The following is a 230,686-nucleotide window of genomic DNA, read 5'->3' as shown; positions in this document are numbered from 1 at the left end:
CCAGCTTGTCGGTGTTCTTGGCGCGGTCCTCGAGCCCGGTGTGCATCGAGCCCATCACCACTCGGTTCTTCAGTGTGGTGAAGCCGAGATCCAGGGGAGACAGGAGCTGGGGATAGTCGGTCATGGTCGGCAGGTCCTTTACTGTGCGTGCGCGTGGGCTGTGCGCGGTTGCCTAGCTGGATTCGGGTGCCTGACCGGGGCTCGTCGCCCGGTCGGGGCGAAGTGCGTCGAGCACTTCCTGGCACCATTCGACGAACCCCTCCTCGACGCGGACACCGCCGCGCAGGACGAGGTACTGGTGCAGTGCCGTCCCGGAGAGCTGGTCCGGGGCGGGAAAGTCGCGTTTCTCGATCATGCGGTACACCTCGAGCCTCTCGGCATGGGTGTCGCGGTGGCGGGTGACCTCGCGGCAGACGGCGTCGACGTCGCCGTACGAGGCCGCGCGAATCTTGATTCCGAGGTCGCTGCGGAGCTGATGGGGTTCACCCGGCTCCGCGATCCATCGACGTAGCTCGTCCCGGCCGGCGTCGGTGACGCGGTAGACCTTCTTGTCCGGACGGCCGTCCTGGGCGACGGCCTCGCCGACGAGCCATCCGGCCTCGTCCATGCGTCGCAGCACGCGGTAGATCTGCTGGTGCGTCGCACTGTGGAAGAAGCCGATCGACTTGTCGAAGCGGCGGGCGAGTTCGTACCCCGACCCCTCCTGTTCGGAGAGGGCGACGAGGAGCGCGTGTTCGAGTGCCACACGAATCAGTATCTATGCAACGAGGTGCCTATGCAACTAGGCGCACATACCCCCCGCACCGTGGGTGAAGGTGGCCTTCGGCCGGACAGACCGGTCGAAGGCCACCTTCACCCACCGGGAGGGGGCAGGGAGGGGGGCTGGGAAGGGGCCGGGGAGGCGTTGCTGACATAGGCTCCCGGGCATGAGCGCGGACGTGCGTGGGCAGGCAGGGATCGGTGAGGCGGCGACGCGGCGACAGGTGTTCGCGTGGGGGATGTGGGACTGGGGTTCGGCCGCGTTCAACGCGGTGATCGTGACCTTCGTATTCTCCGTGTACCTCACCGACGCGGTGGGAGACGACCTGCCGGGTTCGATCTCGGCGAGCGCCTGGCTCGGATGGTCGCTCGGTATCGCAGGCTTCCTCATCGCCGTTCTCGCGCCGATCACCGGCCAGCGGTACGACGCGACCGGCCGCCGCAAGCGGGCACTCGGCATCCTCACCTTCGCCACCGTGGCCTGCATGGCGGGCATGGTCTTCGTCGAGGATTCCTACGAGTACCTGTGGCTCGGCCTCGTGCTGCTCGCCGCGGGCTCGGTGATCTTCGAGCTGGCGAACGTCCCGTACAACGCGATGCTGCGGCAGGTGTCGGTGCCGGAGAACATCGGGCGGGTATCCGGTTTCGGTTGGGCGATGGGCTATTTCGGTGGAATCGTGTTGCTGCTCGTCTGCTATTTCGGTTTCATCTCCGGTGACGGCGACGAGCGCGGGCTGCTCGGGATCTCCACGGACGGGGGCCTGAACATCCGGATGGTCGTGCTGCTCGCCGCGGTCTGGTTCGCGGTGTTCGCGATCCCGGTGCTGATCGCCGTCCCCGAACTGCCGCGCACCCAGGCCGACCCCGGTGCCGCGAAGGCAGGATTCGTCGAGTCCTACCGTGTGCTCTGGCGCGATCTGCGCGAGCTGTGGACGACCGACCGGCGCACCGTCTGGTTCCTGCTCGCCAGCGCGCTCTTCCGTGACGGCCTCGCGGGCGTCTTCACGTTCGGTGCGGTGCTGGCCGTCAACGTGTACGGCATCGCCGCCGCCGATGTTCTGTTGTTCGGCGTGGCCGCCAACGTGATCTCGGCGATCGGTGCCCTCGTCGCCGGGCGCTACGACGACAGGATCGGGCCCAAGACGGTCATCGCGGTGTCGCTCGCGTCGATGATCGTCGTGGGCATCGTCCTCGTCGCGGTGTCCGGCCCGGTGATGTTCTGGATCTTCGGGCTGGCGTTGTGCCTGTTCGTCGGGCCCGCACAGTCGTCGTCCCGCACGTTCCTCGCGCGTATCACCCCGCCGGGTCGCGAGGGGCAGCTGTTCGGTCTCTACGCGACCACGGGGCGGGCGGTGTCGTTCCTGTCGCCCACCCTGTTCGGTCTGTTCGCCTGGCTGTTCGCCGCCGATCGCGCCGGGATCCTCGGCCTCGTGCTGGTGCTGGTGCTGGGCCTCGTCGCACTGCAGTTCGTGCGCGCGCCGGAGCCGGAACCGACCCGCGCCTGACGCTCAGGGCTGCGAGCGCACCTGCGCCGCCACTGCCTCGGCGAGTGCCTGCGGGTTCTCCTCGGGGATCCAGTGGGTGCCGCCGTCGAGTTCGACGAACCGGTAGGGGCCCGACACGAACTCCGCGCACTTCTCGGCTCCCGCCCGCCCGAGCGCGAGGTCCTCGGTGCTCCACACGTAGGTGGTCGGCACGGACGCGGCCGCGATCGCGTCCATGTCCCTGGTCATGGCGCGGTACCAGTTGAGGGCGGCGGTCAGCGCCCCCGGCTGGGTGAGCAGTTCGACGTGCACGTCGACGAGTTCGCCGGGCACGGCGGTGCCGAACATCGAGCGCAGCGCGTTCGCCTCGTTCCTCAGCAGCACGCGCTCGGCGGTGCCCTCCTTGCGGAACAGGTCGATGTACGCCGAACGCTGCTGCTGATCGGCGTCGCTGCGCAACGCCCAGCCGAACGCGCCCGGATGGGGCACCGATGCCGTCGTCAGCGAGGACACTCGATCCGGGTGTGCCGCAGCGAGCGCCCAGGCGACGATCGCGCCCCAGTCGTGCCCGGCGACGTGCGCGGTGGGCAGGTCGAGTGCATCGAGGATTCCGACGACATCGGCGACGAGGTGGTCGATGTGATACGCGTCCACGCCGTCGGGGCGAGCGCCGGGGGAGTAGCCGCGTTGATCCGGCGCGACGGTACGCAGTCCCTGGGCGACGAGCAGCTCCGTCACCGGTCGCCACGACGCGCGCGACTCCGGGAAGCCGTGCAGGAGAACGACGGTCGGCGCGTCGGAGGGGCCAGTGATGTCGACGTCGAAGGTGAGCTCACCGAGCTCGACGGTGGTCGTGGTGGTTGCGGCACTCATGTGACCGAGACTACGGCGCGCGTCCAGACCGCAGCGGGGGAACGCACGTGAACGTATTCGGAACGGCCGGTGCAGGATCGGGTCGGTGCCGGGCCGAGGTCAGTGGCGGGGCGCCCACTGCGCCATCCCGAGCATGATCAGGCGCAGCTGTCGTTCGGCCTGCTCGACCACCTCCGCGCGGCTCTTGGTCCCCGGGGCGCCCGCCTCGAGAAGGTCCACGACGGCCGAGAACATGGTCGACACGATCAGGTCCGCGGCCATCTCGAGGTCGCCGTTGGTCCAGTCGGCCATCGCCGGCATCCGGGACAGGTCGATCGTCAGCTCGCTCGCGAAGATCCGCATCTCGGTGGCGATGGCGCGGCGGACCTCGGGGACGCCCCCGTAGCGTTCCCGGCTGAGGAAGCGGAACTGTGCCTCGTGTGCGGACACCTGCCGTACGAGGATGGCCAGCGAGTCGCTCGCGGACTTGGCCGTGGTGGTCCGCCGGGCGTCGCGGAGCATCTGCCGCAGCACCCGCATGCTCTCCTCGACGAGGACCACGCCGAGTTCCTCGAGCGAGGCGAAGTGCCGGTAGAACGCGGTGGGAACGATGTCCGCGGCGCGCGCCACCTCGCGCAGGCTCACGCTGGCGAAGCTGCGGTCGGCGAGGAGTTCGAGGGTGCCGTCGATCAGTGCCTTCCGCGTGCGTTCCTTGCGGGCGGCCCTGCTCTCCGGTCCTGCGGTGTTCGAAGTCCTCACCTCGGTGAGTGTATGCGTGGTCATTTTCGCGCCTGCGCTCGTCTCTGTGTCGGCCGTCACATCTCGATTGACAGCTCCCCCCGGGCTCCTGTCACACTGTATTCAGTGTACGACCGTGCACCGAAAAAAGGAGGCCGCTGTGACTCAGCTCCAGCCCAGGCGAGCGCGATCGAGGTCGTCGGTCCTGTCGTTCCTCGACGGGAAGCTCTCGCCGCTGTCGCTGCTCGAGTCGATGGCCACGCCGCACAGCGTGGACCGCTACCTCGAGTTGATCGCACCGTCGGTGACGGCCCGCGAGTTACGGGCCGAGGTGGTGCGCGCCGAACGCCGGACCGCGGACACGATCACCTTGACGCTGCGTCCGACCAGGCAGTGGCGCGGGTTCGAAGCAGGTCAGTTCGTGCAGCTCGGCGTCGTGGTCGACGGTGTCCGGCACACTCGATGCTTCTCCCCGGCAGGCTCGGCGGTGTCCCGTTCGGGTCTGATCGAGCTGACGATCAAGGCGCAGGCCGACGGCTATGTCACGCGTCATCTGCGCGAGCACGCGGAGCCGGGCGCGGTGTACGCGCTCTCCCAGGCCCAGGGCGAATTCCACCTGCCGACTCCGCGTCCGCCTCGCATCGTTCTCGTCAGTGGCGGCAGCGGCATCACGCCGCTGCTGTCGATGGCGCGCACGCTCGTGGACGAGAAGTACACCGGCAACGTTACGTTTGTTCACTATTCGACTACCGCCACCGACGTGCCCTATCTCGACGAGCTGTGGGCACTGGGTGAGGCCGCCCCCAACGTCAACGTGGTGCTCGCCTACACCGGCGACGACGACGGCGGACATCTGCGGGGCTTCTTCGGGACGCATCATCTCGACGCCGTCGCGCCCTGGTACCGCGATGCCGAGACGTACCTCTGTGGTCCGGGGCCGTTGATGCACTCCGTCCGGGAGGCCTACCGGGCCGAGGGGATCGAGGATCGGCTGCACACCGAGGAGTTCGCGCCCGCACAGGTGGGGTCCGGCGAGGCCGGGGGAGAGCTGACCTTCGCGGCGAGCGGCGTGCGTGCCGAGAACACCGGCGCGACCCTGCTCGACCAGGCCGAGTCCGCGGGTCTGTCCCCGGAGTACGGCTGCCGCATGGGCATCTGCTTCACCTGCACGTCGGTGAAGACCTCCGGATGCACGAAGAACGTGCGCACCGGGGAGGAGGACACCGAGCCGGACAAGCCCATCCAACTCTGCGTCTCGGTTCCCGTCGGCGACGTCGTACTCGACATCTGACCGCCACCGCACATCGATATTCGTCCACCCAGGTTTGGAGACCGTCATGTTCGGAATCTCGCTCCCGTTCCTTCCCGTTCCGTCGTTCCTCTCCGGAAAGTCGGAGACGAACGACCAGGAGCCGGTGGTGCTCAGCCACCAGCAGGTCGAGGAGATCGGCCGTGAACTCGACGCGCTGCGTGACCGCATCGTCGCCGACCTCGGCACCGAGGATCGCGAATACCTCTACCGGATCATCAAGGCACAGCGCGGGCTCGAGGTCGCCGGGCGTGGCCTGTTGTTCCTCGGGTTCTTCCCGCCGGCCTGGATCGCCGGAGTCGGTGCCCTCGGTGTCTCGAAGATCCTCGACAACATGGAGATCGGTCACAACGTCATGCACGGTCAGTACGACTGGATGCGTGAACCCGAGCTCAACTCCCGCGAGTTCGAGTGGGACACGGTGTGCCCGGCCGATCAGTGGCGACACTCGCACAACTACATGCATCACACGTACACCAACATCGTCGGCCGCGACCGGGACATCGGGTACGGCATCCTCCGCATGGACGAGGGGCAGAAGTGGAATCCCTACTACCTGGGCAACCCGGTGTGGGCGTTCGGACTGATGCTCTTCTTCGAGTGGGGCGTGATGATGCACGATCTCGAGGCCGAGAACGTCGTGCAGGGCAAGCGCAAGTGGCACGACGTCAAGCCCCTCCTGCAGGGATGGTGGCGCAAGGCCGGACGCCAGGTCCTCAAGGACTACGTCGTGTTCCCGGCACTGACCGGGCCGCTGTTCGTCTCCACCCTGGTCGGCAACGCCGGCGCCAACCTGATCCGCAACGTGTGGGCGTACTCGATCATCTTCTGCGGCCACTTCCCGACGGGCGTCCAGACGTTCACCGAGGAGGAGACGGCAGAGGAGACCCGCGGCGAGTGGTACGTCCGGCAGATGCTGGGCAGCGCCAACATCGAGGGAAGCCCGCTGTTCCACATCATGTCCGGCAACCTCTCGCACCAGATCGAGCACCACCTGTTCCCGGACCTGCCGGCCCACCGCTACCCGGAGATGGCGCCGGCGGTGCGCGAACTCTGCGAGAAGCACGGTCTGCCCTACAACACCGGAGGGTTCTTCCGGCAGATCGGTTCGGTGTGGGGGAAGATCTTCAAGCTGGCACTGCCGAACGGCTGGACCGGGAGCACGCCTGCACCCGGTGTTATCGTCGAGCGTCAGAAGACCGCAGCCTGAGAGCCGTTCGATCCTGAGAGGTGTTCGACCATGGTGGGGAAGTTCGAACGACGCAAGGACACCGTCCAGGAGTTGACCGAGTCGGCGGCGACGCACGTCGGTCAGATCGCGACGATCATCGCCGGCGCAGTCCGTGATGTCACCCGCGAGATCGGGGACTGGGTGTCCGACGGCATCGAGATGCGCGAGGCCGCGAAGCGGGCTCGCGAGGACGAGCAGGAGGGCGAGATCGTCGACGTCGACGTCGAGGTCACCGAGGTGGAGATCGACGAGGACGGTCCCGGCACGTCGGCTCCACGCGACTGACCGACCGGCACGAGAACACGCACCGAGACGGAAGGGCTGGGAAGCAACAGCTTCCCAGCCCTTCCGTCGTGTCGAGAGGCCGTCGTGTCGAGCCGCCGTCAGATGACGCCGAGCGCGTTCATCGCGTCCGCGACCTTGACGAACCCGGCGATGTTGGCGCCGTGCACGTAGTCGCCCGGCAGCCCGTACTCCTCGGCGGTCGCCACGGTGCGTTCGTGGATGCCGGCCATGATTCCCGCCAGGCGTTCGTCGGTGTACTCGAAGCTCCACGAGTCGCGAGAGGCGTTCTGCTGCATCTCGAGCGCGGACGTGGCGACGCCACCGGCGTTCGCGGCCTTGCCGGGGGCGAAGGCGACCTTCGCCTCGCGGAGCACCTTGATCGCCTCGGGAGTGGTCGGCATGTTCGCGCCCTCGGCCACGACGCGGACGCCACCCTTCACCAGGGCGCGTGCCGCGTCCTCGTCCAGTTCGTTCTGGGTCGCGCAGGGCAGTGCCACATCGCACGGCACCTCCCACACCGAGCCCCCGCTGACGAAGCGGGCGTGGGAGACCACGTCGGCGTACTCGGAGATCCGGCCCCGCCGCTGTTCCTTGATCTCCTTGACGAGATCGAGGTCGATGCCCTTCTCGTCGACGATGTAGCCGGCCGAGTCGGAGCACGCCACGACGGTGCCGCCGAGTTGCGCGATCTTCTCGATCGCATAGATCGCGACGTTGCCCGAGCCGGAGACGACGGCGGTGGTGCCGTCGAGGTCGCGGCCCACTGCCTTCGCCATCTCGGCGACGAAGTAGGCGACGCCGTACCCGGTGGCCTCGCGGCGTACCTGCGAGCCTCCCCAGGTGAGCCCCTTGCCGGTGAGCACGCCGGATTCGTAGACGTTGGTCAGTCTCTTGTACTGGCCGAACAGGTAGCCGATCTCGCGGCCACCGACGCCGATGTCCCCGGCCGGGACGTCCGTGTACTCACCCAGGTGCCGGTGCAGTTCGGTCATGAAGGACTGACAGAAGCGCATCACCTCGGCGTCGGTGCGGCCCTTGGGGTCGAAGTCCGATCCGCCCTTGCCGCCGCCGATCGGCAGGCCGGTGAGCGAGTTCTTGAAGATCTGCTCGAATCCGAGGAACTTCACGATGCCGAGGTTGACGCTCGGGTGGAAGCGCAGGCCGCCCTTGTAGGGGCCGAGTGCGCTGTTGTACTGCACCCGGAAGCCCCGGTTGACGTGCACGTGGCCGTCGTCGTCCACCCAGGGCACGCGGAAGATGATCTGCCGCTCGGGTTCGAAGAGGCGCTCGAGGAGCCCCGACTCGGCGTACTCGGGACGGCGCTCGAGCACGACCTGGAGCGACTCGAACACCTCGGCCGCGGCCTGGTGGAACTCCGGCTCGCCGGCGTTCCGAGCACGCACCTGCTCGTAGATCGCCGTCACCCGATCGCGCGCGTTCACCCGCATACCTCGTCTCGTCAGTTAACAAATCGTTTACAAACGGGACTATAGGCCGGTCGGCGGGTGGGGTGGGACGCGGGCGTGGTTGCGTGGCCGTAGCCGCTGGTCGGGCGACCGCCCGGGGCCACCGCCGGTGCGGCTCGTCACACAGGCACGAGGTGCGTCGCCTCGGGAGAGATGAATCGTCGTCGGTGACCCAGGGGTGGATCTAGAGTCGACACCGACCCGAGACGAGGCGGAGGAGGGATCGTGGTCGACACCGAATCGGCCGGCCGCAGAATCAGCGCGTACGTCTACGGCAACATCCTGGTTCTCGCGGCACTGGTTCCGCTGGTGACCACGCCCGAGTACCTCGGTATCGCGATCGTCGCGGGAACCTCGTTGTCGACGTTCATCGCGCACGTCTTCGGTGAGGCTGTGGCCCAGTCGGTGCGGACGGGCCGTGAGCTCGGCAGGGCCGGGAGGATCGCCGAACTCCGGGATTCGTTGCCGATCTTCTCGGCTGCGGCGCTGCCCTGCGCGATCCTGGCGCTGGCGTGGATCGGGTGGCTGGAGCCGCGTACCGCGCAGATACTCGCCGAGATCACCGTGCTGGCGCGCATCTGCTCGATCGTCTGGGTGGTGCGCAGGATCCAGGGCAGGCCACCCACGCCCGGAACCACCGTCGCCGCGATCGGTCTGGGTGTCGTCGCCCTCCTCGTCGTCGCCGTCAAGGTCGTGCTGACTCACTAGGCTCGTCGGGCCGGGAGCGCCGGCCTCGGGCACGATTCGGCTGCTACCGTCGGCCCTCGTGCGAGTAGCGACAGGGGGCCGGCCGATGTCGCAGGGCGGACCGGATCGTTCGGAGTGGCGCATCGGCACGAACGAATTCACGGTGCCCCATCGTGTCGAGTGGGAGCCGCATGCGCATGCGACGTATCACGAGCTGGTGTGGGGGTGCAAAGGTGCGCTCACGGTCGAGACCGATGAGGGGTACTTCGCCATCCCGAGCGGGTTGGGACTGTGGATTCCTGCCGGTGTCCGGCACCGCGTGGTCGCAGCCGCGGGGACAGCCTTCCGGTGCACTTTCGTCGTCGTCGAGGTCACCGCCGTCGCGCCCACGGTGACGGCCGTCTTCCTGCCGGAGGTCGTGCGGGCAGTCCTCGAGCGCCTCGAAGCGAACCCGGTCCTCGCTGCGGCTTCGCGGATACATGCCGAGGAACTCGCTTTCGACCTCCTCGAGCCGGTCGAGATCGCCACGGTGGACCTGCCCTTCCCCTCGGATGGCCGAACCCGCGCCGTCGCGGAGGCGATCCTCGCCGACCCGGCGGACAACCGCGCGATCGACGAGTGGGGTCGCGTCGTGGGCTCGAGTCCGCGGAACCTCTCTCGTCTCTTCAGCGCCGACACGGGTCTGAGCTTCGCGCAGTGGCGCACTCGCGCGCGCATGAGGCGGGCTGTCGAGTGGCTGGCGGCCGGTCAGAGTGTCTCCGGTGTCGCTCGCCGCGTGGGGTATGCGACTCCGAGCGCATTCGTGCAGGCGTTCCGGCGGGAGATCGGTCTCACGCCCGGGGAGTTCGCCTCCGGTCACGACCGTGGACAGGACAAGTTGGCTTCTCTGCGACATTCTTTGTCCGGCTTGCGATAATCGGCCAGGGCATAGTAGGTAAGGCAACCCTCCATGTGAGGTGCTGCGTCCCCCTACGGCAACGGAAGACACAACTATGCGTTCGAAATCTCTGCCCCTACTCGCCGTCGCGGCGGTCAGTGTGCTTCTCGCCTCGTGCTCGGGTCCTCAGGAGGACGGTGACCAGGCGGGAAGCGAGACGATCGACGTCACCACGCCGGTGGGCGCCGAGATCGAGATGCCGGCCGAGCCCCAGGCCGCTCTCGGCTTCTACACGACCGACGTCGACCTGCTCGTCACGCTCGGCTTCGACCTCGCAGGCGCGCAGCCGATTCGCGACACGTACTCCTCGTACCCCGAGTTCTTCCCCCAGGAAGAGCTCGCCGGGGTGACAACCTTCGGCAACTTCCCCGAGTACAACCTCGAAGCCGTGGTCGCGGCGGAACCCGACTTCATCCTCAACGGCCTCGGCTACGAGGAAGGCCTCGACGGGCAGTTGCAGCAGATCGCGCCGACGTACACCTACAACGCCTTCGACGGCAGCGACTGGCGCGACAGCGCCGAGCGGGCGGCCCGGGATCTCGGCCGCGAAAGCCAGTGGCAGGAGTGGGTCGACGCCTACGACGCACGGGTGGCCGACATCCGTGGACGTCTGGACGAGGCCGGGATCGACCCCGTCGTCGCCGACATCGCCTGGTACGAGGGCCAGGCCACCGCACAGTGCCGCGGAGTGCCCTGCCTCGTCTTCGCCGATCTCGGCCTGCGGATGGCACCTCTGACGAATGCCGACGAGAACGGCGTGCCCAGCGGGGACGCCGTGCCGTTGAGCCCGGAGCAACTCGACCGGCTGGCGGACATCGACGTCGTCTTCACCGCCCAGCAGCAGGGTCAGCCCATCGCGATCGAGGAGGACGCGAATCTGCGGCAGAACCCGCTGTGGGCAGCGCTGACATTCGTGCAGGACGAGGAGATCCACGGGTTCGACACGGAGATCGTCTTCGGGTCGCCCAGCGGCCAGGACGCGTTCCTGACTCTCGTCGAACAGGCGCTCCTCGGATGAGCGTCGATCTCATCCATCGCCTCGTCGTCCAGCGGGTCGAACACCTCGGCCCGGGCATGGTCCGAGTCGTGTTCGGTGGCGAGGGTCTCGAGGGATTCGCCTCCACCGGCGTCGGCGACGAGTATCTCCGGATCTTCTTTCCCGACGAGCAGCACCGTGAGCCGATCCTGCCCCGGCCCACCGAGGCCGGCTGGGAGTACCCGGAGGGAGTCGCAGCGGCGCCGATGCGCACGTACACGGTGCGTGCCTGGGACGAGGTCTCGCGTGAACTGTCGATCGACTTCGTCGTCCACGACGGAGGCGTCGCCGCGGCGTGGGCCGTCGCGGCGACACCCGGCGACGTCGTGGGGGTGAACACGCCCAAGGGGCTGTATGCGCCCCCCGCGGGCATGCAGTGGCAACTCCTCGTCGCGGACGCCACGGGTCTGCCCGCGGCCGTTCGCCTCGCCGAGAACACCCCGGAGGGCGTACGCACCCGGGTCGTGCTCGAGGTTGCCTCCGCGGACGACGAGTTGGATGTCGCGCTCCCTTCCGCCGTCGAACTGCACTGGGTGCACGGCGGCAACGGACGCGGCCCCACGAGGATCGAGGAGATCGTGCGAGCGGCCGAGTTGCCGGACGGGCCGGGGTACATCTGGGTGGCCGGCGAAACGAAGGCCACGCGAGGGGTGCGGCGCCACCTGCGCCACACACTCGGGTTGGCCTCGACGGCGTACAAGGTCGTCGGCTACTGGACGGAGAACGCCGAGGTCTGGCGCGAACGATACGAGAGCCTTCCGGACGATGTGCGTGCCCGTCTCGGTGCGATGTGGCAGGACACCTCCCGTGACCGAGACGACATCGAGGATGCCTACGTCACCGAGTTGGAGAAGCTCGGCCTGTGAACATGCTGCGTCACCGCCGCCTTATCTCGTACAGTTTCGTTCATGATCAGTGTGCTGGTGATCGGTGCCCGAGGTGCCGTGGGATCCACGGTCGTCTCGACCCTGCGGGACCGGGGGCATCACGTGACTCCCGCCGGGCGCCGGGCCCCCGCGGGCGGGATCGCCCTCGATCTCGGTGCGGGCGATCTCCGGGAACTGACCCGGGCGGCGCGCGAGCACGACGTGATCGTCAACGCCTCGGGGGTGGAGAACACCTCGCTCGGTGAGGTGGCCGGGAACGCGGTGTTGGTGGACATCAGCGCCACCGGCTCCTACCTGGCAGCACTCGCGTCCAGATCGCCGAAAGCTCCGATCGTGCTGGGTGCCGGGATCGCGCCGGGGGTGAGCACCGTGCTCCTCGCCGAGCTCGACTCCCGCGCCGCCGACGAGGTGGACGTGGCGGTCACCCTCGGCTCCGGGGAGAAGCACGGGGCACAGGCGGTGGAGTGGACAGCCGGGCTGCTCGGAGCCCCGATCGCGGACACCGCCGGTGACGGTCCCGTGGACAACTTCCGCGAGCATCGCCACTTCGACGGACCCCGTGGCCGCCGCCGTTACCTGCGCGCAGATTTCCCTGACCAGGCACTCGTCGGCGGCGAACGGGGTCTGCGCGTGCGGAGCTGGCTGGCACTGACCAGTCCGGTTGCCACCTATGCCCTCGAATTGGTCGGCCACGCACCGCGATTGGGTGGGCTCGTTCGGCGCACTCCCGCGTTCGGGAGCAGCAACTGGGAGATTGTCGCAATGAACCGGCGTACCGGCGAGGCCCGTCGTGCGAGCGGTATCGGACAATCCCGTGCCACCGCGCTGGTCACCGCGCTCGCCGCGACGAGGGCTGCCGAGAATCCGCCGACGCGACCCGTCGCACTGGACGCGGTTCTGAGCTCGTCGGACCTCGCCGGGCTGCCCGGGATCGACCTCGAATCCTGACGAGCGTTCCTCCTCCGTCGGTACCGGGGGGAGTCATCCGTGGGAACGACGGATTCGGGGTGGAAATAGGTCTTCTCCCCGATGTGCTGCCCGGCAGTCCGTTGAATGATCTGTGGTGACAGGCGAGTCGAGCCGACTGCACGGGGATCGGGGTCGTGACATGAGTGTTCTCGAGGGGCGAATGCTGTCCGCCGTCGAGGCTGCCACCGACGGTAGGAGGCAATCCGTGGAGGAGGGGATAGCCATTCTGTGGCCCCACGTGGTCCGCTACTGCCGAGCCCGCGCCGCCGACCGTGCCGCGCACCAGGTGTGCCTGGACGTAGTCCGTGAGCTGCCGAGAATCGCCGAACACCGGCACGTGGTGCGGGAGGTGTACCGCGTCCTCGGTCGATCTCTCGCCGAGATCGAGGATGTGCCGCAGGGGAGGGTGGCGGGCCCGCTGGGCAGGCTCGATCCCGATTCCCGGGAGGTCATCACCCTGCGGGTGATCGACGGGTTGTCCGTTCGTGACACCGCAGCCGTACTCGGACTCCCGGTGGGGAAGGTGCTGTGCATCCAGCACGAGGCCATGCGCACCCTGTGAGGGTGGTGCCGCGGCGAGGGTCCGAATAGTGAGCGGTTCTCATCATCGCGGGTGAGCGAACCACCGCGTCGATCGGCCTCCATCGACGTTGCCGCAGTTCACAGCGCTGGAATCGGGTCGGAAACAGCGGCGGAAAGTAGAGTAGAAGGTGAGCAGTCGCTCACTCTACAGTGATGGCCACGCGAACACTTCGCAGTGTGAGCCATCGCACCGAAGGTGGCGAGTGTATTGCCGCGACAGCGTCGAACACTGGCCTTCCCGTTTCGCGCAGCGGAAGAAGGAACCGTCGCCACGACACCTGCTCGGCGTTGCGGGCGACACACCCGATGGGAGTCGACGATGACGATCCAGCTCGAACAGGCACCGATGTGGAGCCCACTGCGCGACGTGGGAAACCTGACCAACCAACTGGTCGAGCATTTCGTCGCGAACGTGGCGACCTGCCGAACCCTGCCGGGTGACGCGATCGCCGGTGATGTCACCGCGGTGACCCGGATGTGCCTGGAGATCGTGGGCGGTGTCATCGACGGTCGTGACGTGACCGACAAGCTGAACCGGCTCTCGATCGCTGCGGCCGGGTGGGCGCACGAAGGGGTGCCGATCGATCCGATCCTGCGCGCCTTCCACGAGGGAGTGCGGGTGAGCATGGACCTGGTCTATGCACCGGCTACGTCCCACGACCGCCAAACCATGATCGACGGATTCCGGACGATTCTGTCGGTCTCGGATCTGATGTGTACCACCGTGACCCGTTCCTACCTGAAAGAACAGCGTGAGGTCGCCGGAGAACACCACACGGCGGTGCACACCCTCCCCACCGCCCTCCTGGCCGGTCGATCGACATCGACGATGGCCCGCGAGTGCGGAATCTCCGTTGCCGACGAGTATTCGGTACTGGCGCTGTCGATCCCGTCCCACCCCGACGAACATCACGAGCGTCTCGACGGCTCCGTCGTGGCGCGGCGCAAACTGCGCCGCGTGCAGGCGGCGCTGGCTCACCACTGTGGCGAATGGGTCCTCTCGCTGCTGTCGGTCGACGGCGGAACCGTTCTCGTGCCGACCGACCTGATGGACGACACCGAACTCGATGCGCTCATCGAATCCCTCTCGGCCGCAGCTCGTGTCGAGATCACGGCCGCACTGGTCGTCGCGGCGACCGTCGACCTCTCCGCCGCAGCCCGACGCGCCCACGAATTGCTCGACATGGTCGAACGGCTCGAGTGCACGCCGAAGCTCTACCGATTCGACGAACTGGCCCTGGAGTACCAGCTCACTCGGCCGGGCCCGGCCCGCAACCGGCTCGGCGAACTCCTGGCGCCGCTGGACGGCCATCCGGAACTGTACGAGACTCTGCGGATTCATATCTCCAACAACATGAATCGCCAACGCACCGCCCGGCTGATGTACATCCACACCAATACCGTGGACTACCGACTTCGTCGTATCGCCGCACTCACCGGACTCGACCCCGCGCAGTCCTCGGGTATGTGGCAATTGCGTTCGGCGATCATCGCACGCAGTCACCAGGCGTCACCGGCATCGGCCGTTCGGCGCGAGGCGGGCACGCGGCCCGTTCGACGAGCCGGCAGGAGAAGGGCCTGATCGCCCACGTGTCCTGCGGATGCACGGTTGGCCGCCGCGGATTCGATGTCTACGCTCGTGGAAGACGGCGATGTGCAGCTCGGTTGTCCGGAGTCGCGCAACATGCAGTTCCGATCGGCTCGTGAGGGAGGTTCGAACGATGGGGGCTCGTGTACCGAAGGGTCGATTCGCCAGAGGTGCACGAGTCGGCGGTCTGGTTGCGGGGCAGGTCACGCGCGGTATGGCGACGAAGCTGTCGGTCCTCGGTCGCACGGAGGAGGTCCGTCGACGATTGACCGAACGATCGACGATGGTTGCGGCGCAGCAACTCGTCACCGTTCTGGGAGAGATGAAGGGCGCGGCGATGAAGCTGGGCCAGATGTTGTCGGCGGTAGATCTGGATCTGGTACCCGAGGCGCATCGGGACCTGTTCAGGGGCAAGCTCGTCGAACTCTGTGATCGCGCGCCGACGGTCGCGTTCGCGCAGATGCGGACGGTGATCGAAACCGACCTCGGTCCGATGGCGCGAGTGTTCGCGGAATTCGACGAGACCCCGATCGCCGCGGCCTCCATCGGCCAGGTGTATCGAGCTCGGTTGCACGACGGCCGCCGGGTCGCGGTGAAGGTGAAGTATCCCGGTGTCGACGAGGCTGTCGCGGCGGATATGCGGAATCTGATGTTCTTCAGCCGGTTCTTGAAGAATGTCTTGCCCAGCGCTGCGGATCAATCGGTCATCGGGGAGATCGTCGAGAACCTGGGTAGAGAGCTCGACTACGAGCGCGAGGCCGCGACTCAGCACCGAGTGTCGTCGCGTTTTCGCGGCCACCCGTTCATCATCGTTCCCGGAATTGTCGCCGAGTTCTGTGGTCGGCACGTCCTGGTCACCGAACTGTTCGACGGCGAGCAGTTCGACCGGATGCGGGAACTGCCCGGGGCCGACCGTGATCGGATCGGCGAACTCATCTATCGCTTCTACATCAGCGCGCTGTTCGCGGACAACGAGTATTGCGGTGACCCGCACCGCGGCAACATTTTGCTCGGCCGGGACGGTACGCTCGGATTCGTCGATTTCGGCTTGTTCAACCGCATCGACCCGGTCGATGTGGAGCTCGAGCGATCGGTGATCAGGGCCGCGGGGGAGGGTCGGGCACAGGACATCTTCGACATGTGGGTTCGTCGAGGCATCGTCGATCCCGACGCGGGGGTTTCCCCGAGCGATTGCATGGATTACGTGCTGGCCGTGGAAGGCTGGCATCTGGTGGACGAGCCGATGACCATCACCACCGAAATGTCCACCAGCGCGCTGTTTCTCGCCGTCGATCCACGGATGGCTCAGCATCAGGAAATGCGTCATCAGCTGTTGCCGCCCGAGCACGTCTTCTCCCGCCGTACCGTCCTGTTCACGCTCGGTGTCCTCGGGCAGTTGGAGGCGACGGCGAACTGGCACACCCTCGCCTCGGAGTGGCTCTATCACGAGCCGCCGGCGACCGAGATGGGGCGTGAGATCGAGAGGTGGAAGAATTCGCAGATCTGCTGACCTGTCAGCTCGCATCCGGCCCGTTCGAAGAACACGTCCAGATCCGCGCTGCCGGGCCGGGGCGGCGGTGTAGCGTCTGGCATTAAGATGAGTGTCGCTCATCTTCGGCGAGGTCATCGGAGAGGAGGGCTCTCTTGACGCAGAAGACGCAGAAGGCCGCGGCGCGACGAAAGCGCCCGACGCAGGCACGTGCCGTGGCGACGCGGGAGCTGATCCTGGAGACGGCCACGCGGTTGTTCGGGGAGCGCGGTGTCGCCGACACCTCGACGAACCGGATCGCGACCACCGCCGGGATCAGTATCGGCACACTGTATCGATACTTCAACGATCGCTCCGAGATCGTCTCGGAGTTGCTCGATCGGGTGATCAGGCAGGTGGAGAGCGCCTTCGCCGACCTGACTCCGGGCGTCCCCGGAATGACCGGTCTGGTGAGCGTGGACTCGGCGACCGAGGTGGTATCGGCGACGCTCGCCGTGTCCCTCGATGTCCTGGTCGACAATGCGGCCCTGATCGAAGCGCTGGTCGGAGAAGTGCAGTTCTACAGCAGTGGGCTCCCGGAACTGGAGTCACGACTGCGCATGCTGTTCAAGGTGATCATCATCCAACTGATCGGCCCAGTCGACCACGCCACGCTGGAGACGATGACCTCGGTGCTCATCAACACCGGCTTTGCCGGGGTGCTGCGGGCGTCGGCGAGGGATGTGGATCCCGAGGAGCGTGACGCCGTCATCGCGATGACCTCGCGCATGTTGGGTACCTGGTTGTACAGCGAGGTTCGCTGGTGATGCGGGCGGGCGCTCAGTGGACGCCGACCGGACCGGGTCGATGTCGTTCGTGCACCGGGGACGCGAGGTGGGCCCGTGATCGGTGTTCGGTGGGCCGGACACCGAAGTGTCGGGTGAATGCGGCGCTCAGCGCATAGGAGGTGGAGTAGCCGACCCGCCTGGCGATGGTGTCGACGGTCGAGTCCGTTCGCCGGAGCAGGTCGGCGGCGAGGCTGAGCCGCCACGTGGTCAGGTAGGCGATGGGCGGTTCACCGAGGAGCTCGGTGAACCGGCGGGCGAGGGCGGCGCGCGAAATCTGTGCCTCTCGGGCGAGGGAGTGCACAGTCCAGGGACGTTCGGGGTGGGCATGGATCGCTCGGAGCGCGGCTCCGACGGTGGGGTCGGAGATCGCTTGGTACCACGGCGGCGGAGAGCCGTCGGGACCGGCGAACCAATCGCGCAGGGTGGCGATGAGGAGGAGATCGAGGAGCCGGTCGAGCACGGCCTGCTGTCCCGGATCGTCGCGGGCGATCTCGGCCTCGGTGAGGTCCAGATGCGCCGATGCGGAGTACTCGTGCGGCACGACGAGGACGGGCGGCAACGATCCCAGCAGGTGCCCGGAGACCTCGCCGTGGACGTAGTAGGTGCCGGTGAGGAGGACGTCGTCGCCGTCGAGTCGGGTTCCGCAGGTACGTATCCCGAGGTTCAGCTCGTCCGGGTCGACCACCTCTCCGGACGAGGTGGTGCACCGATCGGGGCTGTGCAGGACGTAGAGGGGCGGCGTGGAGACGGTGATGTCGTCGGTCACGGTGAAGGGCGCGGTACCGGAGACGATCGCCCGGTCCCGGTTCTCCAGGCGGACCGGGGTTCCGTTGTCCGGCACTATCCATCCGGCTCCGCGCAGCATGGTCACCAGGGTCAATGCCGCCCCGTCCTCGAAGCGGATCGCCCAGGGGCTGCCCATGATGTTCCGGCCGAAGAGCGCGCCCGCCGAGCGAACCTCGGCGAGCATCGTCGTCAGTGCGTCCATGGTTCCACCGTAGACGCATGCGTATCGGAATGAGATCCGTGACTATTCAGCGTCTTGTCGAGATCGCATTGACTGGATCACATGACGACACACACGATCACGGTTCTCGGCGGGAGTGGGAAGACAGGGCGACGGGTGGCGGCGCGACTCGACGCACTCGGCCACCGGGTGCGAGCGGTGTCGCGCCGGAGTCCCACGCGGTTCGACTGGAGTGACCAGGAGACGTGGTATCCCGTGGTCGACGGCGCACACGCCGTCTACCTCGTCCCCGACGACAGCGAAGCCGGCGTGGAACGGCTCCGCTCCTTCATCGCACTGGCCGCGGACTCCGGCGTGGTGCGGGCGGTGCTGCTGTCGGCGCGTGAATGGGCGGACATCGAGGACAAGGCGTCTCTGGCCCGTGAGGACATCGTGCGCCGGTCGGGACTCGAATGGACGGTGCTGCGTCCGGTGTGGTTCGCGCAGAACTTCAGCGAGGAGCCGTTCCTCGCCGACGGCGTGCGTGCGGGAGAACTCGCGTTCGGCACCGGTGACGGTGCGCACCCGTTCATCGATGCCGAGGACATCGCCGAGACCGGGGTCGCCGCGCTCACCGACGCGAGGCACGCGGGCCGGACATACGCGCTGTCCGGACCGCGCGCGATCACCCTGGCCGAGGCGGTGAGGACGATCTCCGAGGCCACCGGGCGGAGTATCCGACCGGTGCCGCTCTCGCTCGAGGCGTACCGGGACCATCTGTCCGAGCACTACTACCCGCCCGCCGTCGCCGACGGAGTCGTCGGCCTGAGCAGGCTTATCCGCAGCGGCGGCGATGCGTATCTCTCCGACGGGGTCCGGCAGGCGCTGGGCCGGGAGCCCCGGGACTTCGCCGACTACGCGGCGGCGACCGCCGCCACCGGAATCTGGACGCCGTGACAACGCACACGAACGACCTCCCGGACACCACCGTCTCTCTGCAGCAACAGGAAGGAACCGCCATGTCGTCACATGATCTGGACACCGGGCACGGGCAGGAACTGAGACTCGTCTCGCGCCCGACCGGTGAACCGCGCCAGGAGAACTTCGAGTTGGTCTCGGTCGAACTGCCGCAGCTCTCGGCCGGCGAGGTTCTGGTGCGGAACAGCTGGATGTCGGTCGATCCGTACATGCGGGACCGACTGGACGAGGCGGAGTCGTACATGCCCTCCTTCGAACTCGGTGCCGCGCTGGAGGGGAGTGCCGTCGGGACGGTCATCGCTTCCGCGGCACCCGAGATCGTCGTGGGCACCACGGTCTCGCACTTCGCCGGCTGGCGCACCCGCGCGGTGCTCGATGCTGCCGCCGTGGTGCCGATCGACACGGCGGTCGCCCGTCCGGAGGACCATCTCGGAGCGCTCGGTACGACCGGCCTGACCGCGTTCGTCGCGCTCACCGAGATCGCCCCGCTGCGGGAGGGGGATGTGGTCTTCGTGTCGGCGGCCGCGGGTGCGGTGGGCAGTGTGGCCGGCCAGCTCGCGCGGCGGCTGGGTGCATCGAAGGTCATCGGATCGGCCGGGGGACCGCACAAGACGAAGCGGCTCCTCGACGATTTCGGCTTCGACGCGGCGATCGACTACCAGGCCGGTGAACTCGCGGCCGACCTCGCCGCAGCGGCACCCGAGGGAATCGACGTCTACCTCGACCTCGTCGGCGGCGATCACCTCGACGCCGCCATCGACGCCCTGCGCATCGGCGGGCGAATCGCACTCATCGGTGCCATCGGCAAGTACGACAGCGAGGGCGCGGCGCCTGGTCCGCGCGACTTCTTCCGCGCCTACGCCAAGAGACTGACCCTGCGCGGCATGCTCGTCAGCGACCATCTGCACCGCTTTCCGGAGTACATCGGCCAGGCGTCCGAATGGATCGCCGACGGAACCCTGCGCGTCGAGGAGACCGTTGTGGAAGGACTGGATCAGGCGCCCCGGGCGCTGCTCGACCTCTTCCGGGGCGTCAACACCGGCAAGATGCTGGTTCGTCTCTGAGGGCTGGTCCGGGGCGCCCCGGGGCGAGGCCGGGAGCACAGGTCAGAAGTTGGTGCCCCCGGCAGGAATCGAACCTGCGACCTAGAGATTAGAAGGCTCTTGCTCTATCCAACTGAGCTACGGAGGCGCAGACGGCATATTACCCGGAGGGGAGATCGGGTCGAGCCGACAGCCCGAGCAGCCCGGTGGACATCCGCGTCTCCGACGCCGAGTAGACGCGCGTCTCCGACGCTGACTCGATACGCGTCTCCGACGCGGTGTCGTAGGTGGTGGCACCGCGTCTTACCCTGGTTACATGTCCACGACCGACCTCGCTCCCTCCGACACCGCGCCGCGGGCTCCCGCTCGATCCGGATCCGCGCCGATCTTCGTGGTCTCGGGGCTGATCGCGGGGATGGTCGCGGCGCTCGTCGTCGGGCTCTCCGCCTCCGAGGCCTTGGTTCTGCTCGGCATCCCCGATCCGGGGCCGATCACCACCTACGGGCTGCCCGCGGTCCGTGCCGTCGCCGAGATCGCGGCGGTCATCGCCATCGGTTCGCTGCTGCTCGCGGCGTTCTTCGTCCCTCCACAGAAGTCCGGCGTCCTCGATGTGGACGGCTACCGCGCGGTGCGCACCGCCTCGTATGCCGCGGTCGTGTGGGCCGCGTGCTCGGCAGTGCTCGTCCCGCTCACCCTGTCCGACACCTCGGGGCAGCCCTTCAGTGAATCGGTGAAACCCGCCAATCTGTTCCCCGCGATCAGTCAGGTCGAGATGGCCGACGCCTGGCGCTGGACGGCGATCATCGCGGTCGTGATCGCGATCTGGTCGCGGGTGGTGCTGCGCTGGTGGTGGACACCCATCATCCTGGTCGTCGCGATCGGCGGGCTCATGCCGCTCGCGTTCTCCGGGCACTCCTCGGCCGGCGGCAGCCACGACATGGCGACGAACAGCATGATCATGCACCTCGTCGCGGCGTCGCTGTGGGCAGGCGGGCTGTTCGCGCTGCTCGCGCACGCCCGCCGGAAGGGTGCCTACACCGACGTCGCCGCCCGTCGTTTTTCTGCCGTTGCCACGGTGTGCTTCGTGGTGATGGCGTTCAGCGGCATCGTCAACTCGCTCGTGCGGTTGCCGCTGTCGGACCTGTTCACCACCACCTACGGCCGACTCGTCGTGGCCAAGGTCGTCGCGCTCGCCGTGCTCGGCGTCTTCGGGTGGGTCCAGCGGCGACGCAGCCTCCCCGCGCTCGCCGCCGATCCGTCCAGCCGCCGCGCGCTGATCCGTTTCGCCGGCGGCGAGATCATCGTGTTCGCCGCGACCATCGGGCTCGCGGTCGGGCTCGGCCGGACGCCGCCCCCACCGCCCGCGTCCATCCCGACGGTCGCGGAGGTCGAGCTCGGCTACAACCTGTCCGGGCCGCCGACGTTCGTGCGGCTCGCCACCGAGTGGCGCTTCGACCTGATCTTCGGCACGGCGGCGCTCGTGTTCGCCGCCGTGTATCTGATCGGTGTGCTCACCCTCCGTCGGCGCGGTGACAGCTGGCCGGTCGGCCGCACCATCGCCTGGATCTGCGGTTGCGCCGTCCTGCTGATCGCCACCTCGTCCGGCGTGGGCCGGTACTCGCCCGCGGTGTTCAGCGTGCACATGGGCGCGCACATGGCGCTGTCGATGCTCGGCCCCGTGCTGCTCGTCCTCGGTGCGCCGGTGACGCTGGCGCTCCGCGCCTTCCGGCCCGCAGGCAAGGACGCCCCACCCGGCCCCCGTGAATGGATCCTCACCGCGCTGCACAGCCCCTACTCGAGATTCGTCACCCATCCGCTGGTGGCGGCCACACTGTTCGTCGGCGGCTTCTACGTGCTGTATCTCGGCGGTGTCTTCGCGGCCACCGTGGACTCGCACGCCGCGCACCTGCTGATGAACCTGCACTTCCTGCTCAGCGGATACCTCTTCTACTGGGTGGCGATCGGCATCGACCCTGCGCCGCGCCAGGTCCAGCCCGTCGCCAAGCTGGGCATGGTCTTCGGGTCGCTGCCGTTCCACGCGTTCTTCGGTGTGGCGCTCATGAGCACCTCGGTGGTCATGGGGGAGTGGTTCTACCGATCGCTGGGCCTGGGCTGGAACGACGATCTGCTCGGTGACCAGAAGCTGGGCGGCTCCATCGCCTGGGCGACGGGCGAGATTCCACTCGTGGTGGTGATGCTCGCCCTGCTCGTGCAGTGGTCGCGCAGCGACCAGCGCACGGCGACCAGGGTCGACCGGGCCGCCGAGCGCGATCACGACGCCGACCTCGCCGCCCACAACGCGATGTTCGCCGAGCTCGCTCGGCGTGAGCGCGAGCGTGAGGCCGGCCGCTGATCCGGGACGTCACCGACAGGCGAGCCGCGCTGTGCTCGTCGCTCGCACCCCGGCTCGCTCCGTGCGCCCCTAGCTGCCAGCGGATGGGGGTGCACGAAGCCGCACGCGGTGCACGAGCGCGAAACCGGTCACGCGGGGCGGATAGCAGGAAGGCCCGACACGCAGGCGGGAGCGGGCGTCGTCGCCTGGTACTTGTCCACAGCCGCGAGATCTGTCCCCAGTTCGCACTCCACCCCACCGTGCGGCACGGATCTCGGCCATGCTCGAAAGATGCCGGATCACGGCGTACCGAGTGGAGGGGGAATCACGATGTTCGAGTCCTATACGACAGTGGTGGGAACGGTCGTCACCACGCCGCACCGACGGCGGACGCCGGGCGGCGACGAGGTACTCAGCTTCCGGGTGGCCAGCACCGCCCGCCGCCGCGACCAGGCGTCGGGCGAATGGGTCGACGGCAGCAAGCTCTACCTCACCGTCACCTGCTGGGGCCGGCTCGCGGTCGCCGTCTCCGCGTCACTGGACAAGGGCGACCCGGTTCTCGTCTACGGGGACATCCGCTCGGACGAGTACGTGACCCGTGAGGGAGCGCAGCGCTCGGGAATCGAGATGCGCGCCGTGGGGGTGGGCCCGGATCTCGCGCGCTGTGCCGTGCGGCGGGTGGACCGCAGGAGCGAGCCCGCATCGGCGGAGACAGTCCCGGATCCGGTCGCGACGTCACCCGAATCGCTGCCGGTCACGGTCGGGTCGGTACCGGAGCCGGTTCCCGACCGCGCCGCATGAGGTGAGTCACGTTGTTCGAACGTCCCGCGCGAATCCGCGCGGGCGGGCGTGATCCCTGCCAGTCTGTACCCTCCGATGCAGTCCAGAGGCGGGAGATACGAGGATGACCCGAAACCCGAACACGCTGGCACGCAAGCTCGGCCTGAGGACGACGCCCGCGATCTTCTTCTCGGCGGCTGCCGCGTCGTTGCTGTTCGTGGTGCTCACCATCGCGTTCACGGACTTCGTGGACACCGTGTTCGGGGCCGCGTCGGACTGGTTGCTGACCACGCTGGGCTGGTTCTACGTCCTGGGCGTGACGTTCTTCCTGCTGTTCCTCGTGTGGGTGGCGGTCAGCCGATACGGCTCCGTGCGGCTGGGTAACGACGACGAACGTCCGGAGTACTCGACGGCGACGTGGTTCGCGATGCTGTTCGCCGCGGGGATCGGCTCGATCCTCATGTTCTGGGGCGTGGCCGAGCCCATCAGCCACTACGCCAACCCGCCGATGCAGGACGTCGAGCCGGAGTCCACCGCGGCGGCGCAGGAAGCGTTGGCCTTCGCCAACTATCACTTCACGCTGCACACGTGGACCATCTTCGCGTTGCCCGGCCTGGGCTTCGCCTACTTCATCTACAAGCGCAAGCTGCCGCCGCGGGTGAGCTCGATCTTCCAACCCCTGCTGGGGGCACGGATCTACGGACCGATCGGCAAGGCGATCGACATCACCGCCGTCATCGGCACCGTCTTCGGAATCGCGGTGTCGATCGGCCTCGGTGCACTGCAACTCAACAGCGGACTGAACACGCTCTTCGGCATCGACGAGACGGGTTTCGTCCAGGTGGTCCTCATCGCCATCGTGATCGGCATCGCGATCGTGTCGGTGACGCTGGGGCTCGACAAAGGGATCAAGCGGCTGTCCAACATCAACATCGTCATGGCGGTGTCGCTGCTGGTCTTCGTGATCGTCACCGGTTCCACCCTGTACCTCGTTCGCGGGACGATCGAGGCGGCGGGCAACTATCTCACTCGTCTGCCGGAGCTGGCGTTCTGGAACGACACGTTCAACGACAGCGGCTGGCAGGGCACGTGGACCGTCTTCTACTGGGCGTGGACCATCACCTGGTCGCCGTTCGTCGGCATCTTCATCGCCCGGATCTCGCGAGGACGGACCATCCGCCAGTTCGTGGGCGGAGTGCTCCTGCTCCCGGCGGGGTTCTCTCTGGTGTGGTTCAGCGTGTTCGGCCTGTCGGCCTTCCGGGTCGAGACGGACGGTCCGGGCGGACTGGTGGAGCGGGTGGTGGGCGAGGGAGACATACCGGGGGCGCTGTTCGGCTTCCTCGAGTCCTTCCCGTGGACGACGTTCATGTCGGCCTTCGCGGTACTCATCATCATCATCTTCTTCACCACGTCGGCCGACTCGGCCGCGCTGGTGGTCGACATGATGTGCAACGGCGACGAGGAGCCGGCGCCCACCCGGCAGAAGGTCTTCTGGGCGATCGTCATGGGTGCGGTCGCGGCGACCATGCTCGCGGCGACGGGCGCAGGCGGGCTCGAAGCGCTCCAACAGGTGATCACGGTCATCGGGCTGCCGTTCTTCGTGCTCGGCTTCCTGATGATCTACAGCCTCGTCCGCGGCTTGCGCACCGACCTGGGTGAACCGCTCGTCCCGGTCACGAAACAGTGGAAACAGGTGCGGGGCCCGCGCAGCCTGATCCGGCAGGAGCGCATACCCGGACCGCCCTACTACTCGGAGCAGCCGCCGCTCTCCGACGAGGACCTCGACGACGACCTGGACGACCTGGACGGCGAGGAACCGACCGAGTCGCACGCGGACGATTCGGGCACGGGTGCCGTGACCCCCAACGGCGAGGTGCCGGCGACACGCGATGCGGGGACCGAGCCGGAGCGGTGACCCGGCCGCCCGGACGAGTGCACCGTCGGGCCTGCCCGTGCGGTTCCGATAGCATCGAGCCGAGAGAATTCGACATCAGATACCCGAGTGCCCTGCCGGGGGATCCGCCGAAGGATTCCCAGGTCGCAAGCCATCACCCCCAGCTAGGAGATTTACAGCGTGGCGGAGTTCATTTACACCATGAAGAAGGTGCGCAAGGCGCACGGTGACAAGGTCATCCTCGACGACGTCACCATGAGCTTCTACCCGGGCGCCAAGATCGGCGTGGTGGGACCGAACGGCGCGGGTAAGTCCAGCATCCTCAAGATCATGGCCGGGGTGGACCAGCCGGGCAACGGCGAGGCCTTCCTCGCGCCGGGCGCGACCGTCGGCATCCTCATGCAGGAGCCGCAGCTCGACGAGGCCAAGACCGTCCGGCAGAACGTCGAAGAGGGCATGGGCGAGGTGATGGTCCAGCTCAAGCGGTACAACGAGATCGCCGAGCTGATGGCCACCGACTACTCGGACGAGCTCATGGAGGAAATGGGCGACCTGCAGGAGAAGCTCGACCACGCCGACGCGTGGGAGATCGACTCGCAGCTCGAGCAGGCCATGGACGCGCTGCGCTGTCCGCCGCCCGAGGAGATGGTCACCCACCTGTCCGGTGGCGAGAAGCGTCGCGTCGCGCTGTGCAAGCTGCTGTTGAGCAAGCCGGATCTGCTGCTGCTCGACGAGCCCACCAACCACCTCGACGCCGAGAGCGTGCAGTGGCTCGAGCAGCACCTCGCGTCGTACCCCGGCGCCGTGCTCGCCGTCACCCACGACCGGTACTTCCTCGACCACGTCGCCCAGTGGATCTGCGAGGTCGACCGCGGCCGTCTGTACGCCTACGAGGGCAACTACTCCGTCTACCTGGAGCAGAAGGCCGCGCGCCTCGAAGTCTCGGGCAAGAAGGACCAGAAGCTGCAGAAGCGCCTCAAGGAGGAGCTCGCCTGGGTGCGTTCCGGCGCCAAGGCGCGCCAGGCCAAGAACAAGGCCCGCCTGGACCGGTACGAGGAGATGGCGAACGAGGCGGAGAAGACGCGCAAGCTCGACTTCGAGGAGATCCAGATCCCCGCCCCGCCGCGGCTCGGTGACGTGGTGGTCGAGGTCTCGCACCTGGACAAGGGCTTCGACGACCGGCTCCTCATCAAGGACCTGTCGTTCACGTTGCCGCGCAACGGGATCGTCGGCGTGATCGGCCCCAACGGCGTCGGTAAGACCACGCTGTTCAAGACGATCGTCGGGCTCGAGGAGCCGGACGGCGGCGAGGTGAAGGTCGGCCAGACGGTCAAGCTCAGCTACGTCGACCAGAACCGTGCGGGCATCGACCCGAACAAGTCGGTGTGGGAGGTCGTCTCCGACGGCCTCGACTTCATCCAGGTGGGGCAGACGGAGATGCCGTCGCGCGCCTACATCAGTTCGTTCGGCTTCAAGGGCGGCGACCAGCAGAAGCCGGCCGGCGTGCTCTCCGGCGGTGAGCGCAACCGCCTCAACCTGGCGATGACGCTCAAGCAGGGCGGCAACCTGATCCTGCTCGACGAGCCCACCAACGACCTCGACGTGGAGACGCTCGGCTCGCTCGAGAACGCTCTCGAGCAGTTCCCGGGCTGCGCCGTGGTCATCTCCCACGACCGTTGGTTCCTGGATCGGACGTGTACCCACATCCTGGCCTGGGAAGGCGACCACGCCGACAACGAGGCCTCCTGGTACTGGTACGAGGGCAACTTCGAGGGTTACGAGGCCAACAAGATCGATCGGCTGGGCCCCGAGGCGGCGCGTCCGCATCGCGTCACCCACCGCAAGCTGACGAGGGACTGACGTGTACGAGGCACAGGTGCAGGTGCGCTGGGGCGATTCCGATCGCCTCGGCCACGTCAACAACACTCGCTTCATCGAGTACATGCAGGAGGCCCGGATCCAGTTCTTCACCCACGCGTTCTCCGGGGCAGAGGGTGACGAGCGGCCGCGGGCCTCGGTCGTCCGCAAGATGGACGTCGAGTTCCTCGTGCCGGTCACGGACGACTCGGGGCCGCTCACGGTGGAGGTCTCGGTGCTGCACGTCGGTACCTCGTCCTACACGTTGCGTCATGTGGTGAAGAGCCGGGACGGTGTGACCTGCGGTTTCGGGGACGCCGTGCTGGTGGCGTTCGATCGCCGTACCGAGACGTCCCGGCCCCTGGGAGCCAACGAGCGGGCAGTCCTCGAATCGCATCTGGACACCGCGGTCGCGCACTGACGGCGCGGCCGCCCGAGTTCCGCCTCGGGCCGGGTCGCCGCGGCTACTCTCGCAGTAGTCAGCGATGACCCGACCCGAGGATGTGACGCCCCATGGCGGAGCCCGACGACGCACCGGATCCACACGGCGCGGGTGATCTCGCACCGTCGTCGGATGCACTGGCATCGCTGTTGCCGAATGCGTTGCGGGACAAGGCTCGACCGTTGTGGGCGAAGTACTTCGCGCACGCGGACCGGGGCGACAGTGACAGCCGCACCGCCGCCCCCGAAGACGTGCTGGCAGCCCATCTCGAGCTCGCCCGGGTCCGCCGACCCGGTGCGGTGTCGGTGCGGGTGCATCGCCCGGGAACCGGGCTGGGTGCGTGCATCCAGGTGGTCGTCGACGACATGCCTCTGCTCATCGAGTCCCTCGTCGCCCTGGTCAACCGTCTCGGCATCGGCGTGTCCGAGCTCATCCACCCCATCTTCACGGTGCGGCGGGACGATGCGGGCACACTCGTGGACGTCGGATTCGACTCCGACGCCGCCACCGTGGGCGGGGCCGCCGAGTCCTGGATCCATGTCCAACTCGATCCGCACACCGATGCCGCCACGCTCGATGCACTCGAATCCCGGGTGCCGCGAGTGCTCGACGACGTCGGGGTGGTCGTCCGCGACACCGACGCGCTACGGGCGACCGAGAACGCCGTCGCCGACGAACTCCTCGCCGGGGCGCCGCATCCGGCGGTGACTCCGCAGCATCTGGACGACGTGGCACGGTTGCTGCGGTGGATGGCGTCGAGCAACTACTCCGCCCTGGGCTATCGCCGGCTGGAGATGCGGCCACAGGGTGAGGCAGGTGCGCGGACACTGCAGATCGTTCCGGGCAGCGGGCTGGGCGTGATGCGCACGGACACCGCGCTGGACGACCGGATCCTGGGGATGTCCGACACGCTCGGTGACGATCGGCGACTTCTCGTCCTCACTCAGGGCACCTACCCGGCGACCGTGCACCGGGACACCTACCCGTACTTCGTCGGGGTGCGGATCCTCGACCGCGACGGCGAGGTGATCGGCGAGCACCGCTTCCTCGGTGTCTTCACGGTCACCGCGATGCACCAGAACGTACTCGAGATTCCCCTCATCGAGCGCCGGGTCCGTGACGTGATCGCCCGCTCCGGGTACGAGCTGAACTCGTACTCCGGGCAGACGATGCTGGAGGTGATCGAATCCTTCCCGCGGGCCGAGTTGTTCTCCAGCAGTACCGACCTGCTGTTCGACACGGTCAGCGCCGTGCACAGCGTGGGGCTGCGCCGCCGAGTGCGGTTGTTCGTGCGGGTGGACGATTTCGGCAGGTTCGTCTCGTGCCTGGTCTACCTGCCGCGTGATCGCTACACGACGGCGGTGCGCAGGGCGATGCAGGACATCCTCCGGCACGAGTTCGGGGGCGGGGACCTCGAATACTCGGCGCGGGTCACGGATTCCGACCTCGCGCTGCTGCACGTCACCATCCGGAACGATCCGCCGCGCCCCCCGCACACGCTCGAGGTGTCCGAGGCGGAGCGCGAACGTATCGAGGCACGACTCACCGCTGTCAGCCGCAGTTGGGAGGATCGTCTCGACGAACTCCTCGATGCGCACCCCGACTTCGACACCGCCGGCGTCCGGCAGTTCGTCGAGGCCCTTCCCGATGCCTACAAGGAGGATTTCGACGCCGCCAGGGCAGCCAGGGACGCCGTGCGGGTGGCACGGCTGGCACCGGACGGTATCGATGTGTCGCTGTACCGGACGCCGGCCGGCCGATGGCGGTTCGCCCTGTACGTCGACGGCGCGTCCGTCTCGCTGGGGCGGGTACTTCCGCTGGTGCAGAGCCTCGGCGTGGAGGTCGACGACGAGCGGCCCTACGGGCTGCGGCGGGACGGCGAGATCTACTGTTGGATATACGACTTCGGGCTGTCCGTGCCCGCGGACCTGGCTGCGGTGGAGATCGACGAGACCGCGGTGGGGCGATTCACCGACGCCTTCGAGGCGATGTGGCGTGGCCGCGCCGCCGTGGACCGGTTCAACGAACTGGTGCTGCGGGCGGGGATGACGTGGCGTCAGGCCGTGATCCTGCGGGCGTACACGAAGTATCTACGGCAGGTCACTTTCCCGTACAGCCAGTACCACATCGAGGGTGTGGCGATCGAGCATCCGCGGACCGCCCGGATGCTCGTCGAACTGTTCGAGGCCACGTTCGATCCCGACCTGGATGCTCCGGAACGGGTGACGGATCTGCACGAGGGTGTCGCGGAGCGGATCGGGGCCGTGGTCGGCCTCGACGCCGACCGCATCCTGCGTGCGTTGGCCGGACTCGTCCGGGCGACCCTGCGCACCAACTACTTCGTCCGGGACACGCAGGGCAATCCCCTCGATCGGCTCTCGCTCAAGTTCGATCCCCGCGCGATCGACGAGCTGCCCCGACCCGCGCCCATGTTCGAGATCTTCGTGTACGCGCCGGACCTGGAGGGAGTGCACCTGCGTTTCGGGTCCGTCGCGCGAGGCGGGCTCCGCTGGTCGGACCGTCGGGAGGACTACCGTACCGAGATCCTCGGCCTCGCGAAGGCACAGGAAGTCAAGAACGCGGTGATCGTCCCGGCCGGCGCCAAGGGCGGCTTCGTGGTGAAGAACCCGCCGACACCCACCGGCGACGACGCGGCCGATCGGCGTGCGTACGCCGAGGAGGGCGCGCGGTGCTACCGCGCGTTCGTCTCCGGGCTCCTCGACGTCACCGACGACATCGACCTCGTCTCCGGCGACGTCGTGCCCCCGCCCCGAGTGATTCGCCGCGACGGCGACGACACCTACCTGGTGGTGGCGGCCGACAAGGGAACCGCGACGTTCTCCGATCTGGCCAATTCCCTTGCCGCCGAGTACGGGTACTGGCTGGGTGACGCGTTCGCCTCGGGTGGTTCGACCGGGTACGACCACAAGGAACTCGGGATCACGGCGCGCGGGGCCTGGGTGAGCGTCCAACGGCACTTCCGGGAACTGGGCATCGACGCCGATCGGGCCGAGATCACCGTTGCCGGTGTCGGTGACATGAGCGGCGACGTGTTCGGCAACGGCATGTTGCTCAGCGCGCATCTGCGGCTCGTTGCCGCCTTCGACCACCGGCACATCTTCCTCGACCCCGATCCCGACCCGGCTCCGTCGTACGCCGAGCGCCGCCGCCTGTTCGAGCTACCGAGATCGACCTGGGCGGACTACGACCGAAGCCTGATCGCCGAAGGCGGGGGAGTGTGGGAGCGTTCCCTGAAGTCGGTGCCGGTCGGCCCCGCGGTGCGCGAGGCGCTGGGGCTCGACGAGACGGTCACGCAGTTGTCGCCTCCCGAGCTGATTCGGGCGATCCTGCGGGCCCCGGTGGACCTGCTGTGGAACGGCGGTATCGGAACCTACGTCAAGGCGTCGTCGGAGACCGACGGCGACGTCGGCGACAAGGGCAACGACGCGGTGCGGGTGAACGGCGACGAACTCCGCGCGCGGGTCGTCGGGGAGGGCGGCAACCTCGGGATCACTCCGCTGGGGCGGGTCGAGTACAGCCTCGCCGGGGGCCGGATCAACACGGACGCGCTGGACAATTCGGCGGGAGTGGACAGTTCCGACCACGAGGTCAACCTGAAGGTGCTCCTCGATTCGGCGGTCGGCCGGGGGGAACTCGCGGTCGCCGAACGCAATCCGCTGCTCGCCGACATGAGCGACGAAGTGGCCGAACTCGTCCTGGACGACAATCGGGGCCAGAACGCTCTGATGGGTGTGTCGCGCGCGAGTGCACCGCAGACGGCGGACGTGCACCGGCGGTTGATCGACCACCTCGTCGCGGACCGGGGCCTCGACCGCGAACTCGAGGCCCTGCCCTCGGACGCGGAGATCGTCCGCCGCAAGGACGAGGGCGGTGGGCTGGTGTCCCCGGAGCTCGCGACTCTCATGGCGCACGTGAAGCTGGCGCTCGAGGACGAGTTGCTCGCGACCGGGCTCCCGGACAGCAGCACGTTCGCCCCACGCCTGCCGCGGTACTTCCCGGCCCGGTTACGCGCGCGCTTCGCCGATCAGATCGAGGCGCATCCCCTGCGGCGGCAACTGGTCGCGACGATGCTCGCGAACCAGGCGGTCGAAGGTGGCGGCATCACCTACGTCTACCGGCTCCGCGAGGACGCGGGGGCGTCGGGCACCGACGCCATCCGGGCGTACGCGATCGTCACCGAGATCTTCGGCCTCCCCGACCTGTGGGAGCTGGTGCGTTCGGCGGGCCTGTCGGCCGCGGTCGAGGACGCGCTCGTCCTCGAGACCGGCCGCCTCCTCGACCGGGCGTCCCGATGGTTCCTCGCGCACCGGCCGCAGCCGCTCGCGGTGGGCGCGGAGATCTCCCGGTACCGGGACCACGTCCGTGCGCTGCTGCCGCTGCTCCCCACCCTGATGTTGCCCGAGCAGCAGGACGATCTCCTCCGCCGGGCGCGGCCACTGGTGGACGCGGGTGCTCCCGGGCATCTCACCCTCGACGTGTTCCGGCGGCTGCACGGGTTCGCGTTCCTCGACATCTGTGACATCGCCGACATCGCCGAACGCGAGACCACGGAGGTCGCCGACCTGTACTTCGCGCTCGACGAGCACCTGCACATCGGGTCCCTGCTCACCTCGGTGTCCGAACTCCCTCGCGGGGATCGCTGGAACTCGCTGGCGCGGCTGGCGTTGCGGGACGACTTCTACTCCTCGCTGAGACAGTTGACCTTCGAGGTACTCGCCGACGGTGAGCCGGGCGAGACGTCGAGGGAGAAGATCGGCGACTGGGAGTCGATCAACGCCTCGAGGATCGCCCGGGCCAGGTCGGCGCTCCGCGACATCGGCGAGTCTGGGACCCTGGACCTCGCGACGCTGACCGTGGCGGCGCGGCAGGTTCGGAGCATGGTGCGCGCGGGTGGCACCCGATCGGAGGTATGACAGGTGAGCGAGGGGTATCACGCGGAGGTCGAGGTCCGCTGGTCGGACATGGACGTCTTCCAGCACATCAACCACGCTCGGATGGTCACTCTCCTCGAAGAGGCCCGGATTCCCTGGCTGTTCGACGACCATCGCCCGACGGTGACGTTGCGCGACGGAGCGGTGATCGCGGATCTGCACGTGCGGTACCGCGGCCAGCTCCGCCACTCGGACACCCCGCTGGACGTCCTGATGTGGGTGGAGAAGGTGCGCGCGGTGGACTTCACGATCGGCTACGAGGTGCGGCCCAAGGGCGCCGACCTGGCGGTGCCCCCGTCGATCGTGGCCTCCACCCAGATCGCCGCCTTCGACATCGACACCCAGCGTCTGCGCCGCCTCACCGACACCGAGCGCGAGTACCTCGAGAGCTGGCTGCGTGACTGACGGGTTCCTGTCCGAACGGGGACTGGTACTGGCCGACTCCGAGCGCGCCGATCTCGGGGCGTACCTGAGGCGCGTGTTGCGCCTGGACGAGGCGGCCGTCGTGCGGCTGCACCGGCGCAGCGAGCGGCTGGTCACCGTCTGGTCCGAGACCGGGTTCGACGCCCTCGCGATGCGCACCTTCGCCGGTGCGCTGCCCGTGCCGGATGCGGTGGCCGCGGCCGATCACCTGCTCGCCGCGCTCGACGTTCCCGGGACGATCGACCTGGGATTCCCGATGGACTCGTCCTGGCGGGGCGCATTGCCGCCGGCCGACGGATACGCCCACGTCGACGACGTCCCGGCGCACGCCTTCGTCGAACTGGCCAGGCGCGGGGCAGAATTGGCCGAGGAGCACTCGAGTGCACACGGCCCGCCGGCGTCCCTGCTCGATCAGCAGGTCCTCGAGATAGAAGGCGCGGGCGATCGGGTGCCCATTCCGATGCGGCTGGTGTTCGCGCTCACGGCGATGGGCTTCATTCCGTCCGATCCACCGGCGGCGGAGCAGCAGGATCCGGTGCGGGTGCGGGCGAGTGCGTCGTGGGTGCGCCTCGACGCGCGGTTCGGGTCGGTGTACCGGCACCGGCGGGGCTCGATTCCGCTCACGGTGACGCGCTGACGACTCAGATCAGCCACGCGGCGGAATCCGGAGGCAGCTGCCCCTCCACCACCGGGGAGCTGGAGAGCAACAGGGTCCCCGGAGGCAGCATGATCGGCCCGCTCGTGGCATTGAGCACGCAGGTGAGCCCACCCTCTCGGCGCCGGAACGCGAAGCACCCCGCGGGGCTGCCGTACCAGTCCACTTCCGGGCCGGCGAACTCCGGTCGATTCGCTCGCAACTCGATCGCCGAGCGGTACAGCGACAGCGTCGAGGTGACGTCCTCGAGCTGCGCCTCGACCGTCAACGGCGCCCAGTCGTCGGGCATCGGCAGCCACGGTTGCCCCGTGGTGAAGCCGTACGGTGGTTCGGTTCCCTTCCAGGGCAACGGAACCCGGCAGCCGTCCCGGCCACGTTCGGTACGGCCGGAGCGCTCCCACACCGGATCCTGCAAGGCGTCGTCGGGCAGGTCCACGTTGGGGAGCCCCAGTTCGGCCCCGTTGTACAGGAACACCGCGCCGGGCAACGCGAGCTCCACCAGGAGCATCGCCCGAGCGCGGTCGCGGCCCACCGCACCGCCGCCGTAGCGGGTGACCTCGCGCTCCACGTCGTGATTGGACAGTGTCCAGGTGGGGGTGCCGCCCACCTGCGCGACCGCGGCCAGCGACTGCTCGATGGCGGCTCGCACGTCGTCGGCGGCGAAGGGTGCCTCCGCGAGACGGAAGTTGAATCCCAGGTGCAGCTCGTCGGGGCGGATGTACTCGCCGAAGCGCTCGTTGTCGCGGACCCAGATCTCGCCGACGGTCATGGCCTCGGGGTACTCGTCGAGAACCTTCCGGATGCCCCGGTGGATCTCGTGGACCTCCGGATTGTCGAATCGCGGGTCGTCGTCGGTGTTGTGGAGCAGTTCGTTGTCGCTCCAGTCGTGGTCGGGGAGCCCGGCGGGCTTCGCCATCCCGTGCGCGACGTCGATCCGGAATCCGTCGATTCCGCGGTCGAGCCAGAACCGCAGCGTCGCGTGCAGATCCGCGACGACGTCGGGATCGTCCCAGTTGAGGTCGGGTTGCTCGGGGGCGAAGATGTGCAGGTACCACTGGCCGGGGGAACCGTCCGGCTCGGTGACCCGCGTCCACGCGGGTCCACCGAAGATGCTCGGCCAGTTGTTCGGTGGTTCGGAGCCGTCCGGTCCCCGGCCGTCACGGAAGAAGTAGCGCTCGCGTTCGGGGCTGCCGGGCGGCGACGCGAGGGCCTCCCGGAACCAGCGATGCTCGATGCTGGTGTGATTGGGGACGAGGTCCATGGTGACCTTCATCCCGCGTGCGTGGGCGGCCGCGACGAGCGAATCCATCGCCGCGAGATCGCCGAACAGGGGGTCGATGTCCCGCGGATCGGAGACGTCGTATCCGTGGTCGGCCATCGGCGAGCGCATCACCGGACTGAGCCACAGGGCGTTCACCCCGAGCAGCTCGAGGTAGCCGAGCATGTTCTCGACACCGGTCAGATCGCCGACGCCGTCGCCGTCGGAATCGGCGAACGATCGGGGATAGACCTGGTAGAAGATCGCGTCGAGCCACCACGGCTCCACCGTGACCTCGGACGGGCGGTCGGGGGTCGCGGATGTGTCGGGGGCGTCACTCACATCTCGCATCGTGCCAAACCGCGGGCCGAGGCACGACCGGAAGGCTCGCACGGTCGGGAACGGTTCCGGGCGCGGGTCTGCCCCCGGGGCGTGTGAGCGGTGTCGGGACCCGGGTCAGAACGGGGAATTGACCATGGACGCGGCGGCCATCTCCATGTAGTCGACCAGGGCCTTGCGATGCGGCGCGTCGAGCGTCCGCTCGTCGAGGGAATCGATGGCGACGTGCATGCACCGCAGCCAGGCGTCGCGTTCGAGCGGGCCGATCCTGAACGGCTGGTGGCGCATCCGCAATCGCGGGTGTCCGCGTTCGTCCGAGTAGGTGTGCGGGCCGCCCCAGTACTGCTCGAGGAACATCCGCATCCGGCGTTCGGCCGGGCCGAGGTCCTCCTCGGGGTACAGGGGCCGGACGATTTCGTCCTTCGCCACTTCCTCGTAGAAGCGGGCGGTGAGCTTGCGGAACGTCTCGGCCCCGCCCACCGCGTCGTAGAAGCTCTGCTGCACGTCGGTCATCTCGTCTCCCACATCTCGCCCTCAATTGTGCCTGCGCGAGTCGGAGTCCGCCCGCGTGGGGGCGCGGTCGCACTCACCGGCACATCGGTAAGGCGGGGGACATCGACCGTTCACCGGGGTGTCGCCGCGCCGTACCCCACGACGATGTCGTGGGAAAATGGGCGTGCGTCTCGGCGAAAATCGTGGTCCACTGGGTGCAATCTTCCGGAGGTGGCATGAAGAACCGTCACAGCGCCCGCACGCACCGACAACTCGTGCCCACTGATGCCCGCGCCGACCGGGAATCAGGGGCATTCGCTTTTCAGATCATCACCGCCCAGCCCGCCTCCTCGGCGGGCTCCGATTCGAGTGTCCTGCACTCGGCCGAAACACAGCTCGCGCGCCCCCCTTCCGTGTTCGAGCCGGTACCCGACTGGATCAAACGTCGGGTACTGCTGCTGAACGCGACATACGAGCCACTCACCGCCCTTCCTGCGCGCCGCGCGATCGTGCTCATGGCCTGCGGCAAGGCGGACACCGTCCACGAGGATCCGCTGGCACCCGTCGTCCATTCCGCCGAATGGTCGCTCCAGGTGCCTGCCGTCATCCGGCTCCGCAACTACGTGCGGGTGCCCTACCGGGCCCGGGTGCCCATGACTCGGGCGGCACTGATGCACCGGGATCGCTTCCGGTGCGGGTACTGCGGCGCGAAGGCGGAGACCATCGACCACGTCGTGCCCCGCAGCCGCGGCGGCGAGCATTCGTGGGAGAACTGCGTCGCCTGCTGCGCCCCGTGCAATCATCGCAAGGCGGACAAACTGGTCAGCGAGCTGGGCTGGACCCTGCGCTCGGCGCTCGTCCCCCCGTCCGGTCCGCACTGGCGTCTGCTGGCCGCCACGAAGGAACTCCACCCCACCTGGGCGCAGTACCTCGGCGAGGGCGCTGCCTGATTCGGGGACACGGGCCGGAGAAATCGGACCTGTCGCTCGGAGACGCAGGGTTCTGAGCTACGGTTTCCCCTGTGAGCATTCTCGAGACTGCGCTGGTATTCGTGGCAATTCCGTTGGCGATCGTCGTTCTTCTCGGGCTGGGATCTGTGTTCGGCAAGAAGACCATCGGGCCGGTGCCGCCGGCATTCCACCTGGGCGAGAAGTGGGACTACCCGCCCGTCGTGTGGAGCGCCGTGGACGAGGTGACCACCCATGGTCACCACGGAACCCATCATGTGGTGAACGACCCGGCAGAGCTGATCGGAGGCACGGCAAATGGCAAGTGGTAACTTCCCGACCCCCACGGTCGATCCCGACACGCTGCCGGTGGGCAGTGTCGTCACGTCGAGTGGTCGTATCTCGGCGGTGCATCGCGCGGGCGAGCCGTTCACGGGTGATCTCCCGTTCGGCACCGACGATCTGGTGAAGCTGGACGACGCACTCACCGCCGCGACGAGGGCGACGAAGGTCCGCTTCAACGTCTACGTCGGCGATCTGGGTGCCGACACGGGCGCCGGCGCGAACGCGATCTTCCCGCACACCCCGGAGCCCGAGCGTTCCGTCCTCATCGCGGTCTCGCCGAATCAGCGTGTCGTCGAGGTACGCGGTGGACGGGACGTACAGGACCGGGTCACCGACCGCATCGCGCAACTCGGTGTGACGGCGGCGGTCTCGTCGTTCGCAGAGGGAGATCTCATCGACGGGCTCGTCAGCGCCCTGCGCGTGATGAGTGCAGCGATAGCGCCGTAGGCGCGCCCTGCGCACCGATCGAGCGCTGCCCGCGGAGCGGAGGCTGAGGTTCAGCCTCCGCTCCGCGCTGCCTCTCGCCCTCTGGGCGCTCGTCGGGGTGGGTCTGCTCGTGGTCACGGTCCGACCGTGGACCCCCGACATCGGCATCCTCCGCGGTGGATTGGACCTGTTCGTCTACCGTGACGGCGCGTGGATGATCCAGAACGGGCTTCCCCTGTACGCCGGTCCGGTCACGCTGGGCCTGCTCTACACCTACACGCCTTTCTCCACGCTCGTCTTCATCCCGGTGGAGAAGATCCCCGGGCCGTGGGTGGCCGGATCGTGGCTCGTGTTCAACTTGGCGGTGCTTCTCGCGGCTGTCGTCCTGTGCTGGCGCCTTCTCGGGTACCGGACGACGCCGTACCTGGTGCTGGTCTCGGCCGCGATCGCGCTGGGGTCGACGTTCCTCGAGCCGGTACGGACCACCCTGTACTACGGACAGATCAATCTGGTGCTCATGGCCCTCGTGCTGTGGGACTTCTCCCGACCCGAGAGCAGCCGGTATCGGGGGATCGCGGTGGGTGTCGCTGCCGGGATCAAGCTCACGCCCGTGTACTTCGTGACGGTGTTCGGAGCGCTGCGGCAATGGCGCGCCGTTGCCGTCGCCGTCCTCACGTTCGCGGCGACGGTCGCGATCTCCTGGGCGATCCTTCCTGACGATTCGCGTCGATACTGGACGCAGACCTTCTTCGACTCCGCCCGGATCGCACCGGACGCCCACCCGGCGAACCAGTCGATGCGGGGAATGGTCGCGCATCTGTCGGGTGGCCCCGGTCCGGTCTGGTTGTGGCTGGCGGTGGCCCTCCCGGTCTTCCTGGCGAGCATGGCGATCGTCGTGGCCTCGTACCGCGCGGGCGATCGGCTCCTCGCGGTGGCTTTCGCGGGATTGACGTCGGCGGTGGTTTCCCCGTTCTCCTGGAGCCACCACTGGGTGTGGTTCGTTCCCCTGCTCGTCCACCTGGTCGACCGGGCGCTGCGGAATCCCCGGTGGTGGGCGCCGATCGTCGCGATCTTCGCCGCCACCGCGGCGTGGCCGTATCGATGGAGCGCCGACAGCGTGGTGGTGGGTCTGTTCCTCTTCCCGCCGGACTGGCCGGTGGCTCCGATCCTGCAGAACATCTACCTCCTCGTGTTCGCCGTGATCGCGGTCTGGATCGCCGTCGCGAGGTGGCGCGCGGGCTCCTTCCGGCGGACGTCGCGTCTGCCTGCCCGTGCCTCGGTCGGAAGCCTCACCGGACGCACGCTCGGCGGACGCGTCCGGCCCGGCCCGGCCGAGTCCGGTCCGCTGCGTGACGGCGGGACACCCACGGAGCAGGAGCCGGGACCGTCCCGTCCGGTGGGATGACACGCACTATATGAGTGCGCACGTGCGCACATGAGAGGTACTCTCGACGGGTGTCGACCTGCCGGGAGGAAAGCGTGCTCGAACCACTCCGCGACCGCGTGTTCCGGCGACTGTTCGCCGCGCAGGTGGTGGCGCTCGCCGGTACCGGCCTGACGACCGTCGCGCTCGGGCTGCTCGCCTACGATCTCGCCGGAGACCGGGCGGGGGCCGTGCTCGGGACCGCGCTCGCGATCAAGATGGTGGCGTATGTCGCCGTCGCACCGGTGGTCGAGGTGTGGGCACGCCGGGTGCCCCGCCCGGTCCTCATGGTGGGATCGGACGTCCTGCGTGCCGGCACGGTTCTCCTGCTGCCGTTCGTGGGGCAGGTGTGGCACGTGTACGCCCTCATCTTCGTGCTCCAGGCGGGGTCGGCCACCTTCACGCCCGCATTCCAGGCGGTGATTCCCACCGTGCTCCGCAGCGAGGAGCGCTACACCCGGGGGCTGTCGCTGTCGCGATTCGCCTACGATCTCGAGGCACTGGCGAGTCCGGTGGTGGCGGCGGCGCTGCTCACGGTGCTCTCCTACGATTCGCTGTTCCTCGGCACCGCTGCCGGATTCGCCGCGTCCGCCGTGCTGGTCCTGTCTGCGCGTCTCCCGGCCGCACCTTCCGGGGACCGCCCCGCCGGGGCCGGGGGACGGAGGCGGATCTGGTCCGGGTCCGCGACCATGATGCGTCGCCCCGCGTTGCGTGCGGTCCTCGCCCGGAACATGGTCGTCGCCGCCGGATCGAGCCTGGTGCTCGTCAACACGGTCGTCTACGTCCGGGATCGGATGGGCGGATCGGAGACGATGGTCGCGCTCCTGCTCGCCTGCTTCGGTGGGGGTTCGATGGCTGTCGCGCTGGCGATTCCCCGCGTGCTGCGGGTCCGGTCGGATCGGGGGGTGATGGCGGTGGGGGCAGCGGTCGTTCCGATCGTGTTGTGCGGGACCGCCGGGCTGCTCGCCCTCGGGATCGGGTCCACCGTCGCTGCCGCGGCGCTGGGTCTCGTGTGGATCGCGCTCGGTGCGGCCACCTCGGCGATCGTGACGCCCACACCGCGCATTCTCCGGCGGGAGGTCGATCCCGCGGAATGGCCGAGTGTGTTCGCCGCGCAGTTCTCGCTGTCGCACGCCTGCTTCCTCGTCACCTATCCGGTGGCGGGGTGGGTCGGTGCGGCCGATCAGTCCGTTGCCGCGGTACTTCTCGCGGTCCTGGCTACACTCGCAGCAGTGACGGCCGCGCGAGCTCGGGGCGAAACCGGCGACGAGAAGAGGGATGGTGTCGCAGCAGGGGACGGGAGCTGTTCCGGTGGCGAGGGCGGCGAGCCTGGTCCATCCGGACGAGCCGGATCGCGCACGCCTCGACGCCGCGACCGAGACGTTCCGCATGCTGGCGGACCCGACGCGCCTGCACATTCTCTGGCAACTCACCCGGGGGGAGGCGGACGTCACGGCCTTGACCGAGGTCTCGGGAGCATCGCGCACCGCGGTCAGTCAGCACCTGGCGAAACTGCGGCTCACGGGACTGGTGGACACGCGCAGGGAGGGTCGGCGGGTGATCTACCGGATCCGTGACGGCCACCTCGCGCGGCTCGTGACCGAGGGGATCAATCACGCCGACCATCGTGTCACCGGCGAACCGCCGCACGAGTAGCGATCCGGCGGCGAATTCACGCCCGCTCGAACGACTTCGACAGGCAGACGCTCATCGGCATGTCTATGTAGGGGCCGTAGTTCTCGACGCGGGTGTACCCCGCTCGCGCGTACAGGGTCAGTGACTCGGGTTGGAACCGGCCCGTCTCGAGGACCGCGCCGGTGTAGCCGTCGGCGGCTGCCCACTTCTCCAGTTCGGCGAGGATCTCCCGAGCCGTGCCCTGCCCGCGTGCTCCGGGCACGACGAACATCCGCTTGATCTCGACCAGGCCCTCGGCGTGGTGGCGGAAGGCGCCGCATCCGACCGGGACCGCGCCGGCCACCGCGACGACGACGCGTGCGGTGGGATCCATCTCGTTGTGCGCGTCGTATGCGTCCTGCGCCTCGCCGTACCGCGCGCGCAGGTCGGCGTCGAGCGCCGTGGTCAGGGACACGAACCACGGATCGCTCGGGGTGGTGCGGTGCAGCGGCGCCATGGTCGGAAGCGTAGCGGCGCCGGCCCTTGTCGGTGGTCGATGCGAACATGTGTTCGTGTCGGAATGGTTGGATGTGGATGCGACGGGGCGGGGAAGTGACTCGGTGGCGCCCCGGCCGGAGGCGTCCATCCTGCATGCCGACCTCGACGCGTTCTATGCCTCCGTCGAACAGCGGGACGACCCGAGTCTGCGGGGGCGGCCCGTGATCGTCGGCGGCGGAGTCGTCCTGGCGGCGAGCTACGAGGCGAAGGCGTTCGGCGTGCGAACGGCGACCAGCGGATCGCAGGCGTTGCGTGCCTGCCCCCACGCGGTGGTCGTTCCGCCCCGGATGTCCGCGTACGCCGAGGCCAGCAAGGAGGTGTTCGCGATCTTCCGCGACACCACCCCGCTCGTCGAGGGGATCTCGATCGACGAGGCGTTCCTGGACGTCGCGGGTCTGCGCCGGACGGCGGGCGAACCCGTCGACATCGCCCGGCGCCTCCGCGACGCCATACGAACCGAAGTCGGCCTGCCGATCACCGTGGGAGTGGCCCGCACGAAGTTCCTCGCGAAGGTGGCCAGTGCGGTCGGCAAGCCGGACGGCCTGCTCGTCGTGCCACCCGCCGCAGAGCTCGAGTTCCTGCACCCGCTTCCCGTCGAACGACTGTGGGGAGTCGGCGCCGTCACCGCCGCCAAGTTGCACGTCGCCGGCATCCACACGGTGGGCGAACTGGCCCGGTTTCCCGAGGACCGGCTGGCATTCGCCGTCGGCGGCGCCGCGGCTCGGCATCTGCATGCCCTGTCGTGGGCGCGGGACCCGCGGCGCATCGACACCGGCCGGCGCCGGCGCTCCATCGGCGCGCAGCACGCGCTGGGGCGCGCGCCTCACACCGCACACGAGGTGGACGCCACGCTGACGCAACTGGTCGAACGGGTGGCAGGACGGCTGCGGCGCAGCGGGCGCCTGTGCCGCACCGTGATCGTCCGGTTCCGGTTCGCCGACTACGCCCGCGCCACTCGCTCCCGCACCCTGCACCACGCCACCACGGAGACCGAGGTGATCCTGCAGACCGCTCGCGACCTGGTGGCAGCAGCGGCGCCGCTCGTCGCCCAGCGCGGGCTCACCCTGATCGGGGTGTCCGTGACCGGATTCGACATCGGCGACGAGCAGCTCGAGCTCCCCTTCGACGACACGGGCGCCGAGATCCGGGACACCACGGTGCTCGACGGCACACTCGACGACCTGCGATCCCGGTTCGGGAGCTCGGCCGTCACCCGCGCCACGCAATTGGGCCGACGGCAGGGCGTCCAGGTGCCGATCCTGCCGGATCCGCCGTGACCGAACCGAGCCCGCGACGAAAGCCTCGTCTCGTCGCGGGCCCGTACCGGTCAGCCCGCGTCGAAGGCGCGAGCGGCCAACGACCGCACGATCCCGGCACGGCCCTCCACCACCAGGCGCCGCAATGCCGGTGGCAACTCCTCACCGAGGAAGCGATCGGCCGCAGCCACCGCCTCCGCGCTGACCGCCCACGTCGGGTAGAGGCCGACCACGACCGTCTGCGCCACCTCGCTCGAACGGCGCTCCCACACTCCGCGGATGTCGGCGAAGTAGCGCTCGACGAACGGGGCGAGCAGCTCGTCCTGGCCGGGCGCCGCGAATCCTCCGATGATCGACCGCGCGGTGATGTTGGGAAGGGAGTCGTCGTGCACCACCGTCGCCCAGGTCTTCTCCTTGACCGCGAGCTGCGGCCGGGCGGCGGCCGCGGCCGCCGCATGGCGCGCACCCGCGGCGGTGGCGTCGCGCCGGGCCTCTGCATCGATGAACGGGGTCTCCGGACCGTCGGCGTCGATCTCTCCCGCCCCGGCCAGCGCGACGACGATGCGCCACCGCAGGTCCGTGTCGACGACCAGTCCGGGAAGGCCCACCGTCGCCGGGTCCGCGTCGAGCAGCTCACGCAACACTTCCAGGTGCCATGCCGACAGCTGGGAGGTGGTCAGTGCATTGACGAATGCCAGCTGGTGGTCCGAGCCGGCCTTCGCTTCGCGGGCCAGCTCGAGAATGCGGTTCGCGAAGCCGGGCCAGCCGTGCTCCTCGGCCCATCCGGGCTCGGAGTAGGCGCCGAGGGCGGTCTGCGCCTGGAGCAGAGTCCGCTGCACCACACCGACCTCCGTCTCGGCGCCGATGCCGCGCTCGACGAGGGCGACGAAATCGCGGGCCCGGAGTTCTGCTTGGCGGGTCATCTCCCACGCCGCCGACCAGACGAGGGTGCGCGGCAACGAATCCGCGATGTCGCCGACTCGGCTGATCGCCGTGTCGAGCGACACCGGGTCCAGCCGCACCGAGCAGTACGTGAGGTCGTCGTCGTTGACCAGCACGAGCTTTCCGCGAGGGGTCCCGATCAGTTCGGGCACCTCGGTCGACTCGGCCGCGTCGAGATCGAGCTCGACGCGCCGGGCGCGGACCAGCCTGCCGTCCCGGTCGTCGTAGATGCCGACGGCAAGGCGGTGGACGCGTCGCTCTCCCGCGCCGGGGGTGGCGCCTTCCTGCACGATCGAGAACCGGGTGAAGTTCCCGTCCTCGTCGACGTCGAAGTCGGGGCGCAGGATGTTCAGGCCCGTGGTCTTGAGCCACTGGGCGCCCCAGTCGGACAGGTCCCGTCCGGACGACGCCTCGAGTGCTGCGAGCAGGTCGTCGAACGTGGCGTTGCCGAACGCGTGGTCGGCGAAGTACGACCGGAGCCCGGCCAGGAACGGCTCCAGCCCGACGTAGGCCACCAACTGCTTGAGTACGCTCGCGCCCTTCGCGTAGGTGATGCCGTCGAAGTTCACTTCGACGGCGGCGAGGTCGGGGATGTCGGCCGCGATGGGGTGCGTCGACGGCAACTGATCCTGCCGGTAGGCCCAGGACTTCTCGACGTTCGCGAACGTGGTCCAGGCGCTCGTGTACTCGGTGGCCTCCGCCTGGCACAGGACGGACGCGAACGTCGCGAACGACTCGTTGAGCCACAGGTCGTCCCACCAGCGCATGGTGACGAGGTCGCCGAACCACATGTGCGCCATCTCGTGGAGCACGGTCTCGGCGCGCCGCTCGTAGGCGTAGCGGGTGACCTTGGAACGGAACACGTAGTCCTCGAGGAACGTGACGGCGCCCGCGTTCTCCATCGCACCGGCATTGAACTCGGGAACGAACAACTGGTCGTACTTGCCGAACGCGTACGGCACACCGAAGTTGCGGTGGTAGAAGCCGAATCCCTGTTTCGTCTCGGTGAAGAGGCGGTCCGCGTCCATGTGCTCGGCGAGCGAGGCGCGGCAATATATGCCCAGCGGAATGTCGCCGTGCTCGTCCGAGTAGACGTCGGTCCAGCGGGCGTACGGTCCGGCGACGAGAGCGACGAGATAGGTGCTCATCTTCTCGGTGGGCCGGAAGACGTGCCGGCCCGGCTCGTCGGCCACCGTGTGTACCACCTCGGCGTTCGAGACGACCTGCCACTCGGGCGGAGCGCTGACCCGCACCGCGAACGTCGCCTTGAGATCCGGTTGGTCGAAGCACGCGAACATCCGCTTGGCGTCGGCCGTTTCGAACTGGGTGTACAGGTACACCGCGCCGTCCGCCGGATCGACGAACCGGTGCAACCCCTCTCCGGTGTGCGAGTAGAGGCAGTCCGCGACGACCTCGAGCTCGTTCGTCGCGGCCAGGTCCCCGAGCGGGATGCCCGTGGCCTCGTCGTACCCCGTGACGTCGAGTGCGACCCCGTTGAGGGCGGCCGAATGTACCTGTGCGGCAACGAGGTCGATATAGGTGGAGGTCCCGGGTTCCGCCGTGAACGTCACCGTGGTGGTAGATCGGAAGGTGCCCTCTCCCGGAGCGCCGTCACCGTCCGTCAGGTCCAGATCGATGACGTACTGGTCCACCTGCAGGAGCGCCGCACGTTCGGCTGCCTGCTCGCGGGTCAGATTCGGTGGGGCCACGGATGCCTCCTCGGGTCGGGCGTGACGCGGTGGTGAGTTCGGTCGCCACCATCCCATCACGACCGGGCGCCACTCGCGACCAGCACGGTTCGGCGAGGATGCCCGTGACTCAGGAGACCAGGTCTGGCAGCGGCACCGACGGATCGGCGAGCCGGTCGACCGAGACCGGGCGCGCGGACCCGATCAGGGATCTCACGTCGTCCGTCACGTCCCACACGTTGACGTTCATCCCGGCCAGCACCACGTCGTTCTCGTCGAGCCAGAAGGCGACGAACTCGCGCGCGGCCACGTCGCCTCTGGTCACGACGCGGGCGTAGCCGCCGGCAGGAACGTAGCCGACGTACTCCATGCCCAGGTCGTACTGGTCGGTGAAGAAGTAGGGGAGATTGGTGTACTCGGCCGCCCGCCCGAGCATCGTCGCGGCGGCAACGGCCGGTTGGTTCAGCGCGTTCGCCCAGTGTTCGACTCGGATCCGTGCGCCGAGCGTGGGGTGCTGCTGTGCGGCGATGTCTCCGACCGCGACGATGTCGGGGTCGCTGCTGAGCAGGGAGGCGTCGACGGCGACGCCACCGTCGGCGAGTTCCAGTCCTGCGCCCTCGGCGAGTTCGATGTTCGGGACGGCCCCGACGGCGACCAGGACCGCGTCCGCGGCGAGCGTGGCCCCCGTCGCCGAGTCGGACCCCGGTGGCCCGGCCGCCCTCGGTGACGATCTCCCGGACAGAGGTACCGAGGAACAGCTGGACGCCGTGCGCGCGGTGAAGTTCCGCGAACACCGTGCCCATCTCGGTGCCCAGCGCCGCGAACAGGGGTACCTCGGCAGCTTCGACCACGCTCACCGACGCGCCGCGGGTCCGGGCGGAGGCGGCGACTTCGAGACCGATCCAGCCCGCGCCGATCACGACGAGACGGGTGCCGGATTCGACGGCGCCGATCAGTACGTCCGCCTCGTCGATCGTCCGGAGATGGTGGACACCCGAGGCATCGGCTCCCGGCAGCGGAAGGCGCCGGGAGCGAGATCCCGTCGCCAGCGCCAGTGTGTCGTAGCCGACCGTGCTGCCATCCGGAAGGGTGATCGTGTGTGCACGCGGATCGAGACCCGTGACCGTGGTCCCGATCCGTAGTTCCACATTGTGGTCGCGGTACCAGTCGCCGGTGGCCACGGTGAAGTCGTCGAGTGGCTTGCGGCCGGTGAAGTGTTCCTTCGACAGCGGTGGACGCTCGTAGGGGAGATGTTCCTCGCCGGCGAAGAGTACGATGTGGCCGTCGAAGTCGTTGTCGCGCAGCGCCTCCGCGGTCTTCGCGCCGGCCAGTCCGCCGCCTACCACGACGAAGGTGCGATCGGTGGTCATGTCAGTGCACTCCCTTCGGATCCGCTCCGCCGGGCAGGCTCTGCCGAGCTCGGAACGGTCGCTGCCGTCTCCTCGAGCGTACTGCTCGAGGAGACGTGCGGAAGCAATCTCGCCGGGGTGGTGTTGGGATGGACGAGGTGCACCGTGCGAACGGCGACCGCGACAGACGACGACAGGGAGAATGCACGTGAGCAGTGAGACCGGCGTGAGCAGTGAGACCGGACGGGACCGGGCAGATTTCTGGTTCGACCCGCTGTGCCCGTGGTGCTGGATCACCTCGAGATGGATCCTGGAGGCGGAGAAGGTGCGCGACATCGACGTGCACTTCCACGTCATGAGCCTGGCGGTGCTCAACGAGGGCCGGGATCTGCCCGAGGAGTACCGCGAGTTGATGGCCTCCGCCTGGGGCCCGGTCCGTGTCCTGATCGCCGCGGCCCGTGCACACGGGGACGAGGTGCTCGCACCGCTGTACACCGCCCTGGGCACGCGCATCCACAACGGCGGGGACAAGGACTTCGGGCGAGTCGTGGCGCAATCGCTCGAGGAGGTCGGACTTCCGGCCGATCTCGCCGCCGCAGCGGACACCGACAGCTTCGACGAGGAACTGCGCGTCAGCCATGCGGCGGGGATGGATGCCGTCGGTCCCGACGTCGGGACACCGACCATCCACGTCAACGGGGTGGCGTTCTTCGGGCCGGTGCTCTCGCGGATTCCGCGTGGGGAAGATGCGGGCCGAGTGTGGGACGGATCCGTCGCGCTCGCGAGCTACCCGCACTTCTTCGAGCTCAAGCGCACCAGGAACGAGGACCCGGTCTTCGACTGAGCGCCGTCGGTGCATGTCACACCCTCGATTTCGGCGGGGATGGCGTCCGATGTGGGTTGAATCGGATCATCCGATCCATGAAGGCTCGGGAGACACACCCGGCGGCGTGCGCGCTCTCCGGGTGGGGCCGGCTCGACGGCGATCACGTCTGGCTCGGGATCGGCAGGCTCGAGGAGTCGGTGCGCACACACTGCGAGCGCGTCGGGGCCTGAGGAGCCCGAGTCGCATTGTCGCGCTGCGGGCTACGTTCGCGCGTACTAGCATCGGCGTCCGGTGGCGACTCTCGACACGGCCGGAAGGACCCCTGCGACGTGACTCGGGACAGCGCCTCGCCCGCAGGGGCGCCTCGGCTACGTCGGCGCCTGGGCGTGGTCGACTCGGTGGCGATCGGACTCGGGTCGATGATCGGCGCGGGGATCTTCGCGGCTCTGGCTCCCGCCGCGGCCGCGGCCGGGGGCGCGCTGCTCGCGGCGCTGGCAGTGGCGGCCGTGATCGCGTACTGCAACGCCACCTCCACCGCTCGGCTCGCGGCGATCTACCCGCAGTCCGGTGGCGCCTACGTCTACGGCCGTGAGCGTCTGGGCCCCTTCTACGGGTACCTGGCCGGATGGGCTTTCGTCGTCGGTAAGACGGCGTCGTGTGCCGCGATGGCACTGACCGTCGGCGCCTATGCGTGGCCGGGACGCGAACAACTCGTCGCGGTCGTCACCGTCCTCGTGATCACGGCGGTCAACTGCCTGGGAGTGCAGAAGTCCGCCCTGCTGACACGCGGGATCGTGGTCGCGGTGCTGCTGGTGCTGGCGACGGTCGTCGTGGCCTGCCTGGTCGGCGCCGACGAGGGGGGTGGGTGCGCTGGTGTCGGCGCCCGAGCGCGGAGTCGTGGGGGTGCTGCAGGCTGCCGGTCTGCTCTTCTTCGCCTTTGCCGGGTATGCCCGGATCGCGACTCTCGGGGAGGAGGTCCGCGATCCCCGCCGCACCATCGCGCGGGCCGTCCCGATCGCGCTGGCCGTCACGTTGGTGGTGTATGCCCTCGTCGCGGTGGCGGTTCTGTCCGTGCTGGGTCCCACCGGGCTCGCCGCCGCGACGGACCCGCTCGCGCAGGCCGTGCGGGCCGCCGGGTACCCCGGCCTGGAACCGGTCGTTCGGATCGCGGCCGTGGTCGCGGCGGCCGGGGCGCTGCTCACGCTCGTCCTCGGGGTGTCGCGTACGGCGCTCGCCATGGCCCGGGACCGGCACCTGCCGAGCCTGCTCGGTGCGGTCCACCCTCGCTTCGGCGTGCCGTACCGAGCCGAGATCGTGGTGGGGACGGTCGTTGCGCTGCTGGCCGCCACCGCGGACCTCCGCGAGGTGATCGGGTTCTCGTCGTTCGCGGTACTGGTCTACTACCTGATCGCGAACCTGTCCGCGTGGACGCTGTCGTCGCGCCCCTGGCCCCGGACCGTCGCCCTGGTCGGGGGACTCGGATGTCTCCTCCTCGCGGCGTTTCTTCCGGCAGCGGCGGTGATCGGGGGCTGTGTGGTCCTGGGTGCTGGTGCGCTGGTCTACCGGACGCGCGCAGCGCTCGGTGCACCCGGCCCCTGACCGGTGGCCGCGGGGGTCTGTCAGAATTGCCGCATGCGCGTATACCTGGGTGCCGATCACGCCGGCTTCGAACTCAAGAACCAGATCAAGGACCACCTGATCGCGAACGGCCACGAGGCGGTGGACTGCGGCGCACACGAGTACGACGCGCTCGACGACTACCCCGCCTTCTGCATCGACGCCGCGCGCCGTGTGGTGGAGGACGAGGGCAGCCTCGGCATCGTGCTCGGCGGCAGCGGCAACGGTGAGCAGATCGCCGCGAACAAGGTTCCCGGCGCCCGATGCGCGCTGGCCTGGAGCGTCGAGACCGCGCAGCTCGCGCGCCAGCACAACAAGGCTCAGTTGATCGGCATCGGCGGCCGCATGCACACGCTGGAGGAGGCACTCGCCATCGTCGACGCCTTCCTCGCCACCCCGTGGTCGGGGGAGGAGCGGCACCAGCGCCGCATCGACATCCTCTCGGAGTACGAGCGCACCGGCGTCGCCCCCGCCGTCCCCGGGGCATGACCGCAGACCCCCGTCACCCGGTGGGGAGGCGACGGGGAAGTGCCTGAGGGCCATACCCTGCATCGGCTCGCACGTCTGCACCAGCGACGGTTCGCCGGGGCGCCGGTGCGGGTGGGGAGCCCGCAGGGTCGCTTCGCCCACGAGGCCGCGCGGCTGGACGGCAGAGTCCTCGAACGTGCCGACGCCTGGGGCAAACACCTGTGGCATCACTACGAGGGTGACCTCGTGGTGCACGTTCACCTCGGGCTGTACGGGGCATTCACCGACTGGGATCTGCCCGCACCCGACCCGGTGGGCCAGATCCGAATGCGGATGACCGGTGCTACCCACGGGACGGATCTACGGGGACCGACGGCCTGCGAGGTGCTCACCCCGGATCGAGTCGAGGCGATCGAGGCGCGACTCGGCCCCGATCCGTTGCGCCCGGACGCCGATCCGGAACGAGCGTGGTCGAAGATCTCGCGGTCCCGGACCCCGATCGGTGCCCTTCTGATGGACCAGTCCGTGCTCGCGGGCGTGGGCAACGTCTACCGTGCCGAGGTGTTGTTCCGGCACGGTATCCACCCCGAACGCCAGGGTCGGTCGCTGGACCGGCAGGAATGGGACGCGATCTGGGCCGACCTCGTCGAGCTGATGCAGGTCGGTGTCCGTCGAGGACGGATGCACGTGGTGCACCCGGAACACGACCACGGCGAGCCCGCCTACGCCGCGGATCGGCCGCGCACCTACGTCTACCGTCGCGCCGGGGCATCCTGCCGCATCTGCGGCGAACCCGTGGCGCACGCGGTCATGCGCGGCCGGAACCTGTTCTGGTGCCCCCGCTGTCAGCAGTGACGCTCAGCCGGTGAGGTCCCGTTCGGCGACGACACCGGCGACCCGTACCCGGACCAGCAGTTCGCCGGGTACCGCGTTGCGTCGCCCGAACTCGGCGCCCGCTTCCTCGCCCATGTAGCGGCTGCCCAGGCGTGTCGCCCACGTCAGCAGCGCATCCGGGTCCCGGTCGAATACGGCCTCGCCGGTGAGGATCACGAAGCCGAACGGCGGTTCCTGGTCGTCCACACAGATCGACACCCGGGGGTCGCGGGCGAGATTGCGTCCCTTGACCGACTTCTCGCCGGTGCTGAACACCACCTCGGTCCCGCCGGGAGCGTGCGTGTCGAGGGTGAACCACACCGGGGCCACGTGCGGTCGCCCGTCCGCGCGGACGGTGGCGACCTTCGCGGTGCGGGTCCCGGCCAGGACGAATTCGTGCCATTCGGGCTCCGACATGTGCTCCATGTGTCGAGTGTGCCGAATCCGGATGTCGGGGTGGTCCGGATTCGGCACACGGCTGTCGCAGGGGGCCGTCAGGGCATGGTGCGACGCGTCCGCAGCGTGACGAACGCGAGCCCGGCGGCCACCACCATCAGGGCGGCCCCGATGCCGGAGGTGACGCCGACGCCGGTGTCGAAGGCGCTGCCTGCCGATTCGAGTAGTGCGGCGCCCAGCTCGGGCGGGAGCGTCTCGGCGACATGATGTGCCCCGCCGAGCGTTTCGCCGGCGGCCTCTGCGGCCTCGGTGCCGATTCCGTCGGGCACCACCAGGTGCGACCGGTACGACGCGGTGAGGATGGTTCCCAGCACCGCGGTACCCAGAACCGCACCCAGTTCGTAGGCGGTCTCGGACACCGCCGAGGCGGCACCCGCCTTCTGTGGAGGGACACTCGAGACGATGAGGTCGTTGGAGATCGTCTCGGCCGCACCGATACCGGCCCCGAGGACGGCGAAGGCGACGAGGATCGGCGCCACCGCGTCCGGCGTGGCGAACACGAGTACGGCGACGTAGCCGAGCGCGGACAGCAGCAGGGCCGTCACCACGATGGTGACCGGTGCGATCCGGCGCACCAGAGGCACCACGGAGAGCCCGGCGACGACCATGACCAGCAGGCCGGGGACGAGGCTCAGGCCTGCCTGCATCGGGCGTTGCCCGATCACCAGTTGCAGATGCTGCGACACGAAGAACAGGAAGCCGACGAGCGAGAACACGCTCAACAGGTTCACCACGACGGCGCCCGAGAACGTCGGCACCGTGAACAGACGGACATCCAGCATCGGGTCCGGCCGCCGCAACTGGCGCCGGACGAACAGCGCGGTCGCCACGAGGCCGACCACCGCGGGGACGACGATCGAGGCCGCCGAGCCGTCCTTGGCGACGTTCTTGATCGCGAACACGAGCGGTGCGAGGGCTGTCAGGGACAGCGCGATGCTCACCGGGTCGATCCGGCCGGGATTCGGGTCCCTCGACTCGGGCACGAAGATCGGGGCCAGGATCAGCAACGGGATCAGCACCGGGACGGCGAGCAGGAACACCGAGCCCCACCAGTAGTGCTCGAGCAGGAACCCGCCGACGATCGGCCCGAGCGCCGCGCCCGCGGCGAAACAGGCGGCCCACACCGCGATCGCGAGCCGTCGTTGCGTCGCGTCGACGAAGATGTTGCGGAGCAGCGACAGGGTGGAGGGCATGAGCATCGCGCCGAAGAAGCCGAGCGCTGCGCGGGAGGCGATCAGCATCTCGGCGGACGGGGCGTAGGCCGCGAACACCGATACCGCCGCGAACCCGGTGGCGCCGAGGAGTAGCAGGCGCCGCCGCCCGAATCGATCTCCCATGCTGCCCATCGACACCAGGAGCCCCGCCAACACGAGCGGGTAGATGTCGATGATCCACAGCTGCTGGCTGCCCGACGGCCCCAGAGCGGCCGAGATCGACGGCAGCGCGAACGCGAGCACCGTGTTGTCCACCGAGACCAGCAGGACCGGAAGCATCAGGACCGCGAGCGCGAACCATTCCCGGGGCCCGGCCGTCGCCGTACCGGGGGCACGTGAGGGGGCGGTGGGGGCGAAGGTGGACATGCTTCTCTCCGGTCGAAAGGGATGGATGAGGGACGAGACGTTACTGTACCAGCTGGACGGTACAGTAACGAGCCCCTTATCATCGGCACGTGCCTCCTCCTCCCGCCGCGCGTGCCCGACTACTGGATGCGTTCATCGAGATCCTCATCGAGAACGGCGAACGCGCCGCCACGCTGGAAGCCGTCGCGACCGAGGCGGGAGTGTCGAAGGGTGGGCTGCTCTACCACTTCGGCTCGAAGGATGCGCTCGTGGAGGGGCTCGTCGCGTACCTGGAGGAACTCGCCGCCGCCGACATCGACACGATGCGGACCGCGCCGGAGGGGCCCGCCGCCTACTACCTCACGACGTCGAACTACGCCGACAGCCCACTCGACCGCGCGATCGTCTCCACGATGCGACTGAGTCAAGGTGCGAACGCGCGGGCGCAGGAGGCGTTGCTCAGGATCCACCACGGTTGGATGGACGCGCTCGCGGACGAGATGGGCGACCGCACCGCCGCGCGGATGGTCGCGCTCATGGGGGACGGTCTCTACTACAACGCGGCGCTGTCCGGGAACACCGTCGTGGCTTCGCAGCAGGAGATGAACGACCTACTCGACATGGTGCGCCGCATCACCCGCAGCGAGAACTGACGCGCCGCCCGCGGTGCGGGCGGCGCGTCAGTGGCGGTGCGAGTGGGCGGGCGTCAGAAGTCGAAGCCCCCGAAGTCCCCGCCCCCGAAGTCTCCGCCCCCGAAGTCTCCTCCGCCGAAGTCGTCCCCACCGGCAGCGCCGAAGTCGGTGTCGCCGCCCGCATCTCCGCCGTCGCCGTAGCCGCCGTCGCCGTCTCCGTACCCGCCGTCGCCGGCACCCGCGTCCGAGCCGTCACCGGCTCCACTCTCGAAATCCTGTGCGCTGTAGCCGACTCCGGCCATTCCGGAGAACAGAGCCGAGAAGAGGAACATCGACCCGATGCCCCATGCGCCCGCGACGAGGGCCGGCTTCCACCACGGTTCGGAGTACCAGCCGGCCGGGACGGGCCGCCCGGCGACCCGGCCGCCGGGGTAGTAGTTCGGCGTACGTCCCGAGGGGGTCGGGGAAGCGGCGACCTGCCGGCCCTCGAACTCGATCTCGCGCTCCTCGGTGACGGTGCCTGCCGACTTCTGCCCGTCGAGGGTGGGGACCTCCGGTCCGGGATCCATGCCCATCGCGGTGCGGGCCGCGCGGATGTAGTAGAGCCCTTCGAGAGCGGTCTGCTTCGCGAGCCGGGCCTGGACCGGGGAGTTGGCCTGCTCGATCTGGGACCCCGCTGCCGTGTACCGCTCGGAGGCGTCCGCGAGTGCCTGCTTGGATGCGGTGTCGGAGCCCACCAGTGCGTAGACCTGTCCACCGAGCCGTTCGATCGCCTGGCGGGCATCCGCCTTGGCGTCCTCGAGCTGGCGTGTCGAGCTTCCCGAATTGTTCTGCGTGCGCATCACGAGGAAGACGACGGCTGCGAGAACAGCGAGGATGAGGATCAATTCCATGGTGGGGCCTCCAGTGTCCGAGGTCGGCAGTGCGGCGAGGTCGGCAATTCGGACACTGTCCACCCTACCGACGGCCGGGAGTGTTACGCGGAGAGCGAACGAACCGCCGGAGCCGGCGGAGTGAACGTGCGGTGAACAGGGGTTCGGCGCAGCGCCACGGGGGTGGGCGGGCGCCGATCGAAAAGAAGCGCCTCCCGGGTGGGGAGACGCTTCTTCGAGAGGGGATGACGGGAATCGAACCCGCGTAATCAGTTTGGAAGACTGAGGCTCTACCATTGAGCTACATCCCCGGTGCTTTCGGCAGCGAGGATACAACATCCGGCGCTGTCGGCTGCGATCACCGACTGTACCGAACCCGGCTTTGGAATTCCTAATCGGGGGGCCGTAGGATTCTCCCTCGGGTCCTCACAGGTCGGTGGGGTTCCTTCTCGAACCGGGATGTGGCGCAGCTTGGTAGCGCATCCGCTTTGGGAGCGGAGGGTCGCAGGTTCGAATCCTGTCATCCCGACCAGAAGAACACCGGCACCGAGCCGACCCGGAGGACCGGCCGACCGAAATCGGCCCGGTTCGCCGGACAGATGTACACGAGCACACGAAGGAGCAAGTCCGTGAAGAGCACCGTCGAGCAGCTCAGCCCGACGCGAGTCCGTATCAACGTTGAGGTGCCCTTCGAGGAGCTCAAGCCTGATTTCGACAAGGCCTACAAGGCGCTCGCGCAGCAGATTCGTCTCCCCGGATTCCGTCCGGGCAAGGCTCCCGCCAAGTTGCTCGAGGCGCGCGTCGGCCGCGGCGCCGTGCTCGAGCAGGTCGTCAACGACACCCTGCCGGGCAAGTACTCCGAGGCCGTGACCACCGCCGAGGTCAAGGCCATCGGCCAGCCGGAGATCGAGATCACCAAGCTCGAGGACGGGGAGACCCTGGAGTTCACCGCCGAGGTGGACGTCCGCCCCGAGATCACCCTTCCGGACTACTCGACCATCGCGGTGACGGTCGACCCGGTCGAGATCACCGAGGAAGCGGTCGACGAGCAGTTGCTGTCCCTGCGTCAGCGGTTCGGCACCCTCACCGGAGTGGATCGCGCGGTCCAGGACGGCGACTTCGTGTCGATCGACCTGTCGGCGACCGTCGACGGTGAGGACGTCCCCGAGGCCGCCACCACCGGGCTCTCCCACGAGGTCGGCTCCGGCCAGCTGATCGAGGGGCTCGACGAGGCGATCATCGGCCTGAAGGCCGGCGAGTCGAAGGAGTTCTCCTCGAATCTCGTCGCCGGGGACCACGCGGGCAAGGAAGCGGTGGTCACCGTCACGGTGGACACCGTCAAGGAGCGCGAGCTCCCCGAGGCTGACGACGAGTTCGCCCAGCTCGCGAGCGAGTTCGACACGCTCGACGAGCTGGTGGCCGACCTGCGTGAGCGGGTGGGCCGCGTCCGCAAGGTCGAGCAGGCCGGTCAGATCCGCGACAAGGTTCTCGAGCAGCTGCTCGAGACCGTCGACGTCCCGCTGCCCGAGGCCGTGGTCAAGGCCGAGGTCGATTCGGCGCTGCACGACGCGATCCACGGTCTCGATCACGACGAGGCGGCACTGGACAAGCTGCTCGAGGAGCAGGGGTCGAGCCGCGAGGAGTTCGACAAGGACGCCAAGGAGAGCGCCGAGCGTTCGGTGAAGACCCAGCTGCTGCTGGACTCGATCGCCGATGCCGAGGACGTCACCGTCGGGCAGGACGAGCTCACCGAGCGCATCCTGTTCCAGGCGCAGCGCTACGGCATGGCGCCCGAGCAGTTCATCCAGCAGATCCAGCAGGCCGGTCAGCTCGGTGCCGTGTTCGCCGACGTCCGTCGCGGCAAGGCTCTCGCCGAGGTCGTCGAGAAGGCCGTCGTCACGGACACCGCCGGCGAGTCCATCGACACGGCCGAGCTTTTCGGCTCGGGTGAGTCCGACGATTCCGCCGACAGCGAATCCGCTGAATAAGGCTGGTCACAGGGCGATTCGTCCTCTCGATCGAGGGATGCGATTTCCGCTTTGAGCGAAGTAGGGCGGCACCGGGACTCCGGTGCCGCCCTACTTCGTTAGTGTCTGTGTAGGCAAGACAGTTGCTTCACCATGAGGCTTCTCGCGAGAAGCTCCACCACGAAGATTTCACTTCAGAAGGCAGGTACCGTGACTTCCCATCACCTGGAGACCCCACATCTGGCTACCCTGCAGAGTCCCGCCATGACCTCGGCCACTTCCGGCCTGAATCTCAGTGATTCGGTCTTCGAGCGCCTGCTGCGTGAGCGCATCATCTTCCTCGGTACCCAGGTCGACGACGACATCGCGAACAAGCTCTGCGCACAGATCCTGCTGCTCGCCGCGGAGGATCCGACCCGCGACATCTCGCTGTACATCAACTCGCCGGGCGGTTCGGTCAGCGCCGGAATGGCGATCTACGACACCATGCAGTTCGCGGAGTGCGACGTCGCCACCTTCGGAATGGGGCTGGCCGCATCGATGGGCCAGTTCCTGCTCTCGGCGGGAACGAAGGGCAAGCGGTACGCCCTCCCGCACGCGCGGATCATGATGCACCAGCCGTCGGCCGGTATCGGCGGTACCGCGAGCGACATCGCGATCATGGCCGAGCAGTTCGCGCACACCAAGCGGGAAATGGCCGAGCTCATCGCGGCACACACCGGACAGACGGTCGAACAGATCACCGCGGACTCCGACCGCGACCGTTGGTTCACCGCGCAGCAGGCACTCGAGTACGGCTTCGTGGACCACGTCGTGAGCCGGGCGAATCAGGCCGGCGGCACGGGTAACTGATCCGCAGTTCCCGCGCCTCCGCAGTTCTCACGCCTGCGAACGCCTCGACCCTCGAACGCCTCGACCCTCGAAAGCCTCGACTCGAGCTCTTCGACTCGAGCTCCTCGACTTATTGGGAGAACCGATGACCAACCTGTTCGATCCACGCCAGCCCGGCGGCAGCGCGGGTGCACCGGCGCAGAGCCGGTACATCCTGCCGCAGTTCACCGAGCAGACCAGCTACGGCGTCAAGACGTCCGACCCCTACAACAAGCTGTTCGAGGAACGCATCATCTTCCTCGGCTCACAGGTCGACGACGTCTCCGCGAACGACCTGATGGCCCAGTTGCTGGTCCTCGAATCGCAGGACCCGGACCGCGACATCACGATGTACATCAACTCGCCCGGTGGTTCGTTCACGTCGCTGATGGCGATCTACGACACCATGCAGTACGTCCGCGCCGACATCACCACTGTCTGCCTGGGCCAGGCCGCCTCGGCGGCGGCGGTGTTGCTGGCCGGCGGAACCCCCGGTAAGCGGCTCGCGCTCCCGAACGCTCGCATACTGATCCACCAGCCGGCCACGGGTGGTATCCAGGGTCAGGTCTCCGACCTCGAGATCCAGGCCGCGGAGATCGAGCGGATGCGTCGCCTGATGGAGACCACGCTGGCCAGGCACACGGGTAAGGACCCCGACGTGATCCGCAAGGACACCGATCGCGACAAGATCCTCACCGCGGCCGAGGCCGTCGAGTACGGCATCATCGACGACGTGCTCGAATACCGGAAGCTCAGCGCCCAGAAGTAGACGCCACCGGACCCGTATTCGGTTCCGGGCCGTGCGACACGCCCGGCCCGGAACCTCGGGTAGCGGTATCGTCCGGACAGTCCACTCGGCGATTCGGGTGGGACCTCGCCCCGGCGACCCGTACCGTGGCGGATGGCCGGTGGACGGCGATACGCCCCGTACGCGGCGCGAATCGCCGGTAAGCAGTCGACCTGGTTCCGAAAATCCGGGTACGGTCACATGACGGGCGGTTGCACGTTCACGAAGGAAGTAGGGACCTGACGAGATGGCACGCATCGGTGACGGCGGAGATCTGCTCAAGTGCTCTTTCTGTGGCAAGAGCCAGAAGCAGGTCAAGAAGCTCATAGCGGGTCCAGGGGTGTACATCTGCGACGAGTGCATCGACCTCTGCAACGAGATCATCGAGGAAGAGCTCGCCGAGTCCAGCGACGTCAAGCTGGACGAGCTGCCCAAGCCGACCGAGATCCGTGAGTTCCTGGAGAACTACGTGATCGGGCAGGATTCCGCGAAGCGGACCCTCGCGGTGGCCGTCTACAACCACTACAAGCGGATCCAGGCGGGCGACAAGTCCCGTGATCCGCGTGGTGAGAGCGTCGAGATCGCCAAGTCGAACATTCTCATGCTGGGCCCGACCGGCTGCGGAAAGACCTACCTCGCCCAGACACTCGCCAAGATGCTCAACGTGCCGTTCGCCATCGCGGACGCGACCGCGTTGACCGAGGCCGGGTATGTCGGCGAGGACGTCGAGAACATCCTCCTCAAACTGATCCAGGCCGCGGACTACGACGTCAAGCGAGCCGAGACCGGCATCATCTACATCGACGAGGTCGACAAGATCGCCCGCAAGAGCGAGAACCCGTCGATCACCCGCGACGTCTCCGGCGAGGGCGTGCAGCAGGCGCTGCTCAAGATTCTCGAGGGCACGCAGGCGAGCGTGCCGCCGCAGGGCGGCCGCAAGCATCCGCACCAGGAGTTCATCCAGATCGACACCACCAACGTGTTGTTCATCGTCGCCGGCGCCTTCGCAGGGCTCGAGCGCATCGTGTCCGACCGGGTGGGCAAGCGCGGCATCGGTTTCGGTGCCGAGGTGCGGTCCAAGGCCGAGATCGACACGCGCGATCACTTCGCCGAGGTGCTGCCCGAGGACCTCATCAAGTTCGGGCTCATTCCCGAGTTCATCGGTCGGTTGCCGATCGTCGCATCGGTGACGAACCTGGACAAGGAGTCGCTGGTCCAGATTCTGTCCGAACCGAAGAACGCCCTGGTGAAGCAGTACACCAAGTTGTTCGAGATGGACAACGTGGAGCTCGAGTTCACCCAGGATGCGCTCGAGGCCATCGCGGACCAGGCCATCCTCCGGGGCACCGGGGCGCGCGGCCTGCGCGCCATCATGGAGGAAGTTCTTCTCCCGGTGATGTACGACATCCCCAGCCGCGACGACGTGGAGCGGGTCGTGGTCAGCGCCGAGACGGTCAACGACAACGTGCTGCCCACCGTCGTACCGCGCAAGCGCGAGCGCGGCGAGCGCCGGGACAAGTCCGCGTAGACTTCCGCTCTGTGACCGGACCGATCTACGTCCTCAACGGACCCAACCTGAACCTGCTCGGCCTGCGTGAACCCGAGATCTACGGTTCGGCGACTCTCGACGACGTGGTCGAGTTGTGTCGGCGCACCGCCGCGGAGGCCGGGCGGGAGATCGAGGCGCGTCAGTCCAACCACGAGGGCGAGCTCATCGACTGGGTCCAGCAGGCCCGGGGGCATGCGTCCGGGCTGGTGATCAACCCCGCCGGGTTCACTCACACCTCTGTGGCGCTCCGCGACGCCCTGGCGACGCTCGAGGTCCCCGTCGTCGAGGTGCATATCAGCAATGTCCACCGGCGCGAGGAGTTCCGTCGGCACTCGTATGTCTCCGGGGTGGCGACCGGCGTGATCGCGGGGCTCGGCATCGACGGCTATCGGGCCGCGGTGCAATTTCTCTGTTCCCGAGGATGACCGGGTTTCGCCGGTTCGACGGGCTGTCGTGAGGCCGGTGCGTGGCCCGGTGAAGTAACGACTGGCGCGCTGTCGCGATGTGAGGTACAACGTGTGTATCACCTTTGAAGTGATGCAACTCACACTTGACAGAGAGCGGACGATGCACAGCCACCAACTGGACGTTCTGTCCACCCGAACGGCAGCCCCGGCGTCCGGCCGGGACTGGCTTCGGTTGCGTCACGTGGCAATGTCCCCGACCGCGGCGATCGCGGTCGGAGCCGCACTTCTCGCCGCCGGTCTCGCGCTGGTCGCCGGGAGTTCGATGCTCGTCGGTGTCGCGGCGGCACTGTCGGTTCTCGGCGGCGTGATCCTCGCTTCGGTGCTGATCTGAGCCGGCCCGATCACGGGCACCGTCTCGCCGGCCGCGACAGCGCCCGGGTGACGGAGACGACGGTGTGGGTTCTCGTCCGAGAGGGTACCCACGAAGTGAGGTCGGGTCTCGAGGCGGAGGTGGAGTGATGAATCCCTTGTTTGCCGTGGTCGTCGTGGCCTACATCGCGGTGGCGGTGATGCAGGGCACGTACGGAATGTGGTGAGGCAGCCGGAATCTCGGACCGTCCGTGTCGGGCTGCCCGGCGATCGACGGCACCCTCCTCAGGGTGCCGTCACTCGTTTCTCACCGGCGTAGATGTTCATCGAATGGCCCCTGAGGAACCCGACGAGCGTCGTCCCCGAGCGTTCGGCGAGATCCACGGCCAGGGACGAGGGCGCCGACACCGCCCCGAGGACCGGTACACCCGCCATGACCGACTTCTGCACCAGTTCGAAGGACGCCCGCCCACTCACGATCAACACCGTCTCCCGCAGGGGCGTCCGCCCCTCCCGGACCGCCCAGCCGAGGACCTTGTCGACGGCGTTGTGCCGGCCGACGTCCTCCCGTACCGCCAGCATCGTTCCGTCGGGGCGGAACAGGCCGGCAGCGTGGAGCCCTCCGGTCGCGTCGAAGGCGCGCTGTGCTGCGCGCAGCGTCGTCGGCATCGCGGCGAGAGCCTCGGTGGTGACCTCGACCGGGTCGTCGGCGGGGGAGTGCCGGGTACGGGTGAACACGTCGTCGAGGGCGGCCTTGCCGCAGACCCCGCACGCCGAGGTGGTGAGGAAATTGCGGTGGCGGTCGATCACCGGCCGAACACCCGCTGCGAACACGACGTCGAGGACGTTGTACGTGTTGCCGTCGCCCGCGTCGCCGCCGCAGTACTGCAGCTCGGCCACGTCCTCCCGCGAGTCGACGAGGGATTCGGTGAGGAGGAACCCGTGGACGAGGTCGAAGTCGTGGCCCGGCGTCCGCATGGTGACCGACAGCGAGGTCCCGCCGATCCGGATCTCCAGTGGCTCCTCGACCGCGAGCGAATCGGGCCGGCGTGTCGTGCCGTGCTCGGAGACCCGCACGACCGGACGACGAACCGTGATGCGGCCCATCTGTTCTCCACTCTCTCGCGGGGCGTGCCGATTCGACAGTAGCCCGCGTTCCACCGCGGCGACCAGGGTCGGGGAAACGGGTGCCGCGGTGAGGTCGGTGCGTACCCTCGTGGCATGACGGTTGACGTGCGTCCAGGGACGCGATCCGACGTGCCGGAGCTCTCCAGGATCCTCGCCGAGGCCTTCCACGACGATCCGATGATGGTGTGGATCGTGCCCGACGCCGACGATCGCCCGCGCCGGCTGGCCGGGTTGTTCTCGGCGGTGACCCGATACCACCACCTGGGCGGCGGCGGTGTGGAGGTCGCGGTCGACGGCGACGGTCGGGTCGGCGGAGTCACGCTGTGGGATCCGCCGGGGCGCTGGAAGCAGTCCACCTGGTCGATGCTGCGGATGGGGCCGGCGATGTGGCGTGCTCTGGGTTCTCGGATGAAGGCGGGGAGCGAGGCCGAGCGTGCCCTCGAGGCCGTGCACCCGGAGGAGCCGCACTGGTATCTGTCGGCGATCGGCACCGGGGCCGCCGCTCGCGGCGGAGGGTTCGGCAAGGCGTTGCTCACCTCGCGGCTTGATCGGTGCGACCGGGAAGGGGTGCCCGCGTACCTCGAATCCAGCAATGTGGCGAACCTGCCGTACTACGAGCGGTTCGGTTTCGAGCTGGTGCGGGAGGTCGCGATCCCCGGGGGCGGGCCGTCGTTCTACCCGATGTGGCGAAACCCGCGCTGACCTGACGCGGGCCGGTGCGCGGCCGTGATACCAACGACTCGTGACAGCGATTCCAGGGATGCATGCCGGCACCGCCTTCGACGAACTCGACGACTACCTCGCCCTCGGCAGGCTCTCGCACCTGTCGATGTCCACGGATGGCCGCAGGCTGGTCCTCGCCCACGCGGAACTCGACGACGATGCCGTGAAGTACGTGACATCGCTGTGGGAGGTCGATCCCACCGGGAACACCGCCGCCCGCAGACTCACCTGGGGCGCGGAGAGCGAGACGGCGCCGGTGTTCACCTCGGACGGGGACGTGCTCTTCCTCGCCTCCCGGCCGCTCCGTGGCGGCGAGGACTGCCCGAAAGCGCTGTGGCGCTTGCCGGCCGGTGGCGGCGAGGCGTGTCGTGTCACCGACTTCGCGGATGACGTCGACAGCGTGCTCGCCGCTCGCGCCGCTCCGCGGTTCCTGCTGACCACACCGCTGCTGGACGCCGCCGACTCGGTGGCCGAGGATCGGCGGATCCGCAAGGAGCGCAAGGACAAGAAGGTCTCGGCGATCCTGCACAGCGGCTATCCGGTGCGGCACTGGGACGACGACCTGGGCCCGGGTGCGCCGCACCTGTTCTCGGGCTCGCTCGACACCGGCGGGGGGGAGCGGCGACGCCCCGGTGGATCTCACGCCACTGGCAGGGGCCGCACTGCGCGACGCCGACGTGGACCTGTCCTGGGACGGCGAGTTCGCCGTCACGACGTGGGCGGTGCCCGCTGCGGGAGCGGCGATGCGCACCGTTCTGGTGAAGGTGGACACCGGCACCGGCGAGCAGTCCCTCCTGGTCGACGACCTGGGCGTCGACGTGTCCGCTCCGGCGATCTCGCCGGACGGTGCGTCCGTGGCGTATCTGCGCGAGGCACATTCGACCGATCTGCTCGCACCCCGCACCACGCTGCACCTGTTCGACCTGCGCCGCGGAACCTCCGAACTCGTCGACGTCGGTGATCTGTGGCCGACGTCGCCGGTGTGGTCGGCGGACGGGACCGAACTGCTGTTCACCGCCGACCACCGGGGCCGCGCTCCGATCTTCCGCGTGCGCGTGGGATCCGCGGGGTCCCCGAGTTCTGCGGAGTCCCCGGTCTCACGGATCACCACGGACGACGCGGCGTACAGCGACGTGTGCGTCGCGCCGGACGGGCAGTGCGCCTACGCGCTGCGGGCGTCGTACGAGGCGCCCCCGCACCCGGTGCGAGTGGACCTGGTGACCGGGGCCGTCTCGATGCTTCCCGCTCCCGAGGCGTTGCCGGAGCTGCCCGGCACACTGACGGAGGTGCAGACGAAGGCTGCGGACGGTACCGCCGTGCGTGGCTGGCTCGCGCTCCCGACCGGTGCCGAGGCGCACGCGCCGGTGCCGTTGCTGCTCTGGGTGCACGGCGGTCCGCTGTCGTCCTGGAACACGTGGTCGTGGCGGTGGAATCCCTGGCTCCTGGTCGCGCAGGGCTACGCCGTGCTGCTTCCGGATCCGGCGCTGTCCACCGGGTACGGGCAGAGCTTCGTCCAGCGTGGCTGGGGACGGTGGGGCGCGGAGCCGTACACCGATCTCATGGCGATCACCGACACCGCCGTGGCACGCCCCGAGATCGATGCCGAGCGGACGGGCGCGATGGGCGGCTCCTTCGGCGGCTACATGGCGAACTGGATCGCCGGGCACACGGGCCGGTTCAAGGCGATCGTGAGCCACGCGAGCCTCTGGGCGCTGGACCAGTTCGGGCCCACCACCGATTCGGCCTGGTACTGGCAGCGCGAGATGACTCCGGAGATGGCCGTGGAGAACTCGCCGCATCTCTACGTCGCCGACATCGTCACTCCGATGCTCGTCATCCACGGCGACCGGGACTACCGGGTGCCGATCGGGGAGGGGCTGCGGCTGTGGTTCGAGCTGCTGTCCGAGTCCGGCCTGCCTGCCGACGAGGAGGGGGCCACGGCGCACCGGTTCCTGTACTTCCCGGACGAGAACCACTGGGTGCTCGCGCCGCAGCACACGAAGCTCTGGTACGAGGTGGTACGCGCCTTCCTCTCCGAGCACGTTCTCGGGGAAGCCGCCGAGATGCCCGAGATCCTCGGCTGATCCCCCGCCCCCCGTGGGTGAAGGTGGCCTTCGACCGGTCAGACCGGTCGAAGGCCACCTTCACCCAGGGGAGGTGCCCGGGGCTCGGGCCATTAGGATTGTCGGGTGACCAGTGCAGCTCCCCATACCCCGAACGACGCCGTCGACCTGCCCAAGAGCTGGGACCCCAGCGCGGTGGAGGCCGATCTCTATCAGGGGTGGGTCGACGCCGGTTACTTCACCGCGGACGCGAGCAGCGACAAGCCCGGCTATTCCATCGTGCTGCCGCCACCGAACGTGACGGGCAGCCTGCACATGGGGCACGCGCTCGACCACACGCTCATGGATGCCCTCTGCCGGCGCAAGCGGATGCAGGGCTTCGAGGTCCTGTGGCTTCCCGGCATGGATCACGCGGGGATCGCCACCCAGACGATCGTCGAGAAGCAACTCGCCGCGGCCGGAAAGAGCAAGGAAGACCTGGGGCGCGAGGCGTTCGTCGAGAAGGTCTGGGAGTGGAAGCGCGAATCCGGCGGCCAGATCCAGGGGCAGATGCGCCGGATCGGTGACGGCGTCGACTGGAGCCGTGACCGATTCACGATGGACGACGGACTGTCCCGCGCGGTGCAGACGATCTTCAAACGCCTCTACGACGACGGCCTCATCTACCGAGCCGAACGCCTGGTCAACTGGTCTCCGGTGCTGCAGACGGCCATCTCCGACATCGAGGTCAAGTTCGAGGAGGTCGAGGGCGAGCTGGTGTCGCTGCGCTACGGCTCGCTCAGCGACGACGAGCCGCACGTGATCGTCGCGACGACCCGTGTCGAGACGATGCTCGGTGACACCGCCGTCGCGGTCCATCCGGAGGACGAGCGGTACCGGAATCTCGTCGGCACCACGCTCGAACACCCGCTCACCGGCCGCCGGATCCCGATCATCGCCGACGAGTACGTCGACCCCGAGTTCGGTACGGGCGCGGTGAAGATCACCCCCGCCCACGATCCCAACGACTTCGAGATGGGCGTGCGACACGAGCTGCCCATGCCGACGATCATGGACAAGTCCGGCAAGATCGCCGACACCGGTACGGAATTCGACGGCCTGGACCGCTTCGAGGCCCGCGTCAAGGTGCGCGAGGCGCTCGCCGAGCAGGGGCGGGTCGTCGCCGAGAAGCGCCCCTATCTGCACAGCGTCGGCCATTCCGAGCGCAGCGGTGAGACGATCGAACCCCGGCTGTCGATGCAGTGGTGGGTCAAGGTCGACGAACTGGCGAAGGCCGCAGGTGACGCCGTGCGCACCGGTGACACCGTCATCCACCCGGCGAGCCAGGAACCGCGCTGGTTCGCCTGGGTGGACAACATGCACGACTGGACCATCTCCCGGCAGCTGTGGTGGGGCCACCGCATCCCGATCTGGTACGGGCCGGCCGGCGAGGTCGAGTGCTTCGGTCCGGACGAGACCCCGCCCGCGGGCTGGGAGCAGGATCCGGACGTGCTCGACACCTGGTTCTCCTCCGGCCTGTGGCCGTTCTCCACGATGGGATGGCCGGACGCCACTGCCGAGCTGGAGAAGTTCTACCCCACCAGCGTGCTGGTCACCGGCTACGACATCCTGTTCTTCTGGGTGGCCCGGATGATGATGTTCGGCACCTACGTCGGACAGGACGAGGCGGTCACCGCCCGGCCCGAGGGGGCGCCCGACGAGGGCGCCACGGTGCCGTTCCGGGACGTGTTCCTGCACGGCCTGGTGCGCGACCAGTACGGCAAGAAGATGTCGAAGTCGCGGGGCAACGGGATCGACCCGCTCGACTGGGTGGACCGCTTCGGTGCCGACGCCCTGCGCTTCACCCTCGCCCGTGGCGCCAATCCGGGTGCGGACCTGTCGGTGGGGGAGGACCACGCACAGAGCTCGCGCAACTTCGCGAACAAGCTGTTCAACGCCACCAAGTTCGCGCTGATGAACGGCGCGGCCCCCGGTGACCTCGCGCCGCGCGAGTCGCTCACCGACGCGGACCGCTGGATCCTCGACCGGCTCGAACAGGTCCGGGGTGAGGTCGACGGCGCCTTCGATCGCTACGAGTTCAGCAAGGCGTGCGAGGCGCTCTACCACTTCGCCTGGGACGAGGTGTGCGACTGGTACCTGGAGATCGCCAAGGTGCAGTTCTCCGGCGAGGCCCGGGCCGAGACGACCCGGGTGGTACTCGGCAACGTCCTCGATGCGTTGCTGCGACTGCTGCATCCGGTGATCCCCTTCGTCACCGAGACCCTGTGGAAGGTGCTGACCGGCGGCGAGTCGGTGGTGATCGCGTCCTGGCCGCAGCCGTCCGGCGTCGAGGCGGATCCGGTTGCCGCGCAACGTATCCAGGATGTCCAGCGGCTGGTCACCGAGGTGCGCAGGTTCCGCAGCGACCAAGGCCTCAAGCCGTCGCAGAAGGTGCCGGCGCGGCTCGTCGGGGTCGACGACGCCGACCTGTCCGCTCAGTTGCCCGTGATCGCCTCGCTCGTGCGCCTGACCGAGCCGGGAGAGGGCTTCACCCCGTCCGCGGCCGTCGAGGTGCGGGTCGGCGGCGCCACCGTCACCGTCGAACTCGACACCTCCGGGACGGTGGACGTCGGAGCCGAGATCGCGCGGCTGAAGAAGGATCTCGCGGTCGCGGAGAAGGAACTGGCGACCACCTCGGGCAAGCTGGGCAACGAGGCGTTCCTCGCGAAGGCTCCGGACGCCGTCGTCGACAAGATCCGCACCCGGCAGCAGGTGGCCCGCGAGGAGATCGAACGCATCGGGGCACGGCTCGGGGAACTCGCCGAGACGAAGGCGCGGTGACCGGGGTGACCGGCGACGACCGCGGTGCCGAGATCGACCCCGTCGACCTCGCCGAACTGACCCTGGTCGAGGCGGAACTCGACCGCCGGTGGCCGGAGACCAAGATCGAGCCGTCGCTCACCCGGATCGCGGCGCTGATGGACCTCCTCGGTTCGCCGCAGCGGGCTTACCCGGCGATCCATGTCACCGGAACCAACGGCAAGACGTCCGTGGTGCGGATGATCGATTCGCTCCTGCGTGCGCTGCACCGTCGGACCGGGCGTACGACGAGCCCGCACCTGCAACTGGCCACCGAACGCATCGGTGTCGACGGGGCGCCGCTCTCGCCGCGTACCTACGTCGACACCTATCGCGAGATCGAACCCTACGTCCTGATGGTGGACCAGCAGTCCGAGGCCGCGGGCGGCCCCCGGATGAGCAAGTTCGAAGTCCTCACCGCCATGGCGTACGCGGCGTTCGCCGAGGCGCCCGTCGACGTCGCGGTCGTCGAAGTGGGGCTGGGCGGCCGATGGGACGCGACCAACGTCATCGACGGCCAGGTCGCGGTGATCACCCGGATCGGGCTCGACCACGCCGACTACCTGGGCGACGACATCGCCGAGATCGCCGCCGAGAAGGCTGGAATCATCAAGAAGGGGCCGGAGGACGACCTCGTTCCGCGGGACACCGTGGCGGTCCTGGCCGAGCAGACTCCCGAGGTGATGGAGGTCCTCCTGCGCCGGGCCGTCGAGACCGATTCGGCAGTGGCCCGCGAGGGGTCCGAGTTCCGGATACTGGCCCGGCAGATCGCGGTCGGCGGCCAGCAGCTCGAGTTGCAGGGGCTCGGCGGCGTCTACACGGACGTGTTCCTCCCGCTGCACGGCGAGCATCAGGCGCACAACGCAGTGCTCGCGCTCGCGGCGGTCGAGGCGTTCTTCGGCGCCGGCCCCGAGCGGCAACTCGATCAGGACGCGATCCGGGAAGGCTTCGCCACGGTGGACAGCCCGGGCCGGCTCGAGCGGGTCCGGTCGGCACCCACGGTCTTCCTCGATGCGGCACACAATCCGGACGGCGCCCGCGCGCTCGCCGCCGCGCTCGCCGAGGAATTCGACTTCCGCAAACTGGTCGGCGTCGTCGCGGTGATGGGGGACAAGGACGTCGACGGCATCCTCGAGGCGCTCGAGCCGGTGATCGACGAACTCGTCGTCACCCACAACGGGTCGCCCCGGTCGATGGACGTCGAGGACCTCGCGAACCGGGCGGTGGCGCGATTCGGTGACGAGCGTGTCGTCGTCGCCCCGACCCTGGCGGATGCGGTGGAAACCGCGATCGGTCTGGCGGAGGAGGTGGCCGAGCCGGGCGAGGCGGTATCGGGCGCAGGCGTGGTGATCACCGGGTCGGTGGTCACCGCCGGGGCCGCCCGGACACTATTCGGAAAGGACCCGTCGTGAGCGACAGTCGGAACGGCGAAGGCAGCGGGCCCCAGGACGCCGGGCCCGAGAACAGCGAGATTCCCGCGGCGCCGGATCCCTGGAAGGGGTTCCGCGGCGTCTGTGCGGGCACCCTGGTCCTCGAGGCCATCGTCATCCTGCTGGCGTTGCCGATCGTCGCGAACCTCGGCGGCGGCGTCACCTGGCTCTCCGGCGGTCTGATCATCGGTTCGGCGATCGCGATGGTGCTCGGCGCGGGAGTGCAGGGACGCTCCTGGGCGATGAAGTTCAACATCACCATCCAGGTGATCCTCCTGTTCGGAGCGTTCGTCGACCTCTCCATCGGTGCCGTCGGCGTCATCTTCGGAGTGGTCTGGGCATATCTGCTCTACCTGCGCAGAGACCTGCGCATCCGGATGGAGAAGGGGCTGTTGCCGAGCCAGCAGCCACGCACGTTAGGCTGACGCCTCGTGACTGAGCGCACCCTGGTACTCATCAAGCCCGACGCAGTCTCCCGCGGATACGTGGGAGAGATCCTGAGCCGAATCGAGCGGAAGGGCTTGTCGATCGCGGCACTGGACCTCCGCACCGCACCCGAGGCCGTGGCGGCGAGCCACTACGCCGAGCACGAGGGCCGCCCGTTCTACCCGAGCCTGCTCGAGTTCATCACCTCCGGCCCGCTGGTGGCCGCGGTGATCGAGGGCCCCCGCGCGATCGCCGCCTTCCGGCAGCTCGCCGGCGGCACCGACCCGGTGGAGAAGGCAGTCCCCGGCACCATCCGCGGCGACTTCGGGCTCGAAACGCAGGCGAACCTGGTGCACGGCTCCGACTCGGTGGAATCCGCCGAACGGGAGATCGCTCTCTGGTTCCCCGCACTCGCCGGCCGGTAGCCGCGCGGCAGAAGACCTCCCCGTTCCACCACCGGAGATTCCCGTTCGGTGCGCCGATGGCGTGTGCCGGTCGGAACGTGTGGGATACTGGCAAGTGGCCGGACCGCATCGCGTAGCAGTGCGGAACCGGCCGGATGGCTATCCGGCTCGATGGCCCATTCGTCGCGGCCCCCACGTCGGCGGGAAACACCCGGACGTGGCGGGAGGCTCGTCGAACAGGCGCTCGAGTCGCAGTCTCGACCCCGGTCGCAGCCTGTGCCATCCGGACAGGCACTGCATGTCAGTGGTGAAAACGGACATCACTGTGGTGCGGAGCGAGACCCAGAAGTGCCGTGGCCCGACCCGGGCGCGGAACATACGAAACCGGCCCTCGCGTGGCCGCGTCACATCACCTCGAGGAGGGGGTGGACGCGCCCGGGGGCCCGAGGAGATTACGTGGCCGATCAAGCGCCGCCCACAAGTTCAGAGTCGAACGCCGCAGGATCGAACGAGGCGGGGGCACTACCCGAGAAGATGCGTGTGCACGCCCTCGCGAAACTGCTGGGGATCACGAGCAAGCAGGTCATCGCCGAGGCCGGGACGCAGGGCGTCGAACTGAGGAGCGCTCACTCGAGCGTGTCCCGGGAGGTTGCCGAGCGCGTGCGTGACGCGCTCACCACCACCACCACCGACGCCGCGCCCACGGAGGCACCCGCACCGGCCGCCGAACCGGACACTTCCGGGGAGTCGGCTGCCGCGGCGGAGAGCAGCGCCCCACAACTGGACTTCTCGGCCGTGGAGGCGCCGTTCGCGCCGACCGAATCGTCGGCGGCGGCACCGGTCGAGGTTCCCCTGTTCCTCCAGCCGGATCTCGACGCCGCTCCGCCGCGCCGCACACGCGCGCGCCGAGCGAGCGGGGCACCCGCCGCATCCGGATCGGACACCGACAGCGAGACCACGCCCGGGACCGTCGAGGCGGCGGACGCGGGCAGCGCGCCCGACACTGCGGCAGAGCAGGACACCGCGCCCGACAGCCGTGGCGAGGACGGCGGCCCGGACGACGGCGATCAGCCGCGCAGGCGGCGCCGGGGACGGCGTGGCCGCGGACGTGGCCGGGGCGAGCAGTCCGACCGCGACGACAGTGCGCATGACGACGGCGAGCATGATGACGGTGCATCGGCCGAGGACTCCCACGACGACGAGGACCGCGCGGGCGAGCGCGGCGCGCAGTCGTCCGAGACGGACGGGGACCAGTCCTCCGACGCCGGCTCCGGACGGGGGAAGGGTCGCGAGCGGGGCGGCCGGAGGAAGCGTACGGCCGACGACAAGAAGTCGGGCACCGACACGTCCGGTACCGACACGTCGGCGGACGCCGAGCCCGGGGACAAGAAGGGCGTCGGCAAGAAGGACTCCGACCAGAAGGACGAAGCCGAGAAGGCCGACGACGACTCCACGAGCGGCACCGAGAGCGCCGATTCCGGCGACGAATCCGGCGACGGCTCGAGCCGCCGTCGCCGTCGCCGCCGTCGCCGTCGTTCCGGAGGGGACGGGACGGAGGCGTCCTCCGAGGACGATCCGCCGAACACCGTCGTCCACGAGCGCGAACCGCGCAACAAGAACCGGGGCAAGGACGAGGTCCAGGGCATCAGCGGGTCGACGCGACTCGAGGCGAAGCGTCAACGTCGTCGCGACGGTCGCGACGCCGGGCGACGCAGGCCGCCGATCCTCACCGAATCCGAGTTCCTGGCCCGCCGTGAGGCGGTCGATCGTGTCATGGTCGTCCGGGACCGGTTGGCCTCGGGCCACCCGCATGCGTCCACCCAGGTGGCGGTGCTCGAGGACGGAATCGTTGTCGAGCACTTCGTGACCTCGTCGTCGTCGGCGTCGATGGTGGGCAACGTGTACCTCGGCCGCGTCCAGAACGTGCTGCCCAGCATGGAGGCCGCGTTCATCGACATCGGCAGGGGCCGCAACGGCGTGCTCTACGCAGGCGAGGTCAACTGGGAGGCTGCCGGGCTCGGCGGGAACTCCCGCAAGATCGAGCAGGCGCTCAAGCCGGGCGATCAGGTGCTGGTGCAGGTCAGCAAGGATCCGGTGGGCCACAAGGGAGCGCGCCTGACGACCCAGATCAGCCTGGCCGGCCGGTTCCTCGTCTACGTCCCGGACGGCAACTCCACCGGCATCAGCCGCAAGCTGCCCGACACCGAGCGGAAGCGGCTCAAGGACATCCTGCGCGAGGTCGTCCCCTCGGACGCCGGTGTGATCATCCGGACCGCAGCCGAGGGCGTGAGCGAGGACGAGCTGGCCCGCGACGTCCAGCGTCTGCAGGCACAGTGGGAGACGATCCGCGAGCAGTCCGCGAAGGCTGAATCCGGGAAGTCGGGCAACCCGAAGACCCTGTACGAGGAGCCGGACCTTCTGGTCAAGGTTGTTCGTGATCTCTTCAACGAGGATTTCTCCAAGCTCGTCGTCGAAGGCGACAAGGCGTGGGAGACCATCGAGTCTTACATCGGGGCTGTTGCGCCGGACCTGCGGCCTCGCCTCGAGAAGTACGACGCGTCCGGTCAGCTGGACGTGTTCGGTGCGCACCGCATCGACGAGCAGCTCGCGAAGGCCCTCGACCGCAAGGTGTGGTTGCCCTCGGGCGGCACCCTGGTCATCGATCGCACCGAGGCGATGACCGTGGTGGACGTCAACACCGGAAAGTTCACCGGTGCGGGCGGCAACCTCGAGGAGACCGTCACCCGGAACAATCTCGAGGCCGCCGAGGAGATCGTGCGGCAGATGCGCCTGCGGGACATCGGTGGGATGATCGTCGTCGACTTCATCGACATGGTGCTCGAATCCAACCGCGATCTGGTCCTGCGGCGGCTCACGGAGGCGCTCGGACGGGACCGTACCCGGCACCAGGTGTCGGAGGTGACCTCGCTCGGTCTCGTGCAGATGACCCGCAAGAAGCTGGGAACCGGTCTCGTCGAGGCGTTCTCCACCACCTGTGAGCACTGCCACGGTCGCGGAATCATCGTGCACGCCGACCCGATCGAGCCGAAGCAGGAGTCCCGGGGCGACGCCCGCTCGGGCTCGCGGCAGGAATCTCGTCGAGGCAAGCGCGGCAAGGACACCCGGGACAAGGGTGGCGACCCGCGCGAGGCGGCAACGGACGGGGACACCGCTGACTCCGCGGTGAAGCGGGCCGCTCACCCGGTGGCACTCGCGATGGCGGGTCACCACCAGGACGATGACGCCGCCCAGCCTTCCGACGGCCGGGCACCGGACAGCCCGGCACCCGGTTCCGGGGAAACGGAGGCCGCGACCGCTGCGGAGTCTGCCGGCGAGGTCGCGGCGGCCGAGGCCACGCCTGCCGTCGTGGTCGCGTCGTCCGCTCCCGGCGAGAGTGTCCCTGCCGATCGAGTGATCGTCTCTGCCGAGCCCGCGGCCTCCCGACCGGTGGCGGTTTCCGAGGCTGCCTCCGAGCCGAAGGCCGAGCCTGTCGCGGACACCGACGCCGCGGCGGAAACCGGGCCCGCGGGACGCCCGCCGCGCCGCCGCAGCCGTCGCGTCTCCCGTGCAGCGGCCGCTCCGAGCACGCAGGATGCCACGGGCACGGTGATCGTGGTGCCGGTGGCCACTGCGCAGGGAGCCTCAGCGCAAGGGGCCTCGGCGCAGGGAGATGCCGACGAACGCGACGGCGCTGCACCCGAGCCCGCACCGGAACCGGTCGTCGTCAGCAGGCCACGTCGCCGTCGTGCGGCGGGCCGGCCGGCGGGGCCGCCGGTCGAGTCGGACGACTGAGAGTCGAACCACCTGACGGGTCACGAGGGCCACAGGGAGGCGGTTTGGTCCACGCGGCCGCCTTCCTGTAACCTTGACCAGTCGCTGCACGGTGACAGGAATGCGCGCGCCGCGAGACCGTGGCCCGATTCCTGCTCGTTGCAGCCTCCACACCAGACCAGTCGCGTCCCATGTCCTAGTGGGTCGCGAGCAAGTTCGAAGAAGCAAGGGGAAGCCCTCCGATGGCAACGTACGCGATCGTCAAGACCGGCGGAAAGCAGTACAAGGTCGCTGTTGGTGACCTCGTCAAGGTCGAGAAGATCGAGGGTGAGCCCGGAACGGCTGTCTCGCTTGCTCCGGTTCTCGTCGTCGACGGATCCGAGCTCACCACCGACGCCGACAAGCTGGCCAAGGTCACGGTCACCGGCGAGGTCGTCGAGCACACCAAGGGCCCGAAGATCCGCATCCACAAGTTCAAGAACAAGACCGGCTACCACAAGCGTCAGGGCCACCGGCAGAAGCTGACCGTCCTCAAGGTCACCGGCATCAAGTAAGTCGCTACTTTCACCCGAGGAGGGTCTAGTCATGGCACATAAGAAGGGTGCGTCCAGCTCACGCAACGGTCGCGATTCCAACTCCCAGCGTCTCGGCGTCAAGCGTTTCGGCGGCCAGGCCGTCAGCGCGGGCGAGATCCTGGTTCGTCAGCGTGGAACCCACTTCCACCCCGGCGTCAACGTCGGCCGCGGTGGCGACGACACGCTGTTCGCGCTCGCCGCCGGTGCGGTCGAGTTCGGCAGCAAGCGTGGCCGCAAGACCGTGAACATCGTCCCGGCAGTGGAAGCCTGATCTGCCACCGACGGAGTTCACCGCCCGCCAGTCGGGCGTCATAGAGTTTTCCCGAACAGGGGCGGACCGGGTGCCATACCCGATCCGCCCCTGTTCGCTTGTTTCGGTATCGACCCGGCCGGTCCGCCGTTGCGGCCTCGCCGAGCCCGATATCTTGTGAGTCGACCCTGCGGGGCCGACCGAGGAAGGAACCTCCCGCCATGTCCCGATTCATCGACCGCGTGACTCTGCACGTCAGCGCCGGCAAGGGCGGAAACGGATGTGCCTCGGTGCACCGGGAGAAGTTCAAGCCGCTGGGCGGCCCGGACGGTGGAAACGGCGGCCGGGGCGGCGCGGTGATCCTCGAAGTCGACCCCAACGTCCACACACTGCTCGACTTCCACTTCCAGCAGCACGCGAAAGCCACCAACGGCAAGCAGGGGATGGGCGGCAACCGCGACGGCGCCAACGGTGACGACCTGGTCCTCAAGGTCCCGGACGGCACCGTGGTCCTCGATCGCGACGGCACGATCCTCGCGGATCTCATCGGCGTCGGGAGCCGGTTCGACGCGGCCAGTGGCGGCCGCGGCGGCCTCGGCAACGCCTCGCTCGCGTCCAAGGCGCGCAAGGCTCCCGGCTTCGCCCTGCTCGGGGAGGCGGGTGAGGAGCGCGACCTGGTCCTCGAGCTGAAGTCGGTTGCCGACGTGGGTCTCGTGGGCTTCCCGTCCGCAGGCAAGTCGTCACTGGTGTCCGTGCTGTCGGCCGCGAAGCCCAAGATCGCGGACTACCCGTTCACGACGCTCGTCCCGAACCTGGGTGTGGTGTCGGCGGGGGACACGACCTTCACCGTCGCCGACGTCCCCGGGCTCATCCCCGGCGCGAGCGAGGGCCGCGGACTGGGCTTGGACTTCCTGCGGCATCTCGAGCGCTGCGCGGTGCTCGCCCACGTGGTGGACTGTGCGACGCTCGAGCCGGGACGTGACCCGATCTCCGACGTCGACGCCCTCGAGGCGGAACTTGCCGCCTACACACCGGCATTGAAGGGCGACGCCGGACTCGGTGACCTCGCCGACCGTCCGCGCATCGTGATCCTCAACAAGATCGACGTCCCGGAGGCGGCGGAACTCGCCGAGATGGTGACCCCGGACTTCGAGGCGCGCGGCTGGCCCGTGTACTCGATTTCGACGGCGAGCCGAGAAGGACTGCGGCCGTTGACGTTCGCCCTGGCGGGGCTCGTTCTGGACTACCGTGAGGCGCACCCGCCTGCAGCACCGAAGCGGCAGGTCATCCGGCCGGTTCCGGTGGACCAGTCCAGTTTCAGTGTCATCGCCGATCCGGGCGAGCCCGGGGGATTCATCGTCCGCGGCCCGCGTCCGGAGAGGTGGGTGGCACAGACCCAGTTCGACAACGACGAGGCCGTCGGCTACCTGGCGGACCGGCTCGCGCGGCTGGGCGTCGAGGACGAACTGGTCAAGCAGGGTGCCGAGCCCGGCTGCTCGGTCACCATCGGTGACGTGAGCTTCGAGTGGGAGCCACAGACTCCGGCGGGTGTCGATCTGACCCGTACGGGACGCGGCACCGACGCACGTCTCGACCAGGTGGACCGCATCGGCGCTGCCGAGCGCAAGCATGCCCGGCGCGTGCGACGCGGTCTGGAGGACGACCCGGGGACGGACGCGCGGTGAGTGCGTCGGTGGACGGGGTCGCGCGGTGAGCGCGACGCGGGAGGCGATCGCCGGCGCGCACAGCATCGTCGTGAAGATCGGTTCCTCGGCGTTGACGAGCCTGGTCGGCGGGCTGGACATGGATCGGCTGGATGCGCTCGCCGATGCCATCGAATCTCGGATGTGCGCGGGGTCCGACGTGGTGGTGGTGTCGTCCGGTGCCGTGGGGGCGGGGCTGGCGCCGCTCGGGCTGGGCAGGCGCCCTCGGGATCTGGCGACGAAGCAGGCCGCCGCGAGCGTCGGCCAGCTCGCGCTGGCGCATGCGTGGGGCACGTCCTTCGCGCGGTACGGACGGACCGTCGGGCAGGTGCTCCTCACCGCCGACGACATCGCGCGCCGCACCCAGCACAGGAACGCGCAGCGCACGCTGGACCGACTCCGTGCCCTGCACGCCGTCGCGGTCGTGAACGAGAACGACACGGTCGCGACGGCCGAGCTGCGTTTCGGCGACAACGACCGGCTCGCCGCGTTGGTGGCGCATCTGGTCGGGGCCGAGGCCCTGATCCTGCTCTCGGATGTCGACGGGCTCTACGACGGGGATCCTCGTAAGGGGCACGCGACGTTGATTCCCGAGGTACGCAGCCCCGAGGACCTCGACGGTGTGGTGGCCGGGGCCGGTGGCGCCCTGGGTACCGGCGGAATGGCCTCCAAACTCTCCGCCGCCAGGCTGGCCGCCGATGCCGGGGTGCCGGTGCTGCTGGCGGCGGCGTCCGAGGCGTCGGCGGCACTGGCGGGAGCGTCGGTGGGTACCGCGTTCGCGGCCCGTCCGACGCGGCTGTCCGCCCGTCGGTTCTGGGTGCGCCATGCGGCCGACGAACAGGGCTCCCTGCAACTGGACGACGGGGCGGTGCGTGCGGTGGTCGCGGATCGCCGTTCTCTGCTGGCGGCCGGGGTCACCACCGTGCACGGGCGCTTCCACGGAGGCGACGTCGTGGCCCTGCTCGACCCGCACGGTCAGCCGGTGGCGCGCGGGGTGGTCGGCTACGACTCCGCGGAGATCTCGGTGATGACCGGGCGTTCGACGCTCGAGTTGCCGCCGGACATGCGGCGCCCGATCGTCCACGCGGACGACCTCGTCCCCCTCTGAGACCGGGCAGCGGCGATCAGGCAGGGGCGATCAGGGCAGGGGCCGGCACCGGTGCCAGCGTCGCGAGGACGTCGGCGCAGCCTGCGTCCACCTTCACCGTCGCGTACTCGTCGCCGCGGGTGACCCCGCGGTTGACGATCGCGACCGGTATTCCGCGGGCGGCCGCACGGCGCACGAACCGGAGTCCCGACATCACGGTCAGTGAGGATCCGAGTACCAGCAGGGCCTCCGCGGTGTCGACGACGTCGAATGCGTGGGCGACGCGAGGCTTCGGAACCGACTCACCGAAGTAGACGATGTCGGGTTTGAGCATGCCGCCGCACCGGCGGCAGTCCACCACCTCGAACCGCGCGGTGTCCTCCACGACGGCGTCCGCGTCCGGCGCCACCTCGAGGCCGCTCGCGCGGTAGACGCTCTCGGCGAATCCGGGGTTGGCCTCCTCGAGATACTCGGCGAGCGTGGCCCGGGAGATGAGGTGATCACACGACAGGCAGCGCACCTGCGCGTAGGTGCCGTGCAGATCGATGACCCGCCTGCTCCCGGCCTTCGTGTGCAACAGATCGACGTTCTGCGTGATCACCGCGGTGACCGTGTCGGAGCGCTCGAGCCGGGCGAGTGCGCGATGACCGTCGTTGGGCACGGCCGCATCCATGTGCCGCCAGCCCAGATGGTTGCGCGCCCAGTAGCGTCTGCGGAATGCGTCGTCACCGACGAACTGCTGGTACGTCATCGGGGTGCGGGGCGGGGAGTCCGGGCCGCGATAGTCGGGGATTCCGGAATCCGTGGAGATCCCGGCTCCGGTGAGTACACACCACCGTCGGCCGGACAACAGGCTCCGTAGCTGGTGGGACACGACCACCACGATACCGTCGGTCAGTATCCGGCCACGGTGTCGATCACGGAATCGAGCGCGGCACCCTCGGCGAATCGGGCGACGTTGGCGCTCACGTGCGCGGCGTAGGCGCGACGCATGAGGCCGGGAGGGTTCGCCTCGTGCGGGGTGATGATGACGTTGGGGAGCGTCCACAGCGGATGATCGTCGGGGAGCGGCTCCGGGTCGGTCACGTCGAGCGCCGCGCCGCCGATCCGATTCTCCCGCAGCGCGGTGACGAGTGCCTGCGTGTCGACGAGGGACCCGCGGGCGACGTTGACGACCCAGGACGACTGGCCCAGTTGGGCCAGCTCGCGTGGGCCGACGAGATGATAGGTGGCCGCTGTCGCCGGCGCGGACAGTACGACGTGGTCCGCGTGGGCCCACACGGCGCCGATCTGAGCCGTGGGGAAGGTGCTCACTGCGCCGGGTACCGGCCGTCCCGACCGGTTGACGGCGAGGACGTCGGCGCCCAGGGCGCCCAGCATCGGAATCAGTGCCCGCCCGATGCCGCCCGCACCGATGACCGCGACGGTCCGTGACCGCAAGGTGTCCACCCGGGCGGACGCCGCCTCGGCGCGTGCCCACGAGGTCGCGCCCAGGTGGGTCGGGAGTGCTCGGATTCCGGCGAGGAGCAAGGTCAGCGCGTGTTCGGCTACCGAGGCCGAGTACACGCCGGCCGCCGAGGTCCATACGACCGCGGATTCGCGCGGAACGAGCCCGGCCGCGAACCACGCCTCCACGCCGGCCGACGGCAGTTGCACCCACTCCACGGAGTCCGGGAGAGAGGTGGGGAAATCGCCCGGCCCACTCGCCCAGATCAGGGCCTGGGCCTGAGCCAGCGGCACGACAGTGCCCCCGCCCCGACGGACGGCGTCACCGAGATCCGGGTCCGCATCGGGACCGATGGCGACTGCCACGTGGCGTCGGGTGGGGGCACCGTGACTTGCGGGCATGTCCGAGAGGCTACGCCGGCACGTCGATCAAGGGGTAGACACCGTTCTCGTCGTGCACCTCACGCCCGGTGACCGGCGGATTGAACACGCACAGCATCCGCATCTGCGTCACGGGCTCGACGCGGTGCCGCTCGTGGCCGTCGAGCAGATACATCGACCCGGGCGCGAGGTCGTAGACCGTGCCGTTGTCGAGATCGGTGAGGGTGCCTGTGCCCTCGACCAGCCACACGGCTTCGACGTGGTTGGCGTAGTGGAACTCGTTGACCGTGCCGGCCTTGATCGTGGTCTCGTGGAACGAGAATCCGACCTTGTCCCCACCGAGGATGATGCGCTTGCTCCGCCAGTTCCCGTTCTCGGCGGTGACGTCGCGATCGGTGTCGGTGATCTCGGCGGTGGTACGAACGATCATGAATTCAGCCTTCTCTTTCTTACTTGTTCGACCCGATTCGGTGGGTCAGCTGCACACCGTGTCGGTCGCCTCGGTGAGGATCCGCAGACCGTGGTCGAGTTCGTCCTCGGTGATCGTCAGCGGCGGGAGCAGCTTGACGACCTCGTCCGACGGGCCCGAGGTCTCGGCGAGCAGGCCCTGGTCGAAGGCGATGTTGCAGACCTTCGCGGCGTGATCGGGCTCCTCGAAGACGAGGCCCTGGACGAGCCCGCGGCCGCGGGTGCTGACCTGGCCCTCGTAGCGGGTACTCAGCTCGGTGAAGGCCTCCGCGATGCGGGCACCCTTCGCGAGCGTCGCCTGGTGCAGCGAGTCGTCGGACCAGTAGTGGTCGAGTGCCACCTTGGACGTGACGAACGCGGGGTTGTTGCCGCGGAACGTGCCGTTGTGCTCGCCGGGCGACCAGACGTCGAGATCCCGTTTGAACAGCGTGAGAGCCATCGGAAGGCCATATCCGCCAATGGATTTCGACAGGGTGACGATATCCGGCGTGATGCCCGCGATCTCGAACGAGAAGAAGGGGCCGGTGCGGCCACAACCCATCTGGACGTCGTCGACGATGAGGAGGATGTCGCGGTCGGAGCACAACTTCGCAAGGGCCCGAAGCCATTCCGGGCGTGCGACATTGACGCCGCCCTCGCCCTGGACGGTCTCCACGATGACCGCGGCGGGGCGGTTCAGGCCGCTGCCGGAATCGTCGAGGACGCGGGAGAACCAGTGGAAGTCCTCGGTGACACCGTCGAAGTAGTTGTCGAACGGCATGGGAGTCGCGTGCACCAGCGGGATTCCGGCGCCCGCACGTTTCATCGAGTTTCCGGTGACCGACAGGGCTCCGAGAGTCATGCCGTGGAACGCGTTGGTGAAGTTGATGATCGACGAACGGCCGGTGACCTTGCGGGCCAGTTTCAATGCCGACTCCACGGCGTTGGCGCCGGTCGGGCCGGGGAACTGGACCTTGTAGTCGAGGCCGCGCGGCTTCAGGATGTGGCTGTCGAAGCTCTCGAGCAGTTCGCGCTTCGCGACGGTGTGCATGTCGAGGCCGTGGGTGATGCCGTCGCCGGCGATGTAGTCGATGAGCGCGGCCTTGAGGACCGGGTTGTTGTGCCCGTAGTTGAGGGCTCCGGCGCCGGCGAAGAAGTCCAGGTAGTCCCGGCCGTCCTCGCTGCGCAGCCAGGAACCGGATGCCGACTCGAAGACCGTGGGCCATCCGCGGCTGTAGCTGCGGACTTCGGACTCGAGCGTTTGGAAGATATCGGTTTCCGCGGTGGTCATGACGTGCATTCCTCCGGTGTGTGTGAAATCAGCCGATCGTGTAGAGATCTTCGGCTTCGTGTCCGTCGGGAAAATCGTTGGGGGAGAACAGCCCCTGCTTCGAAATGGAGACTCCGCGACGGCGGGCCAATGCGGTGAACAGTGCGATCGATGCCTCGTTGTCGGGGCTGATCGTCGTTTCGAGCTGCGTGACCCCTTCCGGGGCCAGGCGGTCGAGGAGGTCGTCGAGCATCCGGCCGGCAATTCCCTTGCCGCGCTGGGAGGAGTCGACAGCTACCTGCCAGACGAACAGTGTGTCAGGAGATTCTGCCCGGACGAACCCGGTGACGAAACCCACCGCGCGTCCGTCGACGTCGGCGACGACGGAGCTGCGGGCGAAGTCGCGGCACCACAGCAGGTAGGCGTAGCTCGAATTGAGATCGAGCACTTCGGAATTCCTGGCGATCTCCCAGAGCCGGACTCCGTCTGAGATCTCTGGACAGCGAAACAACACCGCGTCCGGCGCGGTGGTCGGGATGGCACTCGTTTTGTCAGGCGTCATTGGAAACTCGAACGTAACAAGCATCCGCCGCGATTTCACCGGTGTACCCGAAATCGGACATCGAACACCCGGGGCCCTTGCAGGTGAGGCATTGTTTGTGAGCCTGGTCACAAGTTTGTAACTTCAGGTCGCCGAGAGGCGACACTCCCGGGATCTACTTCGGCGTGGCGAGGACGAAGGGAAGTACGCTCTCGGCTCCCGCACCGATGAGCGTCCGGGCGGCCATCGTGATGCTCCAGCCGCTGTCGCTCAGTGCGTCCACCAGCAGGATCGGCCCGGCCACCCCCGTGAGGTCGGGTGCAGCCCAGGCATCGACGAGACCCGCCACCCGGTGCGCCGAGTTGACCGCGGTCACCGCCGGATGGTCGGGGACGCGGTGCAGGACGCCGAGGTCGCGCAGGCGGCCGAGGGTGGCCAGGCGGGCGGCCAGGGTGGCCGCGAGCCGGGGATGTGAGGGCGATTCCACGGCCATCACGGACGTGGGCCGTTCCGTCCAGTCCCACGCGGCGAGAACCTGGACGGCGGCCGAGACCACGGCTTCCGGCACGTCGCCGTCCGGGCTGCCCAGCAACTCCCGGAGCCGGGGGCCCCAGCCGAGGTCGGCCAGCCGCCCCAGTGCCCGTCCGGGCTGCGGCCCGTCCGAGATCCGGCCGGACAACGAGACGCCGAGTTTCGCCAGGCCCGTGGGCCACTGCTTGCGGGGCGCCAGGTCCACGCCGGGCCGTTCGAGCCGCGCTCGGGTGCCGGCGACGGCGGCGTCGTCGACCAGGGTGGAGCGGTGTGTGCCGGTGCAGTTGTCGCACCGCCCGCAGTCCGCAGCGCCGCCGAGTTCCGGGAGCGACGGGTCGTCGAGCTGGCGGCGCAGAAACGCCATCCGGCAGGTGCCGATGCGCTGATACTCGAGCATCGCCTCCTCTTCGGTACGGCGGGCGGCCTCGAGACGTCGATACCGCTCGGCGTCGTAGGCCCACGGCTCACCGGTGGCGATCCAGCCGCCGCGGACCCGGCGGACGGCACCGTCGACGTCGAGCACCTTGAGCACCATCTCGAGCCGGGCACGGCCGAGATCTACGAGAGGCTCCAGCGCGGGGGTGGAGGTGGCCCGGTCGGTGTCGAGCGCGGCGATGACGGAACGCACGGTGGGTTCCCCCGGGAACGCGACCGAGGCGAAGTAGCTCCAGATCTGCCGGTCCTCGGCGCCGGGCAGCAGGATGACCTCGGCGCGATCCGTGGCGCGCCCGGCGCGTCCGACCTGCTGATAGTAGGAAATCGGCGACGACGGAGCGCCGACGTGCACGACGAAGCCGAGATCCGGCTTGTCGAATCCCATACCCAGCGCCGACGTCGCGACGAGCGCCTTGACCTCGTTGCGCAGGAGCGCCTGTTCGAGGTGCTCCCGCTCGGTCGGGTCGGTCTGCCCGGTGTAGGCAGCCACGGTGTGACCCGCCTCGGTGAGGAGCGCGGCGAGATCTGCCGCCGCGGACACCGTCAGGGTGTAGACGATGCCCGATCCCGGGAGCGCCGCGAGCCGGTCGGCCAGCCAGGCCGCACGGGCGGCAGGCTCGGGGATGTGGACGACGGACAGGTGCAGTGATTCGCGTTCGAGTCCGCCACGCAGCACCAGGGTGTCTCGGCGTCCGTCCTCCTCGCCCGGTTCGCCCTCGCCCGGCCCGGCGCCCACGCCCAGTTGGGCGGAGACGTCGGTGACCACCCGATCGTTGGCCGTGGCCGTGGTGGCGAGGACCGGGACGTCGGTGCCGAGCGAGGCGAGAAGCGTCCGGATGCGCCGGTAGTCGGGGCGGAAGTCGTGTCCCCAGTCGGAGACGCAGTGGGCCTCGTCGACCACCACCAGGCCCGCGTCGGCAGCGAGCGCGGGCAGGACCTGGTCGCGGAAGTCCGGGTTGTTGAGTCGTTCGGGGCTCACCAGCAGGACGTCCACCTCACTCGCGGCGACGCGCGCGTGGATGTCGTCCCACTCGGTGACGTTGCCCGAATTGATCGTCGCGGCCCGTACTCCGGCCCGCTCGGCGGCGGCCACCTGGTTCCGCATGAGCGCCAGCAGCGGGGAGACGATGACCGTCGGACCGTATCCCTGGGTACGCAGGAGGCGGGCAGCGATGAAGTAGACGGCCGACTTGCCCCAGCCGGTGCGCTGGACGACCAGGGCGCGCCGCCGGTGTACGACGAGCGCCTCGATCGCCGTCCACTGATCGTCGCGGAGAACGGCGTCGGGGCCTGCCAGATCCTGGAGGAGAGCCTGCGCCTCGGTGCGCAGCCCGGTGTCGCGAACGTCGGTCGACTCGGTGTCGCGGAAATCGCTTGCTGCGCTCGTCATGCCCCCATGGTGCACGAGGCCGGCGACAGGTGCCGGGGTCGTTCGCGAGGCCACCTTCGCGAAGTCGCCGAGGGTGCTCGGCCGCGGGCCACCCCTCGAAGCCCGGGACCAGAGCAAACCGGCCACCCGGTTTTCCGACGGCAGAAGAGTAACAGGAGGGTCTCAGTCGGGCAGAATCGACTCGATCTCCTGCAGCTGTGGGGCCGAGGCCGCTGCCCCGCGCCGGGTGGTGGCGAGTGCACCGGCCGCGACGGCGAACGCGAGCGCGTCGTCTCGGCGCCCCCACACCGCGGCCAGTGCCCCGGCGAAGGCGTCTCCCGCACCCGTGGTGTCGACGACGTCCACCTGCGGCGGGGCCACGGCGGTGCGGCCGCCGTCGGGGCCGAGATGTCTCGCGCCCCGGCCGCCGAGGGTGGTGATCCGGTGCGGGACGGCGGCGATGTCGTCGGCGAGCTGCGCCGCCTCGGCCTCGTTCGCCACGAGGACGTCGACGGAATCGGTGAGGTCCGGCGGCAGGGGGCGCACGGGGGAGGGGTTCAGCAGGACGACGGTGCCGTGCGCCCGGGCGTGGGCAGTCGCCGACACCGCGGTGTCGAGGGGGATCTCGAGCTGACACAACAACACGTCCGCGCTCGCGATCGCGTCGAGATCCGCCGCGGTCAGCCCGGCGAGGCTGCCGTTCGCGCCGGGCGCGACGACGATGCTGTTTCGGCCCGCATCGTCGACGGTGATCATCGCGACGCCGCTGGGGCCGTCGATCTCGCGTAGTTGCGTCACGTCCACCTCGGCATCGACCAGTGACTGTCGCAGCTCGAGGGCGAAGGTGTCGGTCCCGACCGCACCGACGAACGCCACCTCGGCGCCGGCCCGGGCCGCGGCGACGGCCTGGTTGGCACCCTTGCCGCCGGGGCCGGTGGCGAATCGGTCACCGAGGACGGTTTCGCCCGGATCCGGGATCCGGGGAGTCCCGACGATCAGGTCCATGTTGATCGATCCGACGACGACGACGCGAGGTGCGGGCACGCCGTCGAGGCTAGTCGTGGTCGGCCGATAGTCTGTAGACATGACTGCCGCGACCTCCTCGACACCGGCCGGATCGGACCTCACCGGATCGGCGGGTACGCGACCGGGCCCGGCCGGCTCGTCGGATGTCGTCCGCACGGTGGTGCACGACGCCGCGCGTCGCGCCCGCACCGCGTCCAAGACCCTCGCCCTGCTCACCACGGTGGACAAGAACGCTGCCCTGGATGCCGCCGCCGACGCCGTGCTCGCCGCCACCGATACCGTGCTCGCGGCCAACGACGAGGACGTGGCGGCAGCGCGCGCCGCCGGCACGGAGGAATCGCTCGTGGACCGGCTCCGCCTCACCGCGGACCGGATCGACGGGATCGCGGCGGGGCTGCGGCAGGTCGCCGGGCTCCCCGATCCGATCGGGGAGGTCGTCCGGGGATCCACCCTTCCGAACGGTCTCGAGCTGCGGCAGGTCCGGGTGCCGCTCGGGGTGCTGGGCATGGTCTACGAGGCCCGTCCCAACGTCACGGTCGACGCCTTCGGCCTGGCTCTCAAATCCGGCAACGCCGCCCTCCTGCGGGGATCGTCGTCGGCGGCCCGGTCGAATGCCGCGCTCGTCGAGGTGTTGCGTTCGGCGTTGGTCGAACGAGGTCTGCCCGCGGACGCGGTCCAGCTGCTACCCAGCGACGACCGGTCGTCGGTCACCCACCTGATCCAGGCCCGCGGACTCGTCGACGTCGTGATCCCGCGCGGTGGAGCGGGGCTCATCGACGCCGTCGTGCGGGACGCGACCGTCCCGACGATCGAGACCGGCGTCGGCAACGTACACGTCTACGTGCACTCCGCGGCCGACCTCGACGTCGCGGAGAAGGTCCTGCTCAACTCCAAGACCCGACGGCCCAGTGTCTGCAACACCGCCGAGACGGTGCTGGTGGACGCGGCGATCGCGGACACCGCGGTGCCCCGGCTGGTCGATGCACTGCAGGCGCACGGTGTGGTCGTGCACGGAGACCTTCCCGGGCTGGCCCCGGCCACCGACGACGACTGGTCGCGCGAGTACCTCACCCTCGACATCGCGCTGAAGATCGTGAACGATCTGGATACGGCGGTCGAACACATCGACCGCTACGGAACCGGGCACACCGAGGCCGTCGTCACCACCGACCTCGCGGCGGCACGCGAGTTCACCGCGCGGGTGGACGCAGCCGCCGTCATGGTGAACGCGTCCACCGCGTTCACCGACGGTGAGCAGTTCGGGTTCGGTGCGGAGATCGGGATCTCGACACAGAAGCTGCACGCGCGGGGCCCGATGGGGCTGCCCGAACTGACGTCCACCAAGTGGATCGTCTGGGGAGACGGGCACACCCGACCCGCCTGACGGCGACCATTTCAGAAGGAGTTACGCGTGGACCGAGCGATTCCCGCCACCAGTCCCGTATTCGGGAGCGTCGACGACGTCGAGAGTCGACTCGCCGAGACCGGATACCTCGCCGACAAGGCGACGGCGACCGCCGTCTTCCTCGCGGACCGGCTCGGCAAGCCGCTGCTGATCGAGGGGCCTGCCGGGGTTGGCAAGACCGAGCTCGCCAGGGCCGTGGCGCAGACTGCCGATGCCGAACTCGTCCGGCTCCAGTGCTACGAGGGTGTCGACGAGGCCCGTGCTCTCTACGAGTGGAACCACGCGAAGCAGATCCTGCGGATCCAGTCGGCGCAGGACTCCGGGTGGGACGCGACCAAGGCGGACGTCTTCTCCGAGGAGTTCCTGCTCTCGAGGCCCCTGCTCACGGCCATCCGCCGCGAGGACCCCACGGTGCTGCTCATCGACGAGGTGGACAAGGCCGACGTCGAGATCGAGGGGCTTCTGCTCGAGGTGCTCAGCGACTTCGCCGTCACCGTTCCCGAACTCGGCACCATCACCGCCACCCGCCGTCCGTTCACCGTGCTCACGTCCAATGCGACGCGCGAACTGTCCGAGGCGCTCAAGCGCCGCTGCCTGTTCCTGCACCTGGACTTCCCGGACGCGGACCTGGAGCGGCGGATCCTCGCCAGCCGGGTGCCCGAGCTTCCGGAGATCGTCGCCCAGCAGTTGGTGCGCACCATCCGGGTCCTGCGGTCGATGCAGCTCAAGAAGGTTCCGTCGGTGTCCGAGACCATCGACTGGGGACGGACCCTCCTGGCACTGGGCCTCGACACGATCGACGACGACGCCGTGCGCGCCACTCTCGGGGTGGTCCTCAAGCATCGCTCCGACCAGGAGCGCGCCGTCGCCGAGCTGCGACTGAACTGAGGCCGCCGTGTCCATTCCCGCACGAGAACCGGTCCGGCCGGGGGTGCGCCCGTCGCCGTACGGTCTGCCCGGACATCTCGTCGACTTCGTCGAGGCACTGCGCCGCCGCGGCATCACGGTCGGTCCGTCGGAGACCGTCGATGCCGGGCACGTGATGTCGGTACTGAACCTGCTCGATCGCGAGTCGCTCCGCGAGGGGCTGGCGTGCGCACTGCTGCGCAGACCGACGCACCGCGCCACCTTCGACGCACTCTTCGACCTCTGGTTTCCCGCCGCGATCGGCGAGCGGGGCGGCGACGCCGGCCCGGGCGTCACCCTGCCGCGCGACGACAACGGTGACATCGACCTCGAGGCGCTGCGCGCGCTCCTCGCGGAGCTGCTCGCCGACGAGTCCGCCGAAGCCCAGGAGTCCGTGGAGTCACTCGTGGCGTTGCTGGTCGAGGAACTCGGCCGCTACGACTCCGCCAACGGCCCCTCGTACTCGGCCTACCAGGCCCTGCGGGACATCGCCCCGGACCAGATCCTCACCAAGATCCTCGAGGGCCTGCTCGGCGGTGGTGAAGACGCACCGGGCAAGCCGTCCGGTGACTACGAGTCGGAGGTCGCGAAGCGGGCGGCGGCACAGCGGCTGGCCGACTTCCGCAGGATGGTCGAGAACGAGACCCGGCGCCGTTCGGCGGAGAATCTGGGCAAGGAACGGGTCGCGAACTACGGCGTTCCCAAGCTCGCCGAGGAAGTGGACTTCCTGCGCGCCTCGGACGCCGAGCTGAGAACTCTGCAGCGCAACGTCGCGCCACTGGCCAGGCTGCTGGCGAGCCGCCTCGCGGTGCGTCGTTCGCGGAGCCGTGCCGGGGCGATCGACCTGCGGCGCACCCTGCGCAAATCGATGTCCACCGGGGGCGTGCCCATCGACCTCGTCCAGCGCAAACCCAAACGGGCGCGGCCCGAGCTGGTCGTCCTGTGCGACGTGTCCGGCTCGGTCGCCGGCTTCAGCCACTTCACCCTGCTGCTCGTCCACGCGCTGCGTGAGCAGTTCTCGCGGGTGCGCGTCTTCGCCTTCATCGACAGCACCGACGAGGTGACCCGCTTCTTCGACACCGGGGCGGACCTGGGAGTGGCGATGAGCAGGATGGTGCGCGAGGCCGAGCTCGTCACCTACGACGGGCATTCCGACTACGGCCATTCGTTCGGAGTCTTCGCGGAGCGGTTCTCCCAGGCCGTGACGCCGCGCAGCTCGGTGCTGATCCTGGGCGACGGCCGCAACAACTACCGCGACCCGAACGTCGGCGCGCTCGCGCACCTGGTGTCGACGGCGCGGCACGCCCACTGGCTCAATCCGGAGCCCCGCGGCCAATGGGGCACCGGGGATTCGGCGGCCGAGGTCTACAACGAGATCGTGAGCATGCACGAGTGCCGGTCGGCCCAGCAGCTCGCTGCAGTGGTCGCCGGGTTGCTCCCGGTGTGAACACGTAAACTCGACCCCCGTGACAGGTGAGCCGAGTGCGGGAGAGCCGCGTGGGGGAGAGCCCGAGGGCGAGAGCCGACGCAGGCGCCTGGGAGTCATGGGCGGCACCTTCGACCCGATCCATCACGGGCACCTGGTGGCGGCGAGCGAGGTCGCGGACCGGTTCCGGCTCGACGAGGTGGTGTTCGTTCCCACCGGAAGGCCCTGGCAGAAGGAGGGGCGCTCGGTCAGCCCGGCGGAGGACCGGTACCTGATGACGGTGATCGCGACGGCGTCCAATCCGCGGTTCTCGGTCAGCCGTGTCGACGTCGACCGCGCCAAGGTCACCTACACCGTCGACACGTTGCGCGACCTGCGAGCCACCCACCCCGATGCCGAACTGTTCTTCATCACCGGTGCGGATGCGCTGGCCAGTATCCTTTCCTGGCAGGATTGGGAAGAGTTGTTCGCCCTCGCCAAGTTCGTCGGTGTGTCGCGTCCGGGATTCGAACTCGACACCGAGCACCTCACCGAGCACCTCGCGCAGCTGCCGCCGAATTCGGTGACTCTCGTCGAGATCCCGGCACTGGCGATCTCGTCCACCGAGTGTCGTCGCCGGGCGAGCGAGGACCGGCCGGTCTGGTACCTGGTACCGGACGGAGTGGTCCAGTACATCTCGAAACGAAACCTGTACCGGCCGAAGGATGTCGCCCGTTCCGATGGCGTGGCGACGATGTCCGAGCCCGCGCCGGAGAAGAAGAACTGGGAGAGAACCGAGTGAGTGCAACGCCCGAGGCCACCTCGATGGCCCGTATCGCCGCACTGGCGGCCGACGAGAAGCTGGCTACCGAGGTGGTGGTTCTCGACGTGTCCGAGCAGTTGGTGATCACCGACTGCTTCGTGATCGCCTCCGCGCCGACCGAGCGACAGGTCAACGCCGTCGTCGAGAACGTCGAGGATCGCCTGCGTGATGCCGGGCACAAGCCGGTCCGGCGGGAGGGCACGCGGGAGGGGCGCTGGGCACTGCTGGACTACGTGGATATCGTCGTCCACGTCCAGCACAGCGACGAGCGCAACTTCTACGCCCTGGACCGGCTGTGGAAGGACTGCCCGGCCATCGAGATCGAGGGACTGGGCGAGCACCACCCCGACCCGGATCGGGACGGGGAGACCGACGCCGCGGGCGAGGACGAGGCGCAGTGACGGCCGCGAGCGGCGCCGTCCGCCGACTCGTGCTGCTCCGTCACGGGCAGACCGAGTACAACGCCGGCAACCGGATGCAGGGTCAACTCGACACGGAGCTGACCGAACTCGGCCGCGCCCAGGCCAAGGCCGCCGCGGTGGCGCTCGCGGAGCGCGACCCCCTCGCGATCGTGTCGTCGGATCTGCGACGGGCGTTCGACACCGCGGTTGCGCTCGGCGACAGTTCCGGGCTGCCGGTCCAGGTCGACGAGCGATTGCGTGAGACGCATCTGGGACGCTGGCAGGGGCTCACCCATCGCGAGGTGGACGCCCGGGATCCGGGCGCGCGCCTGCACTGGCGTGCCGACTCCACGTTCGCCCCGCCCGGTGGCGAGAGCCGAGTGGACGTCGCCCGCAGGGCGCGGCCCGTCGTCGCCGAAGCCGAGGCCAAGTTCCCACAGTGGGGGGAGCGGCCCCTCGTGTTGGTGGCCCACGGTGGCCTCATCGCCGCGCTCACCGCGTCCCTGCTGGACCTGCCGATCGAGAACTGGCCGGTCTTCGGTGGCCTGGCGAACACGAGCTGGGTCCAGTTGAGCTCTCCTCCGTCGGTCGACGGGGCCCCGGCGCCCTGGCGTCTGGACGTGTGGAACGCGTCGGCGAGTGTGGCCGATGACGTCCTCTGAGCCTGTCGTGGACGACGCCCGCCCGGTCCTGCTGGTGCTGGCCGACTCGCTGGCGTACTACGGACCGGAGGGCGGCCTTCCCGCGGACCATCCGCGGATCTGGCCGAACCTGGTGGCCCACGAACTCGGGTGGGACGTGGAGCTGGTGGCCCGTATCGGGTGGACGTGCCGAGACATGTGGTGGGCGCTCACCCAGGACCCGCGGGTGTGGGCTTCCGTCCCCCGCGCCGGCGCGGTGGTGTTCGCCACCGGCGGGATGGACTCGCTGCCCTCACCCCTGCCGACCGCACTGCGCGAGCAGATCCGGTACCTTCGCCCGCCCCAGGTGCGCCGGGTCGTCCGGGCCGGATACCAGTGGCTCCAGCCGCGGCTGTCTCCCCTCGGCAGGCCGGTGGCGCTGCCGCCTCGACTGAGCGTCGAGTATCTCGAAAATGCCCGCGGCGCACTGGAATACATGCGTCCCGAACTCCCGGTGATCGGTACGCTGCCGTCCGTGCACGACTGCGAGGCCTACGGCAGGGTGCACGCCGGCCGTCCCGGAGCCGTCGAGGCGGTGACCCGATGGGCGGAGGAGAAGGACGTGCCGCTCGTCGACCTCGCCGATGCGGTGCGGGAGGACATCTTCTCCGGCGAGGCCAATCCCGACGGAATCCACTGGGGCTGGCGGGGACACGAGCGGGTCGCCGAGGCCATGCTCGCGACCCTGCGGAAGACCGGGGTGGATTCGTCCGTGTCCGTCGACGGTCGTCCGTTGCGCCACGCCGGTGACGGAGGTGAGTGACCGGTGGCGGTAGCCCTGGTCACCGATTCCTCGGCGTGTCTCGACCCCGCCGAGGCGGAGCGTCGTGGCATCGACGTCGCCCCACTGCACGTGCTGCGTGACGGACGTGACTACCGCGAGGGCGTCGACGTGATGCCCGAGGATCTCGCCGGCGCCACCACCGCGGGCGCGTCACCGGCGGAACTGCGCGGAGTGTACGGACACGCCCTCGAACGCAGTGAGGGAGACGGTGTCGTCGCCGTGCACATCTCCCGGCCGCTGTCCGGGACGTGGGAGGCGGCACGCAACGCGGCCAAGGACTTCGGGGGACGCGTCCGGATCGTCGACTCGCGCTCGACGGCGATGGGACTCGGCTTCGCGGTGCTCGCGGCGGCGGACGAATCGGCGCGGGGAGCGGATCTGGACGCCGTCTACGAGGTCGCCGTCGACTCCGCGGCACGCAGCCGCTGCTTCATCGTCGTCGACAGTCTCGAGAACCTGCGGCGCGGCGGGCGGATCGGCACCGCCGCGGCCCTGCTCGGTACCGCGCTGTCGATCAAGCCCGTCCTGCACCTGCACGAAGGCCGGCTGGTGGTGCGCGAGAAGACCCGCACGGCGACGAAGGCCAGGACGAAAATGCTCGACGCCGCGGTGGATGCGGCCGGCGACCCCGATCCCGCGGCCCGGACCCGGTCCAGGCCGGTCGATCTGGCCGTGCACCATTTCCGCAGCCCCGATGTCGCCGAGTCCGTGGCACAGAGGCTCGGCACGATGATCGAGACCGCGGACGGCGTCCGGGTGACCGAGTTCGACGCGGTCCTCGGCGTCCATGTCGGCCCCGGCGCGATCGGAGTCGTGGTCAGTCCCCGGGTGCAGGAACGGGAAGAAACCGAGGGTTTCTCCACAGGGTCACACTGATCCACAGGTTCTCTCGGTCGGGCCTCGGGCGCCGTCTGGCCCACTCGGCCCCGGATACGGTCACCGGCCATGGGGATCGACGAAGAGCGCAGGCGGGGGCGGGACCGGTTGACCCGGATGACCGCGGGCACGGCCGATCGGTGGCAGGGGAGCGATGGCCGGATCGAGGGCGATCGGGCCGTCGAGCCGGACTGGTTGACGGACGAGGAACCCGGCACCGAGACAGCAGTGGAGGACCGCGCGTGGCTGCCCGATCACTGGCGGAGATCACGGCTGGCGGCCGGACACGCGGGTGCGATCGCCATGGTGGTGGTCGGGCTCCTCGTCGTCGGTGGTGTCGGCATCGCGCTCTGGGGTGACGACCCGGTACCCGCCGTGCCGCCGGTGCCGATGGTGCAGGCAGGAGTCACGACGGCGACGGGCGGCGCCGCGCCCGCCGCGGAAGCGGACTCGCCGCCTCCGGAGCCACCGCCCGACGTGGTCGTGAGTGTCGTCGGGCTGGTGCACGTTCCGGGGCTGGTGCACCTGCAGGACGGTGCCCGGGTGGCGGATGCGCTGGCCGCCGCCGGAGGTGTCCGCGACGGCGGTGACACGCTGGGGTTGAACCTCGCCCAGAGGCTCGTGGACGGGGACCAGGTAGTCGTCGGCGCCGTCGACGGGACGGGCCCGCTACCCAGTTCGACGACGTCCTCCGCAGGTGCCGGTGGCCCCGGCGGTGGGGGTGGGGCCGCGAGCGGTGGGTCCGGGGCGGGGCTCGTGGACCTGAACACCGCGAGCGCCACCGATCTCGACGCGCTTCCCGGAATCGGCCCGGTTACGGCGGCCGCGATCATCTCGTGGCGCGAGACGAACGGACGCTTCACCGACGTCGGCCAACTCGGCGAGGTCGACGGCATCGGCCCGGCACGGCTCGAGAAGCTGCGTCCGCTCGTCCGCGTCTGAGGGCGGGTTCGGTGCCACCCGCCGATCCCGTGCCCGGGGAGCGGAGCACCTCGGTGCTCGACCTCCGGTTGGTGCCCTTCGCTGCCGCGGCGTGGATCGGAACGGGCGTGGCCCTGGTCGCGGGCGCCACGGCTGCGGCCGTCCTCGCGGGTCTGGCGTCCGTCGGCGCCGCGGTCGTGGTGGGCGTGAGCTGCGCGCGGTCCGGCCACAGGATGTCGGCCGAGGTTCCGGTCACGGCGTTCGTGCTCGTCGCGGCGGCAGTCTTCGCGTCGTGTTTCGCCGGAACCGCCGCCGTCCGGGTACACGTGGCCGAGACGGGCCTGGTGGCGCATCTCGCCCGTGCGGGAGCCACCGCGACGGTGACGGTGGTCCTCGTCGACGATCCGAAGTTGCCTGCCTCGTCGTCGCCCGGCCGCCAGGTGATGGTTCTCGCCCGGGCGATCTCGGTGTCCACCGCGGAAGGAAGCCACCCCGCCGGGGGTGCGGTCACGGTGTTCGCCCCTGCCGCCGGATGGGACGAGTTGGTGCCCGGGCAGGTGGTGACCGTCCGCGCCCGCCTGAACACGTCCGCGCGTGCCGGGATGACGGTGGCGATCCTGCGTGTGAGTGGGCCACCGGCGGACGTGGCCCCGCCACCCCCACACCAGCGGTGGGCCGCGGAGGTACGTACCCGGCTCGCGGCGGCCGCGGCGGACGCGCTGCCCACCGACGCCGCGGGTCTGCTACCCGGCCTGGTGGTCGGCGACACCTCCGCCCAGCTTCCGCAGACTCGGACGGACTTCACCGCCTCGGGCCTGGCCCACCTGACCGCGGTGTCCGGGGCGAACGTGAGCATCCTGCTCGGGGCGGTCCTACTGGTGGTGCGGGCGGTGGGGGTGGGGCCGCGGGCGGGCGCGCTTCTCGCAGGGGTCGCACTCGTGGCGTTCGTGGTGGTCGCGCGTCCGTCGCCCAGTGTGCTGCGTGCCGCGGCGATGGGCACCGTGGCGCTGCTCGCACTCGTCGTGGGCCGCCGCAAGCAGGCCCTGCCGGCGCTCGCGGCCTCGGTGATCGTGTTGCTCGCCGTATGGCCTTCGCTCGCGGTGGACTACGGATTCGCGTTGTCGGTCTCGGCCACCGCGGCACTCGTCGTGATCGCGCCGGTCTGGGTGCAGTGGCTGCGGGTGCGCGGCTGGCCCCGGGCTCCCGCCGAGATCCTCGCCGTCTCGACCGCGGCCTGCGTGGTGACCGCTCCGTTGGTCGCCGCCATGTCCGGCACCGTCAGTCTCGTGTCGGTGGCGGCGAACGTCGCGGTGGCCCCGGTGGTGGCGATGGTCACGGTGGTCGGTGCGGTCGGAGCGCTGGTCGCCCTGCTCCATGCCGGTGCGGCGGCGATGGTGCTCACGACGGCGGGGCCTCCGTTGTGGTGGATCCTCGAGGTGGCGAGCCGCACCGCGGGCCTGCCGTCCGCGACCGTCGCCGTCCCCGACGGACTCGCCGGAGCCGCGGTGACCCTGGCTGTGCTCGTTCTGCTGGTTGTCGGCTGGTGGCGGCGAGGCTCGCCGTCGGCGGTGTGCCTGACCTGCCTCGCGCTGTTGACGCTCGTCCGGGCGCTGCCGCCCGGGTGATCGAACGAGTCGAACCGCTCCATCGTGGCGAATCCGATGTCGGCCGTTCTTACGGTTCTGCTATCCCCATACCCGATCGACCCGGTCGATGATGTCGTGGAGAAATGGCAGGGCTTGATGACATATCGAGTTCTCCTCGGTCACCGGCGTGCGCTCGAACAGATGCGGTGCGGGAACCACCGAAACTTGGACGACCCGCCGATCCGAATACGGAAGCTCGACAGAACAGACCTCGGGGTCGATGCCAACGCGATCAACTGGCCGACCGAGTGCCTGCGTCAAGGTCGTCGTGCCTTCGTCGTTGGTTGACCCGAAAGGGCTCAGTGTGAATTTGATCGACACGACGTTCGAACCCCACTTGCACCCGTCACTTCCGGCTTCGTTTCTGGCCCCACCTTGCCGCTCTGGCGTCGTATCCAAACCTCCGGCGAAAAGCTCCGCTTCATCTTCACTGGCCAGACTGCAAGGGTCTACTCCCTCGAATACCTCGGAAGGCGTTGTTTCCGTCAGAGTTTCGCGCGGCGACACCCTGATCTCGGCCACGCTCGTCTGCACTGCATCTGACTCGTCCGTCATCTGTGAACATCCGGCAATCACCAGAAGGCTCAAGCATAGAGCTGCCAGTTTCCGATTCATTACCATCCTTTGTTCCATTCAAATCGATAGGGCTCCTCTGAATCTTCCTCCCACTCAGAAGATCTAGCTGGAATAATTTGCTGATACCAGCGGTAGCCTGGATCATTCATGATCTGCATCACTTCCGGCGGAAGCGCGCCAAGCTTGACGGTGATCTCACTCCATGTACATTCACCCGTAGCTACGCGCTGAGAGTATTCTTTGAGCGCTTTCGAAGATCCCGGATCATCAGCCACTTTCTGCATGAATCGGTCGTCGACCTGCATTCGGAGGTCCCAATCCATTCGGGCCTTCTCGCTCTGAATTCGCACTGTCGCCAACCGGTCGAGCGCACCGCTGAGCTTTCGGTACGCACTGTCAACCGATGGATCCAAGTCTGTCATGATGCATCCGCCCAGGGCTCATTTTGGTTTCCAGTGTAGAAGGGCTTTCTTTCTCGACCGCCTAGACTTGTGACATCAGCAACTTTAGCGAAGTCTTGCGCCACCTCTGCCCCGGCAGCAACCTCTTCGACCGCCTTTTTGAGCGGCTCAATTTTGTCCTTGATTGGCCTTAATTCTTTCTCGACTTCATTTTTCGCAGATTCGATTGGTTCTTTAATCGCCTCGATAAAGGATTTGATTGCGTCAACGGTTTCTTGGATCTGGTTGACCAATGTCTGGCAGCGGTCGTACCCCTCTTTGAAGGCATTATATATCCGCTCCGCCTGCCAGCCCCATCCAACAACTGGGGTCTTCTTCAGGGCAATTTTCACAATCGCAACGGCGCCATCAATTTGAACCTCTTGCTTCAAGAGGTCCCTAATGGTCTCGGCCACTTCGATGACCGCCTTCTGGATTTCATCTGAAGCGCGCTGTAGGGCGAGGTCGATAATTCTACCAACGGGTCCCCACCAGTTCATAGCCTTAGATTGTGAGGTGGAAGCTTGGTGGAACCTCTGTGATGCCTGCCCCTTCCATGATTCCCTCACTCTCGCTGTGGCCGCCCCAAGGTTTTCTCCGCACTTTTCGACGCCTTCGCACGACGTTCGATAAACCCCACCCAATCGCTCCAACTCGTTCCATGGCCCTTTCAGCGGCTCGAGAGCGAAATCGATAGGACTCCAGCCAAACGCTTCATTCACTTTCTCATCGACATCTGACATCCACCCGATAGTCTCCTCGACCAGTGTGCGCACGTCTTTGACATCGGATGGGGGAGGTGGGGCCTTGATGTCGAGCTCATGTACGCGGCTGTACGCGGCCGGTGAATCATAGGCCGGCGGGAAGCTATTCCCTTCCATAACCCTGTTGAAGGCGTCGTAGTTTTTTGCGTCAGTGTCGTGATAAAACCACGCTGCCGCATTCAGCTCGACCGATGTCTGATGTTGCCACTCTGACATATCGGCAAACTCGCCAGCAATTACGGATCTGGTGAGATCGCAAACTTGGGCAAGGCCGACAAATATCCGGCCTGCATCCGCCCCGTTAGCCAATGCTCCGTGCTCACCAATCAGGCTGCAAGCGTCGCCGAGATCGGCGCCGATCTCGACTAGCATGTTGGAAAGGCCGGAAATTTCTCCGCTGTTGGCTTCGAATACCTCACCTGTCATCGCTCCCCCTCTAATGTATCAACGGGTACGCTCGATCGTCCCGATAATTTGGTCGGGAATAGTCGTCGCCAACGCTCCAGGAACCTCACGCTGAGACTCCACTATCAGGACCATGATCTCGGCGGTCGCTAGTCCCTTTAGTGTCACAACATCGAACGTGACTGCGGGCGGTACGCACCCGCCGTCATTCGGAATATCGGTGATATATGCGCGGAAGCGCAGCGCGCGCTCCCCCTCGACGGTGAACTCCGTCGGTCCTTCATATCGCACGGTCGGTGCAGTCCCGTCCTCATCGGCATAGATCCGCTCAACATTTCGAATCTCTGCCCAGCCGGCCGACTCGAGGTCGAGCCCATTTCGGCCACCGGCACCCGTCATCGCCAGCTGCGACGCATCGCTCTCCGCGCAGTGCCCGCGCCCAAACTTGCCCAGCGCCCCGTATCGAACGATCTCGCCCATGCGGTCGGACCATCCACCGACGGAGCCCGCCAAGTTCGCCCAGTCCGCCGGAATCGTGTAGGTCCAGCCGTACCGTGTTGCGATGGGTTGCGGCGACCCCGAAGGAACTTCAATCTTCGGTGGCTGCCCATCGATGAAGGGCAAGCCGGAAGGGCGAGCTGCAGTAGTCGTCAGAGGCGGGACGGCATTAGAAGTGGGTCGCTCGCTGAAGGCATATGGCTCCGGCTCGTGCCGGCTTCCAGCCGCGATGATCACGGCCACCAAGACACCCACCACCAGAGCTAGGGCGATGATCACCCGGAGCAACGCTGCACTCAATCGCACCCGTCCCAACGTTCCCCCCAGCTCCCACCTTCACCCGCACGCACATTCCGTACCTTTGAACGCAGCGAGGCTAACACACCTCAAACGCGATCACTGAGCCGGAGCCCGATAAGGCGACGATGACCTATTGGAGGAAGTCTCCGCATGCACGGCCCGTTCGAGAACTTGCCGGCCACAGCGGTAATTCGGAAGTTGTCGATCTGTCTCAGAGGCGTTGGTAAACTTCTGCCTATTCGTAACTGGTCTAAAAATTCTGAGTTACCCATTGCAGAATTGGCAAACAACTCTCGACGAATATTCGAGGTGCTCATATCGGATGATCTTGTACAAAGAAGTTGGCCACAGATCGGCGTGTGGCAAGCATTGGCTCGAGACTCGGTGACTGTGCTCTCGTCCAACACTCGTTCACCGACATTCAGGAGCTACGTCGGCGCGTCCGAACGTACGCAAGCAAACCCGCCTGACGCGGTTGCGCGGGCGGCGCGTGCAGTGGGTATGCCCCCGTTCCGGGCAACTGGTCGCAGGCCTGACGTCTTTTCTTCATCGCGGGGCGTCGGCGATGTGTCGTCGGAGCCACGTGGCACCATCTACCGGGTGAGCGAAACTGCGCTGTCTCCCGTGCACCTGGTCCTGGGGGAGGAGGAGTTCCTCGTCGAACGCGCCGTGTCCGGCCTGGTCGGGCAGGTGCGCTCGGCGGTCGGTCAGGGGTCGGACGTCCCGGTCGATCGGATGCGCGCGGGCGACGCTGTCGCGGCGGAGCTGGCGGAGTTGCTCAGCCCCTCGCTGTTCGCCGAGGACCGGGTCGTGGTGCTCGAGGCCGCCGCCGAGGCAGGCAAGGACGCCGCGGCCCTCGTCCTGGATGCGGCCGGTGATCCGCCACTCGGAGTGGTGCTCGTCGTGCTGCATTCCGGTGGGGGCCGAGCGAAGTCGATGGTGGGGGCACTCGAGAAGCTGGGTGCCCAGGTCCACCCCTGCACCAAGCTCAAGACGGGCGAGCACGTCGGATTCGTCCGTGCCGAGTTCCGCGAACTCGGCGTCCGGGTCGCGCCCGAGGTGGCCCAGACGGTGGTGGAAGCGGTGGGATCGAACCTGCGGGAACTGGCCGCGGCCACGTCCCAGCTCGTCGCGGACACCGGAGGCAAGGTCGACGTCGCGGCGGTCCAGCGGTACTACTCGGGCCGGGCCGAGGTGTCCGGATTCGACGTCGCGGACAAGGCCGTCGAGGGTGACAGGGCCGGGGCGTTGGAGGCGCTGCGATGGGCGACGCTGCGTGGAGTTCCGCACGTGTTGCTGGCCGACGCGCTGGCCGACGCCGTCCACTCACTGGCGAAGGTGGGCTCCGCCGGTGCGGGGGACCCGTTCCGGATGGCGTCCTCGCTGGGAATGCCGCCGTGGAAGATCAAGAAGATGCAGCGTGTGGTGCGGGGATGGACGTCGGAATCGGTGGGGCAGGCGATGCAGATCGTCGCCGTCCTCAACGCGGACGTCAAGGGTGGAGCCGCCGACGCCGACTACGCGCTCGAATCGGCGGTGGGCAGGGTGGCCTCGTTGCGCGCCGTGTGAGAGTCGAGCCGGGCACGACGAAAGCCGCCCGGTGCGATACCGGGCGGCTTCGTGGTGCCTACGACGAAGTGGGGCTCGTCAGAGCTTGTTGGCGGCCTGCGCGAGGGCCGACTTCTTGTTGGCCGCCTGGTTCTTGTGGATGACGCCCTTGCTGGCGGCCTTGTCGAGCTGGCGGCTGGTGGCGACCAGGAGCTCGTCGGCCTTGGTCTTGTCACCGGCTGCCGCGGCGTCGCGGAATGCGCGGATCGCCGTACGCAGCCCGGACTTCACCGACTGGTTGCGCTGTCGGGCAGCCTCGTTGGTGCGGATCCGCTTCACCTGGGACTTGATGTTGGCCACGCGTAGATTTCCTGTCGTCTTGGAGCTGTGGGTGTCGAGCTTGCTGTCGAAAGCTGTGGGTGCGTAGGCACCGACAGATGAGAATACCAGCGCAGCGGTATCGGTTTCAAACCGGTGGTCGACAGATCGCTCGCACTGCCGAAAGCGCACCGCTGTAGCAGCATATGCCCATGCAGACGCCCGCCACGAGAACCGCCGCCGGATCGACGCCGTCGGGCCACCGGCCGAAGACGCAGGCGCGCCGGAAACCGAGCGGCGGTCGCCGCGCGGCGCACGTCTTCGACGGATACGCCGACCTGGACAGCTTCTCCGTCGCCTACGACGAGATGTTCGACCCGACCGGGCGGGTGCGCGCGCCCTACAAGGGCGTGTACAAGGCATTCGCCCCCGCGGACCGGGAGGACCTCGCGGCCCGGTCGGAAGCGCTCGGACGGGCGTTCATCGACCAGGGGGTGACGTTCTCGCACTCGGGACAGGAACGCCCGTTCCCGCTCGACCTCGTTCCGCGGGTGATCGCGGCGGCGGAGTGGGCGAAGCTCGAGCGGGGGATCAAGCAGAGGGTGCGGGCGCTCGAGATGTTCCTGGCCGACGTCTACGGCGAGCAGCAGATCCTGCGCGACGGGGTCCTCCCGAAACGACTGGTCACCTCGTGCGCCCACTTCCACCGTGAGGCGACCGGGATCGTCCCGCCCAACGGAGTCCGTATCCACGTGGCCGGTGTCGACCTCGTCCGCGACGCGGACGGGGTGTTCCGGGTGCTCGAGGACAATCTGCGCTCCCCGTCCGGGGTGTCCTACGTGATGGAGAACCGCCGCACGATGGCGCGGGTGTTCCCCGACCTGTTCATGTCCCATCGGGTGCGGTCGGTCGGCGACTACGCGAGCCACCTGCTGCGTGCCCTGCGTGCCTCGGCGGCGCTCAATGCCGCGGACCCGACCGTCGTGGTACTCACGCCGGGCGTCGCGAACTCCGCGTACTTCGAGCACTCGCTGCTCGCGCGGCAGATGGGTGTCGAACTCGTCGAGGGCCGCGACCTGTTCTGCCGGGACAACGTCGTCTACATGCGCACCACCGAGGGTGAACGTCAGGTGGACGTCATCTACCGGCGGATCGACGACGAGTTCCTCGACCCCCTGCACTTCCGGCCGGAATCCGTGCTGGGGGTGGCGGGCCTGCTCAACGCGGCCCGCGCGGGGAACGTGGTGATCTCCAGTGCCGTCGGCAACGGGGTCGGGGACGACAAGCTGGTCTACACCTACGTCCCCCAGATCATCGAGTACTACCTGGGCGAGAAGCCGCTGCTCGCGAACGTGGACACGTTGCGGTGCTGGCTCGACGACGAGTGCGCGGACGTGCTCGACCGGGTGGACGAGCTGGTGATCAAACCGGTGGAGGGCTCCGGTGGATACGGCATCGTGTTCGGGCCCGATGCCTCGAAGAGCGAACGTGCGGCGATCCGCCGCAAGATCCGGGCCGATCCGCGAGGGTGGATCGCGCAGCCGGTGGTGCAGTTGTCGACCGTACCCACCAAGATCGGCGACGAGCTCGCGCCGAGGCACGTCGACCTGCGCCCGTTCGCGGTCAACGACGGCGACGACGTCTGGGTCCTTCCCGGCGGCCTGACCAGGGTGGCGCTGCCGGAGGGGTCACTGGTGGTCAACTCCAGCCAGGGCGGCGGCAGCAAGGACACCTGGGTACTGGCCAGCCGGAGCTCGGCGGACGTACGTGAGCTGGCCGGCCACGAGCTGGTCGCCGAGCCGGCCGCGTCGTCGGAGGCCGAGCAGGGGCCGGAACTGACCAACAGCCAACAGCAACAGCAACAGCAGCAACAGGCCCAGCGGGAGGGATGCTGATGCTCGCACGGAACGCGGAGTCCCTGTACTGGATCGGCCGGTACGTCGAGCGAGCCGACGACATGGCCCGGATCCTCGACGTCGCGGTGCACCAGCTGCTGGACGACGCGAGCGTGGATCCGGACCGCACGTCCCGAGTGCTGTTGCGGGTACTCGGGATTCCCGCGCCCACCACGCCGCTCGATGCCCGCTCGGTCACCGAACTCGTCGCGTTCAGCCGCGATCAGGTCGGCTCGATCCGCGAAGCGCTGGCCAGTGCCAGGGAGAATGCCCGGGGGGCGCGCGAGGTGACCTCCAGCGAGATGTGGGAGTGCCTCAACGCCACCTACAACGGTCTGGGTGAGCGCGAACGAGCGGCGAAACGACTGGGCCCGCACGAGTTCTTCCGCTACGTCGAGGAACGCGCGGCGATGTTCGCCGGCCTCACCGATTCGACGATGAGCCGCGACGACGGGTACCGATTCCTGGTGCTCGGGCGGTCCATCGAGCGGGTCGACATGCTGGTGCGGATGCTGCTCTCGCGTGCGGGGGACCGGCCGTCGTCCCCGGCCTGGGTCACGGTCCTGCGGTCGGCGGGCGCCAACGACGCCTACATGCGCACCTATCGTGGCGCGCTGGACGCGAACCGGGTGGTCGAATTCATCTTGCTGGATCGGCTGTTCCCCCGGTCGGTCTTCCACGCCATCCTGCAGGCGGAGCGGTGCCTGGCCGAGCTCGACCACCAGCCCGACAGCCGGGTGGGACCACGGGCGGAGGCGCAGCGATTGCTCGGACGGGCACGGAGCGAACTCGAGTTCCTCCCGCCCGGCGTGCTGCTCGAGGACCTCCAGGATCGGCTGGACGGGCTGCAACACACCTGCCGCGAGCTCGGGGAGGCCGTGGCGCTGCAATACTTTCACTCCGCGCCGTGGGTGGCATGGACCGACGCGAGAGCCGTGGGCAGCGACCTGCCCGTGGTCGAGGGAGAGCTGTGAGCTGGCGGATGCGGGTCGTGCACACCACAGGGTTCGCGTACGACGCGCCCGTGACGTCGTCGTACAACGAGGCCCGGCTCACGCCCCGAGGCGACAGCAGGCAGACGGTGGTGCTCAACCGTGTCGAAACCGACCCGGCGACACGGTCGTATCGGTACACCGACTACTGGGGCACCGCCGTGACGGCCTTCGATCTGCACGCCCCGCACACCGAGCTCGAGGTCACGGGCCTGTCCGTGGTGGAAACCGAACCGTTCACCGCGGTACGCGATTCGGTGGACTGGGCAGGTCTGAGCGAGGACGCGGTGCGAGATCGCTTCGACGAGCAACTCGCGCACACGACGTATGCCCCCCGCGACGACGAACTCGCCGGAGTCGCTGAGGAACTGAGTGCCGGCCGCAGCCCGGACGAGGCGGTGGTCGCCGCCTGTCGTTGGGTCTACGACGAAATGTCCTATGTCCCCGGCACGACCGGTGTGCACACCTCGGCGATCGAGGCGTGGGGAGAACGCAAGGGCGTGTGCCAGGACTACGCGCACCTGACGCTGGTGCTGCTGCGCAGCATGGGAATCCCCAGCCGGTACGTCTCCGGCTACCTCCACCCGAAAGCCGATGCGGCGCTCAACGAGACCGTCGAGGGGCAGAGCCATGCCTGGATCGAGGCGTGGACGGGCGGGTGGTGGGGATACGACCCGACGAACGCCATTCCGGTACGCGAGCAACACGTCTCGGTCGGTTTCGGGCGCGATTACAAGGACGTTCCCCCGCTGAAGGGAATCTTCTCCGGTGGTCGGGCAACAGATCTCGAAGTTGTCGTGGAGATCACCCGTCTGGCGTAGAGTCCGATCGAGAACTGGCGAAAGCAAGACTGCCGATCCGCTCGACGAAGGTGGGTTCATGTCTCCAACCGCACAGGAAATCGAAGAGATCGAACCGATCTCGGAAGTCAAGAAGTACGCCGCCGAAGCCGTCGGCACCTTCCTACTGGTGTTCTGCGCGGTCGGTACCGCGGTGTTCGCGGGAGCGAAGGTGGGAAACCTCGGCGTCGCCCTCGCATTCGGCCTCACGCTGCTGTTCCTCGTGTACTCGATCGGTCCGATCTCGGGGTGTCACGTCAATCCGGCGGTCACTCTCGGCCAGTTCGGCCTCGGTCGGATCAGCATCGTGACCGCGGCCGGCTACTGGGTCGCGCAGATCGTCGGCGGCCTCGTCGCGGGCCTGACGATCTTCGCGGTCGCGAACTCCCTGCCGGCCTACGACCGCTCGGTCGACGGACTGGGCGCGAACGGATGGGGTGAGCACAGCCCGTCCGCCGTGGTCGGTCCGGCCGGTGGAGTGCTCGAGAACGGCTACGGCATCGGAGCCGCCATGGTCGTCGAGGTCATCCTCACCGCCGTGCTGGTGTTCGTCGTACTCGCGTCGACCGATCGGATCTCCAACATCCCGCAGGCGGGCCTCGCGATCGGCTTCACCCTCGCCGTACTGCACCTGGTGGCCATCCCGATCGACAACACGTCGGTCAACCCGGCGCGGAGCATCGCGGTGGCCTTCTACCAGGACGGTGCGCTCGCTCAGCTGTGGCTCTTCATCGTGTTCCCGCTGCTCGGCGGCATCATCGGTGCATTCGCCTACCGCGCGATCTTCGGCCGGACGGACCGACTGCTCAGCTGACCCCACCCGCGTTGCCCGGGCGTCCACGCTGCCCGGGCAACGCGAGTGAGGCATGATTCTCCCTGCACTCGTCGTCGACGCAGGGAGAATTACGTGCGTGCAGGGTCCGTGACGTCCGCCGTGGTCGGGGCGATGGTGGCCGGTCTGGTCCTGGCGGCTCCGGCCGCCGCGCAACCTCCCGCCGAGCAGACCGAAGTCTCTGCGGAGGGAGTCTCGGTGGAGGGCTCCGGCCCGCGATACGTCGCACTCGGTGACTCCCGCGCGGCCGGCCCGTTCATCGACACGCTGTCGCACCGTGACCTGTGCATGAGGTCCGACCAGAACTACGCGGCGAAACTGGCCCGCGCCCTCGACGCCTCGAGCTTCACCGACGTGACCTGCATCGCGGCGCGCTCGGAGAACATCGTCGACACTCCGCAACGCCTTCCCGGCGTCGTCCGCCCGCCCCAGATCGAGGCACTCGGGCCGGACACCGAACTGGTGACCCTCAGTATCGGCGGCGTCGATTCCAATCACGTCGTCGTCACCCGCGAGAACTGCGCCACCCCGGTCCCGGGGCTGGACCGCCGCTGCCGTGACGACGAGAAGACCCTGCGGGACGCCGAGGAAGGTATCGCGCAGGCGGCACCGAAGATCGACCGCGCGGTCGCGGCGGTCCGGGAGGCGGCGCCGAATGCCAGGATCTTCCTCGTCGGCCACGGTGGAGCGGTCGGTCCTCGCGGATGCTGGCCCTCGATTCCGTACTCGGATGCCGATGCACAGTTCCTGGTCGACTACTTCGACCGGTTCAACCAGATCTACCGCGATCTGGTGGACCGGTACGACGTCGACTTCGTCGACATCGGTCGCGCTGCCGTCGACGGTGGTCACGATCCGTGCGCCGAGCCGGGAGAGAAGTGGTTCGAGGGCCTGATCCCCACGGATTCCGCGCAACCCGGGCACTTCAACGAGCGTGGAATGCAGGCGGTCGCGGACATGATCGCCGCGGAACTGCAGTACTGAAGCCCGACCGGGCCCTGACAGAGGAGCAAGTGTGCAGTTCGATCGTGTGAGTCGGGTCGATCGTGTGATTCGAGCGGTTCGCGTCGCTGCGGTGGGTGCGCTCGCGCTCACCGCGACGGTGGCCGGGAGCGCGGCGGCGTCGGCGACGCCGGACGTCGGTCCGGACGCCGCACCGCGCTCCGGGCCCGCCTACGTCGCGCTGGGGGACTCGCGCGCGTCGGGGCCCCTGATCGACGTCGCATCCCACCGGGACCTGTGCCTGCGGTCGACCACCGCGAACTACCCGGCGCTGCTGGCGCGTTCACTCGACGCGTCCTCGTTCGTCGACGTCACCTGTTCCGCGGCCAAACCCGAGCACGTGATCGACACGGCTCAGTTCGTCGGGACGCGCTTCGCGCCGCCGCAGCTCGAGCAGCTGGGCCCGGACACGGATCTGGTCACGATCAGCATCGGCGGCGGCGGATCGAACCATCTCCCGGTGACGGCCCTGTGCGTCGCGCTGATCCCGGGTGCCGATGCGCACTGCCGGGACAACGCCCTCTCCGAGAGGCTCGTCGTCGACGGTGTCGAGCGGATGCGCCCCCAGGTCGACGCCGTGGTGGAGTCGGTCGTGCGTGCCGCCCCCAACGCCCGCGTGTACCTGATCGGTCACGGCGGCTCGGTCGGACATCGCGGCTGCTGGCCGAACCTGCCGATGTCGGATGCCGACGCCACCTGGCTCTCGGGCTACTTCGACCGGTTCAACGACATCTACGTCACCGCCGCGCAGCGCCACGGAGTCGAATACGTGGACATCGCGAAGGCCGCCATCGACGGTGGTCACGACGCGTGTGCCGCCCGCGAGGACCGCTGGTTCGAGGGGTTGATCCCGGGGTCTCCGGCCGAGCCGGCGCATCCGAACGCCCGCGCGATGGAGGCGATCGCGCAGCTCGTGGCGGACGATTACGCCCGCGCCTCGGGGTCCTGACCGAGGCCGGCTCGGGAGTCGCTCAGCGCCAGCTGAAGTCGCTGCGCAATCTCGCGGCCACCTTGTCGAACGCCCGGCGCTCGACGATCGCGCCCTCACGGCGTATCCCGTCCTCGGGTACATCGAGGACCCGGTCCAGTCGGACCCAGCTCGGGCGGCCCTGGGAATCCCAGTCGCCGGCACCGATGGCGACCCAGTCCCGGTCCTCGGAGCGCCTTTCCTGCGAGGACAGCATCAGCCCGAGCAGCGTGTGGCCGTCGCGCCCGACGACGAGGACCGGACGGTCCTTGCCCTGGGACGGGTCGTCCTCGTAGGCCACCCAGGTCCACACGATCTCGCCGGGATCGGCACGCCCGTCCAGGTCGGGGCTGTACTCGACGGTCCGGGCACGATGTGCGGTCGGCGCGGTGTGTGAGGCGACCGGGCGGCCGGGCGTCGCCGTCGTCGTCGCGGTACCCGCGCCGGTCAGGACGCCCGTCGCCCGCTGGACGGCACCGGATTTCTGGATCTGCTCGAACAGTTGTGGGCCGCGCTCCCGGGCGATCTTGCCCAGCGCCTTGCCGATCGCATTCCACGTACTCGCCATGTCGGCCGAGTCTAGTGCGACGGCCGGTACGACACCGGCCAGCAGATGGCCGGGTGGCTTGGATATCCTGACGGGAGGTCCAGACCGGGTGGGCCGCTCCGGTTCCGTTCCAGCTAAGGGGTCCCTCATCACCAGCTTCGCCGATACGACCTTCACGGATCCCGCCAAGATCCGTAACTTCTGCATCATCGCCCACATCGACCACGGAAAGTCCACGCTGGCCGACCGCATGCTGCAGCTCACCGGCGTCGTCGAGGAACGTCAGATGCGCGCCCAGTATCTCGACCGGATGGACATCGAGCGCGAGCGGGGCATCACGATCAAGGCGCAGAACGTCCGGTTGCCGTGGAATCTCGACGGCGAGGACTACGTGATGCATCTGATCGACACCCCGGGGCACGTCGACTTCACCTACGAGGTCTCGCGGGCACTGGAGGCGTGTGAAGGTGCCGTTCTGCTGGTCGACGCGGCCCAGGGGATCGAGGCGCAGACCCTGGCGAATCTGTACCTCGCGCTCGACAAGGACCTGACGATCATCCCGGTTCTCAACAAGATCGACCTTCCCGCGGCCGACCCGGACCGGTACGCCTCGGAGATCGCACACATCATCGGCTGTGAGCCCGACGACGTCCTGCGGGTGTCCGGAAAGACCGGCGTCGGAGTCCCCGAACTGATCGACGCGGTCATCCGCCAGGTCCCGCCGCCGGTCGGCGACGCCGACGCACCGGCCCGGGCGATGATCTTCGACTCCGTCTACGACACCTACCGGGGCGTCGTCACCTATGTCCGAGTGGTGGACGGCAAGATCGTGCCCCGCGAGAAGATCAAGATGATGTCGACCGGAGCCACCCACGAACTGCTCGAGGTGGGCATCGTCTCACCTGAGCCGAAGCCCACTGCCGGGCTCGGCGTCGGCGAGGTCGGCTACCTGATCACCGGTGTGAAGGACGTCCGTCAGTCCAAGGTCGGTGACACCGTCACGAGCGCCAGGCACGGAGCGGAGAAGCCGCTCACCGGCTACCGCGAACCTCGTCCGATGGTCTACTCCGGCCTGTACCCGGTCGACGGGTCCGACTACCCGGTGCTCCGGGACGCCCTGGAAAAGCTGCAGCTCAACGACGCCGCCCTGACCTACGAGCCGGAGACCTCGGTCGCGCTCGGGTTCGGGTTCCGCTGCGGATTCCTCGGATTGCTGCACATGGAGATCACTCGCGAGCGGCTCGAGCGCGAATTCGGACTGGATCTGATCTCGACCGCCCCGAACGTGGTGTACCGCGTGGTGCTCGAGGGCGGTGAGGAGGTCGTCGTCACCAACCCGTCGGATTGGCCCGCAGGGAAGGCACGCGAGATCTACGAGCCGATCGTCAAGTGCACCGTGATCGCGCCCAGCGAGTTCATCGGCGCCATCATGGAGCTGTGTCAGTCGCGGCGCGGTGAGCTGGGGGGAATGGACTACCTCTCCGAGACCCGGGTGGAGCTGCGCTACACGCTGCCGATGGCGGAGATCATCTTCGACTTCTTCGACTCCCTCAAGTCCCGCACCCGCGGATACGCCAGCCTCGACTACGAGGAGGCGGGGGAGCAGGAGGCCGCGCTGGTCAAGGTCGACATCCTGTTGCAGGGAGAGGCGGTCGACGCGTTCAGTGCGATCGTGCACAAGGATGCCGCGTCCGCCTACGGCAACAAGATGACCACCAAGCTCAGGGAACTGATCCCGCGTCAGCAGTTCGAGGTGCCGATTCAGGCGGCGATCGGCTCGAAGATCATCGCTCGCGAGAACATCCGGGCGATCCGCAAGGACGTGCTGGCCAAGTGCTACGGCGGCGACATCTCCCGTAAGCGCAAGCTGCTCGAGAAGCAGAAGGAAGGCAAGAAGCGGATGAAGACGATCGGTCGCGTCGACGTGCCGCAGGAAGCCTTCGTGGCGGCGCTGTCGTCCGACGCGGCGTCGGACAAGCCGAAGAAGTAACAAAAGTAGGAGGCGTCGTGCTCGACACCTGGCTCACCCGGGAACTCGGACTCGGGGTGCCGATTCTCGGCGCACCGATGGGCGGACGCGCCGGGGGAGCGCTCGTGGGTGAGGTGTCGCGTGCGGGCGGCCTCGGCCTGCTCGGTGCGGCGCGATACGCCACGCCGGAGTGGATCGCCCGGGAGTGTGCGGTCGCCCGTGACGTGGGTGGTGACGGTTTCGGAATCGGATTGATGACGTGGGCCCTCTACGACGACGACACGATGCTCGGGGCGGCTCTCGAACAGCGGCCCAGGATCGTCTCGCTCTCGTTCGGTGACCCGGCGCCGTTCGTGGAGCGCGTGCACGCCGCCGGCTCCCTCGTGCTCTCCCAGGTCAACACGATCGAGGATCTGCGGGTGGTGGAGGCGGCCGGCGTGGATCTCGTCGTCGCCCAGGGCGGTGAGGCAGGTGGGCACACCGGGCACGTCGGCACGCTGCCGCTCGTCCAGGAGATCCTCGAGGCGTCCCGGGTGCCGGTGATCGCGGCCGGTGGGATCGCGACCGGGCGCGGACTGGCGGCGGTGCTCGCCGCAGGCTGTGAGGGCGCCATGATCGGTACCGCGCTGCTGGCCAGCCCGGAGACGGTGGGACCGGATTACGCCCGGTCACGGGTCGTCGAGGCGGCCAGCACGGACACGGTCTACACGTCGGTGTTCGACCGGGCCCGTAACCAGCCGTGGCCGCACCGGTGGGGTGGCCGGGCGCTCGCGAACGCGTTCACGCGGGAGTGGGACGGGCGTGACGACGTCGCCCGGGCCGATCTCGAGGCGGCGTACGACGCGGCCGATCCGGAACTGGGCGTCGTGTACGCCGGCCAGGCGAGCGGACTGGTACACGACAGCGTGCCGGCGGGACGGGTGGTCACGGCCATCGCGGCCGACGCCGAGGCACTGCTCCGTCGCTACCGGGACTGAGCGCCCCTCCCACACCGAGCCGGCGCTCGGTGCTCAGTCGGTGGGTCCGTCGATCCCGAGCATCGACAGGAGCATGCGGCAGTCGTCGACGTCGGTGGAATGCAGCGCGACGATGCGCTGCGCCTTGCGTACCTGGTCGGTGTCGAGTTCGACGTCCGCGTCCTCGACCGGCGAGTTGTCCGAGTGTGTCATCGCGGCCGCCCTCCTTCGATTCGACGGTTTCGATTCGACGGTGCCCGGGTCTGCCGAAGACCCGCTACTGCGCATCCCGTCCGAGCTTCCCATTGTGGGTCACGAAGCGCGTGTCGGTGGCCGAAACCGGCCGGAGGTGGTTCGCCGACGCCGGATAGAGTGACGGGCGTGGAACAGATCGCGCGATGGTGGGACGGGGCCGAGCTGTGGCTCGCCGGGCTTCCGTTCGTACCGCAGGTGGCCCTGGTGCTGCTCGTGGCGCTTCCGGTCTGTGGAGCGCTCGCCTGGCTCCTGGATCGTGCACTCGCGACGGTCCTGATCCTGCTGCGGCGGGACGCGACGAACACGGAGGAACACTGACCATGCCCCGCTCACGCGTCACCCTTGCGCTGATCGCGCTGATCCTGCTCGTGATCGTCGCCTGGCTGCTCACCCGCTGAACCTGTCGGCGGAACGTCCCCGCTGTCCGGATTGGAAGACTCGCTCGAAGCTTGCTACAGTCCACCGCGTGTCTGCAGCCACCATGCCCGAGGTCCGCCATGAACTGGCGTTGATCGCTGTCGGCATGCTTGCTGTCGCAGACATCGACTGTTGTTGCTGATCGCAGCTCACGCGCGTGATCCCCGCCCGCACGGGTGAACTCTGTCTCGAGTCCCCACAGGCACACGCATCCCCTCGCGAGAACCGGAATCTGCCGGTCCCTGTCGCGAACGCTCGATCCTCGACCATCCCGGACCTCCGGTCCGCTCAGGAAGGCTACTGCCATGAAGCGCCGTTCCCGTCTCCTCCTCACCGCTGTTGCCGCCGTGGGTGCTCTCACCCTGTCGGCATGCGCCGGAGGCGCCAGCGACACCGTGGGAGAGGAGAGCTCCGCCGACGGAAGTGCGGGCACGCTCAATCTCTACGCGTACGCCGTCCCGAAGCCGGGCTTCGACAAGATCATCCCGGCGTTCAACGGCACCGACGAGGGCGAGGGTGTCCGCGTCCAGCCGTCCTTCGGGGCGTCCGGCGACCAGTCCCGCAAGGTTCGCGACGGCGCGGAGGCCGACGTCGTGAACTTCTCGGTGACGCCCGACATCACCCGGCTGGTCGATGCCGGGCTCGTCGACGCCGACTGGGATCAGGATGCCTACAACGGCATTCCGTTCGGCTCGGTCGTGACCATCGTGGTCCGCGAGGGGAATCCGCTGAACATCCAGGACTGGGACGACCTCCTGCAGCCCGGGCTCGAGGTGGTCACCCCGAACCCGTTCAGCTCCGGGTCGGCGAAGTGGAACCTGCTCGCCCCGTACGCGGCGAAGAGCAACGGTGGCGAGAACCCGCAGGCCGGTCTCGACTACGTGACGGCGCTGGTCAACGACCACATCAAGATTCAGCCGAAGTCCGGGCGCGAGGCGACGGAGGCGTTCCTGCAGGGCACCGGAGACGTGCTGCTCAGCTACGAGAACGAGGCGCTGTTCATCGAGGGCAACGGCGAGCCGGTCGAGCACGTCACGCCGCCGGACACCTTCAAGATCGACAACCCGGTGGCGGTGCTGTCGAACAGCCGGAACCTGGACAAGGCCAACGCGTTCCGTGACTTCCTGTACACCGAGGACGGTCAGCGGCTGTGGGCCGAGGCCGGTTTCCGTCCCGTCGACCCCGCTGTCGCGGACGAGTTCACCGACAAGTTCCCGGAGCCCGAGAAGCTGTGGACGATCGATGACTTCGGCGGCTGGACCCAGGTCGATGCGGAGCTGTTCGCGCAGGGCTCCGGATCCATCGCGGTGATCTACGACAACGCCTCGAACTGATCGACGACAACGCCTCCGAGTAGGAACGACGAAGAACGTGAGTGACGTACTGACGACGGACGGGGGCGCCGCCCCGGCGCCGCCCCCGCGCCGTCGCCCGCCACGCCGGAAGATCGCCAAGGTCACCGGCGCGGTCGGGCCACTGGGAATCGGAATCGCCGCGCTGTGGCTGAGTGTGATCGTGTTGCTGCCGCTCGCGGCGCTCACGGTGGCATCGTTCGAGAACGGGATCAGCGGTTTCATCGATGCCGTCACCTCGCCCGTGGCCCTGGCCTCGCTGCAGATCACCGTCATGGTGTCTGCGGTGGTGGCGGTGGTCAACGTGGTGATGGGCACGCTGATCGCGTGGGTGCTGGTCCGCGACGAGTTCCCGGGGAAGCGGATCGTCAACGCGCTCATCGACCTTCCCTTCGCGTTGCCGACGATCGTGGCGAGCATCGTGCTGCTGTCCCTGTACGGACCGCAGAGCCCGATCGACATCCACCTCAACGCCACCCGGGCGGGCCTCGTCGTGGCGCTGGCCTTCGTGACCCTGCCGTTCGTGGTCCGCTCGGTGCAGCCGGTGCTCATCGAACTCGACCGCGAGGTGGAGGAGGCCGCGGCCTCGCTCGGTGCCTCCAACGGCACCATCTTCCGGCGCATCGTGCTGCCCACCCTGACGCCGGCCGTCATCAGCGGTGCGGGTCTGGCGTTCGCGCGGGCGATCGGCGAGTACGGGTCGATCGTGCTGATCGGTGGCAACATCCCCCGTGACACGCAGGTCGCCTCGCAGTACATCCAACAGCAGATCGAGATCGACCGGCCCGGTGCCGCGGCGTCGGTGTCGGTGGCACTGCTGCTCATCGCGTTCGTGACGCTGTTCGTGCTGCGGTTGTTCGCCACTCGCGGCCAGCGTCGGCAGGAGGAGGCGAAGTGAAGCTCTCTCCGGCCACCCGCATCTCCCTGCGCACCGTTGCGCTGCTGTATCTCTTCGGCCTGCTCGTCGTGCCGATCCTGGTGATCCTCTATCGCACGTTCGAGAACGGCATCGGGGCGTTCATCGAGTCCATTTCCACGCCCGCCGCGATCTCCGCACTCAACCTCTCGTTGATCATCGTGGCCATCGTGGTCCCGATCAACGTGGTGTTCGGCATCGTCACCGCGCTGGCGCTGGTGCGTGGGCGGTTCCCGGGCCGCGGCGCGCTGCAGGCGGTCGTGGACCTGCCGTTCGCCGTCTCGCCGATCGTCGTCGGCGTGTCCCTGATCCTGCTGTGGGGCGTCAACGGGTGGTTCGGCGGCATCGAATCGCTCGGATTCCGGGTCATCTTCGGCCTTCCCGGCATGGTGCTCGCGACGATCTTCGTGACCCTGCCGTTCGTCGTCCGGGAAGTCGAGCCCGTCCTGCACGAGATCGGCGAGGAGCAGGAGCAGGCGGCCGCGACGCTCGGGGCCAACAAATGGCAGACGTTCTGGCGGATCACGCTCCCCGCGATCCGCTGGGGCCTGACCTACGGCGTCGTCCTCACCGTCGCCCGCTCGCTGGGCGAGTTCGGTGCGGTGATCATGGTGTCGTCCGGGTTCCCCGGCGTCTCGCAGACACTGACCCTGCTCGTGCACTCCCGCTACATCGATGACCACAACACCTTCGGCGCTTACTCCGCCGCCACCTTGCTGATGGGCATCGCGCTGCTCACACTGTTGCTGATGACCCTGCTCGACCGTAAGAGGAGCACGACATGATCACCGTGACCGGCGCGCGCAAGAACTACGGGTCCTTCGCAGCCCTGGACGACGTGACGCTCGACATCCCTTCGGGGTCGTTGACGGCGCTGCTCGGTCCCAGCGGGTCGGGGAAGTCGACGCTCCTGCGTGCCATCGCGGGCCTCGAATCCCTCGACGACGGCACCGTGTCCATCGCGGGCAAGGACGTCACCGACGTCTCGCCGCAGAAGCGGGACATCGGCTTCGTCTTCCAGCACTACGCGGCGTTCAAGCACCTGACCGTGCGCAAGAACGTCGCGTTCGGGCTCGAGATCCGCAAGCGGCCCAAGCGTGAGATCGACAAGAAGGTCAACGAGTTGCTCGAGATCGTCGGTCTCGACGGCTTCCAGCACCGCTACCCGTCACAGCTCTCCGGCGGCCAGCGGCAGCGGATGGCCCTCGCCCGCGCGCTCGCGGTGGATCCGCAGGTGCTGCTGTTGGACGAGCCGTTCGGTGCGCTCGATGCGAAGGTGCGGGCGGACCTGCGAACGTGGCTGCGGCGCCTGCACGACGAGGTGCACGTCACGACGGTGCTGGTCACGCACGACCAGGAGGAGGCGCTCGACGTCGCCGACCGGATCGCGGTACTCAACCACGGCCGGATCGAACAGGTCGGTCCGCCCGCGGACCTGTACGACCGCCCGGTCAACGACTTCGTCATGTCCTTCCTCGGCTCCGTCGCCAAGCTCAACGGTCAACTCGTCCGGCCGCACGACATTCGCCTCGGCCGCACCGCGGATCTCGCGCTCGCTGCCGAATCGGGTACGGCCGAATCGCTCGGGGTGACCCGGTCGACGGTCGAGCGAGTCGTCCACCTCGGTTTCGAGGTGCGCGTCGAGTTGCGCAACGAGGCCACCGGCGAGCGGTTCTCGGCCCAGGTCACCCGCGGTGACAGTGCCGCTCTGGGGTTGCGTGAGGGCGAGACCGTCTTCGCCCGCGCCACCCGCGCCCCCGATCTGCCCGAACGTGCCGTGGTGGCGAATCCCGCCGACGCGTCCGGCGCCGCCGGTTCGAACGCCGGTGATCCGAAGGACGGCACCGGCGGACGGCACGCCGCGTCGTCCGCCACCCCGGACACTGCCACCGACGCCACCACCACCGACACCACCACCACCACCGACACCACCCCCGGAGTCTCCGCCACCCGCGGGTGAAGGTGGCCTTCGGCTCCTCAGACCGGTCGAAGGCCACCTTCACCCAGGTGGGGGTGGGTGCGGGGAGGGGATCGGGCGTGGGCGGTCAGAGAGTGGCGTGGGCGGTCAGGGAGAGGCGAGGGCGTCCGAGAACCGCTGCTGGACGTCGGCCCAGTCGACGATGTTCCAGAACGCGGCGACGTAGTCGGCCTTGACGTTGCGGTACTGCAGGTAGAAGGCGTGCTCCCACATGTCGAGCATGAGAAGGGGAACGAGCCCGATGCTGATGTTCCCCTGCTGATCGGTCAACTGCTGGACGACGAGTCGGCCACCGAGGCGGTCGTAGGCCAGGACGGCCCAGCCGGACCCCTGCAGGGTCGTCGCGGCAGCGGAGAAGTGTGCGACGAACTTCTCGAACGAGCCGAACTGGTCCTCGATCGCGGCGGCGAGGTCACCGACCGGTTTGTCGCCGCCGTCCGGTGACAGGTTCTTCCAGAAGATCGAGTGATTGGTGTGACCACCGAGGTGGAACGCCAGGTTCTTGCTCAGCAACGGGGCCTTGGCGGTGACGGATCCGTCCTCACGCGCCTCGGCGAGTTGCTCGAGTGCGGTGTTGGCGCCGGCCACGTAGGTGGCGTGGTGCTTGCTGTGATGCAACTCCATGATCTCGCCGGAGATGTGCGGCTCGAGTGCGGAGTAGTCGTAGTCCAGATCGGGCAGAACGTAGATGCTCACTGTCGGGGTTCCCTTCGCTGATGCTCGGACACCACCGACGCTATGACCTCGAGTGCACTCGAGGTAAAGAAGCTATGGGGCACATCACTGTTCGGTGCGGAGTGGCCGGGAACGTCCGCCCGAGGAGTGGCCGTCGTTCATCGGTCCCGACATACCAGGACCGGGCAGCGGGACCGGTGGATCAGGCTCTGACTGGTCGAACCGATGATCGATGCGGTGAACGGATGACGCCCGTGGCTGCCCACGACCACCAGCTGCGCCTCCACCGAGTGCTCGAGGAGCGCCCGCATGGGGCCACCGCGTTCGACGCAGCGGGTCACCACCACATCCGGATACTTCTCGCACCATCCGGACAGCGATTGCGCGAGCATCGCGGCCTCGTGCTGCTCGTGCGCGGTCCAGTCGGTGAACCGGCGCTTCTCGGTGAGCCCACCGAGGGTGGACTGTTCCGGCCAGGTGTGGACCGCCACCAGCGGTGCCCCGAAGAAGGCCGCGCACTCGAATGCGTGCTCGACGGCCGAATCACTGAGGGGTGAGCCGTCGACGCCGACCACCACGGGACGGCGATCCGGTTCGTCCGGCCCGGGCTCGCCGCGCCACACCGCGACCGGGCAGTGCGCGTGGTTCGCGACGTGGACGACGTCGGATCCGGTGAACACCGACTGCATCTCGGTGGTGTCCGCAGGGCCGAGCACGACCATCCGGGCAGTGCGGGACAGGTTCTCCAGGGCCTTCGCCGGTGATCCCGCCTGGACGCTGCGCTCGATCGACAGGTCACCGTATCCGTTGCCGATCGCGCGTGCCGCCTCGTCGAGGGACTGCTCGGCTTCCTCGAGTTCCGGGCCGTGTGGGGTTTCGCCGGTGATCCGGCGGCGTGCGTCGACGACCCGGGTGAGGTGCAGCGGTTCGTGGAATCGCCGAGCGGCGTGGGCGGCCCAGTGCGCCGCGTCGAGCGCCCCCGGCGAGCCGTCGATTCCGGCCACGATTCCATGTCTCGTCTGTGTAGTGGTCATGGTTGCTCCTCGCCTCACTTAACAGTGTGAGCCGGGGACCTCCTCGGGCGCCAGTGTCACCCTGTCGGACGCGCGGGTATCAACTCCTCGGATTCGCCGGCTCAGGCGGAGAGCGAGCCCCGGGACAGCGACGCGCTCAGTGCCGCCTCGTATCGGTCGAGGACCACCTCGGCCAGCCGCGGATGGGCACCGATCGGTGCGGCGAAGGTGACGTCGTCGACGCCGGCGACGGCACGGGCGAGCCGGTCGGTGAGCAGCCCGGGAGCGAGGAACCACGGTGCGACGACCAGGCGGCGGCATCCGCGGGCACGAAGATCCGCCACGGCCTGCTCGATCGTCGGTTCGGCCGCGGTGGCGAAGCACGGGCTGACGCCCGCCCATCCCGTACCGTGCCGGAGCCGGTCGGCGAGTGCGGCCGTGCGTGCATTCGCTTCCGGATCCGACGAACCGACCGCGGCCAGCACGACGCCCAACCCGTCCCGGGGCGCTCCGGTGTCGCGGACCCGGTCGCGGACCGCGTCCAGCAGCCGCTCGTCCTGGCCGAGAACCTCGGCCTGCCGGGTACGCAGCAGCGGATGCCGGTCGCGCCCGGTGCGCAGCAGCGCGGGGAGATCCACCCGGGCGTGGAACGCACTCCCCAACAGCAGCGGCACCACGACCGCGGAGCGGTGCCCCTCCGCGGCGACGGAATCGAGGATGCGGTCCACCGAAGGGGCGCTGAGATCGAGGAAGCACAGGCGCACGTCCAGCTCGGGCCTGCGGGCACGTACCGCGGCCACGGCAGCCGCGACGGTCCCCGCGCTGCGGGGATCGCGGCTGCCGTGGGCGACGGCGATCAGTGGCGTCACGGTGCGCGCATCAGGCGGGGACGGCCCCGCCGGTCTCGACGACGGCGATCGCGTCGCCGACCAGACCGGCCGCGAGCGTGTTCCCACCGGCCGGGTCGATGAGCAGGAAGCTGCCGGTGTGCCGGTTGACGGCGTAGTCGTCCGCCACGATCGGTTCGGCGACACGCACCGAGATCTTCCCGATCTCGTTGAGTTCCAGGGTCTCCGGATCCGGCGCGGTCGTCAGTTCCTGCTCGTCGAAGCGCTCCACGAGCGCGCCGACGATGGCCTGCGTCGTGCGGGTGCCGTGCTTGAGGAGCAGCCGGGCACCGGGGCGCAGCGGCTTCTCGGCCAGCCAGCAGACCGTGGCGTCGAACTGGTCGATCGGCTCGGGAGCGTCGGCGGGGGAGGCGATCGTGTCGCCTCGGGAGACGTCCACGTCGTCCTCGAGGACGAGCGTCACGCTGCGGCCGGCGAGTGCGGTGTCGAGCTCGCCGGCCGCGGTGTCGACCCGGGCCACCTTCGTGCGGATTCCGGACGGCAGGACGACGACCTCGTCGCCGGGAGAGACCGCACCGGCGGCGATCTGGCCCGCGTAGCCGCGGTAGTCGGGGTACTCCGGGGTGCGCGGCCGGATGACGTACTGCACCGGGAAGCGCAGGCCGAGCGAGTGCCGGCCGGCGTTGTCGCTGTCCGCGGGAACGGTTTCCAGGTGCTCGATGAGCGTCGGGCCGTCGTAGTAGGGGGTGTTCTCCGATCGCACGGCGACGTTGTCCCCGTGCAGCGCCGAGACCGGGATCTCGACGACGTCCTCGCTCGCCCAGCCGAGCGAGCGGGTGAGTGCGTTGAACTCGTTCGAGATGTCGGCGAACACGGTGGCCGGATCCTCGACGAGATCGATCTTGTTCACCGCGAGAACCAGCTTGGGCACGCCGAGTAGCGCGAGAACGGCTGCGTGCCTGCGGGTCTGGGACACGACCCCCTTGCGTGCATCGACGAGCAGGATCACCAGCTGCGCCGTCGACGCGCCCGAGACGGTATTGCGGGTGTACTGCACGTGGCCGGGGGTGTCGGCGAGCACGAAGGACCGCCGCGGCGTCGCGAAGTAGCGGTACGCGACGTCGATGGTGATGCCCTGCTCGCGCTCGGCGCGCAGGCCGTCGACCAGCAGCGACAGATCGGGGGTGGACAGGCCCTTGTCGACGGAGGCGCGGGTGACGGCGTCGATCTGGTCGGCCAGTACGGATTTCGTGTCGTACAGCAGCCGGCCCACGAGGGTGGACTTGCCGTCGTCGACGCTGCCCGCCGTGGCGAGTCGCAGAAGATCGCTCATGTCAGAAATAGCCCTCTCGCTTGCGGTCTTCCATGGCCGCCTCGGACACGCGGTCGTCGCCACGGGTGGCGCCGCGTTCGGTCAGTCGGGACGCTGCGACCTCGGCGAGGATCGCCTCGTTGTCGGCGGCGTCGGACAGCACTGCACCGGTGGTGGATCCGTCGCCTACGGTGCGATAGCGCACCGACAGGGTCTGCAGATCCTCACCGTCGCCGGGGCCGCCCCACACACCCGGGGTCATCCACATTCCGTCGCGCTGGAACACCGGGCGCTGGTGCGCGTAGTAGATGCTCGCGAGTTCGACGTCGTCACGGGCGATGTAGCGCCAGATGTCGAGTTCGGTGAAGTTGCTCAGCGGGAAGACCCGCACCTGCTCGCCCGGAGAATGCTTGCCGTTGTAGAGGTTCCACAGTTCGGGCCGCTGCTTCTTGGGATCCCACTGCCCGAAGGCGTTGCGCAGCGAGAAGATCCGCTCCTTGGCGCGCGAACGCTCCTCGTCGCGGCGGCCGCCGCCGAACACCGCGTCGAATCGGTTCTCGGCGATCGCATCGAGGAGGGGAACCGTCTGCAGGGGATTGCGGATACCGTCGGCGCGCTCGGTGAGACGGCCGTCGGCGAGGTAGTCCTCGACCTTGGCCACGTGCAGGCGCAGGCCGTACTTCGCGACCACGTAGTCGCGGAAGTCGAGGACCTCCGGCAGGTTGTGCCCGGTGTCCACGTGGAGCAGGGCGAACGGCAGCGGGGCAGGCCAGAACGCCTTGAGCGCGAGGTGCAACAGCACCGTCGAGTCCTTGCCGCCGGAGAAGAGGATCACCGGGCGCTCGAACTCGCCGGCCACCTCACGGAAGATGTGGATGGCCTCCGACTCGAGTGCCGAGAGGGTGTCGAACTGCTTTCCGTCCAGCCGAGGACGGTCGGTGGTGGTCAGGTCCAGAGTCATGACGCGTGCAACCCGCATTCTGTCTTGGCTTGGCCGGCCCAACGTCCGCTGCGCGGATCGCTGCCCGGTGCTGGCTTACTGGTGCAGGGAGCGCACCCGATGGACGGATAGCCTTCGTCGACGAGCGGATTCACGAGAATCGAGTGCTCGTCGATGTAGTTCTGCATGTCCTCGTCGGTCCAGGTGGCGATCGGATTGATCTTCACCAGGCCGAACGCGTCGTCGAACGAGACGAGCGGAGCGTTGGCGCGGGTCGGGGCCTCGACCCGGCGGATTCCGGTGACCCAGGCGCGGTAGCCGGCCAGCGACTTCCGCAGCGGTGCCACCTTGCGCAGCGCGCAGCAGCGTCCGGCGTCACGGGCGAACAGATCCTTGCCCTCGAGCCGGTCCTGTTCGGCCACCGAGTGCTCGGCGGCCGCGTTGACGATGTTCGCCCCGTACATCTGCCCGACGGCGTCCCGCATACCGAGGGTCTCCGCGAAGTGGTACCCGGTGTCGAGGAACAGTACGTCGACGCCGGGGCGCACCTGTGTCGCGAGGTGCACGAGCACCCCGTCCTGCATGTTGGAGGCGACGATGTAGTCGTGGCCGAACGTCTCCTCCGTCCAACGCAGCAGGGTGAGTGCGTCCGCATCCTTCAGTTCCTCGGCCGCCTCGGCCGCGAGGGCGCGGAGGTCTTCCTTGCTCGCGGTGTCGATGCTCATCGCAGGTCTCCTTCGTCGGCACGCACGACCCACTCGGCGAAACGCTCACCGTCGGTACGGTTCTTGACGAAGTTGCGAACCACCCGATCGATGTAGTCGCCGAGCTCGCCCGTGGTGACCTTGTGCTGGCGCAGCTTCCGGCCGAATGCCGCGTCGAATCCGAGGCTGCCGCCGAGATGGACCTGGAACCCTTCCACCTGGTTGCCCTCGCCGTCGTCGACGAGCTGGCCCTTGAACCCGATGTCCGCGATCTGCGAGCGAGCGCAGGAGTTCGGGCAGCCGTTGATGTTGATGGTGATCGGCACGTCGAGTCGGGCGTTGATGTCCGCGAGCCGCTGTTCGAGTTCGGGAACCAGGGCCTGCGATCGCTTCCGGGTCTCGGCGAACGAGAGCTTGCAGAACTCGATTCCGGAGCAGGCCATGAGGTTCTGCCGCCAGTGCGACGGGCGGGCCGGGAGGCCGAGCTCGTCGAGATCGGCGATCAGACGGTCCAGGTTCTCGTCGGGAACGTCGAGGATGATCAGCTTCTGGTACGGGGTGAAGCGGATCCTGTCGCTGCCCGCCCGCTCGGCCGCATCGGCGACCTTCGCCAGGATCGTGCCGGAGACCCGGCCCGCGATCGGCGCGACACCCACGGCGTTGCGCCCGTTGCGGGTCCTCTGGACGCCGACGTGGTCGATCGGCCGGGTGGGCTTCTCCGGTGCGGGGCCGTCGATCAGCTTGCGCTTCAGGTACTCCGTCTCGAGGACCTCGCGGAACTTCTCGATGCCCCAGTCCTTGATCAGGAACTTCAGTCGCGCCTTGGTGCGCAGCCGGCGGTACCCGTAGTCGCGGAAGATCGAGACGACGGCTTCCCACACGTCGGGGACCTCGTCGAGAGGCACCCACGCGCCGACGCGCTGGGCCAGCATCGGGTTGGTGGACAGGCCGCCACCCACCCACAGATCCAGCCCCGGTCCGTGCTCGGGATGCTCGACGCCGACGAAGGCGATGTCGTTGATCTCGTGCACCACGTCCTGCTGGCCGGAGATGGCCGTCTTGAACTTGCGTGGCAGGTTCGAGTACTCCTTCTTGCCGATGTAGCGGCGGACGATCTCGTCGATCGCGGGAGTCGGGTCGAGCACCTCGTCGAAGGACTCCCCGGCCAGCGGTGAGCCGAGGACGACGCGGGGGCAGTCGCCGCAGGCCTCGGTGGTCTTGAGCCCGACGCTCTCGAGGCGCTTCCAGATCTCCGGGACGTTCTCCACCTCGATCCAGTGGTACTGGACGTTCTCCCGGTCGGAGAGATCGGCGGTGTCGCGGCCGAACTCGGTGGAGATCCCGGCGATGGTGCGCAGCTGTTCGACGTTGAGCGCGCCGGCATCGCAGCGCACCCGCATCATGAAGTAGCGGGCCTCGAGCAGGTCGATGTTCTCGTCGCCGGTCCAGGTGCCGTCGTAGCCCTGCTCACGCTGGGTGTAGAGACCCCACCAGCGGAAGCGGCCGCGCAGATCGCCCTTGTCGATGCTGTCGAAGCCTTGGTGCGCGTAGATGTTCTCGATCCGCGCGCGGACGTTGAGCGGGTTGTCGTCCTTCTTGCCCTGCTCGTTGGCGTTGAGCGGTTCGCGGTAGCCGAGGGCCCACTGCCCCTCCGCCCGGCGCTTGGCCGGGCGGGCAGTGCGCTTGCGGGGTGGCGGGGAGGCAGCGGCCGCGCCGTCGGCAGCGGGAGAGGCGTCAGTGGTCGACGTCATCAAGTCACTCCTGAAGTGAGGTTCTGGATTCTCTCCGGGGCTGCGGGGAGAATCCGAGTCGGCGATCGATCCGCACGACGGACAGCGTCGATCCGGCGGGATGTCGCGAGAAGGGCTGGGCGGGGACTGGCTACGCGGCGGGCTGAGCGGCGCAGCGCAGACAGGTACAGCGTGTACAGGTGCAGCTGCACACGCGCTTGAGGTCGACGTGGCGGCGTGCCACGAGCTGTACCCCGAAACCAGTCATGCCGCTCATTGTGCCACGGCAAACTCGCAGGACCGAGCCCCGGGGCGATATTTCCACCGAATTCGCGGGAAATGTCACAGGGTGGTCCCCGGAATCGGCGCCGTGCGGTCGGCGGCGGACGGTGTCCGGGCCGCGCGGGGACGGGGGAGCGCACGCCTCTGGGAGACTGGAGGCCGTGAGCATTCCCGGTTCCCCCGCAGCGGCGCGCGACGCCGGTCGGTTCGTGTTGCCGTCGGCCGCGCTCGAGGGAGTCGGAGAGCGCCCGTTCGGCGTCTACATCCACGTCCCTTTCTGCGCCACACGCTGCGGGTACTGCGATTTCAACACGTACACCGCCGGCGAGTTGGGCACGTCCGCATCGCCCGCGTCCTGGCTCGAGGGTCTGCGCCGTGAGCTCGACGCCGCGGCCGATGTACTCGCCGCCGCACCCGGCGGATCTCCCCGGGTGGACACCGTCTTCGTGGGCGGCGGCACGCCCTCACTCCTCGGAGGCTCCGGCCTCACCGAGGTCCTGGACGCGGTGCGCGGGGCGTTCTCGCTGTCCGACGGCGCGGAGGTGACCACCGAATCCAACCCGGAGTCCACCTCGCGACAGTTCTTCGACGAGTTGCGAGCCGCCGGCTATTCGAGGATCTCGCTCGGCATGCAGTCCGCGGCCGAGCACGTGCTCCGGGTGCTGGATCGGACCCACACCCCCGGCCGGGCGGTCGCGGCGGCGCGGGAGGCGCGTGCGGCCGGATTCGAGCACGTGAACCTGGACCTGATCTACGGCACCCCGGGGGAGCGGGACGTCGATCTCGACGCCTCGCTGGACGCCGTGCTGTCGGCGGGAGTCGATCACGTGTCGGCCTACGCCCTGATCGTCGAGGACGGCACCGCGATGGCGCGCAAGGTCCGGCGCGGCGAGTTGCCCGCCCCGGACGACGACGTCCTCGCGGCACGCTACGAACGGATCGACCGCAGGCTCGGGGACGCCGGCCTGCACTGGTACGAGGTGTCGAACTGGGCGGCCGGCGACGACGGCCGGTGCCGGCACAACCTGGGTTACTGGGACGGCGGCGACTGGTGGGGCGCCGGGCCGGGGGCACACAGCCACGTGGGCGGGGTCCGCTGGTGGAACGTCAAGCATCCCGCGCGGTACGCCGAGCGGCTGGCGGACGGCGATCTGCCGGTCGGGGGGAGCGAGGAACTGGCGGACGCGGACGTACACCTCGAGCGGGTCATGCTCACGGCACGGTTGCGCAGTGGGCTCGCGCTGGGCGATCTCGGGGAGCCCGAGCTGTCGGTGGGCCGACGGCTCGTCGGCGACGGACTGCTCGTCGAACGTGGTGGGCACCTGGTGCTCACCGACCGGGGCCGTCTTCTCGCCGATGCCGTGGTGCGGGACATCGTGACGGCGGTCTGACTCCGGGCCGCGGTCGGTCGCACGTGCGGTCGAGCCCGGCGGTGTTCAGCCCGCCCCGGCGATGATCCCGGCCATCTCGTCGAGGTCGAACACCCGCGCATGCAGGACGACGCGGTTACGCAGCGCGGAACGCACGGCACGGTGCAGGCCGTCCTCGAGGTAGAGCACGCCCTTCCACTGCACCGCGTGCGGGAACAGGTCGCCGTAGAACGTCGAGTCCTCGGACAGCAGCCGGTCGAGTTCGAGGACCTTGGTGGTGGTGACGATCTCGTCGAGGCGAACCTGACGCGGCGGAATCTTGGACCAGTCGCGCAGCGACAACCCGTGGTCGGGATACGGCTTGCCGTCCATGACGCCTTTGAAAATCATGCATTCCTCGAAGCGGTGCGGTGGGGACCGGACCACAGTAAGGCCTCACCGGGTTCTTCTGCAGGAGGCGACTAGACTGGATCGAGCCGATGGTGCAGGGACACGGCGCGGAACCGGTCGGAATCGGAGGTGGTGACAGGTGTCGAGCACGGACGACAGGCGATTCGAGGTTCTTCGCGCCATCGTGGCCGATTACGTCTCCACCAAGGAACCCGTCGGCTCCAAGGCGCTGGTCGAGCGCCACAATCTCGGGGTGTCGAGCGCGACGGTGCGCAACGACATGGCGGCCCTCGAGAAGGAGGGCTACATCGTCCAGCCGCACACCAGCTCGGGCCGGGTGCCCACGGACAAGGGGTACCGGCAGTTCGTCGACCGGATCGCCGACGTCAAGCCGCTGTCGTCCGCGGAACGCCGCGCAATCCTCGACTTCCTCGAGTCCGGGGTCGATCTCGACGACGTGTTGCGCCGTGGCGTCCGGTTGCTGGCCCAACTCACCCGGCAGGTCGCCGTCGTCCAGTACCCCACGCTGTCGGCGTCCTCGGTACGGCATCTCGAGGTCGTCGCACTCACCCCCGCTCGCCTGCTCCTGGTGTTGATCACGGACACCGGTCGAGTCGACCAGCGCATCGTCGAACTCGGCGACGTGATCGACGACGAAGACCTCGCGCGGCTCAAGATGCTGCTGGGGACCGCGCTCGAGGGCAAGCGGCTGGCGGCAGCGTCGATCGCGGTGTCCGAGCTCGCGGAGGAAGCCCCCGAGGATCTCCGCGATCCGGTGGTGCGCTCGGCGACGGTCCTGGTGGAGACCCTGGTCGAACACCCCGAGGAGCGCCTGGTGCTCGGCGGGACGGCCAATCTCACCCGCAACGCCGCGGATTTCGCGGGGCTGGGCGGGTTCCCCGGATCACTCCGATCCGTGCTCGAGGCGCTCGAGGAGCAGGTGGTGGTCCTCAAGCTGCTCGCAGCCGCGCAGGATTCCGGGACGGTCATGGTGCGGATCGGCGAGGAGAACGAGGCCGAGCAGATGCGCACGACGTCGGTCATCTCCACCGGGTACGGTGCGGCAGGGACCGTCCTGGGGGGTATGGGCGTGCTCGGACCCACCAGAATGGACTATCCGGGAACAATCGCCTCGGTCGCGGCCGTTGCGAGATATATCGGGCAGGTGCTGGCCGAGCGGTGACGGCGGCCCCCGGCAGGGCAGCACTGATACAAAACCTGCCGGTACAGAACATGCCGGTACCGAACACCGAGTGCAGCACAGAGAACATCACGGACAGAACACCAAGCGCAGTACAGAGAAGGACGAGTAGAACGACGTGGCACGGGATTACTACGCAACGCTCGGAGTCGATCCGAAGGCGACGGATCAGGAGATCAAGCGCGCCTACCGCAAGCTCGCGCGGGAGTTGCATCCCGATGTGAACCCGGACGAGGCGGCGCAGACGCGATTCAAGGAGATCTCCACCGCCTACGAGGTGCTCTCGGACCCGGAGAAGCGGCGCATCGTCGATCTCGGCGGAGATCCGATGTCCAACGGCGGCGGCGCCGGGGGCGCGGGCTTCGGTGGTGGTTTCGGGGGCGGCCTCGGCGACGTGTTCGAGGCGTTCTTCGGTGGCGGCGGCACCGCAGGTCGCGGCCCGCGCGGCCGAGTGCAGCCCGGTGCCGACTCGCTACTGCGCACCAAACTCACGCTCGAGGAGTGCGCGACCGGGATCACCAAGCAGGTCACCGTGGACACCGCGATCCTGTGCGACCTGTGTACCGGCTCCGGCACCAACGGCGACTCCAAGCCCGTGCGGTGTGAGACGTGTGGTGGTGCGGGCGAGGTCCAGTCCGTGCAGCGGTCGTTCCTCGGGCAGGTCATGACGTCCCGGCCCTGCCCGACCTGCCGCGGCGCCGGTGAGGTCATCCCGGACCCGTGCCGCAAGTGTGGCGGCGACGGACGCGTGCGTGCCCGGCGGGACATCACCGTGAAGGTTCCCGCGGGTGTCGCCGGTGGGATGCGTATCCGGCTGGCCGCGCAGGGCGAGGTCGGCCCCGGCGGTGGGCCGGCGGGCGACCTGTACGTCGAGGTGGTCGAGCAGCAGCACGACGTGTTCGTGCGCGACGGCGAGGATCTGCACTGCACCGTGCGGGTACCGATGGTCGATGCAGCACTGGGCACCACCGTCGCCGTCGAGACGATCCTCGACGGCACCGAGACCCTCGTGGTCGACCCCGGTACCCAGCCGGGATCGCAGACGGTCCTGCGTGGGCACGGGATGCCGAAGCTCCGCTCGGGTGTGCGTGGCGACCTGTACGCGCATCTCGAGGTCGTGGTCCCGTCGCGACTCGACGGCAAGGAGTCCAAGCTCCTCGAGGAGTTCCGCGCGGTCCGTGAGCGCGATGTCGCCGAGGTCGTGACCAGCGGGTCGAAGAACACCGGCGGGTTGTTCTCCCGCCTGCGCGAAGCCTTCACCGGCCGGTAGCCGGTGGCAGCCACCGTCTTCTTCCTGGATCCGCTGCCCGAGGTGGGTGCCGTCGCCGTCCTGGACGGACCCGAAGGGCGTCATGCCGCCACGGTGCGCCGGATCGGTGTCGGTGAGCGCCTGGTGCTCGCGGACGGGCGCGGCGAGGTTGCCGACGGCGAGGTGGTGGGTGCGGCGAAGGACCGGCTGGACGTACGGATCGACGGTCGCCGCAGCCTGCCTGTGGCCACGCCGACGGTGACCGTCGTCCAGGCGCTGCCCAAGGCGGAGCGTTCCGAGTTGGCCGTGGAACTCGCCACGGAGGCGGGAGCCGACGGCTTCGTGCCCTGGCAGTCCGCCCGGTGCGTGGCTCGATGGGAAGGGCCCAAGGCGGTCAAGGGAGTGACCCGGTGGCGCAACGCCGCGGCCGCCGCCGCCAAGCAGTCCCGACGCGCGAGAGTCCCCGAGGTCGCGGACGTGCACCGCACACCGGATGTCGTCGCCGCCGTGCGCGACGTGGCCGGCCGCGGCGGCGTCGTCGCCGTGCTGCACGAGGGGGCGTCGCAGCACCTGGCCGACCTGGCGTTGCGGGACGTTCCGGAGATGATGCTCGTCGTCGGCCCCGAGGGCGGGCTCGCCGAGGAGGAGGTCGCCGCCCTGACGGCCGTGGGCGCGGTTCCGGTGCTGCTGGGGCCACAGGTTCTCCGCACTTCCACCGCTGCGGCCGTGGCGCTCGGGGCGATCGGCGTCCTCACCGACCGCTGGGCAGCTGCCCCACTCACGTGAGGAGTCGACGGTGACGCGCATCAAGGTCCGCTACGGCGACGCGCCCGAGCAGTTCGGTCACTTCTATCCGCCACGCACCCCGCAGGCCGGCCCGGTCCCGGTGGTGACGGTGATCCACGGAGGATTCTGGCAGGCCAGGTACGGACTCGCCGTCGAGACGCCGTTCGCGCGCGATCTCGCGCATCACGGCGTCGCGGTGTGGAACATCGAGTACCGGCGGCTCGGTGCGGGCGGACTCTGGCCGGAGATGTCCCAGGACGTCGTGTCCGCGTTCGAGGCCCTCGCCGGGCCGGTCGCGGCCGCGTCTTCCGTGCCTCTCGACCTCGATCGGATCCGGGTCGTCGGTCACTCCGCGGGCGGACAACTGGCGGTGTGGCTGGCCGGGCAGCGCGGTGGGCGGCTCCGCCCCGAGTGGGTGGTGTCCCAGGCCGGTGCGCTCGACCTCGCGTCCGCGGCGGAACGTGGACGCCGGATCGGCTACATCGAGGAGATGTTCGGAACGAGCTATCGGGACGATCCCGCGGTGTACCGGTCGGCGAGCCCACAGCACCGGCTCCCGGCAGGCACGCCGGTGCTGTGTCTGCACGGCACCGAGGACGTCCAGGTCCCCGAGGCGGTGAGCCGTCGCTACGTGTCCGCGGCCGTCGAGGCAGGGGACCGGGCCGCGCTGCGCCTGGTGGACGGGGAGGATCACTTCGCCTTCCTCACCCCGGGCAGTACGCCGTGGCAGTTGTCCCGAGCCGCACTGCTGGCCCCCGATTTCGGGAGCGCGGTCCGGGCCGCCGGCGCGTTTCTCCCCGAGCAGAATCCGGTGGGCGTGCCGGGGCCCGACCGCTAGACTCGGCAGGACAGGGAAATCTCACAATCGGGATCTCGCGAGCGCAGAAAGCAGGCCATAGCCAACACGTGAGGGAACACAGCGACATCGACGAATCGGCCGCCGGCCCCGCCCAGCGGACAGTCCGGTCCAGTATGGACCTCGCCCCGGAAGTCGTGCCGGCGCTCCTCGGTTCGTCCGACGAGAACCTCCGCGCACTCGAACGAGTACTCGATGCCGACGTACATGTTCGCGGCAATTCCTTCACCCTCACCGGGACGCCCGCCGACGTGGCGCTCGCCGAGCGCGTGATCAGTGAGTTGACCGCGGTGGTCGGCGGCGGTCAGCAGCTGTCCCCGGACGCGGTCCGCCGCACGGTCGGCATGCTCACCCAGGGGGTGGGCGAGTCCCCGGCGGAGGTACTCACCCTGGACATCCTGTCCCGGCGTGGCAAGACCATCCGGCCCAAGACGCTCAACCAGAAACGCTACGTCGACGCGATCGACACGAACACCATCGTGTTCGGAGTGGGCCCTGCCGGCACCGGCAAGACCTATCTCGCGATGGCCAAGGCGGTGCAGGCGCTGCAGTCCAAGCAGGTGTCGAGAATCATCCTGACCCGGCCGGCGGTCGAGGCGGGTGAGCGTCTCGGCTTCCTGCCCGGCACCCTGCACGAGAAGATCGATCCGTACCTGCGGCCCCTGCACGATGCGCTCCACGACATGATGGACGCGGAGTCGATTCCCAAGTTGATGCAGGCGGGCGTGATCGAGGTTGCCCCACTCGCGTACATGCGTGGACGCACCCTCAACGACGCATTCATCATTCTCGACGAGGCCCAGAACACGACCGCCGAGCAGATGAAGATGTTCCTCACCCGCCTCGGCTTCGGCTCGAAGGTCGTCGTCACCGGCGACATCACCCAGGTCGACCTTCCCGGTGGCGCGCGTTCAGGTCTGCGGGCGGCGACGGAGATCCTCGACGACATCGACGGAATCCACTTCTCCCGGCTCGACAGCAGCGACGTCGTCCGGCATCGGCTGGTCTCCGAGATCGTCGACGCCTACGACCGTCACGAGTCCTCGGCACACGAGGTCCAGGTGGGCAATCGCGCTCAGCGCCGGGCCGCGCAGTCCCGATCCCCGCGTCGGTAAGGTGGAGTGCCGCAGGAATCAGGAGAGAGCGACACACATGAGCATCGAGGTCTCGAACGAATCGGGTATGGACGTCTCCGAGGAGGAGTTGGTCAGCGTCGCCCGGTTCGTGATCGCCCGGATGGACGTCCATCCGGCCGCGGAGCTGTCCATGGTGCTCGTCGACTCGGCGACGATGGCGGATCTGCACCTGCGCTGGATGGATCTGCCCGGCCCCACCGACGTCATGTCCTTCCCCATGGACGAGCTGGAACCGGGTGGGCGTCCGGACGCGCCGGAGCCCGGGCCGTCCATGCTCGGGGACATCGTGCTGTGCCCGTCGTTCGCGGCCGATCAGGCGGCAACGGCAGGGCATCCACTCGGCCACGAACTCGCGCTCCTCACCGTGCACGGCGTGCTCCACCTGCTCGGGTACGACCACGCCGAGCCGGACGAGGAGAAGGAGATGTTCGGCCTGCAGAATCGGCTGCTCGACGAGTGGTACGAGGATCTGCGCCGCGCCGAGCGGGATGCCGAACTCGCTGCCCGGGACCAGAAGCTGCTCGGCAAGGCCGGCTTCTTCGACAGCCCCGAGCAGTAGGGGCGGACCGACGTGGACAGTGCTCCCGCGCTGATCGCCCTCGCCATCGCGCTCGTTCCGCTCGGCGGGCTGTTCGCCGCCGTCGACTCCGCCCTCAACACGATTTCCCCGGCCCGGGTCGAGGAGATGGCGAAGGACGGCCGGGCCGGCGCGAGACGGCTGCTGCGCATACTCGACGACCGCCCGCGCTACGTGAATCTCACGGTCCTGTTGCGCATCCTGTGCGAGATCACCGCGACGGTCGTGCTCGTCGGGGGCCTGATGGATCTGCTCGAACCGGCGTGGGCCCTGTTCTGGACCGCGGTGATCATGGTGCTCGTCGACTATCTGGTCATCGGTGTCGGCCCGCGCACCCTGGGCCGTCAACACGCCTACACGCTGGCGCTGGCAGCCTCGCTGCCGCTCCACGTGATCGGGATACTCCTCGGCCCGATCAGCAAGCTGCTCATCATGATCGGCAACGCACTCACCCCGGGCCGCGGATTCCGCAACGGCCCCTTCGCCTCCGAGATCGAGCTGCGCGAACTCGTGGACATGGCCCAGGAACGCGGAGTCGTGGCCGACGACGAGCGGCGCATGATCCAGTCGGTCTTCGAACTGGGCGACACGACCGCCCGCGAGGTCATGGTGCCCCGCACGGAGATGGTGTGGATCGAGGCGGACAAGAGCGCCGGGCAGGCCACGTCTCTCGCGGTGCGCAGCGGTCACTCGCGGATTCCGGTCGTCGGGGAGAACGTGGACGACATCCTCGGCGTGGTCTACCTCAAGGACCTGGTGCAGCAGACGTACTACTCCCGCGACGGCGGGCGCAGCGTCCAGGTCGGCGAGGTCATGCGGCCGGCGGTGTTCGTCCCGGACTCGAAGCCGTTGGACACCCTGCTGGCCGACATGCAGCGCGACCGGAACCACATGGCGGTTCTGGTCGACGAGTACGGCGGGGTCGCCGGGCTGGTCACTATCGAGGACCTCATCGAGGAGATCGTCGGGGAGATCGCCGACGAGTACGACATGGACGAGACGCCTCCGGTCGAGGACCTCGGCGACGGCACGTACCGGGTGTCCGCGCGCCTGCCCCTGGAGGACCTGGGTGAACTGTTCCACGTCGACCTCGACAACGACGAGGTCGACACCGTGGGCGGCCTGATCGGCTACGAGCTGGGCCGGGTGCCCCTGCCGGGTTCCGAGGTCGTCTCCCACGGGCTGCGGCTGCGCGGCGAGGGGTCGGCGGACATGCGGGGACGGGTGCGTATCAGCACGGTGTTCGTCGAGCGGGCGCCCGCGGACGTGGCGGAATCGTCGGCGGGAGAATCGGAATGACCGAGCTGGATGCCGAGGACGGCACACTGATCGTGCTGGCGCGCGCCGCGCTCGCCCGCACCGGCGGCCGCCGGGGTGCGGCCGTGCGGGACACCGACGGCCGCACGTACGCCGCCGCCGACGTGACGTTGCCCAGCCTGACCCTGTCGGCGTTGCAGGCCGCGGTCGCGGTCGCGGTGTCGAGTGGCGCCACGGCGTTCGAAGCCGCGGCCGTCGTCGGGGAATCGCCGGGGGACGCGGCCCCCGGGACGGACGCGGGCGTCACCGCACTGCACGACGTGAGCCCCGACACCTACATCGTGTTCGCCGCTGTGGACGGCACGGTCCAGACGATCCGGACGAACCAGGAGTGACCATGAGTAACGACGAGTTCCGTTCCGGCTTCGTATGTTTCGTCGGCCGGCCGAACACCGGCAAGTCGACGCTGACGAACGCGCTGGTCGGCAGCAAGATCGCGATCACCTCGTCGCGGCCGCAGACCACCCGGCACACGATTCGCGGCATCGTGCATCGACCCCACGCCCAGTTGATCCTGGTGGACACGCCGGGGCTGCACCGGCCGCGCACCCTGCTCGGGCAGCGCCTCAACGACCTCGTCAAGGACACCTATTCCGAGGTCGACCTCATCGGCATCTGCATCCCGGCCGACGAGAAGATCGGTCCCGGCGATCGGTGGATCGTGCGGCAGGTCAAGCAGATCGCGCCGAGGACGGCGATCGTCGGAATCGTCACCAAGATCGACAAGGCGGGCAAGGAGCAGGTGGCGGCCCAGTTGCTCGCGGTCTCCGAGCTGCTCGGCCCGGACGCGGATGTGGTGCCGGTGTCCGCGACGAAGGGGGAGCAGGTCGAGGTCCTCGTGGACGTGCTGGCGTCGAAGATGGAGCCCGGGCCGGCGTTCTATCCGGACGGTGAGCTCACCGACGAGCCGGAGGAGACCCTCATGGCCGAGCTCATCCGGGAGGCGGCACTCGAGGGGCTCGGCGAGGAGCTGCCGCACTCGTTGGCCGTGGTCATCGAGGAGATCGTGGAGCGGGAGGGACGCACGGAGAAGCAGGGTCCGATGCTCGACGTGCACGCCATCCTCTACGTCGAACGATCCAGTCAGAAGGGCATCGTCATCGGGAAGGGCGGCGCGCGATTGCGTGACGTCGGCACCCGTGCGCGTGGCCAGATCGAGAAGATCCTCGGCACGAAGATCTTCCTGGATCTGCACGTGAAGGTGGCCAAGGAGTGGCAACGCGACCCGAAACAGTTGGGCCGCCTCGGATTCTGAGTCGGCAGGCGGGCGGCCGGCCCGCTGTCACGAGGCCGTGGTTAGGCTGCCCTCATGGTTTCGAGGAAGTGGGCGTCGCTGCTGGTGCTGTTCGTGGTCGCGGTCGCGGGGTGCTCCGGCAGCCCCACCGAGGTCGACGGTCCCGACGGGGCGCCGGATTCCGCGTTCCCGGTGACGGTCGCGGGCAAGTTCGGTGACGTGACCGTCGAATCCACACCCACCCGCGTCGTGGCGATCGGTTGGGGCGACGCGGAGACGGCACTCGCGCTCGGGGTCCCGCCGGTCGGTGCCAGCGACTGGGTGGACTTCGGCGGTGCCGGAGTGGGCCCGTGGGCCGAGGGGATCTACGAGGACGAGCCGGAGATCATCGGCACCCTAGAACCGTCGTACGAGCAGATCGCCGCACTGGCACCGGATCTCATCCTCGACACCAAGAGCGCGGGAGACCGGGAGAGGTACGAACTGCTGTCGAAGATCGCGCCCACGATCGGGCTCCCCGAGGGCGCAGACAACTTCAAGACCACGGCGGAGCAGCAGGTCGAACTCGTCTCGACGGCACTGGGCATGCCCGAGGCCGGGGCAGAACTGCTCGCCGACCTGGATCGGCGTTTCGCCGACGCCGCGGCAGCGCATCCGGAGTTCGCGGGCAGGTCGGCGACAGTGGCCGCGAGGTCCGGTGCCGGGTGGGGTGCCTACACCGCCGACACCGAGCGGGTCCAGTTCGTCAGGAAGCTCGGTTTCGTGCAGAACCCCACCATCGACGACCTCGCGGCCGTCACGTTCTCGGTTCCCGTCGCGGAGGAGAACCTGGGTGTCCTCGACGCCGACATGGTGATCGTCTTCCCGATCCAGCGCACGGCTCGAGAGGTCGAGGACACTCCGCTGTTCCAGGCGATCCCTGCCGTCCAGGACGGGCGGTACGTCGTGTTCGATTCTCCGGAAGTCGCCCGCTCCTATTCGACCAACTCGGTGTTGTCCATCCGGTACGCGCTCGAGACGGTGGTGCCGCTGCTCGCCGAGCGGGTCGAGGGCCGGTAGCGGCCCCGGGAACAGGCCCGGGAACAGGCTCCGGAACAGGTCAGTAGAGATACTTGCGGTACTCCTCCTGGCGGCTACGCGGGTCGTCGCCGGCCGAGACCGCATGCTGTTCGGCGGCCATCTCGCGGATGGAGGGCACCGTGGACGGTTCCGGCCAGGTCTCGGCCTCCCACATCCGGGATCGGAGGACGGCGCGGGCGCAGTGCGCGTACACTTCGTCGATCTCGACGACGACACCGAGCGTCGCGGGCTTGCCGTCGATCGCCATCTCGGCGAGAAGGCCCGGATCGACCGTCAGATGCGCGCGCCCGTTGAGCCGGACCACCTCGTCGATGCCGGGAACCACGAACAGCACGCCGACGTGCGGATTCGACAGGATGTTCCGGTAGGAATCGGCGCGCCGATTGCCGGGACGGTCCGGGATGACCAGGGTTCGGTCACCGTGGAAGAGCGCGCGTGGGGTGATGTCGCCCCGGGGCGAGCAGTCGCAGTTCCCGTCGGCGTCGGAGGTCGCGAGGACGAAGAACCGGGCCTGCGAGATGAAGTCACGAATCGCCGGGGTGGTGAAGTCCGTGTGCTTGGAGAGGATCTTCGGGTGCGCGGCGCCGAGCACCTGCTCGAGTTCCTCCGGCGTGTTGATCGTGTGGTCGGCGGTGGCCGTGCCGGTGTCCACGTGTGGCTCCGTTCGTCGTCGTCGGACGCGAGGGTACCTACCCGGAATAGATCGCGGGTGGGCGCCGTTGAGGAGGGTGACGGTGTCCGGACATGCCCCGGGTACCACCCCAGAACAGCCGCTTCGAGCGGCCACTTGCCGAGAGGCGCACTGGCGGGCACCGTCCCGGCGATCCGCGGATTGCCGGTCGAGGGCCACGGACGACGAGTCCGTGGCCTTTCTCGTGTGCGAGGCGGCGCTCGGAATCCGGATGATCGCAAAGGCTGTGCCGCGGCTCCGGCACTCGTATCTTGCCCACATGGCTGTTCACGTGAGGAAATGGGGCGCCGGCCCCGACGTCGCCGTGCTGATTCACGGACTCGGGAACTCGAGCGAGTCGTGGTGGCAGGTGGGCCCGGCACTCGCGGAGCGCGGGTACCGGGTACTCGCCGTGGACCTGCCCGGGCACGGTGGCAGTTCCCCACTCGACGAGTACTCGATCGGCGCGCTCGTGGATGCCGTGCTCGGCGCGGTGCCGCACCGGCCCGCCCTGGCGATCGGGCATTCGCTCGGCGGACTGGTTCTCGCACACGCCGTGGATCGCCTGGAGCCCGCCCTCGCCGTGTACGAGGATCCGGCGTTCACGATCTCGGCCGACCCCGAGGTGGTGCAGTTCTTCCGCGGGCAGAAGCAGTGGACCGACGAGGACGTGGCCCGGCACCATCCCCGGTGGAGCGCGGAGAGCCGCCGCCGCAAACTCGCTGCGCTACGCGACTGGGATCCGGGAATCCTCGACGGTCTGGGCGGATTCGATGCGGCTCCGGTGGACACCGCGACCATTCCGTCCGTGCTGGTGCTGGCCGATCCGAGTGCACTGGTGCCGCAGGCGCGCGCCGACGAGTTGCGGAAGCGAGGATTCGAGGTGACGACGGTCGCCGACACCGGTCATGTCGTCCACTTCGACGATCCTGCGGGATTCTTGGCGGCGCTGCCCGGTGCCGACACCGATGTGTTCGCAGCGAGAGCGGCGGTGGACTTCTCGATCGGCTGATCGTCTCGATCCTGGACGCCTCGGGTCGGCAACCTCGGGTAACCAAATAGGTTAGGCTGCCCTTTGGGCGACGAAGGGTAAGGGTAATGACGGCGATTCGTCAGGGAATTCGCGAACTGACCCGAACGGGGGGTGCTCCCGTCACCGTCCCCGTCCAGGTGGTGTCGCGTACGCGCATCACGAGTGGCTTCGATCGTGTGGTGGTCGAGGGTCCAGGACTCGATCAGTACGCCGGCCCACGGCCGGCGGACGCCTTCAAGCTCATGATCCCGGCGCAGGGCCACGCCCACGTCGAACCACCGGTACCCGGCCCCGACGGCATGCCGCAGTGGCCCGAAGGAACCGCGGTGCCGGTGCTGCGCGCGTTCACGGTGCGGTATTTCGACGCCGAGGCCCGGCGGCTCACCTTCGACGTCGCCGTCCACGATCACGGTGCGGCGGCGCAGTGGCTGGGGCGGGTGAACCCCGGCGAGCAGGTGGTGCTCACCGGCATGCGGCGCGAATTCTGGGTGGGCGACGGCGTCGTGCACCATCTCCTCGTCGCGGACGCGTCGGCACTTCCAGCGGCAGCGGCGATCCTCGAGTCCCTCGGTGACGAGGTAGCGGTGACCGCGATCGTCCAGGCTGCGGCCGAGGACGATCACGCGTTGTTGCCGGACCGGCCGGGAGCAGCGATCCACCGCATCGTGGGCCCCGCGGGTGCGGGCCCGGACTGTGCTCTGGTCGAGGCCGTGTCGAGAACCGCCCCACATCCCGGAAGGACCCAGGCGTGGATCGCCGCCGAGGCCGACGCGGTGCGGGCCGTCCGGAGGCTCGTGCGCACCGAACTGGGTGTTGCCGCCGACGATCTCCACGCATCCGCCTACTGGAAGTCGGGGATGAGCAGCGACACGCGGGACGCCACGTTGCTGACCGTCTATCGGGCCGCGATGGCCGACGGTGTGGATCTCACGGATCCCGCGGCGGTGGCCGATCTCGAACTCGGGGAGAGCGTGTCGTGACGAACTCGGCGGGCGGGGATGGCAGCGACTCGGCGGGGTGAGCGCTCACGGCGATACCGGCAGGTGCCGCCGCACCGCGTGTGCGATGCGGCCGGCGGCGTCGCCCGCGCTGGTCTCCGGGAGTCGGGCGTACCCGCACACCAGTCCGGGCGTCCCCGTGCGGTCGAGATCGTAGGCCGAGAGTGCGGGCACGGCGACCCCGTGCCGGGCCAGGTCGTCGGCGAGAGCGCGATCGTCGGTTCCCGCGGGGAGGTCGAGCAGCACGTGCAACCCGGCCTCGATGCCGCTCACGCCGACTCCCGGTGGAAGAACCTGCTCCAGGGCGTCGACGAAGGCGGTGCGGCGCGCCGAGTAGGTCCGGGCGGCGCGGGCGAGGTGCCGGGTCAGGGCATCGGTGGTCACGAACTGTGCGAGGGCGAGAGCGGTGACCGCACAGGGGCGTTCGGCCGAGGCGTCGACCTCGTCCCGAAGCCGGGACAGCAGGTGTGGGGGCGGCAGGACCCAGGCGATCCGGATCGACGGGGTGAGAATCTTCGATGCCGTGCCGATGTAGGCCACGCAGTCGCTGCCTCCGTCGATACTGCGTAGCGCGGGCAGGGGCGTCGCCCCGTAGCGGAACTCCCCGTCGTAGTCGTCTTCGAGGACCAGTGCGGCCGTCTCGCGGCATCGGTCCACCAGTTCCGTGCGCCGCGTGACGGGCATTCGGGCACCTGTCGGATACTGGTGCGCCGGTGTGCAGTAGACGGCGCGATCGGAGGGGCGCACCTGTCGTGGGTCGAGGCCGTCCGCGTCCACCGGTACCGATCGGACCTGCACCCCACTCGCTTCCAGGATGCGCCGCGCCCGCGTGTATCCGGGGTTCTCGAAGGCGACCGTGTGCGTCCGCAGTCCGGCGGCGGCCGCGAGGGCTCGCACAGCGGCCGAGACCCCGGGCACCACGACGATCTCGTCCGGGTGGGCCGTGATCGCTCGGGTGCGGCGCAGGTGGTGGGCGAGCGCGTTGCGGAGTTCCGCGCACCCGTCTGCCGCCGGGACGCCTGCGTCGATCGGAGCGGACGCCGCGGACCGCCATGCGCGACGCCAGTCCCGGACCGAGACCAGGCCGGGATCGGGGTGGCCGGGAACGAGATCGAACGCCGGTGCTTCCGGGGCGGCGCGGGTGGCCTCCGTCGGCGCGGGAGGGGGTGTCGGCCGGCGCAGGGGTTTCCGAGGCAGGGGGACCGGCGGATCGGCATGTGCCCGAGCCGCGGTGGCGGCACCGGCGGCCACGCGGGTGCCCGAGCCGGGGCGGACGATCACATAGCCGGCGGCGACCAGTTCGTCGAAAGCCTCCACCACCGGGCCGCGGGACACCCCGAGTTGGAGGGCGAGGGTGCGGGTCGAGGGCAGGGGATCGCCGGACTGCAGGCGTCCGGCGCGGATCTCGGCGATCAGGCCCGTGGCGATCCGGTGACGCAAGGGGGTGCCGTCGTCGGTGATCGTGAGCGGGACGTGTGCCGCGACCGGGGTGCGTGCCATGTGGCCACCATAGTGGTCTATCGATATCAGCTGAATCCGGATGTTGTCGGTAGTCCGTAATAGCGGGAGAGTGACCGTGTGAACGCGATTCGACGACATCCCGAGAGGGCCAGGCATGAACTCACCGACCTCTACGCCGTCCTGGACGCGGCTGCGGTCGGCACGCTCGCCACCGTGGCCGCGGACGGCACGCCCTGGGTGGTGCCGATGCTCTACGCGCGCATCGGTGACGTCGTGATCCTGCACGGATCGACGGGAGCGGGAGCACTCCGGCACGCACGCGCCGGTGCCCCGGCGGCGCTGTCCGTGATGATGCTCGACGGAATCGTCGTGGCCGACAACCTCTTCGACTCCTCGGCCAACTACCGGTCGGCCGTCGTCCACGGGACTCTCCGCGATGTCGGCGAGGAGGCCGAGGTGTCTGCGCTCGAGGCGATGTCGGATGCGCTCGTCCCGGGTCGTAGCACCGAGGTCCGGGCGACGACACGGAAGGAACGTGCCGCGACGGCCACCTGTGCGCTGACGATGGATCGCTGGACGGTGAAGGTGCGGGACGCGCCGCCGACCCGGCCCGCGGTGACCACCGGCGGAGCCTGGGCCGGAGTCGTCCCGCTCCGCACCGTCGCCGATCCACCGGTACCCGCTGCCTGGATCGACTCCGAGGCCCCTGTGCCGGACTCGGTACGCAGGCTCGTCGAGGGCGCCGCCGGATTCGTGACCGCGGCGGGAGACACCGGGCCCTGACCCGCGTCACGGCGCGGGTCGCCTGCGGACGCGGCGCAGCGTGGGAGACTGGATCGGTGAGGTTGTACCGGGACAACGCGGTGGTGCTGCGTCAGCACAAGCTCGGCGAGGCCGACCGCATCATCACGCTGCTCACCAGGCAGCACGGTCTGGTGCGCGCCGTCGCCAAGGGGGTGCGGCGCACCCGGTCCAAGTTCGGGGCGCGACTCGAGCCCTTCGCGCACGTGGACGTCCAGCTGTACCCGGGACGCAACCTCGACGTCGTCACCCAGGTGCAGACGCTGGACGCGTTCGCCACCGACCTCGTCGACGACTACGGCCGGTACACGACGGCATGCGCGATTCTCGAGACCGCGGAACGACTCGCGGGCGAGGAGCGCGCCCCCGCGCCCCGGCTGCACCACCTGACCGTCGGCGCGCTCGGGGCCATCGCCGAACACCGCCGTGACCCCGAGTTGATCCTCGACGCCTTCCTGCTGCGCGCGATGGGCTTCGCCGGGTGGGCGCCCGCGATCGAGGACTGTGCCCGGTGTGCCGCGCCCGGCCCGCACCGGGCGTTCCACGTCGCCGCCGGGGGAGCGGTGTGTGTGCACTGCCGTCCGCCGGGTGCGGCCACTCCGTCGCCGGGGGTACTCGAACTGATGGACGCCCTGGTCCGTGGGGACTGGGCGGCGGTGGACCGGGCCGATCCCGCCCACCGCAGGCAGGCGAGCGGGCTCACCGCGGCTCATCTGCAGTGGCACCTCGAACGTCAGCTGCGCACTCTCCCGCTCATCGAGCGCGCCCGCCCGCATGCCGTCCGGCCGGAGGATGTCAGGCAGGATGGGGACCGTGATTCGACGACGCGAACCTCGGCCTGACGCCGCGGCACGGCAGATCCGGCCGCCGGATCCGCACCCGTCCGGAGCTCGCCCGCCGCTCATCCCCGCGGAGTTCGTGCCGCGGCACGTCGCGCTGGTGATGGACGGAAACGGGCGCTGGGCGCAGGAACGCGGCCTGCCCCGCACCGCCGGCCACGAGCGTGGCGAGGCCGTCCTCATGGACACGGTCTGCGGCTGCATCGAGATGGGCGTCGAGTGGCTCTCGGCGTACGCGTTCTCCACCGAGAACTGGAAGCGCAGCCCGGACGAGGTGCGGTTCCTCATGGGATTCAACCGGGACGTCATCCGGCGCAGGCGGGACGAGATGAACGAGATGGGCGTCCGGGTGCGGTGGGCCGGGCGTCGTCCCCGCCTGTGGCGCAGCGTCGTCAAGGAGCTCGAGATCGCCGAGGACCTGACGAAGGACAACACCGTGATGACGCTGACGATGTGCGTCAACTACGGGGGACGTGCCGAACTCGCCGATGCGGCGCGGGAGATCGCCCGCCGGGCCGCAGCCGGGCTCCTGGATCCGGACAAGGTCACCGAAGCCACCGTCGCCCGCTACCTGGACGAGCCCGACATGCCCGATGTGGACCTGTTCCTGCGCCCCTCCGGGGAGCAGCGCACCTCGAATTTCCTGCTCTGGCAGTCGGCTTACGCCGAGATGGTCTTCCAGGAGAAGCTGTTCCCGGACTTCGACCGCCGTGACCTCTGGGCGGCCTGCCTCGAGTACGCACAGCGTGACCGCCGATTCGGTGGGGTCAAGGGATGAGCGGCGACGGTGCCGCACAGTTGCAGCAGCGCGCGGCGGACGTCCTCGCGAAGTACGTGGACGTCGGCACCGCGGAGGACGGCTCACTGAGCTTCGACTACGCCGGGGCACTGTGCTCGGTCACGGCAGTCCACCTGTCCGACGGTCTCGACGTGCTGTCGATGACGTGCGTGCTGGCCTGGGACCGGCCGATCAGCGCGACGTTGCACAAGAAGGTGGCCGAACGCAACGGTGCGGTGCAGTTCGGCTCGATCTCGGCCTTCGGGCACGGACGCTACCTGGACGTCGTTCTGCGCTATGCCTTTCCGGCGGCGGGGCTCGACGAGGACGCGTTGACCACGATGCTGTTGCTCGTCCTCGCCGGAGCGGATACCGCTCGTCAGGGCCTGGTTCCGTGAAACGGGAGATTTCGGGCTAGAGTTCTCCGGACGCCCGGGCACTCGGCTCGGGTCCCGATCGGGGGAGTGACATGTTCTCGAGGAAAACTGCTGCGACGGCGTTGCTTTCGATCGCCGCACTGGGTGCGACGGCGGGAGTCGCGCACGCGGAGCCGGCCGCCGAACAGCCGCCGGCGCTGGTGCAGGGCGAAGACCAGGGTGTGGAGTACCGGACCGGGCTCGACGAGACCGGCACGAAGGTCGTCACCGTGCTCGACGCCGGAGTGTTCCGGCTCGACCGCACCGACGACGTGGTCGAGGTCGTGAGCGGCGAGGGTGTCGTCGTCGGCTCGATCCCGCTGACCTACCGGATCGACGACTCCGAGTTCTCGATCGCGCCGCTGCTCGGCGACGAGGGCCGCACTCTCACCCTCACACCGGACACCGATCCCGCGCAGGCGAGCCCGGCTGCGACGTCGCTCGCGTTGTCCGACATCAATTCGGCACAGCGATTCAGCGACGAGCTGAACAAGGCATCCTTCGGCGGTGGAGTCGGTGCCGCGATCGGTGCGGCCGTCGGCCTCGCGATCGGGTGTGTCGTGGGTGTGTTCGTCGGGTGCATCCCGGGCGTGCTGATCGGCGCGGCCGTGGGCGGTGCGATCGGTCTGGTCAACACCGGTGGGCAGCCGCTGATCGATGCGGGCTACCAGTACCTCACCGGGCAGCCCTGATCCACCTCGCCGGGTGAGAGCCCGGCCGTCGGGAAGGCTCCGGGTCAGGCCTCCGCGCAGTCGCGGCAGGATCCGAAGATCTCCACCATGTGGCTGATGTCGGAGAAGCCGTTCGTGTCGGCGACCGACTGCGCCCACTTCTCGACGGCCGGGCCCTCCACCTCGACCGTGAATCCACAGGAACGGCACACCAGATGGTGGTGGTGACCCGCCGAGCAGCGGCGGTACAGGGACTCCCCGGTACCGGTGCGCAGGACGTCGACGGTGCCGGCGTCGGCCAGCGCCTGAAGAGTGCGATAGACGGTGGTCAGGCCGATGCCCTCACCCCGGTGGCGCAGTTCGTCGTGCAGTTCCTGGGCCGACTTGAACTCGTCGATATCGTCGAGCAGCGCCGAGATCGCGCTGCGTTGTCTGGTCGAACGCACGCCGACCTGGGGGGCGCCTGTGTTGGTAGGCAATGTCTCCTTCATCCTTCCTCGGCGTGGGCGACGGCGTCCACGACGATGTGCGCCAGATGCTCGTCCACGAGGCTGTAGAGCACTTCGCGTCCGGACCGTTCGCCGCGGACGACACCCGCGGACTTCAGCACGCGGAGGTGCTGGCTGATCAGCGGCTGCGGGACGTCCAGTGCCCCCACCAGTTCGTGTACGCACCGGTGCGACTCGCGCAGTTGCAGCACGATGGCGATGCGTACGGGCGCCGCGAGGGCTCGGAGCAACTCGCCCGCGGCCACCAGGGTTTCCCTGGGTGGCATGGGCACCGGAACGGCCGCGGCGTGGGTGTGATCGTCGTCCGTGATGCTCACGGTGACTCCTCGGGGTCGGATCGGAGGGGCCCGTCGGGCTCCGCGGACCAGCTTATTGCAAATCAATTCCATTTTGATATGCGTGAATGCGCATGTCAACCGGGGTGGGTGGGTGCGCCGGACCGCAACCGATAGTCTGGACGGCGAAACGCGCACGTGAACCGTGCATCTATTACCCAGATGGAGAGCACCGAGTGGCACCCAAGTCCAAGATCGATTCCGTCGTCAATCTCGCCAAGCGCCGTGGCCTGGTCTTTCCGTGTGGCGAGATCTACGGAGGTACGAAGTCCGCGTGGGACTACGGCCCGTTGGGTGTCGAGCTCAAGGAGAACATCAAGAAGCAGTGGTGGCGGAACATGGTCACCAGCCGCGAGGACGTCGTCGGTCTCGACTCGTCCGTCATCCTGCCCCGCGAGGTGTGGGAGGCGTCCGGCCATGTGGAGACGTTCACCGATCCGCTCGTCGAGTCGCTGATCACCCACAAGAGGTACCGCGCCGACCACCTGCTCGAGGCCTACGAGGAGAAGCACGGCCGTCCCCCGGAGAACGGTCTGGCCGATATCCGCGACCCCGACACCGGTGAGCCCGGCCAGTGGACCGAGCCCCGGGCGTTCTCGGGGCTGCTGAAGACCTTCCTCGGGCCGGTCGACAACGAGGAGGGGCTGCACTACCTGCGTCCGGAGACCGCGCAGGGCATCTTCGTCAACTTCGCCAACGTGCTCACCACGTCGCGGAAGAAGCCGCCGTTCGGCATCGGCCAGATCGGCAAGAGCTTCCGCAACGAGATCACGCCGGGCAACTTCATCTTCCGCACCAGGGAATTCGAGCAGATGGAGCTGGAGTTCTTCGTCAAGCCGGGCGAGGACGAGGAGTGGCACCAGTACTGGATCGACTACCGGATGGACTGGTACACCGGCCTCGGTATCAACAAGGACAACCTGCGTCTGTTCGAGCACCCGAAGGACAAGCTCTCGCACTACTCGAAGCGGACGGTGGACATCGAGTACCGCTTCCACTTCCAGGGCAGCGAGTGGGGTGAGCTCGAGGGCGTCGCCAACCGCACGGACTTCGACCTCTCGACGCACTCGAAGCACTCGGGCACCGAGCTCAACTACTTCGACCAGACGTCCGGTGAGCGGTACACGCCGTACGTCATCGAGCCCGCGGCGGGACTGACCCGCTCGCTCATGGCGTTCCTCGTCGACGCGTACGCCGAGGACGAGGCCCCGAACGCCAAGGGCGGGGTGGACAAGCGCACGGTGTTGCGTCTGGATCGTCGTCTCGCCCCCGTCAAGGCCGCTGTTCTCCCGCTGTCCCGCAACGCCGACCTCAGCCCGAAGGCCAAGGATCTCGCGGCGACGCTGCGCCAGAACTGGAACATCGAGTTCGACGACGCGGGCGCCATCGGCCGCCGCTACCGTCGCCAGGACGAGATCGGCACGCCGTTCTGCATCACCGTCGACTTCGACACGCTCGAGGACCAGGCGGTCACCGTCCGCGAGCGCGATACGATGTCGCAGGAGCGGGTCGCACTGGATCAGGTCGAGGGCTACCTCGCGCAGCGACTGCTCGGTTCCTGACGCTCGCAGCGGTCCCGCTCGAACGGGTGGGACCGCCTGCGGCTCATCCCCTTTCGGCACAATGTCACACCGGTTCGCTCAGATCGAACCGGTGTGACATTGTGCCCTCCGGCCCGGGTGGGTGGTGCGGTCAGAAGCGCCCGCCGCCGCCGGCCCGGCCACCGCCGAATCCGCCACCGCCGAATCCGCCACCGCGGGAGCCTCCGCCACCGAATCCGCCACCGAACCCGCCGCCCCCGAGGCCGCCACCGCCTCGGGAACCGCGGAGCAGGCTGTCGATGAGGATGCCGCCGATCACGGCGCCGGCGACGTTGCCGCCACCGCCACCGGAGCGGGGACGGTTGTTCTGATCCCAACGATTGACATCGGACTGCGCCAGTCGCAGCGCCTGCCCGGCCAGGTCCGAGGCGGCCTTCGCGTGCTGGATCGCACGGGCCGGATCGGCCTCGCGTACCTGCTCGACGGCGGCGAGATGACGTTGCGCCTCGGTCAGACGCGTCCGTGCCTCGGCGCCGACGACGCCGCGCCGGGTGGAGATGAAGTCGGCAGCCGCGGTGACGTGTGAGCGGGCCGCGGTGACGTCACGCTCGAGCCGTTGGCGGGTGCGCTCGGCCTCGGCCTGGGACTGATGGATTTCGGCGATCACGGCATCGAGTTCGGCATCGGCAGTGACGATCTGGGTGAAGCTGCCCAGCGGGTCCGTGTCCTTGGCCGTGCGTGCCGCGGTGAGCGCGGCCTCGGCGGCGGCCCGGGCGCGGGCGAGTTCGGCGCCTCCCTGTTCGGCCAGCTTGCCTGCTTCGGCGATGCCCTGGGCGACGTCCTCCATCGCGGCCGGGAGCGCGTCGATGGCGCTCCTGATGTCCGATGCGGCGTGGTCGAGGCCGTCGAGGAGCTTGCGGGCCTGCCCGAGCGCGCTCTCCGCGGTACGAATGGCGGTGACGGCCGGTCCCTGCTTGCCGACGGGCAGCGCGATCGCCGCCCGGCCCTGCTCGATGGACTGTTCCGCGAAGGCGATGTCCTCGCGCGCCAGGTCTAGGTTGGCTGCCACCGGCGCGATCGTGGCGGGTGGGAACTCGTTCTTCAGGCGTTCGAGGACCTGCTCGGATTCGGGGAGCCGGACGGACACGGCCACCACGTCCTGGGTCAGGGCGTCGAGCCGCGCCTCGCCGTTGATGAGGAGCCCGCGCATCGCATCGAACTCCGCGACCTTGGCGTCCAACTCCTGATCGGCTCGGCCGCACGAGGAGATGATCTCGATGAGCATGCGGCGACGCTCGTCCGGGGATTCCGGGATCGCGTCGTCGAGGCGCTGACGGATCTGGAAGGCCCGCCCCAGGGTCTCGCGGGCCTGCTCGACGGCGGTGACGAAGGGGGTGGTGGCGTCGTCTCCGAACTCGCCGCGAGCGAGATCGAGTTCCTCCGTGCTGGCGCGGATCGCATCGTCCACCTCGACGAGGACTTCCTTCGCTCGCTCGTCCAGTGTCGGCAGCGGCAGCATCGCCAGGGCCGAGGTGTCCTTCGGATCGATCTCGCGGGCCGTCTCCGCCTGGGCCTCGATCGACTTGGCCTTGCGTCGTCGCGAGTACACGACCGCGCCGCCGGCGCCGACCACGACGACGCCACCGCCGATGAGCAGCGTCTGCACGGACATGCCGCCGGACGAGCTCATCGCCTCCTCGATGCCGACCGCTGCGGCGATGGCCGAGCCCGCCCAGTCCTCTTCACGCAGAGCAGGTTCCACGGCATCGACGCGGATGGACTCGGCTTCGCCGGTCGTCACCTCCGACAGGTTCGGAGGAAGGAGCGCGTACTCGCGGGCCACTGTCGCGACCGCCAGCAGCGCGTCGCGGTCGCCGAGACCCGACATCTGCAGGGTGCGATCCGCCCACTGCGTGCCCACCTGCCCGGCGAAGTCGGGCACGAACACCACCCACAGCCGGACCCGCTCGTTGTCGTACAGCTGGTCGATCGACTCCTGCACCTGGGCGAGCTCGGCGCTGTCGAGCGCTCCCGCCGGGTCGGTGATCTGACCGGGCAGGCGCATCGGTGTCTCGGCCGAGGCGATCGGGGCCAGCAGGAACGCGGACAGTGTGAGTACTGCCCCCACGACGAGCAGGGCGGCGGAGCGTGCGAGACGCGTGACGAAAGGCATGCTGCCAAATCTATCGGGTCCGGCGGGTCGGCATCGGTCGCCACTTTCCGGAGCTGGCAGAATCGGGGAGTGAATATCGCAGACCGGCGCCGGGGCACCCCACGTCCGGTGCGCCCGGGCTTCCTCGCCGCGGTCGCCCGGTGGACGCGGCGGTTGGTGGTGGGCGCGGTGCTGGTGGCGGTCGCCTTGGTCGGGGGTACCGCGGTGCGGGTGTGGCAGGTCGCGCGGATCGACGACCGGACACCCGCGGACGCCATCGTGGTCCTCGGGGCCGCGCAGTACTCGGGGGTGCCGTCGTCGGTGTTCGAGGCGAGGCTGGAACAGGCCAACAAGCTGTACGACGCGGGGGTGGCACCTCGGATCATCACCGTCGGTGGCAAGCAGGAGGGCGACCTCTACACCGAGGCCGCGTCGGGGAAGAACTACCTGGAATCCCTCGGCGTGCCGTCCGACGCCGTCGTCGCGGTCGAGGAGGGTTCCGACACGCTGCGCAGCGTCGAGGCCGTGAGCGACGAGATGCGCGGGCTCGGAATCGATTCGGCAGTGCTGGTGTCGGACCCCTGGCATTCGTTGCGGACCCGGACGATGGCCCGCGACGCGGGCTTGTCCGCGTGGACGTCGCCCACCCGGCAGGGGCCGGCGGTCTTCACCCGGGAATCCCAGTTCCACGGCATCGCCCGGGAGACCGGTGCCCTGCTCTGGTACCAGCTGACACACTTCTCCGCAGACTTTCCCTACACGGCCGGGCAATAGGGGACGCCACAAACAGGGCCCGCACCGCCGGGCCGAGGACAGGACACGGGGACATGAGCGCTGGCTACACCGACCACGATCACGAACGCCGGGTCGTCGAGGGGCCCAAGCAGGCCGGTCTGCCCGGCACCGAGAACGGAGGCGGGGGGCGACGGACGGACTTCTCGCGGGACCGGGCCCGAGTGCAACATTCGGCCGCCTTGCGGCGACTGGCCGACAAGACCCAGGTGGTGGGCCCTCGGGACGGGGACACCCCGCGCACCCGGTTGACACATTCGATCGAGGTGGCGCAGATCGGCCGAGGGATCGCCGACGGCCTCGGCTGCGATCCCGACCTCGTCGACCTGGCCGGACTGGCCCACGACATCGGACACCCGCCGTACGGGCACAACGGCGAACGGGCACTCGACGAGGTGGCGGTGTCCTGCGGTGGCTTCGAGGGCAACGCGCAGAATCTGCGCATCCTCACGAGCCTCGAGCCGAAGGTGCTCGATGCCGACGGCCACAGCGCCGGGCTGAATCTCACCCGCGCGGCACTCGACGCCGCGATCAAGTACCCGTGGCTGCGTCCGGAACCGGGCGCGAAGTTCGGGGCCTACGACGACGACGCGGACGTCCTCGCCTGGATCCGGCAGGGTGCGCCGGAGCGTCGGCGCAGCCTCGAGGCGCAGGTGATGGACTGGTCCGACGACGTCGCCTACTCGGTCCACGACGTCGAGGACGGGGTGATCGCCGGCCGGATCGACCTGCGCGCCCTCGCCGACCCGGACGAGCAGCGCGACCTCGCCACGCTCGGTGTGTCGGAGTTCTCCGGCCTCGACGTCGAGGAACTGGTGGAAGCGGCGCAGCGACTGTCCACGCTTCCGGTCGTCGTCGGTGTCGGCCGCTACGACGGCACGCTGGCCAGTGCAGTGTCCCTCAAGGCGCTCACCAGTGAGTTGGTCGGCAGGTTCGCCACCGCGGCCGTGAGCGGGACGAAGAACGTCTACGGCGATCGGGCCGTGTCCCGATACGACGCGGATCTGCAGATCCCGCCCGTCGTCGCCTCCGAGGTGGCACTGCTCAAGACGGTGGCCCTGCACTACGTGATGTCCGACACCGGCCACAAGGCACGGCAGGGCCGCCAACGGGAGCGGATCCACCGGGTGTCGGAGTGGCTGATCGCCACGGCCCCCGCCGGCCTCGATCCGTTGTTCCTCCCGGCGTGGGAGCGTGCCGAGGACGACCCGGCCCGGGTGCGGGTGATCGTCGACCAGATCGCGTCGTACACCGAGAGTCGGCTCGAGCGCGTGGACAAGGCCAGTCTGGGTGCTCAGGCGAGCTGGGGCTGAGCTCGGTGGAGAGCGCCGGCGGGCGGGAGAGAATTCGCTGCAGTCCGCCGGCCGACCTGTTACGAATGCTGAGAGACCGGTCACACCTCGAGGGAGACGGAGCCGATGATCTCGGACGCCACACTGTACCCTGCCCGCCCGCTGATGCGCCGCGTCGCCCGTCTGGGCGGGGTGATCGTGGCGGCACTCGCGATGATCGCCGCCGCCCTGGTGGTGCCCCCGGCAGTGGGGGCGGCGCCGGTGTTTCCCGCCCAGGACCCCGACGCCTTCTACGCACCGCCGGCTGACCTCGGCGCCCGAGCGGACGGGGACGTGCTGCGGGCCCGCACCGTGCCGGCCCCGGCCTATCCGGGGGTGGATGCCTGGCAGATCCTGTTCCGGTCGACGAACTCCGCGGGCGCGCCGATCGCCGGGGTGACCACGGTGCTGATTCCGTGGGGGACGCCCGCCGATCGCCCACTGGTGTCCTACCAGCCGTTCATCAATTCACTCGGTCTCCAGTGTGCGCCGTCGCGGCAGCTGTTCGACGGGGGCCTGCAGGAGGCGCCGGCGTTGAATCTGCTGCTCCAGCGAGGCTGGGCGGTGGCGGTGCCCGATCATCTCGGACCGACCAGCGCCTACGGTGCGGCACAGCTCGGCGGCCGGCTCGTCCTCGACGGTGTCCGCGCCGCGCAGCGCCTGCCGGAGGCGGGCCTCGGGCGTAGTCCGGTCGGCCTGGCGGGGTACTCCGGTGGCGGCATGGCCACGGGCTGGGCGGCTGCCCTGGCGCCCACCCATGCGCCGGAGATCGACCTGGTCGGTGCGGCGATCGGCGGTACCCCGGTGGATCTGGGGGAGATCGCGGGCCGGCTCGGCGGCGGGGCGAGTTCGGCCTTCGGACTCGGATTCGCGGCCGCGATCGGACTCGAACGCGAGTACCCGACGCGAGCGCCGCTCGGCGACGTCCTCAACGACGAGGGGCACGCGTTGCGGGACCGGATGAGCAACCTGTGCACGGACGGCATCCTGGCCGCCGGCGCCGGCCGCAGCATCGACGAGCTCACCACCCGGCCCGGGGTGCTCGACGATTCCTCGGTCCGCACGGTGATGGACGAGAACAGCCTCGCGCACGCGCCGCAGGTGCCCCGCGCCCCGCTCTACGTGTGGCACGGTGACGCCGACGAACTGGTCGGCATGGGTCCCGTGCAGGGCACCGTGGGCCGCTACTGCGCCTCGGGGGCGCGGGTCCAGTTCGCCGTCCTGCCCGGGGGCGATCACGGCAGTACCGCGGTGGCCGGTGCCGCGCCCGCGTTCGCGTACCTCGGTGACCGGTTTGCCGGAGTGGCAGCGCCGACGACCTGTTGACCGTGTCGCAGCGCCGACGACGTGGTGACCCCGACCCGCGGCATCGGCGGAGGCGTTGCGGGCAGGGCCTAGACTGTCGGGCGTGGCTGGCAGAATCCCCGATCGAGACATAGCGGCGATTCGTGAGCGCACCCGGATCGAGGACATCGTCGGCGAGTACGTCTCGCTCCGGGCGCCCCGTGGCGACTCGATGATGGGGCTGTGCCCGTTCCACGACGAGAAGTCCCCGTCGTTCCACGTACGGCCCAATCACGGCCATTTCCACTGCTTCGGGTGTGGTGAGGGCGGGGACGTGTACTCGTTCCTGCAGAAGATGGAGCACATCAGTTTCGTGGAGGCCGTCGAGCAGCTGGCGGACCGACTGGGTTACTCGATCTCGTACGAGGGTGGCGGCACCTCGGTACAGCGCGACCGCGGCACCCGGGCCCGGCTGGTGGCCGCCAATGCCGCGGCCCAGGAGTACTACGCGGAGCAACTGCGGACACCGGAGGCGCAGGCGGCGCGGGATTACCTCACCGAGCGGAACTTCGACGAGTCGGCGGCCGCGACGTTCGGGTGCGGATATGCGCCCGGTGGCTGGGACACGCTGACGAAACACCTGCAGGGCAGGGGTTTCGAGGCGAAAGAGCTCATCGCCGCCGGATTGTCCAAGGAGGGCAGGCGGGGCCCCATCGACCGCTTCCACCGGCGGCTGCTGTGGCCGATCCGCAATCTCGCCGGGGACGTCATCGGGTTCGGTGCCCGTAAGCTCTTCGACGACGACACGATGCCCGGGAAGTACGTGAACACCCCGGAAACCGTGCTGTACAAGAAGTCTCAGGTGCTGTTCGGGCTCGATCTGGCCAAGCGGGACATCGCGAAGGGGCATCAGGCCGTCGTCGTCGAGGGCTACACCGACGTCATGGCGATGCATCTGGCCGGGGTGCCGACGGCTGTCGCGGCCTGTGGGACGGCGTTCGGCGAGGACCACCTGGCCATGCTGCGCCGGTTGCTCATGGACGACAGCTACCACCGTGGCGAGATCATCTACACCTTCGACGGGGACTCGGCCGGCCAGGCCGCGGCGATGAAGGCGTTCGAAGGCGATCAGAAGATGGTGGGGCAGTCGTTCGTGTCGGTGGCGCCGGACGGCATGGACCCGTGCGAGTTGCGTCAGAAGTCCGGCGACGTCGCGGTGCGTGATCTGGTCGCGCGGCGGACGCCGATGTTCCAGTTCGTGGTGAAGTCGATCCTCGCCGAGCACGACCTCGAGACCGCCGAGGGGCGGGTGGAGGCGCTGCGCCGCACCGTCCCCGTCGTCGCGCAGATCCGGGAGCGCACGTTGCGGGACAGCTACGCGGTGCAACTTGCCGGGTGGGTCGGCTGGGACGATCTGCCCGCCGTGCGGGCGCGAGTGCGCGAGGAGGCACGCAAACGGGCCTCCGGCCGTGGTTCGGCGGAGCCCCCGCGTCGCCGCGCCGTCCGCGAGGAAACCCCCGAGCCCGCGCAGTTGCCGGTCGGGCTGCCGCGTCCTCGCCCGGCGGATCCGGTTCTGTGGCCGCAGCGTGACGCGCTGAAGGCGGCACTGCAGTACCCCGGGGTGGCGGGCACCGTGTTCGATTCACTGCCTGCGGAGACGTTCACCCACCCGACGTACGCCGCGATCCGCGAGTCGATGAGCGCGGCGGGTGGTACCAGCGCGGGTATCGGCGGCGCCGAGTGGGTCGACGTGGTCACTCGTGGCCTCGAGGACCCGACCGCGGTGTCGGTGGTCTCGGAGCTGGCGGTGGAGGCGCTTCCCGCGGAGGAGGACACCGTTCCGCGATACATCAACGGGGTGATGGCCCGGCTGCAGGAGCAGTGGGTGGGGGAGCAGGTTGCCGATCTCAAGTCCAAGCTGCAGCGGATCTCGCCCGCGGACGACGCCGACCGGTACTACCTGTTGCTGGGTGACCTCACCGCGCTCGAGCAGTACCGCCGCAGCCTCAAGGACCAGGCGGTCGGGGACAGCCAGGCCGGCGGGATGGCGGGCTGAGGCTCCCGCCGATACCGAGGAGCGGGCGGTTACTTCTTCTTGAGCTGGTCCTGAGGGACGAGGATGGTCTGCTCGTCGATCGGCTTCATCGGTTCCAGCCGGGGCTGGGTGTTGAGGGTGTCGGACAGCTTCTGCCGTGACGCCTGCAACACCTTGCGGGTGACGGGGCTGGTCGCGACGGCCTTGGTGGCCCGGCTGATCTGTTCGTACCGTGCCCGTCCGGCGCGTGTGCCCAGCACGTAGCCTGCCGCGATACCGATCAACAGCCGCATCATCCCTGCTTTCCCTCCGACGCTCACGATCCGAGTCTCCATCCTGCCTGATGGATCGACGGACAGGCGATTTGGTACTCGGGTGGGGCAATGCGCTACAGTTTCTCAGGCGTCGCCGGGAACGGCGAGGCTTGTGAGTAATCCCCTGTAGCTCAATTGGCAGAGCTTCCGACTGTTAATCGGACGGTTGCTGGTTCGAGTCCAGCCGGGGGAGCAGTGAAAGGCCCCGTACCTGCGAGAGCAGGTGCGGGGCCTTTCTCGTGCAGGGGGGCATACTGAGTCAGCCAGACCTACGGGACAGTCCCGATTTCAGTTGTTTCACCGCGAGGCCGCCGGCAACGGTGAGCACCACGCCGCCGACCAGTGTCAGCCAGAGCCCCCACCCGGGGCTCGCGCCGATGGATTGTCCAAGCCACTCGGTCTCGCTGCTCGAAACATTGCCGATGTCGATGATCGCGATGACGATACACAGTATGCCGATGGCTGGCGGGGCCCACTGCTCTCCGAGCTTCGACGAACCTCGTACAAGGACGCTCAGGAGTGCGGCAGCCGCAATCAGTGCAAGAACTATCACGATGATGCCGTCCCCCTCCGTACCCGGCACACTGAGAGTGAGCAGAGTCGCCCACGGCCCGAGTGCGCCGATGACGAGCGCAGTGCAATCCCCGAACCCGACGTACAGGTACGGAAGGTGTCCACGTTCGACACCCCGGGTCGGGCTCGGGCGGGAACTAGCTGCAACAGCCGGATAGCCCACGGGAGCAACCCCATAGCCCACAGGGGGAGGCGGATCCGCGGGCGGGCACTGCACGAGTCGGTCTGTCCACGTGGTCCCGTTCCAGTAGCGCAGAGCCTCCTGCGCATTGGTGGGATCCGGATACCAACCGGCTGGAGCCGCACCTGTCATGAAAGAATTAGACAACAGACATTTCGGAATTACTCGACATTGACCAGAGTTGATCACGGCATTGGCGGGGATAGTCCGAGTGTGCTTGTTCGACACCGGCGAACAAGTCTGTGTCGAACCTGGCGGATGTCAGACCCACGTTTGCCCGGGTCGAACGCGCCCTCCGGTATCCCGCCAGATTCTCCTCGCGCGTCGGCGTGTAGGTGATGAAGAACGGGAGCCGCCCCGGGCCGTCGAGCACGAAGATCTCGGTGAAGGAGACGCCGAACTCTTCCAGCTCGACGTCGAGCTCACGCACCTGGTAGCCGAGTGGCGTGAGCCTGCGCGTCGGGCACGTCCACCGCGAAGGTGAACGCGCCGTAACCGCTCGTGCGTCGATCGAGGGTCGCAGGAGTCCTAGCCCCGGCGCGTAATGCGATCGTCGAAACGCGACTTCGTCTGCGACGGCAAGGATCTCGATGTACCGCTCATCGAATGCGGTGAATTCTCCCATGCGAGCCGACGTAGCCAACCCCTCCCGCGCGTAGGGGTGTGTCGTCGGGCGAGCGAAGGACTCAGGCGTGGGTGCCGCCGTCGATCCGGATCTCGGTGCCCGTGACGAAGGCGCCGTCGCCGGAGGCCAGCATCGCGATGACGCCGGCGACGCTCTCCGGTCCGGCCATCGGGGCGCCGCCGGATTCCTGGTCGGTGGGCAGGATCGGGGACAGCTTGGCGAACAGCGACCAGTCGGTGTCCTCGGGTAGATACGAGCCGGTGTTGTCGGTGATGCCGCTCTTGACGCTTCCCGGCGCGACCGCGACCGCGCGCAGACCCTGCTTGCCGTACTCCAACGCGAGCGCGTGGGTGAAGGACTGGATGCCGCCCTTACTGGCTGCGTAGGCGGCCATGTACGGGTGGGCGAATGTCGCGGAGGTGGAGCCGAAGTTCACGATCACCCCGTTTCCGGTGGCCAGCAGGGCCGGAAGCGCCTCCCGGACCATCAGGAACGTGCCGGTGAGGTTGACCGTGACGATCCGGTTCCACAGGTCCAGCGGCGTCTCGTGGGTGTGCGAGGCCCGCAGGATGCCGGCGGCGTTGACCAGCACGTCCAGCCCTCCGAGGGTGTCGACGGCGCGGCGGACGCCCTCGATGACGGAGTCCTCGGTCCCGATGTCGATGACCAGGGTGTGCAGGCGGTCTGCCGCTCCCGACTCCTCGGCGCGGGCGCGGGTGACGGCCAGACCGTCCTCGGCGATGTCGGCGGCGACGACGTGGCCGCCTTCGGCGAGGAGACGCAGCGCGGTCGCCTGGCCGATGCCGGAGGCAGCACCGGTGACGAGGACGCGACGGTCGTGGAATCGGTTCATGGGTGAGGTCGCCTTTCGCGGAAGGGGAGGCGGATGCCCGAGATCCGCCGCACGCCCGACGCTAGGCGAAGTGCCGGCGGTGGCCGAGAGGAATGACCGCTCGGCGGGACGTGGCGGAGGGCGTCGTGGACCGGTTCGATCCCCGATCCGCCGGTAACGTGACCGCACGTGAGTTACAGCTTTCGGATTCGGCCGGCGACGTCGAGAGACGCCGCCGTTGCCGCGCAGACCCTCGGTCGCGCCTTCGCCGACTACCCGTTCACCCGGCACACCGTCGACGCGCGTGACCACCAGGACCGTGTGCTGGCGTTGCAGCGGTTGTTCCTGGCGGAGATCGGATTGAGATGCGGAAAAGTCTGGGTGTCCGATGATGTGGCAGCGGTGGCGGTATGGACGACGCCGTTGTCGACAGGTCTGGACGCAGCTTTCGGAGAGATTGCCGAGCAGGTCACCGACCTGTACGGAGATCGAGCCGACGTCGCTGCGAGGGCTGACGAGGCGACCGCCCATCTGCGGCCGACGGACCCCGTCTGGTATCTGGCGACGGTAGGTGTCGCGCCCACCTCGCAGGGACGGGGTCTGGGTCGGGCAGTGCTCGAACCCGAGCTCGCGGCGGCGGAGGATCACGGCCGCGCGGCGTACCTGGAGACGTCGTCTCCGGCCAATGTCGCCTTCTACGAACGTCTGGGATTCGAGGTCACCGGAAGCGTGTCGCTGCCCGATGACGGGCCGAAGGTCTGGGCGATGGTGCGGCGGCCCCGGACGGCTGCGGGCCGAGTGTCGTAGCTGATCCACTCTTCCGTTGCCTGAATCGACAAGTTCTCCGATTTCGCTCGCCACCCGCCTCTGCTGGATACGTTGCTGATGAGGGGACGGTGCGCCCGCCCGACTACTCGGCCCGGTGATTCGGAGAAGAGGTGCCATGTACTACAGCAGCGGCAACTACGAGGCATTCGCTCGCCCCCGCAAGCCCGAGGGAGTGGACGACAAGACGGCGTGGCTCGTCGGAGCCGGTCTCGCTTCCATGTCGGCGGCGACGTTCATGATCCGGGACGGGCAGTTGCCGGGAGCCGCGATCACGATCCTCGAGCGCCTGCCGCTGCCCGGTGGCGCACTCGATGGCATCAAGAAGCCCGAGAAGGGATTCGTGATCCGCGGCGGCCGGGAGATGGAGAACCACATGGAGTGCCTGTGGGATGCCTTCCGGACGATTCCCTCGATGGAGATCGAGGGCGCGAGCGTGCTCGACGAGTTCTACTGGCTCAACAAGGACGACCCCAATTTCTCATTGTGCCGGGTGACGGAGAAGCAGGGCCGGGACGCGCACACCGACAACCTCTTCGGTCTCGACGACAAGGCGCAGAAGGACCTGGTCCGGATCTTTCTCGCCACCCGCGAGGAGATGGAGGGCACACGCATCGACGAGGTGTTCTCGAAGAACTTCCTGGCGAGCAACTTCTGGCTCTACTGGCGCACCATGTTCGCGTTCGAGGAGTGGCACAGCGCGTTGGAGATGAAGCTCTACCTCCATCGGTTCGTTCACCACGTCGGCGGCTTGCCCGATCTGAGCGCGCTGAAGTTCACCAAGTACAACCAGTACGAGTCCATGGTCCTGCCGATGTACCGGTGGTTGCTCGACCAGGGCGTCACCTTCCACTTCGGTACGGAGGTCACCGATGTCGACTTCGTCGAGAGTGACGGTCGGATCCAGGCCACCCGTATCGACTGGCTCCGAGACGGCGAGCGCGGCGGCATCGACCTCGGCGAGAACGACCTCGTGCTCATGACGATCGGCGGCCTGACGGAGAACTCGGACGAAGGGGATCAGCACACCCCCGCGAAGCTGGACGAGGGGCCGGCGGCCGGATGGGAGCTGTGGAAGCGGATCGCCGCCAAGCATCCGTCGTTCGGACACCCGGAAGTCTTCTGCGGCGACATCGCGAGGACGAAGTGGGAGTCGGCCACCGTCACGACGAAGGACAGGCGGATACCCGAGTACATCGAGCGCATCTGCAAACGCGATCCGTTCAGCGGCAAGGTGGTGACCGGCGGCATCGTGACCGCGCGTGACTCGTCATGGCTGATGAGTTGGACAGTCAACCGTCAGCCGCATTTCAAGGCGCAGGACCCGGAAGAGATCGTCGTGTGGGTCTACGGCCTGTTCGTCGACGTCCCCGGTGACTTCGTGAAGAAGACACTCCAGGAGTGCACGGGGGAGGAGATCACCCAGGAATGACTGTATCAGATCGGTGTGCCGGAACAGGACATCCCGACGCTGGCGGCAGAAGCCGCAACGTGTGTGCCGGTGATGATGCCGTACGTCACGTCGTTCTTCATGCCTCGTCGTGCGGGCGACCGACCTGATGTGGTGCCCGACGGCGCACTCAACTTCGCCTTCATCGGCCAGTTCGCGGAAACGACCCGGGACACGATCTTCACCACCGAGTACTCGGTGCGGACCGGTATGGAAGCCGCCTATCAGCTTCTCGGCGTCGAGCGCGGTGTGCCCGAAGTGTTCAACTCGACGTATGACGTGCGTTCTCTGCTCACCGCGACCGCGCGCCTGCGGGACGGCAAGGAACTCCCGTTCCCCGCGCGGGGGCGGCTGCGTGAGGCGATGCTCGGCAAGATCGACTCGAACGAGATCGGGCATCTGCTCGAGGAGTACGGGCTGCTCCCGAAACCGCATCGGGGCTGATCGCCGCCGCCGAGTAGGGGACGGACACGAGCTGCTCAGGGCGCAGCCAGGCCGGGCCGACGTTCCCGACACCGACAGACCACCTGGCCGAGCCGGGTGACGTGGGTTGCGTCACACTCTGGAGTGGACGGTCAGCCGGCGGAGCGGTACCCGGCGGCGGAGAGGGCGGTGAAGGGCGACACGCCCAGGGCGCGCGCGGTGGCCTGCACCAGCAGCGCGGGTTCGGAACAGCTCGGCCGGCGGTCGGAACACCATGCCTGCACGCAGCTGGGACTGATTCCCAGCGCGCTGGCCAGTTGGATGTGGGTCATGTCGTTCGCCTGCAGATTCTCGCGGACGAACTGACCCCAGTTTTGTCGAGGCATGGCGGCGAGCATAACGATCCGCGGCCGGTTCGTCACGGACCGGTTACTTCGATCTCGAACGATGGACACCACACCCGTCCCGCGTGCACCACGCACGCGCCCGGTCGGTACCATGCGAACGCGCTGTACTGCAGCGATGGGGCGGTAGCTCAGTCGGTTAGAGCCGTGGACTCATAATCCATTGGTCGCGGGTTCGAGCCCCGCCCGCCCCACCGGAAAGTCGTAGTTCGTGCTGCGCCCCGGCAGGCGTTCAGCGGGTATAGAAGCTGGCCAGGATCGGCCCGAGGAGCACCGGTTCGGGGACGTGTCCAGGGACCTCGATCGTGGCTCGTCGTGCGTCGGAGAGACAGGCGGCGTCGTAGCGAAGGGTCGGCGCGAGCGTTCGCAGCTCCGGCCAGATCGGTGCGGCTTCGGCGGTGGCGATGTCCTCGTCGGACGAGCAGGCGAGCCGCATGAACAGGCGCAGCGCCTCGTCTCGGTCGTCGGCGTCCAACGCGGCGATCCGCTCGACAGGCAGTCCGGCGGCGGCCGCCTCGAGGGCGAGTGCGCCACCCGAGGACGCGCCGAACAGGTGTGCTCGCCCACCGGCCGCGTCGACGACGGCCGCGAGGTCCTCCACCTCGCGTTGCACCGCGTACGGATGAGTGTCGCCGCTGTCGCCGCGTCCGCGCCGGGCCTTCGTGGCCGAACCAGTCGTAGCCGATGTGTGTGCCATCGGCCGACGTCACATTCGGCATGCTCCTGCCCTTCCGCGATTACTCCCATCCTAGGAAGGGGAAGGAGGTCGACGGTGGCATGTACAGAGCCCGGAGGGCAGTCCGTTTCCCCTTTCGCGGGCGCGCGCGTCGATACGCTGAGGTGATGCGGCCTCTTCGATACTCCGTCAACGTCACCCTCGACGGGTGCTGCGATCATCGCGCGGCGGTCGCGGACGAGGAGCTGCATCGTCGGGCGATGGAGAACATCGGTCAGGCCGATGCGCTCCTCTTCGGGCGGGTGACCTACGAGCTGATGGAGGCGGCGTGGCGGCCGTCCTCGGGACGGTCCGAGGAGATGCCCGAGTGGACGAGACCGTTCGCCGAGACGATCGACGCGGCGAAGAAGTACGTCGTGTCGAGCACCCTGGAACGGGTCGACTGGAATGCGGAGCTGCTGCGCGGGGATCTGGAGACAGCTGTCCGCGCACTGAAGCAGGAGCCGGGCGAGGGCCTGTTCGTGGGAGGCGTACGGCTCGCGTTCGCCTTGACGGAGCTGGGCCTGATCGACGAGTACGAGTTCGTGGTGCACCCCAGGTTGGCAGGCCACGGACCGACACTGTTCGCGGGGCTGTCGGAGTATGTCGACCTGAGGCTCCTGAGTCGGTACGAGTTCGGTTCGGGGGCGCTGGCGTTGCGGTACGCGCCTCGCTGACTCGAGTCCTGCCGAGAGCCGGCCGTGTCGAATCGAGCCTGTGGACGTGGCGGGGCGGACGCGCGATCCTGGAAGAGCTGCCGAGACTCGGCGGTCAAGGCTGATCCCACGAGGTGAAACAGTGAAGAGAGCAGGATTCGGACGGGTTCTGGGTGCGATCGCCACGATCGGGCTCCTCGTCGGAGCATCGGCGTGCTCGTCGGACGAGAGCTCCGAGGAAGCCACGACGACCACGGCGGCCCCGGCCGAGCCGCGGACGGTGGAGCACGAGTACGGCAGCACCGTGATTCCGGCGGAACTCGACAACATCGTCGTCACCGACGAGTACGCGGGACTGAACCTCCTCGCGGTCGGCATCGTGCCGGACGTGACGTTCACCAGCTTCGGCTCGCAGATCGGAGCCCAGATCCTGGGTAACGCCGGCTCGAAGGTCATCGAGGTGCCGCCGATGGGCCTACCGGACCCGGAGCAGGTGCTCGCCGAGGATCCCGACCTCGTCGTCCTCACCTCCTACGGCGACGACCGCTACTACCGCTCGATGGCCGACGCCATTCCGACCCTCCCCGGCCCGGCCACCACCGTCAGCTGGCAGGAAAACCTCGACTTCTACGGTGAGGCTTTCGACCGCGCCGACGAGGCGGCTCAGGTGACGACCGCGCTCGAGGGCCAACTCGACGAGCTGAAGTCCGCGACGCAGGAGAACCCACGCTCGCTGTCGGTGCTCGAGTCCGCCCGCGGCATCGTCGCCGTCCCCACCCCGGACTCCGCGTCCTCGACGATCCTGCGCGCCGCCGGGTTCACCGGCCCCGAACTCCAGACGGCGCCGCTGCCCGAGGGGTCCGGCGGACGTCCGTTCACGCCGGTCTCGGAGGAGAATCTCGGCACCCAGGATGCCGACATCATCGTCGTGTTCGACGAGGGCATCTACTCGGCGGAGGTCGTGGAGCGCACTCCCGGATTCGACAGTCTCCAGGGTGTCCGCGACGGAAACCTCGCCCGCGTCAACGGTGACCTGTGGGCGGCGAACCATCCGTTCGGCACGTTCTGGATCATCCGCGATCTCCAGGTGCTCGAGGCCGAGGACTACGCAGGCGTAGCCGGCGCGGACGACGCCGACGCCCGGTGGTCCGAATTCGAGGAACTGATCGGCTGACCCGGTGGGTCGATCGGCCCGGTGAACCGTCGCGGCGGGGGTGGTGCCCACGAGCACCACCCCCGCCGTGTGTGTCGGGCTCGACGGCTCAGTCGGCGATCAGTTCGTACTCGCGCTCGACGGCCTCGACCACCGCGGCCGGAGTGCTCACCGGGCCGGGGGTGTACGTCACGGCCCGCAGGGCGCCGGTGTAGCGGAATACGCCGCGACGTTCCCGCAGGTCCCACGCGACCGGTCCTCGGGCATCGAGACCGACGGAGATCCCCGTCCACGGCGCCATGCCGACGAGTTGGATCTGCTCGACGGACGCGGCCGGGGTGTCGTCGATGCGGACCTCGAAGTTCGAGCGCAGGCGCGGGACCACCGTCGCGGACAGCGCGATCCGTGTCGCCCCCGACGGCACCGGACCGGCGTCGAGATCCCGGTAGACGCCATAGGCGTTGTAGCCGAAGTGGAGCCGACCGTCCTCGACGTACAGCAGGTAGCCGCCCTGGGGATCGCCGTGTGCGACGAGCACGCCCTCGTCGCCGGGGCGATAGCCCTCGAGCTCGACCTCGGCGCTCCAGTTCCTGAAGGCGACGAGACGCGAGCTGCGGTAGCGTTCGAGTGTCGGGGTGCCCGCCAGCAGTCGCACCGGACGGGTGTAGCGCTCCTCGTCCGGCCGGCGGCGGGCCCCCACCTGGTTACCGAGAAGCGGGAACACGGTGTTCGCCCACGCGGCCTCGTCCCAGGCCCGAGCCAGTTCCTCGACCTTCTCCGGGTACTCGCCGGCGAGATCGTTCAGCTCCGTCGGATCCGAGCGGACATCGAACAGTTCCCACGTCGGTGCGTCGATGTCCGAACCCGGATCCAGCAGTGTCGGGTTGAGCGCCAGCAACTTCCACCCGTCTCGGTAGAACCCGCGATTGCCGGTCATCTCGGTGTACTGCTCGGTGTGCCGCGAGCCGGCCGCGGCGTCACGCAGCACACCCGCCGCCGACACCCCGTCGAAGTCCTTGGCGGACAGACCCTTGCGTTCGCCCGGGCGGTCGACTCCGGCGAGGTCGAGCAGCGTGGGCGCCAAGTCCGTGACGTAGGTGAACTCGGTGCGGACACCGTCGTCGCCCTCGGCCCGGGGCAGGCCCTGCGGCCACGAGACCAGGAGCGGCACCCGCACACCTCCGGCATACGACTGGCCCTTGTAGAAGCGGAACGGGGTGTTCGACGCCTGCGCCCATCCGCGGGGATAGTGCACACCGAGCTGTGCCGAGCCGATCAACTCGGGATCGTGGGGCGTGTCACCCACCCACTCCGGGTCCTGGACGTGCGCGAACTCGGCGAAGTAGCTGCGGGTGCCTTCGGCTCCGCCCTCGGCGGTTCCGCCGTTGTCGGTGGTGAACACGATGATGGTGTTGTCGGCCTCGCCGAGTTCGTCCAGGGTGTCCAGGATGCGGCCGACGGACTGGTCGATCGAATCGACCATCGCCGCGTACACCTCCTGGTAGCGGGCGAAACGGTCCTTCTGGTCGTCGGTGAGCGAGTCCCACGACGGAACCTCGAAGCCGCCCAGCACGTTGCGGGCGTCCTGCGTTCCCTCGGGAAACAGGCCCGCGGCCAGTTGCCGGGCGAACCGGGACCGGCGGACCTCGTCCCAGCCCTGTGCGTACCGGCCGCGGTACTTGGCGATGTCGGTCTCCTTCGCCTGCAGCGGGCCGTGCATCGCGACGTGCGCGAAATACAGGAAGAACGGCTTGTCGGCGTCGTGGGCGCGCAGGTCCTTGATGTAGGACACGGCCTTGTCGGTGAGATCGTCCGTCAGGTAGTAGTCCTCCGGGTACTCCTCGACGTCCACCACGGAGTTGTCCGACACCAGCTGATTGGGATGGAAGAACGAGTTGAGCCCCTCCAGCGAGCCGTAGTAGCGATCGAAGCCACGTTGGGTCGGCCAGGAGTCCCGAGTGCGTCCCGGGCTCATGTTCGCGTCGCGTACCAGGTGCCACTTGCCGACCGCGTAGGTCGCGTAACCCGAATCCCGCAGGATCTCCGGCAGAGTGAGAACGTCGTCGGCCAACTCGAGGCGCACACCCGGGTAGCCCGGATCGGCGTTGGCGACGAATCCGTAACCGGCCCGGTGCGGATTGAGCCCGGTGAGCAGGGCCGCGCGCGACGGTGAGCACAGGGGAGTGGTGTGGTAGTTCGTCAGCCGGACACCGGATTCCGCGACCCGATCCAGGTGGGGCGTGTCGATCTCCGACCCGAACGGGCCGATGTCGGAGAAGCCCATGTCGTCGATGAGGACGACGACGATGTTCGGCGCCCCGCTCGGCGCGGTGACGGACGCGGGCCAACTCGGGCTGGAGTCGGCACCGGTACGGCCGACGGTGCCGTCGAATCCTTCGTAGCCGCGGGCGTACGGGGGGAGGGGCATGGAGTATCAACCTTCTCTCGGACCGGAACCCGCACCGGTACCTCACCGGCGGGAACCCGGCCAGTACATCACCAGCTCATTCGACATGACAGCGATGAAATCGGTGTGAGCAAATATCCGTGCAGGTACAGAGGTTGAAGCACTCTCGAACCAGGGTGAGTAAAACTCTCCCGGGTTCTCCGGCGCTTGCGGGAAATACCCGGGGCCCTTAGTTTCTTCCGCATGCCCACCAGTCGAGTCCCCGCCCCGCGGGTCACGTATGTGACCGTCGCGCTGGGCTCTCGGCTGCCACTGGCTCGTGAGTTGTGTTGTCCCCGTGCGCTGCGCTGTCGCAGCGTCACGGTGCGCTCCCACGTCTGACCGGTCTCCGGCCTCGCGTCCGGATCCCGATTCCCTGCGCACCGCAGTCATCCACCGTCCCGTCGTCGGCGGCCGCTGTCCGCGGTGCCGACGCGCCGGTCGGTCCGCCTTCGGTGTGCGGGCCGGCTCTCGCACATCTCGAAGGGCTCGAAGTGAGTACGCACCCCTCCCTGCCGGCTTCCCGGCGTTCGTTCCTGCGGATCGCGGGGCTCGCCGCGGTCGCCGTCGCGGGCACGGCCGCCGCCTCCGGCTGCTCCTCCGCGGTGGCCGAATTGCGTTCCGCCGGAGAGCCGGTCGGTGACGGAACACCCGTCCGGGGCGGGACGTTGCGCGTCGGCGTTCTCGCCGACCTGGTGGCCGGGGCGGTCATGACGGGCACCAACAACACCCAGATGCTCACCACGGGTGTCGTGTTCGACCGGCTCGTCGAGTACTCCGGTGAGGGGCTCGATCCGAGGCCGTCACTCGCGACCGAGTGGAGTCGCTCGGACGACGGGCTGACCTACACGCTCCGTCTGCGCCCGGATGTCCGATTCCACACCGGCCGCGAATTTACGTCCGCTGACGCAGAATTCGCTCTGCGCACCTACGCCGACCCGGTCTGGACAGCGCAGTTGCGCAGCACCGCCGCGGCGATCGTCGGGTACGACAGCACCGATCCGCACGTGCTCGTCCTCACCCTGGCCCGCCCGATCGGAAATCTCTTCGACCTGCTCTCGATGGTGCCGATGATCGACTCCGAGAGCGTGGACGAGCTTCTCGCCGGCACGGCATATGTCGGCACCGGACCGTTCCGCTTCGCGTCGCGAACTCCCAACGCCCGCGTGGTCTTCGAACGCAACGACGACTACTGGGAACCGGAACGGCCGTACCTGGACGCGATCGAGATGAACGTCATTCCGGACGCGACCGCGTTGCTGTCCAGTGTGCGGGCCGGACGGATCGACCTGAGCGGCGACCTGACCTTCCGCGACGCGAACAACCTCGCCAGGCTCGGTGGCTTCCGGGTGGTGGACCTGGCAGGTGCCACGTCGAACACGTACGTGGGGGTCAACGTCGCCGCGACTCCGCTCGACGACGTGCGGCTGCGCCAGGTGATCGCGTACGCCGTCGACCGGGAGCGCATCGTGGAGGAGGTCTATCGAGGGTCGGCCCGGGCGGCCAATCTTCCCTGGCCGGCGGATTCTCCCGCCTACGACGAGTCGAAGGATCGGCGCTACGCGCTGGATCGCGATGCCGCCCGCGCCCTCGTCGCCGAGCTCGGCGCGCTGCCGTCGTTGCCCCTGACGTATCCGGCGGGTAGCCCCACGTACGAGGTGGTCGCGCAGATCGTCCAGGCGAACCTCGCCGACGTCGGGGTGACCGTGGACCTGGACCCGGTGGAACAGACGGTGGCCGTGCAGCGGCTCATCGGTGGCGAGTTCGCGGGGCTGTGGATCCTGCAACACGGTTTCGCCCAGTACACGCCGTCGACACTGACCGTGAGCGCCTACCCGTTCAACGCCAGGAAGAACGCGTCCAACTACGTCTCCGATACCTATCTGGCCGCCGCGGAGTCGGCGTGGCAGATCGCCGACGGCACCGGCCCGGAGGCGATCGAACGCTACGCGGATCTCAACGACGCACTGTTGGACGGGCTGTTCCTCGTCGAACTCGCGGTGATCGACCCGCGCACTGTTCTCTCGGCGCGCGTGGGTGGCTTCGCGTGGAATCGGCGTGCCGAGCCGCTATTGGCGAATGCGTACCTGTCGTGATCGGCCACATCGTGATCGGCCACATCGTGATCGGCCACACCGTGATCGCCCGCGCCGCGTTCGTCGTCGCCGCGACCGACCCGGTTCCTCCGGTATCCCCACATCTCTCCCGCCGAAAGACTGTGCGATGACACGCTATCTGTTCACCCGACTACCCTCGGCGCTGGTCGTCCTCTTCCTCGCCTCGGTCGCGATCTTCCTGCTCCTGCGCCTGGTGCCCGGCGACCCCGCGGTGACCCTCGCCGGACCGGACGCGACGCCGGAGGCGATCGACGCGATCCGCAGCGAGCTCGGCCTCGATGCCTCGGTCCTGCAGCAGTACCTCTCCTGGATGACCGGTGCGGTCACCGGTGATCTGGGTCGGAGTTACCAGATCGGAGGCAGCGTGGGCGAACTGCTCGCCGACGCCCTCCTCAACACCGCAGTCCTCGCCGGCACCGCGCTGCTGTTCGCGATCGTGACCGCCCTCGTCGTGTCCATCGCGTCGGTCGCGTGGCCACGCCGATGGCTCACCGCGCTGGTCAACGGTGCCAACACCCTCGCGGTGGCGCTCCCGCCCTTCGTGACCGGAGTGCTGTTCGTCCTGGTGTTCGCGGTCGCGCTTCCGATCCTGCCCGCCGGTGGTGTCCCCCCCGAGGGGTACCTGGCACGACCGGACATCACCGTGCAGTATCTGCTGCTCCCCGCACTGTGCCTCGGGCTGCCGACGGCGGCCGCACTCACCCGCTTCCTCACCGAATCCCTGCGCACCGAGATGAACGCCCCGCACGTGCTCACGCAGGAGGCGCTGGGAATCTCTCGTTTCCACATCGTCACCCACGGGGCATTGCGCGCGGCGCTGCCCCCGGTCACGACCGTTCTCGGAATCCAGGCGGGGTCGTTGCTCGGCGGAGCGATTCTGGTCGAGGCGATCTTCGCGTGGCCCGGGGTGGGGATGCTCGTCGAACAGGGGATCAGCCGCCGCGACTACCCCGTCGTCCAGGCGCTGCTGTTGTTGTCGGTCACCGTGTTCGTGGCCGTGCAGTTGCTCACCGACGTCCTCAACGCCACTCTCGATCCCCGTATCCGTATCGGAGCCCGCTCATGACCGTCCTGATCCCCGAGGCCCCCACCGGCGACGACGCGGTGGCGCGGAAAGCGCCCGGCCACAGTACGTTACGTGGACTCACCCGTGGTCAGGGGCTGGCCGGACTGGTGCTGGTCGGCGTCGTCGCGGCGGTCGGCCTCCTCGCGCCCCTGCTGACGCCGTACGGTCCGTTCGACCAGATCCAGGGCGCCAACCTGGTCGGGCCAGGTTCGGCGCACTGGTTCGGCACCGACGAGGTCAACCGGGACGTCTTCACGCGCACCGCGCACGGCATCCGGACCAACCTGCTGATCGTGTTCGCCGCGGTCGCGGTCGGTGCGGCACTGGGCACCGCACTGGGGCTGGTGTCCTCGACGAACCAGTTCGCCGACGTCGTGACCCAGCGGGTGTTCGATGTCGTGCTCGCGTTCCCGGCACTGATCCTCGGTATCGCCCTGGCCGCCGTGGTGGGTCCGGGCGCGGTCACCGTGGGCATCGTCATCGTCGTCGTCGAGGTGCCCATCTTCGGTCGTCTGGTCCGCTCCTCGGTGCTGAAGGTGCGTGAGCTGCAGTTCGTCGAATCGGCCGAGGTGATCGGCGCCGGGCACTGGTGGATCCTGCGCTCGCACATCCTCCCGAACTCGCTCGAGCCGCTCGGCGTGCAGGTGGCGCTGTCCCTGTCCGTGGCCGTCTTCGTCGAGGCGGGAATGAGTTTCATCGGGGTCGGCGTGCGGGCGCCCGAGCCCTCGCTGGGATCGCTGATCTCGAACTCCGTCGCGAATCTCGACGCGAACCCCATGTATGCGATCGGCCCGTTGGCGGTCGTCACCGCACTCGTCCTCGGCTTCCTGCTCGTCGCCCAGGGCCTGGCCCAGGCGCACCGGGCCCGATGAGACACGACCTCCAGGAGCAGTCATGACCGCACCCCGCCACGCCACCGAGTCGCAGACCGGTCGCGTCCTGGCAATCGAATCGCTCACCGTCACCTTCGGTGAGCACCCGGTCGTCGACGACGTCGATCTCGTCGTCGATGCGGGCGAGATCGTCGCCCTCGTCGGCGAATCCGGATCCGGCAAGTCGATGACCGCCCGGGCAGTGCTCGGCCTGTTGCCCACCGGTGCCTCGTCGCGTGGATCGATCCTGTTGTCGGACACAGAGATCACCGGAGCCGACGAGACGACCCTCCGCGGGGTCCGGGGGACCACGGCCGCGATGGTGTTCCAGGAACCACAGACCGCCCTGAATCCGGTACAGACGGTGGGCACCCAGTTGTCCGCTGCGTTGCGGGCCCACCGCAAGATCTCACGAGCCCAGGCCCGCGCCACCGGAGTGGAATTGTTGCGCCGCGTCGAGATCCCGGACCCGGAGACCCGCATCGACTGGTACCCGCACCAGCTTTCCGGCGGCCAGAAGCAGCGCGTCGTGATCGCACTGGCGCTGTCCGGAGAGCCCGACCTACTGGTCGCGGACGAACCGACGACGGCACTCGACGTCACCGTCCAGGCGGAGATTCTGGCGCTCGTCAAGGGGCTGGCTCGCGACACCGGCACCGCGGTCCTGCTCATCACGCACAACATGGGCGTGGTCGCCGACATCGCCGACCGTGTGGTCGTCATGCGCGCCGGGCAGGTCGTCGAAACCGGGGACGTGTACGAGTTGTTCGAACGGCCCACCGAGGAATACACGCGCCTTCTCCTGGGCGCGGTGCCCCGCCTGCCGGTCACCGCGGAGGCTCGCACCGAACCGGCGGAGCCGTCGGACGACGGGGACGGGGAGAGTGCCGGGACCCGGAAGGAGACCCCGGCGCTCGAGCTCGACGCGGTGACCGTGCGATACCCGGCCCGCGGCGGCAGCCCCGCGTTCGACGCGCTCGCCGCCGCGGACCTGACCCTGGCCCGCGGCGAGGTTGTCGGCGTCGTCGGCGAATCCGGTTCGGGCAAGACGACTCTCGGCCGGGTCGCACTGGGGATCGTGAAGGCGATCAGCGGGCGCGTGCGGGTCGACGGCATCGATCTGACCACCGCAGGTGGGCGGGAACGACGCCTTCTTCGCAAGGGAATCGCGCTGGTGCACCAGGACCCGGCGGCATCACTCGATCCACGCTGGTCGATCGGCAGGTCCATCGCCGAGCCCCTGCACGTCCACCGGGTCGCCACCGGCTCGCTCGCCAGGGCACGGGCGGCGGATCTGCTGGATTCGGTGCGGCTGCCCAGGTCGTATGCGGACCGCCGTCCTGCCGAACTGTCCGGCGGTCAACGTCAACGGGCCGCGCTCGCACGGGCGCTCGCACTCGCGCCCCGGCTCCTGGTTGCCGACGAACCGACCAGTGCACTCGATGTGTCGGTGCAGGCAGAGGTCCTCGACCTGTTCGAGAGCCTGAGGGAGGAGTACCACTTCGCCTGCCTGTTCGTCAGTCACGACCTCGCCGTCGTGCACCGCGTGGCGGACCGGGTCGCGGTGTTGCGCGGAGGCCGGATCGTCGAGTCCGGCCCGGCCGACGAGGTTCTCCTCGCGCCGCGCCACGACTACACCCGTCGGCTCGTCGACGCGGTACCCGTTCCCGATCCCGTGCGGCAGCGGGCCCGCTCGCTCACCCCGCCGGAACCTGCCACGCCGCTTCCCGCGGATGCCCTCTCGCACTGAACGCCCGTCCCCGCATCGACGAAAGGAACACCTCACATGACCACTCTCGAACAGCGCCCCGACACCGCCGAGGACATCTATGCCGCAGGCGGAATCACCGTCGCCAAGCACGGCCATCACCTCGGCGCGGTGATCGGCGGCATCACCCTGTCCGGCGACATCTCCGACGAGACCGCCTCTGCGATCCGATACGCGTTGGCTGCGAACAAGGTGATCTTCTTCCGCGATCAGCACCACCTAACCGACGAGATCCAGTACGCGTTCGCGGGACGCCTCGGATCGCAGACGACGACGCACCCGACCCTGAGGTCGGACGACAACAAGACCCTCGTCCTCGAGGCCGCCGCGAGCAGCTGGCACACCGACGTCACCTTCATCGACCGCATCCCGAAGGCGTCGATCCTGCGTGCCGTCACCGTCCCCGAGTACGGCGGCGCCACCACCTGGGCGTCGACGACCGCGGCCTACGAGCAGCTTCCGGACGCGCTCAAGGCGCTGGTGGAGAATCTGTGGGCCGTGCACTCGAACGAATACGACTACGCCGAGGTCGCGAACACGATCCGGGACAAGGTGCAGGACGCCGCGAGGCGGGAGAAGTACCTGAACGAGTTCACCCGCACCGTCTTCGAGACCGAGCACCCCGTCGTCCGGGTACATCCGGAGACCGGCGAGAAGACGCTGCTGCTCGGGCACTTCGTCAAGGAGTTCGTCGGCTTCAAGCCGTCGGAGACGACGGCGCTCTTCCAGCTGCTGCAGAATCGGATCACGAAGCTGGAGAACACCGTTCGCTGGGCGTGGCAGCCGGGCGACGTCGCGATCTGGGACAACCGTGCCACTCAGCACTACGGGATCTCCGACTACGGGACCAACCCGCGCAAGATCCACCGGACGACGCTCGCCGGTGACGTCCCCGTGGACGTGCGCGGAGCGTCCAGCCGGATCCGCAAGGGTGACGCGGCGCACTTCTCGGTGATCGAGGAGCCGCAGCGCCTACCGGGTTTCGCCGCGAACTGAGCGGACTATCCGCGTCGACGCCACTCGATGGCCGGGCAGGTATCCATCACCATGGCCAGCCCGGCCTCGGTGGTCCGGGAGAACGCGTCCTCGTCGACCACCCCGAGTTGGAACCACACACCGCGGGCGCCGATCGCCACCGCCTGATCGGCGAACTCGCCCGCGGACTCCGAACGGCGGAACACGTCCACCACGTCGACGGGGAACGGAACATCGGCGAGGGTCGCATACCCCTGCTCACCGAGCACCGTCGGCGCACTCGGATGGATCGGGACGATGCGCTTGCCCCGGGACTGCAGCAGCTGAGCGATCTCGTAGGCCGTCTTGCCCGGGTCCCCGGACAGGCCGACCACGGCCCACGTCTCGCAGTCGTCGAGCATGAGGGACACTGCCTTCGGGTCCTGCCATGAAGTGCTCACCTCCGCCACGGTACGCCGTGCCGCGCGATAGGGTGGACCCGCTCCTGCGAGGGAATCCGGTGCGAATCCGGAGCTGACGCGCAGCGGTGACGGGTCTCCCGCGTGACGGGGAGCTCCCGAAGTCCGAATGCTCGCGGGAGACGGTGGCACCGCCACCGTCCGGCGTCATCGGGCCCCGCGACCGGGCCCCCGATCGAAGGACCACCCGTGCCTCGTCCACTCACACCTCGCCGCCGTCTGTCGGCGCGGTTCTCCCGTGGCGGCCCGGCCGCCGGTATCGCCGTGGCGGCCGCCGCACTCCTCGTCGCGGGGTGTGGATCGGTCGGCGACGAGGCCTCGGGGCCCACCACCGTCTCCGACGAGCCCGCCGCGACGTCCTACCCCCTCACGCTGGAGAACTGCGGCGAGACCGTCACCTTCGAGGCGCCGCCGGAGCGGGCGGTGTCGCTCTATCAGAGCTCGACCGAGATCCTGCTGTCCCTCGGTCTGGCCGACCGCATGGTGGGCACCTCCACCTGGTTCGATCCCGTCCTGCCGGACCTGGCTGCCGACAACGAACAGGTGCCGCGTCTTGCGGACAACGACCCGTCGCTCGAAACCGTCCTGGACACGGAACCGGATCTGGTCACCTCCGGAAGCGCGCACACCTTCACCCGCTCCGTGGTGGCGGACCGGGAGACCTTCACGGACCTGGGCGTACCCACCTACCAGTCCCCGTCGGTGTGCACCGATGCCGATGTCGACGGAGAGAATGTCTCGCGCACCGCGCCCCTGACCATCGACACGCTCTACCGGGAGATCCGCGAACTCGCGGCCGTCTTCGACGTCCAGGAACGTGGCGCGGAACTCGTCTCGTCGCTGCAATCCCGGATGGACACCGCGACCGCGGGTGCCGACCGCGCCGACGGACAGGAACCGACGGTGGCCTTCTGGTTCTCGGGTATCGATGCGCCGTACATGGCCGGTTGCTGCTCGGCACCGGGTCTCTACGCCGCGGAGACCGGTGCGATCAACGTCTTCGCCGACACCCGTGACGACTGGCCGGAGGTCAACTGGGAGGCGGTCGCGGACCGGAATCCCGATGTGCTGGTTCTCGGCGATCTCAGCCGCGTCCGCGTCGACGGTGACGCCTTGGACACGAAGATCGCATTCCTCGAATCGAATCCCGTGACGGCGCAGCTGGATGCGGTGCGGGGTCAACGATACGTCGTCCTCACCGGCTCCGAGCTGGACCCCGGAATCCGCGAAGTCGATGCCGTCGAGAAGCTGGCAGAGGGGCTGCGTTCGGCGGGCTACTGACCGATCGTCCCGGTGAACGACGAGTGCGTCAGCCGTTTTCCCCCGTGCCGTCGGCTCCGGTCCCCATGCCTTCGGTGCCGTCCTCGGCGAGAGCGACGAGGCGGAACTGCCGGACACGGCCGGGAACTCGCGCCGAGCAGGTCGACAGGATGGGCTCGGACAGGGTCTCCGCGAGCCGAACCGCCACTCGGCCTTCGCCGTGTCGCAGGACCACGACGTACTCGTCGTCGCTCGCCGTGACGGACACGGGGGCGAGCGCATCGATCCGGTCCTCGCCGGTCACCGCCCGCGCGTGGTGTTGGGCGGCCTGGACGACCTCCGGCAGCGAGCTGCGTCCGCGCAGGTAGCGATCGTCCAGGCTCCCCCGCAGATACCGGTGTACGAGGTCCGCGGGATCGTCGGCGGCATCGACCCGGCCGTAGTAGAGCCCATGTGGCAGGAGAATCATCGTGGCGGCGAAGCGGTCGCCACCGAGATGCGAGCACTCCCAGGTCAGCTCCGGATAGCGGCGGGCGATGTCGGCCGCGGCGGATCGGCCCCGCACGGCGCAGCAGCGGTCGTGCTTGCCGTGGGCGCAGACGGCGACGATCGGCTCGTGGGACAGAGTGCCCGCCGAACCGTCGAGCGGAACGTCCAGGAGTTCGGTCGGATCGGAAACCTCGCCCCGGTACAGGGATTCGTGTCCCGGTCGGGAGTCGGCGATCGCCCAGCGCCAGCGCGGCTCCGCCTGCCTGCGCCCCGGTCGGCGGATACCGACGATGCGCATACCCGCCGACTCGGCCCGCCGTACCAGCGCACGGCCGATCTCCGGATCGATCGTCGCCGGGGAGTCCAGGAACGCGGAGAAGCCCCATGGTCCGGACAGTTCCACCAACAGCCAGTGCAGGCCACGCGAGCCGGTCCCGGCGAGTGGGTCTCCTCGGCTCAGGGCGTTGTCGCTACACGGACGCCATTCGGAATCGTTCATCCTGTGGGTACCACCACACCCTCGCGCAGGAGCCTGCGCAGCACGACCACACCGTCCTCGACCGAAAGCCCGGGCAGGTCGCGAGCGCAGACCCGACCCCCGCCCGCGATCGTCTCGACAGCCGAGGCACACTCCGGCGGAAGGGTGATCGTCCGGTCCGGCAGCGCCAGCGACACCGCGTCGCTCGAGGTCGTGACAGTGCCGTGCAGTGCCGACCGCCACCGCACGGTCGTGCCCGCATCGAATGCCGCGATCGCCTCGAGGGTGGCGAGCGGACGGACCGGAGCAGGTCTGGTGAGTGCGACGAACCGATCGCCGACGGCGGCGGCCACGGATTCGACCAGCGACGGCTCCTCCGGCGGGTGACCGAGGCGCCGACCGACGAGCTCGATCGTCCGGGCGATTTCGCCGGCCACCGCCGTGGCATCTGTGTGGTCGGTGCCCAACGGGAGAGCGCGACGTAGCTCCACGTCCTCACCGAGCGCGTCGGCGAGGATGCGCACCACGTCGTGACGAGTGGTCGGGGCCACCCCGATCGTCAGGTGAACGGAGGTCTCGCCCCGGGCGCGTGCGGAGTGGATCCAGCCGCGTGGCAGATACAGCGCGTCACCCGGCTCGAGTGTCGCGCTCAGGAAGGGTTCGACGCGTGCGGCGGCCGCGACACCCGAACGGTGCGCCGTCCACGGCTGGCCGGGGAGCGGCAGTTCCTGCACCGGCGGATGCACGACCCATTCCTTCGTGCCGGCCACCTGCAGCACGAAGACGTCGTGGGTGTCGTAGTGGGGGTCGAATCCACGGCTGCTCGGCGGCGTGACGTAGGCGTTCGCCTGGACCGGATGGCCGATGTCGTCGACGAGCGCGCGGACGAAGTCGATGATCGGTGGCCACAATCGGTGAAGGCCCTGCAACACGATGGTGGCACCCGCGGAGAACTCGGTGAACACTCCTGCGGAGTCGATCTGGTCGGGCATCTCTGCGCCGAATCCGCCCGAGCGCGTGAAACATCCACGGTCCAGAACCGTGCCGTCCCGAGCCATCCGCAGAAACGGGGTACGCACCCCCCGTTCGGCGATCAACTCGTCGATCGCGTCGGGGGAGAGGAGATCGAGGTAGTCGCGCGGCAGGTCGGCCGCACGCGAGAGCACGGGAGCGCGATCCCAATGGCGCTCCGCGAACTCGGCGCGGCCGACCGCCACGCAGCGACCGAGCGCACTCGGCTGCCGGTGCGGGACGGGGGTGTTCAGCTCACGCCGTCCCGTCGGCGCCGCCGTCGTGACCGTCCGGGTTCGATCCGCCGTCCGCCGGACCCTCACCCTGGTTCGCGGTGCCGTCGGCGCCGCCGTCGTGTCCCTCCGGGTTCGATCCGCCGTCCGCCGGGCCCTCGCCGGCCGCAGCCGCACCGTCGGCACCGCCGTCGTGGCCGCCGGGGTTGGAGCCGCCGTCCGCCGGACCCTCGCCGCCTGCCGGTCCGCTCGTGGTGATGTCGTCGTCGTTGATCGCCATCGGAATCCTCTCGTCGACTCTCGGGTCGTGGGGTCTGTCGTCCCAGGTCGCAGCGCGGGCCGCTGCACTCACCGAGAATGCCTCCGGCAGCGGCAGGTCAAACATCGTGTGCCGATTCGTCCGGCTCGCGAGGTCCTGTCGCTGCCGGGTCACACCGTCCGCCCCGACGAGGGAACCTGGTCCGCGCTCGAGTACGCCGCCCACGTGCGCGACCCGATCCGTCATCTGTACGACGTCACCGGACGCCGACACCCGCGGTGAACCGTGGCGGACCCGAACGAAAGACAACTCGCTATGTAGAACGTGTTCCAATTTTCCTCATTCGTGTCTAAGGTCACAGTCACACGCATGCGTAGACATGAATGAAGGGTTGGAGTGACGTGAAGACCAAGGGTGCAATTCTTTGGGGCCTGAACGAGCAGTGGTCCGTGGAGGAGATCGAACTCGGTGATCCCGTCGCCGGCGAGGTGCAGCTGCGGATGGAAGCGGCCGGAATGTGCCACTCCGATCACCACCTCGTCACCGGTGCCACGCCGATGCCGTCCTTCCCCGTGATGGGCGGACACGAAGGGGCCGGTGTCGTCACGAAGATCGGCCCGGGCGTGGAGGATCTCGAGGTCGGCGACCACGTCGTCCTCTCCTTCATTCCCGCGTGCGGGAAATGTCCTTCCTGTTCCGCCGGGCATCAGAACCTCTGCGATCTGGGGGCCGGGCTGCTCAGCGGGCTCGCGATCTCCGACGGCACCTACCGGATTCAGGCCCGCGGCGAGAACGTGATTCCGATGTGCCTGCTCGGGACGTTTTCTCCGTACATGACGGTGCACCAGAGTTCGGTGGTGAAGATCGACAAGGACATCCCGTTCGAGGTCGCCGCGCTGGTGGGATGCGGCGTACCCACCGGATGGGGTTCGGCGACCAACATCGCCGAGGTGAAGGCGGGCGAGTCCGTCGCGATCATCGGGGTCGGTGGCGTCGGGATGAGCGCCCTCCAGGGGGCGGTCGCGTCCGGTGCGCGCGAGGTGTTCGCGATCGACCCGGTGGCGTTCAAGCGCGATCAGGCCGTGAAGTTCGGCGCCACCCACGTGTTCGCGAGCGTCGCCGAGGCCATCGAGCCGATCATGAACCTCACGCAGGGGCGGATGGCCGACAAGACCATCATCACCGTGGGTGAGATGAAGGGCGAGTACGTCGATCCGGCGCTGACCCTGACCAGCAAGGCCGGCCGCTGCGTCGTCACCGCGATGGGCAACATGGGCGACATGGACGTCAAGCTGAACCTGTTCCTGTTGTCGATGCTCCAGAAGGAGGTTCGCGGCAACGTCTTCGGTGGCTGCAGTGCCCGGGTCGAGATCCCCAACCTGCTGGCGCTCTACAAGTCGGGGCAGCTCAACCTCGACGACATGATCACGCGCACGTACTCGCTCGAAGAAGTCAACGACGGCTACCGGGACATGCTGGACGGCAAGAACATCCGTGGCGTCGTGCGCTACACGGAGGCGGACTGGTGACTCCCTGATCCGGGTACCGCGCCCGGCGTGCGACCGTCCTCGTAGGCTGTGCGCGTGGACAGTCTGCAACGGATAGCCCAGTGGCCGGTGGACCACGCCGCGGGAGCGGTGGTGTCCACCGGCCGCGGTGTACGCGAAGAGGCCGGCGACGTCGAGCGGGTGTACCCCCTGGCCTCGGTGACGAAGCTGCTCGTGGGATACGCAGTCCTCGTCGCGATCGAGGAGGGGGCGGTCGAACTCGACCAGCCCGCGGGTCCTCCCGGCTCGACCGTGCGTCACCTGCTCGCGCACGCCTCGGGGCTGGCGTTCGACGAGAACCGCGTCCAGACGGCGCCGGGCACCAAGCGGATCTACTCGAGCGCCGGTTTCGAGGTTCTCGCCGACTTCGTCGCCGAGGAGAGCGGCATCGCCTTTGCCGACTACCTCGCCGAGGCGGTCTTCGCTCCCTTGCGGATGGAGACGGCCGCGCTCGCCGGACCGGCGGGCCACGGGGCGCAGGCGAGCGTGCGGGACCTGACCGCGTTCGCGAAGGAACTGTGCGCTCCCACGCTGGTGTCCACGGAATTGTTCGCGGAGGCGACGTCGGTGCAGTTCCCGGAGCTCGCCGGCATCCTTCCCGGTTACGGCATGCACAAGCCGAACGATTGGGGCCTGGCGTTCGAGATCCGGTCCGAGAAGCATCCGCACTGGACGGGTACCGAGAACTCGCCGCGGACGTACGGACACTTCGGCCAGTCCGGCACCTTCCTGTGGGTCGATCCGGCCGCGGAACTGTCGTGTGTGGTGCTCACCGATCGGGCGTTCGGAGACTGGGCCAAACCGTTGTGGACGGACGTGAGCGACGGCGTTCTCCGGCAGTTCCGCTGATCGTTTTCCGATTTCACTGGCGAAACACCGGCAACACGGGGCACACTGGATATCGCGTGTGTAGCCGAAGCACTCGACCGAGGTCGTTGGGGAAGACGTCCCTCGTCGAAGCAGGAGGCTCTCGTGCGCGTATCGGAACAGTTCGCGGACAGCACATCCGGAGTGGTCTATGTCCACTCCGCGCCCGCCGCGCTGTGCCCACACGTGGAGTGGGCACTGGCCGCGACCCTGGACAGCCCTGCGAATCTCACCTGGAATTCGCAACCGGCGTCCGAGGGGATGCTGCGTGCCACCACCACGTGGGTAGGGCCGGTCGGCACCGCGTCGCGCCTGGTCAACGCGCTGCGCGCCTGGCCCATGCTGCGTTTCGAGGTCACCGAGGATCCCAGTGAGGGGGTGGACGGCGAGCGTTACAGCCACACCCCCGAACTGGGTCTGTGGCACGGCTGCACCAGCGCCAGCGGCGACGTCGTGGTGGGCGAGATGAGGCTGCGCGCGATCATGGCCACCGCCGCCGACCTGCGCGCAGAACTCGACTACGCACTGGGCACGGACTGGGACGACGCGCTCGAGCCGTTCCGCAGCGGCAGCGAGGGTGCCGAGGTCACGTGGATGCGCCGCGACGTCGGCTGATACTCCCGTCCCTCTGCACTCCCACGGTCACTCCCTCCCTTTCCGTTCGCGCCTGATTCTTCGTGTCCGCGCCTGATCCCGAACGGATGAATGGCACTTTCATCGCCTCAGAGGCGATGAAAGTGCCATTCATCCGGGAAGATCAGAGGGGAGTGCTCAGAGGGGGATGTTCTTGTGCGCGCCGCGGCGGACGGGGGCGGCGGCGAGGGCGGCGGTGACGACACTGCGCGTCTTCGCCGGATCGATCTCCTCGTCCACCACTCCGATCTCCACGGCGCGGTCGACTCCACCCGCCAGGGCGGCGTGTTCGACGGCCAGGCGGTCGTGCAGGGCCTCGCGCTCCTCCTCGGGGGCGGCGGCGAGGGCTCGCTTGTGCAGGATGCCGACGGCGGCCTTCGCGCCCATCACCGCGACCTCGGAGTCCGGCCACGCGAACACGGCGGTGGCACCGAGTGCGCGGGAGTTCATCGCGATGTAGGCGCCGCCGTAGATCTTGCGGGTCACCACGGTCACCCGGGGGACGGTCGCCTCGGCGAATGCGTGCAGCAACTTGGCGCCGCGCCGCACCACGCCCTCCCACTCCATGCTCACGCCGGGCAGGTATCCGGGCACGTCCACCAGCACGACGAGAGGGATACCGAACGCGTCGCACAACCGCACGAACCGCGCGGCCTTCTCCGCACTCTCGGAGTTCAGGCAGCCGCCGAGACGGATCGGATTGTTCGCGAGGACACCCACGGTGCGGCCACCGATGCGGCCGAGCCCGGTGACCATGCTGCGGGCGTAGTTGCCCTGCAGTTCCTCGAACGTGGACTCACCCTCGACGTTGTCGAGCAACTCGTGCACGATCGGCTTGACGTCGTAGGCGCGCTTCGCGGATTCGGGCATCAGTGCCCGCAGGTCGGTGTCGCCGTGTTCGGCGGCCACCAGGTCGAACTCGCCCTGCTCGGCGAACATCGACACGAGACGGCGCGCCCGGTGCAGGGCGTCGGATTCGTCCCGTGCCGCGATGTGGGCGACACCGGACTTCTTGCTGTGGGTGTCCGGGCCGCCGAGGGACTCCATGTCGACCTGTTCGCCGGTGACACTGCGCACCACGTCCGGTCCGGTGACGAAGACTCGTCCCTCCGGCGCCATGATGACGATGTCGGTGAGTGCGGGGCCGTAGGCGGCGCCGCCCGCGGCGAAGCCGAGGACGACGGAAATCTGGGGGATGCGGCCGGAGGCGCGCACCATGGCCTCGAACACGAGGCCGACGGCGTGGAGGGCCTCGACGCCCTCGGCCAGCCGGGCACCGCCCGAGTGCCAGAGCCCGACGATCGGGACCTGCTCGTCGAGGGCGGTGTCGATCGCCGTCACGATGTGCTTGCAACCCTCGACACCCATCGCGCCACCCATGACCTGCGCGTCCGAGGCGTAGGCGACGGTGCGGACGCCGTCGATGCGGCCGACGGCGGCGAGGACTCCGGACTTGTCACGAGGGTGGAGGAGCGAGACGGTGCCGGGGTCGAACAGACGACTCAGGCGGCCCAGCGGATCGCGGGGATCGGTGGGTGCATCGGACTTCGTCACCGGTGCCAAGATGGTCATCGCGTCCTCCTGAGTGCGTGTCCTGCGAGTTGTCGGGTGGGACGGTGGCCTTCCGGAAAGCCTTGCCGGAAGGCCACCACCCTCGATCCGTGCGGGTGGCAGGATCAGGCTCGACCGAAGGCGAGCGCGACGTTGTGCCCACCGAAGCCGAACGAGTTGTTGAGTGCGAAATCGAACTGTCCGTAGCGCGGCTCACCCGCGACGACGTCGAGGTCGATCTCTGGATCCTGGTTTTCGAGGTTGAGCGTCGGGGGAATGACCCCGTCGCGCAACGCCAGGACCGTGAGCACCGATTCGAGCGCACCGACGGCGCCGATCGAGTGCCCCAACGCGGACTTCGGTGCATACACGGCGGCGTGATTGCCGACAGCGGCGTTGATGGCCTTGGCCTCTGCCGTGTCGCCGATCGGGGTCGCCGTCGCGTGTGCGTTGACGTGGGCGATGTCGCTCTTGGCGAGGCCTGCGACCTCGATCGCCCGAGTCATCGCGCGCGCCGCGCCGGTCCCTTCCGGGTCCGGTGCCACGATGTGGAATCCGTCCGAGGTGATTCCCGCACCGAGCAGTCGGGCGTGAATCGTGGCTCCGCGCGCCTTGGCGTGCTCCTCGGTCTCGATGACCATGAGCGCACCCGCCTCGCCGAACACGAACCCGTCGCGGTCCTTGTCGAACGGACGGGACGCCGCGGTGGGATCGTCGTTGCGGGTACTCAGTGCCCGCATCATCGCGAAGCTGGCGATCGGCACCGCGTCGAGGTAGCCCTCGACGCCACCGGTGACGACGATGTCGGCATCGCCCATCGCGATCATGCGGAACGCGTGAGCGATGGCCTCCGAGCCCGACGAGCAGGCCGAGACCGGAGTGATGACGCCGGCGCGGGCACCGAGTTCGAGGCCCACGGTCGCGGACGGACCGTTCGGCATCACCATCTGCACCGCGAACGGCGACACCTTGCGGTAGCCGCCGGCGTTCATCTTGTCGACGGCATCGACGAGAGCCTCGCCGCCGCCGAGCCCGGTGCCGATCACGACGCCGAGGCGGTCCTTGTCGACCTCCGGGCTGCCCGCGTTCGACCAGACTTCACGGCTGAGGACGAGTGCGAGACGTTCGACATAGCTCATGCGCCGGATTTCCACCCGCGAGAGCGACTCGTCGGGGGAGACCTTGATGTGGCCACCGATCTTCACCGGCAGGTCGAACTCCTCGACGAAGGGGTCCTCGAGGCGGGTGATGCCACTCTCGCCTGCGAGGAGACCCTTCCACGTGCCATCCACATCACCAGCGATCGACGTCGACGTCGCGAGCGACGTGACGACGATGTTGGGGAAGTTCCCGTTGCGGGGCGAGGCGGAAGTCACGGCGTCGCTCACTCGTCGTCGTTCTTCGCGGCTTCGAGCTTCGCCTTCACGGCCTCCGCGGTCTCGCCACCCTCGGCCTCGAGCTTCTGGATGTAGTTGACGGCGTCGCCGACGGTGCGCAGGCTCGCGAGATCCTCGTCGGGGATCTTGACGCCGTACTTGTCCTCGGTCTGCACGGCGATCTCGACCATGGACAGGGAGTCGATGTCGAGGTCGTCGACGAAGGACTTCTCGACGGTCACCTCGGAGGGTTCGATGCCGGTGACCTCCTCGATGATCTGTCCGAGCTCGGCAACGATTTCTTCCTGGGTGAGTGCCACGGAGTGGCTCCCTTCTGCTTCGTGTTTCTCGAGTTGAACAGGCGCGTCCCCATCGGCCGCGCCTGCGGGCCCTGCTTGCACCCCTCGCGAGGTGCGCGCAGCAAACTAGCCGACTTTTCCAAGTTCAGCCAGTGCGGAGATATCTCCGGGGGTCTTCAGTGCCAACGCCGGTGTGCCGCGCATCTCGCGCTTGGCGATACCGACGAGGGTGCCTGCGGGCGGGAGTTCGGCGATGCCGTCGATGCTCTTCTCCCGCAGGGTGGCCGTGCACAGGTCCCAGCGGACGGGCCGGGTGACCTGGGCGGCGAGCTTGGTGAGGGCGTCCGCTCCCGAGGAGACGGGCTGCCCGTCGGAGTTGGACAGCAGGGTGCGGGTGGGCTCGCCGGGGGTGATCTTGGCGGCGGCGTCCGCGACCGCTTCCTGGGCGGGGGCCATGAAACGGGTGTGGAACGCGCCGGCGACCGGCAGGGCGCGGACACGCGCCTTCTCCGGCGGAGTCGCAGCGAGTTCCTCGAGCGCGGTGAGCAGGCCCGCGGCCACGATCTGGCCGGCCGCGTTGCGGTTGGCCGGCTCCAGGCCGAGCTCGTCGAGGCGAGCGAGGACGGCTTCCTCGTCGCCGCCCAGCACGGCGGACATGCCGGTGGGCTCGAGTGCACAGGCCTTGGCCATCTCGCTGCCACGAATGGCGGCGAGGGCGACGGCGTCGTCCGCGGAGAGGACGCCGGCCACCACGGCCGCAGCGAGTTCACCGACGGAATGGCCCGCGGCGACGGCGTCGCGCGGTACGAGGCCCTGCGCTTCGGCTTCCTCGTAGGCGAGGACCGCGGCGGCGACGACCAGCGGCTGGGTGACCGCGGTGTCGGTGATCTCCTCGGCGGTGGCCGAGGTGCCGAGGCGGACCAGGTCGAGGCCGGCGGCCTTCGACCACAACGCGAGACGATCAGCGGTACCGGGCAACTCCAGCCAGGGGCCGAGCATGCCGGGAGTCTGGGAGCCCTGACCCGGGGCGAGCAACGAAATCACCTTTCAAGAGAACACCGTCAGGTCGGTTCTCAGAGATGTTGTCGGCGATGAACTCTGTCAGGCAGATTTGTAGGGTTCCTCCAAATTCCCACGTCGGGCGGCCCTATCGATCGGGGGTGGGGTTTCGTTACTGGGAGAGTTCTCCATATGTGAACTTTGTGACTGATGTTAAACCTGAGATGGGTTCGTTATGCGAATGTGTCAGTCGACCTACTGTTGCTGCAACTCGGAGTACGTACGCGTCCCGGGGGTTTGTGGGATCTCGGCCCGTCACCTCGGCAATTTTCTTCAGTCGATATCGGACAGTATTTGGATGAACAAACAGCTGACGTGCGCAAGTCTCCACCGCACCTCCACAGTCGAGGTACGCGTCGAGGGTGTCCGTCAGAACAGAACCGGCGCCCGCGAGTGGTGCGACGATCGAGTCGTTGAGCGCACCGATGGCGGCGGCGTCCCCGAGCAGGGCCCGTTCCGGAAGTAGTTCCGCGGCGTGAACGGGGCGGGGTGCACCGCGCCAGCCCGCCACCGCCTGCATCGCGGTCAGCGCCTCGACCGCGCTGAAGTGTGCCGCGCCGAGGGTGGGCGTGGTGGGGCCGATCACCACCGGGTCGTCGGAGAACTTCGCCAGGAGGTCGGTGACGAACTGGGAGGCCCCGGTCGACCCGTGGACCTCGCCACTCACCACGGTGACCAGGCGTGAACCCTGGACGACGGCGAGCGCCGCCCGCCCGTGCTTCTGCGCGATCGCGTGCACGGTGGAGACCACCCCGACCCGCTCGTCCTCCGGAGGAGTCCCGACGATGACGGTGGCCGGCGCCGTGGCGTCCCAGTTCAGCGTGGCGGCCCGCGAGAGCATGTCGGAGCCGGTGTCACCCCGGACCACGGCATCGATGACGAGCGCCTCGAGCCGGGTGTCCCAGGCTCCGCGGGACTCGGCGGCACTCGCGTACACCGACGCCGCCGCGAAACCGAGCTCTCGTCCGTACCGCAACACCGCCTCGGTCAGCGCGGTGAGCTGCTGGTCGTTGCGGGCCAGGGCCGGAAGCCACTGCTCGAAGAACTCCATCGCGACCCGCACCATGTCCACCGTCTGACGCAACGTCAGTCGCCGGGCGAGGTCCTGCGGGATGACCTGGAAGGCATCCAGGCTGAAGCGGATGTCGCTGTTCGAGTCCTCGAGCCATTCGAGGAAGTTGATGACCGCGGTCTGCACCAGCAGTTGGACGTTGGCGCGTTGCGCGGCGTCGAGATTGTCGAAGAAGGGCAGTTGATCCTGCATCGCGGTGACAGCCTCGGTGGCGAGGCGGCCGGAGAACTGCTTGACCCGGCGGAGCAGCGCGTCGGGGAGGGGGTCACGGGTGGTCCGGCGTACCCGCTGACGCCCCACCGCTTGCTCGGCCATGTCCACGAAAATACGCCCACCCCCGTGCGGTGCGGACTCGCACGCGCGGGGGTGGGCGGTGTTTTCCCGGTTTCGCCGGTCAGCGGGTCACGCCACGCCCGGATCCGACGTCTGCTCGGGTGCGGCCAGCACGTCGTCGATGCGGTACCTCTCGGCGGCCTCCACGGCGCGCGCCCGGTCGACCGTGCCGTCCTCGGACAGGGCCAGCAGAGCGGCCACGGCGATCGACTCCGCGTCGACGTTGAAGTAGCGCCGCGCGGCCGTGCGGGTGTCGGAGAACCCGAAGCCGTCCGTGCCCAACGTCAGGTAGGTGCCGGGCACCCACTCACGGATCTGGTCGGGCACCGCCCGCATCCAGTCCGAGACCGCGACGAACGGGCCCTCGGCGTCGGCGAGGGCCTTCGTGACGTACGGCGTCGGGGCGTCCTCGGCCGGGGCACGCAGCGCCTGCTTTGCGCATCCGACACCGTCCCGGCGCAGCTCGCCCCACGAGGTGACCGACCAGACGTCGGCCTGTACGCCCCAGTCCTGCGCCAGCAGTTCCTGGGCGCGCAGCGCCTCGGGCATGATCACGCCGGACACCAGGATCTGCGCGCGCGCTCCCGAGCCCTCCGCGGCCTTGTACCGGTAGATGCCCTTGAGCACGCCCTCGACGTCGAGATCCTCGGGCTCGGCGGGCTGGACGTACGGTTCGTTGTAGATGGTGAGGTAGTAGAAGACGTTCTCGCCGCCGAACCCCTCGATGCCCTCCGTGCCGCAGTACATCCGGCGGATGCCGTCCCTGACGATGTGGGCGATCTCGTAGGAGAACGCCGGGTCGTAGGTGACGGCCGCCGGGTTGGTCGAGGCCAGCAACAGCGAATGCCCGTCCGCGTGCTGCAGCCCCTCACCGGTGAGGGTGGTGCGGCCCGCGGTGGCGCCGAGGACGAAACCGCGGGCCATCTGATCCGCCGCCGCCCAGAGCCCGTCGCCGGTGCGCTGGAACCCGAACATCGAATAGAAGATGTACATCGGGATCATCGGCTCGCCGTGCGTGGCGTAGGACGATCCGACCGCGGTGAACGACGCCGTCGAGCCGGCCTCGTTGATGCCCTCGTGCAGGATCTGCCCGGTCTCGCTCTCCTTGTAGGCGAGCATGAGATCCGCGTCCACCGAGGTGTAGAGCTGACCGAGCCGGTTGTAGATCTTCAGCGAGGGGAACCACGAGTCCATGCCGAACGTGCGGGCTTCGTCCGGGATGATCGGCACGATCCGCTTGCCGATCTCCTCGTCCCGCAGCAACTCCTTGACGATCCGCACGAACGCCATCGTGGTGGCCACGTTCTGCTTGCCCGAGCCCTTGCGGCCGATGGCGAACAACTTCTCGTCCGGCACCGCGAGGGGAGCCGCCTCGGTGCGCCGCTCGGGGATGAACCCGCCGAGTTGGCTGCGGCGTTCGAGCATGTAACGGATCTCCGGTGAATCCGGCCCGGGATGGTAGTAGGGCGGCAGGTACGGGTCCTTCTCGAGTTCCGCGTCCGAGATCGGGATCCGCTGGGCGTCGCGGAACGCCTTGAGGTCGTCGAGGGTGAGCTTCTTCATCTGGTGGGTGGCGTTGCGGCCCTCGAAGTGCTTGCCGAGCGTGTAGCCCTTGATGGTGTGCGCCAGGATCACCGTCGGCTGGCCCTTGTGTGTCATCGCCGCCGCGTAGGCCGCATGGATCTTGCGGTAGTCGTGGCCACCGCGCTTGAGGTTCCAGATGTCCCGGTCGGAGAGGTTCTTCACCAGTTCCTTCGTGCGGGGGTCGCGGCCGAAGAAGTGCTCGCGGACGAAGGCGCCGTCGTTGGCCTTGTAGGTCTGGTAGTCGCCGTCCGGGGTGGCGTTCATGAGGTTGACCAGCGCGCCGTCCTTGTCGGCGTGCAGCAGGGCGTCCCACTCGCGCCCCCACACCACCTTGATGACATTCCAGCCGGCGCCGCGGAAGAACGACTCGAGTTCCTGGATGATCTTGCCGTTGCCGCGGACCGGGCCGTCGAGGCGCTGCAGGTTGCAGTTGACGACGAAGGTGAGATTGTCGAGGCCCTCGGTGGCCGCGACATGTGCCAGGCCGCGCGATTCCGGCTCGTCCATCTCACCGTCGCCGAGGAACGCCCACACGTGCTGGTCCGAGGTGTCCTTGACGCCCCGGTCGTGCAGATAGTGGTTGAACCGGGCCTGGTAGATGGCATTCATCGGGCCCAGGCCCATCGACACGGTGGGGAACTCCCAGAAGTCGGGGAGCAGTCGCGGGTGCGGGTACGACGGGAGCCCGCCGCCGGGATGGCTGTGCTCCTGACGGAAGCCGTCGAGCAGATTCTCGTCGATGCGGCCCTCGAGGAACGCGCGCGCGTAGATGCCGGGGGAGGCGTGGCCCTGGATGAAGATGTGGTCGCCGCCGCCGGGATGATCCTTGCCGCGGAAGAAATGGTTGAAACCCACCTCGTACAGCGCGGCGGACGAGGCGTAGGTGGAGATGTGCCCGCCGACGCCGACTCCGGGACGCTGTGCGCGGTGCACCATGATCGCCGCGTTCCAGCGGATCCAGGCGCGGTAGCGGCGCTCGACTTCCTCGTCGCCCGGGAACCAGGGCTCGTTCTCGGTCGGAATGGTGTTGACGTAGTCGGTGGACGTCAGCGCGGGGAGCGCGACGTGTTTCTCACCGGCGCGCTCGAGCATGCGCAGCATCAGATAGCGTGCGCGCGTCGGTCCCGAGCGGTCGAGCAGTCCGTCGAACGACTCGAGCCATTCCTCGGTCTCGTCGGGATCGATGTCCGGTAGGTACGACGCGACGCCTTCCCGAATGACGCGGACCCGCCCCGGGGCGGCGCCGTTCGCGCCGCTCGGCGGAATCGGCTGCGCCGAACCGGCCCCCGCGCTCTGGTCTGACGCGCTCTCGGCCGACGCGGTCCGGTCTGACGCGGTCTGGTCTGACAACGTTGCTCCTCGTGGTAGTGGGATGCCGTGGTGGGAGACGCACGGTATGGCGTCCGTCCACGTGACCGGGCCGGTGTCGGGCCCGGTCACCTCGTGTTTCGTTGTGGCCCACGCCTCATCTTCCCCCATCGCGGCGCGTCCGGCACGGGGCCCTCGGGTTACCTGCGGGTAGCATTTCGTCCGGATCGTTCGTGGCCGTGTCGGTAGGCGCGGCAGCACCCGTCGGCGGTCCGGATCCGGTGGCCGAGTTCCGGTAGCCACCTGATGCGATCACGGCCGGATACGCGTACCGGCAGCGTTCACCCTCGTCGGGTCGTAGGCTCGACGACCAGAGGGTGGAACGAGATTTCTCGGGACTTTCCCGCGTGGTCGGCTTGCGCGATTGCCGTCGAGCATGTTCGCTTTCACCAACCGATCTACACGCGCGGTCCCCGGGCATCCCGTGGGCCGACAACCAAAGGAGGACCTCACCGTGGTCGCCGCGGCGGACGCCCAGAGCTATGTTCAGAAACTCGGGATCAACCCCGACATGGTGGTACAGGAACGTGGCTGGGACGAGGACACCGACGACGACCTGCGGGCCGCGGTCGAGGAGGTGATCGGAGACGAGATCCTCGACGAGGACTCCGACGAGGTCATCGACGTCGTCCTGTTGTGGTGGCGTGAGGGTGACGGCGACCTCGTCGATGCACTCATGGATGCCATCGGCCCGCTCGCGGACGAGGGCTTCGTGTGGGTGCTCACGCCCAAGACGGGTACGCCCGGGCACGTGGAACCGAGTGAGATCGCCGAGTCGGCACCGACCGCCGGGCTCACCCAGACCTCGGCAGCCAATCTCGGTGAGTGGTCCGGCAGCCGGCTGGTGCAGCCGAAGAATCCGGCGGGCAAGCGCTGATTCGCGTCTACCCGTACCGCAACGTCACGCACTACACGTAAGGACTTGCCATGCCTCTCGAGGTCGGTTCCGTCGCGCCCGATTTCACGCTCAAGGACCAGAACAACCAGGAAGTGACGCTCGCGGACTACCGGGGCGAGAAGAACGTGCTGCTGGTGTTCTACCCGCTCGCGTTCACCGGCACCTGCCAGGGCGAACTGTGTCGTGTCCGCGACGAGTTGCCCAAGTTCGAGAACGACGACACCGCGATCCTGGCGATCTCGGTGGGAGCCTCGCCGACCCACAAGATCTGGTCCGCGGAACAGGGCTACACCTTCCCGCTGCTGTCCGATTTCTGGCCGCACGGCGCCGTGGCGCAGGCGTACGGGGTCTTCAACGACAAGCTCGGTTTCGCCAACCGCGGCACCTTCGTCATCGACAAGGACGGCGTCATCCGGTTCGCCGAGATGAACGGCCCCGGTGAGGCCCGTGACCAGGGAGCTTGGGAGAAGGCCCTCGCTGCATTAGAGTCCTGATGCGCATTCGGTGAGCGATCACCGAGTGGCTTCGGGCGTGTAGCTCAGTGGTAGAGCTCTGGTTTTACACACCAGCGGTCGGGGGTTCGAAACCCTCCGCGCCCACCAGTTCTGTTCGAAATATCCGGAGGCCAGGCCCCGTTTTCGAATCCGCGCACGCTGCAGGCATCGACGCGGGCTGTAACGCGCGCGCGACGCCAACAGCATGCGCGGATCTCCGTGTCGCGGAGTATGTCCCTACGGCGCTCCGAACCCGTAGGTGTAGGTGCCGGCAGAGTCGTCCGGGTCAGGGAGTTCCAGCCACCTGCTCCCGTCCCAGTATCGCCTCCGTCGACCGTCCGGTCTCGGGTACCGACCCGCTTCTGCGCCGGTGTGCTCATCGTTGTTCATGGCGACCCGACCTCTCACTGGGGCCTACGCAATCGCAGGTCACGCTCTCGAGAATCGTATCGACCAGGTGAGCGCATCGGACAGCGATTCGGAATAGATGAAGCTACTCAGCGCGTCCCCGGCCCCACGCTCTCGTACGCCTCGGCCAGCATTCCGGCGAGGACGTCGTCGAGTTGCTCGTCCTCGGTGATCGTCAGGCGATGGGTAACGACCTTCTGCGTCGTCGGGAAGGCGTCGCGCAGCTGGGGATGGTGTACGCGGCGGAGCAGATCGACGGCCACCTCGAGCCGCGACGAGTAGATGAACGCGGCGGCGAACACCCGCGTGCGGGCCCACGCGACCTCGGTGCGGTGGACGCGTTCCTCGATGTCGTCGCCGAGGTCCGTGACCATCGTGCGGAAGGTCAGCAGACGCCGGACGGCATCGGGGTCCTGGTCCGCCAGGTACCCGTCGAGGGTGGGGGTCATCATGCTCCTTTACTCCGCTGGAAACGGTAGTTGATACAACTGTGGGCGTGACGCTCACTCCCCGTCCCGGCCGCGCCAGGGCCCTCGGACTGCTACTCGGCTTCGCGGCGGACCGGGCATTCGGCGACCCTCGGCGACGGCACCCGGTCGCCGGATTCGGCGCCCTGGCACTGCGCACGGAATGCGCGCTCTACCGGGACAGCCGTGCGGCCGGAATCGCCTACACGACAATCCTGGTGGCTGGCACCGCGTGTGCCGGGGTCGCGGCGGACCGGGCGGTCCGGCGAGTGGGCCCCGGCGCCGTCGTCGCGACCACCGCGCTGGCCACCTGGACGGTCCTGGGCGGGACGTCACTGGCACGCACCGGCGCGGGCATGGCGCAGCGCCTGGGGCAGCCGGGCCTCGACGATGCCCGGGCGCTGCTGCCGTCGTTGTGCGGCCGGGACCCGAGTGCGCTCGATCGGGACGGGCTGGCCCGGGCGGCGCTCGAGTCCGTCGCCGAGAACACCTCCGACGCCGCCGTCGCCCCGCTGCTGTGGGGCGGCGCGTTCGGCATCCCCGGTCTGCTCGCCTACCGGGCGGCCAACACCCTCGATGCGATGGTGGGTTATCGCTCCGAGCGCTACCGCAACTTCGGCTGGGCATCGGCGCGTCTGGACGACGCCCTCAACCTGGTGCCGGCGAGAGTGGCGGGTGCACTGACCGTCGCGGCGGCACCCGTCGTCGGAGGTTCGCCTCGCCGCGCGTGGCAGGCCTGGCGCTCGGACGCCGCCGCCCACCCGAGTCCCAACGCGGGTGTGGCGGAGGCCTCCGCGGCGGGTGCCCTGGGAATCGCCCTCGGCGGACGGACCGAGTATCCGCACGGGGTGGAGATGCGTCCGGTGCTCGGCCGGGGGCCGGCGCCGACGGTCGCGGATCTCCCCCGGGCGGTGCGGCTGTCCCACGCGGTGCAGGCCGGCGCCGTGGTGGTGTCAGCGGCGCTTGCCGTAGCGGTCGGCCAGTTTCGCGTCGGCCGCCGACAGCGGCGTCTCCGGCGCCTTGGGGCCGCGACGGAACCGGCCGCGCGGTAACACGATGTCGTCCACCGACGGGCGTGCCCCCGCCGAGTTCGCCGTCGCATCCTCCACCGAGTCCTCCACCGGGTCCGCCACGGAGGCGCTCCGGCTCGAGGGTTTCTGCGGGGGAGTGGGGCCTTCCGGTTCCGGACGGTCCGTGGGCGGAGTGGGCTCGGGTCCGCCGTCGCCGCCCGCCTTCTCCTTGCGGCGCTCGCGCAGTTCGGCGCGCACGAAGTACGCCAGGCCGAGCGGGGCCATGATGCCGAAGGCGAGCCACTGCAGTCCGTAGGAGAGGTACGGTCCGGCATCGAGCTGAGGTAGCGGGATCGTTCCCAGCCCACCCGGCTGATCCGGCTCCAGCTGCAGGTATGTGTCGACGAGATCGACTCCGACGAAGTCGCCGACCTGTCCGGGATTGATCGTGTAGACCTGCCGGACGTCGCCCTCGACCATCGGGTCGCGGCCCGGGGCCACCCCCTCGGGCATCCGGATCCGGCCGGCGAGAGTCACCTCGCCCGTGGGAGCGGGATCGACCGGGGGAGCCTGCGTGCCCAGCACAGGCCGCACGTAGCCGCGATTGACGAGCAGTGCCCGGCCGTCCTCGAGACGGAACGGGGTCAACACCTCGTAGGCCGGCTGAGACTCGATCGACCGCAGGCGCACGAGGGCGTCACTGTCCGGTACGTACGAGCCGGTGGCCGTCACCTGCCGCCACTCGTCGTCGGGTGAGGTGCCGTCCGCGCCCACCAGGGATTCCACCGGGACCGGGTCCGCCTCGATCGAGTCCGCGATGAGCTGGTTGCGGTGCTCGGTACTGGTGTTCTTGCCCAGCTGCCACGGCGCGAGGACGGAGAAGCACAGGAAGGCGAAGGCGACCACGAGCAGAGCCAGCACGATCCAGCTGGGACGCAGCAGAAACTTCAGCCTTCGCACGGTTCCACGGTAACCGGTCGCGGACCCGTGGCCGGAGGCGAGGTCGCTGCCGCGCGCACCCAGGCGAGTAGTCCGGGGATCGCGGCCTCGATCTGCGCGCGCACCGTCTCGAATTCGGACAACTCGCCGTAATAGGGATCGGCCACCGAATCCGAGTCGGCCTCCGGGTCGAAGCTGCGCAGGAGGCGGCGCCGCTCGGTGGGGACGCCGAGGCGGGCCAACCGGCGATCGTGCCCGGTGTCGAGGGCCACCACCAGATCGGCGGCCAGATGGTCGGGCCCGACCTTCGCGGCCCGATGCCCGGTGGGATATCCGTGCGCGGTCAGCACCGCATCGGTGCGCTCGTCCGCCTCGTCGCCTGCGTGCCACCCGTCGGTCCCGGCGCTCGACACCCGCACCGTATCGGCCAGCCCGGCCCGCTCGAGGTGGCCGAGAAGGATCTTCTCCGCCATCGGGGACCGGCAGATGTTGCCGGTGCACACGAACGTCACGTGCAGTGACGGCTGGTCAGCCGCCGCTCCGTCATGCGGCATCGAGCACCTCCCGGAGTTGGTCGACCGAATCGAGCACGTGGTCCGCGCCCGCGGACTCGGCCGGGTGGCCGTACCCCCAGCCGGCGAACACCGAGGCCAGGCCCCAGTGCGCGGCGCCGAGGATGTCGTGGTCGCGATCGCCGATCATCGTGACGCCGCGGCCCGACGCGGCGGTCGCGGGCACACCCAGTGCGGTCAGCGAGTGCGCGATGACGTCCTTCTTCGCGCGGCGACTGCCGTCGTCGCTGGCCCCGCCGATGAACTCGAAACGGTCGGCGAGCTCGAAGTGCTCCAGGATCCGGACGGCGAAACGCTCGCTCTTCGAGGTGGCCACGGCCATCCGATACCCGCGGTCTCGGGCGGTGTCCAGAACGGCGGGTATGCCGTCGAAGACGGAGTTCTCGGCCCACCCGATCGAGTCGTACCGGTCGAGATAGGCGTCGAGCGCCCGCCGCGCGGTGGCCTCGTCGAGGCCCAGGGAACGGATCGTGTCCATCATCGGCGGCCCGATGACGGTGTCCAGCTGCGTCTGCGTCGGTGCGGGCAGGCCCACCGCCGCGAGCGCGTGCCGGAACCCGGCGTGGATGCCGGGAGCCGAATCGGTGAGCGTTCCGTCCAGGTCGAAGAGCAGGATCGGGGAGTCGGGTGAAGGGACTGGCACCGTTCCATTGTCCACGAGTACACCCCGTAGGCTCGGTGGCCGTGGACACACTCGAGTACGGGGACGGCGGCCGCTGGGCGGCGCTGCGCCACCACGGGGATGTCGACGCCGCGCCGGGTCTGCTGGATTTCGCGGTCAACGTCCAGGGTGCGGCGCCACCGTCGTGGCTGGTCGAGCGGCTCGTCGGGCTGATGGGCGGTCTCGGCGCCTATCCGTCCGCGGACCACGATCGACGCACCCGCGAGGCCGTCGCCGCCAGGCACGGGCGCGGCGCCGACGAGGTACTGCTGCTCGCGGGCGGCGCCGAGGGCTTCGCGATGCTCCCGCGCCTCGCGCCCGCCCACGCAGCGGTCATCCATCCGTCGTTCACCGAACCGGAACTGGCACTGCGCGAGGCGGGCGTACCCGTCACCCGGGTGATCCTCGACGAGCCGTTCCGTCTCCGGTCCGCGCAGGTGCCGGAGTCCGCCGATCTCGTCGTCGTGGGAAACCCCACCAATCCCACGTCCGTGCTGCACGGGGCCGAGGACATGCTGGCGTTGCGCCGGCCGGGTCGGGTGCTGGTGGTCGACGAGGCCTTCATGGACGCGATTCCGGGTGAGGAATCCTCGCTCGCCGCCCTCTCTGCGCCCGACATCCTGGTGCTGCGCAGCCTCACCAAGACCTGGGCGCTCGCCGGTCTCCGTTGCGGATACGCGCTCGGCGACCCCGCGGTCCTCGCCCGGCTCGCCCGGGGCCGCGCGCACTGGCCACTCGGCACTCTGCAACTCGAGGCGATCGCCGCATGCAGCGAACCGGCCGCGGTCGCGGAAGCTGCCGGGCACGCGGCGGTCATCGCCGGCAGGCGCAACGAGATGGAGCGACGCCTCGACGCCCTCGGGGTGCGGGTCCATGTGCCGGCACGAGCGCCCTTCCTCCTGGTGCGGGTACCGGCCGGAGAGTCGATGCGGCACGGTCTGGCCGCGGCAGGTGTCGCGGTCCGGCGTTGTGACACGTTCCCGGGGCTGACCCGAGATCATCTGCGCGTCGCCGTCCGGCCTCGTGCACAGGTGGACCAGCTCATCCGGGCATTCGAGGCGGTCACCACACGCCTCGCCGAGTGCCCGCCCTCGTGAGGAGAATGCCGAAGTGACCGTCCTGCTGTCCGACGTGATCGACGTACTGGACGCCGCGTATCCGCCGGCGCTGGCCGAGCCGTGGGACTCGATCGGCCTGGTCTGCGGAGACCCCGCGGATCAGGTGTCGAACGTCGTCGTCGCGGTCGATGCCACCGCAGCGGTGGTCGACGACGCGATCGCCACGGGAGCCCAGCTGCTCCTCGTGCACCACCCGCTGCTGTTGCGCGGTGTCGACACCGTGGCTGCGGACACCCCGAAGGGCGCACTGATCCACCGGCTGGTCAAGGCCGGATGTGCACTGTTCACCGCGCACACCAACGCGGACTCCGCGGACCCCGGGGTGTCCGACGCGCTGGCCGGCGCGATCGGTCTGCGCGTACGCGGCCCGATCGAGGCGAAGCCCACCGCGCCACTCGACAAGTGGGTGGTGCTCGTCCCGGACACCGACGCCGAGCAGGTGCAGCGGGCCATGTTCGATGCGGGTGCGGGTTTCGTGGGCAACTACCGGGACTGCAGCTGGCAGGTCACCGGCACCGGGCAGTTCCTCCCGACGTCCGGGGCCACGCCGACGCTGGGCCGGGTCGGCGACCTCGAACGTGTCACCGAGACGCGGATCGAGGTCATCGCTCCCCGACGCTCGCGGGAACAGGTACTCGCCTCGTTGCGTGCGGCGCACCCCTACGAGGAACCGGCGTTCGACGTGCTCGAGCCGGCCGCGCTGCCGACGGGACGCGGACTCGGCCGCGTCGGCGAACTGGACGAGCCCGTGACGTTGCGGGAGTTCACCGCCCGCGTGGCACGGGCGCTCCCGGCGACGGAGTGGGGCGTGCGGTCCGCGGGCGACCCCGAGCGTCCGGTGCGCACCGTCGCGGTGTGTGGCGGAGCGGGCGACTCCTACCTGGATGCGGTCACCCGGCTCGGTGTGGACGCCTACGTCACCGCCGATCTGCGTCACCATCCGGCGGACGAGCACCTGCGCGGGGGCGGCCCCGCCCTCGTCGACGTCGCCCACTGGGCGAGCGAGCAGCCGTGGTGCGCGCAGGCGAAGGACGTCCTCGACGCGGCGTTCGACGGTGCGCGGGGCTGGGCCACTCGCGTGTCGACGCTGCGTACCGACCCGTGGACGACGAGCGCCCGCTGACGGTACTCCCGGACGCGCGGGCGGTCCGGGTACGGTTGCAGCTACCGCTGCGGCCTCCGGCCGAGCGGATCCTCTCGTCGTACCAACAGCAGGAGTCAACACGCGTGAACGTCGAACCCCAGGTGCAGGCCAAGCTTCTCGAGCTCGCCGGCGTCGACGCCGAGCTGGCCCGGACCGCGCACCGCCGGGCGACCCTGCCCGAGCAGCAGGAAGTGGATCGGCTCGAGACCGAGCGGTCCGCACGCAAGGACGCCGCGGTCTCCGTCGAGATCGTCCTCGACGACCTGGACCGCGACATCCGCAAGCTCGAGGGTGAGGTGGACGCCGTCCGCAAGCGGGAGGAACGGGACCGCGCGCTGCTGCAGGGTGGGACGGTCGGCGCGAAGCAGCTCACGGAACTCGAGCACGAGCTCGGCAGCCTCGAGCGTCGCCAGGGCCTGCTCGAGGACGAGCTTCTCGAGGTGATGGAGCAGCGCGAGGCCTCGCAGGCCGACTACGAACATGCCGGCGCCCAGCTGTCGAAGATCGAGGACGAGCTGATCGACGCCGGACGACGGCGCGACGACGCGATCGCCGATCTGGACAGCGCGGTGGCTGCTCGCGGCGCGGATCGGGACACCCTGGTCGCGTCCCTGCCCGCCGATCTGCTCGAGGCGTACGAGAAGCAGCGTGCCGCCCGCGGTATCGGCGCCGCCCTGTTGCAGGCTCGTCGCTGCGGCGCCTGCCGGATCGAACTGGACCGAGGGGAGATCGCCCGCATCCAGGCCAGCGCGCCGGAGCTCGTGGTGCGGTGCCCGGAATGCAACGCGATCCTGGTGCGTACCAAGGAGTCCGGTCTGTGACGGTGGACCATGTGATCGTCGAGGCGGACGGCGGCTCCCGGGGCAACCCCGGCACGGCCGGATACGGCGCCGTGGTGTTCGACGCCGACCGCGACGCAGTGCTCGCGGAGCGGCGTGAACACCTCGGCATCGCGACGAACAACGTCGCCGAGTACCGCGGCCTGATCGCGGGTCTCGAGGCGGCGAGGGAACTGGGCGCCGGGGAAGTCGACGTCCGGATGGATTCCAAACTGGTGATCGAACAGATGGCCGGGCGCTGGAAGGTCAAGCACCCGGACATGATTCCGTTGCAGCGGCGGGCAGCGGAGCTGGCGCGTGGTTTCGACGAGGTGCGCTGGACGTGGATCCCGCGGGCGGAGAACTCGCACGCCGACCGCCTCGCGAACGAGGCGATGGACGCCGCAGCCGGGCCTTCCGCCGATCCGGTACCCACGCCGTCGTCTCCCGGCTGGATGGCGACGACGGGTACCCCCACCCGCTTTCTGTTGCTGCGGCACGGGCAGACTCCGCTGTCGGTGGAGCGTCGATACTCCGGCCGGGGCAACCCGGAACTCACCGAGGCAGGACTCGCGCAGGCCGCATCGGCGGCCCGCCGGTTCGGTTCCCGTGGGGGAGTGGCGGCGGTCGTCAGTTCGCCGCTGGACCGGGCCCGGGTCACCGCGGAGACGGCCGCTCGCGCACTCGATCTGCCGGTGCAGGTGCACGAGGGCCTGATCGAGACGGACTTCGGCGACTGGGAGGGGCTGACCTTTGCCGAGGCGGCGGCTCGCGATCCGGAGCTGCACCGGAAGTGGTTGTCGGACACGTCCGTGCGGCCACCGGGCGGTGAGAGTTTCGACGAGGTCCGTGAGCGGGTGGCGGACGCACGGGACGACCTGATCGAGCGCTTCGCGGGGTCCAACGTGCTGGTGGTCTCGCACGTGACACCGATCAAGACGGTGTTGCAGCTCGCGCTCGATGCCGGCCCGGCCTTCCTGTACCGGCTGCACCTCGATCTCGCGTCGCTGAGCATCGCCGAGTTCTACGGTGACGGTGGGGCTTCGGTACGGCTGGTCAACGACACCTCGCACCTGAGCTGACCACGCCGCCGCAGCGTAGTACCTGTCGCCACGGCCGCCGGACTCACGAGAGCATCCTGGTCAGCGTGCGGAGGTTCCGGGTGGTGGTGTGGGACTTGATCTTCGCCGCCGCGGTCCGCTTTCCCAGCGTGCTCTCGAGTGTCTTGCCCCGTTCCACCTCCCAGTAGAGCACCCCGTCTCCGGTCTCGATGCGCTCGACGGCGGGATCGAGCCGGTCCCGACCGGAGGCCAGCGCCTCGAGCGCTCCGGGGTCGGACACGAAAACGACATACGGGTGCCGGCCAGGCTGCTCCGGGTCGAACGGGTACGCCGCCACGATCGACCGCAGGGTCGCGACGTCGAGTACGAACACCCGTGCGTCGTAGCCGAACTCCCCACCGAGCGCCGTCTCGATGCGGGACCGCAACGTCGCCGGATCCGGGGCGTGACCGCTGTCTGCCGGAACATCGAAGAGAACGTTGCCCGAGGCGAGGACGGTGCGCACCTCCTCGAACCCCTGCTCGGCGAAGACGCGGCGCAGATCGGCCATCTTGATCGTGACCCCGCCGACGTTGATGCCGCGCAGCAGCGCCGCGAATCTCGGTGTGCCGGTGTCGTCCATCCGGTGAGGATAGGCGATCACCCCGACACCCGTCGGCATCTCCGGGCACCGCCGGGAGACGGGCGCCGCCCGAGCGGTAGGCTGTCCGATGCGGACGAGTTGGCCGGGCGGCCGCGGCAGAGGGAACCGGACGCACCTTCGGGTGTGCCCAGGCCTTCGGCCGAGGAAAGTCCGGACTCCACAGAGCAGGGCGGTTGCTAACGGCAACCCGAGGTGACTCGCGGGACAGTGCCACAGAAAACAGACCGCCTCTCGCGGCCTTCGGGCCGTGGGAGGTGAGGGTGAAACGGTGCGGTAAGAGCGCACCAGCATCCCGGGTGACCGGGATGGCTAGGTAAACCCCGCCCGGAGCAAGGTTGAAGGCCGCATCGACGTCTGGCGTCGGTGCGACTGCGCAGGTGTTCGAGGGCTGCTCGCCCGAGCCTGCGGGTGAACCGCTCGAGGTACCCGGCGACGGTGTGCCCAGATGGATGGTCGCCGCCCGACCTTTCGGTCGGGCACAGGATCCGGCTTACACGCCAACTCGTCCGCCCATCCTCGATACCCGGCTGTGCGTCGATGTCCGCTTCAGGTCGCCGGAACACGTGAAGGCCCCCGCGGACAGTCCGCGGGGGCCTTCACGAAGTCGGTGGTCAGACCGGCTGGATGACCAGGAGCTGGGCCCAGTACGTGGCCGCCTCCGGCCCGAGGTAGGGAAGAAGCTGATCGAAGATGATCGTCGACATTCGTACTCCAATTCTTGGTATCGGTCCGGATCGAGGGTAGCAGTCGAGCGGGGTTTCTCAACTCGGCTCCGCCCCGCCGAGCCACCCGAGGGCACCCGTCGAACGTGCGGCGCGCACGTGATCGTGATGAGAGACTGGAGGCATGACTGACGACGACAAGCTCTGGTACTACGACCTGGAGAACGGCACGGTGGCGCAGGGCAAGCAGACGTCCACCTTCACCCGGATGGGCCCGTACCCGGATCGGGAGTCCGCCGAGCACGCCCTGCAGATCGCTGCCGAGCGGACGAAGGAAGCCGACCGTGTCGACGAGGAGTGGAACGAGTAATCGACGGGGCGTGGAACGAGTAATCGACGGGGCGTGGAACGAGTAGTCGACGGGGCGTGGACGAGTGGGCGGTCTCAGGGCCGGAATCGGTCGGTGGCCTCGACGAGTGCCGCCGACGTTCCCGGCTCGAGCGCGGAATGCCCGGCGTCGTCGATGATCTCGAGGACGGACCGCGGCCACGCCCGGTGCAGTTCCCAGGCGCTCACGGCGGGACACACCACGTCGTAGCGACCCTGCACGATGACGCCGGGGATCGAGTCCAGTGCGTCCGCGTCGCGGAGTAGGGCGCCCTCGTCGAAGAACCCACGGTGCCGGAAGTAGTGGTTCTCGATGCGCGCGAAGGCCAGCGCGAACCGGGGCTCGGCGGTCTCGGCGAGACGATCCGGTGAGGGCAGGAGCGAACTCGTCGCGCCTTCCCAGGTGGACCAGGCGACCGCCGCGTCGGTCGCGACCTCGAGATCGGGGTGGTGGAGCAACCGGTGGTACGCCTCGACGAGGTCGCCGCCACGTTCGGATTCGGGAATCGGTGCGAGGAACCGCTGCCACTGCTCGGGGAACAGGTGACCGGCGCCCCCGTTGTAGTACCAGTCGATCTCGCGCCGCCGGAGCAGGAATATCCCGCGGAGCACGAGTTCGGTGACGCGCGCCGGATGGCGCTGGGCGTAGGCGAGGGCGAGGGTCGACCCCCACGAGCCGCCGAAGACCATCCACCGGTCCACCTCGAGATGCTCGCGGAGCGCCTCGATGTCGGCGATCAGGTGCGGCGTCGTGTTGACGGCCAGGTCGGCGCCGTCGGCGACGTGGGGAGTCGAGCGGCCGCACCCGCGCTGGTCGAACAGGACGACCCGATATGCGGCCGGATCGAAGAACCGGCGGTAGGCGGGCTCGGTGCCGCCCCCGGGGCCACCGTGCAGGAACACGACAGGTTTGCCGTCGGGATTGCCACTGATCTCCCAGTGGATCCGCTGGCCGTCACCGACGTCCAGATACCCGGATTCGTGGGCGTCGATCGGTGGATACAGCCCACGAACCTCGCCGCCCACCGGTCAGAGCCCGATCAGTCCGGAGGCGAGGTCGGGGATTTCGAGCGCGGTGATCGCCTCCTGCCGGACCTGCGGACACGCTGCCGTGGTGATGGCATCGATCCGGGCGCGGTCCTGGGCGAACTCGATCGGGTTGAGTCCGTTCTGTGCGATCCAGGTGAGGACGAGGCCGTTGAGTCCGGTCTTGCCGATGGTCGGGGTGTACGTGCGCCAACTCTGCAGCTGGCCCTCCAGGTCTCCGCACAACGCGGCGGCCTGTGCCTCGGTGACCCCGCCGGCCGCAGGCGCTGTCCCGGACGGCGGTTGCTGCTCGGACTGCGTCGGTGTGGGCTCGGGGGCGGGCGCCGGGGATCCGCAGGCGACCGCGGCGGCCAGTGCGGCGACGGCGGCGCCCGTCGCACCCGCGACGCGCCAGGACGGTCGCGGCATCAGAACGTGTGCTCCGGGCCGGGGAAGGTGCCCGCTGCCACTTCGCGGGCGTACTCGGCTGCGGCGGTGCGCAATTCGTCGCCGACGTTGCCGAAACGCTTGACGAACTTGGCGGTCTTCCCGCTGGTGTATCCGGCCATGTCCTGCCAGACCAGAACCTGCGCGTCGCATTCGGCACCCGCACCGATGCCGACGGTCGGGATGACGAGCTTGCGGGTGACCTGTCCGGCCAGCTCCGCGGGGACCATCTCCATGACGACGGAGAAGGCACCGGCCTCCTGGACGGCGATGGCGTCCGCGACCAGTTGTTCGGCGGCGTCTCCGCGGCCCTGCACGCGGAAGCCGCCGAGGGTGTTGACGCTCTGCGGGGTGAATCCGATGTGTGCCATCACGGGAATGCCCGCGGCGGTCAGTGCCGCGATCTGCGGAGCCACTCGCTCGCCGCCCTCGAGCTTCACGGCGTGCGCAAGCCCTTCCTTGAGGAAGCGGGTCGCGGTGGCGAGAGCCTGCTCGGGTGAGGCCTCGTACGTGCCGAACGGCAGGTCGGCGACCACCAACGCGTGCGGCGCGCCGCGGACGACGCCGCGCACGAGGGGCAGCAACTCGTCCACGGTGACCGGCACGGTGGTGTCGTACCCGTAGACGACGTTGGCCGCGGAGTCTCCGACGAGCAGTACCGGGATCCCGGCCTCCTCGAAGATCCGTGCACTCGAGTAGTCGTATGCGGTGAGCATCGCCCAGCGAGTGCCCTCGGACTTCATCGTCTGGAGGTGGTGGACGCGGGTCTTGCGACGCGGTGCGTCGGAGGTGGGGGAAGCGCCGTACACGGGGGTGTTCTCGGACATCGTGTCCCTTTCGTCCTCGAGGCCCGTGTCGGGTCCCCGGGTTGGGTGATGACGCCTCCAGTCTGCCACCGTCGCGTTCGAGCTCGAAGGGCCGGTGAGGGTGCAATGGGTCACATCGCCCTCGGTGGGGAGCCGAGCCCGTCGGTGACCGTGCGCAGGCCTGTCCCGTCGACCTGGCACGATCGGGGGTATGTGGAAACGTGCGCGGGTCCTCGCGGGCCCGGTGGGAATCGGCCTCGCGGTGGTTCTGGTGGCGGGGTGCGGCGGAGGAGCCGTGGATCCGGGCCGGGCAGAACCCGCGGAGCCGGTTGCGACCGGGCCGGTCCCCGAAGGACTGGACGAGTTCTACGCGCAGAAGTTGGAGTGGGAGGACTGCGGCCCGTACGAGACCGAGACCGAGAGCGAACTCGACGACGCCCTCGAATGCGCGCGGGTGAGCGTGCCGCTGGACTACGCGAACCCGGACGGTGAGACCGCCGAGATCGCCGTCTCCCGGATGCGTGCATCCGGTGCGCCCCTCGGGTCCCTCCTGATCAATCCCGGCGGCCCGGGCGCGTCCGGGCTGGCGATGGCCGGAATCGCGCAGAACACCGAGATCGGCGAGCGGTTCGACGTCGTCGGCTTCGACCCGCGTGGTGTGGGTGCGTCGACACCACAGGTGCGCTGCCTCACCGACGCCGAGATCGACGCCGACCGCACCGAGGACGACGTCGACCGCACCCCCGAGGGTGTCGCTCGCGCGGAGGAACGCAACCGCGACTACGCGGACACGTGCGCGGAGCGGGCCGGAGTCGATCTCCTCGCCCACGTCGGCACTCGCGAGGTGGTGCGTGACATGGACGTGATCCGCTCGGTCCTCGGCGACGAGGAGCTGAACTATCTCGGCTTCTCCTACGGCACCCGACTGGGATCCACCTATGCCGAGACGTTCCCTGCGAACGTCCGGGCCATGGTGCTCGACGGCGCGCTGGATCCGGAGCAGGATCCGGTGGAGGAGGTCATCGCCCAGGCGGCGGGCTTCCAGGTCGCGTTCGACGCGTTCGTGGCCGACTGTGTGACGTCGGCGGAATGCCCGCTCGGTACCGACCCGGCCCAGGCGGTCGCCCGCTTCCGGGCGCTCGTCGATCCGCTGATCGGGAACCCGGCAGCGACGACCGATCCGCGCGGGCTGAGTTACCGGGATGCGATCACCGGGGTGCAACAGGGCCTGTACACGCAGAACCTGTGGGGGCCGCTGAGGGGAGGCCTGTCCAGCCTCGCCGACGGCACCGGCGATTCCCTGCTCATGCTCGCCGATCTCTACGAGGGACGCGCGGACGACGGCACCTACTCGAACCTGGGGGACGCTTTCACTGCGATCCGCTGCATGGACGACCCGCCGGTGACCGATCCGGCCGTGGCGGGGGAGTCGGACATGCGCTACCGGCAGGCGGCACCCTTCCTGGACGACGGTCGCGGCACGGGGCTGGCGCCCCGCGACGTCTGCGCGTTCTGGCCCGCGCCCGCCACCGGGGAGCCGCACACGATCTCCGCGCCGGGGGTGCCGCCGATCGTGGTCGTCTCGACCACGGAGGACCCGGCCACTCCCTACCAGGCGGGTGTCGACCTGGCTGCCCAGCTGGGCGGGTCCCTGGTGACGTACCGGGGCAACCAGCACACCGTCGTGCTCGACGGGGTGGGCTGCGTGGACGACGCGATCACCGACTATCTGGTGGATCTGACCGTCCCGGCCGACGGCCTCACCTGCTGACATCCGCCGCACCCTCGGGCCGGTCGAGGCTGCGCGCAGTGCCGCCGGATTCCGGCGAGATCACGCGGGGTTCGCCGACCCGGTGGGGCTGTCGGTGCAGACTCCGTACCTGCGAAGTAACACGGATTTAACGTGACTTGCCTAGTCTCGCGAGCATGGATCGCCAAAAGGAATTCGTGCTGCGCACCCTCGAAGAGCGCGACATCCGATTCGTCCGGCTGTGGTTCACGGATGTTCTCGGATACCTCAAGTCCGTGGCGATCGCGCCCGCGGAGCTCGAGGGCGCATTCGAGGAGGGGATCGGATTCGACGGTTCCGCGATCGAGGGATTCTCCCGGGTGTCCGAAGCGGACACCGTCGCCAAGCCCGACGCGTCCACCTTCCAGGTGTTGCCCTGGGCGTCGAGCAAGGGCCACCAGCACTCGGCCCGCATGTTCTGCGACATCGCGATGCCCGACGGTTCGCCCTCGTGGGCGGATTCCCGGCACGTCCTGCGCCGTCAGCTGAACAAGGCGGGCGATCTCGGCTTCAGCTGCTACGTGCACCCGGAGATCGAGTTCTTCCTTCTCGAGAACGGACCGATGGACGGTACGCCGCCGGTGCCGGCGGACAGCGGCGGCTACTTCGATCAGGCGGTCCACGACTCCGCACCGAACTTCCGGCGGCACGCGATCGACGCGCTCGAGTCGATGGGCATCTCGGTGGAGTTCAGCCACCACGAGGCCGCCCCCGGGCAGCAGGAGATCGACCTGCGCTACGCGGACGCGCTCTCCATGGCCGACAACGTGATGACGTTCCGCTACGTCGTCAAGGAGGTCGCGATCCAGGAGGGCGTGCGCGCCAGCTTCATGCCCAAGCCGTTCAGCGATCAGGCCGGCTCGGCGATGCACACCCACATGAGCCTGTTCGAGGGCGACACCAACGCGTTCCACAACCCGGACGACCCGATGCAGCTGTCGGAGACGGGGAAGGCGTTCATCGCCGGAATCCTCGAACACGCCAACGAGATCAGCGCCGTCACCAACCAGTGGGTCAACTCCTACAAGCGGCTGGTTCACGGTAGCGAGGCGCCCACCGCGGCGTCGTGGGGCCCGTCGAACCGGTCTGCCCTGATCCGGGTGCCGATGTACACGCCGAACAAGGCGTCGTCCCGCCGCGTCGAGATCCGTAGCCCCGATTCGGCCTGCAACCCGTACCTGACGTTCGCCGTCCTGCTGGCCGCCGGGCTGCGCGGGATCGAGAAGGGATACGAGCTGCCGCCGGAGGCGGAGGACGACGTGTGGTCGCTCACCCCGGCCGAGCGTCGCGCGATGGGCTACCGGGAGCTGCCGCAGAATCTCGATCAGGCGCTGCGCGAGATGGAGAAGTCCGAGCTGGTCGCGGAGGCGCTCGGCGAGCACGTGTTCGACTTCTTCCTGCGCAACAAGCGCCGTGAGTGGGAGGACTACCGCAGCAACGTCACTCCCTACGAGCTCAAAGCCTATCTGGGGTTGTGAGCGAGCGACGGATGGTCAGACCCCCGACAGCGCGGTCGGTCGTCCCCGGGCCGGGACGCCTCGGTCTGGTCGAGCCAGGTGCCCCGGACGATCTCCGCGCACTCGGCTGGACCGACGCCGACAGCATCGAGCTCCTGTGGGCGCTCTCGCGTGCCGCGAACGCGGACCTCGCCCTGCGGTCGATCGTCCGGTTGCGGGAGGGCCTGGGCGAGGGCTGGGCCGAGCTCGACGCGCGTCTGCGGGTCGACAAGCCTCTGCGCGGACGGCTTTTCGGGTTGCTGGGTGCGTCCGCCGCGTTCGCCGATCATCTCGCGGCGGAACCCGAGGCGTGGAAGCTGCTCGCCGGCGAGGTGCCGGCACCGACCCGGGAGAGCGCGCTCGAGGCGCTGCTCGGGTCCGTACAGGCGGTTCCGGAAGAGGGCGCGCACAGGGACGCTCTGCTCTACCGTGCCGGGATCACCGGCCCGGAGGCGGTGGCGATACTCCGCAAGACCTACCGCGATCAGCTCATGGTGATCGCGGCGTTCGACCTGGCCGCGACGGTCGAGAACGAGCCCGTGATCCCGTATCAGACGGTGGGGCACGAACTGTCGGATCTGGCCGACGCCGCATTGACGGCGGCGTTGTCGGTGGCGGTCGCGACGGTGTGTCCGGACAAGCCGTGCCCGGTGCGCCTCGCCGTCATCGCGATGGGCAAATGCGGTGCGCGCGAACTCAATTACGTGAGCGACGTGGACGTGGTGTTCGTCGCGGAGCCGGCCGATGCGTGTGCCGCTCGGATCGCGGGCGAGATGATGCGGATCGGTTCGTCCGCGTTCTTCGACGTCGATGCCGCGCTGCGCCCGGAGGGCAAGGCGGGCGAACTCGTGCGCACCCTCGATTCCCATGTCGCGTACTACAAACGGTGGGCGAAGACCTGGGAGTTCCAGGCGCTCCTCAAGGCGCGCCCGATGACCGGCGACATGGAACTGGGACGCCGGTACGACCAGGCGCTGAGCCCGATGGTGTGGACCGCGTCGGAACGCGAGGATTTCGTTCCCGAGGTACAGGCCATGCGCCGCCGGGTGGAGGAGCTCGTCCCGCCGGAGCTGCGGGAGCGGGAGCTCAAGCTCGGCCGCGGCAGCCTGCGGGACGTGGAGTTCGCGGTACAGCTGTTGCAGCTCGTACACGGCCGCGCCGACGAGTCGCTGCACGTCAAGAGCACCGTCGACGCTCTCACCGCGCTCGCGGCGGGCGGGTACGTCGGCCGCGACGACGCCGCGAATCTCACCGCCTCGTACGAGTTCCTGCGACTGCTCGAACATCGCCTGCAGTTGCAGAAGTTGCGACGCACGCACACTCTGCCCCCGGCCGACGACGAGGAAGCACTGCGGTGGCTCGCCCGTGCCGCGCACATGCGGCCGGACGGCACGAGGGATGCGCTCGGTGTCCTCGAGGCCGAGATCAAGCGGAACGCGCACCGCGTGCGGCGTCTGCATGCCAAGCTGTTCTACCGGCCGCTGCTCGAGTCGGTGGCGCGGATGGACAAGGACGCCCTGCGGCTGACGTCCGACGCCGCGATTCGTCAGCTCGCGGCGCTCGGGTACACCGCGCCCGAGAATGCGCTCGGCCATCTCACCGCGCTCACGGGTGGCCTGTCCCGCAAGGGGCGGATCCAGGCGCTCATCCTGCCCAACCTGCTCGAATCCCTCGCGGACACACCGGATCCCGATGCCGGACTGCTCGCGTACCGACGGCTCTCGGACGCGCTCTTCGACCAGACGTGGTTCCTGCGGCTACTCCGGGACGAGCGTGCCGTCGCCGAACGGCTGATGCGGGTACTCGGCTCCTCGGCGTATCTGGCCGACATCCTGGTGAATGCGCCGGAAGTGATCCGACTCTATGCCGACTCGCCGTCCGGACCACGCCTGCTGGAGACCAAGCCCGAGGACGTCGCCCGGGGAATCGCCACGGCGGCAGCTCGATACGACGACCCGGCCAGAGCCGTCGCGGCTGCGCGTTCGCTGCGGCGCTACGAGCTCGCGCGAGTCGCGTCGGCGGACGTGCTCGGCATGCTCGACGTCCCGCAGGTCTGCCGCGCGTTGTCCTCGGTGTGGGCCGCGGTGCTCGGTGCCGCTCTCACCGCCGTCGTGAAGGCGGACGAGGCCAAGCGGGGAACCGAGGCGCCCGCGACGTTCACCGTGATCGGGATGGGCCGGCTCGGCGGCTACGAACTCGGCTACGGGTCGGACGCCGACGTCCTGTTCGTCTGCGAGCCCCGTGAGGGAGCGGACGAGACGGTCGCGGTGAAGTGGGCCAACAGCATCGCCGATCGGGTGCGAACACTTCTGGGCGCTCCCAGTACCGATCCGCCACTCGAAGTGGACACCGGTCTGCGTCCGGAAGGCCGCAGCGGCCCGATGGTGCGCACACTCGCGTCCTACGCGGCGTACTACGAGCAGTGGGCCCAGCCGTGGGAGGTGCAGGCGCTGCTCCGTGCGACCCACGTGACCGGCGACCGTGACCTCGGGCTGCGTTTCCTGTACATGATCGACCACACCCGGTATCCGGCCGGCGGGGTCTCCGAGCAGGCGGTGCGCGAGATCCGGCGGATCAAGGCGCGAGTCGACTCCGAGAGGCTGCCCCGCGGTGCGGACCCGGCCACGCACACGAAGCTGGGACGCGGCGGGCTGGCCGACATCGAGTGGACGGTCCAGTTGCTCCAACTCCGGTACGCGAGCGAGATCCAGGCGCTGCACAACACCTCGACGCTCGAGACGCTGGATGCGATCGGCGCCGCCGAACTTCTGGCGGAGTCGGACGTCGAACTACTTCGCGACGCGTGGATCACGGCGACCAAGGCGCGCAACGCGCTGGTCCTGGTGCGTGGCAAGCCCACCGACCAGTTGCCCGGCCCGGGCCGGTTGTTGTCCGCGGTCGCACAGGTGGCCGGATGGGGCAGCGACGACGCGGGCGAGTTCCTCGACCAGTACCTGCGCGTGACCCGCCGTGCCCGCGGAGTCGTGGAGCGGGTGTTCGGCGAGTAGGGAGCCGGTCAGGGGATCGTGACGAAACCCTCGTCGGCCAGCCACTGCCTGGCGACATCCGCGGGTTCGCGACCGTCGACGTCGACCTGGCGGTTCAGCTCGGTGATCGCCTCGTCGGTGAGTATCGCCGAGATCGGTGCCATCACCTCGGCGACCTGGGGATGCGCTTCGGCGAACTCCCGCCGCATCGTCACCGCCGCGTTGTACTTCGGGAAGAACGAGCGGTCGTCCTCGATGAGGACCAGGTCGAGCGCGATGATGCGGCCGTCGGTGGTGAAGACCTCGCCGAACCGGCATTCGGTCCCGTCCGCCGTGGCCTGATAGATGATGCCGGTCTGCAGGATGCGTTTGTCGACCTGTCCGGCATCGAAGCCGTAGGTCGCGGCCAGGCCGGGGAACCCGTCCTGCCGGACGTTGAACTCGGTCTCGAGGCACGTGGACGCGGCCGCCGGGTCGCTGTTCACCAGGGCGGCATAGTCGGAGAGCGTCCGGATCCCGGTCTCCGCGGCGGTCTGGCGGTTCATCGCCAGCGCGTACGTGTTGTTCATCGGCGCGGGGTCGGTCCACACCATGTCGTTGCGGGCGAGATCCTCGTCGCGGACCGCCTCGTACTGCTCGGTCGGGTCGGGGATCGGGGATTCGTTGCCGAGATAGTTGATCCAACCGGTGCCGGTGTACTCGTAGGTGATGTCGATCTGCCCCGCCAACTGGGCGTCCCTGGTGCTGTTGGAACCCTGGATGTTGGTGAGGTCGCGGACGTCGGCGCCCGCCGCCGACAGCGCGAACTCGATGATGTAGCCGAGGACCACCTGCTCGGTGAAATCCTTGGACCCGACCGTCACGGCAACACCCTCGAGTTCGGGCACCGGCTCGATGCTGCCCGGACCGACGGGAAGTGGTATCGCGCTGCCCGATTCGAGCCCGCATCCGGTGATCGCCGCGAGCGAGGCTGCCACTGCGAGGGTCATCACCCGGCGTGACCAGCGGACCCGCGTATTCGTGCTCATCGCAACCCCTTCGGTCCGAGGTACTCCTCGGCGAGCGCTCCGAGCCAGTCGACGAGAAGCGCCAGCGCCACGGCGAGGACGGCGCCCACGACGAGAGTGACGTTGTCCCGCAACTTGTATCCGGTGTCGATGAGGATACCGAGCCCGCCCGCGCTCACCAGGAAGCTGAGCGTCGCGGTGCCGACCGCCAGCACCAGCGAGGTACGCAGACCCGCGAGAATGTAGGGAACCGCGAGGGGGAGTTCCACCTTGCGCAGTACCCGGCGCGTCGACATCCCCTGGCCCCGTCCGGCATCGATCACGGCCGGATCCACCTGCTGCAGACCCAGCATGGTGTTGCGGAGTACGGGCAGCAGCGAGTAGAAGGCGATGGGCAGGACGCCGATCCAGAATCCGGTGCGGTTCGTGGCGAGGAACAGCAGGACCAGCAGACCGATGGCGGGAGCTGCCTGACCGATGTTCGCGATACCGATGAAGATCGGTGCCAGCTTGGTGAAACCGGGCCGGGTGAGCAGGATTCCGAGCGGCACGGCGACCGCGACGACGATGAGTACGACGACCGCGGTGATGAGCACGTGCTGCCAGGTGAGCGTCGCGATGTTCGGCATGTTGATGCTCGCCTGCTGGGTGGCCGTCAGATCGCGGGTGAACGCCCACCCGAGCACCCCGCCGACCAGGATGGTGACGAGGATCGGCTGCACCCACAGCCGGGCACGCTCCGCGCGGCGAGCGGCGGCGACCTCCTTGGTGCCGACACCGGCACCGGCGTCGACGGTGGTCACGACGGCTCCCCGGTGTCGTCGGTCGAGTACTCCTCGTTGATCCGGGACAGGTGGGCGACGAGGACGTCGATGGTGACCAGCCCCTCGTAGCCGCCTCTGCGGCCGGTGACGACGGCGGAGGCATTGCCTTCCTCGAGGAGAGCCTCGAGGGCGTCCTGCAGTGTCGACTGCGTCGACACCATCTCGCCGATCGGGTCGCCCACCGACTCGAGCGAGCGGGCGTGGGCGAGTTGCTTCGGGGACACCCATCGCAGCGGTCGGTTCCGGGAGTCGAGCACGATGCCCCACTTGCTCTTTCGCTCGATCATCCGGTTGCGCAGTTCGTCGACCGGATCTCCGACCTGCGCGGTGGGTACGTCCGTCAGGTCCACGTCGCGTACCCGGGTCAGGGTCAGCTGCTTGAGCGCCGCACCGGCCCCGACGAAACCCTCGACGGTCTCGTTCGCGGGGTTCGACAGGATCGCGGCAGGGGTGTCGTATTGCATGATGTGCGACTGCGGTCCCAGCACGGCGATCCGGTCGCCGAGCTTGACCGCCTCGTTGAAGTCGTGGGTGACGAACACGATGGTCTTGCGCAACTCTGCCTGCAGCCGCATCAGTTCGTCCTGGAGCAGGCCGCGGGTGATGGGGTCCACGGCACCGAAGGGCTCGTCCATGAGAAGGACCGGGGGATCGGCCGCCAACGCCCGTGCGACGCCGACCCGTTGCTGCTGGCCCCCGGAGAGTTGGCGTGGGTAGCGGTCACGGTAGGTGTCCGGATCGAGCCCCACGAGATCGAGCATCTCGTCGACACGGGCGCTGATCCGGTTCCTGTCCCATTTCAGCAGCCCGGGAACGGTACCGATGTTCTTGCCCACGGTGATGTGCGGGAAGAGACCGGCCTGCTGGATCGAATAGCCGATTCCGCGGCGCAGCACGTCGGGGTCGATGGACAGCGCATCACGCCCACCGATGGTGATGGTGCCCGACGTCGGCTCGATGAGCCGGTTGATCATGCGCAGCACCGTCGTCTTCCCGCCGCCGGAAGGACCGACGAGCGCGACGATCTCGCCGGCGGGGATGGTGATCGAGATCCCGTCCACGGCTGGTTCGTTCTGTCCCGGGTAGCGTTTGACGACGTTCTCCAGGACGATTTCCACACCCGAGACGTCGGACGACGAGTCGGCGGTGTCGGTACGGGTCTCAGTCACGGATACCCCTCGGAGTGGTGAAACGGCCGATCAGTACGTAGATGCCGTCGAGGACGAGTGCGAGGATCACGATCAGTACGGTGCCGGTGAGTGCTTGGGGGAGTGCGGTCGGGCTGCCCACCCGAGACAGGCCCGAGAAGATCATGTTTCCCAGGCCCGGCCCCTTCGCGTAGGCGGCGATCGCGAGGATGCCCATGAGCATCTGCGTGGACACCCGCATGCCGGTGAGGATCGACGGCCACGCGAGCGGCAACTCGACCCGGCTGAGCACCCGCATGCGGTTGAGTCCGATGCCGCGGGCCGCGTCGGTGATCGCGGGATCCACGGACGAGAGGCCGATGATGGTGTTCCGGATGATCGGGAGCAGCGCGTAGAGCACCAGCGCGGTGATCGTCGGAGGCACCCCGAGGCCGAGGATCGGAATGAGCAGACCCAGCAGGGCGAACGAGGGGACGGTGAGGATCGTGCTGGCGAGGGCCGTGGCGACGGACGATCCGATGGGGCTGCGGTAGACGAGGATTCCGATCCCGACCGCGACGATCGTCGCCAGGATCACCGATTGCACCACCGCGCTGACGTGCAGCCACGAGTCGGTGAGCAACTGCTGCCGACGTGCGACGACGAACTCCCAGAGATCGTTCGCTCCCAAACTCTCCACCTCGCATCCACGGTGTGTCCGGAATCGACACTAGTGCGGATTCCGCCGGTAACCGGCCGGAACCAGGTATCCGGAGTGTCGGGCGAACGAGACGAGTCCACCCGCGCTGCGACTGCGGCGCGGGTGGACTCGGGAAGAGCTAGGACGTGCCGACGGTGGGTCGGCTCGCCCGGTGTACACGACTCACACGTCGTAGTACAGCTGGAACTCGTAGGGGTGCGGGCGCAGGTTGACCGGAGCGATCTCCGCCTCGCGCTTGTACGCGATCCAGGTCTCGATGAGGTCCGACGTGAACACGCCACCCTCGGTGAGGTACTCGTGATCCTGCTCGAGCCGGTCGATGACGGCGGTGAGGCTGGTGGGCGCCTGCGGAATACCCTTGGCCTCCTCCGGTGGGAGCTCGTAGAGATCCTTGTCGACCGGGGCCAGCGGCTCGATCTTGTTCTTGATGCCGTCGAGGCCGGCCATCATCTGCGCCGCGAACGACAGGTACGGGTTGCCCGAGGAGTCGGGAGCGCGGAACTCGAGGCGCTTGGCCTTCGGGTTGTTGCCCGTGATCGGGATACGCACGGCCGCGGACCGGTTGCGCTGGCTGTAGACGAGGTTGATGGGAGCCTCGTAGCCGGGCACCAGACGGTGGTACGAGTTGATCGTCGGGTTCGTGAACGCCAGCAGCGACGGCGCGTGGTGCAGGATGCCGCCGATGTAGTGACGCGCCATGTCCGACAGACCCGCGTAGCCGGCCTCGTCGTGGAACAGCGGCTTGCCGTCCTTCCACAGCGACTGGTGCACGTGCATGCCCGAGCCGTTGTCGCCGAAGAGGGGCTTCGGCATGAAGGTGACCGACTTGCCGGCCGCCCAGGCGGTGTTCTTCACGATGTACTTGAACAGCTGCAGATCGTCCGCGGCACTGAGCAGCGTGCCGAACTTGTAGTTGATCTCGGCCTGTCCGGCGGTGCCGACCTCGTGGTGGCCGCGCTCGATCTCGAAGCCGGCGTTCTGCAGGTTCGTGGTGATCTCGTCGCGGAGGTCGACGTAGTGGTCGTACGGGGCGACCGGGAAGTAGCCACCCTTGGCGCGCACCTTGTAACCGAGGTTCGGCGAGCCGTCCGGGTTGACGTCCGCGCCGGTGTTCCAGGCGCCGGACACCGAATCGATCCGGTAGAAGGACTCGTTCATCGTCGAGTCGTAGGAGACCGAGTCGAAGATGTAGAACTCGGCCTCGGCGCCGAAGAAGGCGGTGTCGGCGATGCCGGTGCTCTTCAGGTACTCCTCGGCCTTGCGCGCGACGTTGCGCGGGTCGCGGCTGTAGGCCTCGCGGGTGAACGGATCGTGCACGAAGAAGTTGACGTTCAGCGTCTTGGCCGCGCGGAAGGGGTCGATGCGCGCCGTGGTGACGTCCGGGAGCAGCATCATGTCGGACTCGTGGATCGACTGGAAGCCACGCACCGACGAACCGTCGAAGGCCAGGCCGTCCTCGAAGACGTCCTCGTTGAAGGCGGCAGCAGGGATGGAGAAGTGCTGCTGGATGCCGGGCAAGTCGCTGAAACGGACGTCGACGTACTCGACCTTCTCGTCCGCGATGTACTTGATGACCTCTTCGGCCGTGGTGAACGCCACGCTTGTGCTCCTTAATTAGCTTCGGCCAAGTGATGATTGGCGAATCCGTCGAGCCAGAGGCTATGGACCTGGTGTTGCCCACTGGTCAACCTTTTGTTTCGCCCATGTTACGTGTGACCGTGTACAGCGTTTTCACGGCTACTGTGACTGCTCCCACAGGGGCAGCGTCCCACTGTAGGGGATTCGCGAGGTTCGCGCCTATCCTGGATGGCATGGGACGCATCACCGGTTCATGGCTGTCCGGACCCGAGGCGGCGCTGCCGCCCGATTCCGACGGATCCGCGCAGGCCTACCGCGGGGAGCGGATGGGGCTGCCCGAACACGGGCCGGGTGCGATGGTCGGCCCGGGCCGCAGGTTGGCGGGCCTGATGATCGACTGGCTCCTGGCCATGGGTGTCGCCGCGCTGCTCGTAGGGCAGAGCGAGAACCCGTTCGAGGGACAGGTCGGTACGTTCACCCTGGTCGTCTGGTTCGTCGTCGGTGTCGTCACCGTGAGTCTGTTCTCCTTCACCCCCGGCCAGTTCGTGGTCGGCACCCAGGTCGCGCGCATCGACGGCCCGCATCGCGTCGGCTTCCGCCGCGCACTGGGGCGTCAGGCGCTGCTGTCGTTCGTGGTGCCGGCCACGATCAGCGACGGCGACGGCCGTGGCATGCACGACCGCGCCACCGGCACCGCCATCCTGCGTACCCGCTGATCCCACCCTGTCCAGCCAGCCCCCTCGGAAGAGGAACGGGGTGGAACGCGGGGTGGTGGTGAAGAGGGAGTGTCAGCGGCGGCGGATGGTGCGCTGGATGCCGCGCATCTTCGCGCCTCCGGGAATCGGGCCCTTCGGCAGAGCCGCTCCGCCGCCGCCACGATTCTTCAGTGCCGCGAGCCGGCCCTCGATGGTGTCCATCTGCTTGGAGTCGATGTTGCGGGGGAGCTTGTTGAGGTAGCGCTGCAACTTCGACAGCGGGACCTGGTCTTCGTCGTTGCCGATGACGACGTCGTAGATCGGGGTGTCGCCGATCAGCCGTGCGGTCTTCTTCTTCTCCTGGGCGATCAGCGAACGCACTCGCTGGGGTGAGCCCTCCGCCACGAAGATGACGCCGGGGCGCCCGACGACGCGGTGTACGGCATCGAGTTGTGTGGTGCCCGCGACGGCGGTGGTGACTCGCCAGGAACCGCGCAGGTTGTCCAGTGCCCAGGCAGCAGCCCCCGCCTGGCCTTCGGCCTTCGCGTACACGGTCTTCTGCACTCGGCGGCCGAAGATGATGAACGCACCGAGCACGCCGAGCATGAGGCCGATCGGAAGCAGGAACCACTGAACGTTCCAGAGCAGACCGAGGAGGAAGAACAGCACCGTCAGACCGACCAGGGTGCCGATCATCAGCGGCAGGAGCAGCTTGTCTTCCTTGCGCTGCATCTGGAACGCCTGCCACATCTGTGACCTGCGTTCCTTCGACGCCTGCTTGCGGGCCGCCTTTGCCGCGGCCTTCGCTTCCTTGCTGGGCTTGCCTTTGCCCTTACCCGACTTGCTGCCGTTCGCCATGCTCACCAGGATACTTGCCCGCGATCCGGCATCAGAACCCCGACCGGCTCGACCGGGGTTCACACGTCAGCGTGCGAGTCGGGCGAGGAGCGAGCCGGCCTCCTGAGAGGCTTCGCCGCCGTCGGCGAGGTGAGCCTGAGACGCGGGCAACGGCCGGCCGTGGTGTGCCATCGCCTGGGTGTAGAGGCGGCCGGCGCGGTACGACGAACGCACCAGTGGCCCGGCCATGACCCCGGCGAAACCGATTTCCTCGGCGGCCTTCGAGTGCTCGACGAACTCCTCCGGCTTGACCCAGCGCTCCACCGGGTGGTGCCGAGGCGACGGGCGCAGGTACTGCGTGATGGTGAGGATGTCGCAGCCGGCCTCGTGGAGGTCGATCATCGCCTGCTGCACTTCCTCCGGGGTCTCGCCCATGCCGAGGATGAGGTTCGACTTGGTGACGAGCCCGAAATCACGCGCGGCCGACAGGACTCCGAGCGAGCGTTCGTAGCGGAACGCGGGCCGGATGCGCTTGAAGATGCGGGGAACGGTCTCGAGATTGTGCGCGAGCACCTCGGGGCGGGAGTCGAAGACCTCGGCGAGCAGATCGGGCTTGCCGTTGAAATCGGGAATCAGGTTCTCGACGCCGGTGCCCGGGTTGAGTGCGTGGATCTGCCGCACGGTCTCCGCGTACAGCCACGCGCCACCGTCGGGCAGGTCGTCGCGGGCGACGCCGGTGATGGTCGAGTAGCGCAGGCCCATCGCCTGGACGGACTCGGCGACCCGGCGCGGCTCGTCGCGGTCGAGGTCGGCCGGTTTGCCCGTGTCGATCTGGCAGAAGTCGCACCGACGGGTGCACTGTTCTCCGCCGATGAGGAACGTCGCCTCGCGGTCTTCCCAGCACTCGTAGATGTTGGGGCAGCCGGCTTCCTCGCAGACCGTGTGCAGGCCTTCACGTTTCACCAGGCCCTTGAGCTCGGAGTACTCCGGGCCCATCTTGGCGCGGGTCTTGATCCAGCTCGGCTTGCGTTCGATGGGGGTCTCCGCGTTTCGGATCTCGAGGCGGAGTAGTTTGCGTCCTTCTGGGGCCACAGTCACGATGTCGATCGTACGCCCGTCGACTCGGCCGGGGCGGTCCGGGCGACGCTACCCGGCGGTAGCCTCAGCCGTACCGGACGGTGGTGAAGGCGGGAGCCTGCGCGGGCTCGGTCACGGGGAGTTCGGGAAGCCCGCGGGCGATGTCGTGGTCCTCGACCGGAAGCGTGCCGTCGAGCGCGTCCAGCACGGCCGCCGTCACGGCGGGAGTCACCTCGTCGACGGTCACGTCGCGGCCCAGTTCGGCAGACAGGGTGGTGACGCCCGCGTCGGGAATACCGCACGGCACGATCGCATCGAAGCCGGCGAGGGTGGAGTTGCAGTTCAGCGAGAAGCCGTGCAGCGTCACGCCGCGTTGCACCCGGATGCCGATCGCGGCTACCTTGCGTTCCGGCAACAGGACACCGTCGCGGAGGCCCGCGGAGAGCCAGACCCCGGATCGTCCTTCCACCCGGCCACAGTCGATACCGAGATCGGTGACCACCTGGATGAGCGCCTGCTCGATCCGGCGCACGTACCGGACGACGTCGACGGGTTCGGCGAGCCGGACGATCGGGTAGCCGACGAGCTGACCCGGCCCGTGCCAGGTGATCTTGCCGCCGCGATCGACGTCGATGACGGCGGTACCGTCGGACGGCCGATCCTCGGGGGCGGTGCGGCGGCCGGCCGTGTACACCGGGGGATGCTCGAGCAGCAGCAGCGTGTCGGATCCGTCTCCGTCGGCGCGGGCGGCCGCGAGATCGCGTTGGATCTCCCAGGCGTCGAGGTAGTCGACCCGGCCCAGACGGCGGACGTCGACGGGGGACTGTGCGGCGCGGGCGGACGTGGGCACGGAGCTCATGGCCTCTGACGTTACGCCGCCCGCCGAGAAGGTGTTCACGGCGGCGCCGTCACGGCCTCGAGGGCCTCGCCGACCGTCTTGTGCCGGAAGTCGAAGCCCGCGGTTTCGAGCACCGCCGGGATGGCGCGTTGGCCGGCGAGTACCGCCTCGTCGGCGAACTCGCCGACCAGCGCCCGTGCGGCGAACCCGGGAACGACCCAGGGAGCGGGCCGGTGCAGCACCCGGGAGAGGGCGCGGGTGAACTCGGCGTTGGTGACCGGGGCTGGTCCGGTGAGATTGACCGGTCCCTCGACCTCGTGCTCGAGCACGAACCGCAGCGCCTCGACCTGGTCCTCGAGGGAGATCCAGGACACGTACTGGCGTCCGTCCCCGAACCGTCCGCCCAGCAGGACCCGGTACAGCGGACGCAACCGGGACAGCATGCCCCCGTGCCGGGAGAGGACGATCGCGGTCCGCAGCGTCGTCGTGCGTGCCCCTGCGGCACGTGCCGGATCGGCCGCGGCCTCCCAGTCCGTGCAGAGGCCGGCGAGGAAGCCGGTGCCCGCCGGCGAGCTCTCGTCGACGATCCGGTCTCCGGTGTGGCCGTAGTAGCCCACCGCACTCGCGCCGGCGAACATCGGCACGCCGGTCCGAGCGACGGCCTGTGCCAGTACGTCGGTCGGCACGATCCGGCTGTCCCGCAGCAGTTGTTTGTAGGCGCCGGACCAGCGGCGGTCACCGACCCCGGCTCCGCACAGGTTGACGACGGCATCGGCTCCGTCGAGGGCTGCGTCGTCCAGGGCGGCGGTGTACGGATCCCAGCGGTACTCGTCGGGTCCGGCGGCGGGACGGCGAACCAGCCGGATCACGTCGTGATCGTGTCGGCGCAGCGTCGACACGAGCGCTGTTCCGATCAGGCCGGACGCACCGGCGATGACCACGCGCACGGGCAACCAGCTCCTTTCCGTCGACAGCGGTGGCGACGTGTTCGGGCGTCTCGTCCGGATGGTCGCGTACCGCCGACTCGGTGTTGCCGACCGTACGCGCGACGAGAGGGGCACCATCCCCTGCTGGAATGGTGCCCCTACTCGAGTGTGCGGCGCGACCCGAGCGGTCCGCCGCGTTCGTCACAGTCCGAGATCGGCCTCGAACGCACCTTCCTCGATCCGGTGCTTGATCGTGGTGAGGAAGCGTCCGGCGTCCGCACCGTCGACCAGGCGGTGATCGTAGGTGAGCGGCAGGTAGCACATCGACCGCACGCCGATCGATTCGTTGCCGGTCTCGTCGGTGAGCACGACCGGGCGCTTGACGATCGCGCCGGTGCCCAGCATCGCCGCCTGCGGCGGAACCAGGATCGGAGTGTCGAACAGGGCGCCCTGACTGCCGATGTTCGTGATCGTGAAGGTGCCTCCGGACAACTCGTCCGGCTTGAGACCGCCGGAGCGGGCCCGCTTGGCGATGTCGGCGATCGCCCGTGCCAACCCACCGAGGGACAGGTCGCCGGCGTTGTGAATGACCGGCGAGAGCAGTCCCTGTTCGGTGTCCACCGCGATGCCGAGGTGCTCGGCGTCGTAGTAGGTGATCTGCTTGGCACCCTCGTCGTAACTGGCGTTGATGTTCGGGTGCGCCTTGAGCGCCTCGACGACGGCCTTGGCGAAGAACGGCAGGTAGGTGAGCTTGACGCCCTCCCGTTCGAGGAAGCTCGCCTTGGCCTGCGCACGCAGCGAGGCGATCTTCGTGACGTCGACCTCGAAGGTCTGGGTCAGCTGGGCGGTGGTCTGCAGCGACTCACGAGTCTTCGTCGCGGTGATCTGCCGGATCCGGTTCGCCTTCTGCGTCGTTCCACGCAGGTGGGCCAGCTCGGGGCGCACCCCGGCCGTGGCAGCGGGGGCCGACGCCGCGGGCGCCGCAGCGGCCGGGGCGGCAGGCGCGGGAGCCTTGGCCGCCTCGGCGGCGGCGAGGACGTCCTGCTTCCGAATCCGGCCGCCGACACCGGTGCCCTTCACGGTCGACAGGTCGACGTTGTTCTCCGAGGCCAGTTTGCGCACGAGCGGCGTGACGTACGGAGTCGCGTCCGAGGACCCGGCGCTCGGGGCGGGTTCGGCAGCAGCGGGCTCGGCCTTCGGTGCCGGAGCGGGCGCCGCCTTCGGCGCCGGGGTGGGCTCGGGCTCCGGTTCGGGCTTCGACTCGGGCTCGGTGTCGGGTGCCGGCGTGGATTCCGCGGCGGCGGGGCTGCCGGTCCCGATGACGGCGAGCTGACCGCCGACGTCGACCGTGTCGTCTTCCTGGGCGGTGATCTCGAGCAGCGTTCCGGCGACAGGCGACGGGATCTCCGTATCGACCTTGTCCGTGGACACTTCGAGCAGCGGCTCGTCCGCGGCGACCTCGTCACCGACCGCCTTGAGCCACCGGGTGACGGTGCCCTCGGTGACGGACTCGCCGAGTTCCGGCATCGTCACCGGCGTCCCCTGGCCCGAACCGCCACCGGACGACGCGGCGGGAGCTTCCTCCCGGGAAGGCTCCGGCTTCTGCTCTTCCTGCTCCGGCTCCTCGGGGGCGGACTGCTCCGCCTCGGGTTCGGCGGGCGCCTCGGCAGCGGGCGCGGGCTCCTCGCCGGCATCGCCGATCACCGCGAGCTCTCCGCCGATCTCGACGGTGTCGTCCTCCTGGGCGACGATCTTGCTGAGCACACCGGCTGCGGGCGAGGGAATCTCGGTGTCGACCTTGTCCGTGGAGACTTCGAGCAGCGGCTCGTCGACTTCGACCGTGTCTCCTTCCTGCTTGAGCCACCTGGTGACTGTCCCCTCGGTGACACTCTCACCAAGAGCTGGCATCTGGACGGAGAACGCCATGTCTATTGACTCCTCGACAGTTGTGTTCGGGTTGTTGATCTGGGTCGACTTGTGGTCGTGAAGCGGGTCGTGCTCGAGAATTCCGGGCCCTCGACCATTGTGCTCGAGTTGCCCGGGTAGTGCGGATGTTGCTCGATATTCGGATGCGTCGTCACCCCGGTCGTGGTGTCGGCCTCCACACATCTTTCCACTGTCGCGAGTGCAGTGTTCGGCGAGGTCGGATACACCGTGTCGGGCGCGTCGCGGCACGCAATTCGTACCGGCGAGTAGCTTTCGCCACGGTGCGCCCAGCGGTGAACCTGGCAAACTGGATGATGCGCTCACATCGGGCGTCGTGTCGTGTCGCCCTCGTCGGGCGCCGTTCGTACTGGGAGGTCCGGTGGGACTGTTCGATCGCTTTTCCCGCGGCGGTTCCTCGCGCGGGTCGCACGGCCGCGCGACCCCCGACTCGTCCGACGCCGCCTACCTCGCTGAGTGGGTCCGTACGCACCACGGGGTCGAGGCCTACGTCGAGCCGCAGACGACCGTCACCGAGGTGACGGTCGTCCTCGTCGCCGCGGACGGGGAGTGGACCCGGCGCAAGGCCGGCGGGGAGCGAGGCGCCCGCCGGCTCGGCAAGGACCTGCACATCCCCGTCTACGACGTCCGCAAGACCGGTTACCCGCAGCGGATGCGGGACCACGATGCCCGGCGACGGATCGAACGTCGCCGGGCAGCCGAGCAGCGCGACAGTCGCTGACGCGCCGGCCGCGGCGATCAGCCGTTCGCGGCGATGTCCTCGAGGACGGCGAGCATGGTGCGGACCGGGACCCCGGTGCCGCCCTTCCCGGTGTAGCCCCACGGGCCGGACGTGTTGTAGGCCGGTCCCGCCACGTCGAGGTGCGCCCACTCGACCCCCTCGGCCACGAACTCCTCGAGGAACAGCGCTGCCGCCAACATCCCGCCCCATCGATTGTTGGTGACGTTCGCCAGGTCGGCGACCTTCGAATCGAGGTCGGCGCGGATCTCGGTCGGGAGCGGCATCGGCCAGCCGTTCTCGCCGACGTCCTGCGAGATCGCGGCCACCCGGTCGCGGAACGACTCGGTTCCCATCACGCCGGGTGTCCGGTTTCCGAGCGCGACCATCTGCGCGCCGGTGAGGGTGGCGGTGTCGACCAGGTAGTCCGGGTCGTCCTCACACGCACGCACGATGGCGTCCGCGAGGACGAGTCGGCCCTCGGCATCGGTGTTGATGACCTCGACCGTGGTGCCGCCGTACTGGGTCAGCACGTCGCCCGGGCGCTGCGCGGTGCTCGACGGCATGTTCTCGGCCATCGGGACCGTCGCGACCACGTCGACGGGGAGCGCGAGTCCGGCCGCGGCGACGACCGTGGCCACCACCGCTGCGGCACCGGCCATGTCCGAGGTCATGTTCTCCATCCCCGCCGCGGGCTTGATCGAGATGCCGCCGGTGTCGAACGTGATGCCCTTGCCCACCAGTGCGACCTTCTTCGCGCCACGCTTGCCGGACGAATAGCTCATCCGGACCAGCCGGGGTGGCCGCGAGGATCCCTGGCCGACGCCGATGATCCCGCCGTAACCGCCTCGTGCCAAGGCCTTCTCGTCGAGGATCTCCACCTTCAGCCCGGCGGCGGTACCCAGCGCCTTCGCCCGTGCGGCGAACTCGGCCGGGAAGAGATGGCTGGGCGGGGTGTTCACGAGTTCGCGCGCAGTCGCGACGGCCTCGGCGATCGTCAGCGCCCGCGCCAGCTCCGCTTTCGGGCCCTTGGTCCGCGGCGAGGACACCAGCAGCTCGATCCTGGTGACCGGATGGGCCGTGTCGCCGGGAGCGGGCTTCGCCGACTTGAACTCGGTGAACGAGTAGGCGCCCAGTGCGAAACCGACTGCGGCGGCACCGAGATCGAGGACCGAGAGCGTCGACGCCCCGGTGTCCACGCCGGTGAGCGCTCGTGCGGCCACGCCCGCCGAGCGCCGGATCTGCTCCGCGTCGAGCCGATCCGCGGCACCGAGGCCCACGGCGACGATGCTCGCCACCGGCAGCGAGGCGGGAGCAGGAACCCGGGTGACCTGCTCGGCCTTGCCGGTCGCTCCGACGGCGATCAGGCCGTCGAGAACGTCGGCGAGTGTGCCGTCGTCGACGATCCCTTCGGCGAGAGCGATTTCCGGTCCGTCCTCACCCGAGGTGAGGCCCACGACCAGGATGTCGACCTTCTTGCCGAGGGCGCCCGCGAGCGCGAACGAAGGTAAGAGCTGGCGGGCTGTGAGTGTGCTCACGGTGTTCTCTCCTGTGCTCGAGTCGAGTGGTGCGTCGTCCCTGCCGGCGCAGCGTTCCCGATGCTAGTGCGCGGGCGGGGCGCGGTGCCGGTGAGTGCGGCTCCGGGCGACGGTCGGCTAGGTTTGGCGGCATGAGTGAGCAGTTGCTGCAGGGGCCCGTCCACGACGTGCACGTCGAACTCGGCGCCACGTTCGCGCCGTTCGGCGGGTGGGAGATGCCGGTCTCGTACGAGGGAACGGTGTCCGAGCACACCGCGGTCCGCGAGACCGTCGGGCTGTTCGACGTCAGCCATCTCGGCAAGGCCGTCGTCCGTGGGCCGGGGGCAGCCGACTACGTCGATGCGACGCTCACCAACGACCTGGGCCGTATCGCCCCGGGCAAGGCGCAGTACACGCTGTGCTGTACCGACGACGGGGGAGTGGTCGACGACCTCATCGCCTACTACGTCTCCGACGAGGAGGTGTTCCTCGTCCCCAACGCGGCCAACACGGCCGCGGTGGTCGATGCGCTCGCGCTCGGCGCACCGGACGGGGTGACGGTGACGAACCAGCACCGCGACTTCGGTGTCCTCGCCGTGCAGGGTCCGAGGTCGGTGGAGGTCCTCACCGCGCTCGGGCTGCCCACCGACATCGAGTACATGGGCTTCGTCGACGCGGAATGGAACGGCGTCCCGGTCCGGGTGTGCCGTAGCGGATACACCGGGGAAGTGGGCTACGAGCTGGTCCCGCGGTGGGCGGACAGCGAGGCGTTGTTCCGGGCACTACTCGGTCCCGTGCGTGCACTCGGCGGATCTCCTGCCGGCCTCGGTGCCCGCGACACCCTGCGTACCGAGATGGGTTACCCGCTGCACGGGCACGAGCTCTCCCTCGAGATCTCACCCCTCGAAGCGCGCTGCGGGTGGGCCGTCGGCTGGAAGAAGCCGGCGTTCTGGGGACGGGCCGCGCTGGCCGCGCAGAAGGAAGCCGGACCGGCGCGGCGGCTGTGGGGGCTGAAAGCAGTGGACCGAGGGGTGCTGCGCGCCGAGCTCACGGTTCGCCGGGCCGGCGATGCCGTGGGTGTCACCACGTCGGGCACCTTCTCGCCGACCCTCAAGATCGGCATCGCCCTGGCGCTGCTGGACACTTCCTCGGGCATCGCGGCTGGTGACGAAGTCGAGGTCGACGTGCGGGGGCGCTCGCTGCGGGCGACCGTCGTCGTGCCGCCGTTCGTAGAGGTCAACACCAAGTAGGGCAGCTCGACGGGTTCGATAGGATCTGGCCATGACCGGTGTCTCCGAATTCCTCCATGTCCCGCATCCCTCGCCCACCTCGGACGAGGATCGGCGAGAGATACTGGCGGCACCGGGATTCGGGCAGCACTTCACCGACTACATGGTGTCGATCACCTACACCGCGGGTACCGGCTGGCACGAAGCGACGGTCGAGCCCTACGGCCCCATCCAGCTCGACCCTGCCGCGATGGTGCTGCACTACGGGCAGGCCATCTTCGAGGGCCTGAAGGTGTACCGCCAGCCCGACGGCGGTCTGGCGACCTTCCGGGTCGAGGCCAACGCGGAGCGCCTGAACACGTCGGCGGAACGCCTGGCCATGCCGGCTCTGCCCACCGAGCTGTTCGTCCGTTCCATCACCGAACTTCTCGATCTCGACCACGCATGGGTCCCGGCGGCCGGCGGCGAGGATGCGCTGTACCTGCGTCCGTTCATGTTCTCCACCGAGGCCGGGCTGGGTGTGCGTCCGGCGGCCGAGTACAAGTACCTGCTCATCGCGTCGCCCGCGGGCGCCTACTTCCCGCGCGGGGTCAAGCCGGTCAGTGTGTGGCTGTCCACCGAATACGTCCGCGCGGCACCGGGCGGCACGGGGGCGGCGAAGTTCGCCGGAAACTACGCCGCGTCGCTGCTCGCCCAGGCGCAGGCCGCGGACGAGGGCTGCGATCAGGTGGTCTGGCTCGACGCGCACGAACGGCAGTACGTCGAGGAAATGGGGGGAATGAACCTGTTCTTCGTCTTCGGCTCCGGCCCCGACGCGAAGCTGGTGACCCCGTCCCTGTCCGGGTCGCTGCTCCCCGGCATCACCCGGAACTCGCTGCTCACCCTCGCCACCGACGCCGGCTTCGCGGTCGAGGAACGGAAGATCAGCACCGAGGAATGGCGGACGAAGTCGGAGTCGGGTGAGATCACCGAGGTCTTCGCCTGCGGCACCGCCGCGGTGATCACCCCCGTCGGCCGAGTGCGTTCCTCCGAGGGGGAGTTCGTCGTGGCGGACGGCGAGCCCGGCGAGGTGACGATGGCACTGCGGGACACGCTGACCGGAATCCAGCGGGGAACGTTCGCCGACACCCACGGCTGGATGACGACGCTGCGCTGACGTCGGGCGGGTTCAGGTCAGAGCGAGAGGCCGATCGCGGCCACCGCGACGGTGAGCTCCACGACGGCACCGAGGGTGTCGCCGACGAGTCCACCGAATCGCCGCGCGCAGTGCGCCGCGAGAGCGACGGACACTCCGATCGCGACGGTGACCGCCAGCGGTCCCTGCCACCACGACGTCGTGACCCACACCGATGCCGTCCCGAGCAGTACCGTCCACAGCACGGCGACCCGGATCCGCTGGGTACCCGCGGTGAGGGCCCCGAACCCGTGCTCGCTCGCCGCACCCGTCCCGCGACGGCACACCCACACCACCGCCACGCGGCCGGCCGTGACCGCGACGATCAGCGCCGCGAACTGTCCTGCGGCAGCGAGAGTTCCGAAAGCAAGGGCTTGCGCCCCGATGCCGACGACGAGGGCCGCGACCCCGAACGGGCCGGCACCACCGGAGCGCATGACCTCGAGGGCGCGCTCCGGCGGGCCGTAGCAGCCGAGGCCGTCGAACGTGTCGGCCAGCCCGTCGACGTGCATACCGCGGGTGCACAGGGCCAGTGCCGCGACCGTCACCAGCCCGGCCAGCGCCGGACTCACACCGGCCGCCGTACCGATCCAGGCGATTGCGGCGGCGACTCCGCCCAGCACGAGGCCGACCAGCGGGGCGGCCGCGATCGCTCGCGCCGCGGCCCGGCGATCGACCGCGTCCGGGCCGTGGACGGGCAGGACCGTCAGCCAGGAGAAGGCCAGCCGGACGCCCGACGCACCAGCCCGCACGGGTCAGCCCGCGGCCGGCTCGGCGTTCGACGCCGCAGGCTCGGCGCTCGACGGCACTGCGTGGTCCGGCTCGGGACTCGCCCCCGAGGTGTCGGTGTCCTCGGCGGCGGTGCTCACCCCGGCCTCGGCGAAAGTGGCCATCTCGGCGAGGGTGGCGACCGCTCCCTGCAACACCGGTAGCGCCGCGAGCGCCCCCGATCCCTCGCCGAGTCGCATGTCGAGTTCCAGGAGAGGTCTCAGCCGTAGGTGCTCGAGCGCGATGGTGTGTGCCGGTTCGGTCGAGCGATGTCCGGCGACCCACCACTGGGCGGCGCCGGAGGCGAGTTCCTCGGCCACGACGGCGGCTGCAGTGACCACCAAGCCGTCGAGTACGACCGGCGTGCGCCGCAACGCGGCCTGGGCGAGGAATCCTGCCATGGCGGCGAGGTCGGCACCGCCGACGGTGCGCAGCAGAGCCGTCGTGTCACGGACCACCGGCCGGGCGCGCCACATCGCGTCGCGGATCGCGGCCGTCTTGCGGATCCAGCCGGCGTCGTCGACTCCGGTGCCGCGTCCGACCGCGGCCACCGGCTCGACTCCCGCGAGGCTCGCGACGAGGACGGTGGCCGGCGTCGTGTTGCCGATACCCATGTCGCCGGCAACGAGAAGATCTGCGCCGGAGTCGATCTCGTCGTCCGCAATGGCCCGTCCCGCGGCGATCGCCCGGAGGGTCTCCTCGTCGGTGAGGGCGTCCTCGCGGTCGATGGAGCCCGAGGATCGGCGAATCTTGTGCCCGGACACCGACTCCGGGGACTCGCCGTTCACCGCCAGATCGACCACTCGCACGCTCGCCCCCGCCGTGGCGGCCAGGGCGTTGACGGCGGCGCCGCCCGCGAGGATGTTGGCCACCATCTGGACGGTGACCTCCGGCGGATACGCGGAAACTCCGTGTGCGGCGATGCCGTGATCGCCCGCGAACACCACGACGCGAGGGCGGGCGAACGCACGCGGTGGGCACTGCCCCTGGCACGCGGCGGCCCAGATCGCCAGTTCCTCCAGGCGGCCGAGGGAGCCCTCCGGTTTGGTGAGCAACCGTTGCCGTGCCTGCGCCTCGGCACGGATTCCCGCGTCCGGGGGAGTGATGGAGTCGAAACGGCTCGGATCGTCGGTCACGCTGCGCCTTTCCCTGGACCGGTCCCACGCGCGGTCCTGCGACGGAACGCTACCAACAACGGTGGACGATCAGATCGCGTCGCCGGGACCGACGCGGGGCTTCGGCGCCCGCAGCTTGCGGATCTGGGAGGCCCGCACGAATGCGTACCAACCGAGCTTGAAGCCTCCGTCGAGGGTGTCCGGGAACCGATCGCGCACCCGGCTGTTGACCACACGCCCGATGTAGATCCCCTCGATGACCATGAGGACCATCATCACCAGCATGCCGAGGGTCACGAAGGCCTGCAGTTCGGGGCTGACGAACATGGCCATGATCAGCACGATCGCCAGCGGCATGAACAGGCCGACGAGGTTGCGTCTGGCGTCGACGAAGTCGCGGACGTAGGCGCGCACGGGGCCCTTGTCGCGGGGGAGTAGGTACTTGTCCTCGCCGGCGAGCATCCGGGCACGACGATCGGCGGCGGTGGCACGGCGCTCCGCGGCCGCGGCCTTGCGCTCGTCCTTGGAACCCCGTGTCGCCTTGCGGCGCGCCCGAGCTTCCTTCGCGGTCATCGGAGCCGGCGCCACCGGGCCACGCCGCCGGTTCTCGGCGTCGCGGCGCTTGGGGGTGGGCCTGCCCTTGCCCACGGGGGCGTCCTCGGCGGACTCGGGGTCCACGGAGGGCTCGGCGACCTCGACGTCCCGCTTGTCCGAATCGTCAGAGTCACCACGGCGTAGCAATTTCACCCTTCCAGGGTAGGCGACGCCACCGGGGGGCGGGCAACCGACCTGACCACGAGGTGTGCGCGCCCGCCGCGCCGACCTGCACACACCCCTGGTGCGCCCTACACTGCGGCGATGCGGGTGATGATCGCACCGGACTCGTTCGGCGAGACACTGACCTCTGCGCAGGCGTGCGCGGCCATCGCGGCCGGGTGGGCGCGAGTGCGTCCGGCCGACGAGGCCGTACCCGTGCCGCAATCCGACGGTGGTCCCGGTTTCGTCGACGTACTCGCGGCGTCCGGTGGTCGGGTGCAGCAGGCGCGGGTGTCGGGCCCGCTCGACGACGAGACCACCGCGCAGTGGCTGCTCGACGGTGACACCGCCTATCTCGAATCCGCGCAGGCGTGCGGCCTGGGACTGCTGGGCCGGGTGCCGGACGACGACACCGCGCTCCGCGCACACAGCCGAGGCGTGGGCCAGCTCGTGCGCGCCGCACTCGACGCGGGCGCACACCGGATCGTCCTCGGGTTGGGAGGCAGCTCCTGTACCGACGGCGGACGCGGCCTCGTCGAGGCACTCGGCGGATGGGACGCGGCGCTCCGCGCGCTCGACGGAGTCGACCTGGTGGCGGCCACCGATGTCGAGAACACCCTGCTCGGGCCGCACGGCGCGGCGTACGTGTTCGGTCCGCAGAAAGGTGCCGGTGCGCGCACCGTTCGCGTCCTCGAGGACGCCAACGCCGAATGGGCCGCTCGGCTCGACGGGTGGGGGCACGCGGTCGCCGATGCGCCGGGCGCCGGTGCGGCGGGCGGAATCGGTGCCGCGCTGCTCGCCCTCGGCGCGCAGCGCGCCTCCGGCGCCCGCGTGGTCGCCGACCGGTCCGGCCAGGACGAGCAGCTGGCGGCGGCGGACCTCCTCGTCACGGGAGAAGGACGCCTCGACCGGCAGTCCTTGCGGGGGAAGGCCGTGATCGCGCTCGCCTCCGCCGCTCGTGCGGCGTCCGTGCCCACCGTGTGCGTCGCGGGGCAGGTGGAGCTGACCACCGCCGAGCTGAGCGAGGCCGGGATCGAGGCGGCCTATTCGCTGGTCGAGCACGCCGGTACGCTCGAACGTGCGCTCTCCGATGCCGAGAATCAGTTGATGTCGTTGGCGGCCTCGGTCGCGGGCACCCGTCCGGAACCGTGACCGCCGTGACATTCGGGCCGTGACATTCGGACGGAGCCGTGACATTCCACGGCCCGTGACAGGCGATGACCCCGGGATGTTCGATAGCATCGGGGAAGACGAGAGCGGAACCCGGGAATAGGTCCGGCGCGGAGTACGGTTGAAGCGTTCACGGGTTTGGTACGAACTACAGGGAGAGCCCATGACTGTGCAGAACGAGACCACCACCCACGGTGTGGTCATGACCGACGCCGCCGCCTCCAAGGCGAAGGCGCTGCTCGACCAGGAAGGCCGTGACGATCTGGCGCTGCGTATCGCGGTACAGCCGGGCGGATGTGCCGGCCTGCGGTACCAGCTGTTCTTCGACGACCGCAGCCTCGACGGCGACCTGGTGGTCGACTTCGCTGGTGTCGCGCTCGCGGTGGACCGGATGAGTGCCCCCTACGTCGAGGGCGCGTCCATCGACTTCGTGGACACCATCGAGAAGCAGGGCTTCACCATCGACAACCCCAACGCCACGGGTTCGTGCGCGTGCGGTGACTCGTTCAACTGACGCACCCACGCCACACCGAGCACGACGCCTCCGGCGCGGAACCCTCCCGGGTTGCGCGCCGGAGGCGTTTCGCGTCCATGCGTGTCGTACGGAGCGTGGTCCGGGCCCACCGGCCGCCGGGTACGGTGAAGCTTTCCTGCCCCGTCCTCCATGCTGAAAGGCCCTGTCCGTGACTATTGCGGTATCCGGATCGATCGCCACCGACCACCTGATGCGCTTTCCCGGCCGCTTCGCCGAGCAACTGCTCGCCGACCAGCTCAACCACATCTCGCTGAGCTTCCTCGTCGACGACCTCGTGGTCCGCCGGGGCGGGGTCGGCGGCAACATCGCGTACGCGATGGGCGTCCTGGGTGGCGCACCGCTGCTGGTGGGCGCGGTCGGCGCCGATTTCGCGGAGTACCGCGCCTGGCTCGAGGGCAACGGTGTCGACTGCCGCGGCGTGCGGGTGTCCACCACGGCTCACACCGCCCGCTTCGTCTGCACGACCGACGACGACATGGCCCAGATCGCGTCGTTCTATCCCGGCGCGATGAGCGAGGCCCGTGACATCACGATCGCGAGTCTGCCCGTCCGGCCCGACCTGGTCCTCGTCGGCGCCGACGATCCCGAGGCGATGGTCCGACGCACGGCGGAGGCGCGCGAACAGGGCATTCCGTTCGCCGCCGACCCCTCGCAGCAGCTGGCCCGCCTCGGCGGCGACGAGGCACGCCAGCTCGTCGACGGCGCCGAATACCTGTTCACCAACGAGTACGAGTGGGGGCTGCTGCGCCAGAAGACCGGCCTGACCGAGGACGAGGTCCGCGCGATGGTCGGCACCCGGATCACCACGCTCGGCTCGAAGGGGGTCGAGATCGTCGATCGCGAGGGCAACTGGGTGCGGGTCGGCGTCGTCCCGGAGAAGGGCAAGGTGGACCCGACCGGTGTCGGCGACGGCTTCCGGGCGGGGTTCCTGCTCGCCCATCGTGCGGGGCTCGGCTTCGAGCGGGCCGCGCAGCTCGGTTCACTGGTCGCCGTGCACGTTCTCGAGACGGTCGGTACCCAGGAGTGGACCTTCGAGCGGGACGAGGCGCTGAAGCGGCTCGGCGACGCCTACGGCCTCGAGGCCGCGGACGAGATCGCGGCCGTGCTCTCGGTGTAGGTGACCGGCCCCGACCCCGCCACCCCCGACCCCGCCACCCCGCAAACCCGCCCGGCCCGGGTGAAGGTGGCCTTCGACCGGTCTGACCGGTCGAAGGCCACCTTCACCCAGGGGAGGGGGCGTTTCGGTGGGGAGGGGAGTTACAGCGATACCGGGTAGACCGGCTCGGCGATCGTGGGCACGATGCGCTTCTCGACGAAGATCCCGTGCCACACCATGAACACGAGGACGGTCCACAGCCTGCGGCTGTGATCGGATTCACCGGCCCGGTGCTCGTCCAGCATCTTCAGTACCGCGGCCTTGTCGATCAGATGATCGGCGCCGGACTCCGTGATCTGCTCGCGGGCCCAGTCGAACAGCTCCGTGCCCTGCAACCAGTGCCGCAGCGGCACCGGGAAACCGAGCTTGGCGCGATGGAGCACGTGGGCGGGCACGATGCCCTCCAGTGCCTGGCGGAGCGCGTACTTCGTCGTCGGTTGCGAGCCGCCCCGGCGCTTCGTCGTGATCTTCTGCTCCAGCGGGACCTGGGAGGCGACCTCGAAGACCTCGGGATCGAGGAACGGGACCCGCAGTTCGAGCGAGTTCGCCATCGTCATCTTGTCGGCCTTGACCAGAATGTCGCCGCGAAGCCAGGTGAACAGATCCAGGTGCTGCATCCGGGCCACCGGATCCCAGCCCTGCGACTCCGCGTAGATCGAGGCCGTGACGTCCTGGTGGGTCCACTCCGGCCGGAAGTCGCGGAGCACGGCACGCAGCTGGGCGTCGTTGAAGCTGCGGGCGTTGCCGTAGTAGCGCTCCTCCAGCGACAGCGAACCGCGGTGCAACAGGCTCTTGCCGCGCGTCCCCTCCGGGATCCGGTCCGACAGCTTGCCCGCGAGACGGCGCAGACCCGCCGGCATCCGTTCGAACGGAGCGAGTGAGAGCGGCTCGCGGTAGATGGTGTATCCGCCGAACAGCTCGTCCGCGCCCTCCCCGGACAGCACCACCTTGACGTGCTTGCGGGCCTCACGGGCGACGAACCACAGCGGGACCAGCGCAGGATCGGCAACCGGGTCGTCCAGGTACCACACGATCTCGGGAATGGCCGCCGCGAACTCGGCCGGACTCACGACCTTCACCACGTGCCGGGCTCCGATCGCCTCGGCCGACTCCGCAGCGACGTCGACCTCGGAGTAGCCCTCCCGCTCGAATCCGGTCGTGAAGGTGATCAGGTTCGGGTTGTGCCGCATCGCGAGAGCGGCGATCGCGGTCGAATCGATGCCACCGGACAGGAAGGACCCGACCGTCACGTCGGCCCGCATGTGCTTGGCGACCGAATCCTCGAGCGCGTCGGCGATCTCCCGGTAGCGCTGCTGCTCGGTACCCGGTGCGAACGGGCGAACCGGGAAGGTCGGACGGAAGTAGCGGGTGACGGCCGGGCGTTCGCCCGGCCGGACCCGGGCGAAACAGCCGGACTCGAGTCTGCGGATCTGTGCGTGCAGGGTTTCCGGCTCGGGAACGTACTGCAGCACGGTGTAGTGCTCGACGGCACGAGGATCGAGCTCCGTGCCGATACCGATCGCGTCCGCGAGTTCGAGCAGGCTCTTCTTCTCGCTGCCGAAGGCGGTGCCGCGGGCGCCGGTGGCGAGGAACAGCGGCTTGATGCCGAACGGGTCGCGGGCGATGAACAACTCTCGCGTCTCGGTGTCCCACACGGCGAACGCGAACATGCCCCGGAGGCGGCGCACCGCGTCCTCGCCCCAGTAGTGGTACGCGGCGACGATGGCCTCCGAGTCGCCCTCGGTCCGGAACTGTGCCCCGAACTCGTCCGTCAACTGCGCGCGGATCTCGAGATAGTTGTAGATCTCACCGTTGAACGTCAGCGCGTAGCGTTCCGGGTTCTCCACCGGGCCCCAGCGCAGCGGCTGGTGCGAATGTTCGAGGTCGATGATCGAGAGCCGGTTGAACCCGAAGACGAGGTCCTCGTCGTGCCACGTGCCGTGCTCGTCCGGGCCGCGGTGGCGCAGGCAGTGCATGGCCTGGTCGATCCGCGAGACCAGGTGGTCACTGGTCCCGTCGGTGGTCAAGAAGCCGAGCAATCCGCACACTGCGTCCGATACCTCGATTCGAATAGGGGAAGAGCGCCTCGGTCGAAGGACGCGCCTCGAATCCCGCCCCGTCGGTGCCGGGCGAGCGATACTCCCGAAAGTATGCCGCAGAAGCTCGTTCCGCTCCGGAGACCCCGCTCCGACGACACGATTCGACCCGGAGGGGAATCGCCGACCGCTTTGGTCTACGCTGCGTAGTAATTGGGCCTTCCCTGTGAGGTGCCCAGGTGGAATTTGCGGCGATCAGGAAGGCGTGAACGTGGCGCAAGGTCGGATCCTTCGGCGGACCGGGCTGGCAGTATCTCTGGGCATTGCTGCCTTGCTGCTGTCGGGTTGTTCGATAGACAACTCGGTGCTCCGGTTCGGGTGGCCCTCGGGCATCACTCCCCAGGCACACCGGATGCGTGAACTGTGGACCTGGTCCGTCATCGCCGCGCTGGTCATGGGCGTCATCGTCTGGGGCCTGGTGTTCTGGACCGTCGTGTTCCACCGCAAGAAGAAGGACTCCCCGGAGTTCCCGCGGCAGACCGCCTACAACGTGCCGCTCGAGCTGGCCTACACCGCCGTTCCGTTCGTCATCATCGCGGTGCTGTTCTACTTCACCGTCGTCGTGCAGAACTACGTCCTCGACAAGGAGGACAACCCGGATGTCGTCGTCGACGTCACGGCCTACCAGTGGAACTGGAAGTTCGGCTACCGCTCCATCGAGCCCAGCGACGGCACCGGCAAGTACGACGGCATCGACTACGAGGCCCAGGCATTCGCCGAGCGCGCCACGGAGAGGGTGTCCGAAGACGGCCACGAACTCCCGGGCGCGGTGCACGGACGTTCGCCCGAGGACCTGTCGTACCTCAAGTACAACAAGATCGAGACCGTCGGCAGCAGCGAGGAGATCCCGATCCTCGTCCTGCCCACCGGCAAGCGCATCGAGTTCGAGCTCGCGTCCTCCGACGTCATCCACGCCTTCTGGGTGCCGGAGTTCCTGTTCAAGCGGGACGTGAACCCGAACCCGAAGGAAAACAACTCCGACAACGTCTTCCAGATCAGCGAGATCGAGCGTGAAGGCGCCTTCGTCGGGCGCTGCGCCGAGATGTGTGGCACGTACCACGCGATGATGAACTTCGAGGTCCGCGCAGTGTCGCCGGAGAAGTTCGACCAATACATCGAGCTGCGCAAGCCCGCTTCGGAGGGTGGCTCCGAGCTCACCACGGCGCAGGCGCTCGCAGAGATCGGCGAATCGCCGGTCGCGACCTCGACGACGCCGTTCAACACCGACCGTGAGTACAAGCAGGCCACCGTTACCGGTGGCAACTGACACCGATTACTCCTGACCTAGGACATGTGCTGATATGAAGATCGAAGCCAAGCTCTTCGAGATCCTGACGGTGTTCTTCATCCTCGTCGGTGTCGTCTACGGCGTCTTCACGGGCGTGTCGCGGACGGGCATCGAGTGGGCCGGATTCACCGCAATCTGCCTCTCGGCGGGCCTGACGCTGATCGTCGGAACCTACTTCCGCTTCGTCGCGCGCCGCCTCGACACCCGCCCGGAAGACTACGACGACGCCGAGATCGCCGACGGCGCCGGAGATCTCGGGTTCTTCAGCCCGGGGAGCTTCTGGCCCATCCTGCTGGCCGCTGCAGCCGGCCTGGCCGCCGTATCGCTCGCCTTCTTCCAGTTCTGGCTGATCGCCGTGGCTGCCGTCGCCGTGATCGCGGCGTCGGCGGGTCTGGTGTTCGAGTACTACGTCGGTCCCGAGAAGCACTGACGGCACACCGCACAGCGCCGAAAGGGCGCCCTGACCTCGAGTCGGGGCGCCCTTTCGGCTTTCCGAGGGTAGGAGGGTGGGCAGCGCTGCCGTCCGTCCGCGCGTCCCCTGCGTCTGCGCACCGACTCCCTGTAGACCTCGCTCCATGCAGGCACTCGTGCCCGGCAGCTGGGAGTGTGGGGAGGGGCTGAGGGTGCACGCATGCCGCGACCCGCAGGTCGGTGGAATGGGTGAAGGTGGCCTTCGACTGCTCAGACCGGTCGAAGGCCACCTTCACCCAGTGGGAGGTGGGGTTACCCCCCGTTTCGTGGACATCGGTGAAGCGGCTTCTGCGGCCGCTGTGGTGGTCCGGTGCTCGAAAGCTACCGGGCTGACAGCCGCGGCCGTGCCCCAGGGCGCCCGGTGCCGGCCTACTTCTCCGCGTGGATCATTGCTGACGCCCGCTCGGGTCCGACGCGTTCTCCGCCACGAGGAAGGCCGCCGCATCGTCGGGAACTCGCGGTCCAGCAGGGGCAGCGTGGAGCGCGTGCACCCCGTTCAGTGTCGTGCACTCCGACTCGCCGGTGGATTTCGCGCGCGAGTAGCGGGGAGGGGTGCGAGGAACCGGGAGTGCGAGCTCGCACCCACGACGACGTCGGCGACATGATCGATGGTGGACGACGACGAGGGCCCCGAACCGGATGGTTCGGGGCCCTCGTCCTGTAGTGAGCAGAGGAACTGCGCGGGTGGCTAGTGAGCCTCTCCGTTGCCGGAGGAGTCCGTGCCACGTGCTCGATCCTGGTAGCTCTTCAGGATCTCCAGCTGTTCCTTCTCGGCCTCGTGGTGAGCGTGCTCGAGCGCCTCGCTCTCCTCGACCGGGTCCGCCTTCGTGAGGCTGCCGGAACCGGGCTTGCCGGCAGAGCCGAGCTTGTTCATCTTCTTGGGCACCGGGGCGCCCTGGTACTCGAGCGGAATCGGGTGGCCGTGCTCGTCCACCGGGCCGAGCGGCTGGTGGATCTCGATGTACTGGCCGTTCGGCATCCGCTTGATGATGCCGGTCTCGATACCGTGTTCGAGTACCGCACGGTCGCTGCGCTGGAGCCCGATGCAGAACCGGTAGGTCACGAAGTAGGCGATCGGAGGCAGGATCACCATTCCGATACGTCCGATCCACGTCATCGCGTTGAGCGAGATGTCGAAGTGGAACGCGATGATGTCGTTGATCGTCGACAGGGTGAGGACGAGGTAGAACGAGATCGCCATCGCGCCGATCGCGGACCGCACCGGAACATCGCGAGGACGCTGCAGCAGGTTGTGGTGAGCGTCGTCGCCGGTGAGGCGCTTCTCGATCCACGGGTACGCCAGCAGCAGCATGAACACCAGGCCCATGATCAGCGCGACTGCGAACACCGCGGGAATCGTGTACCGGTCGAACAGATAGATCTCCCACGCGGGCCACAATCGGGCCAGCCCGTCCGTCCACATCATGTAGAAGTCCGGCTGGGAACCGGCGGAGACCTGGGAGGGGTTGTACGGACCGATCGTCCACACCGGGTTGATCTGGAGCAGACCACCCATGAGGGCGAGCACACCGAACGTCATCGCGAAGAAGGCACCGCCCTTGAGGGCGAACACCGGAAGGATCCGGACACCGACGACGTTCTTCTCGGTGCGGCCGGGGCCGGGGAACTGCGTGTGCTTCTGGTACCAGACGAGTGCGAGGTGACCGGCGATGAGCGCGAGGATGATCGCCGGGAAGATCAGCACGTGCATGACGTACAGGCGCGGAATGATCAGCTCGCCGGGGAAGTCGCCGTCGAAGATCATCCAGTGCATCCACGTTCCGATGACCGGGATCGACAGGGTGATACCGGAGAACGCGGCGCGCAGGCCCGTGCCGGACAGCAGGTCGTCCGGGATGGTGTAGCCGAAGAAGCCCTCGAACATCGCCAGGATCAGCAGCAGGACACCGATGACCCAGTTCGCTTCACGCGGGCGGCGGAACGCGCCGGTGAAGAAGATGCGAGCGAGGTGGACGATGATCGACGCCGCGAACATCAGGGCGGCCCAGTGGTGGATCTGTCGGACGAAGAGACCGCCGCGCACCTCGAACGAGATGTTCAGTGTGGTCTCGTACGCCCGGGACATCGACACGCCACGCAGGGGTTCGTACGCGCCGTTGTAGACGACGTGCGCCAGCGACGGGTCGAAGAACAGCGTGAGGTAGACGCCCGAGATCAGCAGGATGATGAAGCTGTAGAGCGCGATCTCGCCGAGCATGAAGGACCAGTGCGTCGGGAAGACCTTGTTGATCTGGCGTCGGATCCCGGCCGACAGGTGGTACCGGGAGTCCAGCTCCTCGCCCTGCTGGGCGAGGCGGGTCTCGATTTTTGTACTCACGGGCGACGCTCCCAGAAGGCCGGACCGAGTGCTTCGATGAAGTCACCGTTGGCGACCAGGAAGCCCTCTTCATTGACTGTAATGGGCAACTGCGGAAGTGCACGAGCTGCGGGACCGAAGATCGGCTTGCCGTACTGCAGCGCATCGAACTGCGACTGGTGGCACGGGCAGAGGATGCGGTTCGTCTGCTGTTCGTACAGCGACGTGGGGCAGCCGAGGTGGGTGCAGATCTTCGAGTACGCGAAGTAGTCGCCGTAGTTGAAGCTCTCCTGGCCCTTGCGCTTGGTGACCCGGGCGGTGTCCTCGGGGCGCAGACGGATCAGCATCACGGAGTTGCGGATACCGCGTAGTCCGTCGAGGAGCGCGTGGCTGTCGCCGCGGTCCGCCTCACGGTAGGGGAAGACGGTTTCCATGCCGCCGGCGTCGAGATCCTCGGCGCGGACCAGGACGATGTCCTCGGGACGACCGGTGTCGCGGCGCAGGTAGATGGTCTCGCCGGGGTAGCGGGGCGTCCAGCCGGAGACCCACAGCGGCGACTCGTCGCCCTCGGCCCAGG

At 68.8% G+C, this 230,686-nt stretch carries 214 protein-coding genes, 6 tRNA genes, 1 other RNA gene, 6 pseudogenes and 1 riboswitch (2 of these 228 cut by a window edge); of the genes and pseudogenes, 141 read left to right on the top strand and 86 right to left on the bottom strand.

All coding sequences use genetic code 11. The features are described from left to right. Together G4H71_RS02180 and G4H71_RS02175 are read right to left on the bottom strand one after the other, a co-directional pair. Positions 1–124 carry the 5' end (the start) of an NADPH-dependent 2,4-dienoyl-CoA reductase gene (locus G4H71_RS02180; protein WP_072739231.1) on the bottom strand. 1,901 nt of this gene lie to the left of the window's left edge, so only the first 124 of its 2,025 coding nucleotides appear in the window; it begins with the start codon at positions 122–124; the stop codon falls past the left edge of the window. A 48-nt stretch (positions 125–172) separates the two neighbouring features. Beyond that, positions 173–745, bottom strand: a complete 573-nt coding sequence (locus tag G4H71_RS02175; protein WP_072739233.1) for a PadR family transcriptional regulator — start codon at positions 743–745, stop codon at positions 173–175. A 181-nt stretch (positions 746–926) separates the two neighbouring features. On the opposite strand from G4H71_RS02175, the gene G4H71_RS02170 reads away from it, so the two are divergent. Further along, entirely contained in the window at positions 927–2,264 is a 1,338-nt protein-coding gene (locus G4H71_RS02170; RefSeq protein ID WP_072739234.1) for an MFS transporter, read from the top strand. Positions 2,265–2,267: 3 nt separating this feature from the next. On the opposite strand, the gene G4H71_RS02165 is transcribed toward G4H71_RS02170, so the two are convergent. After that, entirely contained in the window at positions 2,268–3,116 is an 849-nt protein-coding gene (locus G4H71_RS02165) for an alpha/beta fold hydrolase (RefSeq protein ID WP_072739236.1), read from the bottom strand. A gap of 99 nt (positions 3,117–3,215) precedes the next feature. After that, positions 3,216–3,878, bottom strand: coding sequence for a TetR family transcriptional regulator (locus G4H71_RS02160; protein WP_072739237.1), 663 nt, complete (start codon positions 3,876–3,878; stop codon positions 3,216–3,218). A 208-nt stretch (positions 3,879–4,086) separates the two neighbouring features. Here G4H71_RS02160 and G4H71_RS02155 point away from each other — a divergent pair, with 208 nt between their 5' ends. Genes G4H71_RS02155 through G4H71_RS02145 form a run of 3 tightly spaced genes read left to right on the top strand, consistent with a single transcriptional unit; the run spans position 4,087 to position 6,658 of the window. Continuing rightward, positions 4,087–5,124, top strand: coding sequence for a ferredoxin reductase (locus G4H71_RS02155; RefSeq protein WP_083342915.1), 1,038 nt, complete (start codon positions 4,087–4,089; stop codon positions 5,122–5,124). Between the two features lie 46 nt (positions 5,125–5,170). Beyond that, entirely contained in the window at positions 5,171–6,352 is a 1,182-nt protein-coding gene (locus G4H71_RS02150; RefSeq protein WP_072739323.1) for a fatty acid desaturase family protein, read from the top strand. Between the two features lie 30 nt (positions 6,353–6,382). Further along, on the top strand, positions 6,383–6,658 hold the full coding sequence (locus G4H71_RS02145) for a hypothetical protein (protein WP_072739240.1): 276 nt from the start codon (positions 6,383–6,385) through the stop codon (positions 6,656–6,658). A 98-nt stretch (positions 6,659–6,756) separates the two neighbouring features. Here G4H71_RS02145 and gdhA read toward each other — a convergent pair whose 3' ends face one another. Then, on the bottom strand, positions 6,757–8,100 hold the full coding sequence (gdhA, locus tag G4H71_RS02140) for an NADP-specific glutamate dehydrogenase (RefSeq protein WP_083342914.1): 1,344 nt from the start codon (positions 8,098–8,100) through the stop codon (positions 6,757–6,759). Positions 8,101–8,349: 249 nt separating this feature from the next. On the opposite strand from gdhA, the gene G4H71_RS02135 reads away from it, so the two are divergent. From G4H71_RS02135 to G4H71_RS02095, 9 genes are all read left to right on the top strand, one after another. Next, on the top strand, positions 8,350–8,832 hold the full coding sequence (locus G4H71_RS02135; protein ID WP_246442626.1) for a hypothetical protein: 483 nt from the start codon (positions 8,350–8,352) through the stop codon (positions 8,830–8,832). A 142-nt stretch (positions 8,833–8,974) separates the two neighbouring features. Beyond that, positions 8,975–9,727 carry a helix-turn-helix transcriptional regulator gene (locus G4H71_RS02130; RefSeq protein WP_169847180.1) on the top strand — a complete coding sequence of 251 codons (753 nt, stop codon included), beginning with the start codon at positions 8,975–8,977 and terminating at the stop codon, positions 9,725–9,727. Positions 9,728–9,803: 76 nt separating this feature from the next. After that, a complete protein-coding gene (locus G4H71_RS02125) occupies positions 9,804–10,766 on the top strand; it encodes an ABC transporter substrate-binding protein (RefSeq protein ID WP_072739247.1) in 963 nt (320 codons plus the stop codon). Beyond that, on the top strand, positions 10,763–11,650 hold the full coding sequence (locus G4H71_RS02120; protein WP_072739248.1) for a siderophore-interacting protein: 888 nt from the start codon (positions 10,763–10,765) through the stop codon (positions 11,648–11,650). The genes G4H71_RS02125 and G4H71_RS02120 overlap by 4 nt, the downstream gene beginning before the upstream one ends. A 42-nt stretch (positions 11,651–11,692) precedes the next feature. After that, positions 11,693–12,619, top strand: coding sequence for an NAD-dependent epimerase/dehydratase family protein (locus G4H71_RS02115; protein WP_072739250.1), 927 nt, complete (start codon positions 11,693–11,695; stop codon positions 12,617–12,619). Positions 12,620–12,779: 160 nt separating this feature from the next. Beyond that, the gene (locus G4H71_RS22765; protein ID WP_072739252.1) at positions 12,780–13,202 is read left to right on the top strand and encodes a sigma factor-like helix-turn-helix DNA-binding protein; all 423 of its coding nucleotides are present in this window, start codon (positions 12,780–12,782) and stop codon (positions 13,200–13,202) included. Between the two features lie 339 nt (positions 13,203–13,541). Further along, positions 13,542–14,804: a PucR family transcriptional regulator gene (locus tag G4H71_RS02105; protein ID WP_072739253.1), complete on the top strand. Its 1,263-nt coding sequence runs from the start codon at positions 13,542–13,544 to the stop codon at positions 14,802–14,804. A gap of 139 nt (positions 14,805–14,943) precedes the next feature. After that, on the top strand, positions 14,944–16,320 hold the full coding sequence (locus G4H71_RS02100; protein ID WP_072739255.1) for an ABC1 kinase family protein: 1,377 nt from the start codon (positions 14,944–14,946) through the stop codon (positions 16,318–16,320). 134 nt (positions 16,321–16,454) lie between these two features. Then, positions 16,455–17,105: a TetR/AcrR family transcriptional regulator gene (locus tag G4H71_RS02095; protein ID WP_072739257.1), complete on the top strand. Its 651-nt coding sequence runs from the start codon at positions 16,455–16,457 to the stop codon at positions 17,103–17,105. 13 nt (positions 17,106–17,118) lie between these two features. On the opposite strand, the gene G4H71_RS02090 is transcribed toward G4H71_RS02095, so the two are convergent. After that, positions 17,119–18,114, bottom strand: a complete 996-nt coding sequence (locus G4H71_RS02090; RefSeq protein WP_072739259.1) for an AraC family transcriptional regulator — start codon at positions 18,112–18,114, stop codon at positions 17,119–17,121. Between the two features lie 81 nt (positions 18,115–18,195). Between G4H71_RS02090 and G4H71_RS02085 the strand changes: the two genes are divergently transcribed. Both G4H71_RS02085 and G4H71_RS02080 read left to right on the top strand, forming a co-directional pair. Continuing rightward, on the top strand, positions 18,196–19,029 hold the full coding sequence (locus tag G4H71_RS02085) for an NAD(P)H-binding protein (RefSeq protein ID WP_072739261.1): 834 nt from the start codon (positions 18,196–18,198) through the stop codon (positions 19,027–19,029). 62 nt (positions 19,030–19,091) lie between these two features. Next, positions 19,092–20,114, top strand: coding sequence for an NADP-dependent oxidoreductase (locus G4H71_RS02080; RefSeq protein WP_072739324.1), 1,023 nt, complete (start codon positions 19,092–19,094; stop codon positions 20,112–20,114). 50 nt (positions 20,115–20,164) lie between these two features. Here the strand turns inward: G4H71_RS02080 and G4H71_RS02075 are convergent. Further along, positions 20,165–20,241, bottom strand: a tRNA-Arg gene (locus G4H71_RS02075). Positions 20,242–20,409: 168 nt separating this feature from the next. On the opposite strand from G4H71_RS02075, the gene G4H71_RS02070 reads away from it, so the two are divergent. The 8 genes from G4H71_RS02070 (at position 20,410) to G4H71_RS02035 (ending at position 33,410) form a co-directional block, all read left to right on the top strand. Beyond that, complete coding sequence (locus G4H71_RS02070; protein WP_072739263.1) at positions 20,410–22,446, top strand: bifunctional copper resistance protein CopD/cytochrome c oxidase assembly protein; 2,037 nt, start codon at positions 20,410–20,412, stop codon at positions 22,444–22,446. Between the two features lie 309 nt (positions 22,447–22,755). Next, positions 22,756–23,226: a single-stranded DNA-binding protein gene (locus tag G4H71_RS02065; RefSeq protein ID WP_083342912.1), complete on the top strand. Its 471-nt coding sequence runs from the start codon at positions 22,756–22,758 to the stop codon at positions 23,224–23,226. A gap of 103 nt (positions 23,227–23,329) precedes the next feature. Beyond that, positions 23,330–25,120, top strand: coding sequence for a BCCT family transporter (locus G4H71_RS02060; RefSeq protein ID WP_072739265.1), 1,791 nt, complete (start codon positions 23,330–23,332; stop codon positions 25,118–25,120). A gap of 159 nt (positions 25,121–25,279) precedes the next feature. Further along, positions 25,280–26,959, top strand: a complete 1,680-nt coding sequence (ettA, locus tag G4H71_RS02055) for an energy-dependent translational throttle protein EttA (protein ID WP_072739266.1) — start codon at positions 25,280–25,282, stop codon at positions 26,957–26,959. Position 26,960: 1 nt separating this feature from the next. Then, the gene (locus tag G4H71_RS02050) at positions 26,961–27,377 is read left to right on the top strand and encodes an acyl-CoA thioesterase (RefSeq protein WP_072739268.1); all 417 of its coding nucleotides are present in this window, start codon (positions 26,961–26,963) and stop codon (positions 27,375–27,377) included. Between the two features lie 92 nt (positions 27,378–27,469). Next, positions 27,470–32,332, top strand: coding sequence for an NAD-glutamate dehydrogenase (locus G4H71_RS02045; protein ID WP_083342891.1), 4,863 nt, complete (start codon positions 27,470–27,472; stop codon positions 32,330–32,332). Positions 32,333–32,335: 3 nt separating this feature from the next. Then, on the top strand, positions 32,336–32,755 hold the full coding sequence (locus G4H71_RS02040; protein WP_072739269.1) for an acyl-CoA thioesterase: 420 nt from the start codon (positions 32,336–32,338) through the stop codon (positions 32,753–32,755). Positions 32,756–32,762: 7 nt separating this feature from the next. Next, positions 32,763–33,410, top strand: a complete 648-nt coding sequence (locus tag G4H71_RS02035; RefSeq protein ID WP_072739328.1) for a DUF8185 domain-containing protein — start codon at positions 32,763–32,765, stop codon at positions 33,408–33,410. A 4-nt stretch (positions 33,411–33,414) separates the two neighbouring features. On the opposite strand, the gene G4H71_RS02030 is transcribed toward G4H71_RS02035, so the two are convergent. Together G4H71_RS02030 and G4H71_RS02025 are read right to left on the bottom strand one after the other, a co-directional pair. Next, positions 33,415–35,037 (bottom strand): glycoside hydrolase family 13 protein, encoded by a 1,623-nt coding sequence (locus G4H71_RS02030; RefSeq protein ID WP_083342890.1) that lies wholly within the window; start codon positions 35,035–35,037, stop codon positions 33,415–33,417. Between the two features lie 105 nt (positions 35,038–35,142). Continuing rightward, on the bottom strand, positions 35,143–35,538 hold the full coding sequence (locus G4H71_RS02025; protein WP_072739331.1) for a globin: 396 nt from the start codon (positions 35,536–35,538) through the stop codon (positions 35,143–35,145). Between the two features lie 215 nt (positions 35,539–35,753). Here G4H71_RS02025 and G4H71_RS02020 point away from each other — a divergent pair, with 215 nt between their 5' ends. The 6 genes and pseudogenes from G4H71_RS02020 to G4H71_RS01995 all read left to right on the top strand — a co-directional run bounded on the left by G4H71_RS02020 (position 35,754) and on the right by G4H71_RS01995 (position 40,314). Next, positions 35,754–36,467: an HNH endonuclease gene (locus tag G4H71_RS02020; RefSeq protein WP_254777830.1), complete on the top strand. Its 714-nt coding sequence runs from the start codon at positions 35,754–35,756 to the stop codon at positions 36,465–36,467. 71 nt (positions 36,468–36,538) lie between these two features. Further along, positions 36,539–36,796: an aa3-type cytochrome oxidase subunit CtaJ gene (gene ctaJ, locus G4H71_RS02015; protein ID WP_072739273.1), complete on the top strand. Its 258-nt coding sequence runs from the start codon at positions 36,539–36,541 to the stop codon at positions 36,794–36,796. Next, on the top strand, positions 36,783–37,256 hold the full coding sequence (locus G4H71_RS02010; RefSeq protein ID WP_072739274.1) for a DUF5130 domain-containing protein: 474 nt from the start codon (positions 36,783–36,785) through the stop codon (positions 37,254–37,256). The genes ctaJ and G4H71_RS02010 overlap by 14 nt, the downstream gene beginning before the upstream one ends. A gap of 109 nt (positions 37,257–37,365) precedes the next feature. Next, positions 37,366–38,640, top strand: coding sequence for a glycosyltransferase 87 family protein (locus G4H71_RS02005; RefSeq protein ID WP_246442627.1), 1,275 nt, complete (start codon positions 37,366–37,368; stop codon positions 38,638–38,640). A gap of 14 nt (positions 38,641–38,654) precedes the next feature. Further along, positions 38,655–39,710 (top strand): annotated as a pseudogene (locus tag G4H71_RS02000) (MFS transporter); the annotation flags it as partial. Positions 39,711–39,936: 226 nt separating this feature from the next. Next, positions 39,937–40,314 carry an ArsR/SmtB family transcription factor gene (locus G4H71_RS01995; protein ID WP_083342888.1) on the top strand — a complete coding sequence of 126 codons (378 nt, stop codon included), beginning with the start codon at positions 39,937–39,939 and terminating at the stop codon, positions 40,312–40,314. 16 nt (positions 40,315–40,330) lie between these two features. On the opposite strand, the gene G4H71_RS01990 is transcribed toward G4H71_RS01995, so the two are convergent. Further along, complete coding sequence (locus G4H71_RS01990) at positions 40,331–40,789, bottom strand: GNAT family N-acetyltransferase (RefSeq protein WP_072739278.1); 459 nt, start codon at positions 40,787–40,789, stop codon at positions 40,331–40,333. Positions 40,790–40,838: 49 nt separating this feature from the next. Between G4H71_RS01990 and dinB the strand changes: the two genes are divergently transcribed. Continuing rightward, positions 40,839–42,107, top strand: coding sequence for a DNA polymerase IV (gene dinB, locus G4H71_RS01985; protein ID WP_371842777.1), 1,269 nt, complete (start codon positions 40,839–40,841; stop codon positions 42,105–42,107). A gap of 50 nt (positions 42,108–42,157) precedes the next feature. On the opposite strand, the gene pepN is transcribed toward dinB, so the two are convergent. Beyond that, positions 42,158–44,737: an aminopeptidase N gene (pepN, locus tag G4H71_RS01980; RefSeq protein WP_072739279.1), complete on the bottom strand. Its 2,580-nt coding sequence runs from the start codon at positions 44,735–44,737 to the stop codon at positions 42,158–42,160. Between the two features lie 109 nt (positions 44,738–44,846). Beyond that, positions 44,847–46,086, bottom strand: a pseudogene (locus tag G4H71_RS01975) (NAD(P)/FAD-dependent oxidoreductase). A 187-nt stretch (positions 46,087–46,273) separates the two neighbouring features. Between G4H71_RS01975 and G4H71_RS01970 the strand changes: the two are divergent. From G4H71_RS01970 to G4H71_RS01955, 6 genes and pseudogenes are all read left to right on the top strand, one after another. Next, positions 46,274–46,909 (top strand): mycothiol-dependent nitroreductase Rv2466c family protein, encoded by a 636-nt coding sequence (locus G4H71_RS01970; RefSeq protein WP_437438441.1) that lies wholly within the window; start codon positions 46,274–46,276, stop codon positions 46,907–46,909. Positions 46,910–46,986: 77 nt separating this feature from the next. Further along, the gene (locus G4H71_RS22475) at positions 46,987–47,121 is read left to right on the top strand and encodes a hypothetical protein (RefSeq protein ID WP_255314918.1); all 135 of its coding nucleotides are present in this window, start codon (positions 46,987–46,989) and stop codon (positions 47,119–47,121) included. A 189-nt stretch (positions 47,122–47,310) separates the two neighbouring features. Next, positions 47,311–47,694 (top strand): annotated as a pseudogene (locus G4H71_RS22760) (amino acid permease); the annotation flags it as partial. A 58-nt stretch (positions 47,695–47,752) separates the two neighbouring features. Continuing rightward, the gene (locus G4H71_RS22755) at positions 47,753–48,490 is read left to right on the top strand and encodes an APC family permease (RefSeq protein WP_311774407.1); all 738 of its coding nucleotides are present in this window, start codon (positions 47,753–47,755) and stop codon (positions 48,488–48,490) included. A 33-nt stretch (positions 48,491–48,523) separates the two neighbouring features. Next, positions 48,524–48,997 (top strand): ribose-5-phosphate isomerase, encoded by a 474-nt coding sequence (locus G4H71_RS01960; RefSeq protein ID WP_072739286.1) that lies wholly within the window; start codon positions 48,524–48,526, stop codon positions 48,995–48,997. A 39-nt stretch (positions 48,998–49,036) separates the two neighbouring features. Further along, positions 49,037–49,831, top strand: a complete 795-nt coding sequence (locus G4H71_RS01955) for an Fpg/Nei family DNA glycosylase (protein ID WP_072739288.1) — start codon at positions 49,037–49,039, stop codon at positions 49,829–49,831. 3 nt (positions 49,832–49,834) lie between these two features. On the opposite strand, the gene G4H71_RS01950 is transcribed toward G4H71_RS01955, so the two are convergent. After that, positions 49,835–50,275, bottom strand: coding sequence for a PPOX class F420-dependent oxidoreductase (locus G4H71_RS01950; RefSeq protein ID WP_072739290.1), 441 nt, complete (start codon positions 50,273–50,275; stop codon positions 49,835–49,837). Positions 50,276–50,343: 68 nt separating this feature from the next. Then, complete coding sequence (locus G4H71_RS01945; RefSeq protein WP_072739291.1) at positions 50,344–51,885, bottom strand: MFS transporter; 1,542 nt, start codon at positions 51,883–51,885, stop codon at positions 50,344–50,346. An 89-nt stretch (positions 51,886–51,974) separates the two neighbouring features. Between G4H71_RS01945 and G4H71_RS01940 the strand changes: the two genes are divergently transcribed. Continuing rightward, positions 51,975–52,517, top strand: coding sequence for a TetR/AcrR family transcriptional regulator (locus G4H71_RS01940; RefSeq protein WP_072739293.1), 543 nt, complete (start codon positions 51,975–51,977; stop codon positions 52,515–52,517). Positions 52,518–52,570: 53 nt separating this feature from the next. Here the strand turns inward: G4H71_RS01940 and G4H71_RS01935 are convergent, their stop codons facing one another. Beyond that, positions 52,571–53,389 carry a hypothetical protein gene (locus G4H71_RS01935; RefSeq protein WP_072739336.1) on the bottom strand — a complete coding sequence of 273 codons (819 nt, stop codon included), beginning with the start codon at positions 53,387–53,389 and terminating at the stop codon, positions 52,571–52,573. Positions 53,390–53,608: 219 nt separating this feature from the next. After that, positions 53,609–53,679: transfer RNA gene (locus G4H71_RS01930), tRNA-Gly, on the bottom strand. Positions 53,680–53,823: 144 nt separating this feature from the next. On the opposite strand from G4H71_RS01930, the gene G4H71_RS01925 reads away from it, so the two are divergent. From G4H71_RS01925 to G4H71_RS01895, 7 genes are all read left to right on the top strand, one after another. Next, positions 53,824–53,900, top strand: a tRNA-Pro gene (locus G4H71_RS01925). 97 nt (positions 53,901–53,997) lie between these two features. After that, positions 53,998–55,356, top strand: a complete 1,359-nt coding sequence (tig, locus tag G4H71_RS01920) for a trigger factor (protein ID WP_072739294.1) — start codon at positions 53,998–54,000, stop codon at positions 55,354–55,356. A gap of 243 nt (positions 55,357–55,599) precedes the next feature. Beyond that, positions 55,600–56,187: an ATP-dependent Clp protease proteolytic subunit gene (locus G4H71_RS01915; protein ID WP_072739296.1), complete on the top strand. Its 588-nt coding sequence runs from the start codon at positions 55,600–55,602 to the stop codon at positions 56,185–56,187. Positions 56,188–56,311: 124 nt separating this feature from the next. Then, entirely contained in the window at positions 56,312–56,974 is a 663-nt protein-coding gene (locus G4H71_RS01910) for an ATP-dependent Clp protease proteolytic subunit (protein WP_072739297.1), read from the top strand. A 265-nt stretch (positions 56,975–57,239) separates the two neighbouring features. Beyond that, entirely contained in the window at positions 57,240–58,520 is a 1,281-nt protein-coding gene (gene clpX / locus G4H71_RS01905; RefSeq protein ID WP_072739299.1) for an ATP-dependent Clp protease ATP-binding subunit ClpX, read from the top strand. 11 nt (positions 58,521–58,531) lie between these two features. Further along, positions 58,532–58,966, top strand: coding sequence for a type II 3-dehydroquinate dehydratase (gene aroQ, locus G4H71_RS01900; RefSeq protein ID WP_072739301.1), 435 nt, complete (start codon positions 58,532–58,534; stop codon positions 58,964–58,966). 142 nt (positions 58,967–59,108) lie between these two features. Beyond that, entirely contained in the window at positions 59,109–59,339 is a 231-nt protein-coding gene (locus tag G4H71_RS01895; RefSeq protein ID WP_139183159.1) for a hypothetical protein, read from the top strand. Positions 59,340–59,602: 263 nt separating this feature from the next. On the opposite strand, the gene fdhD is transcribed toward G4H71_RS01895, so the two are convergent. Beyond that, positions 59,603–60,424, bottom strand: a complete 822-nt coding sequence (gene fdhD, locus G4H71_RS01890; RefSeq protein WP_072739303.1) for a formate dehydrogenase accessory sulfurtransferase FdhD — start codon at positions 60,422–60,424, stop codon at positions 59,603–59,605. A gap of 114 nt (positions 60,425–60,538) precedes the next feature. Between fdhD and G4H71_RS01885 the strand changes: the two genes are divergently transcribed. The 11 genes and pseudogenes from G4H71_RS01885 (at position 60,539) to proB (ending at position 75,736) form a co-directional block, all read left to right on the top strand. Continuing rightward, positions 60,539–61,147 carry a GNAT family N-acetyltransferase gene (locus G4H71_RS01885; protein ID WP_072739305.1) on the top strand — a complete coding sequence of 203 codons (609 nt, stop codon included), beginning with the start codon at positions 60,539–60,541 and terminating at the stop codon, positions 61,145–61,147. 40 nt (positions 61,148–61,187) lie between these two features. Beyond that, positions 61,188–63,252, top strand: a pseudogene (locus G4H71_RS01880) (S9 family peptidase). A 105-nt stretch (positions 63,253–63,357) separates the two neighbouring features. Beyond that, positions 63,358–66,051, top strand: a complete 2,694-nt coding sequence (locus G4H71_RS01875; protein ID WP_072737594.1) for a valine--tRNA ligase — start codon at positions 63,358–63,360, stop codon at positions 66,049–66,051. A 5-nt stretch (positions 66,052–66,056) separates the two neighbouring features. Then, positions 66,057–67,481 (top strand): bifunctional tetrahydrofolate synthase/dihydrofolate synthase, encoded by a 1,425-nt coding sequence (gene folC, locus G4H71_RS01870; protein WP_072737803.1) that lies wholly within the window; start codon positions 66,057–66,059, stop codon positions 67,479–67,481. A gap of 59 nt (positions 67,482–67,540) precedes the next feature. Further along, positions 67,541–67,924 (top strand): DUF4233 domain-containing protein, encoded by a 384-nt coding sequence (locus tag G4H71_RS01865; protein WP_072737804.1) that lies wholly within the window; start codon positions 67,541–67,543, stop codon positions 67,922–67,924. 6 nt (positions 67,925–67,930) lie between these two features. Further along, positions 67,931–68,350 (top strand): nucleoside-diphosphate kinase, encoded by a 420-nt coding sequence (gene ndk / locus G4H71_RS01860; RefSeq protein WP_072737595.1) that lies wholly within the window; start codon positions 67,931–67,933, stop codon positions 68,348–68,350. A gap of 435 nt (positions 68,351–68,785) precedes the next feature. Beyond that, a complete protein-coding gene (locus G4H71_RS01855; protein ID WP_072737596.1) occupies positions 68,786–72,121 on the top strand; it encodes a translation initiation factor IF-2 N-terminal domain-containing protein in 3,336 nt (1,111 codons plus the stop codon). Positions 72,122–72,342: 221 nt separating this feature from the next. Then, a complete protein-coding gene (gene rplU / locus G4H71_RS01850; RefSeq protein ID WP_072737597.1) occupies positions 72,343–72,654 on the top strand; it encodes a 50S ribosomal protein L21 in 312 nt (103 codons plus the stop codon). Between the two features lie 31 nt (positions 72,655–72,685). Continuing rightward, a complete protein-coding gene (rpmA, locus tag G4H71_RS01845; RefSeq protein ID WP_072737598.1) occupies positions 72,686–72,946 on the top strand; it encodes a 50S ribosomal protein L27 in 261 nt (86 codons plus the stop codon). Between the two features lie 200 nt (positions 72,947–73,146). Continuing rightward, positions 73,147–74,610 carry a GTPase ObgE gene (gene obgE / locus G4H71_RS01840; RefSeq protein ID WP_072737599.1) on the top strand — a complete coding sequence of 488 codons (1,464 nt, stop codon included), beginning with the start codon at positions 73,147–73,149 and terminating at the stop codon, positions 74,608–74,610. Positions 74,611–74,635: 25 nt separating this feature from the next. After that, complete coding sequence (proB, locus tag G4H71_RS01835; RefSeq protein ID WP_072737805.1) at positions 74,636–75,736, top strand: glutamate 5-kinase; 1,101 nt, start codon at positions 74,636–74,638, stop codon at positions 75,734–75,736. A gap of 16 nt (positions 75,737–75,752) precedes the next feature. On the opposite strand, the gene G4H71_RS01830 is transcribed toward proB, so the two are convergent. From G4H71_RS01830 to G4H71_RS01800, 7 genes are all read right to left on the bottom strand, one after another. After that, complete coding sequence (locus tag G4H71_RS01830) at positions 75,753–76,589, bottom strand: NAD-dependent protein deacetylase (protein WP_072737806.1); 837 nt, start codon at positions 76,587–76,589, stop codon at positions 75,753–75,755. A gap of 20 nt (positions 76,590–76,609) precedes the next feature. Next, complete coding sequence (locus G4H71_RS01825) at positions 76,610–77,563, bottom strand: D-isomer specific 2-hydroxyacid dehydrogenase family protein (RefSeq protein ID WP_072737600.1); 954 nt, start codon at positions 77,561–77,563, stop codon at positions 76,610–76,612. A 10-nt stretch (positions 77,564–77,573) separates the two neighbouring features. Further along, entirely contained in the window at positions 77,574–77,972 is a 399-nt protein-coding gene (locus G4H71_RS01820) for an ectoine synthase (protein ID WP_072737601.1), read from the bottom strand. Between the two features lie 45 nt (positions 77,973–78,017). Continuing rightward, entirely contained in the window at positions 78,018–79,280 is a 1,263-nt protein-coding gene (ectB, locus tag G4H71_RS01815) for a diaminobutyrate--2-oxoglutarate transaminase (protein ID WP_072737807.1), read from the bottom strand. 28 nt (positions 79,281–79,308) lie between these two features. Further along, positions 79,309–79,821: a diaminobutyrate acetyltransferase gene (gene ectA, locus G4H71_RS01810; protein ID WP_072737602.1), complete on the bottom strand. Its 513-nt coding sequence runs from the start codon at positions 79,819–79,821 to the stop codon at positions 79,309–79,311. Positions 79,822–79,975: 154 nt separating this feature from the next. Continuing rightward, the gene (locus G4H71_RS01805; protein WP_072737603.1) at positions 79,976–82,156 is read right to left on the bottom strand and encodes a RecQ family ATP-dependent DNA helicase; all 2,181 of its coding nucleotides are present in this window, start codon (positions 82,154–82,156) and stop codon (positions 79,976–79,978) included. Between the two features lie 162 nt (positions 82,157–82,318). Next, positions 82,319–83,179 carry a ribokinase gene (locus tag G4H71_RS01800; protein WP_174561840.1) on the bottom strand — a complete coding sequence of 287 codons (861 nt, stop codon included), beginning with the start codon at positions 83,177–83,179 and terminating at the stop codon, positions 82,319–82,321. Positions 83,180–83,219: 40 nt separating this feature from the next. Here G4H71_RS01800 and G4H71_RS01795 point away from each other — a divergent pair, with 40 nt between their 5' ends. From G4H71_RS01795 to G4H71_RS01750, 10 genes are all read left to right on the top strand, one after another. Beyond that, on the top strand, positions 83,220–84,545 hold the full coding sequence (locus G4H71_RS01795) for a glutamate-5-semialdehyde dehydrogenase (RefSeq protein WP_072737605.1): 1,326 nt from the start codon (positions 83,220–83,222) through the stop codon (positions 84,543–84,545). Between the two features lie 27 nt (positions 84,546–84,572). After that, positions 84,573–85,454, top strand: a complete 882-nt coding sequence (locus tag G4H71_RS01790) for an AAA family ATPase (RefSeq protein WP_072737606.1) — start codon at positions 84,573–84,575, stop codon at positions 85,452–85,454. Between the two features lie 7 nt (positions 85,455–85,461). After that, positions 85,462–86,919: a vWA domain-containing protein gene (locus tag G4H71_RS01785; RefSeq protein WP_072737607.1), complete on the top strand. Its 1,458-nt coding sequence runs from the start codon at positions 85,462–85,464 to the stop codon at positions 86,917–86,919. Between the two features lie 19 nt (positions 86,920–86,938). Then, positions 86,939–87,679: a nicotinate-nucleotide adenylyltransferase gene (nadD, locus tag G4H71_RS01780; protein ID WP_083342883.1), complete on the top strand. Its 741-nt coding sequence runs from the start codon at positions 86,939–86,941 to the stop codon at positions 87,677–87,679. Then, a complete protein-coding gene (gene rsfS, locus G4H71_RS01775) occupies positions 87,676–88,101 on the top strand; it encodes a ribosome silencing factor (RefSeq protein ID WP_072737608.1) in 426 nt (141 codons plus the stop codon). Before nadD ends, rsfS begins: the two co-directional genes overlap by 4 nt. After that, positions 88,098–88,763, top strand: coding sequence for a histidine phosphatase family protein (locus tag G4H71_RS01770; RefSeq protein ID WP_072737609.1), 666 nt, complete (start codon positions 88,098–88,100; stop codon positions 88,761–88,763). Before rsfS ends, G4H71_RS01770 begins: the two co-directional genes overlap by 4 nt. Next, the gene (gene octT / locus G4H71_RS01765) at positions 88,750–89,544 is read left to right on the top strand and encodes a diglucosylglycerate octanoyltransferase (RefSeq protein WP_072737610.1); all 795 of its coding nucleotides are present in this window, start codon (positions 88,750–88,752) and stop codon (positions 89,542–89,544) included. Before G4H71_RS01770 ends, octT begins: the two co-directional genes overlap by 14 nt. Positions 89,545–89,547: 3 nt before the next feature. Then, positions 89,548–90,441, top strand: coding sequence for a DegV family protein (locus tag G4H71_RS01760; protein WP_072737611.1), 894 nt, complete (start codon positions 89,548–89,550; stop codon positions 90,439–90,441). Positions 90,442–90,510: 69 nt separating this feature from the next. Continuing rightward, positions 90,511–91,383 carry a ComEA family DNA-binding protein gene (locus G4H71_RS01755; RefSeq protein ID WP_072737612.1) on the top strand — a complete coding sequence of 291 codons (873 nt, stop codon included), beginning with the start codon at positions 90,511–90,513 and terminating at the stop codon, positions 91,381–91,383. 11 nt (positions 91,384–91,394) lie between these two features. After that, positions 91,395–92,987, top strand: a complete 1,593-nt coding sequence (locus tag G4H71_RS01750) for a ComEC/Rec2 family competence protein (protein ID WP_246442631.1) — start codon at positions 91,395–91,397, stop codon at positions 92,985–92,987. 60 nt (positions 92,988–93,047) lie between these two features. On the opposite strand, the gene G4H71_RS01745 is transcribed toward G4H71_RS01750, so the two are convergent. The 4 genes from G4H71_RS01745 to G4H71_RS01730 are packed head-to-tail and all read right to left on the bottom strand — an operon-like array spanning position 93,048 to position 95,970. Further along, positions 93,048–93,623, bottom strand: a complete 576-nt coding sequence (locus G4H71_RS01745) for a DUF3558 family protein (RefSeq protein ID WP_169847144.1) — start codon at positions 93,621–93,623, stop codon at positions 93,048–93,050. Then, positions 93,623–94,006: a hypothetical protein gene (locus tag G4H71_RS01740; protein ID WP_139183158.1), complete on the bottom strand. Its 384-nt coding sequence runs from the start codon at positions 94,004–94,006 to the stop codon at positions 93,623–93,625. The genes G4H71_RS01745 and G4H71_RS01740 overlap by 1 nt, the downstream gene beginning before the upstream one ends. Next, the gene (locus tag G4H71_RS01735; protein ID WP_139183157.1) at positions 94,003–95,214 is read right to left on the bottom strand and encodes a hypothetical protein; all 1,212 of its coding nucleotides are present in this window, start codon (positions 95,212–95,214) and stop codon (positions 94,003–94,005) included. The genes G4H71_RS01740 and G4H71_RS01735 overlap by 4 nt, the downstream gene beginning before the upstream one ends. Positions 95,215–95,232: 18 nt before the next feature. Next, positions 95,233–95,970 carry a DUF8017 domain-containing protein gene (locus G4H71_RS01730; protein ID WP_139278257.1) on the bottom strand — a complete coding sequence of 246 codons (738 nt, stop codon included), beginning with the start codon at positions 95,968–95,970 and terminating at the stop codon, positions 95,233–95,235. Positions 95,971–96,591: 621 nt separating this feature from the next. Between G4H71_RS01730 and holA the strand changes: the two genes are divergently transcribed. Beyond that, entirely contained in the window at positions 96,592–97,560 is a 969-nt protein-coding gene (holA, locus tag G4H71_RS01725) for a DNA polymerase III subunit delta (protein ID WP_072737811.1), read from the top strand. A gap of 78 nt (positions 97,561–97,638) precedes the next feature. Here holA and rpsT read toward each other — a convergent pair whose 3' ends face one another. Then, a complete protein-coding gene (rpsT, locus tag G4H71_RS01720; RefSeq protein WP_072737614.1) occupies positions 97,639–97,899 on the bottom strand; it encodes a 30S ribosomal protein S20 in 261 nt (86 codons plus the stop codon). Positions 97,900–98,069: 170 nt separating this feature from the next. Between rpsT and G4H71_RS01715 the strand changes: the two genes are divergently transcribed. The 6 genes from G4H71_RS01715 to G4H71_RS01690 all read left to right on the top strand — a co-directional run bounded on the left by G4H71_RS01715 (position 98,070) and on the right by G4H71_RS01690 (position 104,366). Further along, entirely contained in the window at positions 98,070–99,752 is a 1,683-nt protein-coding gene (locus G4H71_RS01715; protein ID WP_139183156.1) for a circularly permuted type 2 ATP-grasp protein, read from the top strand. Beyond that, a complete protein-coding gene (locus G4H71_RS01710; protein WP_072737813.1) occupies positions 99,752–100,726 on the top strand; it encodes an alpha-E domain-containing protein in 975 nt (324 codons plus the stop codon). The genes G4H71_RS01715 and G4H71_RS01710 overlap by 1 nt, the downstream gene beginning before the upstream one ends. Before the next feature lie 8 nt (positions 100,727–100,734). Continuing rightward, positions 100,735–101,565: a transglutaminase family protein gene (locus tag G4H71_RS01705; protein WP_072737615.1), complete on the top strand. Its 831-nt coding sequence runs from the start codon at positions 100,735–100,737 to the stop codon at positions 101,563–101,565. A gap of 58 nt (positions 101,566–101,623) precedes the next feature. After that, positions 101,624–102,397 (top strand): aquaporin, encoded by a 774-nt coding sequence (locus tag G4H71_RS01700; RefSeq protein ID WP_072737616.1) that lies wholly within the window; start codon positions 101,624–101,626, stop codon positions 102,395–102,397. A gap of 93 nt (positions 102,398–102,490) precedes the next feature. Further along, the gene (locus tag G4H71_RS01695; protein ID WP_246442633.1) at positions 102,491–103,399 is read left to right on the top strand and encodes an SGNH/GDSL hydrolase family protein; all 909 of its coding nucleotides are present in this window, start codon (positions 102,491–102,493) and stop codon (positions 103,397–103,399) included. Positions 103,400–103,598: 199 nt separating this feature from the next. Next, positions 103,599–104,366 (top strand): SGNH/GDSL hydrolase family protein, encoded by a 768-nt coding sequence (locus G4H71_RS01690; protein ID WP_072737815.1) that lies wholly within the window; start codon positions 103,599–103,601, stop codon positions 104,364–104,366. Between the two features lie 22 nt (positions 104,367–104,388). On the opposite strand, the gene G4H71_RS01685 is transcribed toward G4H71_RS01690, so the two are convergent. Then, complete coding sequence (locus G4H71_RS01685) at positions 104,389–104,952, bottom strand: type II toxin-antitoxin system PemK/MazF family toxin (RefSeq protein WP_072737617.1); 564 nt, start codon at positions 104,950–104,952, stop codon at positions 104,389–104,391. Positions 104,953–105,010: 58 nt separating this feature from the next. Here G4H71_RS01685 and lepA point away from each other — a divergent pair, with 58 nt between their 5' ends. Both lepA and G4H71_RS01675 read left to right on the top strand, forming a co-directional pair. Beyond that, positions 105,011–106,921: a translation elongation factor 4 gene (lepA, locus tag G4H71_RS01680; RefSeq protein ID WP_072737618.1), complete on the top strand. Its 1,911-nt coding sequence runs from the start codon at positions 105,011–105,013 to the stop codon at positions 106,919–106,921. Between the two features lie 17 nt (positions 106,922–106,938). After that, positions 106,939–107,877, top strand: a complete 939-nt coding sequence (locus tag G4H71_RS01675; protein ID WP_072737619.1) for an NAD(P)H-dependent flavin oxidoreductase — start codon at positions 106,939–106,941, stop codon at positions 107,875–107,877. Positions 107,878–107,910: 33 nt separating this feature from the next. On the opposite strand, the gene G4H71_RS01670 is transcribed toward G4H71_RS01675, so the two are convergent. Beyond that, a complete protein-coding gene (locus G4H71_RS01670) occupies positions 107,911–108,069 on the bottom strand; it encodes a hypothetical protein (protein WP_169847145.1) in 159 nt (52 codons plus the stop codon). A gap of 168 nt (positions 108,070–108,237) precedes the next feature. Between G4H71_RS01670 and G4H71_RS01665 the strand changes: the two genes are divergently transcribed. The 6 genes and pseudogenes from G4H71_RS01665 to G4H71_RS01645 form a co-directional block, all read left to right on the top strand. Further along, complete coding sequence (locus G4H71_RS01665; RefSeq protein ID WP_072737816.1) at positions 108,238–108,429, top strand: hypothetical protein; 192 nt, start codon at positions 108,238–108,240, stop codon at positions 108,427–108,429. A gap of 163 nt (positions 108,430–108,592) precedes the next feature. Next, the gene (locus tag G4H71_RS22840; RefSeq protein WP_367890089.1) at positions 108,593–108,670 is read left to right on the top strand and encodes an Ms4533A family Cys-rich leader peptide; all 78 of its coding nucleotides are present in this window, start codon (positions 108,593–108,595) and stop codon (positions 108,668–108,670) included. A 163-nt stretch (positions 108,671–108,833) separates the two neighbouring features. Continuing rightward, positions 108,834–109,862 (top strand): sulfate ABC transporter substrate-binding protein, encoded by a 1,029-nt coding sequence (locus G4H71_RS01660; RefSeq protein WP_072737620.1) that lies wholly within the window; start codon positions 108,834–108,836, stop codon positions 109,860–109,862. Positions 109,863–109,899: 37 nt separating this feature from the next. Further along, the gene (gene cysT, locus G4H71_RS01655) at positions 109,900–110,778 is read left to right on the top strand and encodes a sulfate ABC transporter permease subunit CysT (protein WP_083342878.1); all 879 of its coding nucleotides are present in this window, start codon (positions 109,900–109,902) and stop codon (positions 110,776–110,778) included. Further along, positions 110,775–111,581 carry a sulfate ABC transporter permease subunit CysW gene (gene cysW / locus G4H71_RS01650; RefSeq protein WP_072737621.1) on the top strand — a complete coding sequence of 269 codons (807 nt, stop codon included), beginning with the start codon at positions 110,775–110,777 and terminating at the stop codon, positions 111,579–111,581. The genes cysT and cysW overlap by 4 nt, the downstream gene beginning before the upstream one ends. Continuing rightward, positions 111,578–112,576: pseudogene (locus tag G4H71_RS01645) on the top strand (sulfate/molybdate ABC transporter ATP-binding protein); the annotation flags it as partial. The gene cysW and the pseudogene G4H71_RS01645, both read left to right, overlap by 4 nt. Positions 112,577–112,861: 285 nt before the next feature. Here the strand turns inward: G4H71_RS01645 and G4H71_RS01640 are convergent. From G4H71_RS01640 to G4H71_RS01610, 7 genes are all read right to left on the bottom strand, one after another. Then, positions 112,862–113,470, bottom strand: coding sequence for a superoxide dismutase (locus tag G4H71_RS01640; RefSeq protein ID WP_072737623.1), 609 nt, complete (start codon positions 113,468–113,470; stop codon positions 112,862–112,864). A 137-nt stretch (positions 113,471–113,607) separates the two neighbouring features. Continuing rightward, positions 113,608–114,483: a universal stress protein gene (locus G4H71_RS01635; RefSeq protein ID WP_072737624.1), complete on the bottom strand. Its 876-nt coding sequence runs from the start codon at positions 114,481–114,483 to the stop codon at positions 113,608–113,610. A gap of 101 nt (positions 114,484–114,584) precedes the next feature. After that, positions 114,585–115,331 carry a sirohydrochlorin chelatase gene (locus G4H71_RS01630; protein WP_072737625.1) on the bottom strand — a complete coding sequence of 249 codons (747 nt, stop codon included), beginning with the start codon at positions 115,329–115,331 and terminating at the stop codon, positions 114,585–114,587. Between the two features lie 10 nt (positions 115,332–115,341). Then, positions 115,342–116,643 carry a sulfate adenylyltransferase subunit 1 gene (locus tag G4H71_RS01625; RefSeq protein WP_072737626.1) on the bottom strand — a complete coding sequence of 434 codons (1,302 nt, stop codon included), beginning with the start codon at positions 116,641–116,643 and terminating at the stop codon, positions 115,342–115,344. 1 nt (position 116,644) lies between these two features. Beyond that, positions 116,645–117,583, bottom strand: a complete 939-nt coding sequence (cysD, locus tag G4H71_RS01620) for a sulfate adenylyltransferase subunit CysD (RefSeq protein ID WP_072737818.1) — start codon at positions 117,581–117,583, stop codon at positions 116,645–116,647. Further along, a complete protein-coding gene (locus G4H71_RS01615) occupies positions 117,580–118,287 on the bottom strand; it encodes a phosphoadenylyl-sulfate reductase (RefSeq protein WP_072737627.1) in 708 nt (235 codons plus the stop codon). Before G4H71_RS01615 ends, cysD begins: the two co-directional genes overlap by 4 nt. Continuing rightward, a complete protein-coding gene (locus G4H71_RS01610; protein ID WP_072737628.1) occupies positions 118,284–120,017 on the bottom strand; it encodes a nitrite/sulfite reductase in 1,734 nt (577 codons plus the stop codon). Before G4H71_RS01610 ends, G4H71_RS01615 begins: the two co-directional genes overlap by 4 nt. Positions 120,018–120,445: 428 nt before the next feature. Between G4H71_RS01610 and hemW the strand changes: the two genes are divergently transcribed. Further along, the gene (gene hemW, locus G4H71_RS01605) at positions 120,446–121,669 is read left to right on the top strand and encodes a radical SAM family heme chaperone HemW (protein ID WP_246442835.1); all 1,224 of its coding nucleotides are present in this window, start codon (positions 120,446–120,448) and stop codon (positions 121,667–121,669) included. Positions 121,670–121,714: 45 nt separating this feature from the next. Here hemW and G4H71_RS01600 read toward each other — a convergent pair whose 3' ends face one another. Further along, positions 121,715–122,038, bottom strand: coding sequence for a type II toxin-antitoxin system VapB family antitoxin (locus G4H71_RS01600; protein ID WP_072737630.1), 324 nt, complete (start codon positions 122,036–122,038; stop codon positions 121,715–121,717). 139 nt (positions 122,039–122,177) lie between these two features. Between G4H71_RS01600 and hrcA the strand changes: the two genes are divergently transcribed. From hrcA to G4H71_RS01550, 10 genes are all read left to right on the top strand, one after another. After that, on the top strand, positions 122,178–123,221 hold the full coding sequence (hrcA, locus tag G4H71_RS01595; RefSeq protein ID WP_072737631.1) for a heat-inducible transcriptional repressor HrcA: 1,044 nt from the start codon (positions 122,178–122,180) through the stop codon (positions 123,219–123,221). Between the two features lie 136 nt (positions 123,222–123,357). Next, positions 123,358–124,509 (top strand): molecular chaperone DnaJ, encoded by a 1,152-nt coding sequence (gene dnaJ / locus G4H71_RS01590; protein ID WP_072737632.1) that lies wholly within the window; start codon positions 123,358–123,360, stop codon positions 124,507–124,509. A 3-nt stretch (positions 124,510–124,512) separates the two neighbouring features. Beyond that, complete coding sequence (locus tag G4H71_RS01585; protein WP_072737633.1) at positions 124,513–125,274, top strand: 16S rRNA (uracil(1498)-N(3))-methyltransferase; 762 nt, start codon at positions 124,513–124,515, stop codon at positions 125,272–125,274. Between the two features lie 10 nt (positions 125,275–125,284). Beyond that, positions 125,285–126,112, top strand: coding sequence for an alpha/beta hydrolase family protein (locus G4H71_RS01580; protein ID WP_083342877.1), 828 nt, complete (start codon positions 125,285–125,287; stop codon positions 126,110–126,112). A 134-nt stretch (positions 126,113–126,246) separates the two neighbouring features. Continuing rightward, the gene (locus tag G4H71_RS01575; RefSeq protein ID WP_083342876.1) at positions 126,247–127,245 is read left to right on the top strand and encodes a PhoH family protein; all 999 of its coding nucleotides are present in this window, start codon (positions 126,247–126,249) and stop codon (positions 127,243–127,245) included. Positions 127,246–127,282: 37 nt separating this feature from the next. Beyond that, the gene (ybeY, locus tag G4H71_RS01570; protein WP_072737635.1) at positions 127,283–127,825 is read left to right on the top strand and encodes an rRNA maturation RNase YbeY; all 543 of its coding nucleotides are present in this window, start codon (positions 127,283–127,285) and stop codon (positions 127,823–127,825) included. Between the two features lie 12 nt (positions 127,826–127,837). Further along, a complete protein-coding gene (locus G4H71_RS01565; RefSeq protein WP_072737636.1) occupies positions 127,838–129,142 on the top strand; it encodes a hemolysin family protein in 1,305 nt (434 codons plus the stop codon). Then, a complete protein-coding gene (locus G4H71_RS01560; protein ID WP_072737637.1) occupies positions 129,139–129,495 on the top strand; it encodes a cytidine deaminase-like protein in 357 nt (118 codons plus the stop codon). The genes G4H71_RS01565 and G4H71_RS01560 overlap by 4 nt, the downstream gene beginning before the upstream one ends. Before the next feature lie 2 nt (positions 129,496–129,497). Next, positions 129,498–130,415, top strand: a complete 918-nt coding sequence (gene era / locus G4H71_RS01555) for a GTPase Era (protein WP_072737638.1) — start codon at positions 129,498–129,500, stop codon at positions 130,413–130,415. A 54-nt stretch (positions 130,416–130,469) separates the two neighbouring features. Beyond that, positions 130,470–131,453: an iron-siderophore ABC transporter substrate-binding protein gene (locus G4H71_RS01550; protein WP_072737639.1), complete on the top strand. Its 984-nt coding sequence runs from the start codon at positions 130,470–130,472 to the stop codon at positions 131,451–131,453. A gap of 40 nt (positions 131,454–131,493) precedes the next feature. On the opposite strand, the gene G4H71_RS01545 is transcribed toward G4H71_RS01550, so the two are convergent. Next, positions 131,494–132,126: an MSMEG_1061 family FMN-dependent PPOX-type flavoprotein gene (locus G4H71_RS01545; protein WP_072737640.1), complete on the bottom strand. Its 633-nt coding sequence runs from the start codon at positions 132,124–132,126 to the stop codon at positions 131,494–131,496. A 298-nt stretch (positions 132,127–132,424) separates the two neighbouring features. Between G4H71_RS01545 and G4H71_RS01540 the strand changes: the two genes are divergently transcribed. Both G4H71_RS01540 and G4H71_RS01535 read left to right on the top strand, forming a co-directional pair. Then, a complete protein-coding gene (locus G4H71_RS01540) occupies positions 132,425–133,156 on the top strand; it encodes an alpha/beta fold hydrolase (protein ID WP_072737820.1) in 732 nt (243 codons plus the stop codon). A gap of 86 nt (positions 133,157–133,242) precedes the next feature. Beyond that, the gene (locus tag G4H71_RS01535; RefSeq protein ID WP_072737641.1) at positions 133,243–134,157 is read left to right on the top strand and encodes a siderophore-interacting protein; all 915 of its coding nucleotides are present in this window, start codon (positions 133,243–133,245) and stop codon (positions 134,155–134,157) included. 45 nt (positions 134,158–134,202) lie between these two features. Here G4H71_RS01535 and pdxR read toward each other — a convergent pair whose 3' ends face one another. Continuing rightward, complete coding sequence (gene pdxR / locus G4H71_RS01530) at positions 134,203–135,675, bottom strand: MocR-like pyridoxine biosynthesis transcription factor PdxR (RefSeq protein ID WP_072737642.1); 1,473 nt, start codon at positions 135,673–135,675, stop codon at positions 134,203–134,205. A gap of 78 nt (positions 135,676–135,753) precedes the next feature. Between pdxR and G4H71_RS01525 the strand changes: the two genes are divergently transcribed. The 5 genes from G4H71_RS01525 to G4H71_RS01505 all read left to right on the top strand — a co-directional run bounded on the left by G4H71_RS01525 (position 135,754) and on the right by G4H71_RS01505 (position 139,162). Beyond that, the gene (locus G4H71_RS01525; protein ID WP_072737643.1) at positions 135,754–136,419 is read left to right on the top strand and encodes a pyridoxamine 5'-phosphate oxidase family protein; all 666 of its coding nucleotides are present in this window, start codon (positions 135,754–135,756) and stop codon (positions 136,417–136,419) included. A gap of 56 nt (positions 136,420–136,475) precedes the next feature. Then, positions 136,476–137,279, top strand: coding sequence for a DNA repair protein RecO (gene recO / locus G4H71_RS01520; RefSeq protein ID WP_072737644.1), 804 nt, complete (start codon positions 136,476–136,478; stop codon positions 137,277–137,279). Beyond that, positions 137,242–138,054, top strand: coding sequence for an isoprenyl transferase (locus G4H71_RS01515; RefSeq protein WP_072737821.1), 813 nt, complete (start codon positions 137,242–137,244; stop codon positions 138,052–138,054). Before recO ends, G4H71_RS01515 begins: the two co-directional genes overlap by 38 nt. Further along, entirely contained in the window at positions 138,051–138,452 is a 402-nt protein-coding gene (locus tag G4H71_RS01510) for a hypothetical protein (RefSeq protein WP_072737645.1), read from the top strand. The genes G4H71_RS01515 and G4H71_RS01510 overlap by 4 nt, the downstream gene beginning before the upstream one ends. A 71-nt stretch (positions 138,453–138,523) precedes the next feature. After that, a complete protein-coding gene (locus G4H71_RS01505; RefSeq protein WP_072737646.1) occupies positions 138,524–139,162 on the top strand; it encodes a DUF8020 domain-containing protein in 639 nt (212 codons plus the stop codon). Between the two features lie 44 nt (positions 139,163–139,206). On the opposite strand, the gene G4H71_RS01500 is transcribed toward G4H71_RS01505, so the two are convergent. After that, positions 139,207–139,620: a Fur family transcriptional regulator gene (locus G4H71_RS01500; RefSeq protein WP_246442637.1), complete on the bottom strand. Its 414-nt coding sequence runs from the start codon at positions 139,618–139,620 to the stop codon at positions 139,207–139,209. Positions 139,621–139,628: 8 nt separating this feature from the next. Beyond that, positions 139,629–139,916, bottom strand: coding sequence for an ArsR/SmtB family transcription factor (locus G4H71_RS01495; protein ID WP_246442840.1), 288 nt, complete (start codon positions 139,914–139,916; stop codon positions 139,629–139,631). A gap of 245 nt (positions 139,917–140,161) precedes the next feature. On the opposite strand from G4H71_RS01495, the gene G4H71_RS01490 reads away from it, so the two are divergent. Then, positions 140,162–141,547 (top strand): glycine--tRNA ligase, encoded by a 1,386-nt coding sequence (locus tag G4H71_RS01490; protein ID WP_072737649.1) that lies wholly within the window; start codon positions 140,162–140,164, stop codon positions 141,545–141,547. 130 nt (positions 141,548–141,677) lie between these two features. Here the strand turns inward: G4H71_RS01490 and G4H71_RS01485 are convergent, their stop codons facing one another. Beyond that, a complete protein-coding gene (locus G4H71_RS01485; RefSeq protein WP_072737650.1) occupies positions 141,678–143,699 on the bottom strand; it encodes a TPM domain-containing protein in 2,022 nt (673 codons plus the stop codon). Between the two features lie 69 nt (positions 143,700–143,768). On the opposite strand from G4H71_RS01485, the gene G4H71_RS01480 reads away from it, so the two are divergent. The 4 genes from G4H71_RS01480 to dnaG all read left to right on the top strand — a co-directional run bounded on the left by G4H71_RS01480 (position 143,769) and on the right by dnaG (position 149,141). Then, positions 143,769–144,452 carry a YdcF family protein gene (locus G4H71_RS01480; RefSeq protein WP_072737651.1) on the top strand — a complete coding sequence of 228 codons (684 nt, stop codon included), beginning with the start codon at positions 143,769–143,771 and terminating at the stop codon, positions 144,450–144,452. A gap of 53 nt (positions 144,453–144,505) precedes the next feature. Continuing rightward, entirely contained in the window at positions 144,506–145,783 is a 1,278-nt protein-coding gene (locus G4H71_RS01475) for a deoxyguanosinetriphosphate triphosphohydrolase (protein ID WP_072737652.1), read from the top strand. A 144-nt stretch (positions 145,784–145,927) separates the two neighbouring features. Beyond that, positions 145,928–147,127 (top strand): lipase family protein, encoded by a 1,200-nt coding sequence (locus tag G4H71_RS01470; RefSeq protein ID WP_072737822.1) that lies wholly within the window; start codon positions 145,928–145,930, stop codon positions 147,125–147,127. An 82-nt stretch (positions 147,128–147,209) separates the two neighbouring features. Continuing rightward, entirely contained in the window at positions 147,210–149,141 is a 1,932-nt protein-coding gene (gene dnaG, locus G4H71_RS01465) for a DNA primase (protein ID WP_072737653.1), read from the top strand. A 29-nt stretch (positions 149,142–149,170) separates the two neighbouring features. Here the strand turns inward: dnaG and G4H71_RS01460 are convergent, their stop codons facing one another. Next, the gene (locus G4H71_RS01460; protein ID WP_072737823.1) at positions 149,171–149,416 is read right to left on the bottom strand and encodes a hypothetical protein; all 246 of its coding nucleotides are present in this window, start codon (positions 149,414–149,416) and stop codon (positions 149,171–149,173) included. A 138-nt stretch (positions 149,417–149,554) separates the two neighbouring features. Here G4H71_RS01460 and G4H71_RS01455 point away from each other — a divergent pair. Beyond that, positions 149,555–149,627, top strand: a tRNA-Asn gene (locus tag G4H71_RS01455). Positions 149,628–149,693: 66 nt separating this feature from the next. On the opposite strand, the gene G4H71_RS22975 is transcribed toward G4H71_RS01455, so the two are convergent. The 3 genes from G4H71_RS22975 to G4H71_RS01435 form a co-directional block, all read right to left on the bottom strand. Beyond that, entirely contained in the window at positions 149,694–150,320 is a 627-nt protein-coding gene (locus tag G4H71_RS22975; RefSeq protein WP_217631300.1) for a DUF2510 domain-containing protein, read from the bottom strand. A 7-nt stretch (positions 150,321–150,327) separates the two neighbouring features. Continuing rightward, a complete protein-coding gene (locus tag G4H71_RS01440) occupies positions 150,328–150,813 on the bottom strand; it encodes a VOC family protein (RefSeq protein WP_139183155.1) in 486 nt (161 codons plus the stop codon). A 61-nt stretch (positions 150,814–150,874) separates the two neighbouring features. Further along, positions 150,875–151,666 carry an SDR family NAD(P)-dependent oxidoreductase gene (locus tag G4H71_RS01435; protein ID WP_072737655.1) on the bottom strand — a complete coding sequence of 264 codons (792 nt, stop codon included), beginning with the start codon at positions 151,664–151,666 and terminating at the stop codon, positions 150,875–150,877. Positions 151,667–151,834: 168 nt separating this feature from the next. Between G4H71_RS01435 and G4H71_RS01430 the strand changes: the two genes are divergently transcribed. Next, the gene (locus tag G4H71_RS01430) at positions 151,835–152,452 is read left to right on the top strand and encodes a GNAT family N-acetyltransferase (RefSeq protein ID WP_072737656.1); all 618 of its coding nucleotides are present in this window, start codon (positions 151,835–151,837) and stop codon (positions 152,450–152,452) included. Positions 152,453–152,588: 136 nt separating this feature from the next. After that, positions 152,589–154,364, top strand: a pseudogene (locus G4H71_RS01425) (oleate hydratase). Positions 154,365–154,495: 131 nt separating this feature from the next. On the opposite strand, the gene G4H71_RS01420 reads toward G4H71_RS01425, so the two are convergent. After that, positions 154,496–154,729 carry a helix-turn-helix domain-containing protein gene (locus G4H71_RS01420; RefSeq protein WP_139183154.1) on the bottom strand — a complete coding sequence of 78 codons (234 nt, stop codon included), beginning with the start codon at positions 154,727–154,729 and terminating at the stop codon, positions 154,496–154,498. 138 nt (positions 154,730–154,867) lie between these two features. On the opposite strand from G4H71_RS01420, the gene G4H71_RS01415 reads away from it, so the two are divergent. Further along, positions 154,868–154,941, top strand: a tRNA-Ile gene (locus G4H71_RS01415). Positions 154,942–154,979: 38 nt separating this feature from the next. On the opposite strand, the gene G4H71_RS01410 is transcribed toward G4H71_RS01415, so the two are convergent. Beyond that, on the bottom strand, positions 154,980–155,444 hold the full coding sequence (locus tag G4H71_RS01410) for an alpha/beta fold hydrolase (RefSeq protein ID WP_217631299.1): 465 nt from the start codon (positions 155,442–155,444) through the stop codon (positions 154,980–154,982). Positions 155,445–155,590: 146 nt separating this feature from the next. On the opposite strand from G4H71_RS01410, the gene G4H71_RS01405 reads away from it, so the two are divergent. Next, the gene (locus G4H71_RS01405; RefSeq protein WP_072737658.1) at positions 155,591–156,139 is read left to right on the top strand and encodes a dihydrofolate reductase family protein; all 549 of its coding nucleotides are present in this window, start codon (positions 155,591–155,593) and stop codon (positions 156,137–156,139) included. A 121-nt stretch (positions 156,140–156,260) separates the two neighbouring features. Continuing rightward, positions 156,261–157,292 (top strand): ABC transporter substrate-binding protein, encoded by a 1,032-nt coding sequence (locus tag G4H71_RS01400; protein WP_072737659.1) that lies wholly within the window; start codon positions 156,261–156,263, stop codon positions 157,290–157,292. Between the two features lie 88 nt (positions 157,293–157,380). On the opposite strand, the gene G4H71_RS01395 is transcribed toward G4H71_RS01400, so the two are convergent. Continuing rightward, positions 157,381–159,699 (bottom strand): arylsulfatase, encoded by a 2,319-nt coding sequence (locus tag G4H71_RS01395; RefSeq protein WP_072737660.1) that lies wholly within the window; start codon positions 159,697–159,699, stop codon positions 157,381–157,383. A gap of 512 nt (positions 159,700–160,211) precedes the next feature. On the opposite strand from G4H71_RS01395, the gene G4H71_RS01390 reads away from it, so the two are divergent. The 5 genes from G4H71_RS01390 (at position 160,212) to G4H71_RS01370 (ending at position 166,536) form a co-directional block, all read left to right on the top strand. Further along, a complete protein-coding gene (locus G4H71_RS01390) occupies positions 160,212–161,813 on the top strand; it encodes an ABC transporter substrate-binding protein (protein WP_083342873.1) in 1,602 nt (533 codons plus the stop codon). 127 nt (positions 161,814–161,940) lie between these two features. Continuing rightward, on the top strand, positions 161,941–162,900 hold the full coding sequence (locus tag G4H71_RS01385) for an ABC transporter permease (protein ID WP_072737661.1): 960 nt from the start codon (positions 161,941–161,943) through the stop codon (positions 162,898–162,900). Beyond that, positions 162,897–163,772 (top strand): ABC transporter permease, encoded by an 876-nt coding sequence (locus G4H71_RS01380; protein WP_072737662.1) that lies wholly within the window; start codon positions 162,897–162,899, stop codon positions 163,770–163,772. Before G4H71_RS01385 ends, G4H71_RS01380 begins: the two co-directional genes overlap by 4 nt. A gap of 22 nt (positions 163,773–163,794) precedes the next feature. After that, positions 163,795–165,522: a dipeptide ABC transporter ATP-binding protein gene (locus G4H71_RS01375; RefSeq protein WP_072737663.1), complete on the top strand. Its 1,728-nt coding sequence runs from the start codon at positions 163,795–163,797 to the stop codon at positions 165,520–165,522. 36 nt (positions 165,523–165,558) lie between these two features. After that, a complete protein-coding gene (locus tag G4H71_RS01370; protein WP_072737664.1) occupies positions 165,559–166,536 on the top strand; it encodes a TauD/TfdA dioxygenase family protein in 978 nt (325 codons plus the stop codon). 5 nt (positions 166,537–166,541) lie between these two features. On the opposite strand, the gene G4H71_RS01365 is transcribed toward G4H71_RS01370, so the two are convergent. Continuing rightward, positions 166,542–166,955: a CoA-binding protein gene (locus G4H71_RS01365; protein ID WP_072737826.1), complete on the bottom strand. Its 414-nt coding sequence runs from the start codon at positions 166,953–166,955 to the stop codon at positions 166,542–166,544. A gap of 5 nt (positions 166,956–166,960) precedes the next feature. Beyond that, positions 166,961–167,108: riboswitch (cobalamin riboswitch) on the top strand. Between the two features lie 123 nt (positions 167,109–167,231). Between G4H71_RS01365 and G4H71_RS01360 the strand changes: the two genes are divergently transcribed. Next, positions 167,232–168,254 carry an ABC transporter substrate-binding protein gene (locus G4H71_RS01360; RefSeq protein WP_139183169.1) on the top strand — a complete coding sequence of 341 codons (1,023 nt, stop codon included), beginning with the start codon at positions 167,232–167,234 and terminating at the stop codon, positions 168,252–168,254. A gap of 28 nt (positions 168,255–168,282) precedes the next feature. Here the strand turns inward: G4H71_RS01360 and G4H71_RS01355 are convergent, their stop codons facing one another. The 3 genes from G4H71_RS01355 to G4H71_RS01345 are packed head-to-tail and all read right to left on the bottom strand — an operon-like array spanning position 168,283 to position 170,724. Beyond that, positions 168,283–169,221 carry a ferredoxin family protein gene (locus tag G4H71_RS01355; protein WP_072737665.1) on the bottom strand — a complete coding sequence of 313 codons (939 nt, stop codon included), beginning with the start codon at positions 169,219–169,221 and terminating at the stop codon, positions 168,283–168,285. Next, entirely contained in the window at positions 169,218–170,417 is a 1,200-nt protein-coding gene (locus tag G4H71_RS01350; protein ID WP_246442641.1) for a cupin domain-containing protein, read from the bottom strand. Before G4H71_RS01350 ends, G4H71_RS01355 begins: the two co-directional genes overlap by 4 nt. Positions 170,418–170,466: 49 nt before the next feature. Beyond that, positions 170,467–170,724, bottom strand: a complete 258-nt coding sequence (locus tag G4H71_RS01345) for a BatC protein (protein WP_072737829.1) — start codon at positions 170,722–170,724, stop codon at positions 170,467–170,469. 108 nt (positions 170,725–170,832) lie between these two features. Here G4H71_RS01345 and G4H71_RS01340 point away from each other — a divergent pair, with 108 nt between their 5' ends. The 4 genes from G4H71_RS01340 (at position 170,833) to G4H71_RS01325 (ending at position 173,732) form a co-directional block, all read left to right on the top strand. Next, positions 170,833–170,985 carry a hypothetical protein gene (locus G4H71_RS01340; protein WP_246442643.1) on the top strand — a complete coding sequence of 51 codons (153 nt, stop codon included), beginning with the start codon at positions 170,833–170,835 and terminating at the stop codon, positions 170,983–170,985. A 119-nt stretch (positions 170,986–171,104) separates the two neighbouring features. Beyond that, a complete protein-coding gene (locus G4H71_RS01335; protein WP_072737830.1) occupies positions 171,105–172,232 on the top strand; it encodes an NDMA-dependent alcohol dehydrogenase in 1,128 nt (375 codons plus the stop codon). 54 nt (positions 172,233–172,286) lie between these two features. Further along, positions 172,287–173,099, top strand: a complete 813-nt coding sequence (locus G4H71_RS01330) for a serine hydrolase domain-containing protein (protein WP_072737666.1) — start codon at positions 172,287–172,289, stop codon at positions 173,097–173,099. 123 nt (positions 173,100–173,222) lie between these two features. After that, positions 173,223–173,732, top strand: a complete 510-nt coding sequence (locus G4H71_RS01325; RefSeq protein ID WP_072737667.1) for a DUF3145 domain-containing protein — start codon at positions 173,223–173,225, stop codon at positions 173,730–173,732. Positions 173,733–173,888: 156 nt separating this feature from the next. On the opposite strand, the gene G4H71_RS01320 is transcribed toward G4H71_RS01325, so the two are convergent. The 6 genes from G4H71_RS01320 to aceE form a co-directional block, all read right to left on the bottom strand. Beyond that, a complete protein-coding gene (locus G4H71_RS01320; protein ID WP_072737668.1) occupies positions 173,889–175,322 on the bottom strand; it encodes an acyl-CoA carboxylase subunit beta in 1,434 nt (477 codons plus the stop codon). A gap of 104 nt (positions 175,323–175,426) precedes the next feature. After that, complete coding sequence (locus tag G4H71_RS01315; RefSeq protein ID WP_072737831.1) at positions 175,427–176,677, bottom strand: KasA/KasB family beta-ketoacyl-ACP synthase; 1,251 nt, start codon at positions 176,675–176,677, stop codon at positions 175,427–175,429. A gap of 8 nt (positions 176,678–176,685) precedes the next feature. Next, positions 176,686–176,997: a meromycolate extension acyl carrier protein AcpM gene (gene acpM, locus G4H71_RS01310; RefSeq protein ID WP_072737669.1), complete on the bottom strand. Its 312-nt coding sequence runs from the start codon at positions 176,995–176,997 to the stop codon at positions 176,686–176,688. A gap of 105 nt (positions 176,998–177,102) precedes the next feature. Beyond that, a complete protein-coding gene (locus tag G4H71_RS01305) occupies positions 177,103–178,020 on the bottom strand; it encodes an ACP S-malonyltransferase (protein WP_072737670.1) in 918 nt (305 codons plus the stop codon). 127 nt (positions 178,021–178,147) lie between these two features. Further along, entirely contained in the window at positions 178,148–179,422 is a 1,275-nt protein-coding gene (locus G4H71_RS01300) for a PucR family transcriptional regulator (protein ID WP_072737671.1), read from the bottom strand. 87 nt (positions 179,423–179,509) lie between these two features. After that, positions 179,510–182,290: a pyruvate dehydrogenase (acetyl-transferring), homodimeric type gene (gene aceE, locus G4H71_RS01295; RefSeq protein WP_083342907.1), complete on the bottom strand. Its 2,781-nt coding sequence runs from the start codon at positions 182,288–182,290 to the stop codon at positions 179,510–179,512. 556 nt (positions 182,291–182,846) lie between these two features. On the opposite strand from aceE, the gene G4H71_RS01290 reads away from it, so the two are divergent. The 3 genes from G4H71_RS01290 to G4H71_RS01280 all read left to right on the top strand — a co-directional run bounded on the left by G4H71_RS01290 (position 182,847) and on the right by G4H71_RS01280 (position 183,892). Further along, positions 182,847–183,269, top strand: coding sequence for a DUF3052 domain-containing protein (locus G4H71_RS01290; RefSeq protein WP_072737672.1), 423 nt, complete (start codon positions 182,847–182,849; stop codon positions 183,267–183,269). A 50-nt stretch (positions 183,270–183,319) separates the two neighbouring features. Continuing rightward, the gene (locus G4H71_RS01285) at positions 183,320–183,784 is read left to right on the top strand and encodes a peroxiredoxin (RefSeq protein ID WP_072737673.1); all 465 of its coding nucleotides are present in this window, start codon (positions 183,320–183,322) and stop codon (positions 183,782–183,784) included. 33 nt (positions 183,785–183,817) lie between these two features. Continuing rightward, positions 183,818–183,892: transfer RNA gene (locus tag G4H71_RS01280), tRNA-Val, on the top strand. A gap of 389 nt (positions 183,893–184,281) precedes the next feature. On the opposite strand, the gene G4H71_RS01275 is transcribed toward G4H71_RS01280, so the two are convergent. Further along, positions 184,282–184,641, bottom strand: coding sequence for a DUF5655 domain-containing protein (locus tag G4H71_RS01275; RefSeq protein ID WP_072737833.1), 360 nt, complete (start codon positions 184,639–184,641; stop codon positions 184,282–184,284). A 47-nt stretch (positions 184,642–184,688) separates the two neighbouring features. Here G4H71_RS01275 and G4H71_RS01270 point away from each other — a divergent pair, with 47 nt between their 5' ends. Next, the gene (locus tag G4H71_RS01270) at positions 184,689–185,711 is read left to right on the top strand and encodes a cobalamin biosynthesis protein (protein ID WP_072737674.1); all 1,023 of its coding nucleotides are present in this window, start codon (positions 184,689–184,691) and stop codon (positions 185,709–185,711) included. Here G4H71_RS01270 and G4H71_RS01265 read toward each other — a convergent pair. The 3 genes from G4H71_RS01265 to G4H71_RS01255 are packed head-to-tail and all read right to left on the bottom strand — an operon-like array spanning position 185,613 to position 187,823. Then, on the bottom strand, positions 185,613–186,629 hold the full coding sequence (locus G4H71_RS01265) for an SURF1 family cytochrome oxidase biogenesis protein (RefSeq protein ID WP_072737675.1): 1,017 nt from the start codon (positions 186,627–186,629) through the stop codon (positions 185,613–185,615). The two genes, G4H71_RS01270 and G4H71_RS01265, sit on opposite strands and share 99 nt — an antisense overlap. After that, a complete protein-coding gene (locus G4H71_RS01260) occupies positions 186,617–187,162 on the bottom strand; it encodes a low molecular weight protein-tyrosine-phosphatase (protein ID WP_072737676.1) in 546 nt (181 codons plus the stop codon). The genes G4H71_RS01265 and G4H71_RS01260 overlap by 13 nt, the downstream gene beginning before the upstream one ends. Then, entirely contained in the window at positions 187,152–187,823 is a 672-nt protein-coding gene (locus G4H71_RS01255) for an HAD-IA family hydrolase (RefSeq protein ID WP_246442645.1), read from the bottom strand. Before G4H71_RS01255 ends, G4H71_RS01260 begins: the two co-directional genes overlap by 11 nt. Before the next feature lie 41 nt (positions 187,824–187,864). Between G4H71_RS01255 and cobC the strand changes: the two genes are divergently transcribed. The 4 genes from cobC to G4H71_RS01235 all read left to right on the top strand — a co-directional run bounded on the left by cobC (position 187,865) and on the right by G4H71_RS01235 (position 192,003). Next, a complete protein-coding gene (cobC, locus tag G4H71_RS01250) occupies positions 187,865–188,938 on the top strand; it encodes an Rv2231c family histidinol phosphate aminotransferase CobC (protein WP_072737834.1) in 1,074 nt (357 codons plus the stop codon). Positions 188,939–188,951: 13 nt separating this feature from the next. Beyond that, complete coding sequence (locus G4H71_RS01245; RefSeq protein ID WP_072737678.1) at positions 188,952–190,082, top strand: Nif3-like dinuclear metal center hexameric protein; 1,131 nt, start codon at positions 188,952–188,954, stop codon at positions 190,080–190,082. 104 nt (positions 190,083–190,186) lie between these two features. Next, on the top strand, positions 190,187–190,924 hold the full coding sequence (locus tag G4H71_RS01240; protein ID WP_072737835.1) for a zinc ribbon domain-containing protein: 738 nt from the start codon (positions 190,187–190,189) through the stop codon (positions 190,922–190,924). Beyond that, positions 190,921–192,003 carry a bifunctional RNase H/acid phosphatase gene (locus G4H71_RS01235; RefSeq protein ID WP_072737679.1) on the top strand — a complete coding sequence of 361 codons (1,083 nt, stop codon included), beginning with the start codon at positions 190,921–190,923 and terminating at the stop codon, positions 192,001–192,003. Before G4H71_RS01240 ends, G4H71_RS01235 begins: the two co-directional genes overlap by 4 nt. 43 nt (positions 192,004–192,046) lie before the next feature. On the opposite strand, the gene G4H71_RS01230 is transcribed toward G4H71_RS01235, so the two are convergent. Next, positions 192,047–192,604, bottom strand: coding sequence for a DUF1697 domain-containing protein (locus G4H71_RS01230; protein WP_072737836.1), 558 nt, complete (start codon positions 192,602–192,604; stop codon positions 192,047–192,049). Between the two features lie 95 nt (positions 192,605–192,699). Between G4H71_RS01230 and rnpB the strand changes: the two genes are divergently transcribed. Next, positions 192,700–193,134, top strand: an RNA gene (gene rnpB / locus G4H71_RS01225) — RNase P RNA component class A. Between the two features lie 337 nt (positions 193,135–193,471). Further along, positions 193,472–193,657, top strand: coding sequence for a hypothetical protein (locus G4H71_RS01220; RefSeq protein WP_072737680.1), 186 nt, complete (start codon positions 193,472–193,474; stop codon positions 193,655–193,657). 74 nt (positions 193,658–193,731) lie between these two features. Here the strand turns inward: G4H71_RS01220 and pip are convergent, their stop codons facing one another. The 3 genes from pip to panB are packed head-to-tail and all read right to left on the bottom strand — an operon-like array spanning position 193,732 to position 195,974. Beyond that, a complete protein-coding gene (gene pip / locus G4H71_RS01215; RefSeq protein WP_072737681.1) occupies positions 193,732–194,700 on the bottom strand; it encodes a prolyl aminopeptidase in 969 nt (322 codons plus the stop codon). A gap of 3 nt (positions 194,701–194,703) precedes the next feature. After that, entirely contained in the window at positions 194,704–195,129 is a 426-nt protein-coding gene (locus G4H71_RS01210) for a hypothetical protein (RefSeq protein ID WP_072737682.1), read from the bottom strand. Beyond that, the gene (gene panB, locus G4H71_RS01205; protein ID WP_072737683.1) at positions 195,129–195,974 is read right to left on the bottom strand and encodes a 3-methyl-2-oxobutanoate hydroxymethyltransferase; all 846 of its coding nucleotides are present in this window, start codon (positions 195,972–195,974) and stop codon (positions 195,129–195,131) included. Before panB ends, G4H71_RS01210 begins: the two co-directional genes overlap by 1 nt. Positions 195,975–196,164: 190 nt before the next feature. Between panB and G4H71_RS01200 the strand changes: the two genes are divergently transcribed. The 3 genes from G4H71_RS01200 (at position 196,165) to G4H71_RS01190 (ending at position 202,246) form a co-directional block, all read left to right on the top strand. Continuing rightward, on the top strand, positions 196,165–197,724 hold the full coding sequence (locus G4H71_RS01200; protein WP_072737684.1) for an alpha/beta hydrolase: 1,560 nt from the start codon (positions 196,165–196,167) through the stop codon (positions 197,722–197,724). 155 nt (positions 197,725–197,879) lie between these two features. Beyond that, positions 197,880–199,220 carry a type I glutamate--ammonia ligase gene (gene glnA / locus G4H71_RS01195; RefSeq protein ID WP_072737685.1) on the top strand — a complete coding sequence of 447 codons (1,341 nt, stop codon included), beginning with the start codon at positions 197,880–197,882 and terminating at the stop codon, positions 199,218–199,220. Between the two features lie 11 nt (positions 199,221–199,231). Beyond that, on the top strand, positions 199,232–202,246 hold the full coding sequence (locus G4H71_RS01190; RefSeq protein ID WP_072737686.1) for a bifunctional [glutamine synthetase] adenylyltransferase/[glutamine synthetase]-adenylyl-L-tyrosine phosphorylase: 3,015 nt from the start codon (positions 199,232–199,234) through the stop codon (positions 202,244–202,246). A gap of 8 nt (positions 202,247–202,254) precedes the next feature. Here G4H71_RS01190 and G4H71_RS01185 read toward each other — a convergent pair whose 3' ends face one another. The 5 genes from G4H71_RS01185 to glnA (G4H71_RS01165) all read right to left on the bottom strand — a co-directional run bounded on the left by G4H71_RS01185 (position 202,255) and on the right by glnA (G4H71_RS01165) (position 207,503). Next, complete coding sequence (locus G4H71_RS01185; protein ID WP_072737687.1) at positions 202,255–203,214, bottom strand: glycine betaine ABC transporter substrate-binding protein; 960 nt, start codon at positions 203,212–203,214, stop codon at positions 202,255–202,257. Positions 203,215–203,249: 35 nt separating this feature from the next. Further along, positions 203,250–204,035 carry an ABC transporter permease gene (locus G4H71_RS01180; RefSeq protein ID WP_072737688.1) on the bottom strand — a complete coding sequence of 262 codons (786 nt, stop codon included), beginning with the start codon at positions 204,033–204,035 and terminating at the stop codon, positions 203,250–203,252. Further along, positions 204,032–205,225, bottom strand: a complete 1,194-nt coding sequence (locus G4H71_RS01175) for an ABC transporter ATP-binding protein (protein ID WP_072737689.1) — start codon at positions 205,223–205,225, stop codon at positions 204,032–204,034. Before G4H71_RS01175 ends, G4H71_RS01180 begins: the two co-directional genes overlap by 4 nt. Beyond that, positions 205,218–205,874, bottom strand: a complete 657-nt coding sequence (locus G4H71_RS01170) for an ABC transporter permease (RefSeq protein ID WP_072737837.1) — start codon at positions 205,872–205,874, stop codon at positions 205,218–205,220. Before G4H71_RS01170 ends, G4H71_RS01175 begins: the two co-directional genes overlap by 8 nt. Before the next feature lie 192 nt (positions 205,875–206,066). Further along, positions 206,067–207,503, bottom strand: a complete 1,437-nt coding sequence (glnA, locus tag G4H71_RS01165; RefSeq protein ID WP_072737690.1) for a type I glutamate--ammonia ligase — start codon at positions 207,501–207,503, stop codon at positions 206,067–206,069. Positions 207,504–207,715: 212 nt separating this feature from the next. Between glnA (G4H71_RS01165) and G4H71_RS01160 the strand changes: the two genes are divergently transcribed. Then, the gene (locus tag G4H71_RS01160) at positions 207,716–208,198 is read left to right on the top strand and encodes an RDD family protein (protein ID WP_072737691.1); all 483 of its coding nucleotides are present in this window, start codon (positions 207,716–207,718) and stop codon (positions 208,196–208,198) included. A 72-nt stretch (positions 208,199–208,270) separates the two neighbouring features. Here the strand turns inward: G4H71_RS01160 and G4H71_RS01155 are convergent, their stop codons facing one another. The 5 genes from G4H71_RS01155 to sucB all read right to left on the bottom strand — a co-directional run bounded on the left by G4H71_RS01155 (position 208,271) and on the right by sucB (position 213,781). Continuing rightward, a complete protein-coding gene (locus G4H71_RS01155) occupies positions 208,271–209,035 on the bottom strand; it encodes a DUF4191 domain-containing protein (RefSeq protein WP_072737838.1) in 765 nt (254 codons plus the stop codon). Between the two features lie 66 nt (positions 209,036–209,101). Continuing rightward, positions 209,102–210,112: a lipoyl synthase gene (lipA, locus tag G4H71_RS01150; protein ID WP_072737692.1), complete on the bottom strand. Its 1,011-nt coding sequence runs from the start codon at positions 210,110–210,112 to the stop codon at positions 209,102–209,104. 64 nt (positions 210,113–210,176) lie between these two features. After that, on the bottom strand, positions 210,177–210,950 hold the full coding sequence (gene lipB / locus G4H71_RS01145) for a lipoyl(octanoyl) transferase LipB (RefSeq protein WP_072737693.1): 774 nt from the start codon (positions 210,948–210,950) through the stop codon (positions 210,177–210,179). 35 nt (positions 210,951–210,985) lie between these two features. Further along, the gene (locus G4H71_RS01140; protein WP_072737694.1) at positions 210,986–211,876 is read right to left on the bottom strand and encodes a TIGR01777 family oxidoreductase; all 891 of its coding nucleotides are present in this window, start codon (positions 211,874–211,876) and stop codon (positions 210,986–210,988) included. 180 nt (positions 211,877–212,056) lie between these two features. Next, the gene (sucB, locus tag G4H71_RS01135) at positions 212,057–213,781 is read right to left on the bottom strand and encodes a 2-oxoglutarate dehydrogenase, E2 component, dihydrolipoamide succinyltransferase (protein WP_072737695.1); all 1,725 of its coding nucleotides are present in this window, start codon (positions 213,779–213,781) and stop codon (positions 212,057–212,059) included. A gap of 379 nt (positions 213,782–214,160) precedes the next feature. Between sucB and G4H71_RS01130 the strand changes: the two genes are divergently transcribed. Then, positions 214,161–214,520, top strand: coding sequence for an oxidoreductase (locus G4H71_RS01130; protein WP_072737696.1), 360 nt, complete (start codon positions 214,161–214,163; stop codon positions 214,518–214,520). Positions 214,521–214,537: 17 nt separating this feature from the next. On the opposite strand, the gene G4H71_RS01125 is transcribed toward G4H71_RS01130, so the two are convergent. Then, positions 214,538–216,055, bottom strand: a complete 1,518-nt coding sequence (locus tag G4H71_RS01125; protein WP_072737697.1) for a leucyl aminopeptidase — start codon at positions 216,053–216,055, stop codon at positions 214,538–214,540. Between the two features lie 131 nt (positions 216,056–216,186). On the opposite strand from G4H71_RS01125, the gene gcvT reads away from it, so the two are divergent. Together gcvT and G4H71_RS01115 are read left to right on the top strand one after the other, a co-directional pair. After that, positions 216,187–217,284, top strand: coding sequence for a glycine cleavage system aminomethyltransferase GcvT (gene gcvT, locus G4H71_RS01120; protein WP_072737698.1), 1,098 nt, complete (start codon positions 216,187–216,189; stop codon positions 217,282–217,284). 31 nt (positions 217,285–217,315) lie between these two features. Next, positions 217,316–218,419, top strand: coding sequence for a branched-chain amino acid aminotransferase (locus G4H71_RS01115; RefSeq protein WP_072737699.1), 1,104 nt, complete (start codon positions 217,316–217,318; stop codon positions 218,417–218,419). Between the two features lie 17 nt (positions 218,420–218,436). Here G4H71_RS01115 and G4H71_RS01110 read toward each other — a convergent pair whose 3' ends face one another. From G4H71_RS01110 to G4H71_RS01100, 3 genes are all read right to left on the bottom strand, one after another. After that, entirely contained in the window at positions 218,437–219,189 is a 753-nt protein-coding gene (locus G4H71_RS01110; RefSeq protein WP_072737700.1) for an adenosylcobinamide-GDP ribazoletransferase, read from the bottom strand. Positions 219,190–219,192: 3 nt separating this feature from the next. After that, positions 219,193–220,341, bottom strand: coding sequence for a nicotinate-nucleotide--dimethylbenzimidazole phosphoribosyltransferase (cobT, locus tag G4H71_RS01105; protein WP_083342872.1), 1,149 nt, complete (start codon positions 220,339–220,341; stop codon positions 219,193–219,195). 69 nt (positions 220,342–220,410) lie between these two features. Continuing rightward, the gene (locus G4H71_RS01100; protein WP_072737701.1) at positions 220,411–221,067 is read right to left on the bottom strand and encodes a DUF3043 domain-containing protein; all 657 of its coding nucleotides are present in this window, start codon (positions 221,065–221,067) and stop codon (positions 220,411–220,413) included. Between the two features lie 111 nt (positions 221,068–221,178). Between G4H71_RS01100 and G4H71_RS01095 the strand changes: the two genes are divergently transcribed. From G4H71_RS01095 to G4H71_RS01085, 3 genes are all read left to right on the top strand, one after another. Beyond that, a complete protein-coding gene (locus G4H71_RS01095) occupies positions 221,179–222,228 on the top strand; it encodes a glycerate kinase family protein (RefSeq protein WP_072737702.1) in 1,050 nt (349 codons plus the stop codon). A gap of 181 nt (positions 222,229–222,409) precedes the next feature. Then, positions 222,410–222,760, top strand: coding sequence for a HesB/IscA family protein (locus G4H71_RS01090; protein ID WP_072737703.1), 351 nt, complete (start codon positions 222,410–222,412; stop codon positions 222,758–222,760). Positions 222,761–222,929: 169 nt separating this feature from the next. After that, complete coding sequence (locus G4H71_RS01085) at positions 222,930–223,898, top strand: carbohydrate kinase family protein (protein ID WP_072737704.1); 969 nt, start codon at positions 222,930–222,932, stop codon at positions 223,896–223,898. A gap of 140 nt (positions 223,899–224,038) precedes the next feature. Here G4H71_RS01085 and asnB read toward each other — a convergent pair whose 3' ends face one another. Then, positions 224,039–225,985, bottom strand: coding sequence for an asparagine synthase (glutamine-hydrolyzing) (gene asnB / locus G4H71_RS01080; protein ID WP_072737705.1), 1,947 nt, complete (start codon positions 225,983–225,985; stop codon positions 224,039–224,041). Between the two features lie 253 nt (positions 225,986–226,238). On the opposite strand from asnB, the gene ctaC reads away from it, so the two are divergent. Continuing rightward, complete coding sequence (ctaC, locus tag G4H71_RS01075) at positions 226,239–227,300, top strand: aa3-type cytochrome oxidase subunit II (RefSeq protein ID WP_072737706.1); 1,062 nt, start codon at positions 226,239–226,241, stop codon at positions 227,298–227,300. Positions 227,301–227,334: 34 nt separating this feature from the next. Then, on the top strand, positions 227,335–227,751 hold the full coding sequence (locus tag G4H71_RS01070; protein ID WP_072737707.1) for a cytochrome c oxidase subunit 4: 417 nt from the start codon (positions 227,335–227,337) through the stop codon (positions 227,749–227,751). Positions 227,752–228,480: 729 nt separating this feature from the next. Here G4H71_RS01070 and qcrB read toward each other — a convergent pair. Together qcrB and qcrA are read right to left on the bottom strand one after the other, a co-directional pair. Continuing rightward, a complete protein-coding gene (gene qcrB / locus G4H71_RS01065; protein ID WP_371842302.1) occupies positions 228,481–230,145 on the bottom strand; it encodes a cytochrome bc1 complex cytochrome b subunit in 1,665 nt (554 codons plus the stop codon). Further along, positions 230,127–230,686: the 3' portion of a cytochrome bc1 complex Rieske iron-sulfur subunit gene (gene qcrA, locus G4H71_RS01060; RefSeq protein WP_072737840.1), read on the bottom strand. The gene runs 583 nt beyond the window's last position; 560 of the gene's 1,143 nt are visible here — the last part of the coding sequence; the start codon falls outside the window, past its right edge; its stop codon occupies positions 230,127–230,129. The genes qcrB and qcrA overlap by 19 nt, the downstream gene beginning before the upstream one ends.

It is taken from the genome of Rhodococcus triatomae (genome assembly GCF_014217785.1).
Taxonomy (GTDB): Bacteria; Actinomycetota; Actinomycetes; order Mycobacteriales; family Mycobacteriaceae; genus Rhodococcus_F; species Rhodococcus_F triatomae.
This window is presented reverse-complemented; position numbering and strand designations above follow the sequence as displayed.

Coding starts and splice junctions, on each gene's coding strand:
- G4H71_RS22975 (WP_217631300.1), bottom strand. CDS start 150,320: ATGACAGGTGCGGCTCCAGCCGGTTGGTATCCGGATCCCACCAATGCG.
- G4H71_RS01910 (WP_072739297.1), top strand. CDS start 56,312: ATGACCAACCTGTTCGATCCACGCCAGCCCGGCGGCAGCGCGGGTGCA.
- fdhD (WP_072739303.1), bottom strand. CDS start 60,424: ATGGGCCGCATCACGGTTCGTCGTCCGGTCGTGCGGGTCTCCGAGCAC.
- G4H71_RS02125 (WP_072739247.1), top strand. CDS start 9,804: ATGCGTTCGAAATCTCTGCCCCTACTCGCCGTCGCGGCGGTCAGTGTG.
- G4H71_RS01950 (WP_072739290.1), bottom strand. CDS start 50,275: ATGGAGCACATGTCGGAGCCCGAATGGCACGAATTCGTCCTGGCCGGG.
- G4H71_RS01710 (WP_072737813.1), top strand. CDS start 99,752: ATGCTCGCACGGAACGCGGAGTCCCTGTACTGGATCGGCCGGTACGTC.
- G4H71_RS01155 (WP_072737838.1), bottom strand. CDS start 209,035: ATGGCGAACGGCAGCAAGTCGGGTAAGGGCAAAGGCAAGCCCAGCAAG.
- clpX (WP_072739299.1), top strand. CDS start 57,240: ATGGCACGCATCGGTGACGGCGGAGATCTGCTCAAGTGCTCTTTCTGT.
- G4H71_RS01745 (WP_169847144.1), bottom strand. CDS start 93,623: ATGAATCGGAAACTGGCAGCTCTATGCTTGAGCCTTCTGGTGATTGCC.
- G4H71_RS02060 (WP_072739265.1), top strand. CDS start 23,330: ATGACCCGAAACCCGAACACGCTGGCACGCAAGCTCGGCCTGAGGACG.
- G4H71_RS01660 (WP_072737620.1), top strand. CDS start 108,834: ATGAAGCGCCGTTCCCGTCTCCTCCTCACCGCTGTTGCCGCCGTGGGT.
- ectA (WP_072737602.1), bottom strand. CDS start 79,821: ATGACGCCTGACAAAACGAGTGCCATCCCGACCACCGCGCCGGACGCG.
- G4H71_RS01885 (WP_072739305.1), top strand. CDS start 60,539: ATGACGGTTGACGTGCGTCCAGGGACGCGATCCGACGTGCCGGAGCTC.
- G4H71_RS01200 (WP_072737684.1), top strand. CDS start 196,165: ATGTGGAAACGTGCGCGGGTCCTCGCGGGCCCGGTGGGAATCGGCCTC.
- G4H71_RS01185 (WP_072737687.1), bottom strand. CDS start 203,214: ATGACCCTCGCAGTGGCAGCCTCGCTCGCGGCGATCACCGGATGCGGG.
- G4H71_RS01735 (WP_139183157.1), bottom strand. CDS start 95,214: ATGACAGGTGAGGTATTCGAAGCCAACAGCGGAGAAATTTCCGGCCTT.
- G4H71_RS01625 (WP_072737626.1), bottom strand. CDS start 116,643: ATGAGCGATCTTCTGCGACTCGCCACGGCGGGCAGCGTCGACGACGGC.
- G4H71_RS01935 (WP_072739336.1), bottom strand. CDS start 53,389: ATGGAATTGATCCTCATCCTCGCTGTTCTCGCAGCCGTCGTCTTCCTC.
- G4H71_RS02170 (WP_072739234.1), top strand. CDS start 927: ATGAGCGCGGACGTGCGTGGGCAGGCAGGGATCGGTGAGGCGGCGACG.
- G4H71_RS01190 (WP_072737686.1), top strand. CDS start 199,232: ATGGTCAGACCCCCGACAGCGCGGTCGGTCGTCCCCGGGCCGGGACGC.
- G4H71_RS01575 (WP_083342876.1), top strand. CDS start 126,247: ATGGACCTCGCCCCGGAAGTCGTGCCGGCGCTCCTCGGTTCGTCCGAC.
- rpmA (WP_072737598.1), top strand. CDS start 72,686: ATGGCACATAAGAAGGGTGCGTCCAGCTCACGCAACGGTCGCGATTCC.
- G4H71_RS01220 (WP_072737680.1), top strand. CDS start 193,472: ATGACTGACGACGACAAGCTCTGGTACTACGACCTGGAGAACGGCACG.
- G4H71_RS01700 (WP_072737616.1), top strand. CDS start 101,624: ATGTCTCCAACCGCACAGGAAATCGAAGAGATCGAACCGATCTCGGAA.
- G4H71_RS01610 (WP_072737628.1), bottom strand. CDS start 120,017: ATGACGTCGACCACTGACGCCTCTCCCGCTGCCGACGGCGCGGCCGCT.
- G4H71_RS01895 (WP_139183159.1), top strand. CDS start 59,109: ATGCACAGCCACCAACTGGACGTTCTGTCCACCCGAACGGCAGCCCCG.
- G4H71_RS02165 (WP_072739236.1), bottom strand. CDS start 3,116: ATGAGTGCCGCAACCACCACGACCACCGTCGAGCTCGGTGAGCTCACC.
- G4H71_RS01635 (WP_072737624.1), bottom strand. CDS start 114,483: ATGACCACTACACAGACGAGACATGGAATCGTGGCCGGAATCGACGGC.
- G4H71_RS01355 (WP_072737665.1), bottom strand. CDS start 169,221: ATGAACGATTCCGAATGGCGTCCGTGTAGCGACAACGCCCTGAGCCGA.
- G4H71_RS02090 (WP_072739259.1), bottom strand. CDS start 18,114: ATGGACGCACTGACGACGATGCTCGCCGAGGTTCGCTCGGCGGGCGCG.
- G4H71_RS01395 (WP_072737660.1), bottom strand. CDS start 159,699: ATGCCCCTCCCCCCGTACGCCCGCGGCTACGAAGGATTCGACGGCACC.
- octT (WP_072737610.1), top strand. CDS start 88,750: ATGACGTCCTCTGAGCCTGTCGTGGACGACGCCCGCCCGGTCCTGCTG.
- ectB (WP_072737807.1), bottom strand. CDS start 79,280: ATGACCACCGCGGAAACCGATATCTTCCAAACGCTCGAGTCCGAAGTC.
- G4H71_RS01410 (WP_217631299.1), bottom strand. CDS start 155,444: ATGGCACACACATCGGCTACGACTGGTTCGGCCACGAAGGCCCGGCGC.
- G4H71_RS01470 (WP_072737822.1), top strand. CDS start 145,928: ATGCGCCGCGTCGCCCGTCTGGGCGGGGTGATCGTGGCGGCACTCGCG.
- G4H71_RS01460 (WP_072737823.1), bottom strand. CDS start 149,416: ATGATGCGGCTGTTGATCGGTATCGCGGCAGGCTACGTGCTGGGCACA.
- G4H71_RS02020 (WP_254777830.1), top strand. CDS start 35,754: ATGAAGAACCGTCACAGCGCCCGCACGCACCGACAACTCGTGCCCACT.
- G4H71_RS01230 (WP_072737836.1), bottom strand. CDS start 192,604: ATGGACGACACCGGCACACCGAGATTCGCGGCGCTGCTGCGCGGCATC.
- G4H71_RS01915 (WP_072739296.1), top strand. CDS start 55,600: ATGACCTCGGCCACTTCCGGCCTGAATCTCAGTGATTCGGTCTTCGAG.
- G4H71_RS01550 (WP_072737639.1), top strand. CDS start 130,470: ATGGTTTCGAGGAAGTGGGCGTCGCTGCTGGTGCTGTTCGTGGTCGCG.
- G4H71_RS22475 (WP_255314918.1), top strand. CDS start 46,987: ATGAAGGCTCGGGAGACACACCCGGCGGCGTGCGCGCTCTCCGGGTGG.
- G4H71_RS01960 (WP_072739286.1), top strand. CDS start 48,524: ATGCGCGTATACCTGGGTGCCGATCACGCCGGCTTCGAACTCAAGAAC.
- G4H71_RS01435 (WP_072737655.1), bottom strand. CDS start 151,666: ATGAACCGATTCCACGACCGTCGCGTCCTCGTCACCGGTGCTGCCTCC.
- G4H71_RS01385 (WP_072737661.1), top strand. CDS start 161,941: ATGACACGCTATCTGTTCACCCGACTACCCTCGGCGCTGGTCGTCCTC.
- G4H71_RS02080 (WP_072739324.1), top strand. CDS start 19,092: ATGTCGTCACATGATCTGGACACCGGGCACGGGCAGGAACTGAGACTC.
- G4H71_RS01405 (WP_072737658.1), top strand. CDS start 155,591: ATGCGGCCTCTTCGATACTCCGTCAACGTCACCCTCGACGGGTGCTGC.
- G4H71_RS01380 (WP_072737662.1), top strand. CDS start 162,897: ATGACCGTCCTGATCCCCGAGGCCCCCACCGGCGACGACGCGGTGGCG.
- G4H71_RS01370 (WP_072737664.1), top strand. CDS start 165,559: ATGACCACTCTCGAACAGCGCCCCGACACCGCCGAGGACATCTATGCC.
- G4H71_RS02085 (WP_072739261.1), top strand. CDS start 18,196: ATGACGACACACACGATCACGGTTCTCGGCGGGAGTGGGAAGACAGGG.
- G4H71_RS01300 (WP_072737671.1), bottom strand. CDS start 179,422: ATGGCCGAGCAAGCGGTGGGGCGTCAGCGGGTACGCCGGACCACCCGT.
- G4H71_RS01115 (WP_072737699.1), top strand. CDS start 217,316: ATGACCGGTGTCTCCGAATTCCTCCATGTCCCGCATCCCTCGCCCACC.
- gcvT (WP_072737698.1), top strand. CDS start 216,187: ATGAGTGAGCAGTTGCTGCAGGGGCCCGTCCACGACGTGCACGTCGAA.
- G4H71_RS02150 (WP_072739323.1), top strand. CDS start 5,171: ATGTTCGGAATCTCGCTCCCGTTCCTTCCCGTTCCGTCGTTCCTCTCC.
- G4H71_RS02070 (WP_072739263.1), top strand. CDS start 20,410: ATGTCCACGACCGACCTCGCTCCCTCCGACACCGCGCCGCGGGCTCCC.
- G4H71_RS01685 (WP_072737617.1), bottom strand. CDS start 104,952: ATGGCGAGTACGTGGAATGCGATCGGCAAGGCGCTGGGCAAGATCGCC.
- lipB (WP_072737693.1), bottom strand. CDS start 210,950: ATGAGCTCCGTGCCCACGTCCGCCCGCGCCGCACAGTCCCCCGTCGAC.
- G4H71_RS01090 (WP_072737703.1), top strand. CDS start 222,410: ATGACTGTGCAGAACGAGACCACCACCCACGGTGTGGTCATGACCGAC.
- G4H71_RS02160 (WP_072739237.1), bottom strand. CDS start 3,878: ATGACCACGCATACACTCACCGAGGTGAGGACTTCGAACACCGCAGGA.
- G4H71_RS01995 (WP_083342888.1), top strand. CDS start 39,937: ATGGTGTCGCAGCAGGGGACGGGAGCTGTTCCGGTGGCGAGGGCGGCG.
- glnA (WP_072737685.1), top strand. CDS start 197,880: ATGGATCGCCAAAAGGAATTCGTGCTGCGCACCCTCGAAGAGCGCGAC.
- G4H71_RS01945 (WP_072739291.1), bottom strand. CDS start 51,885: ATGTCCACCTTCGCCCCCACCGCCCCCTCACGTGCCCCCGGTACGGCG.
- G4H71_RS01705 (WP_072737615.1), top strand. CDS start 100,735: ATGCGGGTCGTGCACACCACAGGGTTCGCGTACGACGCGCCCGTGACG.
- G4H71_RS02120 (WP_072739248.1), top strand. CDS start 10,763: ATGAGCGTCGATCTCATCCATCGCCTCGTCGTCCAGCGGGTCGAACAC.
- panB (WP_072737683.1), bottom strand. CDS start 195,974: ATGTCCGAGAACACCCCCGTGTACGGCGCTTCCCCCACCTCCGACGCA.
- obgE (WP_072737599.1), top strand. CDS start 73,147: ATGTCCCGATTCATCGACCGCGTGACTCTGCACGTCAGCGCCGGCAAG.
- ybeY (WP_072737635.1), top strand. CDS start 127,283: ATGAGCATCGAGGTCTCGAACGAATCGGGTATGGACGTCTCCGAGGAG.
- G4H71_RS01510 (WP_072737645.1), top strand. CDS start 138,051: ATGAGCGGCGACGGTGCCGCACAGTTGCAGCAGCGCGCGGCGGACGTC.
- G4H71_RS01070 (WP_072737707.1), top strand. CDS start 227,335: ATGAAGATCGAAGCCAAGCTCTTCGAGATCCTGACGGTGTTCTTCATC.
- G4H71_RS01440 (WP_139183155.1), bottom strand. CDS start 150,813: ATGGGAGAATTCACCGCATTCGATGAGCGGTACATCGAGATCCTTGCC.
- G4H71_RS02025 (WP_072739331.1), bottom strand. CDS start 35,538: ATGACCGACGTGCAGCAGAGCTTCTACGACGCGGTGGGCGGGGCCGAG.
- G4H71_RS22840 (WP_367890089.1), top strand. CDS start 108,593: ATGCCCGAGGTCCGCCATGAACTGGCGTTGATCGCTGTCGGCATGCTT.
- G4H71_RS01615 (WP_072737627.1), bottom strand. CDS start 118,287: ATGAGCATCGACACCGCGAGCAAGGAAGACCTCCGCGCCCTCGCGGCC.
- G4H71_RS01420 (WP_139183154.1), bottom strand. CDS start 154,729: ATGCCTCGACAAAACTGGGGTCAGTTCGTCCGCGAGAATCTGCAGGCG.
- G4H71_RS01320 (WP_072737668.1), bottom strand. CDS start 175,322: ATGACCATCTTGGCACCGGTGACGAAGTCCGATGCACCCACCGATCCC.
- G4H71_RS01475 (WP_072737652.1), top strand. CDS start 144,506: ATGAGCGCTGGCTACACCGACCACGATCACGAACGCCGGGTCGTCGAG.
- G4H71_RS01285 (WP_072737673.1), top strand. CDS start 183,320: ATGCCTCTCGAGGTCGGTTCCGTCGCGCCCGATTTCACGCTCAAGGAC.
- G4H71_RS02045 (WP_083342891.1), top strand. CDS start 27,470: ATGGCGGAGCCCGACGACGCACCGGATCCACACGGCGCGGGTGATCTC.
- G4H71_RS01740 (WP_139183158.1), bottom strand. CDS start 94,006: ATGACAGACTTGGATCCATCGGTTGACAGTGCGTACCGAAAGCTCAGC.
- G4H71_RS01505 (WP_072737646.1), top strand. CDS start 138,524: ATGTTCTCGAGGAAAACTGCTGCGACGGCGTTGCTTTCGATCGCCGCA.
- G4H71_RS01160 (WP_072737691.1), top strand. CDS start 207,716: ATGGGACGCATCACCGGTTCATGGCTGTCCGGACCCGAGGCGGCGCTG.
- G4H71_RS01990 (WP_072739278.1), bottom strand. CDS start 40,789: ATGGCGCCGCTGCACCGCACCACCCCGAGCGATCCGTGGTTCGTGTCC.
- era (WP_072737638.1), top strand. CDS start 129,498: ATGAGTAACGACGAGTTCCGTTCCGGCTTCGTATGTTTCGTCGGCCGG.
- G4H71_RS01210 (WP_072737682.1), bottom strand. CDS start 195,129: ATGCCGCGACCGTCCTGGCGCGTCGCGGGTGCGACGGGCGCCGCCGTC.
- G4H71_RS02010 (WP_072739274.1), top strand. CDS start 36,783: ATGGCAAGTGGTAACTTCCCGACCCCCACGGTCGATCCCGACACGCTG.
- G4H71_RS02030 (WP_083342890.1), bottom strand. CDS start 35,037: ATGCGAGATGTGAGTGACGCCCCCGACACATCCGCGACCCCCGACCGC.
- G4H71_RS02105 (WP_072739253.1), top strand. CDS start 13,542: ATGACGATCCAGCTCGAACAGGCACCGATGTGGAGCCCACTGCGCGAC.
- G4H71_RS02115 (WP_072739250.1), top strand. CDS start 11,693: ATGATCAGTGTGCTGGTGATCGGTGCCCGAGGTGCCGTGGGATCCACG.
- G4H71_RS01715 (WP_139183156.1), top strand. CDS start 98,070: ATGCAGACGCCCGCCACGAGAACCGCCGCCGGATCGACGCCGTCGGGC.
- rplU (WP_072737597.1), top strand. CDS start 72,343: ATGGCAACGTACGCGATCGTCAAGACCGGCGGAAAGCAGTACAAGGTC.
- G4H71_RS01515 (WP_072737821.1), top strand. CDS start 137,242: ATGGGGACCGTGATTCGACGACGCGAACCTCGGCCTGACGCCGCGGCA.
- sucB (WP_072737695.1), bottom strand. CDS start 213,781: ATGGCGTTCTCCGTCCAGATGCCAGCTCTTGGTGAGAGTGTCACCGAG.
- G4H71_RS01375 (WP_072737663.1), top strand. CDS start 163,795: ATGACCGCACCCCGCCACGCCACCGAGTCGCAGACCGGTCGCGTCCTG.
- G4H71_RS02100 (WP_072739255.1), top strand. CDS start 14,944: ATGGGGGCTCGTGTACCGAAGGGTCGATTCGCCAGAGGTGCACGAGTC.
- G4H71_RS01795 (WP_072737605.1), top strand. CDS start 83,220: ATGACTGCCGCGACCTCCTCGACACCGGCCGGATCGGACCTCACCGGA.
- G4H71_RS01670 (WP_169847145.1), bottom strand. CDS start 108,069: ATGACACACTCGGACAACTCGCCGGTCGAGGACGCGGACGTCGAACTC.
- G4H71_RS01600 (WP_072737630.1), bottom strand. CDS start 122,038: ATGATTTTCAAAGGCGTCATGGACGGCAAGCCGTATCCCGACCACGGG.
- G4H71_RS01540 (WP_072737820.1), top strand. CDS start 132,425: ATGGCTGTTCACGTGAGGAAATGGGGCGCCGGCCCCGACGTCGCCGTG.
- G4H71_RS01485 (WP_072737650.1), bottom strand. CDS start 143,699: ATGCCTTTCGTCACGCGTCTCGCACGCTCCGCCGCCCTGCTCGTCGTG.
- G4H71_RS01345 (WP_072737829.1), bottom strand. CDS start 170,724: ATGGCGATCAACGACGACGACATCACCACGAGCGGACCGGCAGGCGGC.
- G4H71_RS01755 (WP_072737612.1), top strand. CDS start 90,511: ATGGGGATCGACGAAGAGCGCAGGCGGGGGCGGGACCGGTTGACCCGG.
- G4H71_RS01535 (WP_072737641.1), top strand. CDS start 133,243: ATGACGGCGATTCGTCAGGGAATTCGCGAACTGACCCGAACGGGGGGT.
- G4H71_RS02065 (WP_083342912.1), top strand. CDS start 22,756: ATGTTCGAGTCCTATACGACAGTGGTGGGAACGGTCGTCACCACGCCG.
- G4H71_RS01805 (WP_072737603.1), bottom strand. CDS start 82,156: ATGACGAGCGCAGCAAGCGATTTCCGCGACACCGAGTCGACCGACGTT.
- G4H71_RS01560 (WP_072737637.1), top strand. CDS start 129,139: ATGACCGAGCTGGATGCCGAGGACGGCACACTGATCGTGCTGGCGCGC.
- G4H71_RS22765 (WP_072739252.1), top strand. CDS start 12,780: ATGAGTGTTCTCGAGGGGCGAATGCTGTCCGCCGTCGAGGCTGCCACC.
- cysD (WP_072737818.1), bottom strand. CDS start 117,583: ATGACTCTGGACCTGACCACCACCGACCGTCCTCGGCTGGACGGAAAG.
- G4H71_RS01275 (WP_072737833.1), bottom strand. CDS start 184,641: ATGACCCCCACCCTCGACGGGTACCTGGCGGACCAGGACCCCGATGCC.
- G4H71_RS01095 (WP_072737702.1), top strand. CDS start 221,179: ATGCGGGTGATGATCGCACCGGACTCGTTCGGCGAGACACTGACCTCT.
- G4H71_RS01495 (WP_246442840.1), bottom strand. CDS start 139,916: ATGCCACCCAGGGAAACCCTGGTGGCCGCGGGCGAGTTGCTCCGAGCC.
- G4H71_RS01820 (WP_072737601.1), bottom strand. CDS start 77,972: ATGATCGTTCGTACCACCGCCGAGATCACCGACACCGATCGCGACGTC.
- G4H71_RS01260 (WP_072737676.1), bottom strand. CDS start 187,162: ATGCCGCATGACGGAGCGGCGGCTGACCAGCCGTCACTGCACGTGACG.
- G4H71_RS02155 (WP_083342915.1), top strand. CDS start 4,087: ATGGCCACGCCGCACAGCGTGGACCGCTACCTCGAGTTGATCGCACCG.
- pdxR (WP_072737642.1), bottom strand. CDS start 135,675: ATGGCACGCACCCCGGTCGCGGCACACGTCCCGCTCACGATCACCGAC.
- G4H71_RS01825 (WP_072737600.1), bottom strand. CDS start 77,563: ATGCCCGCAAGTCACGGTGCCCCCACCCGACGCCACGTGGCAGTCGCC.
- G4H71_RS02145 (WP_072739240.1), top strand. CDS start 6,383: ATGGTGGGGAAGTTCGAACGACGCAAGGACACCGTCCAGGAGTTGACC.